This is a genomic window from Gordonia sihwensis (assembly GCF_029632925.1).
In the GTDB taxonomy this organism is placed as follows: domain Bacteria; phylum Actinomycetota; class Actinomycetes; order Mycobacteriales; family Mycobacteriaceae; genus Gordonia; species Gordonia sihwensis.
In genome coordinates this window covers 683,057-913,742 of sequence record NZ_CP121248.1, presented here as the reverse complement: position 1 = coordinate 913,742, position 230,686 = coordinate 683,057, and the positions used below count along the sequence as shown (strand labels likewise).

At 67.6% G+C, this 230,686-nt stretch carries 190 protein-coding genes, 2 tRNA genes, 3 rRNA genes and 1 pseudogene (2 of these 196 cut by a window edge); 90 read left to right on the top strand and 106 right to left on the bottom strand.

The window, feature by feature from the left end; all coding sequences use genetic code 11:
- On the top strand, window positions 1–707 hold the 3' portion of the coding sequence (locus P5P27_RS04405) for an HNH endonuclease (protein WP_341338664.1). Its footprint begins 97 nt before the window's first position; the window shows 707 of its 804 coding nt (coding positions 98–804); its start codon lies off the left edge, out of view; the stop codon is at window positions 705–707.
- Entirely contained in the window at window positions 704–1,900 is a 1,197-nt protein-coding gene (locus P5P27_RS04400; protein WP_278126565.1) for a hypothetical protein, read from the top strand. The genes P5P27_RS04405 and P5P27_RS04400 overlap by 4 nt, the downstream gene beginning before the upstream one ends.
- 276 nt (window positions 1,901–2,176) lie before the next feature.
- Here the strand turns inward: P5P27_RS04400 and P5P27_RS04395 are convergent, their stop codons facing one another.
- Together P5P27_RS04395 and P5P27_RS04390 are read right to left on the bottom strand one after the other, a co-directional pair.
- Window positions 2,177–3,313 carry a hypothetical protein gene (locus P5P27_RS04395; RefSeq protein WP_278126564.1) on the bottom strand — a complete coding sequence of 379 codons (1,137 nt, stop codon included), beginning with the start codon at window positions 3,311–3,313 and terminating at the stop codon, window positions 2,177–2,179.
- Window positions 3,310–3,807, bottom strand: coding sequence for a DUF4365 domain-containing protein (locus P5P27_RS04390; protein WP_278126563.1), 498 nt, complete (start codon window positions 3,805–3,807; stop codon window positions 3,310–3,312). Before P5P27_RS04390 ends, P5P27_RS04395 begins: the two co-directional genes overlap by 4 nt.
- A gap of 223 nt (window positions 3,808–4,030) precedes the next feature.
- Here P5P27_RS04390 and P5P27_RS04385 point away from each other — a divergent pair, with 223 nt between their 5' ends.
- The 3 genes from P5P27_RS04385 to P5P27_RS04375 are packed head-to-tail and all read left to right on the top strand — an operon-like array spanning window position 4,031 to window position 11,690.
- Window positions 4,031–7,132 carry a helicase-related protein gene (locus P5P27_RS04385; RefSeq protein ID WP_278126562.1) on the top strand — a complete coding sequence of 1,034 codons (3,102 nt, stop codon included), beginning with the start codon at window positions 4,031–4,033 and terminating at the stop codon, window positions 7,130–7,132.
- Window positions 7,132–10,578 (top strand): type ISP restriction/modification enzyme, encoded by a 3,447-nt coding sequence (locus P5P27_RS04380; RefSeq protein WP_278126560.1) that lies wholly within the window; start codon window positions 7,132–7,134, stop codon window positions 10,576–10,578. Before P5P27_RS04385 ends, P5P27_RS04380 begins: the two co-directional genes overlap by 1 nt.
- Complete coding sequence (locus P5P27_RS04375) at window positions 10,578–11,690, top strand: DUF3320 domain-containing protein (protein ID WP_278126558.1); 1,113 nt, start codon at window positions 10,578–10,580, stop codon at window positions 11,688–11,690. Before P5P27_RS04380 ends, P5P27_RS04375 begins: the two co-directional genes overlap by 1 nt.
- Window positions 11,691–11,895: 205 nt before the next feature.
- On the opposite strand, the gene P5P27_RS04370 is transcribed toward P5P27_RS04375, so the two are convergent.
- The 6 genes from P5P27_RS04370 to P5P27_RS04345 form a co-directional block, all read right to left on the bottom strand.
- Window positions 11,896–12,060, bottom strand: a complete 165-nt coding sequence (locus P5P27_RS04370) for a hypothetical protein (RefSeq protein WP_278126556.1) — start codon at window positions 12,058–12,060, stop codon at window positions 11,896–11,898.
- A gap of 376 nt (window positions 12,061–12,436) precedes the next feature.
- Window positions 12,437–12,667, bottom strand: coding sequence for a hypothetical protein (locus P5P27_RS04365; protein ID WP_278126555.1), 231 nt, complete (start codon window positions 12,665–12,667; stop codon window positions 12,437–12,439).
- A gap of 43 nt (window positions 12,668–12,710) precedes the next feature.
- Entirely contained in the window at window positions 12,711–12,917 is a 207-nt protein-coding gene (locus tag P5P27_RS04360; RefSeq protein WP_278126554.1) for a hypothetical protein, read from the bottom strand.
- A 93-nt stretch (window positions 12,918–13,010) separates the two neighbouring features.
- Window positions 13,011–13,763: a metallophosphoesterase gene (locus P5P27_RS04355; RefSeq protein WP_278126552.1), complete on the bottom strand. Its 753-nt coding sequence runs from the start codon at window positions 13,761–13,763 to the stop codon at window positions 13,011–13,013.
- Window positions 13,764–13,817: 54 nt separating this feature from the next.
- Window positions 13,818–15,281: a recombinase family protein gene (locus P5P27_RS04350; protein WP_278126551.1), complete on the bottom strand. Its 1,464-nt coding sequence runs from the start codon at window positions 15,279–15,281 to the stop codon at window positions 13,818–13,820.
- 44 nt (window positions 15,282–15,325) lie between these two features.
- A complete protein-coding gene (locus P5P27_RS04345; RefSeq protein WP_278126549.1) occupies window positions 15,326–16,816 on the bottom strand; it encodes a hypothetical protein in 1,491 nt (496 codons plus the stop codon).
- Window positions 16,817–16,977: 161 nt separating this feature from the next.
- On the opposite strand from P5P27_RS04345, the gene eccD reads away from it, so the two are divergent.
- Both eccD and mycP read left to right on the top strand, forming a co-directional pair.
- Window positions 16,978–18,429: a type VII secretion integral membrane protein EccD gene (gene eccD / locus P5P27_RS04340; protein ID WP_278126547.1), complete on the top strand. Its 1,452-nt coding sequence runs from the start codon at window positions 16,978–16,980 to the stop codon at window positions 18,427–18,429.
- Window positions 18,426–19,745, top strand: a complete 1,320-nt coding sequence (gene mycP, locus P5P27_RS04335) for a type VII secretion-associated serine protease mycosin (protein WP_278126546.1) — start codon at window positions 18,426–18,428, stop codon at window positions 19,743–19,745. Before eccD ends, mycP begins: the two co-directional genes overlap by 4 nt.
- 27 nt (window positions 19,746–19,772) lie before the next feature.
- Here mycP and P5P27_RS04330 read toward each other — a convergent pair whose 3' ends face one another.
- Window positions 19,773–20,726 carry a 4-hydroxy-3-methylbut-2-enyl diphosphate reductase gene (locus P5P27_RS04330; RefSeq protein ID WP_081598154.1) on the bottom strand — a complete coding sequence of 318 codons (954 nt, stop codon included), beginning with the start codon at window positions 20,724–20,726 and terminating at the stop codon, window positions 19,773–19,775.
- A gap of 34 nt (window positions 20,727–20,760) precedes the next feature.
- On the opposite strand from P5P27_RS04330, the gene P5P27_RS04325 reads away from it, so the two are divergent.
- The 3 genes from P5P27_RS04325 to P5P27_RS04315 all read left to right on the top strand — a co-directional run bounded on the left by P5P27_RS04325 (window position 20,761) and on the right by P5P27_RS04315 (window position 23,034).
- Window positions 20,761–21,474 carry a lipid droplet-associated protein gene (locus P5P27_RS04325; protein WP_278126544.1) on the top strand — a complete coding sequence of 238 codons (714 nt, stop codon included), beginning with the start codon at window positions 20,761–20,763 and terminating at the stop codon, window positions 21,472–21,474.
- A gap of 79 nt (window positions 21,475–21,553) precedes the next feature.
- Window positions 21,554–22,798, top strand: coding sequence for an exodeoxyribonuclease VII large subunit (gene xseA / locus P5P27_RS04320; RefSeq protein WP_278126543.1), 1,245 nt, complete (start codon window positions 21,554–21,556; stop codon window positions 22,796–22,798).
- Window positions 22,795–23,034, top strand: a complete 240-nt coding sequence (locus P5P27_RS04315; RefSeq protein ID WP_062367124.1) for an exodeoxyribonuclease VII small subunit — start codon at window positions 22,795–22,797, stop codon at window positions 23,032–23,034. The genes xseA and P5P27_RS04315 overlap by 4 nt, the downstream gene beginning before the upstream one ends.
- Window positions 23,035–23,098: 64 nt before the next feature.
- Here P5P27_RS04315 and P5P27_RS04310 read toward each other — a convergent pair whose 3' ends face one another.
- Complete coding sequence (locus P5P27_RS04310) at window positions 23,099–23,668, bottom strand: DUF4245 domain-containing protein (RefSeq protein ID WP_006898024.1); 570 nt, start codon at window positions 23,666–23,668, stop codon at window positions 23,099–23,101.
- 108 nt (window positions 23,669–23,776) lie between these two features.
- Between P5P27_RS04310 and glpX the strand changes: the two genes are divergently transcribed.
- Window positions 23,777–24,763 (top strand): class II fructose-bisphosphatase, encoded by a 987-nt coding sequence (gene glpX / locus P5P27_RS04305; protein WP_006898025.1) that lies wholly within the window; start codon window positions 23,777–23,779, stop codon window positions 24,761–24,763.
- Between the two features lie 117 nt (window positions 24,764–24,880).
- Here the strand turns inward: glpX and P5P27_RS04300 are convergent, their stop codons facing one another.
- Both P5P27_RS04300 and P5P27_RS04295 read right to left on the bottom strand, forming a co-directional pair.
- The gene (locus tag P5P27_RS04300) at window positions 24,881–25,579 is read right to left on the bottom strand and encodes an ABC transporter ATP-binding protein (RefSeq protein ID WP_278126541.1); all 699 of its coding nucleotides are present in this window, start codon (window positions 25,577–25,579) and stop codon (window positions 24,881–24,883) included.
- Between the two features lie 41 nt (window positions 25,580–25,620).
- Complete coding sequence (locus tag P5P27_RS04295) at window positions 25,621–26,592, bottom strand: ABC transporter permease (RefSeq protein ID WP_045539652.1); 972 nt, start codon at window positions 26,590–26,592, stop codon at window positions 25,621–25,623.
- Window positions 26,593–26,773: 181 nt separating this feature from the next.
- Here P5P27_RS04295 and P5P27_RS04290 point away from each other — a divergent pair, with 181 nt between their 5' ends.
- Genes P5P27_RS04290 through P5P27_RS04280 form a run of 3 tightly spaced genes read left to right on the top strand, consistent with a single transcriptional unit; the run spans window position 26,774 to window position 29,314 of the window.
- Window positions 26,774–27,961 carry a sensor histidine kinase gene (locus P5P27_RS04290; RefSeq protein ID WP_260868602.1) on the top strand — a complete coding sequence of 396 codons (1,188 nt, stop codon included), beginning with the start codon at window positions 26,774–26,776 and terminating at the stop codon, window positions 27,959–27,961.
- Window positions 27,958–28,590: a response regulator gene (locus tag P5P27_RS04285; RefSeq protein ID WP_006898029.1), complete on the top strand. Its 633-nt coding sequence runs from the start codon at window positions 27,958–27,960 to the stop codon at window positions 28,588–28,590. Before P5P27_RS04290 ends, P5P27_RS04285 begins: the two co-directional genes overlap by 4 nt.
- Before the next feature lie 46 nt (window positions 28,591–28,636).
- Window positions 28,637–29,314, top strand: coding sequence for a PIG-L deacetylase family protein (locus tag P5P27_RS04280; RefSeq protein ID WP_045539650.1), 678 nt, complete (start codon window positions 28,637–28,639; stop codon window positions 29,312–29,314).
- Window positions 29,315–29,404: 90 nt separating this feature from the next.
- Here the strand turns inward: P5P27_RS04280 and P5P27_RS04275 are convergent, their stop codons facing one another.
- Window positions 29,405–30,268 carry a L,D-transpeptidase family protein gene (locus P5P27_RS04275; protein ID WP_045539659.1) on the bottom strand — a complete coding sequence of 288 codons (864 nt, stop codon included), beginning with the start codon at window positions 30,266–30,268 and terminating at the stop codon, window positions 29,405–29,407.
- Between the two features lie 193 nt (window positions 30,269–30,461).
- Between P5P27_RS04275 and P5P27_RS04270 the strand changes: the two genes are divergently transcribed.
- On the top strand, window positions 30,462–31,061 hold the full coding sequence (locus P5P27_RS04270; protein ID WP_006898032.1) for a class I SAM-dependent methyltransferase: 600 nt from the start codon (window positions 30,462–30,464) through the stop codon (window positions 31,059–31,061).
- Between the two features lie 96 nt (window positions 31,062–31,157).
- Window positions 31,158–31,988, top strand: coding sequence for a PDDEXK family nuclease (locus tag P5P27_RS04265; protein ID WP_039868091.1), 831 nt, complete (start codon window positions 31,158–31,160; stop codon window positions 31,986–31,988).
- Window positions 31,989–32,061: 73 nt separating this feature from the next.
- Here the strand turns inward: P5P27_RS04265 and P5P27_RS04260 are convergent, their stop codons facing one another.
- The 4 genes from P5P27_RS04260 to P5P27_RS04245 form a co-directional block, all read right to left on the bottom strand.
- On the bottom strand, window positions 32,062–33,366 hold the full coding sequence (locus P5P27_RS04260; protein WP_278126534.1) for an RNA 5'-3' helicase PhoH2: 1,305 nt from the start codon (window positions 33,364–33,366) through the stop codon (window positions 32,062–32,064).
- Between the two features lie 498 nt (window positions 33,367–33,864).
- Window positions 33,865–34,734 (bottom strand): acyl-ACP desaturase, encoded by an 870-nt coding sequence (locus P5P27_RS04255; RefSeq protein WP_006898035.1) that lies wholly within the window; start codon window positions 34,732–34,734, stop codon window positions 33,865–33,867.
- A gap of 89 nt (window positions 34,735–34,823) precedes the next feature.
- Window positions 34,824–36,119, bottom strand: coding sequence for a serine hydroxymethyltransferase (gene glyA, locus P5P27_RS04250; RefSeq protein ID WP_006898036.1), 1,296 nt, complete (start codon window positions 36,117–36,119; stop codon window positions 34,824–34,826).
- Between the two features lie 68 nt (window positions 36,120–36,187).
- On the bottom strand, window positions 36,188–37,414 hold the full coding sequence (locus tag P5P27_RS04245; protein WP_039868093.1) for a hypothetical protein: 1,227 nt from the start codon (window positions 37,412–37,414) through the stop codon (window positions 36,188–36,190).
- A 70-nt stretch (window positions 37,415–37,484) separates the two neighbouring features.
- On the opposite strand from P5P27_RS04245, the gene coaA reads away from it, so the two are divergent.
- On the top strand, window positions 37,485–38,426 hold the full coding sequence (coaA, locus tag P5P27_RS04240) for a type I pantothenate kinase (protein WP_006898038.1): 942 nt from the start codon (window positions 37,485–37,487) through the stop codon (window positions 38,424–38,426).
- A 28-nt stretch (window positions 38,427–38,454) separates the two neighbouring features.
- On the opposite strand, the gene P5P27_RS04235 is transcribed toward coaA, so the two are convergent.
- From P5P27_RS04235 to P5P27_RS04225, 3 genes are read right to left on the bottom strand one after another with little or no spacing between them, the layout of a single operon-like run.
- Window positions 38,455–38,940 carry an aminoacyl-tRNA deacylase gene (locus P5P27_RS04235; RefSeq protein WP_062367179.1) on the bottom strand — a complete coding sequence of 162 codons (486 nt, stop codon included), beginning with the start codon at window positions 38,938–38,940 and terminating at the stop codon, window positions 38,455–38,457.
- Entirely contained in the window at window positions 38,940–39,683 is a 744-nt protein-coding gene (locus P5P27_RS04230) for an SDR family oxidoreductase (RefSeq protein ID WP_045537335.1), read from the bottom strand. The genes P5P27_RS04235 and P5P27_RS04230 overlap by 1 nt, the downstream gene beginning before the upstream one ends.
- 39 nt (window positions 39,684–39,722) lie before the next feature.
- Window positions 39,723–40,505, bottom strand: a complete 783-nt coding sequence (locus tag P5P27_RS04225; protein ID WP_006898042.1) for an isoprenyl transferase — start codon at window positions 40,503–40,505, stop codon at window positions 39,723–39,725.
- Window positions 40,506–40,565: 60 nt separating this feature from the next.
- Between P5P27_RS04225 and trhA the strand changes: the two genes are divergently transcribed.
- The 3 genes from trhA (at window position 40,566) to P5P27_RS04210 (ending at window position 43,295) form a co-directional block, all read left to right on the top strand.
- Window positions 40,566–41,252, top strand: coding sequence for a PAQR family membrane homeostasis protein TrhA (trhA, locus tag P5P27_RS04220; RefSeq protein ID WP_062367143.1), 687 nt, complete (start codon window positions 40,566–40,568; stop codon window positions 41,250–41,252).
- A gap of 23 nt (window positions 41,253–41,275) precedes the next feature.
- Window positions 41,276–41,776, top strand: coding sequence for a hypothetical protein (locus P5P27_RS04215; RefSeq protein WP_006898044.1), 501 nt, complete (start codon window positions 41,276–41,278; stop codon window positions 41,774–41,776).
- Between the two features lie 70 nt (window positions 41,777–41,846).
- Complete coding sequence (locus P5P27_RS04210) at window positions 41,847–43,295, top strand: PepSY-associated TM helix domain-containing protein (protein WP_278126529.1); 1,449 nt, start codon at window positions 41,847–41,849, stop codon at window positions 43,293–43,295.
- Between the two features lie 105 nt (window positions 43,296–43,400).
- Here the strand turns inward: P5P27_RS04210 and P5P27_RS04205 are convergent, their stop codons facing one another.
- The 4 genes from P5P27_RS04205 to mca all read right to left on the bottom strand — a co-directional run bounded on the left by P5P27_RS04205 (window position 43,401) and on the right by mca (window position 47,973).
- Window positions 43,401–44,492, bottom strand: a complete 1,092-nt coding sequence (locus tag P5P27_RS04205; protein WP_278126527.1) for a 3-deoxy-7-phosphoheptulonate synthase — start codon at window positions 44,490–44,492, stop codon at window positions 43,401–43,403.
- A 271-nt stretch (window positions 44,493–44,763) separates the two neighbouring features.
- Entirely contained in the window at window positions 44,764–46,800 is a 2,037-nt protein-coding gene (locus P5P27_RS04200) for a thioredoxin domain-containing protein (protein WP_278126526.1), read from the bottom strand.
- On the bottom strand, window positions 46,760–47,125 hold the full coding sequence (locus P5P27_RS04195) for a hypothetical protein (protein ID WP_006898048.1): 366 nt from the start codon (window positions 47,123–47,125) through the stop codon (window positions 46,760–46,762). The genes P5P27_RS04200 and P5P27_RS04195 overlap by 41 nt, the downstream gene beginning before the upstream one ends.
- Window positions 47,122–47,973: a mycothiol conjugate amidase Mca gene (gene mca / locus P5P27_RS04190; RefSeq protein WP_045537340.1), complete on the bottom strand. Its 852-nt coding sequence runs from the start codon at window positions 47,971–47,973 to the stop codon at window positions 47,122–47,124. Before mca ends, P5P27_RS04195 begins: the two co-directional genes overlap by 4 nt.
- A gap of 79 nt (window positions 47,974–48,052) precedes the next feature.
- Between mca and P5P27_RS04185 the strand changes: the two genes are divergently transcribed.
- The 3 genes from P5P27_RS04185 (at window position 48,053) to greA (ending at window position 49,860) form a co-directional block, all read left to right on the top strand.
- Complete coding sequence (locus P5P27_RS04185) at window positions 48,053–48,511, top strand: DUF4307 domain-containing protein (protein WP_006898050.1); 459 nt, start codon at window positions 48,053–48,055, stop codon at window positions 48,509–48,511.
- On the top strand, window positions 48,508–49,257 hold the full coding sequence (locus P5P27_RS04180; protein WP_006898051.1) for a queuosine precursor transporter: 750 nt from the start codon (window positions 48,508–48,510) through the stop codon (window positions 49,255–49,257). The genes P5P27_RS04185 and P5P27_RS04180 overlap by 4 nt, the downstream gene beginning before the upstream one ends.
- Window positions 49,258–49,371: 114 nt before the next feature.
- Window positions 49,372–49,860 carry a transcription elongation factor GreA gene (greA, locus tag P5P27_RS04175; RefSeq protein WP_006898052.1) on the top strand — a complete coding sequence of 163 codons (489 nt, stop codon included), beginning with the start codon at window positions 49,372–49,374 and terminating at the stop codon, window positions 49,858–49,860.
- A 73-nt stretch (window positions 49,861–49,933) separates the two neighbouring features.
- Here greA and P5P27_RS04170 read toward each other — a convergent pair whose 3' ends face one another.
- From P5P27_RS04170 to P5P27_RS04165, 3 genes are all read right to left on the bottom strand, one after another.
- The gene (locus P5P27_RS04170) at window positions 49,934–50,365 is read right to left on the bottom strand and encodes a helix-turn-helix domain-containing protein (protein WP_278126521.1); all 432 of its coding nucleotides are present in this window, start codon (window positions 50,363–50,365) and stop codon (window positions 49,934–49,936) included.
- Window positions 50,366–50,454: 89 nt separating this feature from the next.
- Window positions 50,455–51,099 (bottom strand): DUF3558 family protein, encoded by a 645-nt coding sequence (locus P5P27_RS20730; protein WP_411815787.1) that lies wholly within the window; start codon window positions 51,097–51,099, stop codon window positions 50,455–50,457.
- Entirely contained in the window at window positions 51,074–51,370 is a 297-nt protein-coding gene (locus tag P5P27_RS04165) for a hypothetical protein (protein WP_101841724.1), read from the bottom strand. Before P5P27_RS04165 ends, P5P27_RS20730 begins: the two co-directional genes overlap by 26 nt.
- 251 nt (window positions 51,371–51,621) lie before the next feature.
- On the opposite strand from P5P27_RS04165, the gene P5P27_RS04160 reads away from it, so the two are divergent.
- The gene (locus tag P5P27_RS04160; RefSeq protein WP_278126518.1) at window positions 51,622–52,125 is read left to right on the top strand and encodes an SRPBCC family protein; all 504 of its coding nucleotides are present in this window, start codon (window positions 51,622–51,624) and stop codon (window positions 52,123–52,125) included.
- 40 nt (window positions 52,126–52,165) lie between these two features.
- Here P5P27_RS04160 and P5P27_RS04155 read toward each other — a convergent pair whose 3' ends face one another.
- Window positions 52,166–53,308 carry a cystathionine gamma-synthase gene (locus P5P27_RS04155; RefSeq protein ID WP_278126516.1) on the bottom strand — a complete coding sequence of 381 codons (1,143 nt, stop codon included), beginning with the start codon at window positions 53,306–53,308 and terminating at the stop codon, window positions 52,166–52,168.
- The gene (locus tag P5P27_RS04150) at window positions 53,308–54,723 is read right to left on the bottom strand and encodes a cystathionine beta-synthase (RefSeq protein ID WP_006898058.1); all 1,416 of its coding nucleotides are present in this window, start codon (window positions 54,721–54,723) and stop codon (window positions 53,308–53,310) included. Before P5P27_RS04150 ends, P5P27_RS04155 begins: the two co-directional genes overlap by 1 nt.
- Window positions 54,724–54,820: 97 nt before the next feature.
- On the opposite strand from P5P27_RS04150, the gene P5P27_RS04145 reads away from it, so the two are divergent.
- Window positions 54,821–56,041 carry an acetyl-CoA C-acetyltransferase gene (locus P5P27_RS04145; RefSeq protein ID WP_006898059.1) on the top strand — a complete coding sequence of 407 codons (1,221 nt, stop codon included), beginning with the start codon at window positions 54,821–54,823 and terminating at the stop codon, window positions 56,039–56,041.
- Window positions 56,042–56,128: 87 nt separating this feature from the next.
- Here P5P27_RS04145 and P5P27_RS04140 read toward each other — a convergent pair whose 3' ends face one another.
- The 4 genes from P5P27_RS04140 to P5P27_RS04125 all read right to left on the bottom strand — a co-directional run bounded on the left by P5P27_RS04140 (window position 56,129) and on the right by P5P27_RS04125 (window position 60,475).
- Window positions 56,129–56,563: a hypothetical protein gene (locus P5P27_RS04140; protein WP_045537319.1), complete on the bottom strand. Its 435-nt coding sequence runs from the start codon at window positions 56,561–56,563 to the stop codon at window positions 56,129–56,131.
- A gap of 109 nt (window positions 56,564–56,672) precedes the next feature.
- On the bottom strand, window positions 56,673–57,539 hold the full coding sequence (locus P5P27_RS04135; RefSeq protein ID WP_006898061.1) for a Bax inhibitor-1/YccA family protein: 867 nt from the start codon (window positions 57,537–57,539) through the stop codon (window positions 56,673–56,675).
- An 89-nt stretch (window positions 57,540–57,628) separates the two neighbouring features.
- Window positions 57,629–58,252 carry a TetR/AcrR family transcriptional regulator gene (locus tag P5P27_RS04130; protein ID WP_006898062.1) on the bottom strand — a complete coding sequence of 208 codons (624 nt, stop codon included), beginning with the start codon at window positions 58,250–58,252 and terminating at the stop codon, window positions 57,629–57,631.
- A gap of 9 nt (window positions 58,253–58,261) precedes the next feature.
- Window positions 58,262–60,475, bottom strand: coding sequence for an MMPL family transporter (locus P5P27_RS04125; RefSeq protein WP_222111282.1), 2,214 nt, complete (start codon window positions 60,473–60,475; stop codon window positions 58,262–58,264).
- Between the two features lie 127 nt (window positions 60,476–60,602).
- Here P5P27_RS04125 and P5P27_RS04120 point away from each other — a divergent pair, with 127 nt between their 5' ends.
- Together P5P27_RS04120 and P5P27_RS04115 are read left to right on the top strand one after the other, a co-directional pair.
- Window positions 60,603–61,724: a phosphotransferase family protein gene (locus P5P27_RS04120; protein WP_222111283.1), complete on the top strand. Its 1,122-nt coding sequence runs from the start codon at window positions 60,603–60,605 to the stop codon at window positions 61,722–61,724.
- Entirely contained in the window at window positions 61,724–62,848 is a 1,125-nt protein-coding gene (locus P5P27_RS04115) for an Rv3169 family protein (RefSeq protein ID WP_278127406.1), read from the top strand. Before P5P27_RS04120 ends, P5P27_RS04115 begins: the two co-directional genes overlap by 1 nt.
- An 18-nt stretch (window positions 62,849–62,866) precedes the next feature.
- On the opposite strand, the gene P5P27_RS04110 is transcribed toward P5P27_RS04115, so the two are convergent.
- The 5 genes and pseudogenes from P5P27_RS04110 to P5P27_RS04090 form a co-directional block, all read right to left on the bottom strand.
- Window positions 62,867–63,574 (bottom strand): DsbA family oxidoreductase, encoded by a 708-nt coding sequence (locus tag P5P27_RS04110; protein WP_222111284.1) that lies wholly within the window; start codon window positions 63,572–63,574, stop codon window positions 62,867–62,869.
- Between the two features lie 70 nt (window positions 63,575–63,644).
- Window positions 63,645–63,911, bottom strand: a complete 267-nt coding sequence (locus P5P27_RS04105; RefSeq protein ID WP_278127477.1) for a hypothetical protein — start codon at window positions 63,909–63,911, stop codon at window positions 63,645–63,647.
- Window positions 63,912–63,990: 79 nt separating this feature from the next.
- A pseudogene (locus P5P27_RS04100) lies at window positions 63,991–64,572 on the bottom strand (MFS transporter); the annotation flags it as partial.
- A 218-nt stretch (window positions 64,573–64,790) separates the two neighbouring features.
- Complete coding sequence (locus P5P27_RS04095; RefSeq protein ID WP_222111285.1) at window positions 64,791–65,645, bottom strand: 3-hydroxyacyl-CoA dehydrogenase; 855 nt, start codon at window positions 65,643–65,645, stop codon at window positions 64,791–64,793.
- Between the two features lie 2 nt (window positions 65,646–65,647).
- Window positions 65,648–66,340 (bottom strand): TetR/AcrR family transcriptional regulator, encoded by a 693-nt coding sequence (locus P5P27_RS04090; protein ID WP_278126507.1) that lies wholly within the window; start codon window positions 66,338–66,340, stop codon window positions 65,648–65,650.
- Between the two features lie 112 nt (window positions 66,341–66,452).
- Between P5P27_RS04090 and P5P27_RS04085 the strand changes: the two genes are divergently transcribed.
- Window positions 66,453–66,525: transfer RNA gene (locus P5P27_RS04085), tRNA-Leu, on the top strand.
- A gap of 144 nt (window positions 66,526–66,669) precedes the next feature.
- On the opposite strand, the gene P5P27_RS04080 is transcribed toward P5P27_RS04085, so the two are convergent.
- Window positions 66,670–67,815 carry a lactonase family protein gene (locus P5P27_RS04080; protein WP_222111286.1) on the bottom strand — a complete coding sequence of 382 codons (1,146 nt, stop codon included), beginning with the start codon at window positions 67,813–67,815 and terminating at the stop codon, window positions 66,670–66,672.
- Window positions 67,816–67,914: 99 nt separating this feature from the next.
- Between P5P27_RS04080 and P5P27_RS04075 the strand changes: the two genes are divergently transcribed.
- Window positions 67,915–69,513: an FUSC family protein gene (locus tag P5P27_RS04075; protein WP_278126505.1), complete on the top strand. Its 1,599-nt coding sequence runs from the start codon at window positions 67,915–67,917 to the stop codon at window positions 69,511–69,513.
- A gap of 43 nt (window positions 69,514–69,556) precedes the next feature.
- Entirely contained in the window at window positions 69,557–70,159 is a 603-nt protein-coding gene (locus P5P27_RS04070; RefSeq protein WP_222111288.1) for a DUF998 domain-containing protein, read from the top strand.
- 33 nt (window positions 70,160–70,192) lie between these two features.
- Here the strand turns inward: P5P27_RS04070 and P5P27_RS04065 are convergent, their stop codons facing one another.
- A complete protein-coding gene (locus P5P27_RS04065; protein WP_222111289.1) occupies window positions 70,193–71,461 on the bottom strand; it encodes a competence/damage-inducible protein A in 1,269 nt (422 codons plus the stop codon).
- Between the two features lie 102 nt (window positions 71,462–71,563).
- Between P5P27_RS04065 and P5P27_RS04060 the strand changes: the two genes are divergently transcribed.
- The 5 genes from P5P27_RS04060 to P5P27_RS04040 all read left to right on the top strand — a co-directional run bounded on the left by P5P27_RS04060 (window position 71,564) and on the right by P5P27_RS04040 (window position 75,688).
- Window positions 71,564–71,974, top strand: coding sequence for a hypothetical protein (locus P5P27_RS04060; RefSeq protein WP_006897533.1), 411 nt, complete (start codon window positions 71,564–71,566; stop codon window positions 71,972–71,974).
- Window positions 71,941–72,354: a hypothetical protein gene (locus tag P5P27_RS04055; RefSeq protein ID WP_222111290.1), complete on the top strand. Its 414-nt coding sequence runs from the start codon at window positions 71,941–71,943 to the stop codon at window positions 72,352–72,354. The genes P5P27_RS04060 and P5P27_RS04055 overlap by 34 nt, the downstream gene beginning before the upstream one ends.
- Window positions 72,355–72,450: 96 nt before the next feature.
- Window positions 72,451–72,981 carry a DinB family protein gene (locus P5P27_RS04050; protein ID WP_278126501.1) on the top strand — a complete coding sequence of 177 codons (531 nt, stop codon included), beginning with the start codon at window positions 72,451–72,453 and terminating at the stop codon, window positions 72,979–72,981.
- A 54-nt stretch (window positions 72,982–73,035) separates the two neighbouring features.
- Window positions 73,036–73,887: a patatin-like phospholipase family protein gene (locus tag P5P27_RS04045; RefSeq protein ID WP_006897536.1), complete on the top strand. Its 852-nt coding sequence runs from the start codon at window positions 73,036–73,038 to the stop codon at window positions 73,885–73,887.
- A 100-nt stretch (window positions 73,888–73,987) separates the two neighbouring features.
- The gene (locus P5P27_RS04040; protein ID WP_006897537.1) at window positions 73,988–75,688 is read left to right on the top strand and encodes a fumarate hydratase; all 1,701 of its coding nucleotides are present in this window, start codon (window positions 73,988–73,990) and stop codon (window positions 75,686–75,688) included.
- Window positions 75,689–75,720: 32 nt separating this feature from the next.
- Here P5P27_RS04040 and P5P27_RS04035 read toward each other — a convergent pair whose 3' ends face one another.
- The 5 genes from P5P27_RS04035 to P5P27_RS04015 form a co-directional block, all read right to left on the bottom strand.
- Window positions 75,721–77,127 (bottom strand): class II fumarate hydratase, encoded by a 1,407-nt coding sequence (locus P5P27_RS04035; protein ID WP_006897538.1) that lies wholly within the window; start codon window positions 77,125–77,127, stop codon window positions 75,721–75,723.
- 90 nt (window positions 77,128–77,217) lie between these two features.
- On the bottom strand, window positions 77,218–78,207 hold the full coding sequence (locus P5P27_RS04030; protein ID WP_006897539.1) for a siderophore-interacting protein: 990 nt from the start codon (window positions 78,205–78,207) through the stop codon (window positions 77,218–77,220).
- A 23-nt stretch (window positions 78,208–78,230) separates the two neighbouring features.
- Complete coding sequence (locus P5P27_RS04025; RefSeq protein ID WP_006897540.1) at window positions 78,231–79,274, bottom strand: FecCD family ABC transporter permease; 1,044 nt, start codon at window positions 79,272–79,274, stop codon at window positions 78,231–78,233.
- Window positions 79,271–80,254 carry a FecCD family ABC transporter permease gene (locus P5P27_RS04020; protein ID WP_278126497.1) on the bottom strand — a complete coding sequence of 328 codons (984 nt, stop codon included), beginning with the start codon at window positions 80,252–80,254 and terminating at the stop codon, window positions 79,271–79,273. The genes P5P27_RS04025 and P5P27_RS04020 overlap by 4 nt, the downstream gene beginning before the upstream one ends.
- Before the next feature lie 62 nt (window positions 80,255–80,316).
- Complete coding sequence (locus P5P27_RS04015; protein WP_039867848.1) at window positions 80,317–81,336, bottom strand: iron-siderophore ABC transporter substrate-binding protein; 1,020 nt, start codon at window positions 81,334–81,336, stop codon at window positions 80,317–80,319.
- Between the two features lie 175 nt (window positions 81,337–81,511).
- Between P5P27_RS04015 and nagE the strand changes: the two genes are divergently transcribed.
- Window positions 81,512–83,578 (top strand): N-acetylglucosamine-specific PTS transporter subunit IIBC, encoded by a 2,067-nt coding sequence (gene nagE, locus P5P27_RS04010; RefSeq protein ID WP_278126495.1) that lies wholly within the window; start codon window positions 81,512–81,514, stop codon window positions 83,576–83,578.
- Here nagE and P5P27_RS04005 read toward each other — a convergent pair.
- Window positions 83,541–85,043: an HNH endonuclease signature motif containing protein gene (locus P5P27_RS04005; protein WP_260868608.1), complete on the bottom strand. Its 1,503-nt coding sequence runs from the start codon at window positions 85,041–85,043 to the stop codon at window positions 83,541–83,543. The two genes, nagE and P5P27_RS04005, sit on opposite strands and share 38 nt — an antisense overlap.
- 104 nt (window positions 85,044–85,147) lie before the next feature.
- The gene (locus P5P27_RS04000) at window positions 85,148–85,777 is read right to left on the bottom strand and encodes a phosphoribosylanthranilate isomerase (protein ID WP_006897544.1); all 630 of its coding nucleotides are present in this window, start codon (window positions 85,775–85,777) and stop codon (window positions 85,148–85,150) included.
- 101 nt (window positions 85,778–85,878) lie between these two features.
- On the opposite strand from P5P27_RS04000, the gene P5P27_RS03995 reads away from it, so the two are divergent.
- From P5P27_RS03995 to P5P27_RS03955, 9 genes are all read left to right on the top strand, one after another.
- Window positions 85,879–86,496, top strand: a complete 618-nt coding sequence (locus P5P27_RS03995; RefSeq protein WP_006897545.1) for a TetR/AcrR family transcriptional regulator — start codon at window positions 85,879–85,881, stop codon at window positions 86,494–86,496.
- Between the two features lie 50 nt (window positions 86,497–86,546).
- Window positions 86,547–87,704 carry an acyl-CoA dehydrogenase family protein gene (locus tag P5P27_RS03990; protein WP_006897546.1) on the top strand — a complete coding sequence of 386 codons (1,158 nt, stop codon included), beginning with the start codon at window positions 86,547–86,549 and terminating at the stop codon, window positions 87,702–87,704.
- Window positions 87,705–87,741: 37 nt separating this feature from the next.
- Window positions 87,742–89,142, top strand: a complete 1,401-nt coding sequence (locus tag P5P27_RS03985; protein ID WP_006897547.1) for a YibE/F family protein — start codon at window positions 87,742–87,744, stop codon at window positions 89,140–89,142.
- Window positions 89,143–89,189: 47 nt separating this feature from the next.
- Window positions 89,190–91,445, top strand: a complete 2,256-nt coding sequence (locus P5P27_RS03980) for an MMPL family transporter (RefSeq protein WP_278126492.1) — start codon at window positions 89,190–89,192, stop codon at window positions 91,443–91,445.
- A gap of 9 nt (window positions 91,446–91,454) precedes the next feature.
- The gene (locus P5P27_RS03975) at window positions 91,455–92,075 is read left to right on the top strand and encodes a TetR/AcrR family transcriptional regulator (RefSeq protein ID WP_278126490.1); all 621 of its coding nucleotides are present in this window, start codon (window positions 91,455–91,457) and stop codon (window positions 92,073–92,075) included.
- Window positions 92,076–92,188: 113 nt separating this feature from the next.
- A complete protein-coding gene (locus P5P27_RS03970) occupies window positions 92,189–92,878 on the top strand; it encodes a hypothetical protein (protein WP_006897550.1) in 690 nt (229 codons plus the stop codon).
- 8 nt (window positions 92,879–92,886) lie between these two features.
- Window positions 92,887–94,410: a serine/threonine-protein kinase gene (locus P5P27_RS03965; protein WP_278126489.1), complete on the top strand. Its 1,524-nt coding sequence runs from the start codon at window positions 92,887–92,889 to the stop codon at window positions 94,408–94,410.
- 117 nt (window positions 94,411–94,527) lie between these two features.
- Entirely contained in the window at window positions 94,528–94,689 is a 162-nt protein-coding gene (locus P5P27_RS03960) for a hypothetical protein (RefSeq protein ID WP_006897552.1), read from the top strand.
- A complete protein-coding gene (locus P5P27_RS03955) occupies window positions 94,686–95,543 on the top strand; it encodes an SDR family NAD(P)-dependent oxidoreductase (RefSeq protein WP_082083868.1) in 858 nt (285 codons plus the stop codon). The genes P5P27_RS03960 and P5P27_RS03955 overlap by 4 nt, the downstream gene beginning before the upstream one ends.
- Before the next feature lie 22 nt (window positions 95,544–95,565).
- Here the strand turns inward: P5P27_RS03955 and P5P27_RS03950 are convergent, their stop codons facing one another.
- From P5P27_RS03950 to P5P27_RS03940, 3 genes are all read right to left on the bottom strand, one after another.
- The gene (locus P5P27_RS03950; protein ID WP_278126486.1) at window positions 95,566–96,414 is read right to left on the bottom strand and encodes an alpha/beta hydrolase; all 849 of its coding nucleotides are present in this window, start codon (window positions 96,412–96,414) and stop codon (window positions 95,566–95,568) included.
- A gap of 4 nt (window positions 96,415–96,418) precedes the next feature.
- Entirely contained in the window at window positions 96,419–97,198 is a 780-nt protein-coding gene (gene aqpZ / locus P5P27_RS03945) for an aquaporin Z (RefSeq protein ID WP_006897555.1), read from the bottom strand.
- 73 nt (window positions 97,199–97,271) lie between these two features.
- Complete coding sequence (locus P5P27_RS03940; RefSeq protein WP_006897557.1) at window positions 97,272–97,685, bottom strand: hypothetical protein; 414 nt, start codon at window positions 97,683–97,685, stop codon at window positions 97,272–97,274.
- A gap of 112 nt (window positions 97,686–97,797) precedes the next feature.
- Between P5P27_RS03940 and P5P27_RS03935 the strand changes: the two genes are divergently transcribed.
- Genes P5P27_RS03935 through P5P27_RS03920 form a run of 5 tightly spaced genes read left to right on the top strand, consistent with a single transcriptional unit; the run spans window position 97,798 to window position 101,356 of the window.
- Entirely contained in the window at window positions 97,798–98,769 is a 972-nt protein-coding gene (locus P5P27_RS03935) for a pirin family protein (RefSeq protein ID WP_006897558.1), read from the top strand.
- Window positions 98,766–99,218 carry a MarR family winged helix-turn-helix transcriptional regulator gene (locus P5P27_RS03930; RefSeq protein WP_278126482.1) on the top strand — a complete coding sequence of 151 codons (453 nt, stop codon included), beginning with the start codon at window positions 98,766–98,768 and terminating at the stop codon, window positions 99,216–99,218. The genes P5P27_RS03935 and P5P27_RS03930 overlap by 4 nt, the downstream gene beginning before the upstream one ends.
- Window positions 99,215–99,706, top strand: a complete 492-nt coding sequence (locus tag P5P27_RS20690) for a pirin family protein (protein WP_341337861.1) — start codon at window positions 99,215–99,217, stop codon at window positions 99,704–99,706. The genes P5P27_RS03930 and P5P27_RS20690 overlap by 4 nt, the downstream gene beginning before the upstream one ends.
- Window positions 99,703–99,972 carry a pirin family protein gene (locus P5P27_RS20685; RefSeq protein WP_341337859.1) on the top strand — a complete coding sequence of 90 codons (270 nt, stop codon included), beginning with the start codon at window positions 99,703–99,705 and terminating at the stop codon, window positions 99,970–99,972. Before P5P27_RS20690 ends, P5P27_RS20685 begins: the two co-directional genes overlap by 4 nt.
- Before the next feature lie 28 nt (window positions 99,973–100,000).
- Window positions 100,001–101,356, top strand: a complete 1,356-nt coding sequence (locus P5P27_RS03920; protein WP_278126480.1) for a dipeptidase — start codon at window positions 100,001–100,003, stop codon at window positions 101,354–101,356.
- A gap of 34 nt (window positions 101,357–101,390) precedes the next feature.
- On the opposite strand, the gene P5P27_RS03915 is transcribed toward P5P27_RS03920, so the two are convergent.
- The 4 genes from P5P27_RS03915 to P5P27_RS03900 form a co-directional block, all read right to left on the bottom strand.
- Window positions 101,391–102,254 (bottom strand): serine hydrolase, encoded by an 864-nt coding sequence (locus P5P27_RS03915; protein ID WP_082083870.1) that lies wholly within the window; start codon window positions 102,252–102,254, stop codon window positions 101,391–101,393.
- Between the two features lie 179 nt (window positions 102,255–102,433).
- Window positions 102,434–103,351 (bottom strand): serine hydrolase, encoded by a 918-nt coding sequence (locus tag P5P27_RS03910; RefSeq protein WP_278126477.1) that lies wholly within the window; start codon window positions 103,349–103,351, stop codon window positions 102,434–102,436.
- Window positions 103,352–103,365: 14 nt separating this feature from the next.
- Window positions 103,366–104,829, bottom strand: coding sequence for a serine/threonine-protein kinase (locus P5P27_RS03905; protein ID WP_045536957.1), 1,464 nt, complete (start codon window positions 104,827–104,829; stop codon window positions 103,366–103,368).
- 53 nt (window positions 104,830–104,882) lie between these two features.
- Window positions 104,883–105,575: a TetR family transcriptional regulator gene (locus tag P5P27_RS03900; RefSeq protein ID WP_082083873.1), complete on the bottom strand. Its 693-nt coding sequence runs from the start codon at window positions 105,573–105,575 to the stop codon at window positions 104,883–104,885.
- Between the two features lie 167 nt (window positions 105,576–105,742).
- On the opposite strand from P5P27_RS03900, the gene P5P27_RS03895 reads away from it, so the two are divergent.
- The 5 genes from P5P27_RS03895 to recQ all read left to right on the top strand — a co-directional run bounded on the left by P5P27_RS03895 (window position 105,743) and on the right by recQ (window position 111,271).
- Window positions 105,743–106,819 carry a ferredoxin reductase gene (locus tag P5P27_RS03895; RefSeq protein WP_062368026.1) on the top strand — a complete coding sequence of 359 codons (1,077 nt, stop codon included), beginning with the start codon at window positions 105,743–105,745 and terminating at the stop codon, window positions 106,817–106,819.
- A gap of 5 nt (window positions 106,820–106,824) precedes the next feature.
- Window positions 106,825–107,994, top strand: coding sequence for a fatty acid desaturase family protein (locus P5P27_RS03890; protein ID WP_278126474.1), 1,170 nt, complete (start codon window positions 106,825–106,827; stop codon window positions 107,992–107,994).
- A 154-nt stretch (window positions 107,995–108,148) separates the two neighbouring features.
- Entirely contained in the window at window positions 108,149–109,084 is a 936-nt protein-coding gene (locus tag P5P27_RS03885; protein WP_006897568.1) for an alpha/beta fold hydrolase, read from the top strand.
- 46 nt (window positions 109,085–109,130) lie between these two features.
- Complete coding sequence (locus P5P27_RS03880) at window positions 109,131–109,436, top strand: hypothetical protein (protein ID WP_006897569.1); 306 nt, start codon at window positions 109,131–109,133, stop codon at window positions 109,434–109,436.
- 8 nt (window positions 109,437–109,444) lie between these two features.
- Window positions 109,445–111,271: a DNA helicase RecQ gene (gene recQ / locus P5P27_RS03875; protein WP_278126472.1), complete on the top strand. Its 1,827-nt coding sequence runs from the start codon at window positions 109,445–109,447 to the stop codon at window positions 111,269–111,271.
- Window positions 111,272–111,274: 3 nt separating this feature from the next.
- On the opposite strand, the gene P5P27_RS03870 is transcribed toward recQ, so the two are convergent.
- Window positions 111,275–112,189 carry a hypothetical protein gene (locus P5P27_RS03870; protein ID WP_062368028.1) on the bottom strand — a complete coding sequence of 305 codons (915 nt, stop codon included), beginning with the start codon at window positions 112,187–112,189 and terminating at the stop codon, window positions 111,275–111,277.
- Between the two features lie 194 nt (window positions 112,190–112,383).
- Between P5P27_RS03870 and P5P27_RS03865 the strand changes: the two genes are divergently transcribed.
- Window positions 112,384–112,893 (top strand): DUF4395 domain-containing protein, encoded by a 510-nt coding sequence (locus tag P5P27_RS03865; RefSeq protein WP_039867854.1) that lies wholly within the window; start codon window positions 112,384–112,386, stop codon window positions 112,891–112,893.
- A gap of 23 nt (window positions 112,894–112,916) precedes the next feature.
- On the opposite strand, the gene P5P27_RS03860 is transcribed toward P5P27_RS03865, so the two are convergent.
- The 5 genes from P5P27_RS03860 to P5P27_RS03840 all read right to left on the bottom strand — a co-directional run bounded on the left by P5P27_RS03860 (window position 112,917) and on the right by P5P27_RS03840 (window position 117,253).
- Window positions 112,917–113,879: a Ppx/GppA phosphatase family protein gene (locus P5P27_RS03860; protein WP_222111303.1), complete on the bottom strand. Its 963-nt coding sequence runs from the start codon at window positions 113,877–113,879 to the stop codon at window positions 112,917–112,919.
- Entirely contained in the window at window positions 113,876–114,403 is a 528-nt protein-coding gene (locus P5P27_RS03855) for a DUF501 domain-containing protein (RefSeq protein ID WP_006897574.1), read from the bottom strand. The genes P5P27_RS03860 and P5P27_RS03855 overlap by 4 nt, the downstream gene beginning before the upstream one ends.
- Window positions 114,404–114,769, bottom strand: a complete 366-nt coding sequence (locus P5P27_RS03850; protein WP_006897575.1) for an FtsB family cell division protein — start codon at window positions 114,767–114,769, stop codon at window positions 114,404–114,406. It abuts the gene before it with no gap.
- A gap of 355 nt (window positions 114,770–115,124) precedes the next feature.
- A complete protein-coding gene (eno, locus tag P5P27_RS03845) occupies window positions 115,125–116,408 on the bottom strand; it encodes a phosphopyruvate hydratase (RefSeq protein WP_045536925.1) in 1,284 nt (427 codons plus the stop codon).
- A gap of 80 nt (window positions 116,409–116,488) precedes the next feature.
- Window positions 116,489–117,253 carry a lytic transglycosylase domain-containing protein gene (locus P5P27_RS03840; protein ID WP_156150434.1) on the bottom strand — a complete coding sequence of 255 codons (765 nt, stop codon included), beginning with the start codon at window positions 117,251–117,253 and terminating at the stop codon, window positions 116,489–116,491.
- 286 nt (window positions 117,254–117,539) lie between these two features.
- On the opposite strand from P5P27_RS03840, the gene efeU reads away from it, so the two are divergent.
- The 5 genes from efeU to P5P27_RS03815 all read left to right on the top strand — a co-directional run bounded on the left by efeU (window position 117,540) and on the right by P5P27_RS03815 (window position 123,097).
- The gene (efeU, locus tag P5P27_RS03835; RefSeq protein ID WP_278126466.1) at window positions 117,540–118,433 is read left to right on the top strand and encodes an iron uptake transporter permease EfeU; all 894 of its coding nucleotides are present in this window, start codon (window positions 117,540–117,542) and stop codon (window positions 118,431–118,433) included.
- An 81-nt stretch (window positions 118,434–118,514) separates the two neighbouring features.
- Window positions 118,515–119,732, top strand: coding sequence for an iron uptake system protein EfeO (efeO, locus tag P5P27_RS03830; protein WP_045536930.1), 1,218 nt, complete (start codon window positions 118,515–118,517; stop codon window positions 119,730–119,732).
- A 94-nt stretch (window positions 119,733–119,826) separates the two neighbouring features.
- Window positions 119,827–121,128: an iron uptake transporter deferrochelatase/peroxidase subunit gene (gene efeB, locus P5P27_RS03825; RefSeq protein ID WP_372452502.1), complete on the top strand. Its 1,302-nt coding sequence runs from the start codon at window positions 119,827–119,829 to the stop codon at window positions 121,126–121,128.
- Window positions 121,129–121,163: 35 nt separating this feature from the next.
- Entirely contained in the window at window positions 121,164–121,577 is a 414-nt protein-coding gene (locus tag P5P27_RS03820; RefSeq protein ID WP_006897581.1) for a TIGR02611 family protein, read from the top strand.
- 107 nt (window positions 121,578–121,684) lie between these two features.
- A complete protein-coding gene (locus P5P27_RS03815) occupies window positions 121,685–123,097 on the top strand; it encodes a hypothetical protein (protein ID WP_278126461.1) in 1,413 nt (470 codons plus the stop codon).
- Between the two features lie 150 nt (window positions 123,098–123,247).
- On the opposite strand, the gene P5P27_RS03810 is transcribed toward P5P27_RS03815, so the two are convergent.
- The 9 genes from P5P27_RS03810 to P5P27_RS03770 all read right to left on the bottom strand — a co-directional run bounded on the left by P5P27_RS03810 (window position 123,248) and on the right by P5P27_RS03770 (window position 135,116).
- Entirely contained in the window at window positions 123,248–124,054 is an 807-nt protein-coding gene (locus tag P5P27_RS03810; protein WP_260868612.1) for a DUF6339 family protein, read from the bottom strand.
- Window positions 124,054–124,947, bottom strand: coding sequence for a hypothetical protein (locus P5P27_RS03805; protein WP_278126459.1), 894 nt, complete (start codon window positions 124,945–124,947; stop codon window positions 124,054–124,056). The genes P5P27_RS03810 and P5P27_RS03805 overlap by 1 nt, the downstream gene beginning before the upstream one ends.
- Window positions 124,947–126,407, bottom strand: a complete 1,461-nt coding sequence (locus P5P27_RS03800) for a hypothetical protein (protein ID WP_278126457.1) — start codon at window positions 126,405–126,407, stop codon at window positions 124,947–124,949. Before P5P27_RS03800 ends, P5P27_RS03805 begins: the two co-directional genes overlap by 1 nt.
- Window positions 126,408–126,780: 373 nt before the next feature.
- Window positions 126,781–127,773 carry a PD-(D/E)XK motif protein gene (locus P5P27_RS03795; protein ID WP_278127405.1) on the bottom strand — a complete coding sequence of 331 codons (993 nt, stop codon included), beginning with the start codon at window positions 127,771–127,773 and terminating at the stop codon, window positions 126,781–126,783.
- 5 nt (window positions 127,774–127,778) lie between these two features.
- The gene (locus P5P27_RS03790; protein WP_278126455.1) at window positions 127,779–130,382 is read right to left on the bottom strand and encodes a Z1 domain-containing protein; all 2,604 of its coding nucleotides are present in this window, start codon (window positions 130,380–130,382) and stop codon (window positions 127,779–127,781) included.
- A gap of 640 nt (window positions 130,383–131,022) precedes the next feature.
- On the bottom strand, window positions 131,023–131,451 hold the full coding sequence (locus tag P5P27_RS03785) for a very short patch repair endonuclease (protein WP_278126453.1): 429 nt from the start codon (window positions 131,449–131,451) through the stop codon (window positions 131,023–131,025).
- A complete protein-coding gene (locus P5P27_RS03780) occupies window positions 131,345–132,667 on the bottom strand; it encodes a DNA cytosine methyltransferase (protein ID WP_278126452.1) in 1,323 nt (440 codons plus the stop codon). The genes P5P27_RS03785 and P5P27_RS03780 overlap by 107 nt, the downstream gene beginning before the upstream one ends.
- Before the next feature lie 264 nt (window positions 132,668–132,931).
- Window positions 132,932–134,074 carry a nucleoside triphosphate pyrophosphohydrolase gene (locus P5P27_RS03775; protein ID WP_278126450.1) on the bottom strand — a complete coding sequence of 381 codons (1,143 nt, stop codon included), beginning with the start codon at window positions 134,072–134,074 and terminating at the stop codon, window positions 132,932–132,934.
- Window positions 134,075–134,138: 64 nt separating this feature from the next.
- Window positions 134,139–135,116: a LysR family transcriptional regulator gene (locus P5P27_RS03770; RefSeq protein WP_278126448.1), complete on the bottom strand. Its 978-nt coding sequence runs from the start codon at window positions 135,114–135,116 to the stop codon at window positions 134,139–134,141.
- 72 nt (window positions 135,117–135,188) lie between these two features.
- On the opposite strand from P5P27_RS03770, the gene dapA reads away from it, so the two are divergent.
- A complete protein-coding gene (gene dapA, locus P5P27_RS03765; protein ID WP_278126446.1) occupies window positions 135,189–136,118 on the top strand; it encodes a 4-hydroxy-tetrahydrodipicolinate synthase in 930 nt (309 codons plus the stop codon).
- A gap of 19 nt (window positions 136,119–136,137) precedes the next feature.
- Here the strand turns inward: dapA and P5P27_RS03760 are convergent, their stop codons facing one another.
- The 5 genes from P5P27_RS03760 to P5P27_RS03740 form a co-directional block, all read right to left on the bottom strand.
- Window positions 136,138–137,694, bottom strand: coding sequence for an HNH endonuclease signature motif containing protein (locus P5P27_RS03760; protein WP_278126444.1), 1,557 nt, complete (start codon window positions 137,692–137,694; stop codon window positions 136,138–136,140).
- Between the two features lie 69 nt (window positions 137,695–137,763).
- Window positions 137,764–141,354 (bottom strand): transcription-repair coupling factor, encoded by a 3,591-nt coding sequence (gene mfd / locus P5P27_RS03755; protein WP_278126443.1) that lies wholly within the window; start codon window positions 141,352–141,354, stop codon window positions 137,764–137,766.
- A gap of 341 nt (window positions 141,355–141,695) precedes the next feature.
- Entirely contained in the window at window positions 141,696–142,913 is a 1,218-nt protein-coding gene (locus tag P5P27_RS03750; protein ID WP_278126442.1) for a Dyp-type peroxidase, read from the bottom strand.
- Window positions 142,910–143,497, bottom strand: coding sequence for a copper chaperone PCu(A)C (locus P5P27_RS03745; protein ID WP_278126439.1), 588 nt, complete (start codon window positions 143,495–143,497; stop codon window positions 142,910–142,912). Before P5P27_RS03745 ends, P5P27_RS03750 begins: the two co-directional genes overlap by 4 nt.
- Window positions 143,498–143,571: 74 nt before the next feature.
- The gene (locus tag P5P27_RS03740; RefSeq protein WP_101841605.1) at window positions 143,572–144,153 is read right to left on the bottom strand and encodes a hypothetical protein; all 582 of its coding nucleotides are present in this window, start codon (window positions 144,151–144,153) and stop codon (window positions 143,572–143,574) included.
- Window positions 144,154–144,494: 341 nt separating this feature from the next.
- Here P5P27_RS03740 and P5P27_RS03735 point away from each other — a divergent pair, with 341 nt between their 5' ends.
- A complete protein-coding gene (locus tag P5P27_RS03735; RefSeq protein WP_006897592.1) occupies window positions 144,495–146,261 on the top strand; it encodes a BCCT family transporter in 1,767 nt (588 codons plus the stop codon).
- A 23-nt stretch (window positions 146,262–146,284) separates the two neighbouring features.
- Here the strand turns inward: P5P27_RS03735 and P5P27_RS03730 are convergent, their stop codons facing one another.
- Window positions 146,285–146,782 (bottom strand): GNAT family N-acetyltransferase, encoded by a 498-nt coding sequence (locus P5P27_RS03730; protein ID WP_278126437.1) that lies wholly within the window; start codon window positions 146,780–146,782, stop codon window positions 146,285–146,287.
- 41 nt (window positions 146,783–146,823) lie between these two features.
- Between P5P27_RS03730 and P5P27_RS03725 the strand changes: the two genes are divergently transcribed.
- Window positions 146,824–148,245, top strand: a complete 1,422-nt coding sequence (locus P5P27_RS03725; protein ID WP_006897594.1) for an amino acid permease — start codon at window positions 146,824–146,826, stop codon at window positions 148,243–148,245.
- On the opposite strand, the gene P5P27_RS03720 is transcribed toward P5P27_RS03725, so the two are convergent.
- Window positions 148,190–148,924, bottom strand: coding sequence for a TetR/AcrR family transcriptional regulator (locus tag P5P27_RS03720; RefSeq protein ID WP_006897595.1), 735 nt, complete (start codon window positions 148,922–148,924; stop codon window positions 148,190–148,192). The two genes, P5P27_RS03725 and P5P27_RS03720, sit on opposite strands and share 56 nt — an antisense overlap.
- A 483-nt stretch (window positions 148,925–149,407) precedes the next feature.
- Between P5P27_RS03720 and P5P27_RS03715 the strand changes: the two genes are divergently transcribed.
- Entirely contained in the window at window positions 149,408–150,472 is a 1,065-nt protein-coding gene (locus P5P27_RS03715; protein WP_006898368.1) for an IS110 family RNA-guided transposase, read from the top strand.
- A 607-nt stretch (window positions 150,473–151,079) separates the two neighbouring features.
- Here P5P27_RS03715 and rrf read toward each other — a convergent pair.
- The 5 genes from rrf to P5P27_RS03690 form a co-directional block, all read right to left on the bottom strand.
- Window positions 151,080–151,196: ribosomal RNA gene (rrf, locus tag P5P27_RS03710) — 5S ribosomal RNA — on the bottom strand.
- Between the two features lie 180 nt (window positions 151,197–151,376).
- Window positions 151,377–154,520, bottom strand: a 23S ribosomal RNA gene (locus P5P27_RS03705).
- 477 nt (window positions 154,521–154,997) lie between these two features.
- Window positions 154,998–156,518: ribosomal RNA gene (locus P5P27_RS03700) — 16S ribosomal RNA — on the bottom strand.
- Together the 16S, 23S and 5S rRNA genes form the textbook arrangement of a ribosomal RNA operon.
- Before the next feature lie 677 nt (window positions 156,519–157,195).
- Complete coding sequence (locus tag P5P27_RS03695) at window positions 157,196–158,071, bottom strand: glycosyltransferase family 2 protein (protein WP_278126434.1); 876 nt, start codon at window positions 158,069–158,071, stop codon at window positions 157,196–157,198.
- On the bottom strand, window positions 158,068–175,584 hold the full coding sequence (locus tag P5P27_RS03690; protein WP_278126431.1) for a non-ribosomal peptide synthetase: 17,517 nt from the start codon (window positions 175,582–175,584) through the stop codon (window positions 158,068–158,070). Before P5P27_RS03690 ends, P5P27_RS03695 begins: the two co-directional genes overlap by 4 nt.
- A 168-nt stretch (window positions 175,585–175,752) precedes the next feature.
- Between P5P27_RS03690 and P5P27_RS03685 the strand changes: the two genes are divergently transcribed.
- From P5P27_RS03685 to P5P27_RS03670, 4 genes are read left to right on the top strand one after another with little or no spacing between them, the layout of a single operon-like run.
- Complete coding sequence (locus P5P27_RS03685) at window positions 175,753–176,796, top strand: ATP-binding cassette domain-containing protein (protein WP_278126430.1); 1,044 nt, start codon at window positions 175,753–175,755, stop codon at window positions 176,794–176,796.
- Window positions 176,793–177,641, top strand: coding sequence for an ABC transporter permease (locus P5P27_RS03680; RefSeq protein ID WP_045539502.1), 849 nt, complete (start codon window positions 176,793–176,795; stop codon window positions 177,639–177,641). The genes P5P27_RS03685 and P5P27_RS03680 overlap by 4 nt, the downstream gene beginning before the upstream one ends.
- Window positions 177,638–178,513: an ABC transporter permease gene (locus P5P27_RS03675; RefSeq protein ID WP_006897716.1), complete on the top strand. Its 876-nt coding sequence runs from the start codon at window positions 177,638–177,640 to the stop codon at window positions 178,511–178,513. Before P5P27_RS03680 ends, P5P27_RS03675 begins: the two co-directional genes overlap by 4 nt.
- A 48-nt stretch (window positions 178,514–178,561) precedes the next feature.
- Window positions 178,562–179,770, top strand: coding sequence for a 3-dehydroquinate synthase II family protein (locus P5P27_RS03670; RefSeq protein WP_006897715.1), 1,209 nt, complete (start codon window positions 178,562–178,564; stop codon window positions 179,768–179,770).
- A gap of 62 nt (window positions 179,771–179,832) precedes the next feature.
- Here the strand turns inward: P5P27_RS03670 and P5P27_RS03665 are convergent, their stop codons facing one another.
- Window positions 179,833–180,960, bottom strand: coding sequence for an LLM class flavin-dependent oxidoreductase (locus P5P27_RS03665; RefSeq protein ID WP_278126428.1), 1,128 nt, complete (start codon window positions 180,958–180,960; stop codon window positions 179,833–179,835).
- 167 nt (window positions 180,961–181,127) lie between these two features.
- On the opposite strand from P5P27_RS03665, the gene P5P27_RS03660 reads away from it, so the two are divergent.
- Entirely contained in the window at window positions 181,128–182,333 is a 1,206-nt protein-coding gene (locus P5P27_RS03660) for a 4-hydroxybenzoate 3-monooxygenase (RefSeq protein ID WP_006897713.1), read from the top strand.
- On the opposite strand, the gene P5P27_RS03655 is transcribed toward P5P27_RS03660, so the two are convergent.
- Window positions 182,324–183,097, bottom strand: a complete 774-nt coding sequence (locus tag P5P27_RS03655) for an arylamine N-acetyltransferase family protein (RefSeq protein WP_278126427.1) — start codon at window positions 183,095–183,097, stop codon at window positions 182,324–182,326. The genes P5P27_RS03660 and P5P27_RS03655 overlap by 10 nt on opposite strands.
- Before the next feature lie 46 nt (window positions 183,098–183,143).
- Here P5P27_RS03655 and P5P27_RS03650 point away from each other — a divergent pair, with 46 nt between their 5' ends.
- Complete coding sequence (locus tag P5P27_RS03650) at window positions 183,144–183,980, top strand: 2-amino-3,7-dideoxy-D-threo-hept-6-ulosonate synthase (RefSeq protein WP_006897711.1); 837 nt, start codon at window positions 183,144–183,146, stop codon at window positions 183,978–183,980.
- A gap of 35 nt (window positions 183,981–184,015) precedes the next feature.
- Here the strand turns inward: P5P27_RS03650 and P5P27_RS03645 are convergent, their stop codons facing one another.
- Genes P5P27_RS03645 through P5P27_RS03635 form a run of 3 tightly spaced genes read right to left on the bottom strand, consistent with a single transcriptional unit; the run spans window position 184,016 to window position 189,658 of the window.
- A complete protein-coding gene (locus tag P5P27_RS03645; protein ID WP_278126424.1) occupies window positions 184,016–185,977 on the bottom strand; it encodes a glycosyltransferase family 2 protein in 1,962 nt (653 codons plus the stop codon).
- Complete coding sequence (locus tag P5P27_RS03640; protein ID WP_278126422.1) at window positions 185,952–188,633, bottom strand: AMP-binding protein; 2,682 nt, start codon at window positions 188,631–188,633, stop codon at window positions 185,952–185,954. The genes P5P27_RS03645 and P5P27_RS03640 overlap by 26 nt, the downstream gene beginning before the upstream one ends.
- Entirely contained in the window at window positions 188,630–189,658 is a 1,029-nt protein-coding gene (locus P5P27_RS03635; RefSeq protein ID WP_278126421.1) for an alpha/beta hydrolase, read from the bottom strand. The genes P5P27_RS03640 and P5P27_RS03635 overlap by 4 nt, the downstream gene beginning before the upstream one ends.
- Before the next feature lie 193 nt (window positions 189,659–189,851).
- Between P5P27_RS03635 and P5P27_RS03630 the strand changes: the two genes are divergently transcribed.
- Window positions 189,852–189,922 (top strand) — tRNA-Gln (locus P5P27_RS03630).
- 273 nt (window positions 189,923–190,195) lie between these two features.
- On the opposite strand, the gene P5P27_RS03625 is transcribed toward P5P27_RS03630, so the two are convergent.
- The gene (locus P5P27_RS03625) at window positions 190,196–190,855 is read right to left on the bottom strand and encodes a TetR/AcrR family transcriptional regulator (RefSeq protein WP_278126419.1); all 660 of its coding nucleotides are present in this window, start codon (window positions 190,853–190,855) and stop codon (window positions 190,196–190,198) included.
- Between the two features lie 152 nt (window positions 190,856–191,007).
- Between P5P27_RS03625 and P5P27_RS03620 the strand changes: the two genes are divergently transcribed.
- The 3 genes from P5P27_RS03620 to P5P27_RS03610 all read left to right on the top strand — a co-directional run bounded on the left by P5P27_RS03620 (window position 191,008) and on the right by P5P27_RS03610 (window position 195,019).
- Window positions 191,008–192,231 carry an oxygenase MpaB family protein gene (locus P5P27_RS03620; RefSeq protein ID WP_278126417.1) on the top strand — a complete coding sequence of 408 codons (1,224 nt, stop codon included), beginning with the start codon at window positions 191,008–191,010 and terminating at the stop codon, window positions 192,229–192,231.
- A 181-nt stretch (window positions 192,232–192,412) separates the two neighbouring features.
- Complete coding sequence (gene glmU, locus P5P27_RS03615) at window positions 192,413–193,951, top strand: bifunctional UDP-N-acetylglucosamine diphosphorylase/glucosamine-1-phosphate N-acetyltransferase GlmU (RefSeq protein WP_278126416.1); 1,539 nt, start codon at window positions 192,413–192,415, stop codon at window positions 193,949–193,951.
- A gap of 90 nt (window positions 193,952–194,041) precedes the next feature.
- Entirely contained in the window at window positions 194,042–195,019 is a 978-nt protein-coding gene (locus tag P5P27_RS03610; protein WP_006897703.1) for a ribose-phosphate diphosphokinase, read from the top strand.
- Window positions 195,020–195,128: 109 nt separating this feature from the next.
- Here P5P27_RS03610 and P5P27_RS03605 read toward each other — a convergent pair whose 3' ends face one another.
- Window positions 195,129–196,613: an MFS transporter gene (locus P5P27_RS03605; protein ID WP_006897702.1), complete on the bottom strand. Its 1,485-nt coding sequence runs from the start codon at window positions 196,611–196,613 to the stop codon at window positions 195,129–195,131.
- Window positions 196,614–196,777: 164 nt separating this feature from the next.
- Between P5P27_RS03605 and P5P27_RS03600 the strand changes: the two genes are divergently transcribed.
- Together P5P27_RS03600 and arsC are read left to right on the top strand one after the other, a co-directional pair.
- Window positions 196,778–197,368 carry a TetR/AcrR family transcriptional regulator gene (locus P5P27_RS03600; protein WP_045538502.1) on the top strand — a complete coding sequence of 197 codons (591 nt, stop codon included), beginning with the start codon at window positions 196,778–196,780 and terminating at the stop codon, window positions 197,366–197,368.
- A 34-nt stretch (window positions 197,369–197,402) separates the two neighbouring features.
- On the top strand, window positions 197,403–197,747 hold the full coding sequence (arsC, locus tag P5P27_RS03595; RefSeq protein ID WP_006897700.1) for an arsenate reductase (glutaredoxin): 345 nt from the start codon (window positions 197,403–197,405) through the stop codon (window positions 197,745–197,747).
- 38 nt (window positions 197,748–197,785) lie between these two features.
- Here the strand turns inward: arsC and P5P27_RS03590 are convergent, their stop codons facing one another.
- Window positions 197,786–198,241: a limonene-1,2-epoxide hydrolase family protein gene (locus P5P27_RS03590; RefSeq protein WP_006897699.1), complete on the bottom strand. Its 456-nt coding sequence runs from the start codon at window positions 198,239–198,241 to the stop codon at window positions 197,786–197,788.
- A gap of 164 nt (window positions 198,242–198,405) precedes the next feature.
- Between P5P27_RS03590 and P5P27_RS03585 the strand changes: the two genes are divergently transcribed.
- The 5 genes from P5P27_RS03585 (at window position 198,406) to P5P27_RS03565 (ending at window position 203,603) form a co-directional block, all read left to right on the top strand.
- Window positions 198,406–199,011 (top strand): 50S ribosomal protein L25/general stress protein Ctc, encoded by a 606-nt coding sequence (locus P5P27_RS03585; protein WP_006897698.1) that lies wholly within the window; start codon window positions 198,406–198,408, stop codon window positions 199,009–199,011.
- A 23-nt stretch (window positions 199,012–199,034) separates the two neighbouring features.
- On the top strand, window positions 199,035–199,601 hold the full coding sequence (gene pth, locus P5P27_RS03580) for an aminoacyl-tRNA hydrolase (RefSeq protein WP_045538499.1): 567 nt from the start codon (window positions 199,035–199,037) through the stop codon (window positions 199,599–199,601).
- Between the two features lie 154 nt (window positions 199,602–199,755).
- Window positions 199,756–201,120, top strand: a complete 1,365-nt coding sequence (locus P5P27_RS03575) for a GH1 family beta-glucosidase (RefSeq protein WP_278126410.1) — start codon at window positions 199,756–199,758, stop codon at window positions 201,118–201,120.
- On the top strand, window positions 201,117–202,421 hold the full coding sequence (locus P5P27_RS03570) for an MFS transporter (protein WP_062368020.1): 1,305 nt from the start codon (window positions 201,117–201,119) through the stop codon (window positions 202,419–202,421). Before P5P27_RS03575 ends, P5P27_RS03570 begins: the two co-directional genes overlap by 4 nt.
- Before the next feature lie 63 nt (window positions 202,422–202,484).
- A complete protein-coding gene (locus P5P27_RS03565) occupies window positions 202,485–203,603 on the top strand; it encodes a beta-ketoacyl-ACP synthase 3 (protein ID WP_045538511.1) in 1,119 nt (372 codons plus the stop codon).
- 36 nt (window positions 203,604–203,639) lie between these two features.
- Here P5P27_RS03565 and P5P27_RS03560 read toward each other — a convergent pair whose 3' ends face one another.
- The 7 genes from P5P27_RS03560 to P5P27_RS03530 form a co-directional block, all read right to left on the bottom strand.
- Window positions 203,640–204,401 (bottom strand): ABC transporter permease, encoded by a 762-nt coding sequence (locus tag P5P27_RS03560; protein ID WP_062368019.1) that lies wholly within the window; start codon window positions 204,399–204,401, stop codon window positions 203,640–203,642.
- Complete coding sequence (locus P5P27_RS03555; protein ID WP_062368018.1) at window positions 204,385–205,389, bottom strand: ATP-binding cassette domain-containing protein; 1,005 nt, start codon at window positions 205,387–205,389, stop codon at window positions 204,385–204,387. Before P5P27_RS03555 ends, P5P27_RS03560 begins: the two co-directional genes overlap by 17 nt.
- Window positions 205,390–205,493: 104 nt before the next feature.
- The gene (locus tag P5P27_RS03550) at window positions 205,494–206,138 is read right to left on the bottom strand and encodes a PadR family transcriptional regulator (RefSeq protein ID WP_045538496.1); all 645 of its coding nucleotides are present in this window, start codon (window positions 206,136–206,138) and stop codon (window positions 205,494–205,496) included.
- 88 nt (window positions 206,139–206,226) lie between these two features.
- Window positions 206,227–206,823 (bottom strand): TetR/AcrR family transcriptional regulator, encoded by a 597-nt coding sequence (locus P5P27_RS03545; RefSeq protein WP_278126404.1) that lies wholly within the window; start codon window positions 206,821–206,823, stop codon window positions 206,227–206,229.
- On the bottom strand, window positions 206,820–207,689 hold the full coding sequence (locus P5P27_RS03540) for an ABC transporter ATP-binding protein (protein ID WP_278126402.1): 870 nt from the start codon (window positions 207,687–207,689) through the stop codon (window positions 206,820–206,822). The genes P5P27_RS03545 and P5P27_RS03540 overlap by 4 nt, the downstream gene beginning before the upstream one ends.
- Complete coding sequence (locus P5P27_RS03535; RefSeq protein ID WP_062368015.1) at window positions 207,686–208,528, bottom strand: ABC transporter ATP-binding protein; 843 nt, start codon at window positions 208,526–208,528, stop codon at window positions 207,686–207,688. The genes P5P27_RS03540 and P5P27_RS03535 overlap by 4 nt, the downstream gene beginning before the upstream one ends.
- The gene (locus P5P27_RS03530) at window positions 208,525–209,583 is read right to left on the bottom strand and encodes an ABC transporter permease (RefSeq protein WP_278126399.1); all 1,059 of its coding nucleotides are present in this window, start codon (window positions 209,581–209,583) and stop codon (window positions 208,525–208,527) included. Before P5P27_RS03530 ends, P5P27_RS03535 begins: the two co-directional genes overlap by 4 nt.
- A gap of 161 nt (window positions 209,584–209,744) precedes the next feature.
- Between P5P27_RS03530 and P5P27_RS03525 the strand changes: the two genes are divergently transcribed.
- Entirely contained in the window at window positions 209,745–210,764 is a 1,020-nt protein-coding gene (locus P5P27_RS03525) for a beta-ketoacyl-ACP synthase III (RefSeq protein ID WP_045538489.1), read from the top strand.
- Between the two features lie 66 nt (window positions 210,765–210,830).
- On the opposite strand, the gene P5P27_RS03520 is transcribed toward P5P27_RS03525, so the two are convergent.
- Window positions 210,831–211,628: a TSUP family transporter gene (locus tag P5P27_RS03520; RefSeq protein ID WP_233500100.1), complete on the bottom strand. Its 798-nt coding sequence runs from the start codon at window positions 211,626–211,628 to the stop codon at window positions 210,831–210,833.
- Between the two features lie 45 nt (window positions 211,629–211,673).
- Here P5P27_RS03520 and P5P27_RS03515 point away from each other — a divergent pair, with 45 nt between their 5' ends.
- Together P5P27_RS03515 and P5P27_RS03510 are read left to right on the top strand one after the other, a co-directional pair.
- Window positions 211,674–213,284 (top strand): peptide chain release factor 3, encoded by a 1,611-nt coding sequence (locus P5P27_RS03515; RefSeq protein WP_278126397.1) that lies wholly within the window; start codon window positions 211,674–211,676, stop codon window positions 213,282–213,284.
- Window positions 213,284–213,943, top strand: coding sequence for a hypothetical protein (locus P5P27_RS03510; protein ID WP_006897683.1), 660 nt, complete (start codon window positions 213,284–213,286; stop codon window positions 213,941–213,943). Before P5P27_RS03515 ends, P5P27_RS03510 begins: the two co-directional genes overlap by 1 nt.
- A 17-nt stretch (window positions 213,944–213,960) precedes the next feature.
- Here the strand turns inward: P5P27_RS03510 and P5P27_RS03505 are convergent, their stop codons facing one another.
- The 7 genes from P5P27_RS03505 to P5P27_RS03475 all read right to left on the bottom strand — a co-directional run bounded on the left by P5P27_RS03505 (window position 213,961) and on the right by P5P27_RS03475 (window position 221,686).
- Window positions 213,961–214,959: an enoyl-CoA hydratase/isomerase family protein gene (locus tag P5P27_RS03505; protein ID WP_006897681.1), complete on the bottom strand. Its 999-nt coding sequence runs from the start codon at window positions 214,957–214,959 to the stop codon at window positions 213,961–213,963.
- A gap of 80 nt (window positions 214,960–215,039) precedes the next feature.
- Window positions 215,040–215,693, bottom strand: coding sequence for a DUF4282 domain-containing protein (locus P5P27_RS03500; RefSeq protein WP_278126395.1), 654 nt, complete (start codon window positions 215,691–215,693; stop codon window positions 215,040–215,042).
- Window positions 215,694–215,853: 160 nt separating this feature from the next.
- Window positions 215,854–217,671, bottom strand: a complete 1,818-nt coding sequence (locus P5P27_RS03495; RefSeq protein WP_222111721.1) for an ABC-F family ATP-binding cassette domain-containing protein — start codon at window positions 217,669–217,671, stop codon at window positions 215,854–215,856.
- A gap of 66 nt (window positions 217,672–217,737) precedes the next feature.
- Window positions 217,738–218,658: a 4-(cytidine 5'-diphospho)-2-C-methyl-D-erythritol kinase gene (locus P5P27_RS03490; protein ID WP_006897678.1), complete on the bottom strand. Its 921-nt coding sequence runs from the start codon at window positions 218,656–218,658 to the stop codon at window positions 217,738–217,740.
- Window positions 218,658–219,554 (bottom strand): 16S rRNA (adenine(1518)-N(6)/adenine(1519)-N(6))-dimethyltransferase RsmA, encoded by an 897-nt coding sequence (rsmA, locus tag P5P27_RS03485; protein WP_006897677.1) that lies wholly within the window; start codon window positions 219,552–219,554, stop codon window positions 218,658–218,660. Before rsmA ends, P5P27_RS03490 begins: the two co-directional genes overlap by 1 nt.
- Before the next feature lie 64 nt (window positions 219,555–219,618).
- A complete protein-coding gene (locus P5P27_RS03480; protein ID WP_278126392.1) occupies window positions 219,619–220,731 on the bottom strand; it encodes a resuscitation-promoting factor in 1,113 nt (370 codons plus the stop codon).
- Between the two features lie 76 nt (window positions 220,732–220,807).
- On the bottom strand, window positions 220,808–221,686 hold the full coding sequence (locus P5P27_RS03475; protein ID WP_278126391.1) for a TatD family hydrolase: 879 nt from the start codon (window positions 221,684–221,686) through the stop codon (window positions 220,808–220,810).
- 273 nt (window positions 221,687–221,959) lie between these two features.
- On the opposite strand from P5P27_RS03475, the gene P5P27_RS03470 reads away from it, so the two are divergent.
- The 5 genes from P5P27_RS03470 to P5P27_RS03450 all read left to right on the top strand — a co-directional run bounded on the left by P5P27_RS03470 (window position 221,960) and on the right by P5P27_RS03450 (window position 229,528).
- Entirely contained in the window at window positions 221,960–223,492 is a 1,533-nt protein-coding gene (locus P5P27_RS03470) for a DUF222 domain-containing protein (protein ID WP_278126390.1), read from the top strand.
- Between the two features lie 2 nt (window positions 223,493–223,494).
- On the top strand, window positions 223,495–224,226 hold the full coding sequence (locus P5P27_RS03465; RefSeq protein ID WP_045537780.1) for an HAD family hydrolase: 732 nt from the start codon (window positions 223,495–223,497) through the stop codon (window positions 224,224–224,226).
- Window positions 224,227–224,353: 127 nt separating this feature from the next.
- Window positions 224,354–226,723, top strand: coding sequence for a glycoside hydrolase family 65 protein (locus P5P27_RS03460; protein ID WP_045537778.1), 2,370 nt, complete (start codon window positions 224,354–224,356; stop codon window positions 226,721–226,723).
- A 31-nt stretch (window positions 226,724–226,754) separates the two neighbouring features.
- Window positions 226,755–228,326 (top strand): methionine--tRNA ligase, encoded by a 1,572-nt coding sequence (gene metG, locus P5P27_RS03455; RefSeq protein ID WP_278126388.1) that lies wholly within the window; start codon window positions 226,755–226,757, stop codon window positions 228,324–228,326.
- Window positions 228,323–229,528 carry an aminodeoxychorismate synthase component I gene (locus P5P27_RS03450; protein ID WP_278126386.1) on the top strand — a complete coding sequence of 402 codons (1,206 nt, stop codon included), beginning with the start codon at window positions 228,323–228,325 and terminating at the stop codon, window positions 229,526–229,528. The genes metG and P5P27_RS03450 overlap by 4 nt, the downstream gene beginning before the upstream one ends.
- On the opposite strand, the gene P5P27_RS03445 is transcribed toward P5P27_RS03450, so the two are convergent.
- Together P5P27_RS03445 and rsmI are read right to left on the bottom strand one after the other, a co-directional pair.
- Complete coding sequence (locus tag P5P27_RS03445; RefSeq protein WP_278126384.1) at window positions 229,497–230,573, bottom strand: tellurite resistance/C4-dicarboxylate transporter family protein; 1,077 nt, start codon at window positions 230,571–230,573, stop codon at window positions 229,497–229,499. The genes P5P27_RS03450 and P5P27_RS03445 overlap by 32 nt on opposite strands.
- A gap of 2 nt (window positions 230,574–230,575) precedes the next feature.
- Window positions 230,576–230,686, bottom strand: the 3' portion of a protein-coding gene (gene rsmI / locus P5P27_RS03440) for a 16S rRNA (cytidine(1402)-2'-O)-methyltransferase (RefSeq protein ID WP_101841731.1). The gene runs 696 nt beyond the window's last position; the window shows 111 of its 807 coding nt (coding positions 697–807); its start codon lies off the right edge, out of view; the stop codon is at window positions 230,576–230,578.

The following is a 230,686-nucleotide window of genomic DNA, read 5'->3' as shown; positions in this document are numbered from 1 at the left end:
CGCAGAGCGACGACCGCGACGCACTCGCCGTGTACTGGCTGGAACTGCGCGACGAGGCGGCGAAGGACGCGAGCCCCGGGAGACCCATAAACGCGAAGCAGGGTGTGATCGCCGAGAAGATCGACGGGCTCTGGATTCCCCGCTACTACGCGGTCGAGGGAGAGCGTGTGGCGGAGCCGATCGAGGGTCCGCCCGCAGCGATCGACGGTATCGAGTGCGTCGGGCAAGCCAAGCGATATGCGGCCGCCAGGCGCAGCAATGAGTGGCACAACGACAAGCACAGCCCCGGATTCAGCGATGACGACTGCCCACGTGAAACCGTCGACCTCGACGCAAATGAGGTTGAGTCCGAGAGGGAGGCGGCCATCGCGCTTGGAGGCGAGATCGAGCGCCGCTACGCCGAGGGCGTCGTGAAGCAGCGGCTCCACCAGCCCGAGCTTCGCAAGATGACCCTCGATCATCACGGGACCGCCTGCGCGTACTGCGGCATGGACGTCCCGCAGATCGTCGAGGCGGCCCACCTGGTGGCCGATTCCGAAGGCGGCGCGGCGAGCGCGGAGAACACGCGGCCGATGTGCCCGAACCACCATCGTGCGTTCGACGCCGGACTCCTGGTCTGGGATGGGAGCCGGTTCGGGCCGGCCGACGGCACCCTGCTGGTGGGTCCGGCTCCGAGCGCGGTCGGGCGAGGACTGGCTGGAGCATGAACAAGAAGCAGCTGGTGCTGTGCCTGAAGGGTGTGGACCTGCTGAACGGGCACATGCGAGGCCTCGACCGGAGCCTCGACGCCGCGATTGAGCGACAGGACTTGTCCGCCATCGAGGCCGCGCTCGACCCCCTAGTCCATATCGCGGGCATCCTGGTCCGGAAGCTCGCGATCGAGTCGGGTACCAACGGTGCGGCCGCGTTCGCGTCGGTGGTCTCACGGTGCGACCCCGACTTCGCTGATGAGTACGCGATCCTCGAATCGCTGCTGTCGGTCGTCATCGAGGGAGGCGTTCCCGACCAGATCACCTGCAACACCGGGCTGCTGGCGATGGCCGCACAGAAGGCCGCTGCGAACGCGGCCGCGCTCATCGCCGAGACGATCGGAGATCATCCGAACAAAGTCGTGGGCGAGCTGCCACGGCTACTCAAGGAGCGGGACCCATCGGTCCAACTGACCGACAACGCGTCGGCGATGAGTGCGTTGATCACCTATGCACTCGATCCGAAGATGGCCGAGAGCAGGGAGAGAGCCGCCGACGCCATCGTGCGGTTCACTGGGCGGGTCGCTGACGAGACGTACGCGGTCGCGCGATCGCTGCACGAGGGCGGCGACTTCGATGCCGGTCTCGCCTACAGCGGTCTCGCCCGGGTGGCGATGACCGCGACGAGCCTGTCGACCGGCGTGCTGGGGATGATCGCCAAGGGAAACCACTACTCGTGGTCAGCGCTGCTGAGGCAAGTGGTCGAGTGCGAGTACCTGCTGTGGAAGTTCAGCGCTGCACCCGGCGAAATCATTGACTGGCTCAAGTCCAGCCGTGAGGAGCGCGAATCCCGATGGAAGCCGTCGCGGCTGTACTCAGACGAAGACAACGACTTCAGACGGAAGGACTACTCGCTCCACTGCGAGTTCGGTGGACACCCCACGCCCGACGGGACGCTCGCCGCGGGACAGATCCTCTCTCCGGAGCAGCGCGCCGTGCAGGCAGCCGACGGCCGCACTCATCTGCTCCAGCACCTGCACTCGATCTTCGAATACGCCGTCGCGGCTGCCGACGGTCTGGACCAACTGCATTCGCGCTCGGCAACCGTCCCGGACGAGGTTCGCGGCGAGTACGCCGACGTGGTCGAAGCTCACCTGAGGACTGACAAGTTCGGGGCAGCTACCGCTCACTTCTCCGACCCGCTGCCGTAGCGCCTGATCCCGGGCGATGAGCCCGGCCGCTGCTGACGCCGATGAGCAAGGAGGTGCCGCGAGTAGCGGTGGTGGACGCCGAGCGTCGGCTGTCGGTGAACGCGGTGGCCGCCGCCGCAGCGCGCCGAGGTCGACCGGGACGACCAACTCGACGGGTCCGTCGTCGACGACCGAGAGGGTGGCCGGGCCGGCAGTGATGTCTGTGTCGCCGAGGAAGACGCTGACGCTGAGTTCGATGTGCTGCTCCATGCAGCAGTGAGGCTGCACGACTCGCGGTCAGGACCGATCGACGTCGAGCATCAGCGGCATGATGGCGTCATTCTTGACCGCCTGCAGCCCGTTGTGCGTGCGACGGACCTTGCTGTTGACGACGACGGTCCGGCGATCCTGGGCCCAGGTCCAGGCCTGGTCGAGGATCTCTGCGGATACGTTGACGAGCACGCTGGTCGGGCGCCGGTTCTGGATGACCTCGACACGGACCGTGCCGGTATCGGCGTCGTGGTCGCGCACGACGCCAAGGATCGGCCCGACGAACTGCTGCTCGGCGCGGGTAGTGGTGTGCTTCTTGAGCCGATTGGCGACGTTGCCGACCCGCTCGCTGGCCGCTGACGGTATGACGATCGCCGAAGCCACCCTGGGCGCGGGACCGCCGGCCGGCGCCCATTCGAACTCGGCGCTGAACTCGGCGACGGTCTCCTGGACGAGGATTCGGTGCAGGGCGCTGGCGAACTGGCTGCTCACTCCGGCGCGTACCAGCTCGATGTCGACGCTGCCCTTCGGCTCCTGCTCGGGCGCTATGGCCACGGCGTCCAGCGTGGACAGCGCTTCGGCGAACGTGCGCATGACGCGGCGTTCGGGCGGCTCCGGGGGCTCGCTGATCCCCATGCCGTCGATCGGCTCCTGCGGGTCGTCCTCGATGTCGACGTCGGCGACGGGATCGGAGATCGGCAGGAGGATCGGGATGACGTACGAACCGTCGCGGGTGTGCGCCATGCGAGCGGTCGCGACCAGCTCGTCGCCGGTCCGGCTGTAGTTGCCGATGCGGGCACGCTGTCGCTCTGCGGTGGTCGCCGACGAGCGCAGCATCCTCAAGCCCGACTCCACGAGGGCGGCGCCAGCCTGGTACGAGATGCTTCCGCGGATGGCTATGTCGTTCGCGGCGCGCAGCTCGACGACGTCGATCGACTGGCGCTCGATGCCCCGGATGACCTGGTCGACTGGAATGCCCCGAGCATGGGCGATCTGCTCGGTCACGGCGATCCAGTCCGCGCCGTGGCGGTCGAGGTCGTTGGGGACCGGCAGCAAGGATTCGGACTGCCGGTCGCGCCACAGGCCGCCACGTTCGCCGATCTGCTCCGGAGGCAGCCAGCCGGTCGAGGCCAGGTAGGCGGTGACGTTGCCGAGCGTGTTCACGCGCTTGCCGCCTTTCCCCATGCCGACGGGTCGTCGAACTCGCTGGCCCACAGAGCGAAGGTGTCCGCGGTGAGCCGATTCTCTCGCGGGAGTCTGACACTTTTGCCGCTCACCTGGTTCACGCGCCCCCATAGCGCAGTGGCGTGGACCACCGCCTGCAGGTCTTCATGGTCGACCCAGTCGGCAGGCGGAGCTTTCTCGAGGTGGACGTACACGAGGTAGGCGGGCAGGACGTTGTTGGCCCACTTCGCCTTCCAGTCGTCGGTCACCGGGACGGTGAGGCTCCCGTCCTTGTTGGGCGCCTTGGTCCCGGTCTTCACCTGGATGAAGCACGCCCCGGACGGGAACGTCACCATGATCTCGATGGCGCCGTGGTCCTCGCCGCCCGCGGTCTCCTGGTGGATCACGCCGGCCTGCCCCAGGAGCGCTCGCACATAGAGGGCGCCGAAGCGGCCGGTCCTGTCTGCGGCGGGGATGGAAGCGGCTTCGGCCATGACGAAACACTATGCGTTGAAGACGCCGCCAACGCGCATTGTCGTCGCATCAGTGGACAGGCACTCGGTGTCGGTGGGGTCCGATAGGCTGCTGCCATGCCCGCAGGCAACCAGGTGACGCCAGCGACGAACACCCGAGGACGAACACCCGAGCTGAAACACACGAACCGGTCTCCGCTCATCGATAGAAGTCCCAGTCAGGAATGAACACGGGGGAACAACCTTGGCCACATCAGAGCAGTTCATCGTCGACAACACGGCCGAGGACTGGAAGGCACTCCAGTACGTCCGTGAGTGGTGTGACATCAGTTCCGCAATCGATATCGCCACAGGTCACTTCGAGATCGGTGCGTTCCTCGCCCTCGACGGCGCGTGGCAGAAGGTCGACAAGATCCGTCTCCTGATCGGCGGCGAGACAAGCCGCAGCACGGCCGACGCGATAGCTGCCGCCCTTGACGCATCGATCGTCGTCGAGCGCCAGACGGGTGACGCCTTCCTGACCGGTGCGGCCGCCGTCGTCGATGGAATCCGCGCCGGCAAGATCGAGATCCGCGTCTACAAGCCGAAGAAGTTCCATGCCAAGGCCTACATCACTCATAGCAAGCTGAAGGTCGTGGGCTCAGCCGCCCTCGTCGGCTCATCGAACTTCACCCGGCCGGGGCTGACGCAGAACGTCGAGCTGAATGTGAGGTTCCAGGGGCCCGAGGTTGCCGACCTCCAGGAGTGGTACGAGCACCACTGGGACGAGGCGACTCCGGTGAACCCGGAGTTGCTCGCCGTGCTGGAGCACAACGTCCGCGAATTCACTCCGTTCGAAGTCTATGCCAAGGCGCTGCACGCGCTCACCGCGAACGTCGACGCCACGGACAAGTCGTGGGAGGAATCGGAATCGGTCATCTACCCGATGCTGGCGCCCTACCAGCAGGAGGCGTTCCACTCCCTCGTCGCCATGTCCCGCCGCTGGAACGGCGGCTTCCTGACCGACGGCGTCGGTCTCGGCAAGACATTCGTAGGCCTGATGCTGACCGAGTACTACGCCGTGCGACACAGCAAGAACGTGCTCATCATGGCGACGAAGACAGGCCAGGACGCCGTGTGGAACCCGGAGATCAAGGAAAAGCTGCCCGAACTGTACGGCGGGCAGTTCTCCAACGTGATCGTCAAGGCCCACACCGACCTCACCACCAAGGCGGGCGCGGATGAGATCGAGCACCTCGCCAAGCGCGCCGACGTCGTAATCATCGACGAGGCGCACAACTTCCGCAACCACGGCGCCGTGCCCTCCGAGGACAACCCGTGGGGCTCGCGCTGGTGGCGAATGGAGCGAATCTGCCAGGGCAAGGCCGTCTTCCTGCTCACCGCGACACCGATCAACAACTCGCTCTTCGACCTGGTGCATCAAGCCGAGTTGTTCACCGGCGTCGACGCCAACGACCACTTCGCCAGCATCGGGATAAACAGCCTCCGCAAGTACTTCATCGCACTGGAGAAACCGTTCAAGGCCGCGGTCCCGGACACCGCTGCCATCGCCGATCTGATGGCGAAGGACAAGCTCTTCCAGTCGATCATCCACCAAAACAGCCGTAGGTACGCGGTCGAAAGCTCAAAGGTGACCGGAGGTGCCGAGGTCATCTTCCCCGACACCCAGGTCCCCCGGGTCATTCCATACGAGTTCGGCACCCTCTACTCGCCGCTCTTCGCCGAGCTGCAGAACGCGTTCAGCCGATCAACGCCTCTATTCGTACTGCCGATGTACTATCCGCTGGCGTTCTCGACCAAGAAGGACGTCGACACCAAGGCGGAGAACCGGCAGAAGCAGGTGGTCGCGCTCATCCGGACGACGTTCCTCAAGCGGTTCGAATCCAGCCTCGCAGCCTTCGCCGGCTCATGTCTCGACCTGTCGGCGAAGGTGCTTCACTGGCTAGACGTCAATACCAAGACCGCCCGAGCCCAAGAGAGCCGTCTGACCGCATGGCGCGCGGCGAACGAGCCGACGCTCGAAGCGATCCACGATCGGTACCGCGCGACATTGGAGGAGGTCTGGCACGAGGAAGACCTCACGGAGGAGGAGCTCAACGAGCTCGACTACAACCTCGTCGGAGGCGAATACAAGCTCCAGGAGATGATCGACGCCGCGTTCGAGGATCTAAACCAGCTCCAGCGCTTCATGGAACTGATCCTCGGTGGTGCAGGTGTCGACGACAAGTACCTCCGCCTGCGCGACCTGCTCATCGGGCGGCCCACCAAGGGAGCGGGCAAGAAGTCCAGCGAGGTACTCGACCCGGACGTCTTCACCCCGGAGTTCCGCACCGAACAGGTCATCGTCTTCACCGAGTTCGCCGACACCGCCCGCTACCTCGAAGAGAGTCTGCGCAAGGACGGCCTCGTCGACGTCGACCGCATCGACGGTACCCGCGGCAACAGCCGTTACGCGATGATCAAGCGCTTCGCACCCTTCTACAACAAGGTCTCCACCGCCGACCGCGCGAACCTCGCTCCTCTGCGCGTGCTGGTATCCACTGACGTCCTCAGCGAAGGCGTGAACCTCCAGGACAGCACTCTGATCGTCAATTACGACATCCACTGGAACCCGGTGAGGCTGATGCAGCGCATCGGTCGCGTGGACCGACGAATGAACCCGGCCATCGAGAAGGAACTGATCAAGGAGAGGCCCTCAGCGAAGAAGTCGCGAGGGCACATCCAGATCCGGAACTTCCTGCCTCCGTCGGAGATCGAAGACCTGATCAAGCTCTACAACCGGGTCCACGGCAAGACCCTCATGATCTCCAGCACCCTCGGCATTCCGGGCGGCAAGCTGATCGACGAATCCGATCTGTACGACGACGTAAAGGTGTTCCAAGCCTTCAAGGACGAGTACAACGGCGACATCACGCCGATCGAGGAACTGCGCCTGAAATGGCTCACCCTCGCCGAGGACAACCCTGGACTCAAAGACCTGGTGGAGAGACTCCCCGACGGCATCTCTGTTGCCAAGGCGGGCAAGCCTGAAGGCATTTTCCTCTGCCGCCGCGTTCCGGTGCTCACCAAGGCAACCGACGACACGGAGTCCGAGTGGAGCATCGAGCCGGGCGCGATCCAGTGGTCGCTGCGCACGCCGGGCGGTGACGAGAGCGGCCTTCACACCATCGACGGCGCGATCGCCGCTGAACCCACCACTCCAGGCTCGGCGTTCAGCGACCGCACGAAGCTGCGCGCGGCGCTGCGCGAGTTCGAGCGCGGCGAGACCAAGAAACTTCGCAAGGAGACCCAGATGCCCCTCGACGCGCCTTCGCCTAAGACGCTCTGCTGGATCGAGGTTCAGTGATGGCCACCGATGCCAAGCTCCGCAAGCTAATCCGAAACGCACCCAAGGACAATCGGGCCCTCGTCGAGTTCCTGCGTGACGGACTCGCCTGGCCTTTGCCCGACGCACCGTACCTCGAGCCGGACGATATCCTGATCGACTGGAGTCCGGAGGAGCTGCACCTCGACCCCACTAAGATCGCCAGGCTGGTCGACATCACCCAGCTCCCGCCACTGACCGCGAAACAGAGCTTCGGTGTCTTCTTCCTGAACTTCGACGGCCGCAACCTCCCGATTACCGCGGTTCGACGTCTAGTGCACCGACTCGTTAGTAATAGGCGCGGGCGCGGGGCAGGCACGCATCCCACTTGGGCGCTCGACGATCTCCTCTTCTTCTGCCTCGCCAATGGCGACCAGAGATTCATCCACGTTGTGAACTTCCGCGAGAAGGAGGGAAAACGCGTCCTCCGAGTTCTCTCCTGGTCCGACAGGCCGACGGAGGCGCGTCTCGAGCTATTGGTCCGCAAGGCCGTCCCCGAGCTCTCGTGGACCGCTGAGAATGCTCCACGGCTTGTCGTCGACCCAGCGATCAGTCGTGCGCTCGCAGGCTATCGGGAAGGCCTCAGAAGCGCGAAGCAACTCTCGCAAAGGATGGCGGAGGTGGCCCAGGACGTCCGCGATGAGGTCACTGACTTGCTCGCCGTCGAGACCAACACCGGACCGATCCGCGGGCTGTATCGCGACGTACGCGAGCAGTTGCTCGGTGACATCAGCCAGGAGCGCTTCGCCGACGTTTACGCACAGACAATGGTCTACGGTCTGTTGACCGCCCGCATTGCACACCCGGAGCAGTTCGAGACCGAGCAGTCGCTCTCGGTGATGAAGTTCGACAACGAGTTCCTGGACGCGATCTATGCCCGATTCCGTGAAGGATCGGACGGCATCATCGACGTCGATGAACTCGGTCTCTCCGACCTAGCGGAACAGCTCGCGGGCACCAATGTCGACGAGCTTCTCGCTGACTTCGGCGCAGACAACCAGCGCGATGACCCGGTCGTCTACTTTTACGAAGAATTTCTCGCTCAGTACGATCCTGGGCAGCGAAAGGATCTCGGTGCGTTCTATACGCCCAAGCCGGTCGTACGCTACATCATCAGGACGGTCGACGACGCGTTGAAGTCCTTCGGGCTGCCACTGGGCGTTGCGGACTCCACGACCTGGGGGGAGTATCTCAACGCCCACAGCGATGTCACAATCCCGAAAGGCGCGCTGGCCGAGGACTCGGTCGTCTCGATGTTCGACCCCGCCAACGGCACCGGCACTTTCCTGGTCGAGTGGCTGGAGCAGGCGAAGCGCAATGCTGGCGACGCTGGAGTCAGAACGGCGCTGGGCAACGCCTCCGCCCTGGAGATCTCACTTGCGTCCTACGCCGTGAGCCACCTGAAAGTATCGCTCGACCTGCCCGAGGGTCTGCGGGAGCAAGCGCGGGTCCCCGTCTTCCTCGGCGATACCCTGTCCGAGAAGCGCGTGGCTCGCATCACTGGGCTCGACGATCCCATCGGCGCGGAAGGAGCCCAGGCCGACCGGGTGAAGTACGAGTGGCACCATAACGTGCTCATCGGCAATCCGCCCTATGACCGGGTCGAGAGCCAAGGCACCGGGGGCTTCATCACCGCGGCCACCAAAGGCAACAAGTCACTCGGGGAGCGCTCGCTGTTCGACGACATCTTCGACGATGCGAAGAAGAACGTCATCTTCAGCGCCCACGCAAGCCTCTACAACCTCTACGTCTACTTCTGGCGTTGGGCGATCTGGAAGGTCTTCGAGGAGAACACTGGGCCAGCCATCGTCTCGATGATCACTGCCTCGTCGTGGCTGGACGGACCAGGCTTCCTCGGCCTGCGCCGCCTCGCGCGCGAGGCGGCAGACGAGATCACAGTCGTTAACCTACACGGCGACAATAAGGGAACCCGCAAGGATGAGAATGTCTTCGACATCGAGTCCCCCGTTGCGATCGTGACACTGATCCGCAACGGGAAGGGTGACCGGACTAAGCCTGCACCGGTCCGTTATGCCAGCTACAGGGGAACTCGAGCGGACAAGCTAAGTGCGCTCACCAACCTAGCTGAGGGTAAGGTGAAACTCACTGCGGCGGAGGCCAGCGCAGACTGGTATGCACCCCTCATCCCCCCTGCAGGTGGTGCCGATTGGGCTGAATATCCGAAGGTGACAAACCTGTTTCCGATGCAGCAGCCAGGCATGATGATCAATCGCACTTGGCCAGCTGCGCCCGACCGCGACACACTCGAACGGCGCTGGACGACGTTCGTAGCGACCGATGCGCCGGAGGAACGTGCGCGCCACTACGTCACACCGAGCACGGGTCGGCGCACAACTACCAAGATTCCCGGGATGACCAGACTGGCGGACCTGCCGGAGGACGCGCCGCACGAGCCAATCGTCCGATTCGGGATGCGATCGTTCGACCGCCAGTGGATCTTTGAGGATCCGAGGCTGATCGCACTGGAGCGACCAGCGCTCTGGAAGTCGCTGTCGAGCAAGCAAGTGTTCCTCACGACGTTGACGACGACGAGCCTTGGCGGCGGCCCGGCGGCGACGCTGACCACGGCCGTGCCGGACAAGCACCATTTCCGCGGCTCCTACGGCGGCAAGGACGTAGTTCCGCTCTATCGGGACACCAAGGGCACGCCCAACGCAGACCCCGCGGCGCTTGACGTCCTCAGCGGCATCCTCGGTGTCGAGGCTACTGTCGAGAGCCTTTTCGCTTACACCTTCGGGGTACTTGCCGGGACCGACTACACCGAGCGTTTTCATGAAGCACTAGCGACGCCTGGGCCACGGGTCCCGCTGACTGCCGACCCTGAACTTTTCGCGCGCATGGCGGAGCATGGTGAGAAGCTGATCTGGCTTCAGACCTTCGGCGAGCGATTCGGCAGCGGCCAGCTTCCAACCAGCGGAATCGCGTGGAGGGCCGAGCCGTCCCGCCTCCCCGACTCGAAATCCGATATCAAGTATGACTCCGCAGCTGAGACCTTACGCGTCGCCGACGGTGTCTTGACCGGCGTTCCCGAGGGGGTCTGGGACTTCGAGGTCAGCGGGATGAAGGTGATCTCCAAGTGGCTTGGCTACCGCATGTCTAAGGCCGCGGGTCGTGCCGCGTCCAGCAGCTCTCCACTTGACCACATCAGGCCGACCTCGTGGTCGGATGAATGGAGTGCTGAACTCATCGAGATCGTCGCGGCTCTCAAGGGGACGCTGGTGCGTGTGCCACAAGGAATCGCCCTGTTGGAGCAGATCGTCAACGGGCCACTTGTCAGTGCAAACGAGTTACCGGCCGTGCCAGACGCCCTCCGCAAGCCCCCGACTGGCGGGACCGCCAAAGGGCAGGCCGAGTTCACCTTCTACGACGGGATGATCCCCGGTACCAACGAGGGAGGCCTATTCTGATGCCCTTCAAGCCGAACCTGTCCGTGAAAGAAGGCCTCGACCACCTGGCGACGCGTCTGGACCCCATCATCACCGCAAAGCTAGCGCCCAATCTCGGTGAGCACCCGTGGACCGTCGTGCTCGACATCCTCGACGAGAAGAAGGGGTACTCAAGCAGCTACCAGCACTGGACCTACGACCTCCAAGCCCAGCTTCGCATGATCACCGAGAGGCTCGGAGACTTCGGCTATCCGTTCGACGACAAGCAGCGCACCGTCAGCACTCTCGGCAACGAGCTGCGCATCGTCCGAAAACAGATGGCACACATGCACAGTTTCACTGTCGATGAGGCGTTTCGCGCGAACGACTTCTGTGTCCGTCTCTTGGAGCATTTCGCCGACGAAGACGGCCTGGGCGAAGCTCGGCGAGTTCGTCACGAAGCGCTCGTCGCACTCGCGCTCGCGGAAGGCGTCACCGAACAGGCCGCGGCCGAGTCCGCGGCGTCGGCCAGCAGCGAGGATGAGGCCGCGTCCGCATCAGCGACGGACCTAGAGCCGGCGGACGAGCCAGAAGTCATCAGTCCAGGCGCTGAGGTGCTCGAACTAGAGCCCACAGTCATCGGCGCCCACCGCTTGGAGTTCGAGCCATGGACCGTCGTCAAGGTCGGCACAGTGGACGTCCTTGACGAACTACCGAAGAAGGCCGCCAAGGAGAAGGTCAGAGCTGTGGCGCTCGAGATCGCCACCTATGAAGGCCCTATTCATCTCGACCGTCTCGTCGACAAGACTGCGCAATCGTTCGGACTCCAGCGGGTGCGCGCCGGTCGTGAGAAGAAGCTCGGGTATCAGATCAAGCAGGCCGGCCTGTTCATCGACGCTGACAAATTCGTTTGGCCGAACGAGATCGACCCCGCTTGCTGGACTGAGTTCAGGCCCAACGACAGCAATGCTGACCGACCCTTCATCCACGTCAGCCCTATCGAGATCGCCAACGCTGCCCGCTTCATCAAGGCGAAACAGCCTGGCATTGCCAAGGCAGATCTCGACACCGCAGTCCTGCGGACCTTCGGCCGCAAGCGCCGGACGAAGCAGTTTGCCGCTCACCTCGCCAAAGCGACTGACCTTCTTGAATAACGCTTCGACTCCATCGGAGAGGACGACGCGCCTGCGCCGTCAGCTCCGAGTAGACGGTGCCGGAGGGCGTCCGGGGCCGTTCTGCTAGGCCAACGGGTCGTGGAGCCGCGGACGCAAGTCCGCCAGCCTAGACGAAGATGGTCAATGGTTGGCGAGAACCAGGACCCCGCGAGCTACTGCCTCGCGGGGTCCTTCGCTGCGGCCATCAGATCGAAGCGTCGGCCTGGCGTATCCAGTCGGTTGCGTCGGCGAGTGCCCGGTCGAGGGTGTCGGCCGTGGCCGCGCGGTCGAACACCGGCTGGTCGCTATGGACGTGCCAACTCGTGCGGCTGGTGGCGACGTTCTCGTCAAGGGTGATGGTGAGCTGCATGGTGGCCTCCCAGTCGCGGGTGATCCATCGGATCCGGGACGTGGCCGGCTGCGCTGGTATCACCGGAAGCGGGAGACCCACTCGTCCACGCGGTCCATCTGCGCGCGAGTGAGACTGACCTTCTCGTGCGGGGTGACGACGAGGGTCTCGTCCCGGCGTCGGCTGAGCCACCGCTTCTTCTAGGGACCAGACCAGTCGTCGGTCCATGCCAGGCAGCGGGCCTTCCAGCTGTCGGCGGTCTCGCTGAAGCGACCCTCGTCGCCCTGGTCGTGGGAGATGGCCGTCGGCAGCTGCGGGATGCCGAGCAGAGGCGGAAGGTGGATATTCGCCTTGCTCTCCCAGATAGTCGCCCAACCGACCTCGACACCTCGCTCGATCAGCGAGGTGATCCAGTGCCGTGCAGGCTGGGACTCAGCAGCAGCGGCAACTGGACGGCGCGGGGCGGCGGCCCGACGAGGTATCGCCGCTCAGGCCAGGTCTCAGGGGTAATCTCGACCTCGAAGCGCTGCCATCCGGGGTCGTCGGCCAGCAAAGACTCGTCGGGGTCGATGGGGCGCAGGACGCCGTCGACGTCCAGGGCGACGAGCAGGGTCTTGTTTCTGGTCATGGGATCTCCTTGGTCGGCACCATGGGTGCAACCTGAGTGAGGCTCAGCCGGGTCGGTAGCCGGGCCGCTGGATCTCGTCAAGCACATTGGCCAAGACCTGGTCCAGCCGAGCCTGGTGCTCGGGTGGCAGCTCGTCCACCGCAGCCACGGCCAGCTCGGCCTGCGCGAGCGCGTTGAGCGCGTTCCCGATCGGCTGCGTGCGCTCGAATAAGGCGTCGATCTGCGCCTCGGTCATCGTCTCGTCGTCCACGCCCACCAGTAGATCGCGCGCAGATGGCGGTGAGCGGCGGAACCCGAGAAAGAGAGTCGCCAGCCACCGGCCGGCGGGTGCTTGTGCCGGGAGTCAGAGGAACATCGTCGTGTGCGTTCGGCTGTCGTAGCGCATGACGTTGAGCTGCCCGGTGTCCTCCACCCGGCCGTCGAGGTAGACGTGGCCCTCGTCGACGAACGGCTCCCAGCAGCGCATCCGCCCCTCGCGGGCGTGCAGCGGTCCGACGCCGGTGTGCCCGGCGACGATGGTCTTGCCTACCGAGGTCTTGCCGAGTGACGGCGGGAACTTCTCGGTGAGTACCTCGTCAGTCGTCATCGACTCCCACAGCGGCCCGGCGTCCTCGTCGATGCCGGCGTGCACGTAGGGTGCGCGTCGGTCTCGTGGCGCAGCGGCAGGCGCCGCAGCCAGTCGATCAGGTCGCCGTGACGGGCCCGGATCTCGTGCTTGAGTACGCCGTTGACCGTCTCGATGCTCCCGCCCGCCAGCTCGGCGACCGCCTGCTCGATGATCTCCGACGGCAGGAACGACCTCATGGTGACGAAGCCCGCGTCGGCCAGCAGCCAGGTCGGGTCGCCGCCGTCGGCGTCGATCCAGTCGAGGAATCCAGCGCTCGTGATTGCCGACGAGCGCGATCACCTGCTCGGGGTGGGCATCGAACAAGCCTTTGACGGCGGCGAGCACGCCGGCACTGTCGGGCCCGCGGTCGAGGTAGTCGCCGAGGAAGATGAGTCGGGTGGCCGGGTCGCTCAGATCGACCTTGGTCAGAGCGTCTCGCAGCTCGGGCAGGCAACCGTGGACATCGGGGATGACGTAGGTGATGGTCAAGGTCGCTCCTCTGTATATAAGGCTTGGTTTTACTTGCACATGCAAGTTGTTTGGTCACGCCTTCCACTCGACTCGGAGCCGGGTCGGGTCGAACGCCTTAGCTCCGGCCTTCCCTGGTCCGACCGCGATCCTGACCAGGGTGTCAACGACCGCGCGTCGGCGCAGCAGGTCCGCCGCTGCCCACCACGCCTCGACGCTGTCGGCAGCGGCGATCTCGGCCAGCGGAGGCGCGTCCGACGACGCGGACAAGGCGGAGATCTTCTCGTCGATCTCGGCCAGTCGTTGCTCGACGCGCTCTACGGCGCGTCCGAACGCCGCGACGGCGACGGTGCCCTCGGCGACGGCGTCCTCCAGCTCATCTCGCCGGGCCAGGAGGTCTGCACGCTCGCGGGTCAGCTCGGTCAGCTGGGCCGAGCCGTCGTCAGCCGAGGCCGCGGCGGCCAGTGCCGCGGCGATGTCGGTCTGCTTCAGGCGAGCGATCACCAGGGCCTCCACCGCGGCGTCGGCGTCATCGGAGCCGATGTGGACGTGACGGCCGGGGACGACGCGCTTGCAAGAGTAGTACGAGAACCGCCCCTCGCCGCTCTTGAGGGGCCGTGTGCGGCGGTACATCGGGTGGCCGCAGGTGCAGATCAGGAGGCCACTCAAAAGCCGCTGGGGCGTGTTGCCGACGCGGTTGCTGACGCGAGCCGGATCGGACAGGACGGCCTGGACACGCTCCCACATGGCCGGCTCGACGATGGCTGGCCAACTCCCCTCCCCGACCACCTGGCGGTTACGGATCAGGCGCCGACCGTCGCTGTCGGCGGGGTTCCAGGTGGAGAGTCCCGCGACGTAGGGGTTCTTGAGCAATGTCCGGATCATGACAGTGTCGACACGGTTGCCGCGGGTGGAGGTGAAGCCCTTGTCATTCCAATCCGCTGCGATGCTGCGCAGACTGACCCCATCGATGACTTGCTGAGCGGCCTCGCGCAGCATCGCAGCCTCGTCGTCACGGATCGTCGCGCCGTCGGTCTCGTAGCCGAACATCCTCCTGCCGCCGGTTTTCGGCTTGCCAGAATGCGCCCGCTGCTCGTAGGCGGCGCGGATACGCTCGGCCTTGTGCGCACTCTCCTGCTCCGCGACGGCACCGAGGATCGTCGTGATCAACGCACCGTTTGCGCTCGCCGGGTCGATCCCCTCACCGGTGACGGCGTGAACGGTCACGCCGCAAGGGCGCATCAGGTCCATCAGGTCGAGTAGGTCGCGGGTGCGCCTTGCCAACCGGTCGGTGCTGTACACATAGACACGGTCGATCCCGCCCGACTCGATGAGCGCGCAGAGGGCTTGGAAACGGGGCCTCTCGACACCCTTGTACGCCGACAGCGAGTTGTCACAGAAGATCTCGCCAGCCGCGTCGCCGACGACGGTGTAGCCGTGCAGCTCGGCGAGGCTACGGCAAGCCTCCTCCTGGCGCTCGACGCCGATGCCCTCGCCGGACTTGTCGAGCGAGATGCGTGTGTAGATCGCGGCGTCCATGCTGGTAGAGGCCATACATACCAGCGTAGCAACAATCGCAGTCACTATCCGATTTTCTTATTGCCGCTGCCGGTGGCGCCGATGCACAGCCCGTGCGGCCCCATTCCGCCGTGCGCGCTCTCCTTCAGGTCAAGGTGCACGGGAGCGCCCTCCGGGGTGTAGCCGATCGGCACGCGCAGTCGTTCGGCACCGAGGCGCCCGCGCCAGGCCGACTCCGGGGTGACGCGGCCCGCGTCTCCCAGACCCAGCAGTGCGGGCAGTCCGGGATCGCTCGCGAGAACCGGCGTGTCGAGATCGAGCAGGGCGTCGAGCGACGCCGGGCGGTACCGGGCGAGCCTGCGCGCGACGGCTTCGGCGCACGGCCCGGACAGCCGGTCGGCGACGGCGAACTCCTCCAGTCCGGCGGCGGTGCGGGCGGCGACACGACCGCCGGACACCGTCAGCTGCAGCCCGCGACGCACCGCCAGCGGGCTCGGTGCGGTGCCCAGACTCACCACTGTCACGCCGTCGAGGCCTACGCCGCCGATCAATTCGTCGTCCACATCGACGCGATCGGTGTCGACCACGATCAACAGATGGGACGTCGCCGGAGAGTCGGCCGTCCGGCTGAAACCCGCGCGGGCCGCGAGATCGGCGGCGAGGTCGTCGCCGAGGGCGCCGAGCGTCGGGTACACCATGCGCACGGCACCGAGCCCGTCCCGACGAGCCGGATGGCCGATGTGCGGCAGCCACTTGACCCAATCCCATTCGGCGTCGAGCGGATCGTCGGCGACGACCGCGATCCTCAGGTGGTCCGGACCGTGCAGTACGGCCAGCGAGCACAGCATGAACCGCAGCAGGGCGCGCACCTGCACCGGATCCCCGAGCAGGCTGACCGCCGGGAATCCGCGCAGCGCGATCGCCGTCGGCAGTCCGTCGACGGCCGCATGCGCGGCAGCGAAACGTCTCAGCGCCACCGCCGACACCGGCTCCAGGTCGTCGCCCGGCGGCGTCTCCGGCGGCACCAACGCGGTCGCGAGGCGGTGTGTCCCGCGGCCGACGCGGACATGGCCGAAGTCGTCGTCGGTGAATCTGCGCTCCCACATCCGGCGGCCCCCGACCAGGCCGATCAACGCTCCCGGATCCGGATGCCGCCACTGCGCCGATTCTCGTTGCGCTGCAGCCGTTTCGGCGACATCGTCGCGAAGCTGACCGAGATGGCGCAGATAGTCCTTGCGGTTCTCATTCACCTCGGCGGCCCGCTCGGGACCGCCGCGCCCGCCGGATGCCAGCATTCCCACCATCGACATCACCATCATCAGCGGGAACATCAGAAACATCGGATTCGCCAGTGCCCCAGCGCCTCCGGTCATCACCATCATGGCGACCATGCCGATGACGGCGACCACCATGACCGCCGGCAGAAGCCGCACCAGCAGATTCGGCGGCACTGCGCGCGACAGCTCCGGCGGCGCGGTCAGCTCGATCTCCCCGTCCGGCGGAGCCTCCACGACGATCCGCGGACGACGCGCGAAACCGATTGTTGCACTGCCCATTCGAGCCCCCCAGCTCTGATTCGGCCGCCGCGTGAGGCCGGTTGAGCGATTTCCCCCAATCGCTGACCGCGACGACTCCCGACATGGTTATCTCGACGACGTCCTCGCCTCACGGGCGATGGAAGAGGTTGTATCAGGAACCTTGGGGGAAGGTTTGCCGAATGACCGTGTTGACCGAACCGGACATGATCCGGACATCGATCGTGGGTGGGAGCACTCAACTCGACGCAGGCCTTCCGGCCGGCGTGCCGATCGCGGCGCTGATGCCCGATCTTCTCGACGCTCTGCGGGTCCGGGTGGACGACAGCGCTGAACCCGCGAACTGGACACTCGCCCGCATCGACGGAACCGCCTTGGCCGCCGAGCACACTCTCGCGCAGTGCGGGGTGTGCGACGGCGATCTGCTGGTGATCCGCACTGCGCCGGCCGATGCCGGGACGGTGCTGATCGACGACGTCGCCGACGGTGTGGCGGCGGCTCTGCAGCGGGACCGCTTCGGCTGGTCGTCGGACGCCTCACGCATGGTGAGCTATCTGGTCTTCCTGGTCGCGGTGGTCGGGGCCGTCCCGGCCGGCCGCTGGGCGGCGGCCGCCGGCGACGCTCCGGTGGTCCTCGCGGTCTCGGCCCTGGGTGCGGCGGTCTCACTCGGGGCGGCACTGTCCGGCCGTCGCCTGGAGAGCGACCCGCGGACCTCCGCCGTCCTCAGCATCGCGGGCTGCGTCCTCGGCGCCGTCGCGGCCTCGCTCGTCGTGCCCGGCGCGGCGGGCGGAGTCCAGCTCGCGTTAGCGGGCATCGCTGCCCTGGCCGGTGCGGTGATCGGATACCAGGGCACCGGCCGGGCCGCGGCGGCCCACACCGCGATCGCCGTGGTCGGCGGCGCAACCGCGGCGACCGGGCTGCTCGCCACGGTGTGGGCGCCGTCAGTGCGGGATCTGGCCGCAGTCGTCGCGGCGGCGGGCGTCGGCCTGGTGCTCTGCGCGCCGCGAATCGCGATCGCCGCCGGACGTCTGCCGTTGCCGTCGGTGCCGAACACTGCGCCGGCGGCACCCGACGGGACCGATCCCGCGGTGGTCGACGGCGTGGACGCGGTCCGGCTCTCGACCCGCGATCCGCTCGGCGCAATCGCCGACCTCGCGCTGGGCGACCTCGACGCGCTCGCGCGCCGCGCCGCCGTGACCGCATCGATTCTGACGGGCGCACTCGCCGGTGCCGTCCTGGTCACCGGGGTCGCGACCGCGGCCGTCGCCGCTGCGGCGTGCGGATCGCCGGTGGCGCTGGGCTACTGCGCGTGCATCGTGGTGGCACTCGCCGCCCGCGGCCGGACGCACGCCGACCGGCTGCAGTCGGCTCTGCTGGTCGGGGCGGCCGGGATCATCGGAGTCGTCGCCGCGCTCGCCGCCGTCGCGGGGTCCGGCCCGGAACCGGTCTGGGTGTTCGCGGGGACGATCGGCTGGGCGGTCGGCGCTCTGCTGCTGGGCACGGTCGCATCCGGCCGCGACTACTCTCCGCCCGCCGTGCGCGCCGTCGAGATCGCCGAATACGCCGCGCTGACCGCGGTGATTCCGCTGCTGCTCTGGGTCCTGGACGTCTATCAGGCGGTCCGGACCCTGTGATCCGGCGGATCGGCGCGATCACGGCGGTCGCGGCGGTCGTCTGGTTCTCCGGCGCGGGTGCCGCCGTGGCGGTCCCGGCGCCGGTGATCGCCCGGGCGACGGTCTCGGCCGCACCGCTGGGCCCGCCCGAGCCGACCGAGCAGCGCGCCCGCTGCGCGACCACCGCCGACGCGGACACCGCAGGCGAACCCGCGGGCCACCGACTGCTCGACGTGGCAGCGGCCCATCGGTTCAGTCGCGGCGCCGGCGTGTCCGTGGCGGTCATCGACACGGGTGTGAGCCCGCACACCAGGCTGCCGCGCCTCGTCGCCGGCGGCGACTACGTCGGGACCGGCGACGGACTGTCGGACTGCGACGCCCACGGAACGCTGGTCGCGGGCATCATCGCAGCACAGCCCTCCGCCGACGACGACTTCGTCGGTGTGGCGCCCGAGGCGACCATCATCTCGATTCGGCAGTCGAGCGGAGCGTTCAGCGCCCGGGGCAGCGGAGCCGACGACGCCGTGGTGGGAGCCGGATACGGCCCGCTCACCACTCTCGCGCGGTCGGTGGTAAGGGCCGTCGACCTGGGTGCACGGGTGATCAACATCTCAGAGGTGGCATGCGCACCCGCCGCCGGTCCGCTCGATGACGGTCTCGTCGGGACCGCGCTGGCCTACGCGCGTGAGCGGGACGTGGTGGTGGTCGTGGCAGCCGGGAACCTGACCGAGACCACGGCGTGCCGGGAGCAGAACCCGTCGGGTGCGGCCTCGGTCGCGCAGGCGTGGGCGCGACTGCGCACGGCCGTCACCCCGGCGCGATTCGCGCCACTGGTGCTGACGGTGGGCGCCGTCGCGGCCGCCGACGGCGCACCCGCGGACTTCAGCCTGCGCGGGCCGTGGGTGAGCGTGGCGGCGCCGGGCACCGATGTGGTCAGCGTGATGCCGGGCCCGGGCGGCCCGCGGCTCGCCGGCGGCCTGCGCACCGGCGACGGGGTGGCCCCGCTCGCCGGCACCAGCTACGCGGCGCCGTACGTGTCGGGCCTGGCGGCGCTGATCCGGTCCCGGTACCCGCGCCTGTCGGCCGCAGAGGTGATCGACCGCATCGTCGCCACGGCGCACGGCGGCGGCCGGGACGACGCCGTCGGCAGCGGGGTGATCGATCCGCTCGCCGCACTCACCGACGACCCCGAGGTGCGCGCCGCTCCGGGTCTGCGGCCGTTGGCTCTCCCCGACGATGAGCCCGAGTCGGGCTCCGGTGCGGGCGTCATCCTCGCGGGTGCGGGTTTCGCGGCTGTCGCCGTCGTGGGCGGACGCCTGCTGCGCCGCCGCCGATGATCGGTGCCGAGGCGATGGGCGCCGCGGTCAGCGGGGATTGCGGGCGGGCCGCAGTTCGCGCGGCAACGCGAAGGTGAGCGTCTCCTCGGCGGTGGTCACGGTCTCGACGTCCGCGTAACCGTGCTCGGCGAGCAGATCCACCACCCCGCGGACGAGGACCTCCGGGACCGAGGCACCCGAGGTGACGCCGACCGTGGTCACGCCGTCGAGCCAGGCCAGGTCGATGTCGCGGGCGTAGTCCACCAGGTAAGACGCCTCGGCGCCGTTCTGCAGCGCCACCTCCACCAGCCGCTGCGAATTGGACGAGTTCTGCGAACCGACCACGATCACCAGCTCGCACCGCGGCGCCATCGCCTTGACAGCTACCTGGCGGTTCTGGGTGGCGTAGCAGATATCGTCCGACGGCGGATCGTTCAGCAGCGGGAACCGTTCCCGGAGCCGGGACACCGTCTCCATCGTCTCGTCCACCGACAGCGTGGTCTGCGACAGCCAGATCACCCGCGACTCGTCGCGCACCTGCACGTCGTCGACGGCGTCGGGTCCGTCGACCACCTGGATGTGCTGCGGGGCCTCGCCGGCGGTGCCCTCGACCTCCTCGTGGCCCTCGTGGCCGATCAGCACGATGTCGTAATCGTCGCGCGCGAACCGCTTCGCCTCCTGATGCACCTTGGTGACCAGCGGGCACGTCGCGTCGATGGTCTTGAGGCTGCGCTGCGCAGCGCTCTGGTGGACCTCGGGAGAGACTCCGTGGGCGGAGAAGACCACGATCGCGCCCTCGGGCACTTCGTCGGTCTCGTCGACGAAGATCGCGCCACGCTCGGTCAGCGTGTCGACCACATGCCGGTTGTGCACGATCTCCTTGCGGACATACACCGGCGCACCGTGCTTGTCGAGGGTCCGCTCGACAGTCTCCACGGCCCGGTCGACGCCTGCACAATATCCACGGGGCGACGCGAGAAGGACGCGCTTACTATCAGCCATGAACTCCAGGGTACGGCTGTGAGAGAGTTAGTACATGAGTCGTCCTCCATACGCTGCCCGCGTGGTCGCCGGTCTGGTCGCCACCACCATCGAGGAAACCCGCAAACTGCCGACGCGAGTCATCACTCTGCCGATGGGTGCGGTGAGCCGGAGTCTGCAGGCCGGCATGCGACTTCAGCAGAACATCGCCGAGCTCGCCATCAAGGGCGACGAGCTGCTCGCGCCGCTGTGCGACAAGTCTCAGGAACAGCCCGAGTGGGCGCGGTTCGACGAAGACGACGACGCGGAGGCGGCGAGCCGGCCGCTGCGTGCCGACGCGCCGGCCACTGTTCCGCAAGCCCCGGCCCGCGCCCCTGAGATGAACTCCGCGACAAACCACGCTGAGACGAGCGCCGCCGAGGCCCCCGCTGCGAGCCCCGACGAGTCCGCCGCCGACAGCGCCGCGCCACCGGCCAACGCCGGACGTTTCGCGCTCTACAGCTCGGCTCCGGCCGACGTGGCCGCGGGCCCCACCTCTACGACGCCGGATGCCGCAGCGTCGCCGGAGCATCTCCCGGCCGCCGTCGCCGCCCTCGACTACCCGACGCTGACGCTGGCCCAGCTGCGTGCCAAGGTCCGCGGGCTCGGCACCGAGGAACTCACCGAGATCCTCGAGTTCGAGAAGGCGAACCGCAATCGCACGCCCTTCGTCACGATGCTCGACAACCGCATCGTCAGCCAGCAGAAGAAGGCCGAATCCGCGCAGTGAGCAACCGCGCAGTGACAACCGGCGCAGTGACAACCGGCGCAGTGATCGGCCCGGCCCGGCTCTGCACCGGGGTTCCGCGATGACGCCCGAGCAGGGGAACACCGCCGAGAATCCGTGGCCGGTGCGCACGCTCAGTTTCAAGATCGCGGACTGGATCCACCGGCTCGGGCAGGTGTGGGTGGAAGGTCAGATCACCCAGCTGAGCCTGCGCCGCGGCACGCGCACCGCTTTTCTGACGTTGCGCGATCCCGCCGCCGACATCTCGATCTCGGTGACCTGCGACCCGGGTCTGCTTCAGCGGAGTCCGGTGCCGCTCACCGAGGGCGCCCGGGTGGTGGTGTACGGCCGGCCCAACTTCTACACCGGCCGGGGCACTCTGTCGCTGCGGATCACCGACATCCGGCCGGTCGGCATCGGCGAACTCCTCGCCCGGATCGAACGCGTCAGGGCCCTGCTCGCCGCCGAGGGGCTCTTCGACGTCCGCCGGAAGAGGCCGCTGCCGTTCCTCCCCCACACGATCGGACTGATCACCGGTCGCGCCAGTGCCGCACAGCGCGATGTGATCGCCGTCGCGACCGCCCGGTGGGACGCGGTGCGGTTCGAGGTCCGGGATTCGCCCGTGCAGGGACCGACCGCGGTGCCTGCGATCGTCGAGCATCTCGCGGCGCTGGACGCCGCACCGCACGTCCAGGTCATCGTCATCGCGCGCGGGGGCGGCAGCGTCGAGGATCTGCTCCCCTTCTCCGACGAGACGTTGCTGCGCGCCGTCTCCGCCTGCCGGACTCCCGTGGTGAGCGCGATCGGCCACGAACCCGACAGTCCGCTGCTCGACCTGGTGGCCGACGTCCGCGCCGCGACGCCGACCGATGCCGCCAAGCGTGTGGTGCCGGACGTCTCGGCCGAACTGCGGGGAATCGCCGAGCTGCGCCGGCGCAGTGCCCACGCGCTGCGCAACTGGGTGCACCGGGAGGAACGGGTGGTCGAGGGGCTCCGGGCCCGGCCCGTGCTCGCGAACCCGCTGCGCATGGTCGACGACCGGCAGGACCGTGTCGACGGCGCAGTACGCGACATCCGCCGCAGTGTCCGGCACCTGGTGACTGTCGAGGAGCATCGCACCGAACGTCTCGCATCGCAGCTGTCGACCCTCGGGCCAGCGCAGACGCTCGCCCGCGGATACGCCGTGGTGCAGCGCACCGACTCCGACCAGCCGCACGCGGTCCGCTCGGTGGACGACCTGCCGGCCGGAGCGGCCGTGCGCATCCGCGTCGCCGACGGATCGGCCGCGGCAGTGATCTCGCCGACCACGAAGGAGAGCCGACAGTGACCGATCCCGGAGCCGATTTCACGCCCGTCGCCGAACTCGACTACGAGCAGGCTCGTGACGAATTGTCGGAGGTGGTCACCGCACTCGAGCGGGGTGGACTGGGTCTCGACGAGTCACTGGCGCTCTGGGAGCGCGGCGAGGCGCTGGCCAAGCGGTGCACCGAGCATCTCGAGGGAGCTCGATCACGGATCGAGGCCGCACTGAACGACGACGCCGAGACCGACGACGAGGACTGAGGGACGAGGGCTGGCGGACTAGCTTCCCCGCAGGCCCGGTGGCCGATCCGGCGACCGGCTCGGGTCAGGGACGCTTGGACGGCAGCGGTTCGGCCTCGGTGACCGCCTTCGCGAGGGTCTGCATGTCGGAGTCCGCGCCGCGGCTCACCACGCCCACTCGCACGTCGCCCATGTCGGCGATCCATGCCTTGCGGTGATCGTCGCCGGAGTAGGTGACCCAGCGCTGGCCCGAGATCTCGCGCACGCCACCGCCACTCGCGCCGTCGCCGAGCAGCTTCGGAACCAGCTGCTCCTCGGTCGCGGCGGTCTGCGTCAGCTGGATGTAGACGCCGTTGGGGGTGATCCAGCCGACGTTGCTGGAGAGAGTGGCGCCGATCTCCTGAGTCGAACCCGAATTGGCCTTCCAGTTCGCGGGCAGTTTCGGCTCCCGGATCGGGAACGGCATCGACTCCGCATCGGCGTGCAGACCTGCACTGACGTTGAAACTGGGAATCTTCTGTTCGGTCGCCGAGTTGCCGAAGCCCCAGGAGCAACTGCCGCTGACCCCGGCCACGATCAGCGCGATCACCAGCAGCGGGATGAGCGACCAGACGAGGTCTCGTCCGTCTTGCAGGATCCGGGGTTTCTGGGCCATGGCTTCGATTATCGCAGTCGGGCGCCGCCCCCAGCCAATCGCCGGTCCCGGCCATGAAAGAATCGAGGTCTAGACCTCATCAAGGTTCGCAACGAAAGTGGAGTCCGCATGACCAAGCAAGCACCCGACCGCAACCTGGCCATGGAACTGGTCCGTGTCACCGAGGCCGCGGCGCTGGCCGCTGGTCGGTGGGTCGGGCGCGGCGACAAGAACTCCGGCGACGGCGCCGCGGTCGACGCGATGCGCGAACTCCTCTCCACCGTGTCGATGCGCGGAACCGTCGTGATCGGCGAGGGCGAGAAGGATGAGGCCCCGATGCTGTACAACGGCGAGATCGTCGGCAACGGCGAGGGCCCCGAGGTGGACGTCGCCGTCGACCCGATCGACGGCACCACGCTGATGGCCGAGGGACGTCCGAACTCGATCGCCGTCATCGCGGTCTCCGAACGCGGCACCATGTACGACCCGTCAGCGGTGTTCTACATGAACAAGATCGCCGTCGGCCCGGCCGCCAAGGGCGCGATCGACATCAACCAGTCCACCGAGTGGAACATCAATTCGGTCGCCGCGGCCAAGGGCATCGACGTCGCCGACCTGACCGTCGTCGTCCTCGACCGTCCCCGCCACGCCGAGCTGATCCACGAGATCCGTGAGGCCGGCGCCAAGATCCGGCTGATCTCCGACGGCGACGTGGCCGGCGCCATCGCCGCCGCCGGCGATTACAGCACCGTCGACATGCTCATGGGCATCGGCGGCACCCCCGAAGGCATCATCAGCGCCGTCGCGATGAAGTGCATGGGCGGCGAGATCCAGGGCAAGCTGTGGCCCAAGGACGACGCCGAACGCCAGAAGGCCGTCGACGCGGGCCTGGACCCGGACATGGTCCTGACCAACGACATCCTGGTGCGCGGAGAGAACTCCTTCTTCTGCGCGACCGGCGTCACCAACGGCGACATGCTCCGCGGCGTCACCTACCGTCCCAACGGGGCCACCACCCGCTCGCTGGTCATGCGCTCCAAGTCGGGCACCATCCGGACCATCGAGGCGGTCCACCAGACGTCCAAGCTGCGCGAGTACGCGCGCCTGGACATCTGATCCCCGCGATCGATCCCCGCGATCGACTGACCCCGGCCTCGCACCGAGGAGCGACGATGCCCCTCGACTCCATGAGTCGAGGGGCATCGGTGCGTTCGGTGGGGAACGGCAGCGGCGTCAGACCCCGACACCGGCCAGCAGGGCGCCGTCCTTCATCTCCAGCACTCCGTCCACCCCGGTCACCGTCTGCAGATCGTGCGTCACCAGCAGGGAGGCGATGCCGCGGTCTCGCGCCAGTTCGGTGAGCAGTTTGACGATCTGCGTTCCCCGTGTCGAGTCGAGCGCGGAGGTGGGTTCGTCGATCAGCAGCACCTGCGGTCCGTTCATCAGCGCCCGGGCGATGTTGACCCGCTGCCGCATTCCGCCCGAGAGCTGTCCGGGCCGGCGTCCGAACGCTCCGTCGAGCCCGACGGCCGACAGGAGTTCGCGGGCCTGGGCGCGGTGCCGCGACGGCCGACGACCGGCCACATGCGCCGCGAGCAGCAGTTGTTCCTCGGCGGTGAGTCCGGGTACCAGGTTGTCGTTCTGGAAGATCAGTCCGATCCGTTCGCGACGGACGCGGGCCAGCGCCTCCGCGTCGAGGCCGTCGAGGCATCGGTCGCCGATCCGCACCGTCCCCGAGTCGGGCCGGATCAGTGCGCCGGCCACCGCGAGCACGCTCGACTTCCCGCATCCGGAGGGGCCGGTGAGCGCGACGGTGGTGCCCGGCTCCACGTGCAGGCTCACCCCGCGCACCGCGCGCACCACGCTGTCGCCGTCGGGGTAGGTCAGATCGATGTCGGTGAGTGTCAGTCCCGTGTCAGTTGCAGATCCCATGTCAGTTCCCATCAGTAGTCATCGGTCGGATCGGAGAAGTGTCAGCGGTTGAGGGCGACCAGCGGGTCCACCTTCACCAGGGGCCGCAGCGCCAGCGCCGCGCCCACCAGTCCCAGGACGGCCATGCCTGCGAGGACCGTCGCCCCGGCCGCCGGGTCGACGACCACCGGCGCCTTGCCCGACAGCAGCGAGGCGAAACCGACCGCCAGTGCCGCGCCGAGTGCCAGGCCGACCACCAGGACCGAACCGGCTTGGGCGAGGCCGTCGCGCAGCAGGTACCAGCGTCCCGCGCCCATCGCCCGGACCACCGCGAGCGAGCCGATGCGCTGACCGGTCCACACGGCGAAGAATCCGCAGACGACGACCGCCGAGATCACCACGAGCAGCCCCTGGATCAACAGCAGCGACATGTGTTCGGACGAGAAGCCCGGGACCAGGTCGGGCAGATCGGCGTGCGCCACCCGGACCAGGCCCGCCGGAGCCGCACTATCGGAGTCGACGATCAGTGCGTTCACCGAATCGCGGTGCGTCACCTCGCGCCATTCGCCGACCGGCATGGAGATCACCTGCTGATGGGCGTACTGACCGACGTCGGCCACGCGGTCGACCCGCACCGTCGTGGATCCGAGCTGGATCGAGCCGCCGGGGACCACGCCCAGCGTCTTCGCGATGTCCGGCGACACCGCCACCTCGTGAACGTCGCCGCGGCCGAACACCGCGACCGTGGAGTTGGCTCCGTCATGGCTGGCACGCAGCGTCGCCACCCCCAGTTCGGTGCCCTCACCGGCGGTGCGGGTGATCTCGCTGTCCGACAGCAGCGCGGGCTTGTCGCCGTCCTCCTGCACCAGCAACGCGGCTCCGGGGAGCTTCTCCACGGCCGACACCGACTGCTGGCGGAGCCCCTCGGTCAGCGCCGACAGCGCGACCACCATGAACGCGAGCAGTGTCACCACCCCGACGACGAGCGCGAACCGCCCTGCTGCAGCGCGGAACTCCCGCAATCCCAGATACACGCGTCCTCCTGTGAACAGCGGTGCGAAACCGCTCGACCAACGTGCTTCCAGCCTGTCGGGAATCGGGCGCCGGAACATCGTCTGGGCACCTCAGATCTGCATCCATCCGGCGGCGCGCGGGCATCCATCGAAAGTTGTAGACGCCATGGTCGGTGGCGGCGGGGCGGTGATACTGGAGGCTATGACGCACGATCGACCGGCCGAGCGCTATGCGGAATGGGGCGGCCACATCCTGTTCCTGGCGCTTCTGCTCGCCGGAATGGCTCAAGCTCTGGCCGGCTCGGCGCCCATCGTGTTCGGCGGGGCCGCCGCGGTGATCGCCGGTGTCGCCGTCGTCGGCGGGTGGTACCTGCTCGGCGTGTGGTCGCACACGCGCGGCCGGGGCCTCGACACGGGCATCTGGGTGGTGATCCTCACCCTGCTGTGGGTCGCACTGGTGCTGCTCTCCCCCGGGTTCGTCTGGCTGGCCTTCGTCCTGGCCATGCTGTGCTGGTACTTCCTCGAACCGCCGGTCTCGGTGGTCGCCGAGGTGGTGATCGTGACGACGTCGATCGGCTCCACGCTGCTCCACAGTCCCGAGCTGATGGTCGGCGGCATCATCGGTCCGGCGTTCGGCATCGCCACCGCGGTCGCCGTGACTGAGATCTTCCGTCGGATCATCGCGATGGTGGACGAGCGCGACGAGCTCGTCGCCGATCTCCTCGCAACCCGAGAACTTTTGGCCGCCAAGGAACGTCAGGCCGGGATCCTCGCCGAGCGGGAGCGCCTGGGCGGGGAGATCCACGACGGCACCGGGCAGAGCCTGGCGAGCATCGTGCTGCTGCTGCGCTCGGCCACCAACGATGAGACCCCGGGCGATCAGCGCGACGTCCAGGTCCGCACCGCGCTCGACACCGCACAGAAGGCGCTCACCGAGTCGCGCCGCTTCCTTCGCGGGCTCGACGGGCCGGACCTGCGCCCGGACGGCCTCACCGACGCCCTGCGCGAGGAGGTGGATCGGGTCTCACAGAGCGGGTTGCCGGCTGAACTGCGAGTGCACGGCGACAGCGTCGCGCTCCGGCCGGAGACCCGCAACACGCTGCTGAGAACGGCGCAGGAGGCGCTCACCAACGCCGCCCGCCACGCCCACGCGACCCGGGCCACCGTGACCCTGACCTATCTGCCCGACGAGGTGCATCTCGACGTCGTCGACGACGGAGTCGGCTTCCCGGCCGGCCGGCGACCCCCGCGCAGGTCCGACGGCTCGGGCTTCGGCCTGCGCGCCATGCAGAATCGGGTGTCGGAGGCGGGCGGGAGCGTCAGCGTCGAATCGGAGCCCGACGACGGTACCGTGATCCACGCCCGGCTCCCGATCGGAGGGCAACCGTGATCCGCATCATGCTGGTCGACGACCACCCCGTGGTCCGCGCAGGTCTGCGCGCCGTCCTGGGCGCCTCCCCCGATCTCGACGTGGTGGCCGAGGCCGGTACCGCCGACGAGGCGATCGCCCTCGCCGGCGAACTCTCCCTCGACGTCGTCCTGATGGATCTGCGCCTGCACGGGACCGAGACGCACGACGCGGACGGCGTCTACGCCACCCAATCGATCCGCCGGCTGGCCGATCCGCCTCAGGTGCTGATCCTCACCACCTACGAATCCGATGCCGACATCGTCCGATCGGTCAGTGCCGGTGCCGTCGGCTACCTGCTCAAGGACGCCGCGCCCGAGACCCTGATCAGCGCCATCCGGTCGGCTGCCGCCGGCGAGACGGTCCTCGGCCCAGCGGTGGCGGCGCGACTGCTGACCCGCGTCACCGACAGCAGGCCGGCCCTCACGGCACGAGAGCTCGAGATCGTGGAGCATCTCGACCTCGGCCTCAGCAACCGCGAGATCGCCAAGCGTCTGTTCATCTCGGAGGCCACCGTCAAGTCGCATCTGGTGCACATCTTCGACAAGCTCGGCGTCTCGAGCCGCAGCAAGGTGGTTGCCGTCGCACGTCAGCGCGGACTGATCGGCTGAGCGCACCCGCCGGACGGGATCGCCGGTTCCGCGTACCGTGACCCGCATGAGCCTCACCACGTTTCCCACGGACTGGTCCACCGCCCTCGTGCTCGTCGCACATCCCGACGACCCGGAGTACGGGATGGCCGCGGCCGTCGCGCGCTGGACATCCGAAGGCAGACGCGTGGTCTACGGCCTGGCGACCAGCGGAGAGGTCGGCATCGAGGGGATGGCCGCGGCCGAGGCCGGGCCGCTGCGAGAAGGTGAGCAGATCGCCTCGGCCGCCGTGGTCGGCGTCGACGAGGTGGAGTTCTGGGGCTTCCCGGACAGCGAGTTGCACAACACTCCGGAGCTGCGCGCGAAGATCACCGAGGCGATCGAGCGCGTGTCGCCCGACGTCGTCCTGGCGACGTACGGCGGCCCCGAGTGGGCGCCGGGCTTCCCCAATCAGCGCGATCACATGGAGTTCGCGGCGGCGGTGGTCGACGCCTACGACGAGCTCGCTGACCCGCCCTCGGGATTGTTCTGGAACGGCCCGCACCCGACGCACGCGGTGGACGTGACGGGCTTCGTCGAGGCGGCGGTCGAGTCGCTGTCGTGCCACCGCGTGTACCTCGAGGTGCTCGATCCGTCGACACCGGTGGCCGATCAGGCCCGCAATCAGGTGGAGTCGTTCACCGCCGCGATCGACGGGTTCGACGCCGCGCACGCCACGGGTTTCGAACAGGTCCGGCCCCGCTGAACTGGCCTGTGGTGCCCCCGAGACAAGCGCCGGGGCCGCACGCGTCGTCGCATGCGGCCCCGGGTCCAACCGATGTGGCTTGGGTGCGTGTCAGCGCATCGCGCCGCTGAGCAGGTTCGGGATCAGCGTGGCGAGATTGCCCAGGACTCCGCCGATGAGATCGGCACCGGGCATCTTCTGCTCGGCCGGAGCCTCCTTCGGCGCGTTGACGTTGACGCCGATGGTGATCTTCGGGTTCTTGGCCGGGTCGAGCCACTTGAGGATCTCGACCATCTTGTCGCGGTCGATCGCGACGCAGCCCTGCGTCGGTTCGCCGTTGGTCACGTGCAGGAAGATCGCCGACGCGTCGCCCGGTGTGTTGGTCGGGTTGTGGTTGATGTTGACCGCGTAGTCGTACACCGGTCCGCTGTTGTACAGGTTCTCGCTGTCGCCGCCCGGGCTGGTGGCCGACTTGACGTGCGTGTTGTAGGTCGGCGACTTCTCGTTGGAGTCCCACCAGTCCTGCGTGGTCGCCTGGAAGTACGGCATCTTGGTCCCGGGATTCGCCTGGCGACCGAAGGCCTGGTCGAGTCCGAACGTGCCCTCCGGAGTCCGGTGCACGTTGTCCTGCGCCTTGCCCATGCCCTTCTCGCCGAGGAAGGCCTTGGTCGGGCCGATGACCGGCTTCCACTGACCTGCCGCATCCTTCTCGAACGCGGTCAGCGTCGCGGTCTGCGACGACGCCACCGGCGCCGTCACGACGATCATCTGGCTCGTCTCCTGCGCACCGGGCACGGCGGGGGTACCCGGTTCCTTCATCCCCTTGAGCAGGTTGTCGATCAACGTCGTGATGCTGTCGGATCCGGTCTGCGGAGACCCTGTCTGCGGCGCGGTCTGCGGGACCGCGGACGCCTGTCCGGCACCCACGACGAGTGCTCCGAGGAGCGCAGTAAGCGCAAACCCCACTTGCAACATTCGCCTCATCAGTAACTTCAGCACCATGCCAGTGTGCCAGTCGTTCGCTCGTGGCTGCCACACCTGGAGACCATCGTCACCTTTCCGCAACTGTTCTGTGAGCTGCCTGCGGAGGGTTCGCCGACGGCGTCCGCACCGAGGCCCGGCCCCGCACCCATGCCGCTGACCTGTGGCTCCGGCTACGGTGGAGGCCATGACCCCTGCTCCCCGATGGATCACCGACACCGCGCCCGGCCACAGTGAGTGGTACATCCAGCGATTCCGTGAGATGGCGGCGAACGGCGACGATCTGTTCGGGGAGGGTCGACTCATCGATGCGATGGTCGCCCGCTCGGCGCGGGTCCTGGACGCCGGTTGCGGACCCGGCCGGGTCGGCGGCTACCTGCACGGCGTCGGTCACCGGGTCACCGGCGTCGACGTCGATCCGAAGCTCATCGAGGCAGCGCAGACCGACTACCCCGGCCCCCGCTGGCGCGTCGCCGATCTCGCCGAACTCGATCTCCGCCGGCCGGACGGAACGCGCGAGCAGTTCGACGCAATCGTCTGCGCGGGCAATGTGCTGGCCTTCGTGGCGCCGAACACCGAGGCGGTCGTGCTGCAGCGCTTGTCCGACCATCTGCTGCCCGACGGCTTCGTCGCCGTCGGGTTCCATACGGCGAAACTGGCGGTGGAGACCTTCGACGCCGCCCTGACCGAGACCGACCTGTCGCTCGACCTCCGGCTGTCGACCTGGGACGTCCGCCCGTGGCACGACGACGCCGACTTCGCCGTGTCGATTCTGCGGCGCGCATGAGGTTGACGCCTGTAGACGAGGAGCAATCGATCCACACTCGCGCTCCCGCGCGGAGGAAACCCGGAACGCAGTTCCCGAAGTGCGCATCATCTGCGCATGAACGCGATCAGATCCGGGGTGTACCCGTACCGAGAGATCGAACGGATGATCGGCCGCGCCCGCTTGAACGACCTGATCCGGCGCGGCCACGCCGAACAGCTCCGTCGGGGCTGGTACCGAATCGGTGAGGCGCGCAGTGACGACGTCGCCGCGGTCCGCCGCGGCGGTGTAGTGAGTTGCATGTCGGCCCTCAGACGCCACGGCGTCTGGGTTCCCGCCGACGACCGGCTCCACGTCCGCGGCAACTCGTGGGCGGTGCAGCACCTTCGAGGACCGTTCTGCAGGCAGTTCGGGCGGCCCGTTCCGGAGGCCGACGCAGTCGACGACCTCCCGACCGCACTGCGACACGCGGCTCGCTGCCTCGATGCGGAGGGATTTGTGGTCGTTTGCGATTCGGTGCTGAACCTGCGACTGATGCACATCGAGGAGCTCGAGTACCTGTTCCGCGACGCTCCGAAGTCCGTCCGACTGCTGATCGATGAGTGCGATCCGAACGCCGAGTCAGGCCCGGAGTCGATGGCTCGCCGACGACTGCGCACTCACCGCGTCCCCGTGCGAACGCAGGTGAAGATCGACGGAGTCGGCCGGGTCGACCTCCTCATCGGCGACTACCTGATCATCGAGATCGACGGCTGGGAGATCCACGGCGACCGGCCGCACTTCCAGTCCGACCGGACGCGCGACGCGACCGCCTTCGACCTCGGCTATCACACGCTCCGCTTCACCTACGACGACATCGTCTTCCGATGGACGGCAACCCTCGCGAAGATCATCCGGGCCGTCCGCAACGGCACTCACATGCGTCCGGCGCAGCGCGCACAGCATTGACCGCTCACGCGTGTCGCCCGAACTTCTCGGCCGGAAGCCGCCGAATCGGTCAATGCTGTGCGCGAGCCAGGAGTCACACCCCGGCGCCCGGCGCGAACTCCTCCAGCATGTCGGTCACCAGCGCTGCGATCGGCGACCGCTCGCTCCTGGTGAGGGTCACGTGTGCGAACAGCGGATGGCCCTTGAGCTTCTCGATCACCGCGGCGACACCGTCATGGCGGCCGACGCGCAGGTTGTCGCGCTGCGCGACATCGTGCGTCAGCACCACGCGCGACCCCGACCCGAGCCGCGAGAGCACCGTGAGCAGCACGTTGCGCTCGAGCGACTGCGCTTCGTCGACGATCACGAAGGAATCGTGCAGCGACCGTCCGCGGATGTGCGTCAGCGGCAGAACCTCGAGCATGCCCCTCGACAGGACCTCGTCGACCACCTCGGTCGACACCAGTCCCTCCAGCGTGTCGAAGACGGCCTGCGCCCACGGCCCCATCTTCTCGGCCTCGCCTCCGGGCAGGTAGCCCAGTTGCTGACCGCCGACCGCGTACAGCGGGCGAAAGACGACCACTTTGCGCTGAGTGCGACGCTCGAGCACCGCCTCCAGACCCGCGCACAGGGCCAGCGCCGACTTGCCGGTGCCGGCCTTGCCGCCCAGGGAGACGATCCCGACGGACTCGTCGAGCAGCAGGTCGAGCGCCACGCGCTGTTCCGCCGACCGGCCGCGCAGGCCGAACGCCTCGCGGTCGCCGCGGACGAGCTGTACCTGTTTGGTCTCGGTGACGCGGCCCAGCGCACTCTGCCCGTTGCCGACCATCCGCACGCCCGTGTGGCAGGGCAGTTCCCGCGCCTCGTCGAGATCGATCAGCCCGTCGGCGAACAGGGCGTCGATCGCCGAGTCGGCGACGTCGATCTCGTCCATTCCGGTCCATCCCGAGACCACCACGTCCTGGGCGTGGTACTCGTCGGCGGCGAGGCCGACCGCGCCCGCCTTGACGCGCAGCGGGGTGTCCTTCGAGACCAGCGTGACGTCGCGGCCCTCCGCACGCAGATTGAGCGCGCAGGCCAGGATCCGCGAGTCGTTCGTGTCGTTGCGGAAACCGGCGGGCAGGACCGTCGGGTCGGTGTGGTTGAGCTCCACCTGCACGGTTCCGCCCTCGTCGCCGATCGAGATCGGCAGATCGAGACGTTCGTGTCTGACTCGCAGGTCGTCGAGCAGGCGAAGTGCCTGACGCGCGAACCAGCCGAGTTCGCTGTGGTGGCGTTTGCCCTCGAGTTCGCTGATGACGACCAGCGGGAGCACTACGTGATGCTCCGCGAAGCGGGTCACCGCCCACGGGTCGGACAGCAGGACGGAGGTATCGAGGACGTAGGTGCGAACGGTCACGTCGGACTCCTAGTCGCCCGTGCAGCCCCGCACGGAACGAGTTTGTCTGAGCAGCCGGTCGGCTCGTGCCTGCTCGATCTCCACCTGCCGGCGGTCAACCGAAGTCGGCGAGAGCCGGGGCCGGCCCTCTCGTGACACCTGTGTCGTTCACGAATCGAACCTCCCGAACGAACCGCTTCCCCGCGGCCCGTTAAGGCCCAACGTACGCTGCGTCACATCTCCGAGTGGCCAAGCGCAGTCGGCGCGTCGGTGAAGGTTGAGTTACCGAACGACGACGCCGAGCGATCTCTCGTCACACCACCGATCAGCGGCAACTTCAGCACCACGACAGCGGTCGACGGGCGTCGCACCCGTCGACCGGTCACCAATGGTGGATCGACCGCCGCCGGGACGTGCGGGGCGGTTCGCCGCGCGACGCCTTACGGACGCGGGTGTCTGTGAATCGGCTCGGGCCGGGAACGACGATCTCCCGGACCCGATTCCGGGGCCTGCAGGGAGTCAGTGCCCGGCAGCCTTCGCGAGAATCCGGGCACGCGCGGACTCGGCCTCGGCGCTGAGCTCCTGAAGGCTCTCCAGCTTGAGCTCCGAGGCCAGCTTCGCCGCGATCGCGGCGTCGGTCGAGACGTCTTCGAAGTCCGAGATGAAATCGCGCTGCGCGTCGAAGTCGGCGATGTCGGAACCGATGTGCTCGATCCCGGCGAGCGCCTTGTCGACGGCCAGGACGGTGGACTCCTGGTCCGCTACCACGCCAGCCATCAGGAAGGCCTGGAACGTAGCGGCCTGCACGGCGTCGTCGGTCTGGATCTTGGTCAGGATCTGAGTCAGGTTCTCGTCGTCGACGTAGCCCAGCAGCTTCTCGATGAACGTGACGCACTGGTTCTCGTGCACCGCGAGCAGGGCCAGGACGTCCATCGGTCCGAGGTTCTCGATGGCCTCGGGCGACTGCCGCCAGCCGGCGACCACATGGATGCGACGACGGTTCTCGGCCTCCACCGGATCCACCGCCCGGGTCACCACCAGGTAGTCGCGCAGGACGATCGAGTGACGATTGTCCTCGGCGGTCCACACGCCGACCAGCTGTCGCCAATCGGAGAACGCGGGGAAGTGCATCGCGAGGACGCGATGGAACGAGGGCAGATTGTCCTTGGTGAGCAGCAGCGCCTGGAGTCCGGCCGCGGCGGTCTCGGGCAGCGTGGAATCGGACGGCACGTAGTCGTCACCGCCCAGGAAGGCGAAGTTGCGGCCCAGGTCCCAGGGGATCCAATCCGACGGCGTCCACGAGATGGCACCTTCGGCGTGCTCCTCCGCGATCTCCGGGAGCGCCTTCTCCAGCGCGTTGATCAACTCGTCATTGCTCAGTACAGCCACGACACCCACCCTAAACGACGGACGGCCCCCACCGAAACCAGGCGACGCCGGCCGCTACGGGACCGGCGTCGCCTGGATTTCGGCTCGGATCAGGCCTGCGCGCTCATCAGACCCCAGTCCTCGAGGCCCTCGTACAGAGGCAGATCGAGAGCGAGCTTGCTGACGCGTGCACGAAGGGCCGAGACGTCGGCGCCCTTGCCCGCGGCGAGCGCGGTGCCGATGATGTCGGCGACCTCGGTGAACTCGGCGTCGCCGAATCCGCGGGTCGCGAGCGCCGGAGTGCCGATGCGCAGCCCGGAGGTCACCATCGGCGGGCGGGGGTCGAACGGCACGGCATTGCGGTTGACCGTGATGCCGACCTCGTGCAGCAGATCCTCGGCCTGCTGGCCGTCGAGGTCGGAGTTGCGCAGATCCACCAGCACGAGGTGGACGTCGGTGCCGCCGGTCAGGACCGAGACGCCGGCCTTGGTCACGTCGTCGGCCGTCAGGCGCTCGGCGAGGATCTTGGCGCCCGACAGGGTGCGGCGCTGGCGCTCGGCGAACTCCTCGCTCGCGGCGATCTTCAGCGCGACGGCCTTGGCCGCGATGACGTGCATCAGCGGTCCGCCCTGCTGGCCGGGGAACACCGCGGAGTTGAGCTTCTTGGCCCACTCCTGCTTGGCGAGGATCATGCCCGAGCGCGGACCGCCGAGAGTCTTGTGGACGGTGGTGGAGACGACGTCGGCGTGCGGCACCGGGCTCGGGTGCAGCCCGGCCGCGACCAGACCGGCGAAGTGCGCCATGTCGACCCAGAGGTGTGCGCCGACCTCATCCGCGATCTCGCGGAACGCGGCGAAGTCGAGGGTGCGCGGGTACGCCGACCATCCGGCGACGATCACCTTCGGACGGGTGTCGAGCGCGATCTTGCGCACCTCGTCCATGTCGACGCGGAAGTCCTCTTTGCTGACGCCGTAGAAGGCGTTCTCGTAGAGCTTGCCGGAGAAGTTGAGCCGCATGCCGTGGGTCAGGTGGCCGCCGTGCGCCAGATCGAGTCCGAGGAGCGTCTCCCCCGGTTCCATGAGAGCCTGCAGCACCGCGGCATTCGCCTGCGCACCCGCGTGCGGCTGGACGTTGGCGAAATCGGCGCCGAAGAGAGCCTTGGCGCGGTCGCGGGCGATGTCCTCGATCACGTCCACGTGTTCGCAGCCGCCGTAGTAGCGGCGTCCCGGGTAGCCCTCGGCGTACTTGTTGGTCAGCACGCTGCCCTGCGCCTGCAGGACGGCCCGGGGAACGAAGTTCTCCGAGGCGATCATCTCCAGGGTGTCGCGCTGACGCGACAACTCGCCGTTCATGGCGGCGGCTACATCGGGATCCAGGTCGGCAAGGGACTGCGAAAACAGGCTCATGGCGCCCGATTCTACCTGCGTGTCTCCGCTCTCCACCGCGTCGGGTTCACGGGCGAACCGGCGGCCCGCTACGCGGCGAGTTCCCTGCGCAGCGACGCCGGGATCAGCGGCTCGTCCAGCAGTCGGCCGAACCGTGCCAGACGTTCCGGACCCGAGGTGCCGGCCCGATCGAGCCAGGTCTCGAGCAAGGCGTAACCCTCGACGTAGGTGGAGATGTACGCGCGCCAGAGCGGCGAGGTGAGGAACCGGAGCATCTGGCGGGCCCGGTCGGGCGCCACGAGCAGCCAGCGCTGGAGGAAGACCGCGACATCGTCGATGTCGTCGCCGCGATCGTGCAGCGCCAGGGCCGCGTCCTGACGCACCCGGATCAGACCGGCGGCCGCGGCCCCGACCGCGCGTGCCCGCTCGGGGTCGAAACGCAGCCCGAAGTCGGCGTAGATCTCCGCGGCCCACTCGTGCCACCCGGTGCCCTTGGCCGCCGCTAGCGCGTGGTCGGCGAGCCCCTCGGCCATCAGACACTGGGGCGTGTTGACCAGGAACACGGTGTGTTCGAGTTGTCCCGATCCGACCAGACCCTGTTCCTTGCGGCAGTGCTCGGTGTGGTGTCCCGGGTAGGCCTCGTGAGCGATCAGCCCCGGCAATGAGGACATGTACTGCGGAAGGTCGGTGTTCACCGCGACCTTGGAACGGTAACCGCCCAGGTAGTAGTTGAAGCCCGACCACGGTTTGTCGCCGACCACTTCGAACTCGACGGTCTCCGCATCCGGCAGCGGGAAGGCGGTGCGCACCGTCTCGCGCAGACTGCCCGAGAACTCCGCGATCAGTTGCGCCACCGCGGCGGCCGGGATCTCGTCGGCCCGACGGTAGGCGGCGTACGCCTCGCGGAGCCGGTCGCCGGTCGCCCCCGGCACCCCGAGCGCCTCGGCCATCCCGGCGTGGGCCTCGCGGTAGACGGCCTCGTCGCCGGGCTCGATCCGGACGTCGAAGTACGCCTGGACCTCGTCGACGAACCCGACCTCCTCGCCCGCGAACTTGCGGGCCGAGCACTCGAGTGCACGCAAGTGGGCCCCGACGAACTCGGCCCGTTCGGCGGGCAGACCGGCCGGCAACTCGCGCTGCAGCGCGCGGGCGCGGTCCGCCAGCTCGGCCGGGTGCGGCGCGGGCGCGTTCTCGACCTCCACGCGCAATGCGGGATCACCGGTGTAGGCGTCGACGAATCCCTCTTCGAGGCGGTCGAACGCCAGCCCCAGCCGCAGGTACTCGGTCACCGGATCCGCGGACATGCCACCTGTCATGTGACCAACGCTACCGGCGACGCCCGGCTATCGTCTCCGCGACATCGGCGTCCCTGTAGCCTTACCCTCCATGGCGCGTCTATCCCACGACCGCGACCCCGGCCTGTACCTGGAACTCGACCGCAAGCAGTGGCGTGAGCTGCGGCAGTCGATGCCCATGGTGCTGAACGAGTCTGAACTCGACAAACTCGTCGGCCTCGGTGAGCAAGTCGATCTCAACGAGGTCGCTGAGGTCTACCTTCCGCTGTCCCGGTTGATCCACCTGCAGGTGGAGGCCAGACAGCGACTGTTCGCGGCGACGTCGACCTTCCTCGGCGAACGTCAGCGGAATCGACAGGTGCCCTTCGTGATCGGCATCGCCGGTTCGGTGGCCGTCGGCAAGTCGACCACCGCCCGCGTCCTGGCGACGCTGCTGTCGCGGTGGGAGACCCACCCGAAGGTCGACCTCGTCACCACCGACGGATTCCTACTGCCGACGGCGGAGTTGGAGCGGCGGGGCATCATGCACCGCAAGGGCTTTCCCGAGTCGTACGACCGCCGCGCGCTGCTGCGCTTCGTGACCGAGGTGAAGTCGGGCACGCCCGAGGTCACGGCACCGGTCTACGACCACGTCAGTTACGACATCGTGCCCGGCGTGGTGCACTCGGTGCGCCAGCCCGACATCCTGATCGTCGAGGGCCTCAACGTCCTCCAGACCGGTCCCACCCTGACCGTCTCGGATCTGTTCGACTTCTCGATCTACGTCGACGCGAAGACCTCCGACATCGAGAAGTGGTACATCTCCCGATTCCTGCAGATGCGCACCGGTTCGTTCGCCGACCCCGAGTCGCATTTCCACTACTACTCGTCGCTGACCGACGAGCAGGCGACGATCGCGGCGCGCGATATCTGGACCTCCATCAACCGCCCGAACCTGATCGAGAACATCCTGCCGACGCGACCGCGGGCCACCCTCGTGCTGCGCAAAGACGGCAACCACGCGATCAACCGGGTGCGGCTGCGCAAACTCTGACGCCGGCCCGATGCCGACGAGCGCGGCCTCAGGCCGTGATCGGCGCGATCTCCGCGTTCGTCGCGGTCACCAGGTCGGCGGGCGCCAGCCGGATCTCCAGGCCGCGGCGGCCCCCGCTGCACAGCACCGAATCCCATTGCAGCGCAGACTCGTCGACGACGGTCCGCAGCGCGGTCTTCTGGCCCAGCGGCGACACACCGCCGAGGACGTAGCCGGTGGAGCGGGTCACTCTCGCCGCCTGCGCCATCTCCGCCTTCGGCGCTCCGAACGCCTTGGCCACCGCCTTCAACGACAGTTTCTCCGGCACCGGCAGGATCGCCACACCGAGTTCGCCGCCGAGGTCCACCACCAGGGTCTTGAGGATCTGCGCGGCGTCGACGCCGAGGGTCGACACCGTGACGGCGACCGCCTCGTCGCCGTAGTCGCCGCGTCGGCGGTCGTGTTTGTACCGGTGGACCTCGAAGGGCAGGCCCGCGCGCTCCAGCGCCGCGATGGCCGGCGTCGCCGCTGCCATCAGCGCCTCGCCAGCCACTGATCGAAAGTCGTCTCGGTGATCGCATCCGGGTGGTCCGGGACCAGTCCGCCCGAGCGCAGACCGGGTCCGCCGTAGTTGACGCCGAACACGAATCTCGGCGAACCCTTCTGCGCGGCTATCGCTTTGGCGGCGTCGGCCAGATCCATGACGGCCGGTCCAGCCACCGTCACACGGGCTGGTCGCGCAGTGTCCAGCACGACGTCGGCGAACACCTCGGCCACATCCTCGACCGCCGCGGGACGGCTGAGCATCCGGGGTGCTGCACCGATCGGACCGAAGGTGAGCATCGAGAGGAACTTCTGCGCCAGTGAGTACCACTGCGTCGACAGCACCGCGGTGGCCGTGCCGCCGAGGGTCTCGGCGTACACCGTCTCCTGCTCCGCCTTGCCGCGGTAGTGCCCCATCTTCCTGTTGACGACCGGGTCGGACGCACCGTAGATCGACAGGAACACCACTGCCGCGCCCGCAGCCTCCGCGGCGATCGAGATGTTCCGGGCCACGGCACCGAAGAATCGCACGGATTCGTCAGCGCTTCGGGACAGCAGGCTGGTGGCGTCGACCACGACGTCGGCGCCCTCGCACGCCTGCGCCAGGCCCGAACCGGTGACCGCGTCCACGCCGGTCGCCCGATGCGCTCGGGTCACCTGCGCACCGCGGCGTTGCAGTATCTCGCTGAGCACCGAACCGAACTCCCCGCTGGCGCCGACGACGGTGACTCGCATGCTCTCAACCCTCTCGTGGATTCTCGCCGCCGATCGACTTCATTTGCCGAAGCGGCGGTTACGTGCCGTGTAGTCCCGCAAGGCGCGCAGGAAGTCGACGCGCCGGAACTCAGGCCAGTAGGCGTCGGTGAACCAGATCTCCGAGTACGCGGACTGCCAGAGCAGAAATCCGCTGAGGCGCTGCTCGCCCGAAGTCCGGATCACCAGGTCCGGATCGGGCGTCCCACTGGTGTAGAGGTGGGAGTCGATGCCCTCGACGGTCACCGCGTCCACCAGTTCCTCGGAGGACGCGCCCGCCGCCAGGGCCTCGATCAGCAATTGCTGTACCGCGTCGACGATCTCCTGCCGTCCGCCGTAGCCGACGGCCACGTTCACGGTCATGTCGGCCGCGCCCTCGGTGCGATCGGACGCCTCGCGCAGCCGTTGGGCGACCGCGGTCGGGAGCTGATCGAGGTTTCCGACGATCCGGACGCGCCAGTCGGCGTCGACGTCGGAGATCTCGTCCACGATGTCGGGGACTATCTCCATGAGCGCATCGAGCTCGTCCGAGTCGCGCGTGAGGTTCTCGGTCGAGAGCAGGTAGATGGTGACCGCTTCGATGCCCAGTTCCGAGCACCACCCGAGCATGTCGGCGATGCGCTGTGCGCCCACCCGGTGCCCGTGGCTGACGTCCTCGAAGCCGGCTTCCCGCGCCCACCGCCGGTTGCCGTCGCAGATGATCGCCACGTGCCGCGGAATGCGCTCGGGATCCATCAGCTGTACAAGCCGATGCTCGTAGACGCGCAGCATGCCTCCGCGTAGCCGGTCTGGGAGCAGTTTCACAGCCGTGATCCTACTCCGCCGGTAAGTTACCGGAGCGAAACTTACGGTACCGTAGGTTTCATGACGGACTCCTCGACGCCTACCAGGCCCGCAGGCCCCGCCGCCGGGGTCAAGCCCGTGCTGCGCGGAGTCATCCACACGTACGCCGCCTTCGTCGCGGCGGCCGTCGGCGTCGTGCTGATCGTCGGCACGGCGATGCACCGGAGCGCCCCCGCGGTGGTGGCAGTGGTCGTGTACGTGATCACCATCTGCGGGCTGTTCGGCACCAGCAGCGTGTACCACCGGATCGACTGGCGGACCCCCAGGGCGAGGATCGCCATGAAACGCGCCGACCATTCGATGATCTTCGTCTTCATCGCCGGCACCTACAGCCCGTTCTGCGTGATGGGTCTCGATTCGCCGACACGCTGGTGGGTGCTGGGCGTCGTGTGGGCCGGCGCCGTCGTCGGAGTGGCTCTCAAGATGATCTGGCCCGCCTCGCCGCGCTGGCTGGGAGTGGTGCTCTACATCGTGCTCGGGTGGGTGATCATCGCAGTCTCGCCGATGCTGGTCCACAACACCGGCGTCGCGGTCATCGTGCTGCTCGCCGTCGGCGGCGTGTTCTACAGCCTCGGCGGCGTTCTCTACGCCCTGCGCTGGCCCGAACCCTGGCCCGGAGTATTCGGCCATCATGAGGTGTTCCACGCCTGTACCGCCATCGCAGCGACCCTGCACTACATCGCCGTCTGGCTGGTGGTGATCGGCTGAGGCCGCCGGGCTAATCTGAGCGGGTGAACACGCCGATCCGCCTCTCGCGCCTGCGTGGCGCAGTGGTCGGCGGAACGTCCGCCGTCACCGGCGTGCTCGCCCACGCGACCGCGCAGGGCATGCTCCCCGAGACGTCGGTACTTCTGATGGTCGGAGCGGCCGCGGTGGCCGTGGGCATCGGCGTCCGCGCCGCGCCCAGCGTTCGGGCACTGCCCGCACTCGTGGCCGGCCAGGCACTGGTCCACCTGCTGCTCGTGCTCACCTCGGGTCATCACCATGACCTGTTCACCGCGCCGATGGCCGTCATGCACACCGCGGGCACCATAGCCGCACTGCTGCTGCTGTGCGGAGCCGAGATCCTGGTGCGGGCCGTCTCTGCGCTCGCCGTTCGCGCGAGCAGTCTGCGGCTGCGGCCCCGGACCGGCTACGCCGCCGTCGTCGTTCCCGCTCCCCCGCAAGCCGCACCGGCCGCGCTCGTCTTCCTCGGCGCCGTCGGACGCCGAGGCCCGCCCTTTTCGGTCTAGCAACCCACGTCATCACATCGCGTGCCGTCGACGGCGCGCGATGACTTCTGCTTGACCGAAAGGCACACCGTTGTCCACCACTCTGTCTTCGGCGACCCCGGAAACTCCGGACTCGCCGCCGAGACCCGCATCCACCCGCGCGACCCTCATCCGCCTCGTTCAGCGACTGCACTTCTACGCCGGCGTGCTGATCGCTCCGTTCCTGCTCATCGCCGCCGTCACCGGCGCTCTCTACGCCGTCTCCCCGTCGGCCGAGCAGTTGATCTACCGGCACCAACTGCACACGGACTCGTCCGGTCCGGCCAAGTCGGTCGCCGAGCAGGTCCGCGCCGCCCAGGCCGTACGCCCCGATCTCCAGGTCACGGCGGTGCAGCCGGCCACCGAACCCGGTGCCACCACCCGTGTGCTCTTCTCCGACCCGTCGCTCGGCGAGTCGGAGCGACTCGCCGTCTTCATCGACCCGGTGACCGGTGAGTCGCTCGGCCAGCTCGCGTCGTACGGGTCGTCCGGCGCGCTCCCGGTCCGTACGTGGATCGACCAACTCCACCGCAGTCTGCACCTCGGCGAACCGGGCAGGATGTACTCCGAGCTGGCCGCGTCGTGGCTGTGGGTCGTCGCGCTCGGCGGTCTGGTCATGTGGGCGGTCCAGGTCCGCAAGCGCCGCCGTGCGACCGGCAGTGGTTCCATGCTGCGCGGCCTTCCCCGCATGCGCGGCCGAGGCCGAACCATCAGCAGACACGGCGTCATCGGCACCTGGATCGCCGTGGCGCTGCTGTTCCTGTCGGCCACCGGCCTCACCTGGTCGACCTACGCGGGCGAACACGTCACCGAGCTGCGGTCGGCGCTGAATTGGACCACTCCGACCGTCGACTCGTCCCTCACCGGCACACCGCAGGCCGCCGGAGGCGAGCACGCCGATCATCAGATGAGCGGATCGGGCTCCATGTCCGGTGCCATGCCCTCGGCCGACGAGGTCGCGGGAATCGACGGCGCCATCGCTATCGCGCGCGCCAACGGCATCGGCGGGCCGGTGGAGGTGACGATCCCCGACAACGCCTCGACAGCCTTCGTCGTGGCCCAGAATCGCGTCCCGTGGCGGATGTCGACCAGCTCCATCGCCGTCGATCCGTCGCGCGACGCCGTGGTCGACGTCAACGACTTCTCCGACTGGCCGCTGGCCGCCAAGTTGTCCGCGTGGGGCATCCAGCTGCACATGGGGCTGCTGTTCGGCCTGGCCAATCAGCTCCTGCTGTTCGCGGTGATGATCGCGCTCATCGTCGCGATCGTGCTCGGCTACCGGTCGTGGTGGCAGCGGCGGTCGCGCACCCGCCGGATCGGTGCGCCCCCGGCACGTGGCGCGTTGCGGGAGCTCCCGTTGCCCCTCACGCTCGCGATCGCGGTGGCAGCGGTGGCCATCGGTTGGTTCATCCCGCTGCTCGGCTGGCCACTGCTGGCATTCCTGGTGGTCGACACAGTGATCGGCGCCGTCCGCACGCGCGGTCTCCAATCAGCCGCATAGCTGATTCTCCGTCTACCCGGAACGGGCGAAAGGCGACGAGGCATGGCGCGCCCGTACCCCGCTCCGGGTAGTCGCCGCTGAGGGTAGGGGTGCCGCTCGGCACCCCTACCGCGCGGCGCGCGCCAACCGGGCGAGCACTTCGGCCGACGCGTCCCACCCCATGCACTTGTCGGTGACCGACTGCCCGTACACCAGGTCGCCGCCGAGCGACTGCGCTCCCGGCACCAGGAAGCTCTCCAGCATCACACCCGAGAGCACCTGGTCCTCGCCCGCACGACGAGCCTCGGCGAACATCTCCGCGACCTCCACCGCGACCTCCGCCTGCCGCTCGTGATCCTTGCCCGAGTTCGCATGAGAGCAGTCGACCATCACCTTCGGTGACAGACCGGCCTCCGCGAGAGTCTGAACCGCGGAGTCCACCGAAGCCGCGTCGTAATTCGGGCCGGGCGTGCCACCGCGCAGGATGATGTGGCAGTCCTCGTTGCCCGAGGTGTGGACAACGGCGCCGCGACCGAAGTCGTCGACCCCGAAGAAGACGTGTTCGGCGGCCGCGGCCTTGACACCGTCGATCGCGACCTGGACGTTGCCGTCGGTCCCGTTCTTGAAACCGACCGGCATCGACAGTCCCGACACCAGTTGGCGATGCACCTGCGATTCGGTGGTGCGGGCACCGATCGCGCCCCAGGCGACGGTGTCCGCGATGTACTGCGGGCTGGTCGGCTCGAGGAATTCGCAGCCCACCGGCAGTCCAAGATCGATGACGTCGAGCAGCAGTGCGCGGGCCGTCCGCAGTCCGCGCTCGACGTCGAACGATCCGTCCATCCCGGGATCGTTGATCAGTCCCTTCCATCCCACGGTGGTGCGCGGCTTCTCGAAGTACACGCGCATCACGATCTTCAGCGCGTCGCGGTACTGCTCGGCGAGCGGCGCGAGGCGACGGGCGTAGTCGAGCGCGGCGACCGGATCGTGGACCGAGCAGGGCCCCACCACCACGATCATCCGATCGTCGTGGCCGGCGAGGATCGCCGCGATCTCCTCCCGATCGCGCTGCACGGCTTCGGCGCGACGCGCGGTCAGCGGAAGCTCACTGCGGAGAGTCTCCGGAGACGGGATCGACGAGAACGCCGTCACCCGCCGGTCGGAGGTGGACGAACTCTGCCCACTGTCGGTGGTTGCGGCGTCGGTGGTGGTAGTCAAGGAAATGCCTTTCAGGTGTCATCCGCGAATCGGGCTGGTCCGCCGCTTCCGGATTCACGCCTGAGGCACTCTGAGATACTCCCGAAACGACGAGAGCAGCGACCATCAGGTCACTGCTCAGGCTCCGGGAAGGTTGATGCGTGCGCGCGTTATCGCTTCATCTCGGCCCCACCCGGAGCCTTGATAAAGAAACGCCAATAGCGTGCGGACTGCATCACGCGACCGAGGCTAGCACAACCGCTTCCCCGGCCGCCAAATCGGCGGTCGGGGGTCACGGGATCGCGGCCAGCACGGTCTCCGCGTCGACGGCGGGCAGATCGCAGACGGTTCCGCGGCACACGTAGGCGGCGTCCACCCCGCCGACCGGTCCTCGATCCTCCAACAGCGGCAGCGAATCCCGTTCGCCGGCGACCACCACCACGCCGCCCGGCACGCCGCGCCGGATCTGCGCGGCGAGTTCGCCCGCGCTGTCGGCGGACTGAGCCACCGCCACCTGGACGGGCCCGGCCACTCGCGCGATCGCCACCGAAAGCCAATGCCCGGCCGAGCGCGGCGCCTTGGCGAGAATGAGTCCCGAGCGGCTCAGGGTCGCGTCGAGCAGTTCCCCGTAGCGTGCGGCATCGTCGACGGAGGGGACGAGAGTCGACGCCAGAAGCAACGCCTCGGCGGCCAGCGAGGCACCCGCCGGGGTGGCCCCGTCCACCGGATCGCGCGGACGGAGCAGCAGGCCGGTCGGATGGGCGTCGTACCAGGCGCCGAACGAATCCGGGTCGGCGAAGACCTCGATCATCTTCTCGATGACCGCCGACGCCGTTGTGCGCCAGCCGATCTCACCAGTCACCTGGTGCAGCGTCAGCAGCGCCGTCGCGAAGGCCGCGTAGTCGTCGAGACCGCCGAGGGGCGCCGCCGGCGTCCCGTCGAGCGACGACCGCCGCAACTCGTCCCCGACCAAGTGCACCTCGGCGAGGACCCGCGCGCATTCGGCGGCCCGCGCCACCCACCGCGGTCTCGCCAGCGCGGCGCCGGCCTCCGCCAAAGCCGTCACCGTCATCGCGTTCCACGCGGTCACCACCTTGTCGTCCCGGTCGGGCTGCGGTCGCCGGTCCCGTGCGGCGCGCAGACGCGACCGCACCGAGGCGTAACGGATCCGGTCGCCCGGGTCGCGGAGCAACTGCAGCGTGGAAGCCCCCTGCTCGAACGTCCCCCGATCGGTCACGGTGAACAGCGCCGCGGCCCACGCGCCGTCGTCGGGTCCGAGCACGTCGATGAGTTCGCCGGTGCGCCAGACGTAGGTGAGCCCTTCGACGCCTTCGGTGTCGGCATCGAGCGACGAGGCGAATCCCGACCCGGTCCACAGGTGCTCGTCGAGGAAGTCGGCGGTCTCCTCCGCCACCCGCAGCGCCAGCGCGTCACCGCGCCTCGCTAGATGGGCGTACGCGCGCAACAGCAGAGCGTTGTCGTAGAGCATCTTCTCGAAGTGCGGAACCACCCAGTCTGCGTCGACGGCATAGCGGGCGAAACCGCCCGCTAGCTGGTCGTATATGCCTCCGCGCGCCATCGCGTGGGCGGTGCGCGTGGCCACGGCACCTGCTTCGCCGAGACCCAGCAGTTCATCGGCGCGCAACAGTGCTTCCAGCAGGGCGGTGGGCGGGAACTTCGGCGCAGCGCCGAATCCGGACGAGCGCGGATCCTCGTCGGAACAGATCGCGCGGACCGCGTCGGCGAGCAGTTGTGCGTCCGGCGGCGGCCCGGTCGGCAGTGAGGCCGCGTTGGCGCGCAGGTGTTCTGCGATCTTGGTTCCTGCGACGATCACCTCGTCGCGCCGGTGATCCCAGGTCCGGGTGATCGCGTCCATCACCTCGGAGAATCCGGGCTGCCCGTTGCGGGGTGTGGGTGGAAAGTAGGTGCCGCAGTAGAACGGATCGGCGTCGGGTGTCAGGAAGCAGGTCATCGGCCACCCGCCCTGGCCGGTCATCGCGACCGTCGCGGCCATGTAGATCGCGTCGATGTCGGGACGTTCTTCTCGGTCCACCTTGATGCAGACGAAGTCCCGGTTCATCTGCGCGGCCAGCGTCTCGTTCTCGAAGGTCTCGTGCGCCATCACGTGACACCAGTGGCACGCGGCATACCCCACCGACAGCAGCACCGGGACGTCGCGGCGGCGCGCCTCGTCGAAGGCCTCCTCACCCCACTCCTGCCAGTGAACCGGGTTGGCGGCGTGCTGGCGCAGATAGGGGCTCGACGATTCCCCGAGCCGATTACGAGCGCTATCCGCGGTCTGTGGATCCTCCACTGTTCTGGCCTCCATTGTCGTGGCCCGTGTTGTTCCGGTGTCCGTCACCGGCGCCGTTCTCGGCCTCGGCCGGTGTCGTCGACTCGGGTAGCCCGGCCGGGTCGTCGACTCGGTCGGTGCCGTCGTCGAAGGCCTGGTCCGGTGCCGGATTGTCGGCGTCGAAACTCTCGGGCAGCTTCTTGAGCTGCTTGTTCATCGACCGGATCAGCAAGAAGACGGCGATCAGCAGCAGGATGATGATCAGCAGGCCGATCGGCGACGCCTTGCCGAACTCCGGGCCTTTCGCCGGCTCGTCGGCCAGTAGCATCACCGCGTCAGAGGACAGGGACAGGACGTTCATTGCTGCTCAATTCCGGCGAAGAGATCGTTCTCCGGGAGGTCTGTGTGCACCCGGGTCTGCGCCAGCTCGAATTCTTCGGTCGGCCACAGTCGCTGCTGCCATTCCAGCGGGACAGCGAAGAAGAAGCCGTTGGGGTCGATCTGCGTCGCGTGTGCGCGGAGTGCGTCGTCGCGCTGCACGAAGTAGTCGCTGCACTCCACCTGGGTGGTGACGCGGCCCATCATGTCGCCTTGGTTACGGCGCCACTTGCTGAGCCATTCCTTGAACGGGTTCTCCTGACCGGCCTTCTCGAACTCGTCCGAGAACGCGAGGATCCGATCGCGGATGAAACCGTGCGTGTAATAGAGCTTGAGCGGCGTCCACGGATCGCCGGCCTCGGGGAACTGTTCCGGATCACCGGACGAGTCCCACGCCGCCATCGACACCTCGTGGCACTTGATGTGATCGGGATGCGGGTAGCCGCCGTTCTCGTCGTAGGTGATGATCACGTGCGGACGAAACTCGCGGATCACCTTCACCAGGCGCTCGTTGGCCTCCTCGAGCGGTACCAGCGCGAAGCATCCCTCCGGCAGCGGAGGCAGCGGGTCGCCCTCGGGCAGACCCGAGTCGACGAAGCCGAGCCACCGGTGCTGCACGCCGAGCGCCTTGGCCGCGGCAGCCATCTCGTCACGCCGGATCTGTGTGATGTTGTCCATCACTCCCGGGCGGTCCATCGCCGGGTTCAGGATGTCGCCGCGCTCCCCGCCGGTGAGGGTGACGACCATCACCTCGTGCCCCTGCGCTGCGTATTTGGCCAGAGTCGCCGCCGCTTTGCTCGACTCGTCGTCGGGATGTGCGTGCACAGCCATGAGCCGCAGCCCGTTCGCGCGTTCGGTCACGCTTCCTCACCTTCGCTTAGCTCCTACCCAACATGGTAGGTATTGACGCGTGAGCACATCAGACGGGGGCGCCGACCAGCAGAAGCCGCGCAGTGGCCCGCGAGCGACCTATCCGGCAGATCGGTCGCGGAGCAGCAAGCGCCGCTGGTTCTACGGGCTCGCCGTGCTCGTCGTCGTCGCGGGTGTCGGGATCGCATACCTCGGTTTCCGTCAGTTCGGCGATCCGGACGTCTCTGGACAGGCGACGGGTTACGAGCTCCTCTCGTCCGACCGCGTCGCCGTTCAGTACACCGTCAACCGCAACAGCCCGGACGACGCCGTCGTCTGCATCGTCCGCGCGCGCGCCAAGGACGGCGCCGAAGTGGGCCGCCGCGAGGTGCTGGTCCCCGCGGGCACCGAGGTGCAGGTCGGCGCCCGCACCGAGGTCGCGACGTCTCGGCCGCCGGTGATCGGCGAGGTGTTCGGCTGCACGCTCAACGTACCCCCCTACCTCTCCCCGAACGCATGACGCACGCCGGGAAGGCGGTCTTCGCCAAACTCGCCAGTCCGTACTACCCGGCGCTGACGGCGCTGTTCGTCGGCATCATGCTGATCAGCAACATCGCCGCCACCAAGGCCGTCGTCCTGTTCGACGACTGGCTGCACTTCGACCTCGGCCCTCTTCACGTCAACGGCCTGGTGACCGACGGGGCCTTCTTCCTGTTCCCGCTGAGCTACGTCATCGGCGACGTCATCAGCGAGGTCTACGGGTTCCGCGCGATGCGCCGGACCATCGCCTCCGGTTTCGCTGTGATCGTCCTCGCGTCCCTGTGCTTCTGGGTGGCGATCGAACTGCCCGCCGCAGACTTCTACGACGGCCAGTCCGGGTTCGAGTCGGTCCTCGGCACGGTTCCGCGGATCGTCGCCGCCGGGCTCGCCGGTTACGTCGTCGGCGAGCTGCTGAATTCCTTCGTGCTCGTGAAGATGAAAGAGCGGGCCGGGGAGCGGCACCTGTGGGCCCGGCTGATCGGGTCCACCGTGGTCGGCGAGTTCTTCGACACGCTCGTGTTCTGTTCCATTGCCGCCACGGCGATCGGAATCAGCACGTGGTCGGACTTCATCAACTACGTCGTCATCGGTTTCGTGTGGAAGACGCTGGTGGAAGTGGTCGTCATGCCGATCACGTACGCCGTGGTCCGCTACCTCAAGCGAGCCGAGCCGAGCTATGCCGAAGCGCTCGCCGATGTTAGCCGAGTCACCTCGGATGTGCCTTAGAACACAGGCGCTGCTATCATTGGCTGTGCACGGCTCCGCGAGGGGCCGTGTTGCTGCATTTAGAGCAGTCCAAGCGGACAGATCGTCCAGTAGCGGACAGCAAAGGAGACCACAATGACCGATGCGGGTGTGACTTGGTTGACGCCGGAGTCGTACGAGCGCTTGAAGGGTGAGCTCGATTCGCTTATTGCGAATCGGCCGGTCATTGCCGCCGAGATCAACGAGCGCCGCGAAGAGGGCGACCTCAAGGAGAACGGCGGCTATCACGCAGCGCGCGAGGAGCAGGGCCAGCAGGAAGCGCGTATTCGCCAGCTGCAGGATCTGCTCAACAAGGCGAAGGTCGGCGAAGCCCCGAAGCAGTCGGGTGTGGCGCTCCCCGGCTCGGTCGTGACCGTCTACTACGACGGCGACGAGTCGGACAAGGAGACTTTCCTCATCGCCACCCGCGAGGAGGGTTCCGGCGACATCGAGATCTACTCGCCGAGCTCCCCGCTGGGCGCGGCTCTCATCGACGCGAAGGTCGGAGAGACTCGGACGTACACGGTCCCCAGCGGCGCCGAGATCAGCGTGACGCTGGTCAGCGCAGAGCCGTACCAGCCGTAAGTTCAGGCCGGAAAGGGCCGATCCGCACAGCGGATCGGCCCTTTCTCATGTCTGGACCCACTCCGAGGGAACGTCAGTACCGCCGGCCCGGAAAGTCGTTTGGGCAGGGCTCATCAGGCCGGTCGGGCGTCGTCTCATCCGACTGCGCGAACTCATCCGCCAGTAGCCTCAGTAGCTCCGCCTCGACGTCGGAGAGCGCGTGGTTGGTCTCCTGCTCGGCCGCCCGCATCCCCGGCCGCGTGTCAGCGCCGGGCATCAGATAGGTCGGTGGAACATCGAGCGCCCGCGCGAGGCGGTACACCGTCGACATCAGCGGGTCGGCGATCCCCGACGCGCTGTTGCTGGTCGCTCGCTCCAGATTCGATACCGCGTTCCGGTGCAACCCGCACCGCTCCGCGAGCTCTTCCTGGGACAGGCCGCGCGCCTTCCGGACGGTCACCAGACGATGACCGAACGCGAACGCATAGGTATCCCACTCGAGGGATCCACGGTCGGCCGACAGCACAACAACCAATCTGACGACTGCACACCAGAATGTCCGCACACTATCGTGTGCGAGTCCCGTGACCTGCGCCTACGCGGCGAAATTTGTTGTCACAAAGGTATTTTCGAGATCGTCGCGCGAGTGAAGGCCAGTGCACGGTCACAGATCTCGGAGGGAGGCGGCGGGGTGGGCCCGACGTACATTGCGACGGTGTGGACGCCTGCTCGACCTGACTGCACGTACGTATCGCAGTCAGCGAGTTGTGCTGAGCGATGCAGTCCGACAACCCGTCCGTTGATTGAGAGGTCGGCCAGCCAAATGTCATCCCCCGAACGGAACTTGGCTTTGTCCGCTGCGAGACTCGCGGAGTTGCCAACGAACTGTGCGATCGACCAACCACTGTGTTTGCCCGTGATGTACCGCCATCGACAACCCCTCAGCGTCTGACCGTCAGTCCCGGCCGCATCGGTAGCCGTCGTTGGATCAATGCTCAATCGCGCAAGTTCTTCGAGCCCGACCGCTGTGCATGGCTCGAATACCGTTCCGTCGTTCGCGCCGTTCCATCGCCGCGAATGGGACGTCTGGAAAGGCAACGTGCGTCCTGAATCATCGACCTGCCTTACTTTGCTGCTAAGCGCCGAAGGAACTACCGGCTGTCCATCTTCATGGGTCGCACATCCTGCGAGTAGGGCTAAGACCAGAGGCACCAATGGAAGTACGCTTCGTATCTCACTCGCCAATGCTCTCCTCCGCATCAGCAGCCTCCATCTCCGCGATCGCATGCTCGGAGGCAGTCGCGAGAGACGCGGCATCGGTAGAGCTACGCGCAAGTGATCTACTGCCACCACGCAGGACTCTAGTCAGAGCGTCGAATAGGAGATCCCCTTCGACACACCCGCTGCCGAAGTAGTTCGCCCTCAGGACGTAGTTGAGCGCCGTCGCCAACTCCCCCAACTCATCGGCGCACTCTTGCGCGACCTCCGCCCGTTTTCGCCAGAGTTCCTGCACGTAGACGAGTTCGCTCACTATGCCCTCCGGTGCGCCGACGCGATGGAACGACATTCCGTAGCGGAGACCGTCACCCCCCAAATCGAGACGGTCTCCGCTCCGGAATCCCCTTCGCCATCAAGTCTGTTTTCGTGTTCATGAATTAGACGCACCAAACGCCCGATCGGTTCCACTTTGCGCGAGAATTCTTTTCCAGCAACCGTTTTCGCTGGTCAAGAGACCAGCCAGAACAGCACCGGCGTGTCGGCGCACGGCTACACTGCGTACCCATGGCCTACGACCTGCAACCGTTCGACGAGTCCTACTTCGACACCGCGCCGATGAAGTACACCATCGATGTGCACATCCCCGTCGCTCCCGAGACCGCGTGGGCCGAGTTCACGCGCCAGAACACCCTGGACTGGTGCCGTGCACTGAACTCGGTCACGTACACATCGCCCGCGCCGTACGGCGTGGGCACCACACGCTCGGTGGCACTCGCCCCGGGCGTCGTGAAGATGGACGAGTACTTCTTCCTGTGGGACGAGGACTCCGAGACGTCGACGTACAAACACGGCTTCCACGGCGTGCGGGCGAACATCCCCGGACTCAGGAAGTTCGGCGAATACACCGAGGTGTCGCCGACCGAGCACGGCTCACGCCTTGTCTGGAAGTTCGCGATGGAACTCGGCAGCACCGGGCTGCCGCCGTTCCTGTCCGGTCCCATCGCCAACGGCGCCTTCGGCACGGTGAAGACCGACACCGTCAAGCATTTCGCGACCTTCCACGGCTGACACCGCGAGCCGTTCGCCACGGCTCACGGCGTCGTCCGCGCTACGCGAGCGCCTGGCGCACGTCTTCGCGAAGATCGTCGGCGTCCTCGATTCCGACCGACAGTCGGACGAGGTTGTCGGGCACCTCAAGCAGAGAGCCTGCGGTGGACGCGTGGGTCATCGCTCCCGGATGCTCGATCAGCGACTCGATGCCGCCGAGCGATTCGGCGAGGGTGAACACCTTCGTCCGCGCACAGAAGTCGAGCGCAGCCTCACGACCACCGGTCAGCTGAACGGAGATCATGCCGCCGAAGCGCCGCATCTGCTTGGCCGCGACCGCATGCCCCGGGTGGTCGGCCAGCCCCGGATAGAGCACCTTCTCGATCTTCGGATGCGCCGAGAAGAACTCGACGAGCTTCTCGGCGTTGTCGCAGTGCCGGTCCATTCGCACGGCGAGTGTCTTGATGCCTCGCATCGTCAGGTAGGCGTCGAAGGGCCCCGGAACTGCGCCCGCGCCGTTCTGGAGGAAGGCGATGTCGGAGTCGAGCTGCTCGTCGTTGGTGACGATCGCTCCGCCGACCACGTCCGAGTGTCCGCCGAGGTACTTGGTGGTCGAATGCACGACGGCATCGGCGCCGAGCGTCAGCGGCTGCTGCAGGTACGGAGTCGCGAAGGTGTTGTCCACGACGAGCTTGGCGCCGGCCGCGTGCGCGACCTCAGCGACAGCCGCGATGTCGCCGACGTTGAGAAGCGGATTGGTGGGCGTCTCGACCCAGACGAGCTTGGTCGCGGGGGTGATCGCCGCACGGATCGCCTCGACGTCGACGACCGGCGCCACCGAGTAGGTGATACCCCACTCGGTGAATACCTTGTCGATCAGCCGGAAGGTGCCGCCGTACGCGTCGTTCGGGATCACGAGGTGGTCGCCGGGACGCAGCGTGGCGCGCAGCAGCGCGTCGGTGGCCGCCATGCCCGACGCGAACCCGCGACCGAACCGTCCGGCCTCGATGGCCGCGATATTGGCCTCCAGCACCCGTCGGGTCGGGTTGCCGGTACGTGCGTACTCGAACCCGTCGCGCATCCCGCCGACGCCGTCCTGCGCGAACGTGGAGCTCGCGTAGATCGGCACGTTCACCGCACCGGTGCGCTCATCCGGATCCCAGCCCGCGTGAATTGCCTTGGTCGAAAATCCCTGCTCGGACACTACTTCTCCTCCTGCTGACGGATGGCGATCGGGTGCGTGCTCGCGAAGGCGAGCAGGTCGTGCCGGGTGATGACGCCGACCGGCTTGCCGTCGTCCACCACCATCAACGCGTCGGAGGTGCTGAGAGCTTCCATCGCGGCCGAGACGGGCTCGCCCGCACCGATGAGCGGAAACGCCTCGCCCATGTGCGCCGACACCGGGTCGGCCAGATTGGCGCGCCCCTCGAAGACCGCGCTGAGCAGGTCCCTCTCGGACACCGCGCCTGCGACCTCGCCGGCGGTGATGGGCGGTTCGGCGCCGACAACCGGCATCTGCGAGACGCCGAACTCGCGAAGAATCTCGATCGCGTCGCGGAGCGTCTCCTGGGGATGCGTGTGCACCAGATCAGGCAGCGTGCCGCCCTTTCCTCGGAGCACATCGCCGACACGCGATTCCGTGCGCGGAGTGCCGTCGAGCGGCGTGCGCAGGAACCCGTAGCTGCTCATCCAATCGTCGTTGAAGATCTTCGACATGTAGCCGCGACCGCCGTCCGGAAGCAGCACCACGACCACGGCGTCCGGCCCCTCACGCTCGGCGATCTTCAGCGCGGCCACCACCGCCATACCGCACGAGCCGCCGACCAGCAGGCCCTCTTCACGCGCCAGCCGCCGGGTCATCTCGAACGAGTCGGCGTCGGACACCGCGACGATCTCGTCGGGGACGGTGGGGTCGTAGGCGTCCGGCCAGAAGTCCTCGCCCACGCCCTCGACGAGGTACGGACGCCCCGATCCACCCGAATAGACCGAGCCTTCGGGGTCGACGCCGACCACCTTCACGCGCCCGTCGGAGACCTCCTTGAGGTAGCGGCCGGTTCCGGTGATGGTGCCGCCGGTGCCGACGCCTGCGACGAAATGGGTCACCTTTCCCTCGGTGTCGCGCCAGATCTCCGGACCGGTGGTCTCGTAATGACTCAGCGGGCCGTTCGGATTCGCGTACTGGTTCGGCTTCCACGCTCCCGGGATCTCCCGGGTGAGGCGATCGGAGACGTTGTAGTAGCTGTCGGGGTGCTCCGGCGGGACGGCGGTCGGGCACACGACCACCTCGGCACCGTAGGCGCGCAGCACGTTGCGCTTGTCCTCGGCCACCTTGTCCGGGCAGACGAAGACGCATTTGTAACCGCGCTGCTGCGCGACCAACGCGAGACCCACACCGGTGTTGCCCGACGTCGGCTCGACGATGGTGCCACCGGGCTTGAGCTCGCCGGATTCCTCGGCCGCGTCGATCATGCGGGTCGCGATGCGGTCCTTGGAACTGCCGCCCGGGTTGAGGTACTCGACTTTGGCGGCGACCAGGCCGGACCCCGGCTGCACGACCTTGTTGAGCTTGACGAGCGGAGTGTTCCCGACCAGGTCTACAACGTGATTGGCGATGCGCATACCGTCCATGGTCCCATCTACGACCACGCCCCGCCCGATCGGGCGGTCAATGGATCGTCCGAAATGCGCAGTGACGCCCTGGAGTAACGTGGCGCACATGTCTGAAGCTGTCATCGTCTCCACCGCACGCTCCCCGATCGGCCGCGCCGGCAAGGGCTCTCTGAAGGACGTTCGTCCGGACGAGCTCGCTCGCCAGATGGTCGCCGCCGCACTCGCCAAGGTTCCCGAACTCGACGTCGCCGACATCGAGGACATCCACATGGGCATCGGCCAGCCCGGTGGCCAGGGCGCCTACAACATCGGCCGCGTGGTCGCCGTCGAGCTCGGTCTCGACCACGTCCCCGGCGTCACCGTCAACCGCTACTGCTCGTCGTCGCTGCAGACCACTCGCATGGCGTTCCACGCCATCAAGGCCGGCGAGGGCGACGTCTTCATCTCCGGCGGCGTCGAGAGCGTCTCCAGCTTCGGTGTCTCCGGCGGCGCCGACGGGGCACCCAACTCGAAGAACCCGGTCTTCGACGAGGCCATCGCTCGTACGGCCAAGGCCTCCGAGGGCGGCGCGGGAAAGTGGCACGATCCCCGCGAGGACGGGCTGCTCCCCGACGTCTACATCGCGATGGGCGAGACCGCCGAGAACGTCGCCTCGTACACCGGCATCTCCCGCGAGGATCAGGACCGCTGGGGCGTCCTGAGCCAGAACCGCGCCGAGAAGGCCATCAACGACGGCTTCTTCGCCCGCGAGATCGACCCGGTCACGCTGGCCGACGGCACCCAGGTCACCACCGACGACGGCCCGCGCGCCGGCACCACCTACGAGAAGATCTCGCAGCTCAAGCCGGTCTTCCGTCCGGACGGCACGGTGACCGCGGGCAACGCGTGCCCGCTGAACGACGGCGCCGCCGCGCTGGTCGTCATGAGCGATGACAAAGCGAAGGCGCTCGGTCTCAAGCCGCTGGCCCGCATCGTCGCGACCGCGGCCACCGGCCTGTCGCCCGAGATCATGGGGCTGGGCCCGATCGAGGCCGTGCGCAAGGTTCTCCGCGTCGCAGGCATGTCGATCTCCGACATCGATCTGTTCGAGATCAACGAGGCGTTCGCCGTCCAGGTCCTGGGTTCGGCGGCCGAGCTCGGCATCGACCATGACAAGCTGAACGTCTCCGGCGGCGCGATCGCCCTTGGTCACCCGTTCGGCATGACCGGCGCCCGGATCACCACCACCCTGCTGAACAACCTCAACACCTACGACGGTCAGTTCGGCATCGAGACCATGTGCGTCGGCGGTGGCCAGGGCATGGCGATGGTGCTCGAGCGTCTCTGACGGCGAGCCCTCACACGACCGCGAACGGGCGGGTCCGGAGATCTCCTTCGGACCCGCCCGTTCTGCGTCCGCGGGACCGCTCGCAGTTCAGCGAACGTCGACCATCGCGAATCCCGGTGTGACGACCCCGCCCGCGGCCATCAGCGTGACGACGATCCGGCCACGCCCGGTGTGCAGCACCGCCTGCGCCGGGTGGTCGTTGAGCCCGGCCGACATCCGTGCGGCGCCGGTCGCGCCGGTCGCCGTGTTCAGCCACCACACGCGCCCGAACGGCAGACAGCCCCACCGTTCGGAGAGGGTTCCGGTCACGGTCACCTGGCCCGCCCCGGGGCCGCTCTCGAGCCCGCAGTGGATGGGCGGCACATCGAAACTGCCGTTCGGGTTCCCGAAGGATGCCGGCTGGATCGCGAACGGCTGTACCGGCGCCGCCGAGGCGGTCCCCGCGCCCACCGTCGCCGCCACAACCGAGCCCGCGACCGCCGCCGCAAGCGTCAACCGCCGCCGTAGACCTTGTTCGATCATGTCCGACTCCCGTCGTCGCGCCTGTATCCACCGAACAACAAAGAGCCCGGTGATGCAACCGATCTCTCGGTGCACACCGGGCTCTGAGCCGACCAGCCAAGTCTATTGACTAGTCACTGTTGAAGTAGCTCAGCAGTCGCAGGATCTCGACGTACAGCCAGACCAGGGTGACGGTCAGCCCCAGCGCCACACCCCATGCCGCCTTCGACGGCGCGCCGGCGCGGATGAGCTCGTCGGCCTGGTCGAAATCGAGCAGGAACGAGAAAGCCGCGAGGGCGATGCAGACCAGCGAGAAGATGATCGCGATCGGTCCGCCGCTCCGCAGGCCGCTGTCGACGCCGAACAGTCCGAGGACCAGGTTGCCGAGCATCAGGACGAGCACACCGACCATGCCCGCCATCAGCATGCGGGTGAATCGGGGGGTGACGCGGATGGCGCCCACCTTGTAGACCACCAGCATGCCGACGAACACACCGAGGGTGCCGAGGACCGCCTGCCCGATCAGCGCACCGGCCGAGGTGTCATCGCTGATGACCCAGTTACCGAACACATACGAGATCGAACCGACGAACAGTCCCTCGAATGCCGAGTAGGTGAGGACGATCGCGGGGTTGTCCTGTTTGCGGCCGAAGCTCGCGATGAGGACGAGGATCAGACCGCCGATCGCACCGACAGCCATCAGCGGCGCGGCGAGCGAGGCCTGCTGCGAGATCGCGAAGTAGGCGCCGGCGGCGACGACGATCAGGACGCCGAGCGTCATTGCGGTCTTGGTGACGACGTCGTCGATCGTCATCGGGCGGGTGTCGGCCTGAGGCACGTATCCCTGGGTGTACTGGTCGGTGTACTGCTGCTGGCCGGTCGCCATCGACGCCTGGCCGGCGCCCGCCAGTCCCTGACCGAAGGAGGCGTAACCGCCCGCCTCCTTCTTATTGTCACGGACCACGCCACGCATGATCGGGTTACTGCTCTCTCGCACTGGTGCTCCTTTAGAAAGTTGTGCGCATCAGTTGACTTGGCTGATTCACGGGTTCAACGATCCTCGAGCCGATTCGGTTCCGACTTTACCTATTCTTGACCGAGGCCGTTGCACACAGCGCGCAGCGCCGACTCCGCCAGCTCGTATCCCTCACCCCACGGCAGGCCCGGCTTGGCGATCATCAGCGATGCGAGACCGTGCGCAGTGGCCCAGAGCGTGAGGACCGTCTGCACGGTGTCCGCACGTGGAATCAGTCCCTGGTCCATCATCTCTTCGACGGTGTCGGAGAAGTGCACGAACGCCGACGAGAGCAAGACCTCGTCGGTGAGCGTCGGCTCCCCCGGCGGGGTGACGCGGGCGAAGGTGATGCGGTACATCACGGCACTGTCGATGGCGAACCGGACGTAGGCCAGCCCCTGCGCCAAGCCGCGGTCGAAGAGGTCGTCGATCCCCTCCGACGCCCGCATCATCACCTCGTCGAACTGCTCGAAGAATCGGGCGCATACGGCGTCGAGCAGCGCTTCCTTGTCCTCGAAGTGCAAGTAGATCGACGGAGGCGTCACCCCGACACGGCCCGCGACCGCCCGGATGGACACCTTCTCCTCACTGCCCGACTCGATGAGCAGGTCGGTGGTGGCCGAGATGATCTCCTCGGCGAGCTGATCGCCCGATCCTCGCGGTGAGCGCGGACGGGGCGACACATGATCGTTCATGACCGCAGTTCACTCCTCCTTGAATCCGAACCGATCGTGCAGCGCACGAAGCGGTGCCGGCGCCCACCAGTTTCCCACTCCCATGATCCGCATGAACGCGGGAACCAGAAGCATGCGGATGAACGACGCGTCCATCAACACTGCGATGGTGAGACCGACTCCGAACATTCTCATGAACGACACCTCCGACGCGGCGATCCCGGCGAAGACGATGCTCATCAGCAGGGCAGCTGCCGTGACCACGCGCCCGGTTCGGGCGATGCCGACGGCGACGGCGTGGTCGTTGGCTGCTCTGGTCCGATCGGATTTGAGCCACTCCTCCCTGATTCTGCCGAGCAGGAACACCTCGTAGTCCATCGAGAGCCCGAAGGCGATGCAGAACATCAGCACGGGCATCGTCGCCACCAGGTAGCCGGTCGACGTGGTGCCGAGGCCCCCGAGGTGACCGTCCTGGAAGATCCAGACCATCGCGCCGAACGTGGCCGACAGCGACAGCACGTTCAGGACGACGGCCTTGAGCGGTAGCACCACGCTCCCGCTGAACAGGAACAGCAGGACATACGTGAGCACGGCGATCACACCGAGCACCCACGGCAGATAGGTGAGCAACGCCGCGACCACATCGTGGTTGAGTGCGGCGAGGCCGGTCACCTGGACCACTGAACCCTGCGGGGCCGGGACCGCGCGCAGCGCCGACACCTGATCTTGACCTGCCTCGCTCAGCGGATCGACGTCGCTCGACGCCGTCACCACCGAGTACTCGCCCGACCCGGCCGAGGGGTCGCCGGGCGCCACCTGACGCCCTTCCAGGAATACGCCGACCGGGGCTGTGACGGCGCCGACCCCGGTGACTCTCGACAGTGCCGCCGCGTAGTCCGACATCGCGTGGTCGGAGACCGCCCCCTCGACCACCACGGTCGCCGTGCCGCCCGAGTCCTGGTCGTACTCGTCCCGGATCTCCTGCTGCACCGAGTGGGCGGTGGCCGTCGACGGCAGCACGCGGTCGTCGGGGAAGCCGAACTTGATGCCGAGGAAGGGTGCTCCGAGGAGCAGCAGCACTGCGGGAACGATGATCGCGACGGGGACGGCGCGTCGCAGCACCACCGTCGCCATGCGGTACCAGCCCGTCTGCTCGATCGGCTTCGGTTCCGGCTCGGGACGGCCGCGCCGCCGCCGGATCCACGCCCGGACGTCGAGCGCGTCGACACGATCGCCGAGAACCACCAACAGTGCGGGCGTGATGATCAGGGCCGCGGCCACCGCCACGACCACCACACCGACGCCCGCATAGGCGAACGAACGGAGGAAGTACATCGGGAAGATCGCCAGCGCCGCGAGCGACAGTCCGACCGTGATGCCGGAGAAGAACACCGTGCGCCCGGCGGTGTCCATCGTTCGGAGCACGGCGTCGCGACGGCTCAACCCGCGATCGACCTCCTCGCGGTATCGGGTGACGATCAACAGGGTGTAGTCGATCGCCAGCGCCAGCCCCATCGCGGTGGTGAGGTTGAGCGCGAAGATCGACACGTCGGCGAATCCCGCAATGACCCGCAGTAACGCCATCGTTCCGGCGATCGCCGCCACGCCGACCAGAATCGGCAGTGCCGCGGCCACCGCCCCGCCGAACACCACGATCAGGAGCAGGAAGCTGATCGGGATCGCGATGGCCTCCGCCACCGCGAGATCCTTCGACGTCTGCTGATTCACCTGGCTGTACATCAACCCCTGGCCGCCGACCTTCACCTCGAAGCCGTCGATTCTCCCGGTGAGCCGATCGGACAGTTCGGCCGCGTGCTTCGGAGCCAGTTCGTCACCGCCGTCGAGGCCCGCGATGATCTGCGTGGAGGTCTTGTCCCTGCTGAGGAGTTCTCCGGCCAGCCCCGGATTCGACCAGATCGAGAGGATGGGCTTCTGTACGTAGCCCGCCGCCTCGAGCTCACCGACGATCTTCCGGCCGACCTCCGCGGCCGCGCCGCTCGTCGCCATATCGGTACCCGCGGGCCCGTCGATCTTCACCACCACGTCGGCACCACCCCGATGGAACTCCCGATCGAGGACGTCGCGGGCCTGGGACGACTCCGCATGCGGGTCGTCGTATCCGCCGGCGAGCATCTTGTCCGCGGCACCGAGCCCGTAGAAGCCGCACAGCGCGAGCAGCACCACCGCTACTCCCAGTACCAGTCTGGGCGCGCCGACCACACGTCGTGTCAATCCAGTGAGCATCTCCGAGTCCCCTGATCGCGATCACTTATCAGCGTTAAGTTAGCAACTGGGCGTCCATTCGAGGAAGCCCCGGCCGCCGCCGAGTGATTCACCACACGTTTGAAATAGAACGTGTTTCAATCGACATATGGCGGATGCGATCGATCACGAAGGCAGCGCGCAGGTGGCACGACCGAGCGAATCCCGGCGCGATCCGGACTGGCTCCGCGAACGACTCGGTCACTGGTTGCGTCGGCAGGAGGGTCCCGATGCACGTGTCACGGCCGTGACGGTGCCGGAGTCGAACGGGATGTCGAGCGAGACGCTCCTCGCCGAAGCGTCGTGGGGAGGTCAGGAGCGGTCCCTGGTGATCCGCGTGGCGCCGCAAGCCGAGAGCGATCCGGTCTTCCCCTCCTACGACCTCGACGGGCAGTACCGGCTCATTGATCACGTCCGCACTCATTCCGACATTCCGCTGCCCCGGCTCTGGTGGTCGGAGACGGGATCGGCGGCGCTGGGCGCACCGTTCTTCGTGATGGACCGCGTGGACGGACAGGTGCCGCCGGATGTCATGCCGTACAACTTCGGCTCCTGGGTCACCGAGGCCACGCCCGAACAGCGATCGTCGATGATGTGTGCGACGGTCCGAGTCCTCGCCGAGATCCACCGCGTACCGGTGCCGGACGTGTTCATCGCGCAGCCCGCCGCCGGCGAGTCTCCGCTCGCCGCACACATCCGGCGCCTTCGCGACTTCTACCGCTGGGCCAGCGCAGGCCGGGCGGGGTCGCCACTCATCGAACGCGCCTTCGCCTGGGTCGAGCAGAACAGGCCGGAGCCGACCGAGAACGTGCTCACCTGGGGAGACGCCCGCATCGGCAACATCATGTACCGAGATTTCGAACCGGTGGCCGTTCTCGACTGGGAGATGGCCGCCCTCGGCCCGAGGGAACTCGACATCGGGTGGATGATCTTTCTCCACCGCTTCTTTCAGGACCTCGCGGAGATGGCGGGAATCGAGGGACTGCCCGACTTCCTGCGACGCGAGGACGTCGCCGCCGAATACCGGCGGCAGACCGGACACGCACCCGCCGATCTGGACTTCTACACCACGTACGCGGCCCTGATCCACGCGGTGGTGATGTTCCGAATCCAATGTCGCGCGATCCATTTCGGTCTAGCAGCCGAACCCACCGATCCCGACGAACTGATCATGCACCGGGCGACTCTCGAAGCGATGCTGGCCGGTACCTACTGGGAACAGGTGAAATGATGCTCTCGGAGATGGACGACTACCCGATTCACCAGGTCGCCGAGGTGATCCGTCACGTCGGCACCTCCGACCGCAACTTCTACGATCGCTACTACTTCAACTGCCATCACGGCGATCCCGACGACCCGTGGCTGATCGTCGGACTCGGCGTGTATCCCAATCTCGGCGTCACCGATTGTTTCGCCGTGGTGCGGTATCGCGACGAGCACATCGTGGTGCGAGGATCACGGGCGCTGGGCGCCAACCGCAACGACCTGCGCGTGGGCCCCTTCCTCGTCGAGGTGGTGGATGGTCTGCAGAAGCTGCACGTGCGACTCGCGCCGGGCCACGGAGACCTCTCCTTCGATCTCGTCTTCGACGCCGACTCTCCTGCTGCTCTGGAGCCGCGCCACTTTCAGCGACAGCTCGAACGCGTCACCTTCGACACCATGCGATTCGTCCAGACCGGCCGATGGACCGGATCGATGACAGTGGACGGCACTCATTTCGCGGTGGAGCCGCACACCTGGCGCGGCAACCGCGACCGGTCGTGGGGTGTGCGCCCGGTCGGCGAAGCGGAGCCGCCGGGGCGACGCGCCGCCGAGACCGATGCCGCGTCGTTCTTCTGGATCTACTCGGTGATGCGGTTCGACGATTACGCGGTCACGGTGATCGTGCAGGAACTGCGCACCGGCGAGCGGGTCTTGGGCGATGCGCGACGGATCTGGAACGATCCGGCGCGCGAGCCGGAATGGCTCGGCCGCGTGGAGCACGACGTCACGTTCGTCTCGGGCGGGCGCGAGCCGGCGTCGGCCATCCTGCGGTTCATCCGCCCCGGAGGCGAGGAGATCGTGGTGCGCTGCGCGCCACGGCTGGCGAACTTCATCGGATTCGGCACGGGCTACGGACTGGAACAGGACTGGCGGCACGGCATGTGGCAGGGCGAGGAGAAGGTGGAGTCGCTGCACCTGAAGGTCTCCGAACTCGACGCGACCATGAAGCTGTTCTGTCCTGCCGACCATCTCGCGACCTTCGAACTGTCGGAGGGGGATCGCACCGTGCGGGGCGATGGCTTGTTCGAGTTCTCCGTCATCGGTCCGCACGATCAGTACGGATTCACCGACTACACGGATGTGGCGCCGTAGACGACGGCACAGACCAGATCAGTCCTGTGGGACGGCACAACCCTCGGGACCGCAGGCGTCGCCGTCGGCGAGCACCGTCGGAGCAGGACGGTCGTCCCATGCCCTGTTGAGGACTTGGGTGAACAATTCCGCCGGCTGCGCCCCGGACACCGCGTACTTGCGGTCGAAGACGTAGAACGGCACTCCGTTGACGCCGAACTCCTGCGCCTGCCGTTCGTCGGCGCGGACCAGGTCTGCGTATCGGTGCTCGTCGGAGAGAACCTCTCGCACACTCGTCTCGTCGAAACCGGCACCGACTGCGACCCGGACGAGGCGCTCGGTGTCGCCGAACAACGGCTCGCTCTCCGCGAAATTGGCCAGGTACAGCGCGTCCAGCATCGCCTCCTGCCGATCCAGTTCCTTCGCCCAGTGAAGGAGCCGGTGCATATCGAAGGAGTTGCCGTAGTCGCGCCCGTCGGTGACGTACTCCAGCCCGGCCTCCTGCGCCGCGTCGCCGAGCCGTCGCTCGCCTTCCGCGGCCTGCTCCAGGGTGCGCCCGTACTTCTCCGCCAGATGCTGCACTACGTCGCCCGAGGTTCCCGCGGGCACCGTCGGGTCCAGTTCGAACGAGCGGTGCACCACCTGCACCTGCTCGGCGTGGTCGAACTCGGCCAACGCGTCGTTGAATCGCTTCTTTCCCAGATAGCAGAAGGGACAGTTGACGTCGGTCCAGATCTCGACCTGCATGAGCGCGCCTCCAAGAATTGATGTCGTCTCGGTCCAACACCAGCGCCGGCGTCGATGTTCCTTTCGTGCCTCAGGCCCGGACACCTTCGTGCCGGACAGTGGGCGCCGGCACCGAGGCTCGGCCCGGGAGCAGCAGCGCCAGCACACCGCCCGCGACCGCCAGGCCGGTGGCCCACCAGAACGAGTAGCGGAACCCGATGGTCATGGTGGCGCCGGCGGTCAGGACGACGGCGATCACCGCCGTCCCGAATGAGCCGCCGACCTGCTGGAACGACCGCGTGACGACACTGATGTCGTTGCGTTCCGAACCGTCGGCCCCCACGAAGCCCGCCGCCATCAGCGGACTCAGCAGTGTTCCCAGCCAGACCGCGAACGAAGAGCGCGACCATCAGCCACACCAGATTCGTCGAGGCGTCCGCGAGCGCGAACGGGACGGTGGCCACGGCGACGATGCCGCAGCCCGCAACAGCGATCCAGCGAGCCCCGATGCGATCGGTCAATGCACCGGCGAGGGACCGAGACATCAGGGCACCCACTCCCTGCGGAATGAGGACGAGGGCGGCCATGAGCACCGACTCGTCACGTTCGCTCTGCAGATACAACGGCAGCGCGAGCATCGCACCGAACGAGACCACGCTGAAGAAGAACAGCCCGATCGACGACGCCGACACCGCGCGCCGGGCCAGCACCCGCACGTCGACGAGCGTGGCTCCAGTGGCATGAGCGGAGCGGAACGCGAAGACGGCCAGGAGCACGACACCGGCGAGCATCGGGAGCAGGACGTCGGTTCGCATCACACCGCGGTGGGTGTTCGAGAGACCGAGGAGCACTCCGACCAGACCGGGTGCGAGCAGGCACAGGCCGATCACGTCGAGACGGGCGCGGTCGGAGTCGGGCGCACGGTCGTCCGGGATCCGGTGCGAGAGCGCCAGCGCGACCAGACAGACCGGGACGTTCACCACGAAGAGCCACTGCCAGTCGAGCCAGTGCAGGATCACGCCGCCGATCACCGGACCCAGAATCGGGCCGAGCGCGGTCGGCCAGACTCACCAGTGCCACGAGCCGGCCCATCGCGCGACCACCGCCTGCCGCCACCAGAATCGACGTCATCAGCGGGAACAACAGCCCACCGCCCTCACCGGCTCGCGCACATCCGATCACATTCACGGTAGAGCAGATGCCACCGTGGCAAGCGACGCGAGCCGGTGCGGACCTGTCACCGGTACTTGTAGAAGCCTTCGCCCGCCGCGATCCCCAGCTTGCCCTTGTCGATGTAGTTCTCCTTGAGCCAGGCGGCCAGCTGCTGGGCGTGCTCATCACCGTTGGCCATGATGTTGTACGGCGTGTTGAGACCGATCACGTCGTACATCTGGAACGGCCCGATCGGTGCTCCGGTTGCGATCCGCCAGGTGTTGTCGACGTCCTTGGGTTCGGCGTAGTCGCCCGCCGCCAGTTCGAGCGCCGCGTTGAGGAAGGGAACGAGCAGTGAGTTGAGCACATAGCCGGCCTTCTCCTTGTGGATGGGGATGGCCACCATGCCTATCTCGCCCGCGAACTCGACGATCGTGTCGAAGACAGTCGGCGAGGTCTGTGCGGTGCCCATCACCTCGGCGGTGTTGAACTGCCACACGCGGTTGGCGAAGTGCAATGCCAGGAACCGGTCCGGGCGGTCGGTGGACCCCACGATGTCGCTGGGCAGCAAGGTCGACGAGTTGGTCGCGAAGATGGTCTTCTCCGGCGCCACGGCGGACAGCTTCTGATAGATGTCGCGTTTGAGGTCGAGCACCTCGGGAACGGCTTCGATCACCAGATCGGCGTCGGCGACGGCCTCTGCCAGATCCGAGGAGTACGCCAGCCGGGCCAGGGCGGCCTCGGCCTTCCCGTCCGCGGCGCCCGGCACCTCGTTCTTGTAAGTCTCGACCAGTCCGGCGAACCGCTCCTTCGCCTTGGCGAGGGCGTCGTCGTCGATGTCGTAAGCGGTGACCTCGAACCCGCTGTAGGCCGACTGGAACGCGATCTGCGATCCCAGCACGCCCGTTCCCAGTACCACTACCTTCTTGATGTCGGACATTGTCAGTTCCTCTCATCGTGATCGGCTAAGAATCCATCGACGATCTGCCGGAGTTGCCTGCGCAGATCGGCGGGGTCGGAGGGGGCGTCGGACTCGGGGTCGTCGAGTGTCGCGGCGCTGCGCGCGACGTCGAGGTGGACCGCGGCGAAGACCGAGCGGCCGGCGGCGCGCACCGCGTCCGCGGATGTGACGATGCCCCGTCGGCGCGCCTCCGCGGCGAGCACGTCCGCCAGCGCCGCCTCGGTCTGTCGAACCAGGCCGACGCCCTCTGCTCGATATCGTTCGGATCGGGTTCCGAAGACCAACTCCCGCTGGTAGGCGGCCGCGTTCTCCGGCCGCACGGCGGCGCTCCGGAGTATGGGCGCGACCACCGCGAGCAGCGCGTCGACCACGTCGTCCGACTCGGCGGAACGTTCGACGCCGGTTTCCAGTGATCGACGGAACTGCTCGTTGTAGACCATCAGCAGCAGTTCGACCTTCGACGACGCGTACCGGAACAGGGTCCCGGCGGCGACGTCGGCACGTTCGGAGATCTCGCGCGTGGTGACGGCGTCGTATCCCTTCTCGGCGAACAGTTCCGTCGCCGCGCGGAAGATACGGTCGCGCTTCTGACGCATATTGCGGTCGCGGCGCCCGCCGGCAGCCGTCTCGTTCTCGACCACCTGCCACCTCCCGCAATCGTCGATCACGCCCATTAATGAGCGTACTCCGTTTCTGCGGCAGGCGCCATGGTTGAAGTCCGGTTCCACCGGTTCGGCGGAGACCGGCAGACACCCGGCCTCCGGCGGCCTGGCATGCTTGTCACGCGCCCCCATAGCCCAACGGCAGAGGCATCGGACTTAAAATCCGCTCAGTCCGGGTTCGAATCCCGGTGGGGGCACCCGATATTCGCGGTCACATCCGCAGTTGCAGAGATCAGTACGCACACCTCCGGCCGACCGAACGACAACGTCGGCGCAGGCTGTCGCCTGCGCCGACGTCGCGTCCACGGTCCACCGCGACCGTGGTCACCGGCCGGGGGTGACTACCGGCCGGGGGCCATTGTGATCATCTTTCCGTCGGAGATCAGCGTTCCAGTTCGCACATAGGTGGAGCGGTCGTGGCGCAGCGTGCCGTTGGGCATCACGAAGAACCGCTGCATGATGCACTCGTTGCCGCGCGCCATGTCCTGGCCGAGTGTCCACAGCACCTTGCCGCTCGGCGAGAGCGTGGAGGACTCGGGCATCGGCCCGAGCGGGCTGGTGCCGGTCTGCGCATTCGGCAGCGCGCGGAGTGTGCCGTTCGAATTGATCGCGAACACGCTGATGAACGTCGACGCCAGATTCGGGACGTACATGAATCGGCCGTCGGGAGTCACGCTGGCCACATGCGGGAACAGACCCGTCGGCATCGGAGCTTGCCCGGTCGGCACCAGTCGCCCATCACCCAGGATGTTGTAGCCGGACACGCTGTTGCCGGTCTCGTTCATGATGTACACGTGCCGGCCATTGGGCGTGATGACCGGGAAGATCGGGCCCGACTGCGTCGGCACGCGCTGCCGCACCGGGGTGAGGGTGCGGTCCGCCTTGATGTCGAAGCGGAGCAACTCGTGGCGCAGGTAGCTGCCGACGATGAGATGGCGGGTGTTCGGCGTCACCATCACCGTCGTGAGACCGTCGAGCGGCTGCCCCACCGGAACCCGCCGGCCCAACGGCCGCGCCGAGCCGTCGTCCGTCATGCGGTACGGCTGAATCGTGGCGTTGGCGACGCCCATCGTGAGATAGAAGTTCTTACTGTCCGGAGTGAACTCGAGACCGACCGGAATGTCCGGTAGCGGCGTCTCCTGCCGCAGGTGCAGTCGGCCGACGTTGTCGATGTCGTAGTTGCGCAGGACCGCGGGCACACCGGATGCGACGAGCAGATGCCTGCCGTCGGGCGACGCTGTCTTCGGCCACGAGCCCATTCCCGCGACGGGGTTGCCGCCGATCTTGCGCACCGGCCCGTGGTCGGTGACCCGGTAGCCCACGGTCGGCGAACTCAGGAAGCCGTGCGTGTACAGGTTGTACGGCTTCGACCCGGAGACGCCGCCCGACGGGGGCGGATCGGCCATCGACGGCCCCGCGGCGCTTCCGCTCCCGACGAGGGATGCGGCGGCGACGCACAGTGTGACGAGTGCTACACGGATTCTCATGGACGTCAATTTAGGGCCGTATGAGAGTTGCCGACTGTTCGATTTCTTGGACACTCCCGCCGCATCATCGGCTCGAGCGTTCGACTAACGTCGAACGGTGTGAATGAGAACGGTCCCGTACGCTCCCCCGCACTGCGTCGCGTGACCCGCGGGTTACTGGGCCTCTTCGCGGTGCAGCACATCCCGGGCACCATCCGGCCGGCACTCGTCAAGGCCGCGATCACCGCGACGACAGTCCTGATCTGCTGTGCGCTCTTCGGCCCTGAACTCGGCATCTTCGGGATGCTCGGCGCCTTCGTCACGTTCTGGGAGACCGATCGCCCGCTGTGGCCCCGGGTGCGCAACACCCTTCTGGTCACGGCGCTGATCGTGGGATCCATGTCCTTCGGTGTGGCGATCGCGCCGCACCGCTGGGCCTTCGTTCCGGCGGCGGTACTCATCGTGGTGGTCTTCTCGATGCTGTACAACACCTTCATGCTCGGCCGGGGGCCGTCACCGGTGCTGCCGATGTACGCGGGCATCGTCGGCGCGTTCTTCGGTGTCGACCAGCACCTCGGCTGGAGTCTGGTCGGTCTCACCGCACTGGCCGGAACCATCACGGCGGCATTGCTCACCGTCCCCCTCCTGTTCGAGCCGCACGGGCCTGAGGAGCGTGCGGTGGCGCGAGCGAAGGCAGCGGTGGCCGCGTACGTCGGTCTGCCCGACGACGTCCCGGACGAGATGCGCCGCCAGATCCGGAACACCGCCTTCGCGGCGTGCGACAGCGCCCTCGTCACTCTCCGATCAGCATGGCCGGCGACCCGCAACGCACGGCACCACGAACTCGCGGACACACCGTACGAGGCGCAGTCAGCGTTGTACTCACAGATGCTGACCCGTCTCGGGGAGGACCCGACGCCGCGCGACGACGTCCCCCGCGCCGCGCTCGTCGAACGCAGGCCCGCCACTGCGTACCTCGCCTCCCACGCGTTGCACTGGACCTCGGTGGAGTGGTTCACGTCATGGCGAATGGGCTTCGTCGCCGCCCTCGGCGGACTGGTAGCGCTCAGCACCGGCGCCGGACACCCGTACTGGGCGATCCTCACCGGCGTCATCATCCTGAACCAGTGGTCCCACCGCGCGACGTCGATCCGGCGAGCCGGTCAACGCACCGTCGGGACGCTGATCGGCGTCGGTGCGACGTACCTGCTCTCGCTGCTGCACCCGAACGAGTGGTGGTCGATCGTGATCGTTCTGGCGTGCATGACCGGCATGTACGCGCTGCTCGCGCTGAACTACGCGATCGCCCTCATCTTCATCACGCCGATGGCACTGGTGATGGTCAAGTCGGTCACCGGTGCCGGAGCCGAACTCGTGTCCGCCGACCGCTTCCTCGACACCATCGTCGGCGCGCTCGCCGCGCTCGCCGTCACCTGGCTCACCTCGTACCGGTTCCCGAGGAAGCTCGCTCTGACCCAGTCGCGGCGAACCGCCCGAGCCATCGACGCCGTCGACGCCGTCAACCGTGCCGGCCGGGCCTTCGAGCCCGACGGCCATCGCGCGCGCGTGGCTCTCCACTACGAGCTGTCTCAGCAGCTCGCCGTCGTCGAACGAGCGGTCAACGACGATCCGCAGCTAGCCGATCTGCGCGCATCGGAACACGCGTTGTCCGAGCGCGGGTACCGCGCGCTCGCGCGGTCGTGGCAACCGACCGTCTGAGATTCGGCGAGCGGCGTCGGCTCCGACGCGCAAGAATGCAGAGATGAGTTCCGTACTGGCCGTCATCTCGGTGATTCTGTGGCTTGCGCGCCTCGGCATGTTCGCCGGGCTGCACATGGTTGCGAGCCCCTACAACGCGATCGAGCACGCGGTCAGCGATTACGCCGTCGGTCCCACCAAGCGACTCTCCGCCGCGATGACCTGGACCACCGCCCTGGGCTGGCTCACTCTCGCAGGCGCGGTGTGGTGGGGCCTGACCGACTGGCCCGACCGCGGTCTGACGGTCGTCCTCCTGCTGATTCTCACGGCGATCTTCACTGTGCTTCCGCTGGTCCCGACCGACGTCGAAGGCCAGACGATCACGCGTATCGGCATCGTCCACTACGTCCTGGCGATCGCCTGGTTCGCCATCGCGTACTCGCTCACCGGGAACTTCTCCCGCTGGATGACCGACGCGGTCGGCGGCAGCCTGGCGGTCGCCGGCCAGGTCCTTCACATCGTCACGCTCGTCGCCCTGATCGCGGCGATCGCGGCGTTGGTCATCACACCCCTGCGCCGCAGACTCTTCGGCACGGCCGAGCGGGTCTTCCTGGTCGCCGTCACGCTGTTCTACCTTCTGGTCGCGATCGCCCTGTTGGGTGCGTGACTGGGCCGGTTCCGGCCGCGGGTCTCGTCGGCGCTACTCGCGCAGTGCGCCGGCCACCATGTGCAGCGCCGCGGAGGTGGCGAGCCGCCGCACCGCACCGCGGTCGCCTGGGAACTTCCGCGTGACGGTGACGGTCGGGCGACCGTCGATCGCCAGGCCGAAGCACACCGTCCCGACCGGCTTTCCGGGACGTTCTCCGCCGGGCCCGGCGATTCCGGTGGTGGAGACGGCGATGTCGGAGCGCAGGACGCGCCTCGCGCCCTCGGCCATCGCGGCGGCGACGGGTTCGCTCACCGCCCCGAGCTCGGCGATGAGGTCTTCGGGGACGCCGAGCACGCCCGACTTCACGTCGTTCGCGTACGAGACCACGCCGCCGAGCATGTAGGCCGAGGATCCCGCACGGTCGGTGAGCGCCGCCGCCACCATTCCGCCGGTGCACGACTCGGCCGTACCGATGGTGCGTGACCCGAGCAGCCGCGCGAGAACCTCGTTGATCGGCTCGCCGTCGGTCGAGAACACGCGGTCGCCGTGCCTGGTCAGGATGAGTTCTTCCAGATCCCGATACGATTGCGCGGCACTGGATTCGAAGCGGGTGACGATCTCGAGTTCGCCGCCTCGCATGCACGTGGTGATCTCGAGCTCGTCGAAGCCTTCGACCACTCCCTCGGCGCGTCGCAACGACACCGCCAGGTCCGCCTCCGACAGCCCGTACGCGAGGATCGTGTGCTGGTCGTACGAGTCGCGCCCGGCGATCGCGTCCTCGACGGCGGAGGTCGCGAGGGCTGCCGGCCACATCCCGTGCACCTCGTGCGGCGGGCCGGGCAGGACAAGGATCGCCGGAACGTCGTCGGTGGCGGCCACCGCCACACCCGGCGCGGTGCCGACAGGCGCAATCGCCTCCGCGCCCGCCGGGATCAGCGCCTGCTTGTCGATCGCCGCCACCACTGCGTCGGGGAGCACGTCGTCGTACTTGCGCCAGCCGCGGATCACCGACTCGATGGTCTGTCGCATCACCGGATCGGCGACGAGGTCGCGGCCGGTGAAATCCGCGACCGCGGCCACGGTGAGATCGTCGGCGGTGGGTCCGAGCCCGCCGGTGGTGACGATCAGATCGACGCGCTCATCGGAGAGGAATCGGAGTTGCGCGGCGAGATCGCGCGGGCGGTCGCCGCAGACGGTGATGTGCGCGACGTCGACTCCGATCTCCAGGAGTCGCTGCGAGACCCACGGACCGTTCCGGTCGGTGATTCGGCCGCTGAGGACTTCGGTGCCGGTGACGACGATTCCTGCGCGAATGCTCACACAGACGAGGTTACGTCGCGAGTGCACACCCGGCCATGAACCCGGCTTCCCGGACCAGCACGCCGTTGCGATGACTCGGTTCGTCTCGTTTACGGTTGGCACATGCGCGGTTCGACTCTTCTGGGCACCTTCGCGAGGGTTCTCGGCTTCTCCCTCCTCGCCGGCATCGTGTTCCCTGTCTTCATCATCGTCTACCTGGTGGTCCCGAGCCCGCCGCTGTGGCTGCTGATCGTCGGCGTCATCGGGCTGGTCGACGTCGTCGTCATCGCGACCTTCATCGCCCTCAAGCTCCACAGGTCGCATCCTCCGGTCCAAGAGCTCGACGAGCCCGGGGTCCCCGGCATCGGCACCATCGCGCACGTCGCCGACACCGCCACCGAGATCGGCGGCCACCGAGTGATGGCCTTCGACTGGAGATCCGCGGGCCGCGGATCGACGAGTTCACCACCGAACTCAAGACCGTGGTACCGACCGCTTCGGTGGGCTCGCTCGGCCGCGGGCTGGTCGGCGTGACTGTCGGCGCCGACGGCCGGGTCGTGATCGACTGGCACGCCACCGCGCTGTACACGGGTGCGGTGCCGGCCCGGTTCGTCTCGGAGGACGACGGTCGCACCCACGACCTCACGGGACAGGCTGAACCTCTGCTGCGGATCGTCGACGCGCTCAGCAGACACGGCGTCGCACTCGGCCCCACGCTCGACATCCGGAGCCATCCCGAGGTCCGCTCCGAGATCCAGACGATTCTCACCGAGCACGAGGCGTCTCGACCCGCGACCGCCGACGGCCGGTCGACTTCGCAGCGACTCGACGAACTCGCCGGGCTGCTCGACGGCGGGCGGATCTCGCGCGAGAAACACGATCGGCTGCGCCTGAAGATCCTCGACGGTCTCTGACGCGGTGAGCGCGGATCGAACCGCCGGCCTCGGGCGCCACGCGGACGGAGGTCGGAGGCCGCGCCTCTCCGGCCTCGGTGGACTTAGTCTGATTTCATGACTTTCGAGCCAGACGGCAAGGATTGGACCTGGGTGACGAGGCAGCGATGCCCCGCGTGCGGATTCGATCCCGCCACCGTCCGGCGGGAGGACGTCGCCGACCGGATCGCCGCGTCGATCACCGGATGGAACACCGTTCTGGCTCGTGCCGACGTGCGCGTGCGGCCCGACGACCACACGTGGTCGGCGCTCGAGTACGCCTGTCACGTCCGCGACGTCGGAAGCGTGATGACCGAACGCCTCGACGAGATGCTGCGCACGCAGCCGGTCTGCTTCGATGACTGGGATCAGGACGCCGCGGCGGTGGAAGCCGCCTACGGGTCGCAGAGTCCCGACGCGGTGAGCAGCCAACTCACCGCGGCGGTGGCGGGCTTCGCCGAGATGTACCGGCTCGTGCGAGAGGACGATTGGTCGCGCGAGGGACTGCGCGGAGACGGCACCGTGTTCACGGTGGAGACCTTCGCGATGTACGTCCTGCACGAACTCGAACACCACCGCACCGACGTCGGGCTTCCCGCGCGCGAGTGATCGCAGCCACCCCCGTGCCGCCCCGACCTATCGTGGAGTCGAGGAGGTGGGGAGATGACCACGGGTTTCGTACTGTCCGGCGGCGCGAACCTCGGGGCGATGCAGATCGGTATGCTCCGCGCTCTCGCCGAACGGGAGGTGCAGCCCGATTTCCTGGTCGGTACCTCGGTGGGTGCATTGAACGCGGCGTACGTGGCGGGCCGAGGGTTCGGTCCACGCGTCGTCGACGAACTCGGCGACATCTGGCGCGGCTTGCACACGTGGCAACTGTTCCCGCCCAGTCCACGGCACATCGTCAGCGGTCTCCTCGGGCATCAGCCCGCGCTCTTCGGCGACCAGGGACTCCGCAACCTGACCGACCGGTATCTCGACTTCGAGCAGATGGACGACGCGGCCATTCGGCTGACAGTGGTCGCGACCGACCTGCTGACCGGCGACGAGGTGAACATCGATCACGGCCCCGTGGCCGAGGCAGTCCTGGCCAGCACCGCGATCCCAGGACTGCTTCCACCCGTCGAGTGGAACGGCCGGCTGCTGATCGACGGCGGCGTCGCCGACAACACCGCGATCTCGCAGGCGCTCTCCGCACGGGCGGACACCGTCTACGTCCTTCCCTGCGGGTATCCGTGCGCATTGACCGAACCTCCCACGGGTGTGGCGGGAACGCTGATCCACACGATGACCCTTCTCATCCACAAGCGGCTGATTCGGGACATCCGGGAGTACACCGGCGACGCGGAGCTGATCGTGCTGCCGCCGCCGTGCCCACTCGACATCGGCCCGATGGACTTCTCGCGCGGCGACGAGTTGATCGTCCGCGGCTACGAGTCGGCCGTCGACGCTCTCCGGGTCGACGGCGGCCGCCGCGCGTCTCCCGCGGACCACATCGACATGCATTGGCACTGAACGGACCTCGCGCCTGCACACCGGTCGCCCGGCCCGCCGGCGGCGCCCTCACCCCCGGCGGCGGTCAGCCGCGCACATCGCGAGGGCTACGATGCCAGTCGTGAGTGAATCAGCCTCAGCCCCCGAATTCCTCTACTCCGACCTGCTGCCGATCGGTGCCGACGAGACCCCGTACCGTCTCGTCACCACCGAAGGCGTCTCGACCATCGAGGTCGACGGCCAGACCTTCCTCAAGGTGGCACCCGAAGCGCTCCAGAGACTGACCGCCGAGGCGATGCACGACATCAGCCACTACCTGCGGCCGGCGCACCTGCGGCAGTTGCGGAAGATCATCGACGATCCCGAGGCCTCGGGCAACGATCGCTTCGTGGCCCTCGACCTGCTGAAGAACGTGAACATCTCGGCCGGCGGCGTGCTTCCGATGTGCCAGGACACCGGCACCGCCATCGTGATGGGCAAGAAGTCCGAAGGCGTGCTGACCGGCGTCGACGACGGCGAGTGGATCTCGCGCGGCGTCTACGACGCGTATACCAAGCTGAACCTGCGGTACTCGCAGAACGCTCCGATCACCATGTACGAGGAGCGCAACACCGGCACCAACCTCCCGGCTCAGGTCGAGATCTACGCGACCGAGCAGGGGCCCAAGGGACCGGAGTACAAGTTCCTTTTCATGGCCAAGGGCGGCGGCAGCGCCAATAAGTCGTTCCTGTTCCAGGAGACCAAGGCGATCCTGAATCCCAAGCGGCTGCTGGAGTACCTCGATGAGAAGATCCGCTCGCTCGGCACCGCGGCGTGCCCGCCGTACCACCTCGCGGTGGTCGTCGGCGGCACCTCCGCAGAGTTCGCATTGAAGACCGCGAAGTACGCCTCCGCGCACTACCTCGACACCCTGCCCACCGAGGGCGACCTCTCCGGGCACGCCTTCCGCGACCCGGAACTCGAGGAGGAGGTGTTCAAGCTGACCCAGTCGTTCGGGATCGGCGCGCAGTTCGGCGGCAAGTACTTCTGCCACGACGTCCGGGTGATCCGGCTGCCGCGCCACGGAGCGTCGCTGCCCGTCGCGATCGCCGTCTCGTGCTCCGCCGACCGTCAGGCTCTCGGCAAGATCACCGCCGACGGCGTCTTTCTGGAGCAGTTGGAGACCGATCCCGCGCAGTACATGCCGGACGCCGGCGTCGCCGAGGACATCGCGGGCGGCGAGGTGGTCGAGATCGATCTGAACCAACCGATGGACCAGATCCTGGCCGAGCTCACCAAGCACCCGGTCAAGACACGGCTGTCGCTGACCGGTCCGCTGGTGGTGGCCCGCGACATCGCGCACGCCAAGATCAAGGAACGACTCGACGCGGGCGAGCCGATGCCCGAGTACCTGAAGAACCACCCGGTGTACTACGCCGGTCCGGCCAAGACCCCGGAGGGCATGGCGTCGGGATCTTTCGGTCCCACCACGGCCGGCCGGATGGACAGCTACGTCGAGCAGTTCCAGGCCGCCGGCGGGTCGATGGTGATGCTCGCCAAGGGCAACCGGTCCAAGCAGGTCACCACCGCGTGCGATACGCACGGCGGCTTCTACCTCGGATCGATCGGCGGCCCCGCCGCTCGTCTCGCGCTCGACTGCATCAAGAGTCAAGAGGTCATCGAGTATCCCGAGCTCGGCATGGAAGCCGTGTGGAAGATCGAGGTCGAGAACTTCCCCGCCTTCATCGTCGTCGACGACAAGGGCAACGACTTCTTCACCGATCCGGGCGGCACGGTCAGCGTGCCGCTGAGCGGTGTGCGCATCCGCTCGAAGGAGCGGTAGGTCGCCCAGGTGACGCCGGGAGCGGGGAACGTCTACCGTTCCCGCTCCAGGTTCGCCATCTTGAGGACGTCGAGCCGCCGATCGAGTTCCTCCTCCGACAGCCGGTCGCCGAGGAGCCCGCGATCGATCACCGTCTGCCGGATCGTCTTTCCTTCGCGTAGCGCCTCCTTGGCGACGGCGGCGGCCTCCTCGTACCCGATCGCGGAGTTGAGCGGGGTGACGATCGACGGTGACGATTCGGCGAGCGTCCGCAGGCGGTCCTCATGTGCCACCAGCCCGCTGATGCACCGGTCGGCGAACAGTCGGGAGACGTTGGCGAGCAGAGTCACCGATTCGAGGACATTGCGCGCCATCATCGGGATGTAGACGTTCAACTCGAAGGCGCCATTGCCGCCGCCCCAGGTGACGGCGGCGTCGTTGCCGATCACCTGCGCCGCCACCTGTGTGACGGCTTCGGGAAGCACCGGGTTCACCTTGCCCGGCATGATCGAACTCCCCGGCTGGAGGTCGGGCAGCGCGATCTCGCCGAGCCCCGTGAGCGGCCCCGACCCCATCCAGCGGACGTCGTTGGCGATCTTGGTCAACGACACGGCGATCGTCTTCAGCTGTCCCGACAGTTCCACCAGCCCGTCGCGCGCGGCTTGAGCCTCGAAGTTGTCGCGCGCGAGGCGCAGATCCTCGACACCCGTCAGTCGGACGAGTTCGGCCACCACGAGCGACCCGAACCGGTCGGGCGCGTTGAGCCCGGTCCCGACGGCGGTGCCGCCGATCGGGAGTTCACCCACGCGAGGCAACGTCGATCGGAGGCGTTCGACGCCGGCTTCGACCTGCCGCGCATATCCGCCGAACTCCTGGCCGAGCGTCACCGGGACCGCGTCCATCAGGTGTGTGCGGCCCGACTTGACCACCGACCGCCACTGGTCCGACTTCTCGGCGAGGGCGCCCCGCAGATGCTCCAGCGCCGGAATGAGGGTGCGGACGACGGCCTCGGTGGCGGCCACGTGCGTGGCGGTCGGGAAGGTGTCGTTGGAACTCTGCGACATGTTCACATCGTCGTTCGGATGCACGGTCACGCCGCCGGCCGCCGCGATCGACGCGATCACCTCGTTGGCGTTCATGTTCGACGACGTCCCCGACCCCGTCTGGAAGACGTCGATCGGGAACTGGTCGTCGTGCAGGCCGTCGGCGATCTCCCGCGCCGCTGCGATGATCGCATCGGCCTTGGCCTCGTCGAGCAGCCCGAGATCACGGTTGACCTGTGCGGTCGCCGCCTTCAACAGTCCGAGCGCACGGATCTGAGTGCGTTCCAGCGGACGGAAGCTGATCGGGAAGTTCTCGACGGCCCGCTGCGTCTGCGCACGCCACAGCGCATCGGCCGGGACCTTCACCTCGCCCATCGTGTCGTGTTCGATTCGGTACTCACCAGTGTCTTCAGCCATGTTCTGTTCAACCTCTCCGTCTCGACCGATGTTCCGCTGGCCTGTTCCGTCTGTCCGACCATCCGCGGGCGGACCGAGCAGTTCCGCCCGTCATCCCTTCATCGCCACTCCCTCGCGCCAGTACCCCATGAAGGCGACCTGCGCGCGCGGAATCCCCAGGTCTTTGACCAGTCTGCGCCGCAGCGTGGTGACGACGCGACTCTCGCCCGCGATCCAGTAGTACGCCTGCGCCGCCCTCCCGTCACGACCCGTCTCGTCATGGCCCGTCCCGTCATGGCCCGAACCGGCATGGATCTCCTCGCCGAGTCCGGAGAAGGTCGGCGTCTCCCAGACCAGCGCGTCCGTGTCGGGTGCGTCGACGGCACCGTCCAGGTCGCCCGCGGACTCACCCAGATGACCCAGGACAGCCGCATGCAGCCGCACTCCCTGTCCCGCTCCCTCGCGCGGGAGCCAGTGCACCGCGACGCCCTCGGGCGCATCGATCGGCAGCGCGTCGTCGGGCTCGGGGATCTCGATGTATGCCGCTCCCGCCAGATCAGCGGGCGCGTCCTCAAGAATGCGGGCGATCGCGGGCGCGGCCGTCTCGTCGCCGGCCAGCAGCACACGTTCGGCCGCGCCCGGCATGTACTCCACTCCGCCGCCGTCGAGTCGCCCGCGGCGCGGTCCCACGATCAGCAACTCGTCTCCCACCGCCGCCGCTGCCGCCCACGACGAGGCCGGTCCGGTCTTGTCGGGCGCCAAGTGCAGGACGAAGTCGACGTCGAACTCCGTCGCGCCGCCGTCGTCGATCCGGAGGTCACGGATCGAGTACGTGCGCATCGCTCCCCTCCGGTCCTCGGGAATCGCCAGCCAGTCCTGATACCAGGTGTCGGAGTCGGACAACTCCGGGAGCTCACCGGCGGCCGGAGGGAAGATCAACTTCATCCGCTGGTCGAATGTGGCGCCGGGATTGCCGAACCCGGTGAGGCCGGCCCCGGTGAACGTGATACGGACGAAGTTCGGCGACAGCCGCTGCACGGCGCCGACGGCGGCACGCGTGACGCACAGCGGCGGCAGCGGGGTGGTCTCGGCGACAGGCATGGATCTCCAATCGGTGCGGTCGGCTACATCGACGAGCCGGCGCGGTTGACACGGATGAGCAGGTAGATGAGGAAGGGCGCACCGAGGACACCGGTCACGACACCGACCGGATAGCGGTGGCCGAGCGCGTATTGACCGACCAGGTCGCCCGCCAGTACCAGGGTGGACCCCACCAGCGCCGACGGGATCAGCGGTGAGGAACCGGGGCCGACGAGCCGGACCGCGATGGGGCCGGACATGAACGCGACGAAGGAGATCGGACCGGCCGCCGCGGTTGCGAATGCCAACAGCAGCACGGCTCCGAGGATGAAGACCAGACGCGCGGCATCGACGCGAGTGCCGAGACCTGCGGCGGAATCGTCACCCAGGGTGAGCACCGCCAGGTTCCGCGAGTTGACGACGAGTGCCGGCAGCAGCACCGCCATCGCGGCGGCCAGCGGCACCAGTTGCGGCCAGGAGGCGTCGGCGAGGCTTCCGGTGAGCCACTGCAACGCGGCCGCCACATCCCACTGCGATGCCTTGGCCAGCACGTACGAGACGAGGCTGCTGAGCATCGCCGCCACGCCGATGCCGATGAGGATCAGGCGTGTTCCGGCGAACCCTCCGGCGATCGACAACCCGTACACCGCCCCCACGGTGAGCAGTGCACCGACCAGCGCGGCCACCGACACCGCCGGTCCGGTGAGTCCGAAGACCACGATCGCGCCGACCGCCGACGCCGACGCACCCCAGGAGATCCCGATGATGTCGGGCGAGGCGAGCGGATTGCGCAGCAGAGACTGAAAAGTCACCCCGGCCAGACCGAAGGCGGCGCCGGTGAGCAACGCCGTCGCCGCTCGGGGAAGTCGCAGCTCGCCGACGGTGAACGAGGCGCCCGGAACCGTCTGCCCGCTCAGCACGCGCAGGACGTCGCCGAGCGGATAGAAGGTCTTGCCGACCATCAGACTGACGAACAACAGCCCGATCACAGTAAGAGCCAACACCCCGGTCACGAGCCGGGCGCGCCGAACCCGTGCACGACGGCCGGCGAAGAGGTCGAAGGCGGGAGATTCCGTCGCGGCGGTCACAGCGCACGCACCCGCTGACGACGAACTATCCAGATGAACACGGGCGCTCCGATGAGCGCCGTCACCACGCCGACGTCCACCTCGCTCGGTCGGGCCACGAGCCGGCCGACGACGTCCGACAGCACCAGCAGCCCGGCGCCGGCGAGTGCGGAGAAGGGCAACAGCCATCGGTGGTCGGCGCCGATTGACGCGCGGCATGCGTGAGGCACGAGCAGGCCGACGAATGCGATCGGACCGGCGATGGCGGTGGCCGCACCCGCGAGCACGACCGCCGCGATCCCGGTCACCAGACGAGTGCGGAACACGTTCTCCCCCAACGCTGTCGCGACATCGTCGCCGAGTGACAGAGAATTCATCCCGCGAGCGCATCCGAGCATCACGATCGCCCCCGCCGCGAGGAAGGGCGCGACCACACCGATGCGGTGCCAGTCCGCGCCTCCGACGCCGCCGACCTGCCAGTGCTGGAACTTCTGCATCACGTCGACGCGAGGGAGCAGGACTGCGCTGATGAGGCAGGTCAGCGCGGCGGCGGTGGCCGCGCCGGAGAGGGCGAGCTTCAGCGGCGTCGCACCGCCGAAGCCCATGGAACTGACCGCGTAGACGAAGACCGCGGTGGCGAACGCTCCCGCGATCGCCACGGCGATGTACCAGTAGGGGTCGGACATCCCGAAGGCCACGATGCCGGTGACGACGGCGAGCGAGGCGCCCGTGGAGATCCCGAGGATGCCGGGATCGGCCACCGGATTGCGAGTCACGGCCTGCATACCCGCGCCCGAGAGAGCGAGGGCCGCGCCGACCAGCATCGCCAATACGGTGCGCGGAATCCGTTTGAGCACCGCGGCTTCGGCGATGCCGTCCGATCCGCCGGTGAGCGCGCCCCAGATCTCTGCTGGACTCACCGCGCGTACACCGAAGGCCACCGAGACACCGAACAGGATGACGAGGAGGAGCGCGCCCGCGATCAGACTCCCGATTCGCACCCCGACGCCGCGAGCCGCCGATCGGTCCGGGACAGTGTCCCGTCGGGTGGGCGCGACCGCGGTCACTTGTCGGTCAGTCCCGCGGCCAGAGTGGAGAAGTAGTCGTCGATGCCCCACGGGATCGACAGCGGCGACGGATTCGCCATGGCGGCCAGCGGGGTCGCGTCCTTCAAGATCGCGACGTGCCCGGCAGCGATCGCGGGGATCTTCGACAGCAGCGGGTCGGCCTTCAGCCGCGCGACCGTGGAGTCGTCGCCGTAAGTCACGACCAAATCGACGTCACGGAACCGTTCGGCCTGCTCGGCACTCTCCTCGACGTAGAACTCGTCGGTCCCCGCGCTCTTCGCGGCCACCTCCGCCGGCGGCGCCATTCCGACGCTGTCGAGGAAGCCCTGCCGAGTGTCGTGCGTCGTGTAGAAGCCGATCTTGCTCAGATCGGTCGGGTCGAGGTACGCGAACATCACCTTGCGCCCCTTGAGCTCGGGATGCTTGTCGAGGGAGCCGATCACCTGACCGGTGAGCTTCTCGATCAACCGATCCCCCTCTGCTTGGAGCCCGATCGCTTTGGAGTTCATGCGGACCATGTCCTGCCAGGACGTGCCCCACGCGGTCTTCGGGTAGGCCACCACGGGTGCGATCTTCGAGAGCTTGTCGTACTCCTCCTTCGAGAGCCCCGAGTACGAGGCGAGGATGACGTCGGGCCGCGTGTCGGCGACCGCCTCGTAGTCGATGCCGTCGGTTTCGTCGAACAATTCCGGCGTCGGTGCACCGAGTCGCTTGAGTTCGTCCTCCACCCACGGCAGCACACCGTTGCCGTTATCGTCGCCCCACGCCGCCTTGCTCATGCCTACCGGGACCACGCCCAGCGCCAACGGCACCTCGTGATTGGCCCACGCGACGGTCGCCACACGCTCCGGCTTGCTCTCGATGGTCGTGGTTCCGTACACGTGCTCCACCGTCACCGGGAATCCTGCGCCCCCGGCACCCGATGATCCCGCCCCGTCGCCGGAGGAAGAACAGGCCGCCAGCGAGACGGTGAGGGCGGTCGCGAGAACGAGGCCGAGCAGTCGGCGAGGTGACATCAGCAGCACTTCCGAATTGTCGAATTAGGTCAGCCTATTATTGGCTAGGCTTCCCTAATGTAACAGGCCCGGTCGTTGGCTCAGAACAGGCCCGTGACCCGCGACACTCGGGTTAAGGTCCATCCGAACGCCCCGTCAGTTCGCATGTCTCACGACCGAATGGGAGCCCACCGAGATGATGAAATTCCTGCAGAACCTCGGCAAATCGATCATGCTGCCGGTGGCCGTCCTGCCGGTGGCGGCGATCCTCGTCGGTATCGCCAACTGGATCATCGGTATCAACGACGACAAGCCGAACGTCGTCACCTCGTTCCTGCAGACCGCGGGCCTTGCGGTGCTTTCGAACATGGCTCTGCTGTTCGCGGTCGGCGTGTCGATCGGTATGGCCCGCAAGTCCGACGGCACGTCGGCGCTCGCCGGTCTGGTGTCGTGGCTGGTCGTCACCAGTCTGCTGGCGCCCACGTCGGTGATGACACTCCTCGGCCGCGGGTACACGACGTCGATCGCCAAAGAGGGCGCGACCATCACCGAGGGCCAGAAGCTCGTCATGGACAACGGCCATCTGGCGATCCAGACCCCGGACGTCAACGAGGCCTTCGCACCCGGAGCGTTCCAGAACGCGTTCATCGGCATCCTGTGCGGCATCATCGGTGCGCTCTGTTACAACCGCTTCAAGGACGTCAAGCTGCCCGACGCGCTGTCGTTCTTCTCCGGTCGCCGGTCGGTGGCCATCGTGACGGCGGGAGTCTCCCTGATCGTCGCGCTCATCCTGCTGTTCATCTGGCCGCTCGTCTACAGCGGCCTCGTCTGGTTCGGTGAGCACATCGTCGATCTCGGCGCCGTCGGCACCGGGCTCTACGGCTTCTTCAACCGGTTGCTGATTCCGTTCGGACTGCACCACGCTCTGAACTCGGTGTTCTGGTTCGACGTAGCGGGGATCAACGACCTGAACAACTTCCTCTCGGGTGAGGGCACGTTCGGCGTGACCGGTCAGTACATGACCGGGTTCTTCCCGATCATGATGTTCGGCCTTCCGGGCGCCGCGCTCGCGATGTACACCACCGCGAAGACGACGCGGAAGAAGATCGCCTACGGCATCCTGCTCTCCGGCGCGGTCTCGTCGTTCTTCGTCGGCGTCACCGAACCGCTCGAGTTCGCCTTCATGTTCCTGGCTCCCTTCCTCTTCGTGATCCATGCGGTCTTCATGGGCATCTCGATGGCGATCTGCCAGCTTCTTCCGGTCCGAATGGGCTTCGGCTTCTCCGGCGGCTTCGTCGACTTGGTGCTGAACTGGAAGAACCCGATGGCCGAGAATCCCTGGATCATCATCGTGCTGGGCATCGGTTGGTTCTTCGTCTACTTCCTGGTGTTCCGGTGGGTGATCCTCAAGTTTCAGCTCAAGACGCCTGGGCGCGAGGACGACGAACCCGTCGACGCCGATGACGAGGGAGGCGTCTCAGCCGGGTTCATCGGCACCGCGGCCAAGTTCATCGACGCTCTCGGCGGCAAGGCCAACATCCTCGAACTCGACAACTGCGCCACCCGTCTGCGCATGGAGATCGACGACACGGGCAAGGTCGACGATTCCGCGCTCAAACGGGCCGGAGCTGCCGGCACCATGAAGCCCGGCGGCCATTCGGTGCAGGTCATCTATGGACTCAACGTCCAGTTCGTCAAGGACGCGATGGAGAAGATCATGTCCGGCGAGCTGGATCCGACGGCGGTCGAAGCCGCGGTGGAAGCAGTGGACGAGGCCGAGGCTGCCGTCGCCGAGGCGGAGGCCGAGGAGGGTGCCGCGCACGACGGCTCGACCGCCGTCCTGACGAAACCGGCAGCGAAGGTCATCACTCTGCAGCGCCCGCTCCAGGGGTACGCGGTCGACCTCTCGGAGGTCCCGGACAAGACCTTCTCCAGCGGCATGATGGGGCCGGGTGCGGCCGTCGTCCCCACGTCGGGCGAAGTGGTGGCCCCCGCAGATGCGACCGTCGTGACGGTGTTTCCCACCGGTCATGCCATCGGACTCCGATTGGAGGACGGCACGGAGGTGCTGATTCACGTCGGCCTCGACACCGTGAAACTCAAAGGCGACGGGTTCGAACCACTCGTGAAGGCCGGCGACACGGTCAGCGCCGGACAGCCGATTCTCAACGTCGATCTGGCCAAGATCCAAGCCGCGGGCTTCGCCACCGTGACCCCGGTGGTCGTCATGAACGACAAGTCCGCGACCGTCGAACTGACCTGACGGAGACTGCCGCGCGTGCTGGAATCATGCGCGGCGGCGGGTGCAGGTTCTGAGCTTGTCCGGCGTGGTGGATGGTGTTCAGGCGCCAGGGGTGGTCGGTGGTGGCTGGTCGCCAGGCCATGCGTCCGGCATCGGGCCCATCCGGGAGGATGATGGTCTCCCACTGTCCGCGTTTGGTGCCGACGGCGCGGTTGTGGCGCCCGCACGCGGCGCCGAGAGCATCGATGTCGGTGCGCCCGGCCGGGGTGACCCAGTCCGGTGCGTGATGGGCCTGGGTTTGCGCGAACGGGCGGTCGCAGCCGGGTGCGGTGCAGCCGCGGTCGCGGGCGAACAACGCCAACCGCTGCGCCTTACTCGCACACCGCGCACCGCGGCCTTGGTAGAGGACTTCGCTGGTGTGATTCCGGAAGACGGCCAGGTGCGGCACGGCGTCGGCGGCGAGCCGGACGAGTTCGCCGATCGGGATGCGGGTGCCGGTGGCAGTCAGGGCGATTCCGGCGTGGGCGGCGAGTTCTTGATCGGTAACGGTGATGACCAACTCGGCTGGTATCCGGTTCGGTGCTCCGAGTCCGCCGTGGGCGAGAACGTAATCACACAGGGCCAGCAACGCATCGTGTGTGCGCTGAGCGGCACTGCGCAGATCCCGACCCCGCGCCGCCGCCAAAGCCTCGGCGTCAATGCCGTCGGCGTCAATGGTTCCAGTGGGTGAGTCGGGGTCGGCGGGATTGTTCATCCCGGGCGCGGCCCAGGCGGTCAAGATCACCTCGAACTTCGCCCGCAACTCCGGAGTAATCGCGCCACGGACTCTGCTCATCAACTGGCGGTCTTGCGGGAGGATGGTGATTCCGCGTTGGCGTTGCCGGTCGACGTGATCACTCTCCTGCCCGTCCGGATCCAGATGGGCGAGCAGGCGGTCACCGACCTTGCCCAGATCATCGGGGTTCAGTCCGGCCGCTGCGTCGGCCAACTCCGCCTCGGCACGCGCTTTGACCTCCGGCGAGATGCAGCCCGGTACTTTCGCCAGCACCGCGGAGATCACCAACGCGTGTTCGGCGCCGACAGTCCCGGCCGCCACCGCTGCGGCGGTCGCAGGCTTCCGCGGAGGCAGAGTCTGCCCTTGAAAGTTGGAGAACTCACCGATCGCCTCGGCCATCCGCAGCCGTCGGCCCGCCTCGCGGGTTCCCAGCCGCAGCCCTTGCGAGAGGTACTGGTGCGGATTCAGATAGCCCGCGGTGCGGTGCGCGTTGCGATCGGAGACCTCCACCAGCAGCGCAGCGGAGACGCCGTCCCAGCGGCGCCGAATCCGTTCGGCGATCTGCGTGTGCGCCAACAGGTCCGGTTCGGTCTCCGGCGACAGGGAGGTCTCGGCGAGTTTGACCGCCGCGGCATCGATCAACGCCAACAACTCTGAAGGCCGGTCCGGCAGCGCGAGACCAGTGACACCTGTAACGATCGAAGCGCTCATCGCTGCCACCTCCCCCGAGTGTTTCAGCTGGTCAAGCCGTCTTTACCTGACTAACTGAAAGCTATCACCCGGGCGTGACAGAGATCACTGACGGCCGGCACGACTCACCTTCGCGACTTCGCCGCCTCGACGAACCTGCTGATCGCGGCCAGATCCTTGACGCCCGGCGCGGACTCGACGCCACTGGACACATCGACACCCCACGGGTGCGCTTGAGCGATCGCGTCCGCGACGTTGTCCGGAGTGAGTCCGCCCGCGAGCAGCCACTGGCCCGACAGTCCGCGGTCAGTGAGCATCGACAGATCCCAGCGCTCCCCCGACCCCGGCTTCGGCGCATCGAGAAGCAGCCGCTCCTCCCCGTACGCTCCGACCGTCAACGGCGGCTCGTGCACCAGCGATGTCGCGCGCCAGATCCGGCCGATCCCTTCCGCCGCCGCACGAAAGTCCGCTTCTCCGTAGCGACGCCCGTGCAGTTGCAGAACGTCGAAGCCGAGGTCGACGGCCAGGGCCGCGGCATCGACCGCGGGCTTGTCGTTGACGACGAGAACGATGTCCAGGCCGGGCCCTCCCGCGCTTCGTCCAGCGCGCACCACCGCGCGCGCCCGGTCGCGATCGACGGCACGGGGACTCGTCTCGTTCATCACCACACCGATCGCATCGGCTCCGGCCGAGACCGCCGCACCGACAGCATCCTCCGACGTCAGGCCGCACACCTTCACGTACATGCCGTCCATGCTAGCCACCGGGCGATTAGGTGACCGGCCGGTAACCCGTGCTACAGTGCGATAGAAATAAGCGATCGCTTAGAAATTTCCCGGCGGAGCGGAGGTCAACCATGGCGAAGCACTCGGCCGTCGACCCCGACGAACCGACGACCAAGTCCGAGCAGACGCGCAAGCGTCTCCGCGAGGGCGCGATGGCGTCCTTCTCCGAACTCGGTTTCCACGGCACGGGAACCCGGCACATCGCGACTGCCGCGGGAATGAGTCCCGCCGCGGTCTACGTGCACTACAGCTCGAAAGAGGAACTGCTCTTCGAGATCTCGCTCGCCGGCCACGAGGCGATCCTCCGGATAGTGCGCGATGCCGCGGCGGGCACGGACGATCCCGTCGAGCAGTTGCGCCGCTTCATTCGCGAGTTCGCGATGTACCACGCCGACCGGCACGTGAGCGCCCGCGTGGTGAACTACGAGCTCCGCGCACTCGAGCCCGACCACCGTGCGCAGATCGTCGACCTGCGCAAGCAGATCGAAGACGTGCTCGCGGCGATCCTCCACCGCGGCATCGACCAGGGAGTCTTCGACACTCCCGATCCGCGGATGGCGGCAGTTGCGATCGTCGGCAGCAGCGTCGACGTGGCCCGTTGGTTCCGCGACGGCGGCACCTGGTCGACGACCCAGGTGGCCGACTTCTACGCGGACGCCGCACTCCGCATAGCCGGAGCCAAGTCCTGAAACACCCGCAGCCCTACCCGCTGTGACCCATCGAAGAAGGAGGTGGCGCGATGCGCCGCGAAATCTACACCGAGGACCATGAAGCTTTCCGGGAGACGATCCGGGCGTTCATCGAATCCGAGATCGTGCCCGTCTACGACGAGTGGCTCGAGAACGGCATCGTGCCGCGCGACTTCTACCTGAAGATCGGCGAGCTCGGCGTCTTCGGCATCGAGGTGCCCGAGGAGTACGGCGGCGCGGGCGTGGACTCGTACAAGTACGAGGCCGTCCTGACCGAGGAGATGGCCCGCGCCGGCGTCAGCCTCGGCGGCTCCGCGGCACACATCCCGCTGTGTCTCCCTTACCTCCTCAAGCACGCCAACGAGGAGCAGAAGAAGCGCTGGCTGCCCGGCATGGCGTCCGGCGAGACCATGTTCGCCATCGCGATGACCGAGCCCGGCACCGGCTCCGACCTCGCGGGTATGCGCACCACCGCGAAGCTCTCCGAGGACGGCAGCCACTACGTCCTCAACGGCGCCAAGACCTTCATCACCGGCGGCGTCAACGCCGACCGCGTGATCGTCTGCGCACGCACCTCGGCTCCGAGCGAGACCGATCGCCGCTTCGGCATCACCCTCCTGGTCGTCGACACCAAGTCGGAGGGCTACGCCGTCGGACGCAAGCTCGACAAGCTGGGTCTGCGCACCTCCGACACCGCGGAGCTGTCGTTCACCGACGTCAAGGTCCCCGTGGAGGACCTCCTCGGCGAGGAGAACCAGGGCTTCTACTACCTCGGACAGCACCTGCCGCGCGAGCGCCTCTCGATCGCCGTCGGCGCGTACGCGCAGGGTGCGGCGGCGATCCGCTTCGCCAAGGAGTACACGCAGGAGCGTCAGGTGTTCGGCAAGCCCGTCGCCGCGTTCCAGAACACCAAGTTCGAGCTGGCCGCGTGCAAAGCGAAGGTCGACGCGATGGAAGCGGTCGTCGACCGCGCACTCGAGGCCTACGACAAGAACGAGCTGACCGCCGCCGATGCCGCGTCCGCGAAGCTGTTCTGCACCGAAGCCGCGGCCGACGTGATCGACCGCTGCCTGCAGCTGCACGGCGGCTACGGCTACATGAACGAGTACCCGATCGCCCGCCTGTACGCCGACAACCGAGTCAACCGGATCTACGGCGGTACCAGCGAGGTCATGCGCTCGATCATCGCCAAGGACATGGGTCTGTAAGGGGACATCCGACCTCCGACGCTCTAGTCTCGGGCGCGTGAGCCATCGACTGCCCGAGCCGGAGCCGAGAGACGACCCACCGCCGCGTGCGGAGCGACGCCGAAAGGCCGACGTTCCGCACGCGGCGGCGCATTCCGGCCATTCGCACGGCCATCATCACGGCGGCGGCGACCTCCCGGGCCAGCTGACTCGCTACGCGAAACCGGTGGTGATCGGACTGCTGTCCGTCGCCGCACTCGCCGTCGGCATCGGGATGATCGTGCTGTGGCCGGGCCACGCCGACCGCCCGATTCCCATGCAGTTCCGATCCGCCACGGGCGGTCCGATCCAGGTGTCCGATGCCGAGGTGATCTCGCAGATCAAGGCCGACTGCTCGTCACCGGCGACGGGCGTGGCGTCCGCGGAGTTCCCCACCGTCCCGACCACCGGTGGCCCGTGCCGGGCGTCGATCCTCAAGCTGACGTCGGGCCCTGACTCCGGGCGCTACACGGTCCTGATGATCGCGACGAACGCCGCTCAGTCTGCGGACGTCCCCGGTGCGCCGGCGGCCGACCCAGCCACCGCAGACGAACCACAGCCCGGGCAGCCCACGCTTGAGAAGGGCGACGCGATCCGCGTCAGTGCGATGCCTGGCCCGGACGGCCGCGCCCGCTACGGCTTCTACGACTACCAGCGGGGAACCGGCATCATCGTCTGGGCCATCGCCTTCGTGCTCGCGATCATCGCCGTCGCGACGTGGCGCGGCGCCCGCGCGATCGTCGGTCTGATCGTGGCCTTCGTGGTCCTCGGCTTCTTCACTCTGCCATCGATCCTCGACGGGCATTCCGTGGTCGGCGTGGCGGTGGTCTCGGCGGCCGCGATCCTGTTCGCCGTCCTCTATCTCGCGCACGGCTTCAATCTGCGGACCAGTTCGGCTCTGCTCGGCACGCTGGCCTCACTCGTCCTCGCGACCGTCCTGAGCCGTCTGGCGATATCGACGATGAGTCTCACCGGACTGTCTGCCGAATCAACCGCCAATCTGCAGTTCTACCAGGGCACCATCTCCCTCAACGGACTGCTGCTGGCCGGATTCGTGATCGGCACCATCGGAGTCCTCAACGACGTGACGATCACCCAGGCGTCGGCGACCTTCGAGCTCGCCGCGATTCCGGGACAGACCCGCCTCGGCGCATTCCGCTCGGCGATGCGCGTCGGGCGGGACCACATCGCCTCGACGGTGTACACGCTCGTCTTCGCCTATGCGGGCAGCGCCCTGCCCCTGCTCCTGTTGTTCTCGGTGGCGGCTCAGCCCTTCAGCTCACTGATCACCAGCGAGGAAGTCGCGATCGAACTGGCGCGCGCCTTCGTCGGCGGCATCGCTCTCGCGGGCAGCGTGCCGCTCACCACCGCGATCGCCGCCGCACTTGTGAGGCCGGGCGCACAGGCAACGGAGAAGTGAACGAGTTCACCTTGCACGGAAAGTGGTACTGACTAACAATCGTTAGCATGTCATCGATTCTCTACCGCGTCGGACGGTTCTCATTCCGGCACAAATGGTGGGTGCTCGCCACCTGGGTGGCCGCGCTTGTGATCGTCGCGGGAGCCGTCGGCGCACTGCAGCCGAAGTTCGCGCAGGACTTCGACCTGCCGGGCACGGACGGCGGCGTCGCGATGGAGCAGCTGCAGGAGAACTTCCCCGCGCAGAACAAGCAGCAGGAGGAACCGTCGACGATCGTCGTCGTCGCGGCGGACGACGGTCTCGCCCGCCATGCCGACGAGATTCAGTCGCTGGTCGCCGACCTCAAGACGCTCGACGAGGTTGACGCCGGGACGGTCTTCGACCCGCTCGCCGTCGCGGCCGCCAAACCGGAGATGGCCTCCGCCGTCATCGGCGACGGCGGCAAGATCGGGCTGATCAGCGTTCACCAGAAGATCAATCTGATGGACGTGGACGTCGCGACCAAGAATCAGCTGCTCGACGTGCTGGAGAAGCATCGCGGCGACGGCCTGAAGGTCGAGGCCACCGGCGGCGTCATGTCGGCGCAGGAGCCCGCGGGCAAGGCCGAGCTGATCGGCTTCGCCATCGCCTTCGTCATCATGATCATCGCCTTCGGCGCGCTCATCGCGGCCTTCATCCCGTTGGTGACCGGCATCGTCGGCGTCGGACTCACGATGATGCTGGTGACCCTCTCAGCCGAGGTCCTCTCCATCAATCAGGCCGCCACGGCGATCATCACCATGCTCGGAATCGCGGTCTCGATCGACTACGCACTGTTCATCGTCTCGCGCTACCGGTCCGAAGCCGCGCGAGGCGGTGACCGAGCCGACGCCGCGGGCCGCGCCGTCGGCACCGCCGGATCTGCGGTCGTCTTCGCCGGCCTGACGGTGATCATCGCGGTGGCCGCCCTGATGGTCATCGGTATCCCGATCATCACCCAGATGGGCCTCGGCGCGGCCGTGGCCATCCTCGTCGCCGTCCTGGCCGCGCTGACCTTCATTCCGGCGCTGCTGGGCGCCTTCGGTCGCTTCGCCTTCACACCCCGGATTCCGTGGATCAGGCACGCCGAGGAATCGAAGGACTCCGACTCCCTCGGAGTCAAGTTCGGCCGGACTCTGGTCAACAAGCCGATTCCGTTCGTCGTCGCCGGCCTCGCGATTCTGATCGTCGCGGCCATCCCGATCAAGAACATGACCCTCGGTATGGACACCGTCACCGACGACCAGGTGGCCGGACAGGAGTTGATGGCGAAGGGCTTCGGCGCCGGTGTCGCAGGTCCGCTGGTGGTGGTGATGCACACCGACGAGGGCACCATCGACGCGGCGGCGAACACCGCCGTCGCCAAGATCAAGGCGCTGCCCGGCGTCGCGGCGCCGGAAATGGTGTCCTGGACCGGCAATGGCCCGTCCCCGCAGAACCCGAACGCGGGCGCGGATTCGGCGATGATCATCGTCACGCCGCTCAGTTCGCCGTCCTCGCCGCAGACCCACGACCTGGTCGAGGCCATCCGCGACACCTCCGGAGCGGTCGAGGCACAGGGAGCGGAGATTCATGTCGGCGGCCAGACGGCGATCATGTCCGATCTCTCGGCGAAGCTCGACAAGGCACTGATCCCCTACCTCGTCGTCGTGGTGGGTCTGGCCTTCCTGATCATGATCGGGGTCTTCCGCTCCATCTGGGTTCCGCTGATCGGCACCATCGGTTTCGTGTTCTCGATGCTGGCGACGTTCGGCATCACCACGGCCATCTTCACCGACGGCACCTTCGGCCTGATCGACCACACCAAGCCGCTGCTGTCGTTCCTGCCGATCTTCCTGATCGGCGTCGTCTTCGGCCTCGCGATGGACTACCAGGTGTTCCTGGTGACCCGCATGCGTGAAGAGTTCATTCACGGCATGAGCGCGAAGGACGCGATCGTCGCCGGCTACCGCCACGGCGCCCGCGTGGTGGTGTCCGCCGCAGTCATCATGATCAGCGTCTTCGCCGCGTTCATGCTGTCGCCGGACACGACCGCCAAGATGATGGGCTTCGCCCTCGCGATCGCCGTCTTCTTCGACGCCTTCCTCGTCCGAATGGTCATCGTTCCGGGCCTGCTGGCGTTGCTCGGCAACCGCGCGTGGGGTCTGCCCCGCTGGCTCGACAAGCTGGTCCTCAACTTCGACATCGAAGGCGAGAAGGTCCGCGACCGCGGCCTGCCCTCGACCGAGACACCGGTGGCGGTGGGCGGCGACAGCCCCGAGCCGAGCCCGAGCGGGACGGCATAGAGTACGGACATGAACGACAATCCGACCGCCGCGGCCCCGAGGACCTCCTCGGGGCCGCGGCCCGGTTTACGCGAACGCCAGAAGGCCCGGACTCGGGCCGACATCCGGGCGGCAGCACTCGAGCTCTTCGACCGGAACGGCTACGAGGCGACCACCGTCGCGCAGATCGCCGAGGCGGCGAATGTCTCGCACACCACGTTCTTCCGCTACTTCCAGTCGAAGGAACAGGTCATCATCAGCGACGACCTGGATGACGAGCGCGACGCGATCCTCCAGGAGATCCCCGCCGGTCTGAGCCACTTCGGTCTCGTCCGCGAACTCATCACGCGGATGTACCGGATCGCGGAGAAGGACGAGTGGGCGGCCAATCCCGAACGGCTCCGGATTCTGCACAGTGAGCCGAGCCTGCGGGCGACGTACCAGTTCGAGTCCGACCGCGTGATCTCAGCGGCGACCGACTACTTCGCCGACTATCTCGGCGTCGCGCACGATGATTTCCGGCTCCGCGTGTTCGTCTCCGCAGTCTCTGGAGTGATGTTCCATCTCACCGACATCACCCGCACCGGCCTGGCCTCACTCGACGAATACCTCGCAGCCCTCGACCTGATGGAGCAGGGGCTGCCGGTCTGACGGGTCGGCTGTGGGTCGGCTGATGGGGCACCGGCTACCCGGTGCGGTCGGCGCCCCGCTCGAGACCGGTATCTCGGCCGCGTCCGCAGTACGCTGAATCCGTGGGTGGCGTGATGGGTGCGATCGGACACTACTGGTGGTTGATCTTCGTCTTCGGCGGAACGATCGGCGGTGCCGTACGTGCGCTCGGGGCATGGAACGAGCGTCGCGCCGAGCGACGGCTCGAGCGCTACCGCCTGCGGCAGGAGGCCAAGGTCGCGCTCGCCCGGGCCCAGAGCCGGGCCCGGGTGGATGCCGAATCGCTCGAGCGCGATCTGCGTCGCGCGGTCACCGAGCACCAGACCACCGACGATCGATGGTTCGGGTACGAGACGGATCTGGCGACCATCCTCGACTACCCGATGCTCGTCGACCTGCGCGAACCGCTGACCGCGGAGTTCCATCGCGCGCGCAGCCGCGCCGAACTGCTGCGTCCGTCTCCCGACGACACCTCACCCGAGGCCGTCGAACGCTATCGCGACGCCGTCCACGATTACGCGACGGCACTCGACGTGGCCGAGAAGGAGGCGCGCAGGCGCAGGCGCGGCGATTTCAATCCGGCCGAGCAGGAACGTCTCGCCCGTGCCCAGCGGCTGCTGAATCTGGCGGGCGACGAGGCTGCGAGTCCGCAGGAACGACAGCAGGCTTATGCTCGGGCGCGGCGGGAACTCGACGGGCTGATCGACCTCCCCGCGGCCGGCGCCGCGGAATTGGAGCAGCGGCTGCGCGTCGCATTGGAGGGACCGGCCCGCCCCGACAGTTGAGGACGCCGATGACCAGTGCTGACCGATCCGATTCGACCATCGGGCCGTATCGGCTCGTCCGACTCCTCGGCCGCGGCGGGATGGGTGAGGTGTACGAGGCGATCGACACTGTCAAGGACCGGACGGTGGCACTCAAACTCCTGCCTCCCGGCCTCGCCGGCGACGACGCCTTCCGAGCGCGCTTCATGCGCGAATCACAGACCGTCGCCAGGCTGAACGACCCGCACATCATTCCGATCCACGACTTCGGTGAGATCGACGGTCGGCTCTTCCTCGACATGCGGATCGTGCACGGTCGCGACCTCCGCGCGCGGATCGACGACGGTCTGCGCGATCCCGGCCTGGCCGTCCATGTGATCGAACAGGTCGCTGCGGCGCTCGACACCGCACACGCCTCCGGTCTGCTGCATCGAGACGTGAAGCCCGAGAACATCCTGCTCGACGGCCGGGACTTCGCGTACCTCGCCGATTTCGGACTCGCCCAAGCCGCCGGTCAGACTCGTCTCACGTCGACGGGAATGGCGATCGGTTCGTTCGCATACATGGCGCCCGAACGGTTCGGCTCCGAGACTCCGGTCAGCCCGCGCAGCGACGTGTACGCCTTGGCATGTGTCCTGTACGAGTGCCTCACCGGTTCCACGCCCTATCCGTCGACGAGCATCGAACAGGTCATCGCCGGCCACCTGAGCCGTCCGGTGCCACCCACGGGCACACCGTTCGACGCCGTCATCGCCGCGGGCACCGCCAAAGACCCGGCCGACCGAATCGCGTCCGCGGGTGCGTTCGCCGCTGCCGCCCGAGCGGCCCTGACCGGGCAGCGCCCCGCGGCGCCGATCCCCGCGGCGCCGATTCCCGCGGCACCCATTCCCCCGCACGCGCCGACAATGGTCGCTCCGAAACCGGTGCCGACACCGACGACCGCACCGCGATCGAGCCGCGCCCGAAACGGCGTCATCGCCGCCGGCGTGGCCGCCGTGGTCCTCCTCGCCGCTGGGACGATCGCCTGGCTCTACTCGTCTGGAACCGGCGGTCCCGATACGGCCGCGGCGACCAGCACCCTCAAGCCCGCGCCGGTCACCCAGACTGCGACGGTCGGAGGCACGGGGACGGTCGACGGCACGGGCGATCGATCGGAGTCCACACTGACCGAATCGGCTCACGCGGAGCCGACGCCGGTCGACGAAGTCAGTCCCGTCCCCGGCCTCGGCGCCGGAGATCTGGGCCTGCCGACACCGATCAGCCGGCCGTCGTGCAACGGGCAGGCCGTCACCGTCGTCTACAACGCGGTCACGCCGGGTGCATATGCGGCTGAGATCGCCGCGGCGCTCGCCCGGTACCCGGGTGCCGCCTATCTGCGTACCGATCACTCCTGCGCATCGCTCAAACAGTCAGAGAACGGGAACCCCGTCTACGCCGTCTACTACCCCGGTTCGTCACCGGCCGCCGCATGCGCCACCACCTCGCGCCTCGGCGGCGGAGCGTACACGCGACGTCTCGATGACGTGACGCCCGTCGGTACCGACATCTGCTGAGGAGTCAGCGCGTCACCGATTCACCGGAACCCGCCACGACCTGCGGCGATGCACCCCGGCCCGACTCGAGTCGCCGACCGGTCGAAGGCGTTCACCTTGAGGCGTTACCATCCTGCTGTGCTGGAAGATCTCAACAAGAAGGCCAAGAAGGCCGGACTCCACGTCGCCGACGCGAAGAAACGTGACCGTTACAGCATCCGAAAGGTCAAGAACGGCAAGCTCGTGGCCAAGAATGTCGACGCCGAGGAAGCTCTCCGAGTCATCAAGCAGTACAAGTGAATCCGATGTTGCACGCCGTCCGTAGCGCCCTGCTGAATCCGCCGCAGACCCTCGATGAACTCCGGCACATGCTCGGTGGGCGGCAGCGCGACCTGCACGGCGCCACCGTCGTCATCACCGGCGCTTCCTCCGGGATCGGTGAATCCGCGGCGCGGCTGTTCGCAGCGCGCGGCGCCACGGTGATCGCCGTCGCACGACGGCCCGATGCTCTCGACGCGGTATGCGACTCCATCACCGTCGACGGCGGCACGGCCTTCCCGGTCACCGCGGACCTCTCGGATCCCGACGACGCCAAACGCCTCGCCGACGAGATCCTCGCGCGGTTCGGCGTCCCCGACATCCTCATCAACAACGCCGGGCGCTCCATCCGCCGATCAGCCCTCGACACGGTGGAGCGCTTCCACGACTACCAGCGCACGATGGCCCTCAACTACTTCGGGCCGGTCCAACTCGTTCTCGGCCTGCTGCCCGCGATGGTCGACGCCGGGCGCGGACACATCATCAACGTCGTCACCTGGGGTGTCAGTGCCGGCGCGATGCCCAAGTTCAGCGCGTACCACGCGTCGAAGGCCGCGCTGGCCGCCTTCGGCCGGTCGCTCGACGCCGAGTGCCGGGGCACCGGAGTGGCTGTCACCAATGCCGGGTTCCCGCTCGTCCGCACTCCGATGATCGCACCGACCGCCGACTACGCCGACGCCCCCGCTCTGACCAGCGATGAGGCAGCGGCCTGGCTGATCCGCGCCGCCGACACCCGGCCCGCGGAACTCTATCCCCGGTACGCCCTGGTGCTGCGCGCCGTGGCCGCCGTGTCACCGCGGCTCGCCGGCCGGCTGACCGCCGGTCTCGGAATCTGACGGCTCGCGCGGCCCGCGTCGGTCAGTCGGGCGGCGTCCGGCCCTCGGGACGGTGCGCTGCGATCCACTCGGTCACATCGCGCAGAACGGCGTCGTGCTCGGGCTCATTGAAGATCTCGTGTGCGAGTCCGTCGTAGATCTTCACCGTGACGTCGCCGCCGGCGAACCTCCCGACCATTCGGGTACCCTCCGGATTCGCGAGCGTGTCGCCGCCGCCGTGCAGCGCGAGCGTCGGCGTCGTCAGACTCGGCAACCGATCCGGGAATGTGGCCATCGTCGAGATGAGGGCGCCCCCGAGACCCGCCGGGATCTTCCCGTGCCATACCAGCGGATCGGCCTCATACGCTGCGACCACCTTCGGATCGCGGCTGACCGCCGACGCGGGCAGTGCGGTAGCCGGCAGTCGCGGCACCAGCCTGCCGATCACCGGGGCCAGCCTGACCATGAAGCCGGGGAGATCGTCGCCCGGCACGAGTGCGGCCCCCGACAGCACCAGCCCGTCCAGAACGCCGGGATGCTCGAGCACGTAGTCGAGTGCGATCGCGCCGCCCATGCTGTGCCCGATCAGGAAGGTGGGGCCGTCGCCGCGGTCGGTCTGCTCGATGACCGTGTGCAGGTCGCTGGTGAAGTCGCGGAAGTCCGTCACCCCGAGCCGTCTCCCGCCCGATCTGCCGTGTCCCGCATGATCGGGAGCGACGACCACGTAGCCGAGGTCGGTGAGCCGTTGCGCGACGTGCCGATAACGTCCGGCGTGCTCCCCGAGACCGTGCGAGATGACGACGACGCCCACCGCCCCGGACTCGGGACGATGGACGTCGTAGACGATCGAGACGCCGTGGACGCCTGCCACGGACAGCGTTTGAGATCTCACTCCATCATTCTGCGTTACGCCGAGTGCCGACCGCGAGCTTTCCGTTCTCGAACAGCAGCGGATACAGCACGCCGCCGATCAGGCCGCCGATCAGCGGAAACACGAAGAACGCCCACAGCTGGCCGGGCGCGCCGTCGCCGTTGAAGAACGCCACACCCATCGACCGCGCGGGATTCACCGAGGTATTCGAGATCGGGATCGAGATCAAGTGGATCAGGGTCAGCGTGAGGCCGATCGCCAACGGGCCGAAGCCCTTCGGCGCGCGACCGTCGGTGGCGCCCAGGATGACGATGATGAAGAAGGCGGTGAGCAGCACCTCCGCGATCGCGACCGCGGCCAGAGAGTAGCCGCCGGGAGAGTGATCGCCGAAGCCGTTCGCCGCCATGTTTCCGGTCGCGTCCCAGCCGGGCTTGCCCTGTGCGATACCGAATATCGCGGCACCCGCGATCAGACCGCCGACGAGCTGCGAGATCCAGTATCCGGGGACGTCGCGCCACGGAAGTCGCCCGCCGACTGCGGCCCCGAGAGTGACGGCGGGGTTGAAGTGCCCGCCGGAGATGTGACCCACCGCGTACGCCATGGTGACGACCGTGAGACCGAAGGCCAGTGCGACGCCGAGGAAGCCGACGCCGACCTGGATCTGCATCACGTCGCCGCTGTCGTTGGTGGCGTCCGCGACCTGTTTTGCGGCGAATACCGCGGTACCCGCGCCGCCGAATACGAGCCAGAATGTTCCGAACAGTTCAGCCAGCCATTTGGCCGGAGTGGAGACGGATTCCGTCATAGGGCCCTCCTCGTTCGATGTCCCCTTGTCGGCGACACTACGAGATCTCGGCCACAATCGGACGAATCGTGTTTCAGCTGAGACCAATTCGCGATGCGATGCCCCGGCCCATCGCCTCGATCGTGTGCCCCGCGTTCTCGATCATCTCGATCGGCCGGAACGCCGGTTCCGCCACGGCGACGATGGTCTCGACACGTCCGACGACCTTCTCCAATCGCACCACCACGGCGGCCATCCGGCCGACGGTCTCGTCGACCTTCGAGAGGGTGGTGTTGAGCTCGTCGAGGGTCACGTTGAGCTTCTCGATCGTGGAGTCCAGACCGTCGATCGTCTTGCCCATCGAGCCGAGCACCGGCCCGACATCGCCGAGGATGCCCTCTACCTGATCCACCGTCTGATCTGCGTTGAGAGCGGCCTGAGCCAACTTCCGCAGACGCTGACGATCTCCGCCGCGGGACGGGCGGTCGACGATCGGATTGATAGCCATGACTGCGAGTATGACGGGTTCTTCGCGGAGATGGAACAAATCTCGGCACGATGGCGTTTCAGATGAGTGAAGTCGTTCAAATCTGAACTACTCATCCGATCAGGAGGACGCCATGCCCGCCGTCACCGCAGACACCTCGACCCTGCCTCGACTCTCGGAGACCACACCGACCAGCACCGACCGCACCGTCACCGGCATCACCACCGGCCCCCGCGGCTACGAGGGCGAGGGCTTCCCGGTGGTCCGCGCCTTCGCCGGAGTGCCCGCGCATCGCCTCGACCCGTTCGTTCACATGGACCAGATGGGCGAGGTGGAGTACGAGCCGGGCGAGCCGCGCGGCACCGACTGGCATCCGCATCGGGGATTCGAGACGGTCACCTACATGATCGACGGCCGTTTCCAGCACCAGGATTCCACCGGCGGCGGCGGGCTGATCGAGAACGGCGCCACCCAGTGGATGACGGCGGGCTCGGGCATCCTTCACATCGAGACCCCACCGGCGGAGCTGGTCGAGTCCGGCGGTGCCTTCCACGGCATCCAGCTCTGGGTGAACCTGCCCGCAGCCGACAAGTTCCTGACCCCGCAATACCAGAACCTCGAGGGCGGACAAGTCGAGTTGCTCGCCTCCTCCGACGGCGGCGCACTGGTGCGCATCATCGCCGGCGAGATCGACGGCCACCACGGTCCCGGGTCCACCCACACACCGATCACCTTCGCCCACGCAACCGTCCAGCCCGGGGCTCGGCTGTCGGTGCCCTGGCGCACCGACTTCAACGCGCTCGTCTATGTTCTCTCCGGGCGCGGTCGGGTCGGCGCCGAACAACGCCCCATCGAGGGCGGACAACTCGCGGTGCTCGGCGCCGGCGATCGGATCGCCGTCTCAGCGGACGCCGCTCAGGACTCGAACCGCCCGGCTCTGGAGGTCCTGCTGCTCGGCGGTCGCCCCATCCGCGAACCCGTCGTCCAATACGGACCGTTCGTCATGAACACCCGGCAGCAACTGATCGAGGCGATGGAGGACTACCGGGCCGGACGATTCGGCCTCATTCCGCCGAACGCCCTGATGCCGCACGTCGCACGATGACCGATCCAGCCGCCCGGGCGGCGTGGCGACTGTTCATCGAGAACTCCGCGCGACTGCAGACCGAACTCGACCGGCGACTGCGATCGTCCGCGGGCGTGTGTCTGGCCGACTATCACGTGCTGCTCCTGCTGCACGAATCTCCCGACCGCCGACTGCGGATGAACGAACTCGGTCGGCGCATGGTGTTCTCCGCGTCGCGGCTGTCGTATCAGGTGGACGTCCTCTGCCGTCGCGGCTGGCTGCGCCGGGAGAACGCCGCCGAAGACCGTCGCGGCAGCTATGCGGTCCTCACCGAGGACGGTGCCGCGGTATTCGAGGCCGCGGCCCGCGTCCACGCGGCCGACGTCGACGAACTGTTCTTCCATGCCATCGGCGACGACGACGCCGCCGCGCTCGCCGGTGTGATGCGCCGCCTCGCCGACCACCTCGACCGAAATGAGAACCGATGACTGTCACCGTGATCCCCGCCGCCGATCGCCATTTCTGGGCCAACGAATGGCTCAGCTCCCGGCAGTCGTTCCCGGGAACGGGCAACTTCGACATCTTCGCGAACGCACACGGCGTGCTCGCGATGCACAACGACGACGTCGTGGATCCCGGCGAAGGGCTCGACGCCCATCATCACCAGAACATGGAGATCGTGACCTGGGTGGTCGAAGGCTCGCTCATCCATCGGGATTCGCACGGTCACACGGTCACTCTCGAAGCGGGTCAGGCCGGAGCCATGACGGCCGGGCGGGGCATCACCCACTCCGAGCGCAACGCCGCCTCGCGCGCGTCGGGGCGACGCCTGCGGGTGATCCAGATGTGGGTGCCACCGCATGCCGATGAACTGGAACCCGACCACGGCTACCGCGACTTCGGCTCCCGGCTTGCCGCGGGCGACCCGGTGGTCGTGGCGTCCGACGACCGCAGCACGCCGGATCCGACGCGTTGACGATCGCCAACAGGTACGCCGCCCTGCACGTCGCGCGCCCGCGTCCGGGACGGGCGATCACCCTGCCGGCCGCCCCGTTCGCCCACCTGTTCGTCGTGCGCGGCGAGGTCTCCGCGAGCAGCCGCGAGCTCCCCCGGGCCCCGATCGCCGAAGGGGACGCCGTGCGGTTCACCGACGGCGGCGAGGTCACGCTGGAAGCGGGCACTGACGCCGAGATCCTGTACTGGGAGATGCACGCGAGCTTCGACGCGGCTCGTCCGGCGTGAGAACGGCCCGCGTGCCATCCTGGAGGACATGAGCCTCGTGGACCTCACCCCGGAAACTCTGGCCTCCCGCGTCGACGACCTGATGGATCGCGCTCGCGCCGACCTGGCACAGCTGGTCGCGTTCCCCTCGATCCACATCGATCCCGCTCGCGCCGATGCGAGCCGGGCCAGCGCAGAATGGGTGGCGCGGGCTTTCTCCGAGCTCGGCTTCGACACCGAGGTCATTGTGACCTCCGACGGCTCGCCCGCCATCGTCGGTCATCGCGCCGGCCCCGCAGGCAGTCCCACGGTAGTCCTCTACAGCCATCACGACGTCCAGCCCGCGGGCGATGAATCCTTGTGGCGGACACCGCCTTTCGAACTCGTCGAGGACGGTAGACGGTGGTACGGGCGCGGCAGCGCCGATTGCAAGGGAAACGTGGTGGCTCACCTCACCGCGCTGCGCGCCCTCGGCGACGGGGCCGCGTGCAACGTGCGGTTGATCATCGAGGGCTCGGAGGAGGCCGGGGGCGAGGGACTCGATGAACTCGTCCGCACCCGCCCGGACCTGTTCGACGCCGACCTGATTCTGATCGGCGACACCGGGAACATCGCGGTCGGTGTCCCGACCCTCACCACCAGCCTGCGCGGCGTCGTGAACGTGAAGGTGACCGTCTCCGCTCTGGAGAACGGCGTCCACTCCGGAGCTGCGGGCGGCCCCGCGCCCGACGCGATGGCGGCGCTCGTCGCCGGACTCGCGTCGCTGCGCAACGCTGCGGGCGATACCACGATCGACGGTCTGCGCAGCGACCAGAAGTGGGAGGGCTTCGCATTCACTCCCGAGCAGTTCCAGGAGACGGTCGGCGCACTGCCCGGCACCGAGGTCCTCGGCAGCGGCACGCCTGCCGACATGGCGTGGGCCCGCCCCGCGGTCACCGTGATCGGGCTCGACGCTCCGAGCACGGACGAGTGCGCTGCGGCGATCATGCCGACCGCCGCGGCGATGCTCAACCTGCGCGTGCCGCCCGGCACCGATCCGCGGGAGTCGTACGAGTTGCTCGTCGCTCATCTGCGCAAGCACATCCCGTGGGGTGTGCGCGTGGATTTCGAACCGGACGCCTTCGGGGGTCCGTTCTCCGCCGATCCGACCGGTCCGGGCTACCGGCAACTCATCGATGCGATGTCGACCGCGTACGACGGTCTGCCGGTGCAGTTCTCCGGTCAGGGCGGATCGATTCCGCTGTGCACGGTGCTCGCCGAAACGGTGCCGCGCGCAGAGATCGCGCTGCTCGGAGTCGAGGAACCGATGTGTGCGATCCACGCTCCCAACGAGAGCGTCGACCCCGGCGAGATCCGTCGCACGGCCCTCACTGAGGCGATTCTCTTGAGTTCGTTCGGTCGCTGAGCCGCCCGGGGACACGCCGGGGACGCAGCCGGGTTCAGCGCACCGGATTCGCAGCCGGCGGGCACTGCCCGGCCGGCATGTTCTTCAGGTTTCGCTGCACCCAGTCGCCCAGGCGAGTCAGCATGGCGGCACCGTCCTCGAAACGTCCGCTCGCGGGGACGGCCACCAGGCTCACGCCGACCCGGCCACGAGGCGTGGTCGCGACGGCGAGTTGCCGCACGACGTACTTGCCGGTCGCGTCCGACACCGGGCCCCAGCCGCCCTTCACTGCCGTCTGAACGCCCTTCTTCCCGTTCGCCAGCCCCCACCGCTGATTCGGTCCCACCGAACTCATATAGGCGAGGACCGGATCTGATCCGGCCAGGCAGGGCAGATTCGCCGCGAACACCGATTGATCGGTGGTCGCCCACTGGGTGGCGCCGGGATAGCTCGCGGGGCGGCTCAGCTCGGACGAGATCCGCGTCCGAGAGTCACCGCCCTCGCGCAAGACCGCACTGACGGCGTCGATTGCCTGTCGCGTCGAGCCGAGTGAATCCCAGATCGCCTCGGCCGAAGCGTTATCCGAGTCTCGGATCGACTTGGTCTCCATCGGCTCGAGGCCGGCGACGTGGGCCCGTTCCGCGGCCACCGCAACCGGCGCCTTCAGCGTCGACCACGCCCGCGCCGTCCGCACCGTTCCGAAGAACAGCGGCTCACCGGTTCCCGTCGCGGTGACGGCGAGACCCACGCGCCCAGGATTCGCCTTGACGATGCTCTTGCTGAGCTTGTCGAAGCTCTTACCCAGGTCGACCGGCGGCGGCGGACTCGGAATCCCCGGAATCGCGGGCAACGGCGGAAGCACATTCGGCAACGGCAGCGGCGGTGCGGCCTGCGCCACCCCGCTACCCGCGGCCGTCACCGCAACCGCCGCGCAGACTGCCGCACACCATCGAACCATTCGCAACACAAGCACCTCTTGCAACATTGACAACTTCAGTCACATTAGTGCAGGGCAATCGCCACCGACAACGTCGTACCGCAGACGCAATCGCAGCGTTGCGGACGTGTTACCGGGGCGGCGGTGTCAGACGGCGGAAGTCACGAGGGGCACCGTCCACCGGGCAGCGCCCCGAGGTGCTTCGACAGCCACTGGGCGACACCGTCGAGCACCTGGGTTCCGGGCTCCATCGATCCCGCCGACGTCTGGGTGCTCATCGCGACCCCGACCTGCCGGCCGTCGCGCAGCGTGAGCAGACCGATCTGGCGGACCAGGTAGCCGCCGGAGACACTCGGTCCCCAGCCGCCCTTCACCGCGGTCTGGCGGCCCGGTACGGACTCGAGCCCCCATTGCTGGTTGCCGGCGACGTTCCGCATCAACGAGACGATCCGCCCGGTGTCGGGCAGGCACGGCAGATGCGCCGAGAACACCGCCGCATCCGCCAGACGCCACGTGGTCTGCCCGAAGACCGTGAACTCCGGGCGCAACCGGCGCGAGGGCACCGTGGTGTGTTCGTCGCCCCCTTCGCGCAGTACGCGCGTCACGGCCGCCGCGGCCTCCGCCGGCGACCCCAGCGACGCCCACAGGGATTCAGCGGCGGCGTTGTCGGAGGCCACGATCGCGGCCGTCTCGGCGTCACTCGGCCCGTTCTTCCGCTGCGCGGCAACAGCCAGAGGCACCTTGATCGTCGACCACGCGACCTGCGGTGACTGGTCACCGAAGGTCATCGCCGCACCGCCGCCGACCGGAACGAGAGCGAGCCCCACGGGAGCGGCCAGCGTCTTGGCCATCGCGTCGAAGCTCGCGGTCAACGCCGCATCGGTCGTCGCCGCCTCGGTGCGCGACGCCGGGCCGACCGGGGCGGACGACGCAACCGGTGAGCCCGCGGTCTCGGTCACCACGACGGTGGCCACCGCGTGTCCGTCGCCGTCGGACGTCCCGCACGCCGCGGTCGGGACCAGGCACGCCACCGCAGCCGCCACCGCAGCCGCCCGGCGTACCGCGGTCCGCCTCGTCACCGCGATCCGCCGAGTCAGAAGATCACCACTACTGCGTTGTTGCCTCCGCGGCACACCACTACTCCATCCTCTGGATTGCACGACATCGTGTAGCTGCGACCGGTCACCGGGCTGTCCGCCACCACTGTCCGAGCCTGTCCCTTCGGCCCGGCCGCGAGATAGGCCGACTTCACGTTGAACGCGAACTCACAGCTGGTGACGCTCGAGGCGACGCCCACCTCCGAATCGCAGTTCGTGGTACCCGGCGGAGGGGTGGCCGCGACAGTGGTCGGCGGCACGGTGGTGGTGATGGTGGTCGACGACGGTGCCGCGGTCGTGCCGGCGCCGCCGGAGTCACGGAAACCGAACCAGTAAACACCCAGACCGATCAACGCCAGCACCAGCAGACCGATCAGCGCCCCGAGCACGACGGGCAGCGCGCGACCGTCGCCGTTCGGCTGCGGCGGATAGTACTGCTGGGGTTGGGAGAACTGGGTCTGCGCGAACTGGGGCTGGGAGAACTGGGGCTGGGAGAACTGGGCCTCCGGGTAGGCCTGCGATTCCGGCAGCGGCGCCGTCTGCGGGCGGGCCCCGAGGACCGTCGGATCGTAGGCTCGAGGACCCGTCTGCACGGACGTGGTCGGCGCGGACGCACTGTCCGGCCAATGCCCCTCGAGCGCGGCCCGAGCGGCCGCGGCCATCTGTCCCGCCGACCCGAATCGCGCTGCGGGATCCTTCGCCAGACCCCGAACCACCACGGCGTCGAGCTGCGGCGACACCGAAGGCGCCGACTGCCGGGGCGAGGGCACCTCGTTCATCACGGTGGCCCGCACGATCTGGCTGACCGTGGCCCCCGGGAACGGCGGCTTGCCGGTGAGTGTCTCGAAGAGCACCGCGGCGAGCGAGTACACATCCGACATCGCACCGGACGGAACACCGTCGAGTTGCTCCGGCGCCATGTACGCGAGCGATCCGATCGCGGTCCCGGCCTGAGTGAGCCGCGTGTCCGCCGCCTGATGCGCGATGCCGAAGTCGACGAGGTAGGCGAAGTCGGTGGCCGTGACGAGGATGTTCTCCGGCTTCACATCACGGTGCACCAGTCCGACCGAGTGAGCGGCGTCGAGCGCCTCGGCGATCTGCGAGATCAGCCCCACCGCGTCGGCGGGCGCCATCGGGCCGGTCCGACGCAGCCGCGACCGCAGATCCTCGCCGTCGACGAGCCGCATGTCCAGGTAGAGGACGCCGTCGATGGCACCGTAGTCGTGAATCGGAATGATGTGCGGCTCGCCGAGCCGTGCGACGGCCTGCGCCTCGCGCCGGAAGCGCTCCTCGTACGTCTCGTCGCCCGCGAAACGCTCATGCAGCAGCTTCACCGCCACCTCGCGGTCGCGCACCGTGTCGTACGCCCGGTACACCTCGCCCATGCCGCCGTACCCGAGAAGAGCGTCGAGCCGGTAGGGCCCGAACTGCGTGCCGACCCGAGAACCCTGTTGTGCCATGCGGACTATCCTTCCTCATCCCTCCGACAGGGCGTGCCGGGAAGGTCCGAATCTCAGCGAGAGGGCCTCCACGCCGACATGCCGAGGAAGACCATCACCAGTTGTTTCTCGGCGCGTTCGACCAGCGCGCGCTCGGTGGACTCCCTGCCGTCGCCGTCGAGAAGCTCGGCCACCGTGGTCATCATGATCGTGACGATCAGATCGGCGGCGACTTCGAGATCGTCCACGCCCCAATCCGCGAGCGCGGGAACACGGGCCAGGTCGATCGCCAGTTCACGCGAGAACAAGCGCAGTTCGGTCGCGATCGCCCGGCGCACCTCGGCGACGCCGCCGTGGCGTTCACGCACCAGGAAGCGGAACTGCGCCTCGTCGCCGTGGACCTTCTTCAGCAGGGTCGACAGCGACTCGCGCGCGGTCGGCATGCCTCGCCCGGCCAGATCCCGTCTCGCCTCCCGCAAGGCGCCGCGCAGCACCCGCATGGCGTCTTCGACGAGTGTCACGCCGAGGTCTTCCATCGACGCGAAATGCCGATAGAACGCGGTGGGGACGATGCCCGCCCCGCGCGCCACCTCACGCAGGCTGATGCTTCCGAAAGAACGGTCGTCCACCAAGTCGATCGTGGTGTCGAGCAGCGCCTGCCTGGTCTGCTCCTTCTTCTCCGCACGACTGCCTCCGGACCCCGGCCGCGACCGCTTCGCGCGCACCTTGCGCGGCGTCGTGCCTGGTGAGTCGGGAGAGGAAGTCACAAACCCGAGTCTAGGCGGTCGGGATCGGCGCCCGGTCCCGCGGTGGGCGAGCGCACGTGACGGCAGACACACCGGCAATGCCTTGACACCCCGGCGCGGTCATATGTCATGCTCGTTTGTGTACAGACGTTCACTGAAAGTGAACGACGATCCTCAAAGGAGGAACGATGGCCAGCAAGATCGCCCGCCTCGTCGAGACGATTGTCGAGGCGACCGCCACCCCGTACCCCGTCGATCGTTACCTGGAACTGATCGATCCGATGATCACCTGGCGCGACACACGCGCCAAGGTCACCGACGTCCGCCTGCAGACCGACCGATCGGTCACCCTCACCCTGCGCCCCACCCGCCAGTGGTCAGGCCATCGCGCAGGGCAGTACATCGAGGTCAGCGTCGTAGTCGACGGCGTCCGCCACCGTCGGTTCTTCTCCCCGGCCAACGCCGAGCAGAAGGCCTCGGAGATCGAGTTGACCGTGACCGCGCACTCCGGCGGCTTCATCTCCCGCTACCTGCGCGAGCAGACCCGCCCCGGGACGGTCCTCACCCTGAGTTCGGCCACCGGAGAGTTCGTCCTCCCCGACGTCCGCCCCGACCGGACCGTGCTCGTCAGCGGCGGCAGCGGGATTACACCTGTCCTCTCAATGCTGCGGACACTGATTGTCGAAGGACACGACCGCCCGGTCACCTTCGTGCACTATGCGCGCACACCGGAGGACGTTCCCTACCGCGCGGAACTCGACGCGCTCGATCGCACCCTGAACCACGTTGACGTGCGACTTCACTACACCCGCACGGATACTCCCGAGCACTTCCACGACGACCACTTGGACGGCGTCGCCGACGTCGACGGTGCACAGGTGTTCCTGTGCGGACCCCCGGCCCTGATGAACGCGGTTCGCGAGTACGCGGACCGGCGCGACCTGGCCGACCGACTGCACACCGAAGCATTCACCGTCGACACCTCGCCGGTGCTCGACCCCGACCAGCCGATCACCGGCGACGTCACTTACACCGCGTCGGACGTCACCACACCGAACGACGGTCGCACGCTGCTCGAACAGGCCGAAGCGGCCGGGCTGCGTCCCGAATACGGATGCCGCATGGGCATCTGCTTCTCCTGCACCAAGGTCCGCAAGACCGGGTGCACCCGAAACATCCTGACCGGAGAGCTCGACTCCGAGCCCGATCAGCACATCCAGATCTGTGTCAACGCCCCCGTCGGCGACGTGGAAATCGAGGTTTAGCAGCAATGGCCATCAATATCAGCGACTACTTCCGCACCGAGACCGCCCCGGCGGCGGGCACCCGAGTCGACCTCAGCTACGAGCAGGTGGAGCAGTTGGGCCGGGAGCTCGACGAACTCCGCGCACGTATCGTGGCCGACCTCGGCGAGTCCGACCGCGAGTACATCTACTCGATCATTCGCGCGCAGCGGAAGCTCGAGTTCGCCGGCCGCGCGGCGATGTTCGTTCCGTTCCTTCCGCCGGTATGGCTCGCCGGCGTCGCGTCGCTCGGGATCGCGAAGATCCTGGACAACATGGAGATCGGCCACAACGTGATGCACGGCCAGTACGACTGGATGCGGGAGGACACCTACAACTCGCGCGAATTCGACTGGGACAACGTCTGCCCCGGTGACCAGTGGAAGCACAGCCACAACTACCTGCACCACACCTTCACCAATGTGCTCGGCGAGGACCGCGACATCGGCTACGGAATCCTCCGCATGGCACGCGACCAGAAGTGGCACCCGTACTTCCTCGGGAACCTCGCCTACGCCACCGCGCTGATGGTGCTGTTCGAGTGGGGTGTGATGCTCCACGATCTCGAGGCCGAGAACGTCATCCAGGGCAAACGCAAGTGGAGCGACGTCAAGGGGCTGCTGGGCAGAATGTGGCGCAAGGCACGCAAGCAGGTCGCCAAGGACTACATTCTCTGGCCCGCGCTCACCGGACCGTTCTTCGTCTCCACCCTGGTCGGCAACGCCGGCGCCAACCTGGTCCGCAACATCTGGGCGTACTCGATCATCTTCTGCGGTCACTTCCCCACCGGCGCTCAGACCTTCACCGCTGAGGAATGCGTCGACGAGACCAAGGGCCAGTGGTACGTGCGGCAGATGCTCGGGTCGGCCAACATCACCGGCGGCCGGCTCTTCCACATCATGAGCGGCAACCTCTCCCACCAGATCGAGCACCACCTGTTCCCCGACGTCCCGGCCAACCGCTACCCGGAGATGGCGGTCGAGGTCCGCGCGATCTGCGAGAAGTACGGTCTGCCGTACAACACCGGTCCGCTCCGCAAGCAGCTCGGCTCCACGTGGATGAAGATCGCGAAGCTGTCGCTGCCGAACTGGATGACCCGCGACGACAACGACATCGTGGTCAACATCGAGCGTTCGAAGGCCGTCGACGCCGCCTGAGGGTCGGACACGCCTGAGATCGTCCCGTCGACGGTGCACCGAGGGCAATATGCCCTCGGTGCACCGTCTGCGGGACGTTTTCGGTCGCCGGCGGATACATTCGGCGCATCCCCACCGGCCGTGACCGGTGTCCTCCGACAGTCAGGACTCTCCCGTGGCACTCACCGAATTGACCTTCACCTCCCACAACGGGCGCGACACCGTGCACGGCTGGATGTACCGGCCCACCAGACCGGCCCGGGCCGTCGTCCAGCTGATCCACGGTCTCGGTGAGCACTCCCGCCGGTATCTGCATCTGATCGGCCGGCTCCTCGATGCCGGATTCGCAGTGGTCGCCGACGACCACGCCGGACACGGCAAGACCGCGATGGAGTCGGGGTTCTGGGTCGACACCGGCGACGACGGGGCCGCGACCGCCGTCGCCGACGAGCTCACGCTCATGGACATCGCACGCGCCGAGTATCCGGACCTGCCGCACGCGGTGTTCGGCCATTCGTGGGGATCGATGATCGCCCGCGGTCTGGCCGCACAGCGCGGCGACGATCTCGACGCCCTGATCCTCTGCGGCATCGCCGCGCAGATCAGGGGTATCGAGACCGTGGTCGATCGCGGGGCGCTCGCCGCCGAGCCCGACCGCAGCGCTGCCGCCTCCCCGGAGATCGTCGGCGCCGTGTTCGACGGATTCGTCTCCCGTTACGGCGACGGAGCCGGTCCCACCGACTGGGTGGCCCGCGACCCCGACGTGGTGCGCGATCACTCGGTGGACCCGTTCAACAATTTCGGCGCGCCCATGAGTGTCCGGTTCCTGCAGGGATTCATCGACCTCTACGACCAGGTGAACAGCGACGAGTGGTATCCGCAGATCCGCCGCGACCTCCCCGTCTTGATCCTCGCGGGCGACCAGGACCCCGTCACCGACTACGGTGAGGGCGCCTATCACGTCGCCAACCGGCTCGTCGCGACCGGCCACGCCGACGTGCGCACCCGCGTCTACACCGGCTTCCGCCACGAGGTGCACAACGAGCCGGAGATCCGCGACGAGGTCGAAGGCGAGATCGTGGCATTCGTCGAGAAGTCGCTTCGGCGGTGAGGCTTACCATTGGTCTTCAGCAGGGCACCGGCAGGAGGGACGAGAAGTGGTCGGACGTGCAGAACGGAACAAGGATCTGATCCAGGAGGTGGTCGAGAGCGCCGCGCATCGGGTCGGCAACATCACGTCGATCATCACCACCGCCGTCGCCGACGTCGCGCGAGAGATCGGCGAGTTGGTCACCGACGGGTTCGAGATGCGCGAGGCGGCCAAAACCGCACGGAACGACTCCGAACCGGAGGCGAAGCCGAAGACCCCACCGGAGGAACTCGACTCGCTGAACGGCTACGACGACGACACGGACGAGGATGCGGACGCCGACGACGGCGGCTCCGGTCGAGAGGACCACTGAGCGACATCGTGCCCGACCAGTATCAAGTCCTCCGGGACGTCTTCGGCTACTCGGAGTTCCGCGGCGACCAGGAGCAGATCGTCTCGCACGTGATCTCCGGAGGCGACGCCGTCGTGCTCATGCCGACCGGCGGCGGCAAGAGCCTCTGCTATCAGGTGCCCGCGCTCGTCCGTGAGGGGTGCGCCGTCGTCGTCTCGCCGCTGATCGCGCTCATGGCCGACCAGGTGGGAGCTCTGCGCCAACTGGGCGTCCGCGCCGCCTACCTGAACTCCACTCAGCTCCCCGAAGAGCGAGCGGAAGTCGAAAGAGCATTCCTCGCAGGCGAACTCGACCTGATCTACGTCGCCCCCGAACGGCTGAGCCAACGGGGGACTCGCGAGTTCCTGGCGCGCGGCACGCTGTCGCTGATCGCGATCGACGAGGCGCACTGCGTCTCGCAGTGGGGCCACGACTTCCGGCCGGACTATCTGGCGCTGGGAGAGCTGGCGGACATCTGGCCGGACGTTCCGCGAATCGCGCTCACCGCGACCGCCACCCGCCGCACGCACGAAGAGCTCACCGCGCGGCTGCACCTGGAGGGCGCACGCCACTTCGTCTCCAGCTTCGACCGGCCCAACATCACCTACCGCATCGAGCCCAAGGCGCAAGCCAACAGGCAACTGCTGGAGTTCATCCGAACGGAAGGCGTCGTCGACGGCGAGCCCGCGACCGGCATCGTCTACGCGCTGAGCCGCAACAGCGTCGAGAAGATCGCCGAGTTCCTCCGCGCGAACGACGTCGACGCGCTGCCCTACCACGCGGGACTCGACCGCCGGGTGCGGGAGGACACGCTGCACAGGTTCCTGCGCGAGGACGGGATCGTGGTGGTCGCGACCATCGCCTTCGGCATGGGCATCGACAAACCCGATGTGCGCTTCGTGGCGCACGTCGATCTTCCGAAGAGCATCGAGGGTTACTACCAGGAGACCGGACGCGCCGGCCGCGACGGCCTGCCGTCGGTGGCGTGGATGGCCTACGGGCTCGCCGACGTCATGAACCAGCGGCGCCTGATCGACCAGTCCGACGGCGACGCCGCACGGCGCCGGGTGCAGTCGCAGCTGCTCGACGCGATGCTCGCACTCTGCGAGACGGCGACGTGCCGGAGGCAGCAGTTGCTGGGGTACTTCGACCAGCGGATCGAACCCTGCGGCAACTGCGACACCTGTCTGAACCCGCCGAAGACCTGGGACGGCACGGTGCCGGCGCAGAAGCTCCTGTCGACCATCTTCCGGCTCGACCGCGACTTCAACCGGTCGGCCTATGGCGCCGGTCATCTCATCGACATCCTGCTGGGTGTGGACAACGCTCGTATCCAGCAGCAGGGCCATGATCGCCTCACCACCTACGGCATCGGCACCGAACTCGACGCCAGCGGATGGCGAAGCGTGGTCCGCCAGCTGGTGGCTCTCGGAATCATCGCTCCGCAGGGCGATTACGGAGTGCTGCGCCTCACCGAGAAGGCCGCCCCCGTTCTGCGCGGTGAGACCACGGTAATGCTCCGCGAGGACACGAAGGCTCCGGCACGCTCCCGGAAAGCCGCACGCTCGAGCGCACCGGACCTGCCGGACGCCGACCGCGGACTCTTCGAGGCACTGCGCCGCTGGCGCTCGTCCGTCGCGAAGGACGCGGGGCTGCCCGCCTACACGGTGCTCGGAAACAAGACCCTCGAAGAGCTCGCACGTGCGAAACCGTCCAATCACGAAGAGCTGCTGGCGATCTCCGGTATCGGGCAGAGCAAGCTCGAGAAGTACGGCGACCAGGTCCTGGAGGTCCTGGTCGATTTCGAGTCCGCGTAGCGGTCAGTCGACCGCAGTGCTGAGATCAGTACCGTCACTGCCGTCCTCCGGCGATGTTCCCTCGCCGGTCGACATAAGTACTGATCTTTGCAGCATCGCCCGGTGCTTCGCCGAGCGTGCCCGGTGCCGGTCCCTGGCGGTGACGGCTTTGATGTCGGCGAGGACCGCGTCCCAGCCGTAGAGCACGTCGTCGTAGGTCAGGCGCAGCGTGAGCCACCCGTCCACCAGAGCGCGGCGGTCGCGGCGGCGGTCGTTCGCGTACCCAGTCCGGGTGGCGTGGTGCAACACGCTGTCGCACTCGATCAACAGTCTCCCGATCCGCAGATCCGCCCACCCGACGCCCTCCACATACGGCTGGACCGTCACATCGAACCCCGCCGACCGCAGCCGGACACGGGCGATGCTCTCCGTCCCGGACTGCGCCCGCCGATCAGTCTTCGCTATCCGCCGTTCCACCGTCCGCCCGGCTCCGCGCAGCTCGGATCGGAGATCCGCACGCGTCTTACCCGTGAGATTCAGGTACGAGTCACCGACCGCGATCCATTCCTCGTCGGAGAGGCAGCGTGCGGCGTACGCCAACGCGACGGGAACCGGATCGACAGCCCGCGTCGCCGTCCGCAGTGAGCCACCGAAAGGCCGACAGGCGACGTTGACGCCGGTCAGGTTCGTGCTCCTTCTCAAGTGCAGACCGCCGTGTCCCGGCGGCACCCACAACTCGTGAAAGCGGAGAGCGTCGACGCAGGTGAGCACTCCACCGTCACGGACCGCCGCAGCCGCCCTCTCGTCGTGAGCCGGGAGCGCGAACCACCCAGCCCGCAGACGCACCAGCGATCCCCCGCGTACCGCCCGCCGGATGGCCGCGTCGTCGTATCCGGCGGCGAGAAGACCGCGCCGCGAATGAACTCCCGAATCCCTCATGTGTCTTTGGACGCATGACGCCGCGTACCGGTTCCGGCACTCGCCGTCGTCGAGCCACGACCGCGCCGCAGGCCTTCGGCTCACGGTGAGTCAAAATCTTGGATCCGAAGTCCACCGGCCTTATCGTGAAGCGTCATCGCTTGATTGGAGTACCCGTGACCGACTCAGACGTCTTCACCCAGGTCGATTCGTCGATCGCCGTCGCGGAGACGCCGTCGTGGCACCGCGGTGTGTTCGACTTCCCCAACCCGGTCAACGACTACGCGGCACGCTCCACCGCCGGTCTCGTCATCGCGCTCGCGATCGTGGCCATCGCCGTCGATAAGCCGTGGCTGTACGGGCTCCTGGCCCTCGGTTTCGCCCTGCGGGTCGCGGGCGGCCCGCGGTACTCGCCGTTCGGCAGGCTCGCCGTGCATGTCATCGTGCCGCGCGTTTGGAAACGCACGAAGATGGTTCCCGGACCGCCCAAGCGGTTCGCCCAGACCATCGGCCTGGTCTTCTCCGGCTGCGCGTTCGTACTGTCTGCGGCCGGTTTCGGTCTCGCGGCACAGATCGTCGTCGGGCTGTTGATCGTGGCGGCGGTCCTCGAGTTCGCCTTCGGTCTCTGCCTCGGCTGCATCGGATTCGGACTGCTCCAGCGCGCCGGAATCATTCCGGACAGCGTCTGCGAGGCCTGCAACGACTTCGGCCGCAATCGGGCCTAGAGGCGGGCTTGCGGCCGCCTCCCTCAGCGAGCGGCCAGACCCAACGCGATCCCGTCCAGGATGTCGTGCTCCGAGACCACCATCTCGGTGATGGCGGCACGGTCGGCCAACTGTCGCGCCAGCTCACGGGTCACGAGCGCGCCGCCGCCGATGACGTCGGCACGCCCCGGATGCATCGGTCCGAGCGCCAGCCGCTCCTCGCGTGTCATCGCGACGATGCGTCCGCAGAGGACGTGAAGTTCCGCCAGCGGGATCCGCGAGTGGTGGATCACCTCGGGGTCGTACTCGGTGAGACCGGCGTGAAGAGCCGCGAACGTCGTCAACGTTCCGGCGACCCCCACCCACGTGCGCGCGGGGCCGACATCGACCGCGGCGAACGCCTTTGAGAGTTCCTCCGCCGCGATCGCCGCGGCACGGGCGCGCTCGTCCAGGGTCGGCGGATCGGACGCGAGTGCTCGTTCGGTGAGTCGCACGCAGCCGATGTCGGCGGAGTACGCGCCGGCCACGACCGCCTGCCCTCGCGACACCGAGCCGACGACGACCTCTGTGCTGCCCCCGCCGAGGTCGGTGACCACGAAGGGACCGTCCGCCGGGTCCAGACCGCCGACGGCGCCCCGGAACGACAGCCGTGCCTCCTCGTCACCGGAGATCACTTCGGCCACCGCGCCCTGCTGCACCTTGCCGAGCAGTTCGGCCGTCATCGCGAAGAACTCGTCGCGGTTGCCCGCGTCCCGCGTCGCGGACGTCGCGACCATGCGGACTCGCTCCACCCCGGCCGCGACCATCGCCTCGACGTAACCCGCCAGCGCCGCGCGGGTGCGCTCGATCGCCTCGTCGGCGAACTGGCCGGTCGCGTCGACGCCCTGCCCCAACCGCACCACCAGCATGTCGCGCCGGACGTCGGAGAGCGCTCCGTTCCCGTCGACGTCGGCGATCAGCAGCCGGATCGAGTTGGTGCCGCAGTCGACGGCGGCCACCCGGGTCACGCGCCGGCCTCGTCGGAATCCGGTGCGTGCAACGGCCAGTCGGCGGGCACGGCGATGCCGCGGAGCTTTTCGATGTCGGCGAGCAGTGCGACGGCCTCGTCGCCCAGCGGGTTGACGCCCGGCCCCTTGGCCAGTGAATGCGCCACCAGCACGTGCAGGCACTTCACCCGATCGGGCATGCCGCCGCCGGCGAAGTCGGTGCCGAGCGATTCGATCGCGTCACGCTCGGCGAGGTAGCTCTCGTACGCCGCGCGGTAACCGGCAGCGAGGTCGGCGTCCTCGGCCAGCCGTGAGGTCATCTCGCGCATCACGCCACCCGACTCCAGACGGCTGCAGGCCCCCGTCAACCGCGGGTCGGTCAGATAGTAGAGCGTCGGAAAGGGGGTGCCGTCGGGCAACCGGGGTGCCGTCTTCACGACCGCGGGCTGACCGTCCGGAGTGCGGTAACTGATCTCCAGCACCCCGCGCGGCTCACGTCCCAACTGCTTCGCGACCAGTTGCAGGTCGGCTTCGGTGATGCTCACTTACCCTCGGGTCTCCGGCGGCGTCGACACCGCATCCATCAGATTCTCGTACCACGGCGTGGCTTTGCGTTGACGCTCCGCCGCCTGCTCCGCCTCTTGCTGCTGGCGCGTCGGGTTGATGATGACGATCGGCTTCTCGCCCTTCGGCACGTACTGCAGACGCTGCCGCGCCTGCGCCTCGATGTACGCCGGATCGCTCTGCTGCGCCAGCTTGTCCTTGTACTGCTGGGTCTCCCGCCGCAGCTGCGCATTCGACTCCTGCAGCTGGTTGAACTCGTTGCGCTGGGCGATGTAGGTCCGCACCGGGACGGCGAGCGTCAGCATCAGGAAGATCGCCATGCCGACTGCGATGCCGACTGTCGTCACGCTGACGCCGCGACGCTGCGCGAACAGGACGAGCCGGGACGGCGACGCCGGGAGGTCCCCGGACGCATTGCCGCGAGGACGCTCCGAGGTGCGACGACGGCGAGCGCCGGCATGGGAGGCGCCTACCGACGCGCCGCCGAGATCAGCACGCGGATCGCCGTCACCGGCCGACTCGCGGGGCGCGGTCGGCCGGGGCGGAACAGCAGAGTCGCGAGACCGGGTGCGCCGCTGGTCGGGACGCGATCGACGCGACGAACTCGCCGGCCGATCGGATCGCCCGCGACTGCTGCGCCGGCGGGCGGCGCCACCGCTCCCCCCGCTCCCGGTCTCGCCTTCTGCCATACCTACTAGCTAATCACGCACCGAACGAAAAGCGCGGGAACGCCAGGTCACCGGCGTAGCGCGCGGCGTCGCCGAGGCCCTCTTCGATACGCAGCAACTGGTTGTACTTGGCGACGCGCTCGCTGCGTGCCGGCGCACCGGTCTTGATCTGGCCCGAGCTGCACGCGACCGCCAGATCGGCGATGGTGGTGTCCTCGGTCTCGCCCGATCGGTGGCTCATCATGGTCTTGTAGCCGCTGTTGTGCGCCAGCGCGACCGCGTCGAGAGTCTCGGTGAGCGTGCCGATCTGGTTGACCTTCACCAGGAGTGCGTTGGCGATCCCCTTGCTGATGCCCTCTTCGAGGCGCTCCGGGTTGGTGACGAACAGATCGTCGCCCACCAGCTGCACCTTGTCGCCGATGGACTCGGTGAGCGACGCCCATCCGGTCCAGTCGTCCTCGGCGAGGCCGTCTTCGATGGACACGATCGGGAAGTCGGTGACCAGCTTCTCGTAGAACGCGATCATCTCGTCGGCGGACTGCGCCTTGCCCTGGAACTGGTAGGCACCGTCGCGGTAGAACTCGGTCGACGCCGAGTCGAGCGCGATGACGATGTCGCTGCCGAACTTGTAGCCGGCCTTCTCGACGGCCTCGGCGATCACGCTGATCGCGGCCTCGGTGTTGGGCAGATCCGGAGCGAAGCCGCCCTCGTCGCCCAGCGCGGTGCTCATGCCCTGCTTGTGCAGGACCGACTTGAGCGAGTGGTACACCTCGGCACCCCAGCGGAGCGACTCGGCGAACGTGGCCGCACCCGTCGGCGCGATCATGAACTCCTGGAAGTCGATGCCGTTGTCGGCGTGCGCACCGCCGTTGATGATGTTCATCATCGGGACCGGCAGGATGTGAGCGTTCGGCCCGCCGACGTAGCGGAACAGCGGCAGACCGGCCGACTCGGCCGCGGCCTTGGCGACCGCCAGCGACACGCCGAGCAGAGCGTTGGCGCCGAGGCGCGACTTGTCGGGGGTGCCGTCCAGATCGACGAGGGTCTGGTCGAGGACACGCTGATCGTCGGCCTCGATACCGATGACCTCGGGGGCGATATCGCCCAGGACTGCCTCGACGGCCTTCTTGACGCCCTTGCCGAGGTAGCGGTCGCCACCATCGCGCAGCTCGACGGCCTCGTGCTCACCGGTCGAGGCACCCGAGGGAACCGCTGCCCGCGAGAAGGTGCCGTCGTCCAGGACGACCTCGACCTCGACGGTCGGGTTGCCGCGGGAGTCGAGGATCTCGCGCGCGCCTACCTGCTCGATAATTGCCACTTGTCAGCCCCAATTCGATGTTCGATGTCGTCGGGTCGGCGGAGACGCCGACAGATTCCGAGGTCCAGGATAAACGCAGATCAGTAGCGGATGTTCACGGAGTACGCGTTCGCGTAGTTGCGCACCTTCAACACGTACTCGTCGTGATTGTTATAGGCGTGCACGGCCGCTTCCCAGCCTTCGGGCGTGGTCATGTCGCCGCCCGCGTACACGCAGAGATACCGCGCCGCCGACAGCGCCGCGTCGTCGATGTTGTCCGGGTCGGCCGCGCCGTCGCCATTCGCGTCCACTCCGTAGCGCATCCACGTCTCGGGAATGAACTGGAACGGTCCCATCGCGCGGTCGTAGGTCGTGTCTCCGTCGAGCCGCCCTTTGTCGGTGTCACGGATCACCCGGTTGCCCTTGGTGCCGTCGAGAGCGGGACCGCGGATCTCCGGGCGGACGTCGCCGTTGGGTGCGACGGTGGCGCCCCCGTGCCTGCCGTGCTTGGTCTCCACCGCGGCGATCCCGGCAAGCGTGGTCCAGCCGATCCCGCACTCGGGATGCTGTTGACGCTGGATTTCGGCGGCGTTGCCGTACGCCTCCAGAGCGGTCAGCGGAATGGCCGTCGCATCGGAGATGGGTGTGGCCCACTCACGCATCTTGTCCGCGGTGCGGCCGGGCGAGTTGATGTCGATGTAGGGCTGCTGGGTTCCGACCCCGGGCGGCAGCCCGTCGGGGATGTCCGGACGGTCCCACGGCATCCGGATCCCGCACGACGACAGCGAGACCGCGACGGCGACCGCGATGGGAGCGACCCACCACCGGCGCCGATTGGTCGTCGCCGATCGCACAACTCGGGTCACAGGTCCTCATCTCTCGTCACTGCACTGGATCTCTCGTCACTGCCACTCGATCGCACCGCACCGGCTCGCCGGAACGGCCGGGGTCACGGCGCGCACAAGCCTCGCACACCACCAGACCAACTCCGAAAACGCCGCGGGAGTTCCCGCCGCTGATCCGGTTTACGCATTTCCGGCGTCGATGCAGCTAGACGACGAATCCGATTAGGAGAGGCTCACCCAACGTGGGTTATCCTTACCGGGTTGTCCGGCCAACCTGACCGGCGGCGCACGGCGGAAGGAAAAGACGGTGACGATGCTCATCGCACAGGGCGCCCCCTCGGTGGTGACCCAGATGGTCGGGAGCGGTCTGATCGGTGTGCGCGAGGGCCTGGAAGCCGGGATTGTCGTCATGGTCCTCATCGCTTTCGCGGTGAAGTCCGATCGCCGAGACTCGCTCAAGTGGATCTGGCTCGGCGTCGCCGCGGCGCTCACGATGATGATCGCCACGTTCCTCATCATTCAGTTCGGTTCGTCGACGATCTCCTCTCTGGGCGCCGAACTGCTCGCGGGGATCGCGTCCCTGGTCGCCGTCGCCATCGTCACGTTCATGGTTCTGTGGATGCGCAAAGCCGCCGCACATATATCGGGCGATCTGAAGTCGGGGCTGACCAACGCTCTGGCGGTCGGCGGCGCCGCTGTCTTCGGACTGGCCTTCCTGGCCGTCGGACGCGAGGGCTTCGAGACCGCCCTGCTGATGGTCGGGTATGCCGAGAGCGTCTCCGGCGGGGTATGGCCCCTTGTGGGTCTGTTGCTCGGCATGCTCGTCGCGGTGGTGCTGACGTGGCTGTTGTACAAGGGCGCCATCGCGATCGACTTCGCCAGATTCTTCACCTACACCGGCTACTTCCTGATCGTCGTCGCCGCGGGCATCCTCGCCTACGGTGTCGGTGCGCTTCAGGTGTACGGCTGGCTGCCCGGCCTCGGCGAAATCGCCTTCGACATCTCGTCCTGGTACGACCAGAGCGCCTGGTACGGCGTGATCCTGGCCGGCATCTTCAACTTCCGCCCGGAGCCCACCGTCCTGCAGGTGATCGCCTGGGCCGGATACATCGTCATCGTGGGCGGGCTGTTCTACGCCCGCGGACGGTCGTCGACGCGCAGACCCGAGGCTGCCCCCGCCACGCTGGAAGAGGCCTCATAAGCCGCATCGCCCGGGCGCACTCCCGTCCTCCCCCACCACGCCGACTCCGACTCACCGCGTGGACACCGTGAAAGGAACACCATGGTCAAGCTCTCCCCCGTTCTGCGGAACGTCGTCGTGCTCGGCGCTGTGGCCGCCACGCCGCTGGCATTGGCCGCATGCGAGGCGAAATCGTCCGGCGACGGCGCGGTGACTGTGACCTCGTCCAACGACGGCTGCGAACTGTCGACCACCGATCTGCAGACCGGCACCGCGAACTTCGAGATCAGCAACGCCGGATCCAAGGTCACCGAGTTCTACGTCTACGGCAAGAACAATCGCGTCCTCGCCGAGGTGGAGAACATCGGTCCGGGCCTCAAGGGCAAGCTCAGCGTGGAGTTCAGCGAGCCGGGGACCTACACCGTCGCGTGCAAACCGGGCATGGTCGGAACCGGCATCCGACAGAAGATCGAAGTGACCGGCGAGACCAAGCAGAAGAGCCAGGCTCCGGCCGATGTCGAGGCCGCCAAGCAGCGCTACCTCGAGTACGTCCGCGGCCAGCTCAACGGATTGGTCGCACAGGTGCAGACCTTCACCGGCGACGTCAAGAGCGGCGATCTGGATGCGGCTCGCAACGGCTTCGGCCTGGTCCGCACGTTCTACGAGCGCATCGAGCCGGTCGCCGAGTCGTTCCCCGACCTCGACCCCAAGATCGACATGCGCTGGGACGACACCGAGGACGGCAAGCAGGAGTTCACCGGATTCCACCGCATCGAGCGCTTCCTCTTCCCTCCGAAGGCCGATGAGGTCGGCGAAGCCGAGGGTCAGGTGGCGCCCGCGGACGCCGCCGCCGCGAAGACCGCCGATTCCAAGGCCGCCATCGACAAGGCCGCCGATCAGCTCCTGACCGACGTGACACAACTGCGCGACGAGGTCTCCGCCCCCGGTTTCGAGTTCGAGACGCAGATGTTCGTCCACGGCCCGCAGGCGCTGATCGACGAGATCGCCAAGACCAAGGTGGCCGGCGAGGAGGATCGCTACAGCCACACCGACCTGTGGGACATCGCCGCCAACATCGACGGCTCCGAGACGCTGATCGCGGAACTGCAGCCGATGATCTCGGCGCGCGATCCGAAGCTGATGGACAAGATCACCGCTCAGTTCGCCGACGTCCGGTCGTTCATCGACCAGTTCCGCGAGGGCGACGGCTACGCCTCGTACGACAAGGTGTCGCCGGCACAGCGCAAGGAGTTGTCGGACAAGGTGGACGCCCTCTCGGCGACTCTGTCGCAGGTGCCCGGCCTGGTTCTGCAGAAGTGAGCGGGAATACGAAGTGAGTGACAGCGAAGCGCAGCCGACCGGAGACCCTGAGGCTGGTCGAGTGCCCGATGCGAGCGAAGCGAGCAACGGGCGTATCGAGACCCCCGCACCCGACGCACCCAAGCCCGGTGTGTCCCGCCGCACCGTGCTCGGTGCCGCGGGGGTCGGCATCGCAGCCGGTCTCGCCGGCGGAGCCGCGATCGGCGCGACCGTCGGAGGTCGTGGCGACTCCGAGCCCGACCGCGTCGTCGCATTCCGCGGCGAGAGGCAGGCCGGCATCGTCACCGAGGCTCAGGACCGCCTGCACTTCGCCGCCTTCGACGTCATCACCGACTCGCGTGAAGCGCTGGTCGACATGTTGAAGAAGTGGACTGTCGCGGCCGAGCGGATGACGCGCGGTGAGGAGACCGTTCCCGGCGGTGCCACCGGCATGGGCGAGTATCACCCGCCCGCCGACACCGGCGAGGCACTGGGCCTGTCGCCCGCACACCTCACCCTCACCATCGGCTTCGGCCCCGGACTGTTCGGGCCGAGCGCCTCCGACCCCGGCCGCAAGGACCGGTTCGGCATCGCCGACCGCAAGCCCGCGGCCCTCGCCGACCTGCCGGCGTTCGCGCAGGAGAAGATCGAGCCCTCGCGCTCGTTCGGCGACATCTGCATCCAGGCGTGCGCCGACGATCCGCAGGTCGCGGTCCATGCCGTCCGCAACCTCGCGCGTATCGGCGTCGGCGTCGTCTCCGTCCGGTGGTCGCAGCTCGGTTTCGGTCGCACGTCGTCCACGACCCGCTCGCAGGAGACGCCGCGCAACATGTTCGGTTTCAAGGACGGCACCGCCAACATCCGGGCCGAGGACACCGAGACCCTCGATAAATGGGTGTGGGTGGCTCCCGGCGACAACCCGCCGGCGGCACAGTGGATGACCGGCGGCACCTATCTCGTCGCACGGCGCATCCGGATGGACATCGAACCCTGGGACCGAGCGAATCTGAAGGAGCAGGAGGACATCATCGGCCGGACCAAGCAGTCCGGCGCGCCGCTCAGCGGCGAGGACGAGTTCGACGAGCCCGATTTCCAGATCACCTCATACGGCACGCCGATCATTCCGCTGACCTCCCACGTCCGTCTCGCTCACCCCGACATGAACAACGGTGCGCAGATCCTGCGGCGCGGATACAACTTCACCGACGGCTCGGACGGTTTCGGCCATCTCGACGCGGGACTCTTCTTCGTCGCCTTCAACCGCGACAGCTTCAAGCAGTTCGTGCCGATGCAGCACCAGTTGTCACGCAAGGACGCGATGACCGAATATCTGATACCGAACGGTTCGGCGATCTTCGCCGTCCCGCCGGGGCTGCGTCCCGGTGAATACTGGGGACAACGTCTGTTCGAGAAGTAGCAGCGTCCCCGGACAATCGTAAGGACCTCACCGCCGTGCCCACGACCATGGACCGGATCAGATCACTCGGAACCGCGTACACGCGCGTCCGTCGGACGTCTCGATTCGGCTGGGTGCTGCGGTACCTCACCATCGCGGTCGGCTTTCTGGTCACCGCCGCCGGGGTCATCACGATCCCGTATCCGGGGCCCGGATGGGCCATCGTCTTCCTCGGACTGCTCATTCTGTCGCAGGAACTGGAGTGGGCGGCACGCCTGCGCAAGTGGATCATGTCCAGACTCAACTCGATGTACTCCGATTACATCGACGGCAATCGGCTGGCGCAGTTCGCGCTTGCCGTCGGTACGTGCGCCATCGTCTTGCTGACGCTGTGGGTGACGGGGGCACTCGACTTGGCGCAGGGCTGGGTCGGCCTCGACTACGGCTGGCTCGACTCGCCGCTGGGCTGACGGGTTGAGCTGCCGGGTTGAGCTGCCGGTCGTGTGATCGATCGACGCCTCGCCCGGCCGGGGCGACTTCGATCATCGGTGGCCGTCCCGGGTGCGAGGATCGACGGGTGAACGAGACCTCACCCGCCGCCGGCCGATCGACCTCCAGGCTCCGCGCCGTGGTCAGCGCACTCATGATCGTCGTCGCCCTGATCCTCGCGCCCGTCGCCTCCGTCGGGACATGGGTACGCCTGCAGCTCGTCGACAGCGACCAGTTCGTCGCGACCTTCGCCCCGCTAGCGGACGATCCGGCGGTCCAGAACTTCGTCGCCGACCAGATCACCGATCAGATCAACCAGCAGGTCGATTTCGAGCAGATCATCGGTCAGGCCTTCGACGGAATCTCCGAGTCCGGACTTCCGCCGCGGGCCACTGCTGCCATCTCGTCTCTCCGGGGGCCCGCCGTCGCCGGCATCCAGTCGCTCGTCGCGTCGACGGCGCAGCGGCTGGTGGCCTCCGATCAGTTCGCCGATCTCTGGGCGCAGAGTCTGCGCGTCACCCACAGGCAGGCGACGGCGCTGCTCAAGGATCAGCCCGACGCGGCGCTGGCGCTCTCCGACAGCGGCACCCTGAGCCTGCAGCTCGCCCCGCTGGTCGACGCGGTGAAGCAGCGTCTATCCGCCCGCGGCCTCGACTTCGTGAACCGGATCCCGGTGACGAACCGATCAGTCACGATCCTCCACTCGGACTCGTTGGGTCTGGCGCGCGTCTCGTACCGGGTGGCCGTGATCGGCGGACTCTGGCTGTCGTGGGTGGCGGTCGGACTGCTCGTCGGCGGGATCCTGATAGCCAACCGCCGGCGACGGGCGACGGTCGCGTCGTCGTTGGCTGCGGCCGTGATCTTCGCGCTGATGTCGATCGGCGTCTGGATCGGTGGAAATGTCTTCGTCTTCTCGATGAGCCCGAATCCGTTGCCGAGCGCTGTCGCGCACGCGGTCTTCGACCAGGTGACCGCGATGATGGCGTCGACGCTGCGGGCCCTCACTTTCCTCGGACTGCTGATCGGGGTGGTCGGCTGGTTCGCCGGCCCGGCGCGGCCCGCCCGCGCCGTGCGGTCGGTCCTCGACTCGGGCTTCACCGGTCTGCGTGGCGCGCTGGACCGCGCCGGCGGCGACACCCGTGGCTTCGGCCGAGCCGTCGACAAGTACCGCGCCGTGATCTACTGGATCGCCCTCGCACTCGGCATGGCCGCCTTGTTCGCCTCGCGGCCGGTGACGTTCACCGCGATGGCCTGGCTGGTAGTCGCGCTGGTCGTCGTGGCCGTGGGTGTCGAGGTGGTCCGGAGACCGGAGGTGGGTGAGGGCGGCGTCACAAAGTCACGGCGCACCTCCGACGAGTGCCAGAGACCCGTGACTGAACAGTCGGACAGGACTTCTGACGCCCCTGCCGGGACCGACTCGGAAGAGGCCGATGCCGATCTCGAATCCGGGGACACCGACGCGGTGGAGGAGACTGTCGACATCTCCCAAGAGGGTGGGTAGCTCTGGTTCGCAGCCGCGTGCTGACCCGTGTCCTGGGCTCCTAGACTTCGCCGCATAATCGAACGGGTGTCAACCGGCCCAGGCGGGCTTACCGGCGTATGACATTTGCGGTGTCATGGGGCGGTAGGTGCGCAGTGTTGAAACTCGCGGCTAAGATCGATCCAGCCCAAGTGACGGCGACCGCGCTGCTTCCAGTTCCCTCAGCGAATCGCTCAACAAGTCAGAAACCCAAGCCTCTAGCTCGTCTTCTCCGAGGAGCGAGTCGTCGATGAATGCCATCTCACGGAGCAGTCGTTGAGTGCTGTCTCGGATCAGCACTCGACGTTCGACTGACACATTCGGGATCAAAGCCAGGTACTGCTCAGCGAATTTCGACACGAGCTGCGGATTCGAACCAATGGTGTTGGCCCGCTCCGTCAGCTGGTTGAAGTCAGACTCCAGGAGCTCATCGATCGCTGTCGGTGCGCTCGACAGTTGCACGGCTCGCCACCACTGGCGAGCCCATGTATGGCGCGTGAAATCAGACGCGACCCAGCGCTCCGGATTCCACCGCCCTTGGGGGCGGGACCACTTCCAGCGCCAATGGGTAACGTCGGGTAGCAGGGCCAGGGCACACCAGGACCAGACTTCCCGCGAACCCGCTTCCGACCAGTTCATGGGCATCAGAATCGGGATGGACCGGAATACATCGGCGTCGAACTGTGCTCGGGCGGCGTCGCCGGGGTCATGATCCTGGTCGTATCCGTGTCGGACGTTGAACCCGTAGTTCGTTGCCGCATTGACCATCGCGTCACGCAACGCTTCGATCTCTCGCTTGCCTGCACGTTGTCCAATGCTGCTGAACGCGTAATTGTCAGTGGTCAGGTCTTTCGGCGGTCCCTCGATGTCGCCTAGTAGCGGAACCAGGGCTTCGGCCTTGGAACGGTCCAGTCTCGGCCAGATCAGGGCGTCTCGCATCAGAACATCCTTCCGACCGCCAAGCCGCGCGCCAGCCCCTGGAACAGGGATCGACGACGCCCGATCTGTGAGGGTTCGGTGATGTCGCCGACGTCGAGATCTCCGGTCTGCTCGACTAGTCCTGACAACACGCTCCCTACAGTCCCCTCTTCGAAACCACCGACTGTCAGGTCGCCTTGCGCCTTCATCGCGTAGGCGAGCTCCAGCACTGCCTCCATGACCCCCGAGCTGAGTTGATCGAGCAACGACTGTTGCTGCTTAGTCGGCTTGTCCGACTCGATCGCTTTGATCAACGCCTTGTCTTGCTCATTCACGAAGACCTGGAACTTCGAACTGAAATTGGCATCCAGTGCTGTGGACATCTCGACATGCCACGAAGCCCTCCGGTCGTAGGGGAGCATGTCGAAGTCCACCACTGCCATAGGAAACATCGAGCCCTCGCCTTCGAGGACAACCGTTACGACATCGCTGACGAGGACGGATCCACGACGGTGGGGCGCTCCGGGTGCGGACTCGGCGACGTCAGCGGCGAGGACGACCGCCGTCGTGATCCTCACGGTTCCGCCGACTTCAGCGCCCGAAAGTGACACTGCGATCTCTTTACGAGACGCGTCCAGCACTGTTGAGAACACGCGTCTGCGGATCTTCGAGCTGTCACTCATCCAGCTCACAACGAGGCCCAAGGACGCATCGCCTGGAAGATTGCATTGAGCACGAACCGAATCCAGTTCGATCGTCACCCCTCGAGAGATCCTCAGGTCCGTTCCCGTCACCCAGTCGTCGACCGAACCTCCGAGCGGTTTCGTGTCACCACTCTGCTCAAGCATCCACGGCTGAAAGGTGATCGCTTCGGGCTCTGGAACCAGGTACGGCGGATTCAACCCTTTCGCCATCAGCAATTCCCTTCCGCGACTGTGAGTCGGACCGCCACGTTGTCGAGGAATCGTGCGCGCGCGGTCCACCGGCCAGTCCTGTTGGTACGCAACACTGGCCCGTCGACGCGATCGGTCGGGTCGCCGTCGAAATACCAATACAGGACTTCGACGCTTTCGGCACCGGCCGGCGCATCGTAAGGGTTCTCCCTTCTGCCCGTAGCGAGGATCACCGATGCCTCCGCAGCCAGTACCAGCGTCTCGATGTCCGCGACGACATCGACTGAGGTCTCGATGTACGGTGTGTCCCCATCGACGACGACTCGAGAGGTTTCGACGACCTCAAAGGACTTCGGCATCTTGCCGGAGCCGCTCTTCTTAGACTTCGCACCGACGAGAGGTCTCGCTCTGCCTGTCGGACGTGTACCCGTCGCGTTCGCGACGATGGCTCCCAACGACGTCGACAGCCGTCCCAGCCCCTGCACTGCTTTCGACGTGGTGCCACTTTTCGCGGCGACCTGAGTCTGGCATTGGTCCGCCAGCCACGTACGCGAACGCTGCACGATCCCTTTGGCAGCCCCGACCAGCGCGGCTGTCTCCCAAGCGTCGTGCGTCGGGGGTTCGGCCTGTGCGAAGAACTCGTCTACCGACTCCGTCGTGACAAACGCACCAACGTAACCGATCGCAGTATTCGGCATCGGCTCACCCGCGAAGTAGTCGACGATGAGTTCCGTCTGTCTCATCCGTGCCACATGCCGGTACGGCGCTTCGATCGGAGCTGTCGGCTGCAGACTCTCCCACACCGGCTGCGGCCCAGAGAACATGCTCGGCATTGTCGATTCGATCGACAAATGACCCAGGAAGCCGAACTTCCGTTGGTGGGTCGTCATGGTGAAAGCGGTTCCGTCATTCGCCCACACACCTTGTAGCGAACTCTCAAAGTCGGAGAATACTGGAAGATCTGCCAACGGTGGAAAGTCCAGCTCTACGCCGTCCAGATCGATCGAGAAGTCGATACCTGCACCATCTGGGCGATGAGCCATCTTGGGCCAGAGGTACCAGTACAGGTGAGCTCGAAGGCGATCGGCGAGTACGCGGTGGTCGCCAGCGACGTCGTCGAGTTCCAGATTCGGAAGCACCACGGTGACGTCCGTCCCGGTTCGTTCATCAGCGAAGCCCGGCAGTCCTAGCCGATCCGCGATGGTCGCGGCTCGTTCGCCGATGACCGGATCGGGAATCTCGTCGTGGATCTCGCCCCACCAGTGGCGACCAGTGAGTCTCCGGCCCTCGCTGTCTGTTTCGGTGCCGCCCAGTGCCGCACCCATGAGGCGACGACTCAGACCGTCATCCTCATTGTTCAGCGTGTCAACGACGATCGCGCCAGCCCTGCTGACTCGATAGAAGATGCCCTTGCCGAACCCGTACGTCCCGCCACCGAGCGGCGTATCCCGCGGCTCACCGAAGTTTCGGATGAACTGCACGAAGTCCGAATCCTGTCCAGGCCGAGGGATCTCATCTGAACGTAGCGGTCCCCCGAGCCCACTCGTCCCCCTATCTGAGACCGTCAACACCCAGGAATTCGAGTCCAACCGGGCCAGTCGACCTCGGTCCTCCCTGGAATCACTTGTCGATCCGATGAGCTCACGCCATGCGACAGCATGGGTTCCCAAACGTCGAAGCGTGATCCTAAAGGAGATCCGGTTCCCGATACGAGCGTCCCAGCTATTCTGTGCCGCCTCGCGGACGAGGACTGCGAACTCCGGGAGGCTCGGCCGGCCGAGCGCTTTCTTGATGCCTTCCGCAGTGCCCCCTCCCTCGGGCGGGAAAGGCTGCGACCACCATCTGACTGTCGGATCACTCATCCCCTGCCCTCACGATCTCGCTCACCGCGCCAACCGACATCGATGCACGGAGCACCGCCAGATCGAGGTCGTAACCGACTCCGCAGACCGCGCTCTGGGCGGCCGGAGTCAAGTCCGAGAAGGCTATACGAGGGAAACCCTCACCCACTTCCGCCGTGCGCGTCTCCACGACTTCGAACCGAGTCGGGTCCGGATCGGTGTCGAACACTCCGATCGACGCGGCACGTTCACGGAGCTCCGACGTACTGCCGGCGACTGCGAATATCTCGCTCAGCAGTTCTGCCACAGTCTTTCCGGACGGCCGCTCGACAACTTTCCGCACCACCAGAAGCAACGGCTTGCCGTTCACACGTTCGAGTTGCTCGAACCCGTGAACGGTGACCGTCGCAGAGTCCTCGCCGATGGACTTGACCTCGATCGATACCGACGGCAGCTCGAAATCATGCGGATCCTGATGTGGTCCGGTCCACCATTCCGGCTGAAATCCCGGTGCGTTCTCCACAACCTCCTGCAGAACCGACAGCTCACCGAACACCGCCACTCGTTGTTGGTAGGTCAAGGCACGCAGGTCTGCGAGCTTCGCGAATAGGCGTCGCCACGCGGCCACCGCGGCAGCCGCCGCAGCTGCTGGGTCCTTCGACTCGTGGATAGCCTCGACAACGTCGAGTACAACCTTGTCGAACTGCCCGTTCAATGATTCGACCTGACAGTGGATGTCCAGATAGCTGCCGTCGACGGACTCACCTCGAGCGTTGTCGAAATGGAACTCACGGACCGACACTGCCAGCGGACTATGAGGGTTTGTCGGAAGATCGCCAGATCCCTTCGGTACCAGTAGGTGGTGCTCGCCGTTTCGGTCAACCGCAAGGACGAGCGTCCGAGCACCTGCTCGAACGGGAAGGCTCTTCGACCTCCACCCTGCACCGAACTCGTCGCCCGCCTCCGCGATCTCCCGCCAGGTCTCGTCGAGATACTGCGCCGCCATCTCTGTCATACGTCCTCTCCGTGCATCTCATCATGCGTGTCGATCTCCTCTGCATGATCCGGAAGTTCAACCGCGATGTGCGTCGACTGCACAGAATCTCTCTCACTTTTCGAATAAGTGGTCTTCGGAAATACAAGTGCCAGCCCGACGAGCGGACCTGCAGCATTCATCTTCTCGCGAACCTGCTTGCTGCGTTCGGACGCCGGCTCGCTGTTCTGATCGATCGGGTACAGGACCAAGAGCCCCCGCGAACTCGTCTCGTGGCGGGCCATACGCTCGAGTTTGAGTTGAGCCTCCGTCCTGTCTCTGGCAGTTGCCGCCGAGATGTCTTCGATGTCGACGACGAGGTCTTCCTTGCTCATGAGGGTCTTGATGTCGGCGAGCGCGCCTCCGTCGCGGTAGGGAGCACGAACGACAGAGGTCAGTTCGATGCCGCCGATCGAACACGCACTACCGGTACCCGACATCAGAGCGACGTTCCACGACGTGAGCTGCGCATCGTCGAGTGCATTCTGCTGATCGATGTACCGCAGGATCATTCCGGTGTCCATGTCCGATTGATCCGGCAGGATCTGGAACGACTCGAGGAAGTTGCGCACGATGCTCACGCTGACGCCCTTGAACAGCTTGCCGCCGTTGTGGAGATCGACTGCACGCACACGTCGCTGAGCCTGCGATAGCAGTTGGTCCGCGGCCGCCCAGTTCGTCGACAGCCAGTCTTCGTCGTTACGCAGAAAGAACCGAGTCTGCAATCGAGCGCCGGCGTACGAGATCCGCTGCGGTTTAGCGGCGCCCATCTTCGCGGTTACTCGCAAGGTCGGATGCGTTCTGATCTTGACGGCCGCCTCGGACGGCGTCACACCTTGCAGTTCGTAGACTTCCATGTCCTGGCGCATCTCGTGCTCGACCAGCGCCAGATGACGGAACGCGTGCTGCAACCCCTTCGTCATCCAGATCCGCGGTAGTTCCTCGTATCCCGTACGGAAACCGAACCAGCGCCCCATCTGCAACAACGTGTCGTATGTATTCGTTGGCCGAATGAACACGCTCGATACGAGGCCTTCCAGTGTGATACCTCGCGACAAGGTGTTGCCACCGATCGCGATGACGGTGTTCGTCTGTCCGTCCTCGTAGTGCAGACGATCCTCACTCCGGTAGTTATCGACGATCACGCGCGTCTCGCCGACGACTGATGCCACCCGCTCGAGAACAGCATTGAAGGGCACCGCCTCCCGCTCCCAATCCTCCGCAGGCACCCGGGAAGTCTCGTCGATCCATTGATGGCGAAGCTCTTCGATCACCTCTTGTTGTGAGTGCTCGACCGACCACTTCAGCGAATCCAGTTCCTTCTTAATCACCGGCTTGTACTCGTCGTGGACCTGTGTCTGGAACGAAGTATGAATCAGCATGGAACTGTCGCCGAAGTCCTGACGTCGGCGCCGCGCCGCAGTCGCCATCACGAACCAACGGATCGCGGCCCGAAGCTCGGCTGTCACCGTCGGAGTGAATCCGTCGACGTCCTTCTTCGAGATCGGACGAAGCTTGAACTCATCCTCGTCAGGAATCGTGCGGATCATGTCGTATCCGTCGATGTTCTCGTCCTCGAGGCCAGGTACATCACGTCCGAACAGCATTTCGGGTCCGAAGTAGCCTTCGGGCTTCGGCAGCGGGTAGATGAAGTCACGCGGATAGAGGTCAGACGCGTCGGTGGGATCGATGAACACATTCGCAAACGGCGTCGCCGTATAACCGATGTAGGCACCGCGGGGAAGGAGAGCGAGAATGTCCCGTATCAACGGGTTGATGGTCCCCGACTCCACTGAGGCCTGGTCTGCCTCATCGTCTATGACCAGCACCTGGGCCGTCTTCAGCGCCTTCTGCGCCGTCGGCTTCTCGAGCCATTTCTTCAGCTTTCGGAGGATCACCGCGTTCTTCTTCACAACGAGGAGCGAAGTCTTGCCTTCAGCCGTTAAATACGTGACCGCATCGTGTTTCGCAGGCCCCTTATTGGAGTCGTCGCCGATCTTCGTCAGGTCGAAATCACTGTGTTTCCCGGTGATCGAGAACCAGCGACCGGGAATGCCGCTGACCAGGTCGTCGTCCAATCGCAACTGAGTCTGCTGACGGAGTGCGTTGTGGATCCCGGCGAGAACGATCACCATCCGGTAGCGGCGATCCGCAAGCTTCGCCGCGACGGCAGTGAAATTGGTCGTTTTACCGCTCTGAACGAAGCCGACGACCAGGCCACGCGCAGACTTGCGCTCGCCCGAGGGATTCGGAGTGAGGCGAACGATCGTGTCAGACGCCGAGTTCAGCGACGGAATCAGCGCGGCACGCCCTTTGTCCTCCAGCTTCTGGCGGAACTGACCCCAACACGCATCGGAGTCCAGTGCCCCCTGGTACCAGGACTCCTCATGCCTCGGCTTGATGACAGGTCCGCCCGTCATCACAGCACCGACATTCGAATTGAACCGGGCTACCAGAATGTCAACGGTCTCTTCGTCAGCCATGCCTCCGCTCAAGAAGGTCTCCGCAGCAGCGTTCGGACCGCCCTGCAGCATTGCCCAGTCCGCGAAGACTCGATACAGCTTCTCCAGATCCCGTGCCACGATTCCCTCCCGATGTCGACACACCGACGGCCCACGCCTCGGTGACGGTTGTCTGACCGCACATCTGGACTATACGGATGAGGTCGGACATTTCGACGGGAGCGTGGGATGTCGCGCACAGGGCTCAGCACGATTGGAATCCGGTGACATCGGACAAACGAACAGAAGCCCCTCGGGCCACCTGCCAGTTTGTCGCTGCTAGTGGTAGCGGTAGTTCGAGCAGATTGCGCCAACCCGTTTGAGACTGCTCGAGTGCAGCATGCGCCGCCCGGTGCGGCGCACGACCACGGCGTACTGAGAAACCTCCAAAGCAGTATCAGCCGGCCCGACCAGTACGGACGGAGTGCGCGGCAGTACCCGCTACGACCATCGTCACGTGCTCCGCGTCGGCGACCCTGACTGCGACGAATCCAAGTCCACTGCTCACCACCTGTCTGTACGAGTGCACCACGCTGACGCACCGATCTGTTCTGCCGGGGAGGTACGACATCGACGGCCACGAGGATCGATAATCACGTGCGCGGAGTCACCGATCTCGAGCGCGGTGCCCGAAACCACAGTGCGCGACTATACCGACTCAGTCCGACACCTCGGTCGAGCGCGACATAACGAACGCGCCCAATCGTCGTGTGTCAGAGGATCACTCGTCCCGGTCGCCTCGCGGCCGAACGACCCGCACAACACGTTCCGCTGCATCTTCGACGTCCTCGTGCTCCCACACCCGCAGGACTGTCCATCCGGCATCGATCAGCAGGCGGTCAGTATCTCGATCCCGCGTCTGATTCGCCTCCACCTTGGCCGCCCAGTACTCGGCGTTCGTCTTGGCGACAGTGAAGTGCTCAGGGCAACCGTGCCAGAAGCAGCCGTCGACGAAGACTGCGATCTTCTTTCGCGGGAAGGTGATGTCGGCGCGCCTGCGAACCCCTTTGATCGGCGCTCGGTCGACGAAGTAGCGCAACCCCCTACGATGCAGCTCCGACCTCAGCCGGAGCTCCGGCCCTGTGTCCCGGCTCCGATTCGACTTCATCGATCGTCGGACTGCCTCCGACGACGCCCATGATTCCGTCATCCTCAGATCGTCTCACTCGCTTCGGGCACTTCACGACCTTCGTGATCGATTCCCCGAACACCTCGGTCCTGGCGATGGTGGCCCGGATCTGGAGAGCGCGATCGTCGTCAGGTCCGACCCATGTGTCGGCTCTGCATTCGAAGAAGTCATCGTCGAGGTTCACGTCGATCCCCAACAACCAACCCAACACGTGTGCACCGAGCCGTGGGGGGATCGCGTTTCCGATCTGCTGCGAGATATCACGGCCTTCCCAGGGGTAGTCTCCTGGGAATGTCTGCAACCGGCCCGCCTCCGATGGCCCGAATCTGCGCACTTCGTTCGCTCCATCGATGAGAACCCTGTTCCGCGAGACCTTTCCGGTCACAGTGAACGCTGGGCGGTCGTACCGCCGCTTGCACCGGTTCTTCGGATCGCCTCCAGTTCCGTAATTGGAGACGACGGTGAACGGCTCATCCCAACCAAGGGCTTGCGCCATGCTGATCCACTGCGGTCGACCCGCTGAGAAATCAAGCGCCGGCTCTGCATCGAGCGCAGTGCCCACGTACCTCTGGTGGGTAGGAGCCGGCATCGTCACTTCACTGCTGTGCACATTCCATCGGGCTGCGAGAACAGCGCGCCTGCGAGTCTGCGGAACTCCGTACTCTTCCGCGCGGAGGATCCGCACGTCCACGCCGTACCCCTTGTTTTCGAGAACGACCTTCATCGCGTCCCACACGGGCTTCACCGCTGGGACTTGCTCCAGCATGATTGCTTGGTACGGTCGGCCGGCTTCCAGGGCTGCGAGCGCCCAGATCAATGGCTGAAGAACTAGCCCGGTGCGGGCGTCCGAGTCCGGCTCAGCTTCGATTCGCTGCAGTTGCTCCGAGACTTCAGCCGTCTTTCCCGCCCCGAGCATGTTTACGAGTGCGACGACACGCGTGAGTGCGCGGCGACCATGACCGTTTCCCGCAACTGTGTACGTCTGACACGGAGGGCCACCGGTCAACACGTTGACAGAATCGGTGAAATCCTCTGGCCGCCAACGGGTTACGTCGCCGAGGATTGAGCTCAGCCCGGCGGCTTCTCGCGTCGCGACCGCGTTCTCGTCGAACTCGATACCGATCGAGGGCACATCGAGCCAGTGCGCGGCCACATCGAGCCCACCCGGACCGGCGAACAGATCCACGATCATCGGCGAGTCCACCGGAGGCAACGAACCAGCCTTCTGATCGATCATTCTGTGAAGATTAGGCTCTCCCTGCCGAGCAACCAATTCGTCCTGGTCCCCCGGCGCGCCGGCATCAGGGCGGTCGATGCTCCGGTTGCGCGCGGGAAGTTCAGACATACACGAACCTCCTCCACGAACTCATCTACGATCCACGCCACCACGCTATAGGCGACATCGGACATTCGAGCAGGTCGTTGCCTGGTTTCGACACGCTCGTCGCTCCGCTCCTCGCGGCTCAACCAGCGGGCAGGGCTCAACCAGCCGACGGGTCGCCTACTCCCCCTCGGCGCTCCACTTCTCCACCACGACCATGCCGGGGACCTTCGGGACCTTCAGATCCTTGACCTTGTGAGTCTTGCCCTTCTTGTTCCGGGCGATCGGGTCTTCGTCGACGACCAGTTCCTCGTAATCCTCGTCAGCAGGGTCTTCAGCGGTGTCCTCGATGCCGGCTTCCTCGACGTCCGCGCCGGAGTCTGCGTCCGCGTCGGGCTCCGCCGATTCCTCGACATACGTCATTCCCAGGTACTTGCGCCACGTGTTGTCGTCCCGGGGCACCACACCGTCCTCGGCGGCGGCGCCCTCGGCGGTACGGACCTGGTTCATCAATGCCATCGCGCGACGACGGAGGTCGTCCTCGACGCTGCCGACGGCATGCTTGCGGAAGGGGATATCGACTCGATAGAGCGAGGGGCTCACGGCCGCGACAGGGAAACCTGCGCCGGCGAGACGCTCGAACACCTTCTGCACCAAGGCCAGCGCCGGCTGGGTGGTGACGATGCCGTCGAGCACACTGCCGCGTTCGCGCTCGGCGTCTTTCGCCGCCTCCCACTCGTTGATCTGACGATGCAGATCGGCGTGCTCACCGCCCAGAACACCGGGTGTTCGATTCGACACTTTGTCGATGAAGCTCTGCGCCACGTCGTCGATGTCGAACGCCCCGACCGCCGAATCAGCGGCGATGCGCGCGTGGAACAGCACTTGCAGGAGGAGATCGCCGAGCTCAGAGCAGAGTTCCTCGGATGTACCGTGGTCGATCGAGTCGAGCAGCTCGTACACCTCTTCGAGAAGGTACTTGCGCAGCGAGTCGTGCGTCTGCAACCGCTCCCACGGGCCCATGCGACGAAGCCGGTCCATCAGCTCGACAGCCCGCAGCAGCTTGCCGCCCGGGAGATTACTGCCTTCAATGACCGGCTCGCCCCACTTCAACCGCTCGACGACAGCCGGATGATCGCGATCAGAACTCACCAGTGTCTTGGTACCGTCGTCCTCGACCAGACCGACGAGCTCGTACGACGGCAACTGCCACAACAGCGACGGGTGCACCTCTTCGGTGACGGCCACGGTCTCCGCGAGCAGCGCCACAGCACCGGCAGGAACGAGATCGGGTCGCGACGCGTCGAGCAGGACCACGGTCATGGAAGCTCCTCCTCGCAAATCAGTGTCAACCTCGACATTAACGCGTCACAAGGCTTCGCTCCGGTCACACGCGCGGGAAGGAATCGTGTCGCGCATTACTGCCGGGATGGCGGTCTGACACCGAGCCATCCTCACTGCCGTCCCCACTCGGCACGCCCCTGATCTCCGTCAGTACTGCCCGCAATGCCGGGTCGGCCTCCGCGCTGTGCCTCCACACGGTGTGGACCTCACGCCGCGGCGCATTCTGCAACTCGCGCACCGCCACCCCCTCCGGCACGCGAGGCCGGGCGAGGCGCGGAATCAGCGCGACCACGTCGCCCGCCTCGACCAACGCCATCTGCGTGCCGAAGTCGTCCACCGAGTGGATCACGTCCGGCTGCTGCTCCGACTCGGCGAACAACCGCTCGAACCACCGATGACAGACCGTGCCGACGGGACTGGTCACCCATCCGCAGTCGCGGAGCTCGGCCCGCCGGATCGGCCGGTCGGCCTCAGCCAGCGGATGCCCCAACGGCACCGCGAGGTCGCCGATGTCGGTGTGCAGATGCGACCGCTCCAGCCCCGCCGGCACCGCGACCGTCACGCCGTCGGCGTCGTGAACCATCGCGAGATCGGCGTTGCCCGACTCGACCGCGTACACGGCGGGCACCGGATCGAGTTCCGTCACCTCGACTCGCACCTCCGGATGGAGGCGTCGCACACGCTTCAATGCGGGCGCGACGATGCCGCGGACACCGGTCGAGAACGCTGCGATCCTCACCACACCGCGCGGCGAACCGGCGTCCACCGACCGTGCCGCCGCCACCGACTTCTCAAGCGCGTTCAGCACTTCAGGCGCGGTCTCGACGAGCGCATGCGCGGCCGGAGTCAGCACCACCCGGCGCCCGGCCGGCGCCACCAGACGCACCCCGACCTGCGACTCGAGTCTCTTGATCTGCTGAGAGATGGCCGAGGGCGTGAACCCGAGCTCGTCGGCGGCCCGCGCCATCGTCCCCAAATCGGCGACGGCCCGCAGAGCTCTCAATGCTCCGACATCGATCATGAAGTACTCCTAACGATTACTCACGATAACTCCTCGCTTGTGGTGAACGTTTTCCGTGGCGACGATGAATACATGACTTCGACCTCGCATCCCGCGCGCGCGATCTTCGGATCGAACCTCGTCGCCATGCCGACGCCGATGAACCCCGACGGCTCGCTCGACGAGGTCGGCATCGGCGCGGTGGCGAAGCATCTCGTCGACTCCGGCTGCGACGGGATCGTGGTGGCCGGCACCACCGGCGAGGCTCCGACCCTCGAACTCGTGGAATTGCTTCGCGTACTGGAACTGGTCCGCGCCGCGGCGGGTTCGGCGACCCGCCTCGTCGTCGGCGTGGGCACCAATCACACGGCAAAGAGCGTCCAGACCGCCAGAGCAGTCGCCGCGGCAGGTGCCGACGCTCTGCTGGTCGTGACGCCCTACTACTCGAAGCCGTCTCAGGCCGGCGTGATCGCTCACACGGTGGCGATCGCCGACGCCACCGAACTCCCGGTGATGCTCTACGACATCCCCGGCCGCGCCGGCCTCGCTCTCACCCGGGAGACGCTCGTCGAACTCTCGCACCACCCGCGCATCGCCGCGGTGAAGGATGCGAAGGGGGATCTGTTCGAGGTGATGTCGGTGATGGCCGAGACCGGGATGGCGTACTACTGCGGCATCGACGAGCTGAACCTGCCGTACCTGGCGGCCGGAGCCTCGGGTCTGGTCAGCGTGATGGGAGTGGTCGGCGCAGACCGCAACAGGGACCTCATCACGGCGATCGATGCGGGCGATCTGCCGCGGGCCCGCGCGATCAATGACGCCGTCCTCCCCCTGACGATCGCACTGATGCGCACAGCACCGGGTGTGGTGACCGCGAAGGCCGCGCTCCGCGAGATCGGCGTCATCTCCCATGCCGCCGTACGCGCGCCACTGCTCGAGGCGACCGCCTCTGAGGTCGCCGTCATCCGTGCCGCCCTCGCAGCCGACGGTCAGCCGACCGGCGATCGGTTGCTGACGGCATAGCCGACGCGCGCTATCACCCTCAGAACGGCGGTTCGCCGTCGCCAACCAGCATCGCCTCTCGGCGTCGGCGGTTAGCCGCGCGCCGCTGCATCCGATAGCGATGTTTGGCCTGGGTGCGGGTCCGTGCCCTCTCGGGCTCCCCCTCGGCGTGTCGTGGCGGTTCGCGCGACTGACCGATCGACACGCCGTGACGGCACTGGAAGCGGCCCAGCTCCGGCAGCAACCAGAGGTTCAGCGCCTGCTGACGCACCGAGACTCCGTCCGGGGTCGTCACCTCCGACCAGAGAACACCGGCCGCATCGACGACCTGGTCGTCGACCCACCCGCTGCCGAAGGTCTTCAGACCGTGATGGAAGCGGCATTTCGGGTTCAGATTGCACAAGCAGGTCGGGCCGCCCGCGGCGGGGTCCACGTGATCGAACTCAACGACGTGATCGAGATCGGATTTCCACGCGGGACGATCGCAGCCCGGCCAGGTGCACGTGCCGAACAGGGCACGCACCGCGGTGGCTACAGCGGCGGACGGCCGGTATCGATCCGCATGGGCGGCGCAGTCGGCGATGACCTTGTCGATGTCGAGTTCTCGAACGACCGCGTCGGGCCGAGCCATGAGTTCACGCGCACGCCTGGCCGAGATCGGACCGACCCCGTCTTCGTACGCCGGAGTCTCCGACGCCCCGTCGAGGGCGTCTTTGCGGACCACGACGTGAACCACGATCTGACCGCGCCGCGATTCGACCTGCTCCGGCGACAGGGCCGAAGCGCAGTCGTCGCGATCGCATCGGCAGGTGAACTCGGCGCGATGCAGCAGCGCGGTCGCGGCATCGGACCGACGGGCCTGCTTCGTGCGGGGATCGAAGGGACAGACGCCGTCGGCGAGGGCGTCGATGGTTCCGAGCGCGATCATCGCATCCTCGGACGAACCGGTGATGACCATCTCCGACATGCCGTCGGACACCGGGGACACGACCACGTTCTTTCCTGCTGCGATCTGCTCGCGCGTCATGGTCACCGCATCGGGATCGTACTCGGCGACCACCGCGGAGACGATCGACTCGACGCGGGCGGCCGATAGCCCGCCCGCCTCGGAGAGACGGTGCGCGATCTCCGCGTCGATGAACTCCAGGAGCTCCAGGTCGTCCACGAGGGCCGTCTGCTCGACGGCCCGCGTGAACCACGCGACCGTGATCCGACCGTCGCGCAGCAGCCTGCCCACCGCCGGGATCCGCTCCACGCACGCGATCGCGCGATCGACGAACATCTCAGCGGTGTGCGGCCGTACTCCTGCTGCGACCGCGTAGGCCGCGGCCGTCTGGCATTGCGGGTCGTAGAGCCGCGAGTACGCGTCCACCGCCGAATCGGCCTCCAACTCAGCCCTTTTCGCCTGATACAGGCGGTACACGGCGGCGTAGCGGTGCCACATCACCGCGCCCTGATAGCAGTCCGATCGAGCGGCGAATCGCAACAGCGCGGCTCGATCGCCCTTCGCGCCGTCCGGGATTCCGATCCGGATGACGATCGCATCGTCGTCGATCCGGACCGTCGAACCCTGAAAACTGTCGATTCGACTACTCATGCCGCCCCCTTCATCGAACTCACATTCGAGACTATCGGAGGGGTCTGACATCGACCGGACGCTACGACGCTACGACTCCAGCGGCGCGATCGTCTGAAGGAACGTGACCAGGTAGTCGACGAGCTCTGTGTCCCGGAGTCGGGGGGAACCGACGCCGCCGGTACGCGGGATCGGCAGTGTCACCATGTGGGTCGCGGCACGGTAGCTCGCCGACGAGTACATGCGCGCGAGCCGGACCTGCTGGCTGTCGAGCAGAAGCATCGGTGAGATCCGGATGGATTGACCGGCCAGACCGACCTCCGCGACACCGCGTTCGCGGCACCGGAGCCGCAGACGCGCGATCGCAGCGAGACGCTGCGTCTCGACGGGCGGCTCACCGTAGCGGTCGGTCAGTTCGCTCATCACCTCGTCGACGTCATCGTCACTGGTGGCCGACGCCAGCTTGCGGTATGCCTCCAGCCTGAGCCGGTCCGCCTCCACGTACTCGACGGGGATATGCGCGTCCACCGGCAGGTCGATGCGCACCTCGACGTTCTCCTCGGTCGCCACTGCCTTGCCGTCGGCCGCGGCTCGGTACGCCTCGACCGCTTCGCCGACCAACCGCACGTAGAGGTCGAAGCCGACACCCGCGACGTGCCCGGACTGCTCGGCACCGAGGACGTTGCCGGCACCGCGCAGCTCGAGATCCTTGAGCGCCACCGCCATGCCGGCACCGAGTTCGTTGTTCTGGGCGATGGTCGCGAGCCGGTCGTAGGCCGTCTCGGTCAGCGGCTTGTCCGGGCTGTACAGCAGGTACGCGTATCCGCGCTCCCGGCTTCGCCCGACGCGCCCGCGCAGCTGGTGCAGCTGCGAGAGCCCGAAGTTCTCCGCACGGTCGACGATCAGGGTGTTGGCGTTCGAGATGTCGAGCCCGGTCTCGATGATCGTGGTGCACACGAGGACGTCGTACTCGCGGTCCCAGAAGCCCTGGACGGTTCGTTCCAGTTGCTCCTCGCCCATCTGCCCGTGCGCGACCACCACCCGGGCCTCGGGAATCATGTTCGCGAGATGCTTGGCGGTCTTGTCGATGGTCGAGACGCGATTGTGCACGTAGAACACCTGACCGTCGCGCAGCAGCTCGCGCCGGATGGCCGCCGCGACCTGCTTGTCGGAGTATGCGCCGACATACGTCAGGACCGGGTGCCGTTCCTCGGGCGGAGTGAGGATGGTCGACATCTCGCGGATACCCGCCATCGACATCTCGAGGGTGCGCGGGATCGGTGTCGCCGACATGGTGAGCACGTCCACGTGGGTGCGCAGCGCTTTGATGTGCTCCTTGTGCTCCACACCGAAGCGCTGCTCCTCGTCCACGATCACCAGACCGAGGTCTTTCCATCGGACGCCGGTCTGCAGCAGCCGATGCGTGCCGATGACGACGTCGACCTCACCGGAGGCCATCTGCGCGATGATCTCCTTCGACTCGGCCGGATCGGTGAACCGCGACAACCCGCGCACGGCGACCGGGAAGCCCGCCATTCGCTCGGTGAAGGTCTGCAGGTGCTGCCCGGCGAGAATCGTCGTCGGTACCAGGACCGCGACCTGCTTCCCGTCCTGAACGGCCTTGAACGCGGCGCGGACTGCGATCTCGGTCTTGCCGTAACCGACGTCGCCGACCACCACCCGGTCCATCGGGACCGGCTTCTCCATATCGGCCTTGACCTCGCCGATCACCGTCATCTGGTCGACGGTCTCGGTGTAGTCGAAGGCGTCCTCCATCTCCCGCTGCCACGGGGTGTCGGGGCTGAACGCGAAACCCGGTGCCGCATGCCGCGCGGCGTACAGCTGCACCAGTTCGCCCGCGATCTCCCGGACCGCCTTGCGCGCCTTGCGCTTGGTATTGGCCCAGTCGGAACCGCCGAGCTTGCTGAGCCCCGGCTGCTCGCCGCCGACGTAGCGCGACAACTGGTCGAGCGCGTCCATCGGAACGTACAGGCGGTCGCCCGGCTGTCCCCGCTTGCCGGGCGCGTACTCGATCACGAGGTACTCGCGCCGGGCACCGGAGACCGTGCGTTCGATCATCTCGACGAACTTGCCGATGCCGTGTTGGTCGTGCACCACCAGGTCACCGGCGCTCAACGCCAGCGGGTCGACCTGATTGCGCCGCTTGGCCGGCAGTCGCCGCCCGTCCTTCACACCGACGACGCGAGCGCCGGTGACGTCCGCCTCGGTGGCGATCACCAGACGCGCCGACGGGCAGACCAGTCCGCGCCGCAGCGTGCCGTGGAAGACGCCGACCGCGTCGGCCGGCAACTCATCGCCCGGCTCCACGAGCCGGGCCGGGACCTCGGCCTCACCGAGACGGTCGACGAATCGCATCGCAGTGCCCCGGCCGGCGGCGATCAACGCCGCACGACCGCCCGAGGCGACCTGAGCGCGCAACGACGTCATGAACTCGTCGAGCTCGGCGGGGTCGCCGTGCGGCGCCGGCCCGGGCTGCAGATCGAGTTCGAGCTCCTCGCCCGATCCCGCCGAGAGCGGACTCATCGTCCACCACGGTTTGCCCGCCTCCACGGTCGCACGTTCGACGTCACCGACGCTGCGGTAGGCACTCGCCGACAGGTCGATGGAGGGTTCGCCCGCGGCCACGGGCGCCGCTGCCCCCAGCGCCGCGGCGTTCCACGACGCCTCCAAGAACTCCTCGCCGGTCCTCGCCAGATCGACGGCACGGGTGCGCACCTTCTCCGGATCGAGGACCAGTACCCGAGTGCCGTCGGGCATCACCTCGGTGAGCATCTGCATCCGGCCGTCGACGAGTGCCGGGATCAGCGCTTCCATTCCCTCGACGGGAATGCCCTCCGACAGTTTGGTCAGAATCTCGCGCAGCGACTCGTCCTCGACTGTCGACGCGAGTTCGGCGGCCCGGTCCCGGACCTCCGCGGTCAGCACCAGTTCTCGGCACGGATGAATCTGGACCACCGACGTGTCGATCTCCGGCTGCGTCCGCTGGTCGGCGACGGAGAACGCGCGGATGTCGGTCACCTCGTCGCCCCAGAACTCCACTCGCACCGGGTAGTCGGCGGTGGTCGGGAAGATGTCGAGGATGCCGCCGCGCACCGCGAACTCGCCGCGGGCACCGACCATGTCGACGCGCTCGTAGGCCATCTCGACGAGCTTCTCGATCAGACCGTCGAACTCCGCCTCCGTGCCTTCGGTGAGCGTGACCGCGCGCATCGCTCCGAGCCCGGGAGCCATCGGCTGCACAAGGGAACGGACGGTCGCGACCACGACGTGCAACGGGGACACCGCCGGGTCGGCCAGTCGACTGAGCACCGCGAGCCGGGCACCGACCGTGTCGGCGCTGGGCGAGAGCCGCTCGTGCGGCAGCGTCTCCCACGACGGGAATTGAGCGACGACCGACGTCCCGTTGGGCCCCGACCGCAGCAGTTCCGACAGTTCGGTCGTGAGGTCGTCGGCCTCCCGACCGTTGGCGGTCACGACGAGGACGGGGTTCTCGGAGATCTCGGCCAGTTGCGCAACCACCAGCGGCCGGGCGGCGTCCGGTGCCGTGATGTCGAGGCGAGTCTCGCCCACTCGTTCCCGCAGCAAACCGAAGGCCGCATCACGAAACGCGAAGGAGGTCAGCCCGGACAGGGAGGGACGCGGCGCAGAGGGGGTCGACACTGTGTCAAGTGTAGAAGACCACCGCGGCTCGTCGGTCCCAGGCTGGTTCGGTGCTCAGGCTGGTCGGTCCCGCAGGCTTGTCGGTCCCGCAGGCTTGTCGGTCCCCCAGGCTTGTCGGTCCCCCAGGCTCGTCGAGTAAGTCGAGGAGCGGAGCGACGAGGCGCATCGAGACCGCGCGGGCCGGCCTGACACGGTCTCGATACGCCGCGGCGCTGCGCGCCGAGGCTACTCGACGAACCTGGGGAGGGCACCGCGCGCCGAGGCTACTCGACGAGCCGGGGGAGGGCACTGCGCGCCGGGCCCTCTCGACGAGCCTGGGGAGGGCACTGCTCCCCCCTCCCTCACCCCGACCGACCGGCGGCCGCGAGCAGCGATGCGCCGAGCGGGCGCGAAGGAGCGGCGCCGGGCAGAATCGCGTACACCGAGGAGCCGATGGGCGTCGTCCACTCATTCAGGTCGTCGTGTTCGTCCAGGCGCCGCTGAACCGGAATGTACTGCTTGACCGGATCCCGCTGATACGCGGCGAAGATCAGCCCGCTGTTGGACGTGTCCGCCGAGCCCGCCTCGGGCGGGTCGTCGTAATTGAACCCGCGACGGATGAACTGCTCGTCCGGCGCCCGACGATGCGCCCGCGCGATGTGCGACGACGGCGGGATCACCGGGATGCCGCCGCGTGAGGCTTCGAAATCAGGATCGTCGGACTCGTAGCGCCCGGTCAGCGGTGCGCCGTTGTCGAGGGTGCGACCTGTGGAGAGCTCACGCCCCCGGCGATCAAGCGCCTCCCAGGTGTCCATGTGCATCGCGATGCGCCGCAACACCAGGCTCGTCCCGCCGGCCATCCAGGGCTGTTCGCGCCCGTCGTCCCAGAGAAGGGAGCCGTAGTCGTCGGGGCTCGGCTGGACGGTGCCGTCCACCTGTCCGAACAGGTTGCGCATCGTGCCCGGCGCCATTCCCGGACTGTTGCGAAACCCCCGCTGCACCCACCGGACCCGCACACTGCGGCGGACCGACGAGGTCAGCATGCGCGTCGCATGTGCGAGGGCCACGGGGTCGTCGGCGCCGATCTGCAGAAGCAGATCAGTCTGTCCCCACCGCGGATCCAGCCGGTCGATCGAGAAGGGCGGGAGCGGCGCGAGCCATGACGGCCGCAGAGGCGCGAGAGCCGGCGCCCGGAACACCCGGTCACCGAGACCGACGGTGACCGTCAGGTTGCACGGCAGCACCGCGAGTTCGGGCTCGGTGTCGGACAGGCTCGGCTCGGCACGGGTGAGCCTCGACGCGTCCTGCGTCCACAGGCGAAGGACCCCCGCGAAAGTGTCGACGTCGGTCGGGTCGACGAGATCCAGGCCGACGAATTGAGCGTGCGACTGAGCCGGGGTCACGATGCCGGACTGATGCGTGCCGTAGAACGGCGTCAGGCCGGAACCCGCGGCGGGGTCAGGCGAGGAGAACTCTCGCCCGACGCCCACCGCGGCCGCCCCGATGCCGATGCCCGCCAGGCCCGCTCCGCCGGCGAGGAGGGTACGGCGCGAGACGCGACCAGTCCGCTGCTCAGTCACTGATGCGAGTCGGCGTGCGCCGACTCGGACTGCTGCATGTCGTGCCCGGCCGTGCCGTGGTCCATGTCCGGGTGGTCAGCGTCCCCGCCGGGCGCGTAATTCTCCTGATTGCCGTCGAAGTCTCGGGCGAGAGCGTCGAAGGTCTTGGTGGAGCCGTCCTCGAAACGGATCGTGAACGCGACGTTCTGTCCGGTCGTGATGGGCCTGGTGACATCCATGAGCATGAAGTGCTCAGCGCCCGGCGACAGCGTGATCGACGACTTCGCCGGGACGAGGAAGCCGCCGTCCTTCTGGCGCATCGTGGTGCCGCCGGAGCCGTTGTCGACCACTTCGTGCATCTCGGTGGTGCGGGCGAGGTCGGTGTGCGCCGACACGATGCGGATGTCGTGGTCGGACGAGTTGGCGATGGTCCCGAAGGCGGCGGTCATTCCCGATTCGGCGGCCTTGACCCATTGGTCGGAGATGGTGATCGAATCGGAGGCCGGTGCGGAGGAGTCGTCGCTGCCGCAGGCCACGACGACGAAGGACAGCAGAGCTGCGGCGGTGAGGCCGAGCGAACGGATGAGGGTACGGCTTATCGCCATGAGTGATGTCTCTTTCGTGCAGAGTCTGATACCCCGCGATCGGATGAGACCGCCGGGGTGGTGTCGGATGGGGTTCAGACCAGCGAAGGAGGACCGCGGACCGCGGCGGAGGCGACCATCGGCGCGGGCCGGAGCGCGGCAGCGTGCCGGTCGGCGCGGATGACGACGAAAGCGGGGTCGAGACACACCCGCGTGCTCACCAACCGCCAGACATGGGACACGCTGTTGCCGTACGCCCGGCTCAGTTGCTCGGCGACGAAGAGCACGGCAGCCGCGGCGGGGACGGCGAGTGCGTGCCAGAACAGCATCAACGGCCCCGGCGTCACGCCTGCTCCGTGTCCCGCGTGCCCTGCCATCAGCGACAGCACTCCGTGAGCGGTCGCCTGGCCCGCGGACAGCGCGACCAACGCGCCGGTCGCAGAGATGCCGATCCGGCCGCGAGCCCGTGCTCGCTCCACCGATCGCACCTGAGCGGCGCGGACCAGTCCGACCCCGAGCGCCAGGCCGAGGAGCACCGCGGACTGCGCCGTCGTGGGAAGGTGCCCACCGCCGATCGAGTGGGCCGCGACACCCAGGATGAGCGAGACCACCGATGCCAGGAACCCGTGCGCGGTCGCGGGGACCTGCGCACCGGTCGGCGTCGGGCGAATCAGCACGTCGTCAAGGGTACTACCGGAGGTCGTACCGGCCGAGTCGGCCGCCCTTCGCGGCTCTTGCGCGCGACTGCTCGTCGTCGACGCGCTCGTCGACCGGACCGTCGTCGACCCGACTGTCGGACACGCTGCCTGACCTCGGCGATCGCCGCCTCGGTTTGAATCATCGCCGTTCGCCACCGATCGTGGAGTGCATGTCTGACGAACGGGAGAATGCTGACAGCGAACCACGGGGGACGGACACAGAGCACGGGACGGACACAGACGCCGTGCTCTTGGACGGCGCAGTATTGATCGACCCGTACACAAAAGAGGCGACATCCGTATCTCCGGGCGTTGCACCGGTGCCCCACCACTGGCACGTCGGCGAGAACGACACCGATGAGGAGATCACCGAGAAGCTCAAGCGCCAGGGAGTCCGGCTCGGCCGCGGTGGAATCGCTCCGGCGGTGTTCTGGCCGGCACTGATCGTGATCGTCGCGGTGAGCGCTCTCGCCGTCGCGTTCCCCGACCAGACGAGCGAAGTCTTCACCGATGTCCAGAACTGGATCGTCTCGAACCTGGGCTGGTACTACATGCTGATCATCGCGTGTTTCGTGGTGTTCGCGGTCGCGCTGTGCTTCTCCAGGCTCGGCCGCATCCGGCTGGGCAGACCCGATGAGGCTCCCGAGTTCGGCAGGGTGAGCTGGTTCTGCATGCTGTTCGCCGCCGGAATGGGCATCGGACTGGTCTTCTACGGCGTCGGTGAGCCACTCACATATGCGACCGTGCAACCGAAACCCGGCTGGAGCGGCAGCCAGGAGGACATCGCCGGTCTGGCGATGGCCCAGACATTCATTCACTGGGGTCTGCACCCGTGGGCGGTGTACGCGGTGATCGGGCTCGCGCTGGCATACGCGATCCACCGCCGCGGGCGACCGGTGTCGATCCGGTGGGCGCTCGAACCGCTGCTCGGCGATCGGGTGAAGGGCTGGGCAGGCGACCTCATCGACATTCTCGCCATCTTCGGCACGGTCTTCGGCGTCGCCACGTCGCTGGGGCTCGGCGTGCAGCAGATCTCGGCGGGCATGCAGTCGATCGGCGTCATCGACTCCGTCGACAACACCCTCCTGGTGATCCTCATCGTCGCCATCACCTTCCTGGCGACCCTGTCGGTGGTGAGCGGTCTGGGCACCGGAATCAAGTGGTTGTCGAACATCAACCTGTCGATCGCCGGACTGCTGGTGATCGCGATGCTGCTGATCGGTCCCACCCTCTTTCTTCTGCGCAACTTCGTGCAGTCGATCGGCGTCTACTTCGCCAACCTGTTCAACATGACGCTCGACGTCGGAGCCTTCCAGGGCCAGGAGGCACAGGACTGGCTCAGCGACTGGACGATCTTCTATTGGGGCTGGTGGATCGCCTGGGCGCCTTTCGTCGGCGTGTTCATCGCCCGGATCTCGCGCGGGCGGACAGTGCGCGAGTTCATCGCCGGATGCCTGATCGTGCCGACTCTGGTCGGATTCGTCTGGTTCTCGGTGCTCGGTGGTACGGGCCTGCACCGGCAGTTCTTCGGCGAGGGTGACCTGGTGGAGGACGGCAAGGTCTCGCCCGAGGGATCGCTGTTCCACGTGCTGTCGGACATGCCGCTCGGCACGGTCTTCTCGATCCTCGGGATCGTCCTGGTGGCCGTCTTCTTCATCACCTCCTCCGATTCCGGCTCACTGGTCGTCGACATGCTCGCCTCGGGCGGCCACCCCAATCCGCCGGTGTGGTCCCGCGTGCTCTGGGCGTCGCTCGAGGGCGTCGTCGCGATCGCTCTCCTGCTCGCCGGCGGACTGCGGTCGCTGCAGGCCGCGTCGCTGGCCACCGCCCTGCCGTTCAGCGTGATCCTCGCGATGATGTGCTTTGCGACCGTGCGGGGTCTGCGATTCGAGCACGACAAACTGCGGCGGGCCGCTCAGGCGCAGCGGTTGGAGGCCGCGACGTCGCACATCGCGGGCGAGGTCTTCAGCACGATGCCGGACGAGCCGGCCCTGCGCGATTATGTCGACGACCGCATCGACTACCGCCTGAGCCGGACCCGGGGCGGGTGGCGACCCGAGCGTTTCGGCCCGAAGCACCGCGAGTAGACCGTACTGGGCCTTCGGGCGGTCTATGGCCCGATCGTGTACTGCAGGTAGACGCAGCCGATCCAGCGGTCGAACTTGCGCCCGACACCGGGTGTGCGACCCACTTCGACGAAACCGACCTTCGTGTGCAGCGCGATCGACTCCGGAACGTCCTCGGAGACCACGGCCATGATGGTGCGCGTCACCGCCGGGTCCGCCGCGTTGATCAACGCGCGCAGCAGGTGCTTGCCCGTACCCCGGCCCGCCGCCTCGGGCCGAAGGTAGATGCTGTCCTCGGCGGTCCAACTCCAGCCCGCCTTTCCCCGATACACGCCGAGATAGGCGTAACCGACCACCTCGCCGGGTGCGCCGGCCACGAGGAACGGGCGTCCCGCGGCAACAGTCGTCTCGAGTCTGGTCCGCCACTGCGCGACGGAGGGCGCCTCGAGGTCGAACGTCGCAGTGGAGTTCTCGACGTAATACCGGTAGATGTCGGCAACGGCCTCGCAGTCGTCGGGCGTCGCCGGGCGAACGGTCAGCATGTGCTGATCTTGCCGCACCGCCGGGCAACTACGCTCGACTGGTGGGCGATAACGAGTCAGAACCTATCGAGGTCCGCGAGGAGGACGTCGAGGACCACGGAGCCGACCGCCTCAAGACGGGGCTGAAGCCACGCCACCTCGTGATGATGAGCCTCGGATCCGCCATCGGCGCGGGACTGTTCGTCGGGTCCGGAGAAGGCATCGCGCTCGCCGGACCCGCGGCACTCGTCTCGTACGCCATCGTCGGCGTCATCATCGTCTCGGTGATGCGGATGCTGGGCGAACTCGCGGCGGCCGATCCGAATCCCGGCGCGTTCTCCTACTACGTCGGCAAAGCTCTCGGACCCGGAGCCGGCTTCATGATGGGCTGGCTGTGGTGGGTCCAGATGACGATCGTGGTCGCAGCCGAGTCGCTCGCGGCGGCGGAAGGACTCAACGCACTCGTCGGTCTGCTGCCCGTCTGGGCGTGGGCGCTGGTCTTCATGACCGTATTCAGCGTGCTCAATCTGACCGGAGTGTCGAACTTCGGCGAGCTGGAGTTCTGGCTGTCGTTGATCAAGGTGACGTTCATCGTGCTTTTCCTGGTGATCGGAGCGGCCTACCTCTTCGGCTGGATGTCCGAGCCGTCTCCTGGACTCGCCAACGCCGGCGACTTCCTCCCGCACGGCATCGGCGGTGTCACGGCCGCACTTCTGGTGATCGCGTTCGCCTTCGGCGGAATCGAGATCATCGCCGTCGCCGCCGCGGAGACCGACGATCCCGGTCCGAGCGTCACGAAAGCCATCCGGACCATCGTCTGGCGCATCCTGGTCTTCTACGTGGGATCGGTGGCGGTGATCATGCTCGTCCTACCGGCAGACGATCCGCGCATCCGCGAATCGCCGTTCGTCGGCGTGCTCGAGCAGACCGGCCTTCCGGCGGTCGCCGCCACGATGGGCGCCATCATCGTCGTCGCGCTGCTGTCGTCGATGAACGTCAACCTCTACGGCGCGTCGCGGATGCTGTTCTCCCTGTCGGTGCGACGGATGGCGCCACGGTCGGCGCGGCGGGTCTCCTCCCGTGCGGTTCCCGTCCCCGCGCTGCTCGCCAGCACCGTGTTCGGCTTCCTCGCAGTGCCCGCGACCTACTTCTGGGGCGACCAGGTTCTCGACCGTCTCCTATCGGTGGTCGGCTCGACGCTGCTCGTCACGTGGCTCGCGATCACCTGCGCCCAGATCGTGCTGCGCAGACGCGCCGAGCGCGACGGAACGCCGCTGCCGCTGAAGATGTGGGGGTATCCGTACCTGTCGTGGCTCACGCTGATAGCTCTGGTCGCTATCACGGTGCTGGCAATCGTGACCCCGTCGGTTCGCGGTCAGGTGATCTCGACCGCCGTTCTGGTGACCGTTCTCTGGACTGCCGGAGCAGTCACTTATCGTCGTCGTTCGACGCAGCCGAGTCGGCGAGCGCCGGGTGCACGGTAGGCTGCGTCGGCTCTTTGTACTCCGCGTCGACGAGCATCGGTTCGGGATCGAGCCGCGTGAGGCCGTTCCAGCACAGATTCACCAGATGCGCGGCCACCACCTCCTTCTCCGGCTGCCGGACGTCGAGCCACCACTGTGCGGTCACTGAGACCATGCCCACCAGCGCCTGCGCGTAGAGAGGCGCCAGCGCGGGATCGAATCCGCGCCGCTCGAAGTCCCCGGCGAGAATGTGTTCCACCTGGCTGATCGCGTCGTTCAGCAGGCTCGAATAGCGAGTGTCCTCGCCCCCGCTGGTCGACTCTCCTCGGACCAGGATGCGGAACCCGTCGGTCCGCTCCTCCATGTAGGTCAGCAACGCCAGCGCGACCTGCTGAATCCGGTACAGCGACCGATTCTTCGTGAGCGAGGACGTGACCATTTCCAGCAGGGTCTCCATCTCGCGGTCGACGACGACGGCGTAGAGACCTTCCTTGCCGCCGAAATGCTCGTAGACGATGGGCTTCGACACACCGGCACGCTGCGCGATCTCCTCGATCGACGTTCCCTCGAAGCCACGTTCGGCGAACAGCCCCCGCGCCACCTCGATGAGCTGCAGTCGACGCTGAGCCCCGGTCATCCGGGCCCGGGGTGCCTTCGTGACGACTTCTGCTCCGCTCTCCGCGGGCCTGCTGATGGCCATGCCACCAATGGTAGTGCCGGCCTCAGACTCCGAAAGCCACCGAGCACGGAGAGAGGGAGTCACGCTGTGCCCGGTCTCCCGAGGTTGGTCGAGTAGGCGAGTGAGCGCAGCGAGCACGCCGTATCGAGACCAGCCTGCTCCCGCGTGTGGTGGTTTCGACTCGCTCCGCTGTGAGTGTTTGGGGTGGTTGGCCTGGGGCTGACTGGCAGGGTGGTTATGGGTTCGTCGTTGTGTTCGTGACTCATCGCTCCGCTGGCCTCGTTGTGGGTGCCTTCAGCAAGACGTGTCCGTTCATCGATGGCGAACCGGTGACCGCCCTGTCCGCCGCGTTGGCTTGATCAGAAGCCTGTCCGACGCCTCGCCAGGTACGCCCCCTGGGGAGGCGTCGTGACCGATCACAGTGACGCCACGCGGTGGTCTCCTCAGAAGCGGCCACCGGTTCAGCGAACCCATCCTGTTCCGTTGATGAGGAGGAAGTCCGCAGTGTCAATCGTTGCAGATGTTTACAGATTCGTCGTTGGAGTCGACACTCACGCCGCCACGCACTCGTATTGCCTGGTGGAGGCGGCCACGGCCAGGACCGTCGATCAGGCCACGTTCCCGACCTCGTCGGCGGGGTTGCGGCGGGCGATCGCCTGGATCGAGCGTCGTACCGGTACTCGCATCCGCGAGACGCTGATCAGCGTCGAAGGCAGCAGTTCGTACGGCACCCGTCTGACGCGGGAACTGTTGCGGGCCGGGTACCGGGTGGTCGATGCGCCCTCGCCTCGTCGGGAGCGAGGAGGTTCGAAGACCGACGCGATCGACGCACACAAGGCGGCGGTGACGATGCTCGCTCGCCCCAGCGACGGCCTCGCCGATGCACGCACCGGTGACCTTCATGAATGCCTGAAGACGCTGCTGCCGGCCCGGGACCGGATGACGCGGGAGAAGACCCGTCAGTTCAACGCCATGGTGGCATTGCTGCGCGAGCACGACCTGGGTATCGATGCGCGAGGCAAACCCACACTGACCATCGTCAAGCAGATCGCCCGATGGCGCGAGCGTCCAAGCGATAGCCGGGCAAAGCAGTTCGCCCGTGCCGAGGTGATTACGTTAGCTCAGCGCATCGTCGCACTGCACGTCCAGCTCGCGCAGAACCTGGCCGCCGTGCGCGAACTGGTCGCCGCTCACGCACCGGTGCTATTGGAACTACCCGGAGTCGGACCGATCAGTGCCGGGCTGATCTTGAATGCGTGGGCCTACCGCGGACGGGTGAAGTCAGAGGCCGCGTGGGCGGCATTGGCCGGAGTCAGCCCGATCGAAATATCCTCCGGACAACGACAGTACCGACGCCTCAACCGAGGTGGCGACCGACAGCTGAACCGCGCACTGCACGCAATCGTCCTCACCAACAGTCGATGCGATCAACAGACCAAAGAATTCATCGCGGCCCGCATCACACAAGGTAAGAGCCCCCGCGCGATCCGACGCATCCTCAAACGCTACCTCGCCCGACGCATCTACCGGATCCTGAACCAGCCCGGAGCAGTCACCACCGCCGCTTGACAAACATAGAAGCGTCTCGCTCAACCAGCCTAAGAGAGGTGCGCGCTCAACCAGCCTGCGGGAAGACGGTCCCTCGAAGTTTGTCGAGTAGGCGGGCGAGCGCAGCGAGCACGTCGTATCGAGACCGCTCTGCTCCCACCGTGTGGTGGTTTCGACTCGCTTCGCTCGCTCAACCAGCCTAAGGGGGTGCGCGCTCAACCAGCCTGCGGGAAGACGGTCCCTCGAAGTTTGTCGAGTAGGCGGGCGAGCGCAGCGAGCACGCCGTATCGACACGACTCTGCCCGTCGTGTGGTGGTTTCGACTCGCTTCGCTCGCTCAACAAGCCTGAAGGGGGTGCGCGCTCAACCAGCCTGGAAAAGACGGTCCCTCGAAGTTTGTCGAGTAGGCGGGTGAGCGTAGCGAGCACGCCGTATCGAGACCACTCTGCCCGTCGTGTGGTGGTTTCGACTCGCTCCGCTCGCTCAACCAGCCTGAAGCCAGCCTGAAGAGTGCGCGTTCGCGGTCCGTCAGGCGCGCCGTACCCCAGACAACACTCGCCGGGGGGCACGTCCCGGGAAATGGGTTGAGCCCCGATCAGACGGTGTCTGATCGGGGCTCAACAAGTTGTGTTCGGCGGTGTCCTACTCTCCCACACCCATTACAGTGCAGTACCATCGGCGCAGGTGGGCTTAGCTTCCGGGTTCGGAATGGGACCGGGCGTTTCCCCACCGCTATAGCCGCCGTAACAATATGAAACCATCCACACCACAATCCCTCACCAGAGTTGTGGTTTGTGTGTTGTTTCAGAAGTACATAGTGGATGAACGAGCAAACATTCTGTGTGCGTGTAACAATCACCGAAACCGACTCACACAACCCATCCGTCGTGATTCGTTGAATCCGAAAAGAATTGTTGGTGAGTGTTGTTGGTAAGTCCTCGGCCGATTAGTACCGGTCACCTGAACACATTACTGTGCGTACAGTTCCGGCCTATCAACCCCATCATCTGTAGGGGGCCTTACCCCACCCGAAGGTGGGTGAGAAACCTCATCTTGGAACAGGCTTCCCGCTTAGATGCTTTCAGCGGTTATCCCTTCCGAACGTAGCTAACCAGCAGTGCTCCTGGCGGAACAACTGGCACACCAGAGGTTCGTCCGTCCCGGTCCTCTCGTACTAGGGACAGGTTTCCTCAAGTTTCTACACGCGCGCGGCGGATAGAGACCGAACTGTCTCACGACGTTCTAAACCCAGCTCGCGTGCCGCTTTAATGGGCGAACAGCCCAACCCTTGGGACCTACTCCAGCCCCAGGATGCGACGAGCCGACATCGAGGTGCCAAACCATCCCGTCGATATGGACTCTTGGGGAAGATCAGCCTGTTATCCCCGGGGTACCTTTTATCCGTTGAGCGACACCGCTTCCACATGCCGGTGCCGGATCACTAGTCCCGACTTTCGTCCCTGCTCGACATGTACGTCTCACAGTCAAGCTCCCTTGTGCACTTACACTCAACACCTGATTGCCATCCAGGCTGAGGGAACCTTTGGGCGCCTCCGTTACACTTTAGGAGGCAACCGCCCCAGTTAAACTACCCACCAGGCACTGTCCCTGAACCCGATCAGGGTCCGAGGTTAGAAGCCCAATACGATCAGAGTGGTATTTCAACAACGACTCCACCCACACTAGCGTGCCGGCTTCACAGTCTCCCACCTATCCTACACAAACCGCACCGAACACCAATACCAAGCTATAGTGAAGGTCCCGGGGTCTTTTCGTCCTGCCGCGCGTAACGAGCATCTTTACTCGTACTGCAATTTCGCCGAGCCTGTGGTTGAGACAGCAGAGAAGTCGTTACGCCATTCGTGCAGGTCGGAACTTACCCGACAAGGAATTTCGCTACCTTAGGATGGTTATAGTTACCACCGCCGTTTACTGGGGCTTAAATTCTCAGCTTCACCACCCCGAAAGATGATTAACCGGTCCTCTTAACCTTCCAGCACCGGGCAGGCGTCAGTCCGTATACATCGTCTTACGACTTCGCACGGACCTGTGTTTTTAGTAAACAGTCGCTTCTCTCTGGTCTCTGCGACCACCACCAGCTCACACCGAAAAAGTGATCACCGGTCGTGGTCCCCCTTCTCCCGAAGTTACGGGGGCAATTTGCCGAGTTCCTTAACCACAGTTCACTCGATCGCCTTAGTATTCTCTACCTGACCACCTGTGTCGGTTTGGGGTACGGGCCGTGTACCAACTCACTAGAGGCTTTTCTCGACAGCATAGGATCACCGAATTCACCACAACGGCTACGCATCACCTCTCAGGCTCAATAAGACACGGATTTGCCTATGTCTCACCCTACAGGCTTACACCAACTATTCCACCAGTTGGCCCGGCTACCTTCCTGCGTCACCCCATCGCTTGACTACTACACCCAAGGTCCCACGCAGCCACCATCAGAGAAATCCGAAGAAATCAACGACAGCTTTTGGATGGTTAGTACAGATGATTCATCACTGGGCGCGGATACACGGGTACGGGAATATCAACCCGTTGTCCATCGACTACGCCTGTCGGCCTCGCCTTAGGTCCCGACTCACCCTGGGCGGATTAACCTGGCCCAGGAACCCTTGGTCATCCGGCGGACAAGTTTCTCACTTGTCTTTCGCTACTCATGCCTGCATTCTCACTCCCACACCCTCCACAACTGGATCACTCCGCTGCTTCCACGGATGCAGGACGCTCCCCTACCCACCCACACCACTACACACCCACCCGCAGGCAGGCATGGATGAAATGTGTGAGTGCCGCGGCTTCGGCGGTGTACTTGAGCCCCGCTAAATTGTCGGCGCAGAATCACTTGACCAGTGAGCTATTACGCACTCTTTCAAGGGTGGCTGCTTCTAAGCCAACCTCCTGGTTGTCTCAGCGACCCCACATCCTTTTCCACTTAGTACACGCTTAGGGGCCTTAGCCGGCGATCTGGGCTGTTTCCCTCTCGACTACGAAGCTTATCCCCCGCAGTCTCACTGCCACGCTCTCACTTACCGGCATTCGGAGTTTGGCTGACGTCAGTAACCTGATAGGGCCCATCGGCCATCCAGTAGCTCTACCTCCAGTAAGAAACACGCAACGCTGCACCTAAATGCATTTCGGGGAGAACCAGCTATCACGGAGTTTGATTGGCCTTTCACCCCTACCCACAACTCATCCCCTCCATTTTCAACTGAAGTGGGTTCGGGCCTCCACAACCTCTTACAGCTGCTTCACCCTGGCCATGGGTAGATCACTCCGCTTCGGGTCTAGACCCAGCGACTCAACACGCCCTATTCAGACTCGCTTTCGCTACGGCTACCCCACACGGGTTAACCTCGCCACTGAGCACTAACTCGCAGGCTCATTCTTCAAAAGGCACGCCATCACCCACCACCCCGAAAGGTGCGCAGGCTCTGACGGATTGTAAGCGTCCGGTTTCAGGTACTATTTCACTCCCCTCCCGGGGTACTTTTCACCTTTCCCTCACGGTACTAGTCCGCTATCGGTCACCAGAAAGTATTTAGGCTTACCGGGTGGTCCCGGCAGATTCACAGCAGATTCCACGAGCCCGCTGCTACTTGGGAACAATCGAAGCCAGTCAACACGCTTTCAGCTACGGGACTCTCACCCACTACGGCAGACCATTCCAGGCCACTTCACCTAACATGTCGATTTATCACTGACCCACCGCACGGCAGCACGATGAACGATCACCCCACAACCCCACACGCACAACCCCTGCCGAGTATCACATACGCATGGTTTAGCCTCCTCCGCTTTCGCTCGCCACTACTCACGGAATCACACTTGTTTTCTCTTCCTGTGGGTACTGAGATGTTTCACTTCCCCACGTTCCCTCCACACCCGCTATACATTCACGAGTGGGTAACACCACATCACTGGTGCTGGGTTTCCCCATTCGGACACCCTCGGATCACAGCTCGTTTGACAACTCCCCGAGGACTATCGCGGCCTACCACGTCCTTCATCGGCTCCTGGTACCAAGGCATCCACCGAACGCCCTCAAACACTTACAACAACACCCACAAACACACCCCACACACCATCCCCCACCACAAGCAGAAGACAACCACGCGAGGCGCGAATGCGGACAACAAACAAAAACAACGATCACAACACGCGATCGCACAAACCAGAATCGAAATTGCAGAACACACAAACCCAACAAGAACACCAAGGAACTCGCCGGGCTAGATGCTCGCATCCACTATGCACTTCTCAAACAACACACACCCACCACCCCCAACACCCCACAAACTCCGGGGCGGAAAACAGTGAGCACCAAGACAACCCGCGCAGAACGCGTGTTCCCTCAGAACCCCGATAGTGTGCTTCGTCCACAACCGCAATCACTCACGGTCGACCACCCGCCGGCCCGCCCGCATCTCGCAGGCCACCGACAAACAAATGATGGTTTCTTGTGTTTCACCCATGAACAAACACCGACCCGATACACATTCGGCACCAGCATCGACGTGTTGTTTGCTCCTTAGAAAGGAGGTGATCCAGCCGCACCTTCCGGTACGGCTACCTTGTTACGACTTCGTCCCAATCGCCGATCCCACCTTCGACAGCTCCCTCCACAAGGGTTAGGCCACCGGCTTCGGGTGTTACCGACTTTCATGACGTGACGGGCGGTGTGTACAAGGCCCGGGAACGTATTCACCGCAGCGTTGCTGATCTGCGATTACTAGCGACTCCGACTTCATGGGGTCGAGTTGCAGACCCCAATCCGAACTGAGACGCGCTTTAAGGGATTCGCTCCACCTCACGGTCTCGCAGCCCTCTGTACGCGCCATTGTAGCATGTGTGAAGCCCTGGACATAAGGGGCATGATGACTTGACGTCATCCCCACCTTCCTCCGAGTTGACCCCGGCAGTCTCCTGCAAGTCCCCGGCATAACCCGCTGGCAATACAGGACAAGGGTTGCGCTCGTTGCGGGACTTAACCCAACATCTCACGACACGAGCTGACGACAGCCATGCACCACCTGTACACCAACCACAAGGGGGGCCGTATCTCTACGGCTTTCTGGTGTATGTCAAACCCAGGTAAGGTTCTTCGCGTTGCATCGAATTAATCCACATGCTCCGCCGCTTGTGCGGGCCCCCGTCAATTCCTTTGAGTTTTAGCCTTGCGGCCGTACTCCCCAGGCGGGGTACTTAATGCGTTAGCTACGGCACGGAACTCGTGAAATGAGCCCCACACCTAGTACCCACCGTTTACGGCGTGGACTACCAGGGTATCTAATCCTGTTCGCTCCCCACGCTTTCGCTCCTCAGCGTCAGTTACTACCCAGAGACCCGCCTTCGCCACCGGTGTTCCTCCTGATATCTGCGCATTTCACCGCTACACCAGGAATTCCAGTCTCCCCTGTAGTACTCAAGTCTGCCCGTATCGCCTGCACGCCTGCAATTGAGTTGCAGAATTTCACAGACGACGCGACAAACCGCCTACGAGCTCTTTACGCCCAGTAATTCCGGACAACGCTCGCACCCTACGTATTACCGCGGCTGCTGGCACGTAGTTGGCCGGTGCTTCTTCTCCAGGTACCGTCACTTACGCTTCGTCCCTAGCGAAAGAGGTTTACAACCCGAAGGCCGTCATCCCTCACGCGGCGTCGCTGCATCAGGCTTGCGCCCATTGTGCAATATTCCCCACTGCTGCCTCCCGTAGGAGTCTGGGCCGTGTCTCAGTCCCAGTGTGGCCGATCACCCTCTCAGGTCGGCTACCCGTCGTCGCCTTGGTAGGCCATTACCCCACCAACAAGCTGATAGGCCGCGGGCCCATCCTGAACCGCAAAAGCTTTCCACCACCAACCATGCAATCAGTGGTCCTATCCGGTATTAGACCCAGTTTCCCAGGCTTATCCCAGAGTCCAGGGCAGATCACCCACGTGTTACTCACCCGTTCGCCACTCGAGTACCCAGCAAGCTGGGCCTTTCCGTTCGACTTGCATGTGTTAAGCACGCCGCCAGCGTTCGTCCTGAGCCAGGATCAAACTCTCCAACAAAAAATGCAGAAACCACAAGATTTCAACACAAAGCCAGAAAACAGAACCTGACCAAATCCAAAAAACTGACATGGTAAAAAATTCATCCAAAACACTCACCAACCCCCCCAAAAGGGCCGGCAAGCACAATCTGTCCAAAAATCTCCCACGCCACAAAACAAAAAACAGTGGCACAAGAAATCCAAAACACACTATCGAGTTCTCAAAGAACACACACCCACCAGAACCAACCCCCACAAACAAGGGCCGAACACCAGCAGACATCTGCAATTAACTGTCAGCCACCCCGTCTCCGGAGCAACCTCACCAGCCTAACACAATCCTCCAGACACCCACCAATCAGTGATCCCTCACAGGACTCACCGAATAGTCGAAGCTTTCAGACCCGATTCGGCCGACCCCGCACAAGAACACCGCGACCGAAATCGCGGCGATCAGAGTAAGGGGACGTCATCGCGGCCGGGCCGCTCTGACTCGCAATAAGTTACGCAATCGGCGCCCTTGAGGTCAAATCGGCTGGTCAGCGGCCCGCGGTCCTCGCTCGTCGCGACGATGAGGCCGGTCGACCAGACAGTCGGGCATCGAATCCGCATGAGTCACAGTGACGAAACCGGAGCCGCAGGTTTGCTATGCCGCGGATTGGCGTCGAGTCATCGACATGCTCCTCAGGCGATGCCTCAGAGGTAGAGCGTCCGGTACTTCACACTGCCGGCGATCCTGCCGACGAGGTTCCCGGTGATCCATACCCACTCGCCCCGTCGACTCCGAGACCACGCCCACGGCCAGACCGGACACATCCCCACCACCACGCCGGCGTGCAGAAGCGGCCACCACCACTGCCGGCCCGGAGCCCCGTAGTCTCGGGCCACCCGGGCCTCCTCGCGGCCGTAGTCGATCACCTGGTCCCACGATTCGCGCATTCCGGTGCGGTACCGGTAGGCGACCAAAGCGTCACGCGCATAGCCGAACTCGTAGCCGCGCGTCTGCACGCGCCAGCAGAACTCGACGTCACTGCCGGCCGTCGGATAGCTCTCGTCCCATCCGCCGACCGCGTCGAACACTGTGCGACGGACGCCGAGGTTGCACCCGAACGTCATCGGCAGAAAGCGCCCCAGCACAACGGGTTCGGCCGGATCCGGCAAGGCGCGCCATGCTGCGACCACCGGGTCGTTGAGCGTCTCGCGCTCCAACGGTCCGCCGACGATGTCCGCGGAACCGAGGGCCTGGACGATTGCACGCAGCCAGGTGGGATGGACGGCGTCGTCCTGGTCGCAGTACGCGATCAACGGATACCGAGCAGCTCGGGTCCCCACATTGCGTGCGTGGGACGTGCCCGCAGTCCCGGAGGCGTCGACCCAGCGCAGGTCGAGCCGTCCACGCAGTGGGTGGTTCAGTGCGAACCGTTCCAGGTCGGCCGAGCCCTCGTTGTCACTCAGGATCACCTCGAACGGTTCCGTGAAGTCCTGGGCGGCAAGGGCCTGCAGCTGGACCTCGAGGTCGGGCAGCCCGCGGTAGCACGCGATGACGACGGAGGCGCCGATAGCGGCACTCATGACGTCTCCTTCCGGTTCGATGACGCGATCTGTGCTCGTATCCGTCCGGCTGTCAGGCCGTCGTCGGCTGCCGCCATCGATCGCAGCACCGACAACAGGTCGTCGACGACGGCGGCGGCGGTCGCGGCGTCCAGGAGCGCAACCGGGTACAGCAGAGTGCCGCGCAGCCCGGCCGGCCGGCCGTCTTCGCGCAGTTCGAGCAGCGTGACCTCGAGTTCGTGCTTGGCCACGACTGCCGCGATCGGTTCCTGCGCCACGGTCACCGTGCCCAGATCGAGTTCCGACAAGGCAGTATCCGAGACTTCGGCCTGCTGGAGGATGAGCGTCGCCGGGAACACCGGATGACCGGTGGCCCCGCCCGGGCCCCGGGTCACACCGAGGTGGTCGAGCAAATCGGGCACCGTGACGTCCGCGTGCGCGAATCCGTCGACGAGTTGCCCGTGCACGTCAGCGATCATGTCGGCCACCCGGCGATCATCGGACGCGTCGATCCGCATCGGAACATCGTCGGCGAAGTTCCCGATCACGCCGTCGACGGCCGCATGGACTCGATTCGCGTTGGCCGTCGCCAGATGGACCGCGCGGTCGGCTCCGGCTGACGAATCGATCCGTGTGGACAGGACCAGCGCAAATGCCGCCTGCAGCACGGGGAACAAGCCACCGCCTCGACTGCGGGCGAGACGATCGAGCTCTCGGTGCAACTCGGGTTCGACGCTGATCCCGACGGAGTCGCCGCGGGAGTCCCACACCTGTGGTCTGGGCCGGTCGGTCAGCAGCTGCGGCCCGGGTAGCGCGTTCTCCCCGAACCTGCTCGTCCAGTAGTCGAGCGAACGCCGGAAGTGCTCGGTCCGCGCATCGGGTGCGCCGACGATGCCGGATCGCCAGCGCGCGTAGTCCCGGTACCGCACCGGCGGTGAAGTCAGTTCGGGGACGATGCCGGTCGCACGCGCGGTGAACGCGGTCAGCACGTCGCGCGCCAGCAGCGGCATGGACCGGCCGTCGAAGTTGAGGTGATGAAGCACCAGGAGCAGCACCGCAGTGTTGTTCCCGCTGTCGGCTGCGCTCGTGAACAGTCTGGCGCGCAGCGGGATCCGGTCGAGGTGGAGTGGCTCCCAGGCGGCTGCGGAGACCGCGTCGGCGAGCCGGCCTGCGTCCACCTCGACGGGTACCAGCCCGTCGCGAAGCGCGGCGTCCACCTCCGACATGCCGAGGACCTCCGCCACGGGCAGCAGTCCGTCGTCCTCACCCGATTCCGCCGACCGGTAGCGCGTGCGCAGTGCCTCGTGCGTGTCGAAGACATCGCGAAGTGCGGCGTGCAGCGCCGTGCGGTCGAGCTCGCCGGTGAAGCGCAGGGCGATCGGTACATTCCAGTCGGCGCCCTGCCCGGCTCGGACCGCCTCCCATATCCGGCGCTGCGCCGGAGCGAGCGGGATCGGCCCGTCGTCGTCGATCCGAACCAGTTCGGGAGTCTCTGTCGGCGCCGCACGCTCGATGCGCGCCGCCAGATCTCCGAGGTCGGCCGCGTCGAAGACGGTCCGCACGGGCACCGAGCGGCCCAAGAGCGCCGCCAGCCGGGCCGCGGCACGTGTCGCCGTCAGCGAGTTGCCGCCGAGCTCGAAGAAGTCGTCCGACATGCCGACTACCGGCGCCCCGGTCACCTCCGAGACCACCTCGGCGACGGCGCGTTCGACCTCGGACTCGGCAGGCCGGTGGTCGCGCCGACGTCGTTCGGGGCGAGGAAGCCGTGCGCGATCGACCTTTCCGTTGGCGTTGTACGGCAACGCTTCGAGCCGGTGCACGTCGGGTCGCAGGTAGGCGGGAAGCCGGTCCGCCAGCGCGCCGGTCAGGTCCTCGGTGTCCGCATCGCCGGTGACGAAGGCGACCAGCCGCGCGCCGCCGGGACCGTCGACCGCGGTGACAGCGGCGTCACCGACGCCGGGGCATCGACGCAGCACGGCCTCGATCTCGCCGGGTTCGACTCGGAAGCCGCGGATCTGGAGTTGGAAGTCGGCGCGACCCACGTATTCGAGCAGTCCGCCGCGCGTTCGACGCACGAGATCACCGGTCCGGTACATGCGGCCACCGCCGGCCGGGTCGGCGACGAACGACGCGGCGGTACGCGCCGGGTCGGCGTGATAACCGCGCGCGAGTTGCGGTCCGGCCAGGTACAGTTCGCCGACCACTCCGACCGGCACCGGATGCAGACGCGCGTCGAGCACTCGCGCGCGGACCGTCGGCTGTTCTACTCCGATCGGGATCCGCACGCACTCGTTCTCGGTTCCGGGGGCGACCTCGTGCCCGGTGGCACTGACGGCGAATTCCGTCGGCCCGTAGAGGTTGTGCACGTCGGCGGTGCTGCCGGAGCCGCGCAGCCGGGCCACGAGTTCGGGCGGCAATTCCTCGCCGATGCACAGCACCGTGCGCACCGAGCCGGGCAGCTCGCCCGCGTCGAGGATCATGGACAGGGACGAGGGCACAGTCGGGAGGACGCTGACTCGGTGCTGAGCGATCTGCCTGCGCAGCGCGGTCCCGTCACGCTCACTGCCGGGCTCGGCGATCACGATGCGCGCACCCGCCTGCAGGGCCCACCAGTACTCCCACACCGACAGATCGAAACCGGCCGCGGTCCGCAACAGGACGGTGTCGCCGGGTCCCAGTCGATAGCGCTCCTGCATCCACGCCAGCTGGGTGCTCACGGCCGCGTGCGGCACGCTCACTCCCTTCGGGGTGCCCGACGACCCCGACGTGAACAGGACGTATGCCGCCGATTCGGGATGAGGCGCCCGATCGGGACGATCCGCCGCCCGCCACGCGGACGCCGCGTCACCGCACGCGACATCGGCGAGGTCGGCGACACCGGCGAGGTCGGCGAGGTCGGCGAGATCCAGATACGCGCGGTCGCCGGCCGGCGACGGCCCCACACCCAGCACCAGTACCGGGTCGGCGACCTCGAGGATCATGGACGCGCGCTGCGGCGCCGACGGATCCACTGGGACGTAGGCGGCGCCGCATGCGACGACCGCGTACATGGCGACCAGTTGATGCAGGCCCCGCGGCGCGGTGATCGCGACACGCTCCTCGCTCCCGACACCGCCCCCGATACCGTGGTCGCGCAGTGCGGCAGCGAGGAGCCCGACACGCTCCGACAGTTCGCCGTAGGTGACCTGTTCGGTACCGTCGACCACCGCGACCGCGTCCGGGTGCTGCTCGGCGCACCGCACGAATCCGTCCACGAGACCGCGGGTCTGCGAGCCGGGGCACGGGTGGTCCGGCGGTGCCGCCGAGCCCGCATCGGGCTCATCGTCGCCGAGCACGGGCAGGTCGCCCACCGGGAGGTCGGGGTCGTCGAGCAATCCGGCCAGGATCCGTACGTACCGCGCGGCGAACTCGGCGGCGGTGGCTTCGTCGAACAGGTCGGTGGCGAAGACCAGTTGGCCGGTCAGGCCGGGTTCGCCGCGTTCGGCCAGGGTGAGGTGAAGATCGAACTCCGCGACGTCGGGACTGTCGTCGACCACGGTCACGTCCAGTCCGGGCAGTTCCACCGACAGACCACCGATGTTCTGGTACGAGAGCGCCACCTGGAACACCGGATGGTGAGCGACGGATCGGGTGAGGTCGAGCCCGGCGACCACGGTATCGAACGGGACTCCGGCGTTCGCGAAGGCGTGGAGCGCGGCCTCTCGACTGATCGCGAGGGCCGTGGCGCCGGTGGCCGCCCCGTGAATGTCGGTGCGGAGTGCGAGCATGTTGACGAACATGCCCACGGCTCCCTGCAGCCGGGCGTGCACCCGGCCGGCGCTCGGCGTGCCGATGACGACGTCGCGGTTGTTCCCCAGCCGGCCGAGCAGGACGGCGAGTGCGGTGTGCGCCACCATGAACACCGTCGCGCGGTTGCGCGCTGCGAAGTCGACCATCCGTGCGTGCAGGGCCGGCTCGACGGCGAACTCCACGCGCGCCCCGCGTCCGCTCGGCCGCACCGGGCGGGGCCGGTCGGTGGGCAGGTCGATCACCGGGGGTGCACCGCGCAGCCGCTCGTGCCAACTCGCGAGCGCCGCGGCGGCCGTCCCGTCGGGTTCGTTGAGCCAGGAGTGCTGCCAGACGGCGAAGTCCGCGAACTGCAGTGGCGTCGGCGCGCAACCCGCCGTGCAATCCACAGCGTTGTCCTGTCCCGTGTCCGAATCGCCGGTGAGCCGGGTCCGGTATTCGGCCGCCAGCTCGCCGGCCAGTGTCGCCACCGACAGTCCATCGGCGCTGATGTGGTGCAGGACGAGAACGAACGTGTGCCGGCCGGTCCCCTCCTCCGCGGACAGCAGCGCCGCGCGGACGGGCGGGCGGGCGGTCACGTCGAATCCACGGCCGGTCACCGACCGCACGGCCTCGTCGATCCGGGTCTCCGGCACCGCCCGAAGTTCCACCTCGAGCCCGTGGTCGTGACCCGGCCGAATCAGCTGGCGGGGTCCGTCCGGGGAGTCGGGATACGCGGTGCGCAGTACCTCGTGCCTGCGCACAAGCGCGTCGACCGCGCCCAGGAACGCCGGCACGTTCAGGTCACCGGTCATCCGCAGCACCAGCGGGATGTTCTCGGTGCGCGCGTCGGGGTCGAATCGGTTGAGGAACCACATGCCCTGCTGTGCCGGGGCGAGCGGAATGTGCTCGGGCCGTTCGAGATCGCCCGGGCCGGGACCGGAGACGGGAGAACCGGCGTCGAGCCGGGCGGCGAGACCGGCGACGGTGGGCGCGTCGAAGAGGTCGGCTACAGCCAGTTCCCTGCCCGTGCGTGCCCGCAGCAGTGCGACGGTCTGGGCGGCCATCAGCGAGTTGCCGCCGAGGTCGAAGAAGTGCCCGTCGCGTCCGAGTTCGGTCCGGCCCAACGCCTGTGCGAAGGCTTCCGCCACCATCACTTCGGAGGTTCCGGCCACGGCCACCGGACCGGTGGACGCGAACTCCGGCTCGGGCAGTCGGCGGTGGTCGACCTTTCCCGACGGGGTCAGCGGCAGTTCGGCGAGTTCGACGAATGCGGTGGGCACCGCGTACGACGGCAGGGTGGCGCGCAGGCGGTCTCGCAGTGCGTCGGCGACATCGGCACCGTCGGCCGGCACGACGTATGCGACCAGAGTGGTTCGACCGTCGGGGCCCGGCCTGCCGGCAGCGACCGCGGCGCGAACCTCGGGGCAGCCGTGGAGCGCGGACTCGACCTCGCCCAGTTCAACGCGGTGTCCGCGGATCTTGAGCTGCGCGTCGAGCCGGCCGAGATGCCGCAACTGCCACTGCTCCTCGCCGACGGATGCGGCCGCCACCAGATCGCCGGTCCGGTAGCGCCGCGACCCCGGCGGCCCGTCGGGATCGGCGACGAAGGTGACGGCGGTGAGGCCCGGGCGGCCGTGATAGCCGCGAGCGAGTCCCGGTCCGCTCACGTAGGCTTCGCCCGCGGCGCCGGGCAGCACGGGCCGCAGGTCGGCGCCCAGTACGCGGACGGTGGAGCCGGTGACGGCTTCGCCGATGGGAAGTCCGTCGCGTGTAGCCCGGATCGGCCCGGCGAGCGTGGCCATCACCGTGGTCTCCGTGGGGCCGTAGGCGTTGAAGAACCGCGTGCCGCGACCGATCCAGCGGTCGGCGGTAGCCGTCGAGCACGCGTCGCCGCCGACGATCACGGTGGTCAGCTCGGGCAGTTCCTCGTCGATCGTGTCGAGAACCGCCGGAGTCAGGAAGGCGTGAGTCACGGCCGCTTCGCGAAGGATCGACGAGAGGTCGTCGGCACCGTAGACCGACCGGGGAACGACGACCGCCGTCGCCCCGGCATCGGCCGCGAGCAGCAGTTCCAGGACCGAGGCGTCGAAGCTCGGCGACGCGAAATGCAAGACGCGCGAATGCTTCTCGACACCGTAGCGGCGCTGCTCGGCCACGAACGATGCGATGCCCCGGTGCGTGACGGCGACGGCTTTCGGCCGTCCGGAGGTTCCGGAGGTGTAGATCAGGTACGCGGTCTGGTCCGGGTGGGGCGCGGCGCGCAGTTCGTGACGCCCGAGAGGTGAGACGTCGTATCGGGCGAGTTCGGCCTCGATCGCGGGATCGTCGAGTACGAGTGCACCGCCCAGCGCGGCAACGCCTGCCGCGGTCAGGTCGCGGTCGGCCACCGTGGTCACGATCAGCGCGGCAGTCGAGTCCTCGAGCATGAACGCGACCCGGTCGGCGGGATGACGCGGATCCACCGGGACGAATGCCGCGCCGGTCGCGGCCACCGCGCGGGTGGCGATCACCGATAGATAGGAGCGCGACAGGCACAGCGCCACCGCCGTCTCCGGCCCGGCCCCGCGGGCGATCAACAGACGGGCGAGACGGTTGGTATGCGCGGCGATCTGCTCGGGTTCGTGCTGTCGGAGCCGACCGTCGGCGTCGACGGTGATCATCCGCTGGCCCGGGGTTGTCAGCACGTCGCCGAGGTAGCGGTCGGCCGGAGCCGGTCCGCCGCGGGTGATCTCGGTCAGCGCCGCCCGTTCCGCCGGTGTGGTGAGGTCGATGGCTCCCAGCGCGCCTTCGGTGGCTTCGACCTGCTCACCGGCCATCGCCAGGATGACGCGTTCCCAGCGATTCAGCAGGGTCGCAGCAGTCCTGGCCCGGTACGCCTCTCCCCGATGAACCACGGCCAGCTGCAGACCGCCCGATGCGTCGGGAGTCGCCGTGAACTCGATGTCGAATCGCGCGACGGGCACGTCGACGTGGAGCATGTTCGTGGCGAGCGCTGCGCCCTCGCCGTGGGCGGCCGGATGCGTTCCGTCGACGGTGAGAGTCGCATGGATCAGCGGATGGCTGTCGCGGTAGCGTGGGAGGTCGAGTAGGTCGACTATCTCCTCGATGTCCAGGTCACCGTGGTCGAGGGCGCCGAGCACGGTCTGCTGCGACTGCTCAATGATGTCGCGGACCGAACTCTCCGGCTCGACGGTCGTGCGCAGCGGAACGGTGGTGACGAACATGCCGACGGTCTCAGCGACCCCGGGTGCTTCGCGGCCGGACAGCGGGGTGCCGATGATGACGTCGGTGCCTCCGGCGCTGCGCGCCAGCGCCACGGCCAGAGCCGCGTGCAACACGCTGAACAGCGTGGCGCCGGATCGCTCGGCGAGGGCGGCGAGCGCTTCCCCGGCGGCGGAGTCCACTGCCGCGCGATGCACCCGCGCCACCTCCTCGGGCGCTCCGTCCGGCCGGGGACGAGCGGCGTCCTCGACGTCGGCGAGCCGGTCGCGCCAGTACCTCAGATGCGCGGCGGCGCTGGAGGACGGATCGTCGACCGACCCTCTCCGTGCGGCGCGATGGCGCAGATGATCGGCGTACGAGACGGAGGGAACGTCGAAATCCGGTGCGCCTCCGAGGACTCGGGCACGGTAGGCGGTGGATGTGTCGGCGGCGAGGATCCGCATCGACCACCCGTCGGCGGCCACATGATGCACGGCGAGCACGATCACCGTGTGATCGCCGTCGGGCCGGACCACCACGCGCAGCGGCAGATCGACGGTCAGGTCCATCGCGGCTGCCAATGCCGCGGTCACCGCCGGTTCGCCGGCTGAGCCCGCGTCGGTGCCCGGACCGAGGACCGTCACCAGTGCCTCCGAGCTGTACTCCCCCGGCGCCAGTACCTGCGGGCGGGGCCCGTCGACGCTCTCCGGGTAGACGGTCCGGAGAACCTCGTGCCGGTCGAGGACGTCGGCGATCGCGGCGGTCAGCGCCGGGACGTCGATCCGGCCCGGGATGCGGAGCGGAGCCAGGATCAGATAGGCGCTGGAGTCGGGATCGATGCGGTTGTGCAACCACATCTGCCGCTGCGCCGCGGCCAGCGGCATCGGATCGCCCGGCTCGCCCGGCTCGGCCTCAGCAGTCGCCTGCGAAGCGTCCCGCTGGTCGGCGAGTGCGGCGAGGGCGGCGGCGGTGCGGTGGTCGAAGACCTCACGCACCGCCAGCCGCGCGCCGAGCCGTTCCCCGACGGCCGCGACCACGCGAGTCGCGGTGAGCGAGTTGCCTCCGTGCTCGAAGAAGTCGTCGTCCACACCGACGCCGTCGCCCAGCAGTTCCCGGAAGATCCCGAGCATCACCGTCTCTGTCGCGGTGGCGGGTTCCCTGACTGCGTGGTCTCCGCGGACGGGGGTCGCGGGCAACGGCAGCGCCGCCCTGTCGACCTTGCCGCTGGCCGACAGCGGCAGCGCGTCGGTGGTCAGAATGTGGGCGGGCACCATGTGCTCGGGCACCCGATCCGCGAGATGTGCCCGAAGCGTCCGTGCATCGGCTGCGGAGCCCGCGGCGGGGACCACGTGCGCGACCAGCTGCGGTCCGGACCGCGGATCGTCGTAGGGCACCACGACGACGGCCGAGACGTCGGGATGCGCCGCGAGAGCGGCTTCGATCTCACCCGGCTCCACACGCTGTCCGCGCAGTTTGATCTGGAAGTCGCTGCGACCGCAGAACTCCAGTTCCACGTTCTGGCGCCCCACACCGCCTCGCCGCTCGACACCCGCGGCACCGGCAGCAGCCCCCGTGCGCCGCCAGCGCACGAGGTCGCCGGTGCGGTAGAGCCGCTCGCCCGGACCGAACGGTGAGGCCACGAATCGTCCGGCGGTGAGCGCCGGACGGCCGTGGTAGCCGCGGGCGAGCTGGACGCCGCCGAGATAGAGCTCCCCGGTGACGCCGATCGGCACCGGTCGCAACCGGCGGTCGAGGACGTGCACGGTATTGCCCTCGGTGGGGTTGCCGATCGAGACCGGCCGGCCGTCCAGCGAGCCCGGCGTGACGTGCGCTGCCGTCACGTCGACCGCGGCCTCGGTCGGCCCGTACAGGTTGTGCAGTCGGGCTCCGGTCCGCGACAGGACCGCCGCGGCCGATGCGCTGCCGAGAGCCTCACCGCTGGTGAACACGAGCCGCAGCGAGTCGAGACGGGCCCGCGTGCCGCAGGCGAGGAAGACGTCGAGCATCGCGGGCACGAAGTGGATCACCGAGATCCGCTCGGCGTCGATCAGCTCGGCCAGTGCCGACGGCTCGCGGTGCAGCCCGGGCTCGGCGAGGACGGTTCGCGCCCCGGCGACGGTGGGCCAGAACAGTTCCCACACCGAGACGTCGAACGTGGTCGGCGTCTTCTGGAGGACCGTGTCGCCGACGGAGATCCGGTAGCGCACCTGCATCCAGTCGAGCCGGTTCACGATCGCCGCGTGCGTGATCGTGACGGCCTTCGGTTCGCCGGTCGATCCCGAGGTGAACAGAACGTACGCCGGATGTGCAGCGCGCAGCCGACCGTTACGGTCCGCGTCGGTGATCTCCTCGTCGGACCGATCGAGATGCAGCAGTCGCGGATCGGTCACCGGTATGCGGCAGCCCGCGGGCAGCCTGGCGGCCGACTCCGGATCGGCGACCACCGCGACCGGCGCGGCGACGTCGAGCATCGCCGCCACACGCGCGGGCGGCTGCGCCGTGTCGATCGGCAGGTAGGCGCCACCGGCGAGGACCGTCGCATGGATCGCGACCAGCATGTCGACGGACCGGTCGACGGCGATCGCCACCGTCCGCTCCGGACCGACGCCCGCGGCGATCAACTCCCGTGCGGTGCGGTTGACGCGGCGGCGGAACTGTCCGGCCGACAGCGCCGCGGTGCCGCCCACCAGGAGCGGCCCGGTGACGGGGCCGCCCGCGCCCGCGAGCAGGTCCGCCAGCGTGGCGTCGTTCGTCCGTACGACTGTCGCGGGCGAGGCGGGCGCCGGGTGGTGCTCCGGTGAGAGGATCTCGACGCGGTGCAGCGGCAGGTCCGGCTCGGCCACCAGTGCGCTCAGCACTCGTGCGAACATCCCGGCGAGGGCCGCGACGGTGGTCTCGTCGAACAGTTCGGTCGCGTAGGTCCAGCGGGTGCGCACCGGATGATCGCCCACGCCCGTCGGCGGCGCGTCGAGCGTCACATGCAGGTCGAAGCGCGCCAGCGGCACCTCGATCTCGATGGGGACGGCGGTGAGGTCGCCGGTCGTCATCGGCGCCGGAACCGGGTCGCCGAAGGCGAGCATGACCTGGAACAGCGGATGGTGAGCGCCGCCGCGGTCGGGTTCGAAGGCGTCGACGAGCTCGTCGAACGGGACCTCCGACGCAGCGAGCGCGCTCAGGTCCGCGTCGCGGACCAGGTCGACGAAGTCGCGCGCGGGCTGCGTCTCGTCGATGCGGGTCCGCAGCACTGCGGTCTCGACGAACATGCCGACGACCTCGTCGAGAACGGCGGAGCTCCGGCCGGCCACCGGGGTGCCGACGAGGACGTCGTCGGCACCGCTCACCCGCGACAGCACCAGTGCCAGTGCGGCGTGGGCGACGTGGAAGAAGCTCGCTCGCCGTGTCGCCGCGAACGCGCCCGCGGCTGCGGCGAGTCCGGCGTCGAGCACCAGCTCGTGAGTGGCGCCCGCGCGAGTCGGCTGGACCGGGCGGGAGCGGTCGGTCGGGAGTTGCAGCGGTTCCGGCAGATCCGCCAGCATGCGTTCCCACTGACGGAACTGCGCCTCGATGCTCGGGTGCCGATCGGCGGGCGCGGAGCCGCGGGCGTTTCCATCGGTGTCCCCGAGCATCGCGGCCTGCCACAGGGCGAAGTCGGCGTACTGGACCGGAAGCGGGTCCGGCCGGCGACCGGTGTAAGCGGAGAGCAGGTCGGCCGCGAGCACCCGCAGCGACCAGCCGTCCGCGGCGATGTGATGGACCACGGTCACCAGAACGTGCACCGGAGGCCCGCCTGCGGCAGGCTCTCCGGCGGCGCCGGCGGCGACACGCAACAGTCGCATCCGAAGCGGGATCTCTTCGACCAGCGCGAATCCGGCGGAGGCGACCGCGGCGATCCGGTGGTCGAGCGCGTCGGCGGCCACCGTTTCGACCTCCATGGCGTCGAGCCCGGCCCCGGCGAGCGCCGTCGCGGTCGGCAGAATCTCCTGAACGCCGACACCGTCCCGGTCCGGGAACACCGTCCGCAGAGCCTCGTGCCGGTCGATCACCGCGGCGACGGCACGGTGCAGCGCCGCCAGGTCGAGCGGTCCCTCCAGACGCAGTGCGAACGGGAGATTGTAGGCCGCCGAACCCGGATCGATCCGGTCGAGAAGCCACATGCGGCGCTGTGCGCGCGAGAGCGGAATCGGGTCGGGTCGGGAAGCCGTGGTCAGAGTCGGGCGATCGACGGCGACCGCGGCGTCGACCGCCCGCGCCAGATCGGCGATCCGCGGACTGTCGAACACGGTCCGGACGGGGAGCGCCGCTCCCAGATCGTCGGCGATGCGAGCCGACAACCGGGCTGCGAGCAGCGAGTTGCCGCCGAGGTCGAAGAAGTCGTCGGTCACGCCGATCGGGCGGTCGGCGGCCGGCTCGCCGAGCAGGTCCCCGAGCAGGGCGATCAGCGCGTGTTCGGTCGCCGTCTCCGGCGCCCGGTAGTCGCGGCGCTCGCGTGGCGGCTCCGGCAGCGCCCCGCGATCGAGCTTGCCGTTGCGGTTGCGCGGCAGGTCGTCGAGCACCACGATCGCGGTCGGCACCAGGTACGCCGGAACCCGCTTGCGGAGTCCGGCCAGGACCGCGGCTACGTCGAGCCGCTCGGAGGACTCCGGCACCGCGTACGCGACGATCCGCTGATCGTGGACCGCCGCGGCCGCCGCGCGCACTCGCTCGTCGAGCACGAGGGCGTGCTCTATCTCCCCCAGTTCGATCCGCTGTCCGCGGATCTTCACCTGGAAGTCGTTGCGGCCGACGTACTCCAGTTCACCGTCGGCGCTCCGCCGCGCGAGATCGCCGGTGCGGTAGAGCCGGCCGCCGGTGCCCGCCGGATCGGCGACGAATCGGGCCGCGGTGAGGTCGGCCCGCCCCTCGTAGCCCGTGGCGAGCTGGATGCCGCGCAGGTAGATCTCTCCGACCACGCCGGGGTGTACCGGGTGCAGACGACGGTCGAGTACCAGCACCTCGGACCCGTCGACCGCGCCGCCGATCGGAACGGTGACCGCGGCGTCCGACGGCGACCACGTGTGCCGGGTGATGCCGACCGCCGCCTCGGTGGGCCCGTACAGATTCTCGATCCGCGCACCGAGCATCTCGTGCGCACGGCGCGCGGTGGAACCGGTCAGTGCCTCGCCGATGCAGAGCAGGCTCTCGGGCCGGTGGAACGGTTCGCGTGCGTCGTCGAGCGCGTCGAGATGGGCTTCGAGCAGCGACGGGACGAAGTGGACCGCCGTCGGCTCGGTGCGCCGGATCAGGTCGGCGATGTACCGGGGATCGGTGTGGCCGCCGGCGGCGGCCAGGACCAGCCGTGCCCCACTGATCAACGGCCAGAACAGCTCCCACACCGAGAGATCGAAGGTGGCGGGGGTCTTGAGGAGCAGGGTGTCGCCGGGCCCGACGAGGAATGCCGCCGACTTCCATCTCAGCTGCGCCGCGATCGCCCGGTGCGGCACCGAGACGCCTTTCGGGACCCCGGTGGATCCGGAGGTGTAGATCACGTAGGCCGGGTGGTCCGGCAGCAGCGGGAGGGTTCGCTCGGCGTCGAGGATCGGACCGGCGGGCGCCTCGGCGGTGTCCGTGACGTCGAGCACCGGGAGTCCGGACCTCGAGAGCACGGTTCCGGCCCGTGCGCCCGCGACCAGGATCGCCGACGGCGACGCGGACCCGAGGATCAGTTCGACGCGGTGCGACGGCCCGTTCGGGTCGATCGGGACATACGCCGCCCCCGCACCCAGGACGGCCAGGACGGCTTCGACCAGTTCGTACGACCGGTCGACGGCGACCGCCACGCGGTCGCCGGGCCCCACGCCGAGTGCGATGAGCCGCCGCGCCAGCCGCCGCGAACGTTCGGCGAGCGTCCGATAGTCGACGGCCGTGGCGGAATCGGCGCCGTCGGCCCAGAGCGCGACCTCGTCGGCGTACCGCGAGCAGGCCGCGTCGAGCAGTCCGGTGAGGGTGTTCCCGGTGTCTCCAGTGGTCCCGGTGTCCCCGGTCGGCCCGGCGACCCGGGCCGCCGGTTGCGGCACGGACTCGACCGCCAGATCGCCCACCGGAGTGGCCGGGCTGTCGAGTGCGGCGTCGAGCAGTGCGATCCACAACGTATGCCATCGCGCGACGGTGCTGTGATCGAAGAGATCCGCGTCGTAGTCCCACTGCACCGCGATGGCGCCCGGGCGGCCGGGCGCGGCGTCGTCGGTCAGGGTCAGGTGCAGATCCGATTTCGCGATGGACGTGTCGGGCTCGGCGATCTCGACGTCGAGTCCGTCGAGGTCGACGCGGGTGGCGGCCATGTTCTGATACGAGAAGCCGACCTGGAACACGGGATGGTAAGCCGCCGAGCGACGCGGTGCGAGCGCGTCGACGACGACGTCGAACGGCAGGTCGGCGTTCTCGAAGGCGCCTAGATCCGTCTCCCGGACCTGCGCGAGCAAACGGTCGAAGCCCTGCTCGGGACGCACGCGGCAACGCAGTGCCACGGTGCCCGCGAACATGCCCACCAGGCCCGCGAGGTCGCGATGTCCGCGACCGGCCACCGGCGTGCCGACCACGATGTCGTCAGTACCCGACAGTCTCGCCAACAGCACCGCGAGCGCGGCGTGGTTGACCATGAAGGCGGTGGTCCCGGTGGTCGCCGCGAGTGCTCTGATGCGCCGCACCGATGCCGCCGGGAGCTCGGCGCGCAGCGAAGCGCCGCGCCCGCGCGCGACGGCCGGGCGTGGCCGATCGGTCGGCAGTGCGAGGAGTTCCGGCGCTCCTGCCAGCTTGCTGCGCCAGTGGTCGAGCTGACGGGCCGCGGTCGACGCCGAGTCGCCCGGCTCGCCCATCAGGCCGCGGTGCCACGCGGTGTAGTCGCGGTACGTGACCGGCAGGGGCGGCCAGTCGGGCGACGCACCGCGGCGGCGCGCTCGGTACGCGACTCCCAGGTCGTGGGCGAGCGGAGCCGTCGACGAGCCGTCCAGGACGATGTGGTGAACCACGCACACCAGGACGTGGTCGTCGTCGGCCAGGCGCAACAGCGTCGGCTCCACCGGAACCCGGGACGCGACGTCGAACCCGATCGCGCACGCCTGCGCGATGCGCTCGTCGAGACGGTCGGCGTCCACCGGTTCCGGCAAGAGCGCACGCCGCGGCGGGTCGGAGAGCACCCGCTGGATCGGCCCGGCCGGGCTGTCGGGGTAGTACGTGCGCAGCGGTTCGTGACGCTCCACCACATCGGCGAAGGCGGACTCGAGCGCTGCCGCGTCCAGTGCGCCGCGCAGACGGAGGGTGAGCGGGATGTTGAATACCGCGGAGCCGGTGTCGAGCTGATTGACCACCCACATGCGCCGCTGCTGCGGCGAGACCGGGATCCGGTCGTCACCGGAGACCGTCGGACGCAGTTCGGGAACCGGCCGATTCAGGGGATCGTCCAGTCGCTCCGCGAGCGCCGACACGGTGGGCGCTTCGAAGATCCAGCGGACCGGCACCTGTGCGGCGAAGCGGACTCCGAGGTCGGCCGCGAGGCGGGTCGCCGACAGCGAATCGCCGCCGAGCGCGAAGAAGTCGTCGTCCGCGCCGGGAGCGGCGACGCCGAGGCAGTCGGCGAAGGCCTCCGCGACCGACTGCTCCGAGGCGGTCCGCGGCGCCCGGTAAGCGGCTCGGGTCACCTCCGGGACCGGCAGCGCCGCCCGGTCGATCTTGCCCGAGGCCGTGAGCGGCATGGTCTCGACACGCATCAGGGCGGCGGGCACGGCATGGGCGGGCAGTACCGTGCGCAGATGCCCGATCACGGCTGCGGCGTCCGCGGCCCCGGCGTAGTAGCCGGCGAGGGCCGGGCGGCCGGAGGGCGTGGTCGCGAGCGCGGCCGCCGCCGCGTCCACCCCGGGCACCGCCGCGAGTGCCGCCTCGATCTCACCGAGTTCAACGCGGAAACCGCGGATCTTGATCTGGTGATCGGCGCGCCCGCGATACTCCAGCGCACCGTCGGCGCGCCAGCGCGCCAGATCGCCGGTGCGGTACAGGCGCGCGCCCGGGGCACCGAACGGATCGGCGACGAAACGTTGAGCGGTTCTCGCCGGTGACCGGTGGTAGCCGCGGGCGACCCCGACGCCCCCGACGTAGAGTTCGCCCGTCGCTCCGACCGGCACCGGCGCCAGACGGCGGTCGAGCACCACCGCGTGGGTACCGGTGATCGGCGTGCCGATGGGTACGTCCGCGCCCGGCACGAGCGGGCCGGCGACGGTCGCCATGATGGTCGACTCGGTGGGCCCGTACGCGTTGAACATCGACCGGCCCGGCGCCCAGCGCGCCACCAGATCCGCGGTGCACGCCTCACCGCCGACGACGACGGTCCGCAGATCGGTCAGTGCGTCCTCGGGCACCGAGGCGAGCGCCGCGGGAGTCAGAAAGGCGTGGCAGATCCGTTCGCGGCGCAGCAGTTCGGCGAGCTCACGACCGCCGTAGAGCCCACCGGGCGCCACCACCGCAGTGGCGCCGGAGGCCAGCGCGAGCAGCAGTTCCAGAATCGACGCGTCGAAGCTCAGCGACGCGAACTGCAGGACCCGGTCTCCCGGCCGGACTCCGTGGCGTCGACGCTGCTCGGCGACGAAAGCGGCGCCGCCGAGGTGGGTCACCACCACGCCCTTCGGCCTGCCGGTGGAACCCGACGTGTAGATCAGGTACGCCGCGTCGTCCACTCGCAGCGGACGCGGGCGGTCGGCGTCGGTGACCGGTTCGTCGGGCATCGCGTCGAGACTCGCCAGCACCCGTGGATCGTCGAGACGAACCCAGTCGGTTCGCCCGGCGGCCGTGGGTACCACCGTTCCCGGCCCGGCGATCCCGAGAGCGGCACCGCTGTCGTCTAGCAGGTAGGCGATCCGCTCCGCGGGCAAGGCGGTGTCGATCGGGACGAACGCCCCGCCGGCGACGAGCACCGCGAGCTCGGCGACGACGGCGTCGGCGCCGCGCGTACCCAGCACCGCGACCACCGCGCCGGGCCCGGCTCCGCGTCCGATGAGCAGTCGGGCCAGCCGGTTGATCCGGCGCCAGAGTTCGCGGTGGGTCCACTCGACGCCGGCGGCGCGGAGCGCGGGCTCGTCTGCGTGGGGTCGCGCCGCCGCGGTCAGGATGTCGGGCAGCAGCCGTGCGGTCGGCGCCGCCGGGCCGCGCGCGGGCACCAGCGCCGCCCGTTCGTCGGCCGACAGGGCCCGCAGGGACGCCACCGCGGTGTCGGGTGCCGCACCGACGATCTCGTCGAGCAAGTGGAGGAACCTCCGGCGATGTCGCTGCAACACGGTGTCCGGATACGCGGAGGCGGCCCCCTCCAGATCGATCCGAAGGTAGTCGCCGTCGCCGTAGACGGTGAAGGCCAGATCCTGGATGGGGCCGGTGCTCAGAATCCAGCTGCGGCCGAGACACTCGCCCAGCCGCACCTCGTCACGGAACATCATCACGTTGATCGCGGGTCCGAAGAACGAGCGGCCGACCGCGGACTCGTCCTGCTGCTGCGCGCGGTCGCGCATCATGTCCTCGAAGCGGTACCGCTGATGCCGGAGGGCACCGCCGAACTCCGCGGTGACGGCCCGAACCAGGTCGGCGACGGTGGTGTCGCCGTCGACCGTGGCCCGGATCGGCACCACGTTGGAGACCATTCCGCCCGAGCGCCGCAGCAGTGCGTTGGTACGAGCCGACACCGGAAGGCTGAGTACCACGTCGTCAGTGCCGGCCATCTGGGCGAGATAGGCGGCGGCCGCCGCCGCGACCACTGCCGCGACCGTGCTCGTGTGCTCGTCGGCGAACCGGGAGATCGCCGCCGCGGCGGCCGCGTCCACCTCACCGCCCGCGACGCGGGACATCCCGCCCGCGGCGCTGGAGGCGTCGGCCAGCCGGATCGGGTCGGGCAGGTCGTCGAGCCGTTTCGCCCAATGCGCGCGGTCGCGCTCGAAGCGAGTGGAGGACCGGTACTTCTCATCGTCGGCGACGAGGTCGGCGAGCGTTCCGGCCCGTGTCGGGGATGCCTCTTCGCCTGCGGCCAACGCCGAATACACCTCCGCGACGCGCTGTGTGAGCGCCGCTGCGCCGTAGCCGTCGAGCAGGATGTGATGCACCCGCATGTACCAGAAGTAGCGCCGGTCGCCGACGCGGAGGGTCACCGATTCGATCAGTCGGTCGGAGAACAGGTCGACGGGGGCCCGGAACTCGGCATCCATCCACGCACGGGCGGCCGCTTCCGGGTCCGGGCGGTCGCGGAAGTCGAGATGGCTCATCTCGTCGGGCGCGTCGTCGTCCCACCGCTGCGACGGGGCGTCTCCGGGGCGCTCAGCGGGAACGAGGCGGATCATCGTGACGCCGAACTCTCGCACCACTCGCCGTCCGGCCCGGGTCAGCAGGTCGAGGTCCAGCTCGCCGGTGACGTCGACGAACTGGGCGATCGATATCGGGGTGGTCGGGTCGAGTTGCTGGGAGAACCAGATACTGCGCTGCGCCGACGAGAGCGGGACGATCAAATCGTCGGATGCGGGTGCGTCGCGTACCGCGGCGCGCATGTCGTCAAGCGTCACTGTTCAATCTGCTTCTTCTCGGGTCCGACGGTGGTCGGGTATCGTCCGGGGTCCGGACGATCGTCCATATTTAGCGCAGGCTAACCTGCTTAGTGGAGGCTAACCTTAACACCGGTCGAGGACGATGACGCGCCCGGTACGTTCCATCGATGTCAGGCAGGTGATCAGATGCTCGGACCTCACGAACCGGCGGTCGAAGCGGCGATTCGCGTCGACGGTTTGACGAAGTCGTTCGGCGACGTCCGGGCCCTCGACGGGGTCACGTTCAACGCTCCGCGCGGATCGGTCCTCGGCGTCCTCGGCCCCAACGGCGCAGGCAAGACGACGGTCGTCGACATCCTGTGCACCCTGACCGAACCCGATGCGGGCTCCGCCGCCGTCGCCGGACGCGATGTGGTCGCCGATCCCGCCGGCGTCCGCGAGGCCATCTCGATGACCGGCCAGTACGCCGCCCTCGACGAGACGCTCGGTGGCCGCGACAACCTCGTCTTCTTCGGTCGGATGCTCGGCCTCCGGCGGGCGGCCGCACGTGAACGCGCCGATTTCCTGCTCGAGCGATTCGACCTCACCTACGCGGCCAAGCGACCCGTGTTCGCGTACTCGGGCGGCATGCGTCGGCGCCTCGACATCGCCTGCGGCCTCATCGTGGAACCGTCGGTCGTCTTCCTCGACGAACCGACGACCGGTCTGGATCCGCGCAGCCGACAGGCGGTGTGGTCGTTGGTGGAGGCGCTCAAGCAGGACGGCGTCACCACCCTGTTGACCACCCAGTACCTCGAGGAGGCGGATCGGCTCAGCGACGCCATCGTCGTCCTCGACCGCGGTCGGGTGGTCGCCGAGGGCACGGACGCCGAACTCAAGGAACGCGTCGGCGGCACGTTCTGCGAGGCGATCCCCGCCGACCCCGACGATGCACCCCGCCTGCGCTCGCTGCTCCGGGACCGGCTGAGCGCCGATCATCACGTCGCGTCCGGCGCCGACAGTGCCGACAGTGCCGAGGGGGCCGACAGTGCCGAGGGGGCCGACAGTGCCGAGGGGGCCGTCACGCTCAACGCGCCGAACGGGGTCGACACCATGGCGGAGGTGATCGCGGCCGCCGCCGGCGCCGGCGTCGCCCTGCGTGACATCGGACTGCGCAGCCCCTCGCTGGACGACGTATTCCTGCGCCTCACCGGCGGCCCGCCGGCCGCCGCACCGGAACCGATCCGATGACCCGATCCGGGACTCGATCCGGGACTCGATCGCCTTCGCTCCGCTGGCCCGACCGACGCGACCCGACGGTGATCGCGCACGACCACCGGTTCGTCCGGCAGTGGCTGACGATGACCGTCCGCGGCGTCCGTTCGGCCTACGGCGAGGGAGAGTTCGCCGTCGCAATCGCGATGCCGATCGTCTTCGCACTCGGCTTCTACCTGCCGCTCCGGGTGGTGATGAGTGAACAGGGCGTCGACTACGCACAGTTCCTGATGCCGATCATCGTGCTGCAGGCGGTCGCGTTCACCGCCATCGCCGCGGCCCAGCGCTCGGCATTGGACAAGCTCCGCGGAATGAACCGCAGACTGTCGTCGATGCCGGTCGCAGCCCTGGTTCCGTTCACCGCCCGCATGACCACCTCGCTGGTCCGCTCGGCGGTGTCGATCGCGACGGCGCTGCTGTTCGGCGCTCTGCTGGGCTTCGGCTTCTCCGGCGGTGCGGCGGGCGCTGTCGGCTTCGTACTGTTCGCGCTCGCCGTGGGCGGAGTTCTCGCCATGGCTGCGGACTCGCTCGGCATCCTGGCACGCGGCCCCGAGGCGACCTCTCAGCTTCTTATTCTTCCGCAGTTGGTCCTCGGTCTGCTCTCCACCGGCTTCGTACCCGAGTCGAGTTTTCCGGAGTGGGCGCGACCCTTCGCACGCAACCAGCCGATCTCCCATTTCGCGGCGACGATGCGCGATCTGGCCGACGGCTCGCTCACCGCCGAGACCGCAGCTCCGGCGCTGATCTGGCTGGCGGCGCTGGCCGTCGTCTTCTCCGCGCTCGCCTACCTCGCCCAGCAGAGACGGCGGTCGTATCCGTGACCGACCGAAGCCCGATCCCCGACGCCAGCGATATCACCGACGCCACCGATATCACCGACATAGTCCACTTCCCTCCGAGAGCGGCATGGGCACCCGAGCGCAGCGGATACGCGCTGTGGCGGGGTTCGGCGATCCAGGCTGAGCGGATTCTCCGCAAAGCAGCCGCCGATCCCGCGACCCTGCTTCAGTCGCTGCTCTTTCCGGCCTTGATGGTTCTGCTGTTCTGGGTGGTGCTGGACCGCCCAGTCAGCGCGCACTCCGGCGAATCGAACGCCTTCGGCATGGTCCCGATGTTCGCGCTGATCGGCGCGATGTCCGGGGCGTCGATCAGCGGGCTCGGTCTGCGCCGGGAGCGCACCTCCGGCCTGCTCGCGCGCACCTGGGTGCTTCCGGTGCACCGGGCGTCGGCCATGATCGGCCGGCTGCTGTCGGAGGCGGTGCGGATTCTCATCACCGTGGCCGCCGTCCTGGCTGTGGGCGCCGTCATCGGTTTCCGGATCCACACCGGCCTCCCCGGCGCACTGGGGATCCTGGCCGTCGCACTCGGATTCGGCCTGTCGTTCTCGGTGATGGTCACCGCCCTCGCACTGCTCCGGCCGGAGTCCCGCCTGGTGGAGTGGATCGCCGTCGGAACCAATCTGGCGATGTTCTTCAACACCGGCTTCGTGCCCGCCGACGCCTACCCGGCGTGGCTGCGGCCGGTGGTTGAGTATCAGCCGCTGAGCTGCGCGGTCGAGGCCATCCGCGGGATCTCGACCGGCGGCCAGGTGCTCGGCCCCGCGCTGACGACGGCGGCGTGGTCGGTGGGCCTGCTCGCCGCGTTCAGCGGGCCCGCAGTGGCCGGTTACCGTCGCGCGTCGACCACGCGTTAATCTCTTCAAAATAGGTTAGCCTAGCCATATTTGCGCAAGGAGAGTTCGATGCCCAAGAAGACCGGAACCACCGACGCACCCGTCGAGGTGCCGCCCGTCCACGTCACCGACCGGGTGACGCCGCTGCGCGCGGTCGGCGACGCGACCCGGACCGGCGAGCACTTCGCCTGGGTGGACGTGCGCGCACTGTCGGGGCAGCAGCGCGACGCCGTGGTGGCCGCGGCGCTCAACTACAACATCGACGGAATCCTCACCGACGACGCCGCGTTCCTCGCCACCCTGCCGCCGACCGTCCGCAAGATCCTCATCGCGGGCGATACCGTGCCCCCCGAGGGCACCGAAGGCGCCCGAACCGAGGGCATCGACCTGACCCTCGTCGAGCGCGCGACGCCCGAGACGCTGCCGAGCCACGCCGACGGCGTACACGTCGTCGTCCGCGATTCCGACACGCTCAGCGAGGCCTGCGAATGGGTCCGGCGCATCGGATGGACGCTGCTGACCTTCACCGACCCCACCAAGATCCCCCTCGAGATCGTGATCGCCGCGGCGGAGAACTCCGGCGGTCGCACCGTGACCGTGGTCGACGACATCACCGACGCGGAGATCGTGAAGTTGGTGCTCGAACACGGCTCCGACGGACTGCTGCTGGCTCCCCGCCACGCGGACGACGTCGTGGCCCTGGCCGCGGTCCTCGAACCGTCCGCGGCGCGCGTCGAACTGGCCGAGCTGACGATCACCGGTGTCGAGCACATCGGGATGGGCGAGCGTGCCTGCATCGACACCTGCTCGCTCCTGGAACTCGACGAGGGATGCCTGATCGGCTCGTTCGCCAGCGGAATGTTCCTGTCGTGCAGCGAGACCCATCCGCTGCCGTACATGCCGACCCGGCCCTTCCGATGGAATGCGGGCGCGGTGCACTCGTACGTGCTGGCGCCCGAGAACCGGACCCGCTACGTGAGCGAACTGCGCGCCGGACAGCCGATTCTCGCGGTCCGCAGCGACGGCTCCGCCCGCGAGGTGCTGATCGGGCGCGTCAAGATCGAACGGCGACCGCTGATCTCGATCAACGCGCGGTCGGCCGACGGCCGGACCATCAACGTGATCGCGCAGGACGACTGGCACGTCCGGCTGCTGGGTCCGGGCGGTTCGGTGAACAACGTCACCGAACTCAAGCCCGGCGACGTGCTGCTCGGTTATGTGCCACCGGAGGCGCGGCACGTCGGACTGCCGATCACGGAGTTCTGCGAGGAGCGCTGAGGTACGGGGGCGGTCGGGGGCACGGGGGCGGTCGAGCCGAAACCGGCCCGACCGCGTCGACCTCAGCCCAGCAGGGGAAGCACCTGTTCGGCGAAGCGTTCGGCCTCCTCCGCGAGCGGCCATCCGGACAGGATCCAGGTGTCCGCGCCGAGCTCGGCCGACAGCTTGCGCAGCGTGGCCGCCACCGTCTCCGGACTGCCGACCAGATAGTTTCCCGAGCCCTTCCCGGCGATGTCGAAGGGAGGCTCCCCCGACGTCCACGTCGTCAGCCCTGCGGCCAGACCCGGCAGGAACTCCAGTTCGTCGCGGCCGGGGATCCGGCCGGCCCGCAGCGCGTCGATCCGCGCCTGCACCTGAGCGTCGTCCGAGGCGATCTCGTCGAGTCCGGGCAAGCCGAACGAGCGGAGATTCCGATCGGCCAGCCGCGCCATCTCCGCGGCGTCGGTCTGCGCCAACTGCCACTCGAAACGTTCCCAGGCCGCCTCGTCGGTGTCGCGGACCACCACGCTGGCCAGCACGCCGCAGGGCAGCTCGCGGCCGCGCTCGCGCGCCGCGGCACGAGCCGCGTCGAAGGTCCGGACCAGCGCGTCGGGGTGCGCCAGAAAGCTCAAGTACACATCGAGCACCTGCGCCGCGTGCTCGAGCCCGGCCGCCGACGCGCCGGTGCCCCAGATGGGCAGCCGTTCCTGCCTCGGCCCTGGAATCGACGGTTTGTACTGCGGACCGGCGCGGAAGTACTGGCCGTCGACCGCCGAGGGATCGTCGGAGTACATGCGCCGCACGGTCTCCCAGTACTCGGCCGACACCCGGTACCGCTCGTCCTTGCCTTCGAAACGCCCGTATCGAGCAAGGACCGGATCGGCGCCGTTGACCTGGTTCACGATCATCCGGCCACCCGAGTAGTGGTCGAAGACCTGGGCCTGCTCGGCCATGAGCGCAGGCGGCTTGGCGCCCGGATACTCCGGAACGAGGAATCGCAGCCGCTCGGTGGCCGACACGAGGGCGATGGGTTCACGAGCCGTGCAGAGCACCCCGTAGTAGCCGAGCCGGTCGAGGGTCGCCGCCACCGAACGCAGATGCTCCAGCGAGGGCTCCGAGCGATACTCCGGCTGCCACGGCACCTCGCCGTCCATCCCGTTCAGGTACCAGAGGATGCGAGGCGTTCCGGGGCCGTGAGGGCTGCCGGGCATGGGCGGACTCCTGTCGTTTCGTCGGGCACGGGTGCAACCGGTCGGTGCGGTCATGTGCGGCCGGCGGCGTCATTCCGACCCCGCATGAACAACCCGACCCCGCATGAACACCGACACGGCCGTCTGAAAAGATAGGTTAGCCTAGCCAACTTAACGAAGGATCCACGGTGTCCACTCCTCCCCCGCAGCGCATCCGCACCCGAGTCGCCGTCATCGGCGCCGGCCCCGCCGGATTGAGCCTGGCGCACATGCTGGCGCTCCAGGGTGTCGACGCCGTGGTGCTGGAGCGGAGTTCCGAGGAACACGTCCGTTCGCGCGTCCGCGCCGGCGTGCTGGAGCAGTCCACCGTCGACGTCTTCGACCAGCTCGGCGTCAGCGCCGACCTCCACCGGGAGGCATTGCGACACAAGGGCTTCTACCTGCGATTCGACCGCACCACACACCACCTGGACTTCCACGCCGACACCGGCCGCAACGCCTTCGTCTACGGACAGGCGAGGGTGGTCGGCGATCTGATCGATGCCCTCCCCGGCCGCGCCGCGCCGGTGATCTTCGACGCCGAGGCCGTCGCCGTCGAAGGCATCGGCACCGACCGGCCCGAGGTCCATTTCCGGACTCCGCACTCGACGGGCGTGGTCGAAGCCGACTTCGTCGCCGGCTGCGACGGCTTCCACGGGGTGGCGCGAGCCACCGCGGAACCGCACGTTCGGACGGTGCAGCGCGTGTACCCGTTCGCCTGGCTCGGCATTCTCGCGCACAGCACGCCGGTCACCGAGGAGGGCATGTACAGCGCGCACCCCGACGGCCTGTCGTTGCACAGCATGCGCGGCCCGCAGTTGTCGAGGCAGTACCTGCAGGTCCCGCACGACACCGACCTCGCCCACTGGTCGGACGAACGGATCTGGAAGGAGCTCCGCCACCGGAGCGCCGCAGACGACGCCGACGAGCTCGAGACCGGGGAGATCATCGAGCGCAGCCTCACCCGCCTGCGCAGCGCGGTCACCGAACCGATGCGGGTCGGTTCCTTGTTCCTCCTGGGCGACGCCGCCCACATCCTGCCGCCGACCGGAGCGAAGGGCCTCAACCTCGCGGTGTCGGATGCGTGCGTCCTCTCCAACGCGCTGGGCGGCTACTACGCGGACCGGCGCACTGACCTGCTCGACGCGTATTCGGTCACCGCGCTGGAGCGGATCTGGCAGACTCAGGCGTTCTCCTGGCGGCTCACCAGCGCGCTGCACCGACACGACGACGAATTCGACTGGCCGCTGCGCCGCGCCCGGCTGCAGCGCTGGGTGGCGTCGGAGACCGCGCGCCGCGAACTCGGCGAGGTGTATCTCGGCCTTCCGTTCCCGACCGATTGGCGCTACCGGTGACGCCCGACCGCACTGCGCATCGGCGGCCGCGGGTCGTCGATACCGAAGACGTCCGACAGCCGCCTGGGCACGTCCGCCGCCGCGACCGCGTACTCCCGGCGAGAGTCGCCGTCGACCTCGATCATCCGGTAATCGATCCGGCCGGACTCGGGGTCGATGCGGCCGGTCATCGTGCGCCGGCCGGCGTCGACCGGCAGCGTGCAGATCACCGAGCCGGTGAACCTCGACTGCCCGGACGTGCTGTGCCAACGGGCCATCCCGGCGAACTCATCCAACTCTCGGACCGCAGGGTCGATCCGGTAGCGGGCCGCGCCGGCCGACACGTCGCGGCCGGCCGGGTCGGCGAGATCGATCGGCCGCAGGATCATGTCGCCGCCGAAGCCGACGTCCACCAGCATCGCGGGATCGCCCGGCACCACGACTGCCACGTGACCGTCGGTTGGACCGAATCCCGCTCCCGAATCCACTCGCGCACCGTGCAGAACGGCGGGCACGCCCAGCGCCCGCAGGGCGTACATCAGCAGTCCGTTGAGTTCGTAACAGATGCCGCCGCGACGGTCGTCCACGAGGCGCTGCGCGATCCGCGCCGGCTCGACACCGACCACGCGCCCGGAGTGGATCCCGAGGTTCTCGAACGGCACCCGCGCGTGCTGAGCCGTGGCCACCGCGCTCACCAGCGCTTCGATCCCGTTCGGCAGGTCGGCCTCGTCCAGGCCGATCCGGTCCAGATAGCGAGCGATTCCGCCCCTCGCGCACAGATCCATGCAACACAGGATAGGCTACCCTCATTCACTCTCGAGAGGAGCACCGATGAGGCACTCGGCACCACCGCGCACAGCGTCGCTGTCCGGTAAGACGCTGCGGCTGCGCCGGATCTTCTCCGCGCCGACCGGACGTGCGCTGATCGTCCCGATCGACCATTCGGTGACGGTCGGCCCACTGGGTCGCAAGAACCACGCCGACTGGACCGCCGCGATGCTCGCCGAGGCGGGCGCCGACGCACTCGTGGTCCACAAGGGCCGGGCGCGCCACATCGATCCGGCTCATTTCCGCGAACTGAGTCTGATCGTGCATCTGTCCGCGGGCACCTCGCTGTCGGTGGACACCACCTCGAAAGTCCTGGTCGGTTCGGTCGAGGAGGCGATGGCTCTCGGAGCGGACGCGGTGAGCATCCACGTCAACATCGGATCGCCCACGGAGGCGCAGCAACTCAACGATCTCGGCGTGGTCAGCGACGAGTGCGCCCGGCTCGGCATTCCGCTCCTGGCCATGATGTACAACCGGGGAATGGCCGAGACTCCGGGAACCCAGTCGGTCGCGACGCTGTCGCATCTGGCTGCCATCGCCACCGATCTCGGCGCCGACATCGTCAAGCTCGACTACGCGGGCGATCGCGCATCCATGGACGCGGTCGCGGACTCCTGCCCGCTGCCGATCGTTGTGGCCGGCGGCGCCTATCACGACGACGAGTCGGCGATCGAGTTCGGCACCCGGGTGGCCGAGTCGTCGGTGGCCGGCCTGAGTTTCGGCAGGCACGTCTTCGGTGCCCGGAATCCGGCCCGTGTGGCCGCCGCCCTCGCCCACGTGCTGCACACCGGCGACCCCGCCCGTCCTCTCGAAAACTTTGGCTCCCGCACCGGCCTGTGAGACCGTTGCGGGAGCCAAAATATTTCGACTGCGGGCTACACGTACCAGCAGCGGTGGCGGAGGCTGCCGCGGACGCGGCCGAGGAGGTTTCCTGCGTGGAATAGCCACCTGCCGGTCGACACACCCGTGATCGCGGTGGGCAGCAACGGATTCCGCAGCACCACGTACGCCACCTCATCGAGTGTCCCGTACCACTTCCGCCGCGGCAGCCCGTACGAGCGGTAATCGGAGTACAGACGGACATCGCCCTCGCCGCACATCACCGACTGCTTCCACAGGCCACTGAGCGTGTCGCGGAGCCGATAGGCGACCAGTGCCCGCGGCGCATGGCCCAGCACACCGCCCGCCAACTGGACCCGAATGGTGAAATCCGAGTCCTCGGCCCCTCGGTCGTACGCGGTGTCGAATCCGCCCACCGCGGCGAAGACGTCCTTCCAGACACCGAGGTTGCACGTCGGCGACACCCGCAGGAAACCGGGGAACTCATACGGAGTCTCCGGCGGCAGCATGCCGCGCCAGCGTTGCACGTGCGGGGCGTTGAGGCTGTCGGTCTCCACCGCGCCGCCGACCGCCGAATGCGTCCGCGCGACCGCCGTCAGCTCGGTCAGCCACTGCGGATGCGCGCGGTCGTCGGCGTCGCAGAAGGCGATGAAGTCGCCGCGCGCGGACTCCACCCCGATGTTCCGGGCCACCGACGCACCGCGTCCGGCCGAGGCGTCCACCCGGCGCAACTGCAGGCGGTCGGCGAGCGGGTGGTCCGCGAGATGGTCGGCGAGACCGTCGGTGGACCCGTTGTCGGCGACGATCACCTCGAAGTCGCCGGCGTAGTCCTGCCCGGCGAGCGCCGCCAACTGTTCGTCGATCACCGCTGCCGCGTTGCGCACCGGGATCACCACCGAGACCAGCCGGGGCAGGCCGCGGTCGGGTTCGGCGGGGCGCTCCCCGATCGCCCGCGCGCGGTCGGCGGGCCGCATCGATCGCAGCAGTGTCCGCTTCGGAATCTTTCCCGTCTCCCCGCGCAACGCGGCGCGGGTCCCGGCCGCGGTCAGGTACGCGCGCGCCGGCCGATGGCTGCCGATCAACATCGCGCGGCCTCGGACGAATGTGTCCTTGGCGATCGACACCGCGCACCACAGCGGCTCGCGCCGGCCGTAGCGGCGATACAGGGCGAGCCGGTTCCGCGCGATGTAGTAGTGGCGGAACGGCGCGTCCTGCGAGAACTCGATCGCCTCGCCGTCTGTGCCGCCGCGCGCGCCTTCCCGCATCAACGGGCGCATGAGCGGGCGCAGCGGACGCGGCGGCGTCCACCGGGCTCGGTGGCCCAGGCTGTGTTCGATCCGACCGCCGGGAACGATGAGCGCCGGTGCCCCGCGCTCCCGTGCGCGCAGATAGAACTCGGTCTCGACGCAGTCGATGAACAGGTCCTCATCGAACAGGCCGATCGCGGCGAAGAGTTCCGCGGTCACGACCAGGCCGGACTGCAGCGGTTCGAAGGCGAGCGTCAAGCCTCGCTCGGCGAACCAGAAGGGCGCGACGTCGTCGTTGATGAGTGCGGGCGAGACCATCACCTCGGTGAGTCCGAGCGAGGCCGCCAGATGCAGATGGGCGCGGGCACGGCTGAGGTAGTCGCCGTCGATCAGCGTGTCCTGGTCGAGGGTCAGGACGGCGTCGGCCCCGGCGTCCAGTGCCCGCCGCACACCGATGTTCAGCGCGCTGGCGATGCCGGCGTTGCGCGGAGCGCACACCACATGCGCGCCTGCCTCGGCGCACCGGTCCAGGATCGTCCGCACAGCGGATTCCTCAAGGTCGCCACGGTCGGCACGGTCGGTCAGGGACGGGGAGCCGTCGTCGATCACGACCACGGATTCGGCCTGCTCAACCGCCCGCCGGACGACGTCCACCAGTCGGTCGGTCGGCTCGAAGGACGTGACGACCGCGGCCACGGTCAGATCAGTCTTGGGGACCGGTGAATCACTCGTCATCTGAATACTCGTCATCACCGGTTCCTTCCTCCGCTCCCGTGTTCGCGGCGAGCGCGGCATGCACGGCCGCAGCCGTGCCGGCCGCGAAGGGCGCACGCATCATCGAATGGTGATCTCCCGGCACACGCACCTCGGTGACGCCCCCGGTCGCCAGAAGTGACCAGGTCGCGGGGTCGTCGGGGTTCGATTCCGCGGCGATCATCGTGACCGACCCGGGGTACGGCGTGGGCCGGTGCTGTCGGATCAACGCTCGTCCCAGATCCCAGAAGACCGTCCACTGCAATGTCGCCGGCAGCCGCCACAGTCCGGCGGTGGCGACCAGGAATCTCATCGCGGCGCGATTCCAGGCACGGTTCCAAGCGGAGAGCCTCCGGGCCCCGGTACCGCGCGCCGGCGGCACAGCAGACGCAGTGACAGTCGCAGCGCCAGTGACAGTGCCGGTGGTCCGCCGATCCGGCAGCGGCAGCGTGTCGCCGGTGTCCGCAGTACCTGCGACCGCATCACCGTCCCGGCCGGCGGCGAGACGAGCGCGCAGTTCCGGCTCGAACAGCGTGTCGATGAGAACGACGTTCGCGCGCTCACCCCGTCCGTGGAGGATCGCGGCCGCCTCGAGCATGACGAAGCCGCCGTACGAGTAGCCCGCGAACCGGTACGGTCCGGCGGGCTGCACGGCACGGATCTCCCGGATGGCGCGGCGGGCCGCGGCGCGGATCGAACGGTCGGCGCGGCCGCGTTGTTCGAGACCGTGTGCCTGCAGCCCGTAGACGGGACCGTCGCCGGGCAGTTCGCGAACCACCGGAAGCAACGCGGCCGCCGGGCTGCCCGCACCCGCCGCGAAGAACAGCGGCACCCCGGTGCCGTCGCGCAACCGGCTCAGCGTGCCGCGCGCCGCGGTCTGCGCGCGGTCGCGGTGCGCGTCGTCGAGCAGCACCGCCAGGCCCGCGACCGTCGGTGTCTCGGCGAACTCGGCCGTCGAGAGGTCGACGAGCCAGCGGTCGCGAAGATCGGCGAGCATGCGTGCGGCGGCGAGCGAATCACCGCCGAGCGCGGTGAAGTCCTCCGACCGGCCCACTTCGTCGAGCCCGAGCACTGTGCACCACAGCGCGGCCAGTGCGGCTTCGGTGGGACCGCGGACGGGCTCGATCACTCGTTCGGGAGGCGGCGGCAGAGCGGCGCGGTCCACCTTGCCTCGTTCGGTGCGCGGGAACTCGGTGAGCACCACGATGTGCCGCGGCGCCATCCACTCCGGCAGCGAGTCTCGCAGCGCCGCACGTACTTCCGACGGCGCGGGCGCCCACGTCGCCGGATCCACGGCGAGGTAGCCGGTGAGTTCGCCGGCGTCGCGATCGGCGACCACCGCGGCGTCCACCGCCCACGGCAGTTGCCGCAGCGCGAACTCCACTTCGGCGGGCTCGACTCGGTAGCCGCGCACTTTGATCGCGTCATCGAGCCGGCCGAGAAGGAGGAGGTCGCCGGTCTCGTCGAATCGGCCCAGGTCGCCGGTGTAGAAGCGGGTGCGACCGTCGTCGAGGCGGACGAAGCGATCGGCGGTCAGCGCCCGATCGCGGTGGTAGCCGGCAGCCAGATACCGGGACTCGACGACGATCTCGCCGGTCTGACCCACCGGCACATCGTCGCCGTCGTCGCCGACGATCCGGATGCGCTTGCCCGCTGCCGGCGTGCCTGCGGCCAGCGGCCCGGGCACCACCGCCCGATCGCGCGGGAACAGGTTGAAGGCGAGGTCGCCGGTCTCCGACGACCCCGACCAACAGCAGAAGGTGCCTCTCGACAGGACGGTGCGGCGTGCGAGTTCGACGTCGCTGTGGTGCGACGGCTCGCCGCACACCGACAACAGCCGGAGGTCGTTGAGCCCGCCCGTCCTGCCGGCGCCATCAGCGCCGGGGCTTCCGGCGAGCCAGGCGCGCAACAGCGACGGAGTGGCGTGCGCGGTGGTGGCCGCTTCGCGATCGAGCCAGTCGCGCAGATCGGCGGCGCTGCGCCTCCGCACGTCCCAGAGCAGCATCGTCGCACCGTTGATCAGTGTCATCACCAGGCAGTCGAATCCGGCCCCGAAGCTCAACGGCAGAAGCACTGCGGCTCGGTCGTCGGGGCGAAGACCCATGAACTCCCGTCCGTCGCGCGCCTGGTTGGTCCAGCCCCGCTGCGTGTGGGCGACGCCCTTCGGCCGCCCCGTCGATCCCGACGTGAAGATGAGCACCGCGATGTCGCCCGGTGCGGGCTCGGGAACCGGTTCGGGCGCGGCCGGGAGCGCTCGGATCTCGGCCGGGCTGAGTTCCCGCGCGCCGGAGAGTTCCAGAATGTGGCCTCGTCGGTCGTCCGGCAGAAAGGGATCGAGCAGCACCAGTGGCCGGCCCGAGCACAACACCGCCAGGATGGCGGCGACCGAATCGATGTCGGACTCCGTCTCGACCGCGACCGGGCGATCGCGGTCGGGTACCGCGGCGGCGATGGCGCGGCCGCGGTCCTGCGCCCGAGCCGCCAGTTCGGCATAGGTGATCGAGCCGTCCGGGGTGCGGACCGCCACCGCCTCCGCGCGGGCCGCGGCCACGGCCAGCCACTGCGCGACCACCGTCTCGCCGGCCGCATCCCGCACCGCCTGCAGGTGCGACTCCGCACGCCTCGGCTGGATCGCGGTCTCTGCCGAGGTCATCGGTCCAGCCCGGCGGCGATCGTCGGCCAGGACCGGTGCAGCTCGTCCTGCCAGTAGTTCCAGGAGTGGGTTCCAGTGGGGCGCAGATGCACGGTCGCCGGGATGTTCAGCGACCGCAAGCGCTGCGCCATCGCGGCCGTGCATGCCGACGTGGCGGCCTCGAGGGCACCGCCCACCAGGATCTGATCGGCGATCGGCGGCGCCCCGGGTGCTTGATGTTCGGGAGTGTCGTAGCGTCCCGGCAGCCCGCTGCCGCTCGACAGATACAGCGTGAGCCCGCGCAGGCCGGCCGCGTTGACGTACGGGTCGTTGCGAGTCCACCCGGGCGAACCGGCCGGTCCCCACATGTTGGTCGCGTCGGCGCCCGCCGCGGTGTACACGATGCCGCGCACGGCGGCTTCGCCTTCCGGTGTGCTCGTGCGTGCGCAGCCGCTGTACGACGCGACCGACCGATACAGCCCCGGTCGCGCGATCGCGAGGTTGAAGACCGATGTGGCCGACATCGACAGTCCGGCCACGGCGCGACGGCCGTCCGAGGCCAGGGCGTCGTCGACGACGGGCGGCAGCTCGCGAGTCAGGAACGTCTCCCATTGCGGCCGGCCGATCTTCGGGTCTCGTGACACCCAGTCCGTGTAGTAGCTGCCGATCCCCTTCTCGGGGATCACGACGTTGACGTGCTTGCGGGAGAAGAACTCGAGCGCATCGGTCTGCGCCAGCCAACTGGCCCCGTCCTCGCCTCCGCCGGCACCGTTGAGCAGATACAGCGTCGGCGCATGCTCCTCATTCACCGGCGGTCGGAGCACCAGCAGCGGGATGTCGCGATTCATCGACTCCGAGTGGACGGTCATCCGCCACAGCGTCTTGTCCAGATGTTCCAACGCAACGAGCGATCCCGTCGTCTGCACTGGCGCCGCCACAGCTGTCGGCGCTACCGCGAAAACCGCTGTCACCAGCCCCGTCACGGCCGCGGTCGCCATCGCGGCGACTCGGATTCGGCCGGATCGGCCCCGCTTGATCTTCCTCATAGCTAGGTAAGACTAACCTAATAGTCTGGGTGATCTCGCGCGACGTCCAGGGAGAGAACAGACGTCCGGAGAGAACAGAGGCGTACGAGAAGGCGAATCGCAGGCCGCCTTGGTACCAGGCCCGTCACGACTCCCGGTGTCATGGTGCCCGGTGGGCCCTGCGAGTGCTGTGGCAGAATCGTCTCCGCGGCAATCCGCCATGGTGTAATGGCAACACTCCTGATTTTGGTTCAGGCATTCCAGGTTCGAGTCCTGGTGGCGGAGCAACGGCGTGCGCAGTGACCATGCCGGCAGCCGCGTCCCCCTCGCAGCCCGGGCCCGCTGGCGTATTCGCGGCCGGCGGCTGGTCCGCCCCCTTCGTCGAGTGCCACGGCGATCTCCTGCTCCCCAGGTGCCGGAGAACCACCCCTCGTCGCACTCCGGCACCCGGGCACACCCAGCGATACACCCAATCGGATGGTACATCCGACAGGACTGCGTACCACTGGATTCGTCGATCCGCGACATCGACCCTCCCCCGGCGCGCGCCGGGCGACGCTACTTGAGACCCAGCACCGGAAGAAGGAACTCGCGCGCGAAATCCGAGAGCTCGCCGATGTCGTCGTAGTCCATGAGGTCACTGGGGATGGTGAGGAACGACCCCGCGATCCGGACCACCAGGTCGGCAGCCGGTATGGTCCGCACCCGCTTGGGGATGTTCCCTGCGGTCTGTTCGCGAAGGATCTGGTGCGCGACGAAGTCGCGCACCACGGTGAGAGTACGACCGTCGCCGCCGCCGACGAAGCCCGGAACCATCGCCGGCTCGGTCTCGAGCAGCTTTCGGATCAGCGGATTGCCGCCGATGGTCCGCAACGACGTCACGAAGGCCTGGACCACACGGTCGGCCGGGGTCGGCGCCTGCGCCATGACGTCGAGAAACTCGGTGAAGTAGTTCTGGAACTCGCGGACCATGACCGCGTCGACGAGCGCGTCCTTGGTGGCGAACTTGCGGTAGATCGTGATCCGAGCCGTCCCGGCACGTCGGGCCACCTCTTCCATCGAGGTGCGCCCGATCCCCGATTCGCAGAACTGCTCATACGCTGCGTCGAGCAATTTGGCCCGCGTCCGGTCGGTCTCGACGGCATCGGTCTGCACCGCCTGCTGCATCGCACGCTCGAAAAGCGTGGCCTCGACCCGGCCGGCCGCAGGGATCACCACTCGCCTTCAACTCCTCTGAGCACCTACCCGACTCCTTCACGCTACGGCATCGGCTGACCACCCCATGTTGCGAATCCCGAGACGGACGGCCGCCGTCGGCACTATGTTACAAACACTGCCTATCTGTTTCATTTGGCCGACGGGAGACCACGATGCACGACATGAACCGCCGTACTGTCCTCAAAGCCGGTGCCACACTCGGCGCGGCCGGGGCGCTGGCCACCGCGGCGCAGGCGACACCGTGGACCTGGTCGCCCGCCAGATCCGTACCGGGAAGCGGAGCGGGCGTCGATCCTCATCACGTCTGGGATCCGGACTGCGACCGCCTCGTCGCATCGCTCGCCGAACGCGGCGAGATCCCACGAGTGAACAAGCTGCTCAAGGGCTGGATCCACAACGGCCAGCCGCTCCCGCCGGGTCTACCCGACGATCTGCGCGACTTCCTCGCCGAAGCGCGCAGACTCCCCGAGTGGACCGACCGCGGCAAGCTCGCGGCCGCCGCTCGGTTCAACGAGAAACGCGGCACCTACCTCGGCGTCGTCTACGGCTTCGTCAGCGGCATGCTCAGCACTGTCATCCCGCACGAGGCACGCGCCGTCTACTACTCCTGGGGCGGCGCGGCCATGAAGGACCGGATCTCGAAGACCGCGAAACTGGGCTATGACATCGGGACCGCGAACGCCTTCGCTCCCGACGGCGAGCACATCGTCACCTGCATCAAGACGCGCCTCGCACACTCGGGAGTGCGGCACATTCTGCCCAAGTCTCCGTATTGGCAACACTCCGCGGATGAGCGATTGCCGATCAGCCAGGCCGACATGATGGTGACATGGCACAGCCTGCCCACGAGCGCGATGCGCCAGTTCACGAAGTGGGGTGTGCCGATCGACACCGCGGAGGCAGCGGGGTTCCTTCACACGTGGCAGCTGACCGCGCACTTCCTCGGCATCCGAGACGAGTACATCCCCGCCGACTGGTCCGCCGCAGAGGCACAGGCCAGGCAGGTGCTCGATCCCGTCGTCGGGCCGACACCCGAGGGAGTCAAGCTCGCCGACATGCTGCTCGACCTGGGGATGAACCTCGATCTGACGTTGCTGAGCCGCGGTGTCCTGGGTGCGATCACCCGTTTCATGCTCGGAGATCAGATCGCCGACTGGCTGCGCATCCCCCGCGAACCGGTGTGGTCACCGATGCTCGAAACGGCGTGGGGCCCGTACGTTCGTGTCCGCGAAGGGCTGCTCGATGTCGGCACGCCGCCGAAGGCGTACTGGTTGTTCGATGAGTTCCTCCGACAGTTCGTCCTGCTGTACATGTCCGAACTGCGTCTGCCGATCAGCATCCAGATCCCGGTGATGAACAATCCGCATTATCGGTAGCCGCCCGCCCTCGACGGACGAGGTGTCGCTGACGGCAGTGTTGTGAATGCCACTGCGCACCTCGCCGAATAACACCTGACCGCACCGGCTGCGTAGGATTTGCCCCGGCGTACCTCCGCGGGATGGAAAGCTCTGCAGGAGTGCGTCGACGCTCGCGACCTTGAGATGCGGAGGGACTCGGATGACCGGACGGCCGGCCCAGTCGAACGAAGAAGTCGCCGTCATTGTGCTGGCGGCGGGTGCCGGTACCCGGATGAAGTCGAAGACCCCGAAGATCCTTCACGAGATCGGCGGACGCAGCCTGCTCGGCCACGCACTGCACGGCGCCGCCGAACTCGCCCCCGATCACCTCGTCGCCGTCGTCAGTCACGAACGCGAGCGGGTCACCGCCGCCATCGGAGAGATCGCCGAGGAACTCGGCAGGCCGGTGACCGTCGCCGTTCAGGATGAGCCGCTGGGCACCGGCGACGCCGCCCGCGCCGGAATGACCGGACTCCCCGACGACTTCTCCGGAACCGTCTTGGTCACGGTCGCCGACGCCCCGCTGCTCGACGGCGCCACCCTGTCCGCGCTCGTCGCCGAACACTTGCGCGACGACGCGGGCGAACCGGCCGCCGTCACGCTGACCAGCTTCATCGCCGACGACCCCACCGGCTACGGACGAATCGTCCGGGCGGGCGGTCCCGGCCTGGACATCGCGTCGTCGGACGTCCTGGCGATCACCGAGCACAAGGACGCGACCGAGACCGAACGCGCGATCACCGAGGTGAACGCCGGGATCTACGCGTTCGCCGCCGACATGCTGCGGACCGGCCTGACCAGTCTGTCCACCGACAACGTGCAGGGCGAGTACTACATCACCGATCTCGTCGGCATCGCGCGCGAGGCCGGCCGGGCCGTGCACGCACTCACCGTCTCCGATCCGAGCGTGGTCGCCGGCTGCAACGACCGCGCGCAGTTGGCCGATCTCGGAGCCGAACTGAATCGCCGGATCGTCCGCAAGCACATGCTCGCCGGCGTCACCGTCGTCGACCCCGCTACCACCTGGATCGACGTCGACGTCACGCTGGGCCGGGACGTGCGCATCGAACCGGGCACCCAGCTCCGCGGCCGGACCTCCGTCGCCGACGACGCGGTGATCGGCCCCGACACGACGCTCACCGACGTGATCGTCGGCGAGGGAGCTGCGGTGATCCGCACCCACGGTTCCGACGCGCAGATCGGGCCCGGCGCCGCCGTCGGCCCGTTCGCGTATCTGCGACCCGGCACGGTCCTCGGCGCAGACGGAAAGATCGGTACGTTCGTCGAGACCAAGAACGCCCAGATCGGCGCGGGCACCAAGGTCCCGCACCTGACGTACGTCGGCGATGCGGAGATCGGCGAGAAGACCAACATCGGCGCGTCGAGCGTCTTCGTCAACTACGACGGCGTGGCCAAGCACAAGACGGTCATCGGCTCGCACTGCCGCACCGGCAGCGACAACATGTTCGTCGCCCCTCTCACGATCGGCGACGGTGTCTACACGGGCGCGGGCACCGTGCTGCGCGACGACGTGCCGCCGGGAGCCCTCGCGGTGTCGGCGGGCGCCCAGCGCAACATCGCCGATTGGGTGATCGCCAAGCGCCCCGGCACCCCTGCCGCCGACGCCGCCCGCGCCGCCCAGCAGAATCACACCCAGCAGAATCACACCCAGCACGATCACACCCAGCAGACCGAATAGCGTCACCCTGCGCCGACGGCGGCCACGAACCGCCCCGGCGCTCACACTCCGAGTACAGAAGCCGACCGCCTAGGAGAGAATGAGTCACCCATGACTTGGACGACCGACAATCAGAAGAACCTCATGCTGTTCGCCGGACGGGCACATCCCGAACTGGCGCAGGCCGTGTCGGACGAGCTGGGCGTTCACATCACCCCGCAGACGGCGCGCGACTTCGCGAACGGCGAGATCTTCGTCCGCTTCGAGGAGTCGGTCCGCGGCAGCGACGCCTTCGTGCTCCAGAGCTGCCCGTACCCGATGAACCAGTGGGTCATGGAGACCCTCATCATGATCGACGCGCTCAAGCGCGGCTCGGCCAAGCGCATCACGGCGATCATCCCGTTCTATCCGTACGCACGCCAGGACAAGAAGCACCGCGGCCGCGAGCCGATCTCGGCGCGCCTGATCGCCGATCTGCTCAAGACCGCGGGCGCCGACCGCATCGTGACGGTGGATCTGCACACCGACCAGATCCAGGGCTTCTTCGACGGCCCCGTCGACCACATGCACGCACAGGGTCAGCTGGCCGAGTACGTGCGCAACAAGTACGGCACCGACAACATCTGCGTGGTGTCTCCGGACGCCGGCCGTGTGAAGGTCGGTGAGAAGTGGGCCGACTCGCTCGACGGCGCTCCGATGGCGTTCGTCCACAAGACGCGCGACCCCGACGTCCCCAACCAGATCAAGTCGAACCGCGTCGTCGGTGAGGTCGCGGGCAAGACCTGCGTGCTGATCGACGACATGATCGATACCGGCGGCACCATCGCGGGCGCCGTGTCGGTTCTCAAGGAGGCCGGCGCCGGCGACGTCATCATCGCCACCACGCACGGCGTGTTCTCGCATCCCGCCGCCGAGCGCCTCGCCACCTGCGGCGCCAAGGAGGTCATCGCGACCGACACGCTGCCGATCCCCGAGGACAAGCGTTTCGACAACCTGACGGTCCTGTCGATCGCACCGCTGCTCGCGCAGACCATCCTCGAGGTGTTCAAGAACGGCTCGGTCACCAGCCTGTTCAACGGGAACGCCTGACCAGTACCGCATACGACGCGAAAGACACGACGCGAGACGCCATGGTCCGGGAAACCGGCCATGGCGTCTCGCGTTCGTCTAAGCGGCGTGATCCGCCCGTTCAGACCGTTCAGACGGTCTGTTCGATTCCCTCGATCGCGACGTCGACGGTCTCCTCCGATCCGGTCGCCGCGCCACCCGGAGCGTCGGACCGTCCGGGGATGAAGAACGCCAGCACCAGCGCGGCCACGGCGGCGCCGGCGGCCAGCGCCATGATCCAGCGGAACGCGCTCTCCGACGGCACTGCCACGCCACCGAGCGTCATGGTCATCTGCGCGACGATCACACCCGCCAGCGCACTGGCGAACGACGTGCCGAGCGAACGCATGAGCGTGTTGAAGCTGTTCGCCGCACCGGTCTGCGACGGCGGAACCGCTCCCATGATGAGCGCGGGCATCGCACCGTAGGCGAGTCCGGTTCCGAATCCGATGATGATGCCGATGACGATGAGCTGCCAGATCGAGTGCAGGGCGAAGACGCCGAGCAGGTAGCCCAACGCCACCACGATGGCGCCCACCATCAGGGTGATCCTCGGTCCGAAGGTGTTGGTCAGCCACGACGAGAGCGGTGCCGCGAGCAGGAGCATGATGCCGAACGGCGCCATCACCAAGCCCGCCACCATCATCGACCCGCCGAGACCGTAGCCGGTGGCCTCCGGCATCTGGACCACCTGCGGGAAGACCATGCTCGCCGCGAACATCGCGAAACCGAAGACGATCGAGGCGATGTTGGTGAACAGCACCTGCGGGCGGACGGCGACGCGGACATCGACGATCGGCTGCGAGCTGCGCAGTTCCCAGCTCACCCACAGGATGAAGAGCACGATCGCTGCGGCGAAGCAGCCGAGGGTGGTGCCGCTCGACCAGCCCCAATCGGCGCCCTTCGAGACTGCGAGCAACAGCGCGAGCAGACCGCCCGACAGCGTCACGGCGCCGACGTAGTCGAAGCCGCCGCCCGACTTCTCCGGCGACTCCGGAACCACGATCACGACAGCGATCGCGCCTACGACACCCATGATCGCCGACACCCAGAAGAGCCAGTGCCAATCGGCGTACTCGGCGATCAGTGCCGCCAGCGGAAGCCCGAAGGCGCCGCCGACGCCCAGCGATGCACTCATGGTCGCGACCGCGCCGGCCAACTTCTCCTTCGGCAGCACGTCGCGCATCACGCTGATGCCGAGCGGAATCACACCCGCCGCGAGACCCTGCAGAGCTCGTCCCACGATCATCGGCACCACCGACGTGCTCAGCGCACCGATCACCGAACCGACGATCATGATGCCCATGCTCACCAGCAGCATGCGCCGCTTGCCGAACATGTCACCCAGCCGTCCCATCACCGGCGTCGCGACCGCCGCTGCCAGCAGTGTCGCGGTGATCACCCACGCGGTATTGGACGCCGGCGCGTTCAAGTACTCCGGCAGGTGCGGAATGATCGGGATCACCAGCGTCTGCATCAAGGAGACGACGATGCCGGCCAACGCCAGGACCGCTACGACGGCGCCGGTGGCCGGCGCTTTCTCCAGGGCCTCCGGGCCCGTCTTCTGTTCAACCATCTAAGAACGACCTCATCCGATACGAATGCGAGCGGGTCGGTGCCCGCTCGCGAGGAGTGTGTCCACACACTATCCGGAGGGTCCTCCGGATAGCAATGCGAGAGCGGCTACTGTCGTATCTGCAACACCGGCGACGACGAGAACGAGGAACGGGGGACACCGACGTGCCTGCCGCACCCGAGCCCGGGACCCGCCTGCGTTCAGACGCGCAGGCGAACTACAACCGTCTTGTCGCAGCGGCGACGACGGTGATCGATCGTGAGGGCGCAGACGCCCCGCTCACCCTCATCGCGGCGGAAGCCGACGTCGGGATCGGCACGCTCTACCGCCGCTTCCCCACACGCGCGCACCTGATCGAGGCCGTCTATCGGCACCGGATCACCACCCTCTGCGACACCACCGAGGACTTCCTCACCGACGAGCCGACGCCCCACGCCGCATTGCAGGGCTGGATGACCAGGTTCGTCGACATGCTGATCACCCATCGCGCCGTCCCCGACGCGATCCGCCCGCTGTTGGCCTCGGATACCGACTTCCGGACCGAGACACGCAACAATCTGATCGCGGCACTCGTCCGGTTCCTCAGCGAAGGACGGCGAACGGGCACCATCCGCGAGGACGTGGATCCGGTCGACATCCTGCGCGTACTGACCGGCATCGCCTTTCTCAGCGAGACCTCCGACCACGCCCGCGGCTCGATCGCCCTGGTGGCCGACGGGCTCAGGCCCCAGCAGATCAGGCCCCAGCAGAGCTGATCGCAGCAAGCCGGCACCCAGTAACCTGGACCACGTGGACGCCACGATCTATCACAACCCCCGCTGCACCACCTCCCGTAACGCACTCACCCGGCTGCGCGAGGCGGGCGTCGAGCCCGAGGTCGTCAAGTACCTCGACACCGGTTGGACGCGCGAACAGCTCACGGCCATGTTCGACGCCGCCGGGCTGACGCCCGCTCAGGCGGTCCGCAGACGCGAGAAGCTGTACAAGGAACTCGGGCTCGCCGACGCCTCGGACGACGAACTGCTCGATGCGATGGTCGACCATCCGGTTCTGGTGGAGCGGCCCTTCGTCGTCACCGAGAAAGGCACCCGGCTCGCCCGGCCGATGGACCGACTCGACGAGATCCTGCCGTAGCCCGCTAAGGATTCAGCCACGCTCACGATTCGGCCCCGCTAACGATTCACGCTGTACGCACTCACCGGATCCTCGAGCGGCCGATGCAAACCCGGAACGACCACCGCGGCGAGCGCGCGGACGAATCCCCGGGTGCAGTTCCAGAAGTCGAAGTAGTCACGCCACACGGCGATCCGGCCTTCGCGTACCTCGTTGCGGCCGCATACCCAGAACTGGATCCGCAACGGCCCCACCCGCAGTTCATCGATCCGCTCGGTCAGCACCACGCCGTCGTCGTCGGCGCTGATCGCGCGGATCTGCGCGTCGAATCCGATGCGATCGCCGTTGAGCCCGCGCATCACCTTCGCGAACCGTCGCTTGCCTCGTACGGTCGGCAGCGAGACGTTGGTGTACACGATCTCGTCGTCCACGCATTCCAGGGCCGCCTCGACCCGACCCTGGGCGAGGTCGGCGAAGAAGGCGTGGACGAGATCCGTCGGTTTCTGTGAGGTCATGCCCCGATGGTATTCTTGCCGCTGTTGTCTCGGCGAGGGTGCGAAGTCACCGTTATCGGCGCGACGGTCACCAGCTCTGCGGACTGCGTCGTCAGTCCACTCCTCGACCGTGTGCGGCGACGCTGAGGCGCCACCACGAAGAATCCCGAACCGAGGAGAATCGCATGGCTACCGCCCCGCAGCTCGCCGCCGCCGTCCGTGAAGAGAAGGGCAAGGGCGCCGCGCGCCGCGCCCGCGCCGCAGGCCAGGTCCCCGCCGTCCTGTACGGCCACGGCACCGACCCGGAGCACCTGCTGCTCCCCGACCGTGAGCTCGCCGCCATTCTGCGCGCCAACGGTGTCAACGCCGTCGTGGAGCTCGACATCGCCGGCCAGAAGCAGCTCGCGCTGACCAAGCAGGTCGACGTCCACCCGATCCGCAACTACATCGAGCACGTCGACCTGCTCATCGTCAAGCGCGGCGAGAAGGTCAACGTCGAGGTCGCCATCCTGATCGAGGGCGTCGCCGCCAGCGGCACGCTCACCATTCAGGACGCCAGCGCCGTCGAGGTGGAGGCCGAGGCCCTGCACATCCCGGAGAACATCGTCGTGGACGTCCACAACCTCCCCGCGGGCACCAACGTCACCGCCGCCGACCTGAAGCTGCCGGCCGGCGTCGAACTGATCACCGACCCCGAGACCCTCGTGGTCACCATCGAGGCCGCCAAGACCGCCGCGGAGACCGTGGGCGAAGAGGCCGACGAGGAAGCCGCCGAGGACGCCGCGGAGTGATCTCCCCGGCTGGACGGCTCTGAGTGAAACTCATTGTCGGACTGGGCAATCCCGGTCCCGCTTACGAGAAGACCAGGCACAACGTCGGCGCGATGGTCGCCGACGGCCTGGTCTCCTCGTACGGCGAGAAATTCTCCGTGCACAAGCGCTCCGGCGCGCTGACCGCCACTGTGCGCATCGGCGGCGAACCGGTACTGGTCGCGAAGTCACGGACGTACATGAACGTCACGGGCAGGCAGATCGGCCCGCTGGCGTCGTACTACTCGGTCGCTCCCGGCGACCTGATCGTGCTCCACGACGAGCTCGACATCGACTTCGGTGCCGTGCGTCTCAAACTCGGCGGCGGTGAAGGCGGGCACAACGGCCTGCGCTCGATCAGCCAGACCCTCGGTACCCGCGACTACCTGCGCGTCCGTCTCGGCATCGGGCGCCCGCCCGGACGTCAGGATCCGGCCGATTACGTCCTCAAACCGTTTCCCGGTTCGGCGAAGGCCGAGGTGGAACTGCTGGTGGCCAACGGTGTCGACGCCGCCGAACTGCTCGTGAAGCAGGGACTCGAAGCCGCTCAGAACGTCGTTCACGCCTGGTAGTCGGCCCGACGTCACCCGACCCGCCCGACGAGCCTGCGGCCGTCGGGACAAATTTGCGCGACCGCCTTCCCGATCCCCTCGCCGTCGGCGATGATGTCCTCAGTCGACTCTTGATCAATTGATCAAATCCCGCGACATGAAGGAGGTCATCGGTATGACGGCGCCCGCAGGCGACACCAGAACCGACATCCCCGGGCTGCCCCGCCCGATCCGCTGGTCGGCGGCTACGGCAGCGTTCCAGATCGAGGGTGCGCGCGACGAAGGCGGCCGCGGTCGGTCGGTGTGGGATCTGTGGGTGCAGACGCCCGGCAAGGTGATCGACGGTTCCACCGCCGAACCAGGCCCCGACAGCTATCACCGGTGGGCCGAGGACGTCGCGCTCGCCGCCGGCCTCGGGCTCGACCGCTACCGGTTCTCCATTTCCTGGACCCGGGTGCAGCCAGACGGCACCGGGCCGTCGAACCCCGCGGGCCTGGACTATTACTCGCGACTGGTCGACGATCTGCTCGCGGCGGGCGTCACGCCCTTTCCCACGCTGTATCACTGGGATCTGCCGGTGCCGATTCACGAGGCCGGCGGCTGGTGCTCACGCGACACCGCCGCACGCTTCGCGGACTACACGGCACTCGTCGCCGACCGGCTCGGCGACCGGGTGAAGAACTGGTACACGATCAACGAACCCGCGATGACCACCCTCCAGGGCTACGCCGTCGGCGCGCTCGCGCCCGGAGAGTTCCTGCTCTTCGACGCCCTCCCGACCGCCCATCACCAACTGCTGGCTCACGGTCTGGCCACCCGAGCGCTGCGGGCGGCCGGAGCCGACGCCGTCGGCGTCGCCAACAACCACACGCACGTCCGGCCGCTGAATCCCGAGTCCCCCGCCGATCGTTCGGCCGTGGACGCCTACGACTTGCTCCACAATCGCATCTTCGCCGATCCGATTCTCACCGGCGCGTACCCGGACCTGTCCGCGTTCGGCCATGAGATGCCGGTGCGCGAGGGCGACATGGAGACGATCGGCCAGGCGCCCGACTTCTACGCGGTCAACTTCTACAACCCGACGACGGTGACCGCTCCGACGGGCGAGGACAATCCGATCCCCTTCGACATCGTCCCCGCCCCGGGGGCACCGGTCACCGGATTCGGCGACGAGTGGCCGATCGTCCCCGAAGCGCTCACCGCGCTGCTCGTCGACTTCACCGAGCGCTATCGCGACCTCCCGCCCCTGATCGTCAGTGAGAACGGCGCCTCGTTCCCCGAGCCGGACCGTGCCGCACGCGTCGACGACGCTGACCGGATCTCGTATCTGGACGGTCATATCCGCGCGGTGGGAGCGGCCATCGCCGCCGGCGCCGACGTCGAGGAGTACACGGTGTGGTCGCTGATCGACAACTTCGAGTGGGCCGACGGCTTCACCCAGCGCTTCGGCCTGGTTCACGTCGACTTCGACACCGCCGAGCGCACGCCCAAGGCCTCCTACGACTGGTACCGCCGCGTCATCGAGGGGAACCGCGCGTGAACCGCCCCGCCCCGATCGGGCGCCGCTGGATGACGCTGTTCACGCTCGCCTGGCTGGTGATCTGGATGGCGCAACTGACACCCCTGCAACTGTTGTTGCCACTGCAGCTCGACTCGCAGACCTCCGACGACGGCGACCGCTGGATCCACAGCGTGGTGGTGTCCGGCCTCATCCTCGGCATCGGCGCCCTGGCGGGCGTGGTCGCCGGTCCGCTCGCGGGTGCCGCGTCCGACCGCACCGACGGCTCCCGGTTCCCGTCGTGGCTGGGCGGCCGACGCCGGGTCTGGGCGCTCGGCGGCAGTTGGGGCATCGCGCTCTTCCTCGCGCTGACCGGGCTCGCCCACCGTCCCTGGCTGGTGGCGATCTGCTGGGTCGGGGTCTCGGTAGCGGTCGCGGTGGCATCGGCGGCGTTCACCGCGATGATCCCCGATCAGCTGGCGCCCGACCAGCGCGGCGCGGCCTCGGCGGCCATCGGTTCCTCACAGGCCCTCGGCATCGTCCTGGGCGTGGGCACGGTGGTGGTCCTCGGTCTCGATGTCCTGCCCGGTTATCTGGTGCTGGCCGCACTCGTCGTCGTGGTCGGCACGTGGGCGTCGATGGGCCTGCCCGACCGCCCGGCGCCGCGCAGCGAACTCGCGATCGGCATCACCGACCGCCCACGCTGGGCGTCGCTGCGCGACCGCGACTTCTGCTGGATGCTCGGCGGTCGACTCATCGCCAACGTCGGCAACGCACTCGGAACATCGTTGTTCCTGTTCTTCCTCCTCTACGGCCTGCACCAGGACAAGGACGCGGCCGAGGACAATCTGCTGATCCTGATCGTCGTGTACACGATCTTCGTGGTCGGCAGCTCCGTGATCTTCGGGATGATCTCCGACCGTCGGGGCCACCGCCGGACGCTCACCGTCGTCGCGGCGATGGTCCAGGCCTGTTCGGGACTGGTGATCCTCGCGCATCCCACGTATGCGGTCACGATGGCCGGCGCGGCTCTCATGGGTGTCGGCTACGGCGCGTTCATGACCGTCGGCCTCGCCTTCGCCACCGATCTGCTGCCGCACGTGGAGGATCACGGCCGGGACCTCGGCATCGTCAACGTCTCCGCGGCCCTGGGTCAGTTGGTCGGGCCCATGCTGGGAGCGGGACTGGTCGCCGCGGTCGGCGGATTCTGGCTGGTCTTCGCGATGGCATGTGTGTTGTCCGTGGTCGGAGGCCTGATGACGCTGGGCGCCCGGAACACCGACTCCGCCCCCGCGGTCGTCGAGCCGACATCCTCTGCCGACGCCGGTTCGGCCCGGAAGTAGAATTACGCCCGAGTGTCCGGCGCACCACGGTCGCCGGAATCGAGCAATGAGAACGGACGAATCTTGGCGACATTGGCTACCCCGTCGGGCCACCCGAACGTTGCGATGCTGGGCATCGGCGCATACCGCCCCAAGCGACTGATCACCAACGACCAGCTGTGCCGGGTGCTCGACTCGTCCGACGACTGGATCTTCGAGCGCAGCGGCATCCGCAACCGTCGCTGGATCAGCGGCGACGAGACGATGCGGAGCATGTCAGCGGCGGCCGCCGATCGCGCGATCGTCAACTCCGGTGTCGATCGCGAGAAGATCGATCTGATCATTCTCGCCACCAGCAGCTGGCCGTGGAACGTCCCGCACGGAGCCCCGATCATCGCCTCCGACATCGGCCTCAACGGCATCCCCGCCTTCGATGTGGCGGCAGGCTGCGGCGGCTTCGGTTACGCCCTCGGCGTCGCCGCCGACGCGCTCCGCGCGGGCAGCGCACACTATGCCGTCGTCATCGGCGTCGAGACCATGTCCGTCGGTCTCGACCCGACCGACCGCAGCACCGGATTCATCTTCGGAGACGGGGCCGGAGCGGTGGTCGTGGGGCCGAGCGAGGTGAACGGAATCTCCCCGGTGGTGTCCGGCAGCGACGGCGAGAACGCCGAGGCCATCGCACAGAACATCAACACCGTCGACTACATGGCACGATCGGTCGAGTACCAGGAGAAGGATCCGCAGACCGATCCCGTCGGGCGGATGATCATCAAGATGGAGGGGCCCAGGGTGTTCCGCTGGGCCGCCATCACCCTGCCCAAGGCGCTGACCAAGCTGCTCACCGAGTCGGGTGCGGGGCCCTCGGACATCGAGGTCTTCGTCCCGCACCAGGCCAACGCCCGGATCAACGAGCTGATGCGGAAGAATCTCGGCCTGCCCGACGACCTGCCGATGGCGGGCGACATCGAGAACACCGCGAACACGTCGGCGGCCTCGATCCCGCTGGCCATCGAGGAGATGCTGGCGACCGGCAAGGCCCAGGGCGGCCAGTTGGCCCTCATCCTCGGCTTCGGCGCGGGTCTGAGCTACGCCGGCTGCGTGGCGACACTTCCGCCGGCACCGACCGTCTCGTCCTTCGACGGGCTCGACGAGGCCGAGCCGGGACCCCTCGCCGCGCATCTGGCCGGCATCGTCGACTGACGCCGGCCCTGACGGGTCGACTGACGCCGGTCGCGCTCAGGCGTTCTCCTTCCGGAAGACGCTGGTGCCCCACCATCCGCCCAGGGCGCTGAGCACGATCGCCGCCAGCAGACCCCACGCCACCTGCGACGACATCACGTCGCCGAGGAACGAACTGCGCACCGAGTCCACGATCCAGCGGAAGGGCATGAAGTCCGACACGCGCTCGAGCCACGCCGGCCCGAGAGTCATCGGCAGGAGGATGCCCGACAGCAGCAGGATCGGCATCAGCAGCATGTTGAGGACCGGCGCCATCACGTCCTCGCTCTTGGTGGTGAGCGCCAAGGCGTTCGACGCGGCGGCGCAGGCACCGCCGACCAACAGCGTGATGACGATGCCGAGAACGATGCCCGGCACCGAGGCCCGCATTCCCATCGCGTAGCCGAGAGCCACGAGGATCAGTGCCTGGACGAGCAGCTGCAGGAGGTCGCGCAGGAGCCGGCCGAACAGCAGCGAGGTCCGGCCGGCCGGTGTCACGCGCTCGGCTTCGATGACGCCCTCACGCCACTCGCCGATCAGCCCGAACCCGGCGAACATGGCACCGAACATTCCGAGCTGCACCAGCAGACCGGGAACGAGGAAGGTGTACGCGTTGTCGCCGACTCCCGGGAACTGCGCGACCAGCGGTTTCAGCAACGGCCCGAAGAGGACCAGATACATCACCGGTTGCATGATGCCGATGAGAACCCACGCGGGATTGCGCAGATTCATCCGCAGCTGCCGGCGGAAGACGATGTACGACTCACGCAGAAATCTCATCGGACACCTCCTCGGTGTCGGCAGCGGCCTCCGCATCGCGAAGACTGCGGCCGGTCAGGGTCAGGAAGACATCGTCGAGGGTCGGCCGCATGATCTCGATGGACTCGATCGTGTTGCCGCTCGCCTCGAGTTCGCGCAACAGCCCCGGCACCACCTTCGCCGACCCGCGGAGCCGGGCCCGGACTCCGACGCCGTCGACGCGGATCTCAGTGGCACCGAGCGACTCCAGTTGCGCCGCCGCGCGTGCGACGGGTTCACCGGCGCCGAACTCCAGGTGCACCAGATCGCCGGACACCTGTGACTTGAGGTTCTCCGGTGTGTCGGCCGCGACGATCCGGCCGTTGTCGATGATCATGATCCGGTCCGAGAGCGCGTCCGCCTCATCCAGGTAATGCGTGGTCAGGAACACCGTGGCACCGCGCTCGGTGCGCAGCTTGGAGATGTGTTCCCACAGGTTCGCGCGCGCCTGCGGGTCCAGCCCCGTCGTCGGCTCGTCGAGGAAGACCAGCGTCGGATCGTGGATCAGTCCCATCGCGATGTCGAGTCGGCGCCGCTGACCGCCCGACATGTTCTTGGGCATGCGATCCCACAGTCCGTCGAGTTGCAGTTGCGCGAACAGTTCCTTACCTCGTCGCACGGCGTCACGTCTGCTCATGCCGTACAACTGGCCGTGGTCGGCCACCTCGTCTCCGGCCAGCGCCTGAGAGAACGTCGCACCCATCTGGGAGACATAGCCGATGCTGCGCCGCACCTGAACCGACTCGGTGGTGACGTCGTACCCGTTGACCGTCGCGGTGCCCGCCGTCGGACGCAGGAGCGTAGTCAGCATTCGCAAGGTCGTCGTCTTGCCCGCGCCGTTGGGGCCGAGGAAGCCCACCACCTCCCCTTCGGCGATGTCCAGGTCGACGCCGTCGACCGCACGGACCTCGCGTTTGGACTTGCCCTTGCCGGTGACGAAAGTCGCGACGAGTCCGCGTGCGTGAATCATCCCGGTTCCTTCCGGTAGTCAAATTTGACTAGTCAATAGTGCGACGACGGCAGGCGGCGTGTCAATGGCCGGTCCGGTCGGCGGGCGGTCGGTTCGGCGTGTAGTCAGTTCGGCGCGCGGTGCAGCGCCGCGCGATAACGTTCGCGATCCTCGACGATCTGGTAGCCGGGGTCGTCGGCGGGCGGCGCCCACCGGCCGGTGTCCTCGAAGCTGAGCGCGCCGGAGGCCATGTCGGCGAGCACCCCGTCGAGCCAGTGCAGTTCCACCTCCGCGAACTGCTTCCACAGTGCCAGAGAGCGCAACGCGTGCGGCGGTGCGTAGGCCCGCCCGTCCTCCGGTGGCATGACGTCGCCGATGGCCCGGCGCACCGCGTCCCGGCGGGCGCGCAGAGCCGCTTCCGCGCGCCGGTCGCCGAGCATCGGGAGCAGTCCGAACGCGGCTTGGAAAGCGTGGCGGTCGTAGACGTTCACCTCCGAGACCCCGGCGACGATCGCGTCTTCCAGCACGACCCTGCCTGCTTCGGCGAGTTCGTACACCACCACGTCGCGACCGCCGTCGCCGATCGTGTGGTCGATCAGCAGCCCCTGGCCCGCCAGAGATCGCAGAGCGTGGTAGATCGATCCGGGATTGATGCTCGCCCAGGCGTCGACCTGCCACGACATCAGCTCGCGCCGGATCTGATAGCCGTTCACCGGCTCGAACAATCCGACCGCGCCGAGCACCAGGAGCCGAGTGGTCGTGACGGACATACCTGTCACGGTAATCCGGTCAGTGCCGGAGCGGACGCACTACCCGGCGGCGCTAGATGTCCGGGGAGTACAGCTGACATGGAGGTGTCTAGAGGTCGCCCGTCAGATAATGATCCATCACCGGCCCCACCTGGCGGGCGAGCTCGTCCGGCGTCGCACTCGCGATCTCGGGTAGCGCGAAGACGTAGCGGGCCATCACCAGGCCCAGCATCTGGCCCGCGACCAGCGAGATCCTCCGCTGTCTCTGATCGCCTCGCGCCACGTCGTGCAGGACGCGTCCGGCCGCGCCGAGGAAGAACTCCCGCACTCTGCCCGCGACCTCGTCGTCCGTCGCCGCCACACGCAGCATCGCGATCGCGCGCAGCCGCTGCTCCGGATTCTCCTCCCAGAAGCCGATGGCGCGGCGAACGAGCGCGACGCCGACGTCCGTCGACTCCGCGACCCCGGCCAGGATGTCGGCCGGATCGCGCTCCGGAGTCAGCGCCGCCACCAGCAGGCCCGATTTGGTTCCGAAGTAGTGGTGGATCAACGCGGCGTCGACGCCGGCGGCCCGCGCGACCTCGCGCATCGACGTGCGGTCGAATCCCTTGGCGGCGAAAAGCTCCCGGGCAGCGTCGAGGATCGCACCGCGAGTCCGGCCGGCTCCGTCGTCGCCCGGCGGCCGCCCCCTGGTGCGTGCGTTCACAGCGCCGGCCGTTCCCGGGCGAGAACCAGCATCCGTTCCTCGATGGTGGCTCGGACGGGTTCGCACTCGGCGGAGACTCCCGCGGCATCGAGTACCGCGTCGATCTGCGCCGGATCGGTGTCGGGCACTCGGATGTCGCGGCCGGCCAGGATCACCGGCACGTCGGCGTCGTTCAACGCCGCGAAGGCCGCCGCCCAGTCGTCGGTGCGAACGGCGATCGCGCGGGTGTCGCCGATGATGTCGTCCTCGCTGCCCGACCCGACCAGCCGACCGCCGACCATCAGAAGCAGCCGGTCGCACTGCTGCGCTTCCTCCATGTAGTGCGTCGTGACCAGCACCCCGACGCCGGCCTCCGCCTGCTGACGGATGGTGTCCCACAGCCGGGCGCGGGCGAGGGCGTCGACGCCGGACGTCGGTTCGTCGAGAACGAGGACTTCCGGTCGGTGAGCGAGGGCGATGGCGAACGCCGCCTGCCGCTGGGCGCCCAGGGACAGATCCCGCACGAGGGTGCGCCGCACGTCGGAGAACCGGCCGGGCAGTTCGGCGTTCTGCGCGCGGTAGGCGTCGGCGCTGAACTCCAGGTTCTCCTCCACCGTGAGGTCGGTGTAGAGCCCCAGGTTCTGCGGAACGTAGCCCAATCGTGCACGACGATCCCGATCCGGCGCGCCGCCGAGGACCTCGACGGAGCCCTCGGACGCCGCCAACAGGCCCAGAAGCATGCGGATGAGCGTGGTCTTCCCCGCTCCGTTGGCCCCGATGAGCCCGACCACTTCGCCTGCTTCGACGCTCATCGACACATCGTCGACAGCGGTGACGTCGCCGAATCGCCGGGTCACCGACCGCGCCCGCAGCACCGGTTCACTCATGCCGTCACCTCCCGTCGCATCCGGTCGGCGAGCGACAGTGAGATGACGATGTCCTCCAGATCGGGGTCCACCGGTTCGAGATCCACCGGGCGGGTCTCGCCGCCGGGCCGTTCGTCGGGCCAGTACTCGTGACGCTCGCGTCCCCGGCGCCATGACCACTCCGGTCGCGCAGGCTGTGCCGAGCGAGTGACGACTCCGGTGAATCCGGAGCGCACGTCGTCATAGGAGCCCTGTGTCAGAACCCGTCCGGAGTCGAGGACCACCAGGTGCCCGGCGCGTTCGGCCTCGTCCAGGTACGTCGTCGACATCAGGACCGCGGCGCCTTCCGCCGCCGCCTCGGAGATCATCCGCCACAGATCGATGCGGCTGACCGGATCGACTCCGGTGCTCGGCTCGTCCATGACCAGCAGCTCGGGCCGGTGCAGCATCGCCATGGCCGCTCCCAGTTTGCGGCGCATACCGCCGGATAGCGCGGAGGCGGTCCGGTCCGCCGCGTCCGCGAGGCCGGCACGCCCGATCAGTTCGTCGCACCGCCGGTCGAGCTCGGTTCCGCGCAGGCCGTAGATCCCGCCGACGAACTCCAGGTTCTGCCGCACCGTCAGCGCCGCCCAGCTGCCCGGGCCCGCGGCGAGGAATCCGATGTGGTTCTTCCGCGGCGCACGCACCGTGCCCGTCGTCGGCGCGAGTTCACCGACCACGGTGCGCAGCAGCGTCGACTTGCCCGCGCCGTCGCCGCCGACCAGTGCGACGACCGTCCCGGCCGGCGCCCGCACGGACACATCGTCGAGGGCCGTCCGGTCACCGAACCGCACGCTCACCCCGTCGATCTCGGCGATCATTCGGCGCCCGCCTCGCTCGCCGCGTTGTGCACCTTCGGCGCGTTGGGAGCGAGATCACGCCGGAAGCGGAGCGTCGCCCCGGTGAACACCACGACGGCCATCACCGCCAGGACCACCAACGGGAGCCACAGCGACGAGATCGGCGCATCGCGCAGCATCACCCCCTGGGAGATCATCGTGAAATAGGTCAGCGGCAGCAGATAACCGATCCACCGCACGCCCGCGGCCATCGCTTCCAGCGGAAAGATCATCCCGGAGAGCAGAATCTGCGGCATCAACAGCATGAATGCGGTCTGAATCGCCTGCCCGGTGGTCTGGGAGACGGTCGAGATGAAGACTCCCAACCCGAGGACCACGAACAGGAAGAGCGCCGATCCCAGCGCGAATATCAGCACGTTCCCGTTGAACGGGACGTCGAACAACAGCATGCCGAGGACGGTCACGATGATCAGGTCGACCGCCGCGAGCAGGAAGTACGGCACGATCTTTCCGAGAATCACCTGACTCGGCCGGATCGGCATCACCGCGAGTTGTTCCAGTGTGCCAGCCTCCCGCTCCCGCACCAGACCGATGCTGGTGATGATGGTGCCGATGAACGTGAGGATCAGACCGATGATCGCGGGCACCATCACCCACGACGTCTTCAGATCCGGGTTGAAGAGGACCTCGACGTGGACCCGGTCGCCGAACTTGTTGAGCACCCCGACGCTCGACTGGGCGGCGAACATGTTCGACCCGTCGACGAACGCCGTCGCCTGCTCCCCGGGACCGGCGGGGGCCACCACCGCGACATCGACCTCGTTCTCGCGCAGCAGGTCCTTCGCGTCTGCGGCCGTGCGGTCGGGGTAGGTATCGGTGACATCGAAGTACCCGGGCAGCGACTGCGCCACCTGTGTCGCCGTCGGCCCGACCACCGCGGTCTTGACCGAGGAGACGTAGAAGTTGGCCGCGTACCCGAAGATCACCAGCAGCAGAAGCGGCAGGACGATCAGCATGGCCATCGTGCGGGGGTCTCGCCTGAGTTCGCGGAACTCCTTGAGGATCATCGCGCGCATAGGACCATCTGACCACTGCGAGCCACTCTGGTCAACGCTTGATGAATATTTTTCCGACCCACTCGGCGCCTCGCGTTACTTCCAGGTAACTGCGCGGCCGTGAGAGCGTGGAAGACAAAGGTGTGCTCCGGCACACATGCCTAGCGATCGGAGACCCAGATATGGCCGAATTGCCTGAAGCCGTCGGCACACAGATGATCGGCATGCTCGGGATCGGCGCCCACCGCCCCGAGCGCGTCGTCACCAACGACGAGATCTGCGAGCACATCGACTCCTCGGACGAATGGATCTACACCCGCACCGGCATCAAGAGCCGGCGGTTCGCGCGCCGGGACGAGACCGTGGTGGAGATGGGCGTCAACGCCGGCCGCAAGGCGATTGCCAACGCCCTCCTTTCGGGCGCGGACATCGATGCGGTCATCCTCGCCACCAACACCCATCTGCTGCTGACGCCCGCCGGCGCCGTCGCGATCGCCACCGAACTCGGTGCCAACGGAGTCCCCGCGTTCGACGTCACCGTCGGCTGCGCCGGATTCGGCTACGCGCTGTCGCTGGCCTCCGACATGGTGCGCGGCGGCAGCGCCACCCACGTACTGGTGGTCGGTGCCGAACAACTGTCGGTGACTCTCGACATGACCGACCGCACCAACTGCTTCATCTTCGGCGACGGCGCGGGCGCCGTGGTGGTCGGCCCCACCGAGAAGCAGGGCCTCGGCCCGGTGGTGTGGGGAAGCGACGGAACGCAGTTCAACGCGATCCGGCAGGACATCGACTGGGTCAGCTACATGGACGCCGGCGACATCGAGAAGCGGCCGTACCTGCGGCTCGAGGGCACCGCCGTGTTCCGCTGGGCCGCGTTCGAGATGGGCAAGGCCGCTCAGCGCGCACTCGACGTCGCCAAGGTCGACGCCGCCGACATCGACGTCTTCGTTCCGCATCAGGCCAATTCGCGGATCAACGAGTTGCTTGCGCGCAGTCTGAAGTTCCCCGAGTCGACTGTCGTGGCGAACGACATCGAGAAGACCGGCAACACCTCGGCGGCGTCGATTCCGCTCGCCATGGAGGACCTGCTCTCCACCGGGCAGGCCAAACCCGGCGACACGGCCCTCCTGCTCGGTTACGGCGCCGGGCTCAGCTACGCCGCTCAGGTCGTCACGATGCCGCCGATACCGTTCGAGTGAGAGCTCCGAGAATTTCGGCTCCCGCAGCGCTCTGTGAGACCGTTGCGGGAGCCGAAATTTCTTCGATTACCAGAACTGGTCGTAGGTGAGCTTGCCGGCCATCACCACGACCACCACGAGCAGCGCCACCCGAACCACGCCCGTGCCACGGCCGAGCACCAGCGTCGATCCCAGCACCGATCCGGCGATGTTGGCCGCGGCCAGGATCGCGCCCAGCGTCCACCACACGTCGCCCTGCACCGCGAAGACCACGAGCGCGCCGCCGTTGGTGGCAGTGTTCGCCACCTTCGCCAGCGTGGCACTGGTGAGGAAACTCTGGCCGAGAAGCGCCGTCAACGTGATGATCAGGAACATGCCGGTCCCCGGACCGAAGATTCCGTCGTAGAAGCCGATGACGCCGAAGGCCACCAGCGCCGCCGCGTAGCGACCGCGCCGGATCGGTCTCGAACCGGCGGCGCTCGCCGACCCGAACTCCGGGCGGCGCGCCACGAAGAGACCGACCGCCACCATCAGCACGATGACCACCGGCCGCATCACGTCAGAACTGAGGGCTCCGGCGGCCAGCGCGCCGAGCGCGGCACACGAGGCGGCGACGGGCACGCTCGCCGCGGCGAGCCCGCGGTCGACCGGCACCCGCCGCAGGTACAGCACCGCCGCGGTCGCGGTCCCCCAGATCGCGGTGAGCTTGTTGGTGCCGAGTGCCGTCGCCGGCGCCATCGACGGAAAGACGATGAGCAGCAGCGGGATCAGCACGAGTCCGCCTCCGCCGACCACCGCGTCGATCCAGCCCGCGACCACCGCGCCGCCGATCAACAGGGTCAGCACGGCTGGATCGGGCAGCGGCACGGGGATTCCTTCGCTCACTCGGAGATTTTGCGTCTGACGTCGGCAGACAGATAGCGTAATCGAGTGAGTTCTGAGGTCATCGCACGCGAGGTGAAGCGCCGTCGAACCTTCGCCATCATCTCCCATCCCGACGCGGGCAAGTCGACGATGACCGAGGCCCTGGCGCTGCACGCCCGGATGATCAGCGAGGCAGGCGCGGTGCACGGCAAGGGCGGCCGCCGATCCACCGTCTCGGACTGGATGGAGATGGAGAAGGCACGCGGAATCTCCGTGAGCTCCACCGCACTCCAGTTCAGCTATTCACCGGGCGACGCCGACGCCGCCGATGCACCGAACGTCATCAATCTCGTCGACACACCCGGTCACTCCGATTTCTCCGAGGACACCTACCGGGTGCTGACGGCGGTGGACGCGGCCGTCATGCTGATCGACGCGGCGAAGGGACTGGAGCCGCAGACACTGAAACTGTTCCAGGTCTGCCGCCACCGCGGAATCCCGGTCATCACCGTCGTGAACAAGTGGGACCGCCCCGGCCGAACCCCGCTGGAGCTGATCGACGAGATCAGCGAGCGCATCGGCCTGATCCCGACCCCGCTGTACGTTCCGGTCGGCATCGCCGGCGACTACCGCGGTCTGCTCGACCGCCGCACCGGCGACTACATCCACTTCGAGCGCACCGCGGGCGGAGCGAAGATCGCGCCGGAGGAACTCCTCACCGCCGACCAGGCGGCCGAGCGCGAGGGCGACGCGTGGGTGGCCGCCCGGGAGGAGAGCGAACTCCTCGCCGAGCTGGGCCAGGACCACGACCAGGAAATGTTCCTGGCGGGCCAGACGTCGCCGATGATCTTCACCTCGGCCATGCTGAACTTCGGCGTGCGGCAGCTGCTCGACGCCCTCGTCGAATTCGCGCCGCCGCCGCGCGGGCGCGAGTCGATCGATGGCGTCGAGCGCGCCGTGACCGACCCGTTCAGCGCCGTCGTCTTCAAGGTCCAGGCCGGCATGGACACCAGCCACCGCGACCGCCTCGCCTACATGCGGATCGTGTCCGGCGAGTTCGAGCGCGGCATGGTCGTCACGCACGCGCAGACCGGCAAACCGTTCGCGACGAAGTACGCGCAGGCGGTGTTCGGGCGCGACCGCTCCACCGTCGACACCGCGTTCCCGGGCGACGTGGTCGGTCTGGTGAACGCGATGGCGCTGGCTCCCGGCGACACGCTGTACATCGACCCCCGGGTCCAGTACCCGCCGATCCCCTCGTTCGCTCCCGAACACTTCTCGTCGCTGCGCGTCACCACCGCCGACAAGTACAAGCAGTTCCGCAAGGCCGTCGACCAGATGGACGCCGAAGGCGTGGTCCAGGTGCTACGCAACGACGTCCGCGGCGACGCCTCGCCGGTCCTGGCCGCCGTCGGCCCGATGCAGTTCGAGGTCGTCACCGCGCGAATGAAGGCGGAGTTCAACGTCGACACCATCATCGAACCGCTCGGATACAGCCTCGCCCGCCGCACCGACGAACAGAGCGCACCCGAGCTCAACCGTCAGCGCGGCGTCGAGGTCTTCACCCGCAGCGACGGCGCGATCCTCGCCCTGTTCTCCGACAAGTGGCGCCTGCAGTACATCGAGAAGGAACACCCCGATCTGCTGCTGGAGCCGCTGGTCGCCGCGGCCGACTGATGGTCCCGCTGCGCCGCGCCGCGGTGCCCCTGATGCTCCTGGGCCTGACCGCCTGCGGCACCGACGCGACGACCGTCGACGAATCGGTCCCACCGCCTCCGCACAACGGGTCGACCAAGACGCTCGCCGACGGTGACTGCTCGGCGACACCCGCGGCCGGCCGGATCGTCCGGAGCGGTTACGGGCTGAACTATTCGCGCGGCACGATGACGGTCTCGGTGAAGCGTCCCGGCTCGCAGCGCTGCGTCGCCTTCGCCAAGTCCGGCCGCACCGACCCCGCGGTGCCGCCGGACACGCTGCTGTTCACCTTCACCGGAGACCGCGGCGAGGGCGGGCAACTGGAGTTCCTGGCGGTCGATCTCGCGGGTGGGATCCTCCCCTGGCCGGCCGGTGCATCGGCCCGGGAGCCCGGGGCGCCTATCACCGCGACCGTCGGCGTCTCGCTCGACGGCACGTACTTCACATCCGCCACGTGCACGCTGCGGCTCGCAACCGTGACCGAGACGAGGGCTGCAGGTCGGTTCGACTGCCCCGACGCGCTCGCTGCGCGGGCGAATCCCTTCGATCCCGACGACGACGTCTCCTACGACGATCCGACGGTCCCGGCGGCCCCACCCGAGTCGGCGGCGCTGTCGGGTCTGTTCACCGTGGAGAAGTAGGTCCGGACGCAGTCGCGCTAGGCGATGATCGCGGCGACGGTCGCGGCATCCACCTCTTCGACGGTCGCGGGCGAGAACGCCGGATTCCGGTCCTTGTCGACGAGGACCGCGCGGACGCCCTCGACGAAGTCGGGATGCCGGGTGATGCGGCCGGCTGCGGCCAGTTCACGGTCGAGACACTCGGCGAGCGATGAGGTCGCCCCCGCGGTGATCAGCCCGGCCGTCACCCACAGGCTGGTCGGTGACGCCGACGCCAGCAGATCGAGCATCTCCTCGGCCCACGCGTCACCGACCGCACCGCGCAGGCCGCCCACGATGCCGACGACGTTGTCGTCGTCGAAGTACTCGGCGATCTTGCGCAGCGGGAGATCGCTGGTGACCGGCCCACGATGGTCGGCGAGTGCGTCCCGCAGCGGGTCTCCGCGGCGGACGGCGTTCGCCACATCGTCGATCCGCTCCGACGGCACGAAATGAGTCGCGAGTCCGATGGCGACGGCATCGGCGCCGCGCAGGCGTGCGCCTGTCAGCCCGAGCCACATCCCGACGCCCTGCGGCAGACGCGGAAGGAAATACGTGGACCCCACATCGGGGAAGAACCCGATCGCGGTCTCCGGCATCGCGATCAACGCCTTCTCGGTGACCACCCGGACCTCGCCGTGCACGCTGATGCCCAGTCCACCACCCATGGCCGCACCGTCGACGAGGGCGACGTACGGCTTCGGGTACTCCGCGACGAGCTGGTTCAGCCGGTACTCGGCGGCGAAGTACCGGACCACCTCGTCGCTCTCACCGGCGAGCACGTGGTCGCGCACCACGCGGATGTCGCCGCCGGCGCAGAAGGCGCGATCACTCGAGGAGGTGACCAGCACGGTCTCGATCGCGTCGTCGTCGCCCCATTCCTCCAGCACGGAGTGCATCTCGGTGATCATCGACAGATCCAGGGCATTGAGCGCGCGGGGGCGGTCGAGGACGATCTCGCCGACGCCGCCGCGCACCTGGGTGCGGATGTAGGACATTCAGTCACGGTAGCGCAGCGTCCGTACCGCAGAAGAGAACGGGCGGGTCGAGCGACCGCTCGACCCGCCCGAGTATCCGATCAGCTGCGGGAGGTGTTCTCCGCGACGCGGCCGGTGTTCTCGGCGATACGAGCGGTGTTCTGGCTGATCTTGAAGATCGCGATGTACAGCTCGAAGATCACGCGCGCGAGGATCAGATAGATGAGGTACACCAGCGGCACGATGATCAGTGCCACGATCACCGTCAACAGGCCCGCGCCGACGTTGTCGCCCATCTCGGCGAAGCCGGAGATCACGCCGCCGATCAGTGCGATCGCGGCGATGATGGTGAACACGATCGTGACGATCATGTACAGCACCGGGATCACCCGGGTGGCGACCATCTTGCTGAACTGGAAGTCGAAGAGCGCCGACAGGAAGGAGCCGGACTCCTCCGGCGGCGGCTGGTGAGCGGCGCCGGGATCGACCGGGTAGGTCGGCTGGTTGTAGGCGCCGAACTGCTGCGTGTAATCGGACGGCTGGCCGTAGCCTCCGGGCTGCTGGCCGTACGTCTGCCCGTACTGGGGCTGACCGTACGGCGTCTGGCCGGGCTGGGATTGACCGGCCTGGGACTGACCGTAGTCGGGCTGACCGGGCTGGGACTGGCCGGGCTGCGGTTGACCGGGCTGGGACTGACCGTGATCGGGCTGCTCGCCCTCGGGCTGGTTGAACGGATCGTTAGGCGGAGTCGTCATACGTGAACCTCTCAGGAGTCATGCCTGATCGCCAGGTCGGCGACACTTGGTTGGAACAACGTAACAACTGGCTGTGACCCTCGCAGGCTCCCCGGCCGACACCGTCACGCGATGCGGTCGCGTCACGTGTCGGGCCGGCGGACGCGCACGCGCGCCGCGGTCACGAATCGAGCAGTTCGGCCGCCTCCATCCACTCGGTCTCGGCGATCTCCTTGGCCGCCACCACTTCCCGGAGTCTGGCGTCCAGATCGGCGAGCCGGTCGGGATCGACGGCGGCGTCGACCATCTCGGCGTGGAGCTTCTCCTCCTGCGCACTGAGCTTCTCCATCTGACGCTCCGCGCGGCCGAGTGCCTTGCGCGCCGCCTGGTGTTCGGCGGCCGAGAGTCCGCCGTCACCGGACGCGGGCTTCGGCTCGGCGGCCGGAGCGGATCGGCGGGCCGGAGCCGCATCGGTCTCGGCCGCCCGTCGTTCCAGGTACTGGTCGATTCCGCGCGGCAGGTTCGTCAGCGCGCCGTCGCCGAACAGCGCCCAGGTGCTGTCGCAGACCCGTTCGATCAGATACCGGTCGTGGCTGATCACGACCAGCGTTCCGGCCCAGGAGTCGAGCAGATCCTCCACCTGCTGGAGCGTGTCGATATCGAGATCGTTGGTCGGCTCGTCGAGCAGCAGCACATTGGGTTCGGCCATCAGCACACGCGTGAACTGCAGGCGGCGACGTTCGCCGCCGGACAGGTCTCCGACCGGCGTGCGCTGTCGCGCCGGGGAGAACCCGAGCCGTTCCGCGAGCTGACTCGCCGACAACTCCTTGTCGCCGAGCGTCACATGACCGGCCACCTCCTCGACAGCGTCGAGCACGCGCAGGGTGGGATCGAGGTCGTCGAGTTCCTGACGCAGCCAGCCGATCGAGACGGTCTTGCCCTCGATGCGGCGGCCCGGCGACACCGGCACCTCGCCGGCGAGCGCCCGCAGGAGCGTGGTCTTGCCGGAACCGTTGACCCCGACGAGGCCGACCCGCTCCCCCGGCGCCAGCCGCCAGGTGGTGTCCTCGAGCAGCACTCGACCCTCGGCGCCGTCCGACGACGGTGCGGTGAGCCGCGCGTTCTCGAGTTCGATGACCACGCGGCCGAGGCGGCGCTTGGCGAATGCGGAGAGTTCGACGGTGTCGCGCGGCGGGGGCACGTTCGCGATCAGCTTCTCGGCCGCCTCCACCCGGTAACGCGGCTTGGACGTGCGCGCTGGAGCACCGCGCCGCAGCCACGCCAGTTCCTTGCGCGCGAGGTTGCGCCGGCGCTCCTCGGCGGCATCGGCCTGCCTGGCGCGTTCGGCTCGCGCGAAGATCCAGTCGTTGTAGCCGCCCTCGTATTCGTCTACGCGCCCGGAGTGGACCTCCCACGTGCGGGTGGCGACGGTGTCCAGGAACCAGCGGTCGTGAGTGACGACGATGAGCGCGCTGCGCCGGTTCACCAGATGTTCGGCGAGCCAGTGAACGCCCTCGATGTCGAGATGGTTGGTCGGTTCGTCGAGGATCAGCAGGTCGGAGTCGGTCACCAGCGCGGCCGCGAGGGCCGTCCGACGACGTTGCCCTCCGGAGAGCTCGCCCACCTTGCGGTCGAGGATCGCGTCGACCCCGATACCTGCGAGGATGCCGCGGATCCGGGCGTCGCCGGCCCACTCGTGTTCGGGGGCGTCGGCGCCGACCACCGCGTCGGCGACGGTGATGCCGGGATCGAGGTCGCCGCCCTGAGTGACCGTCGCGATGTGGATGCCACCCGCTCGCGAGAGGCGCCCGGAATCGGGTTCGGTGATGCCCGCCAGGATCTCGAGCAGGGTCGTCTTACCGCCGCCGTTGAGCCCGACGACGCCGATGCGCTCACTCTCGTGCACGCCGACACTGACCTCGTCCAGAAGCGGCTTGATGCCGAAGCTCTTGCTGATGCGTTCGGCGTTGATCAGCGACGTATTGGTACGCGGGGGCATTCGTGCTTTCCGTTCAGTCAGTCGTCCAGCGAGGTCAGTCGTCGGCGAGGTCAGTGGTCGGCGCGGTCAGTTGACCGCGATGAGGCGGGCGCCCGCCACCGGCCCGGACGCGGTCCGCACGGCCTTGGCCACACCGGACCCGGACAGTTCGGCGGCCACCCGGACGGCGGCGTCTTCGTCGGCGCACAGGAACGCGCAGGTGGGCCCGGACCCGGAGACGATCCCGGCGAGCGCTCCGGCCTCGCGGCCCGCCCGCAGGGTGCGCCGCAGCATCGGCTGCAGCGACAGCGCGGCCGGCTGCAGATCATTGTGGAGCAAAGGGGCCACGGCGCGCACATCGCCCGATGCGAGCGCCTGCATCAGCTCGTCCGGACGGGCGACGCCCGCGGCGGCGGGCTGGTCATCGCCGTCGCGGGCCCGGAGCCGGTCGATCTCCCGGTACACGTCCGGAGTGGACAGCCCGCTGCCCGACACCGCGAGCACCCAGTGCAACGCGCCGCGGTGCAGCACCGGCAGCAGTTGCTCTCCCCGGCCGGTGCCGAGCGCTGCGCCGCCGACCACGGAGAACGGGACGTCCGAGCCCAGTTCCGCGGCGATGGCGAGGAGTTCGTCGCGGGCGATGTCGAGCCGCCAGAGCCGGGCCGCAGCGACGAGCGCCCCGGCGGCGTCGGCGGAGCCGCCGGCCATGCCCCCGGCCACCGGAATCGTCTTGTCGATGGTGATCGCCACGTGCGGGTCCATCCCGGCATGGCGCGCCAACGCGACCACGGCCCGCGCGGCGAGGTTCGTCGCATCCGACGGCACCTGTCGGCGGTTCTCGCCGCGGACGGTCACCGACAGCGCGTCGTCGCCGCGCACGGTGACCTCGTCGTAGAGCGACAGCGCACAGTACAGCGTCGACAGTTCGTGGTATCCGTCGTCGCGGAGCGGCCCGACGCCCAGGTGCAGATTGATCTTCGCCGGGACCCGGGCGGTCGCGCCACCCATCATCGGGCGGCTCCGGTCTCGATCCCGGCTGCGTGGCCGGCGCGCGCGAGCCGGACGAAGTCGTCGACGTCGCACCGTTCCCCGCGGAGCCCGGGGTCGATTCCCGCCGCTCGGAGGAGTTCTTCGGCCCGCGGGGCGCTGCCCGCCCACGACGAGAGCGCCGACCGCAGGGTTTTGCGGCGCTGAGCGAATGCGGCGTCGATCGCGGCGAATGTCTGCGCCCGCAGCTCCGGGTCGGTCCCGTAGACGTCGCGGCGGTCGATGCGGACCAGGCCGGACTCGATCTTGGGTTCGGGCCAGAACACGTGTTTGCCGACGGAACCGGCTCGGGCCACGTCCCCGAAGAAGCGGGCCTTCACGCTCGGCACCCCGTAGATCCGGCCGCCCGGAGCGGCGGCGAGACGGTCGGCCACTTCGGCCTGCACCATCACGAGCGCGGTGCGGATGGTCGGGAACTGCGCCATGAGGTGCAACAGCACCGGAACCGCGACGTTGTACGGCAGGTTCGCGACCAGCGCGGTCGGCGCGTACGGGAGGTCGGCGGGGGTGACGGTGAGGGCGTCCGCGGTGACGACGTCGAAGTTCGCCGCCTGTGCGGGCGCGAACTCGGCGATCGTCCGCGGCAGTCGCGCGGCGAGCGTGCGGTCGATCTCCACCGCCACCACGCGGCCGGCCTCGGCGAGCAGCGCGAGGGTCAGCGATCCGAGTCCCGGTCCCACTTCCAGAACCACGTCGTCGGCACCGACGCCGGACACCGACACGATCCTGCGAACGGTGTTGGCGTCGTGGACGAAGTTCTGCCCCAGCGTCTTGGTCGGGCGCACATCGAGCTCTGCGGCGAGTGCGCGGATCTCGGCGGGACCGAGCAGACGAGGCGAATCAGGGACGATGTTCACCTGAACATTGTGACTGATGATCGTCGGGAGGTGCCGCAGCGGACGGCTGCACCGCGGGCGAGGATCAGCGGAGGCCGATCTGCGACGAGCAGGACGGCCACGCGCCCCAGCCCTGAGCGGCCTGCGTCTTCTCCGCGATGGCGATCTGCTCCTCGCGAGTGGCGAGATCCGGACGCGGCGCGTACTCCTGGCCGCCCCAGCGATCCCAGGTGTTCTGGTCGAACTGGATGCCGCCGTAGAACCCGTTGCCGGAGTTGATGGCCCAGTTGCCGGTCGATTCGCACTGAGCGAGACGATCCCAGACGCCGTACGGAACCGCCGGCGCACCCGGCTTGGTTCCGACGCGGACCGTGGCGGCCTTGGGCTCCACGAGAACCTTCTCGCTGATCTTGGTCTTCTTGACGACCTTGCCGTTGACGGTGGTGATCGAGTACTTCACATCGGCCTTGCCGGGAGTACCCGGATCCTCGACCTTCTTGGTTCCCCGGGTCAGCGTGTCGTCGTCCTTGGTGTTCTCCGGCGGCTTGACGTCCTCGGTGAGGGTCTTCTCCTCGGTCTTGATCCGGGTGACGCGGATGTCCATGTCCTTGCTGACCGGAGTCTGCGCCGCGGGCACCACCTTGTCGGTGGGCGAGAGCGGCTTGCCCGCACGGGCGAGGAGGTCGCCGACCGTCTTGGCCGCAATGCTCGGCGTCGACTTCTGGCCGCCGTCGTCGAGCTTGACCCGCTTGGGCAGGGTGACGTCGAGATCGGCACCGTCCACCGGAAGCACGTCGTTCAGCGGTACGGTCACCGCGCTGGTCGCCATGCCGCGCTCAGCGAGAACCTGACCGACGGTGGACGCGTTGGTGGTGATGCTCAACGGCCTGCCGTCGACCACCAGCTGCACTTTCTTGAGTCGGTCGACCGTGATGGTCTGGTTGTCACGCGGCGCACTCGAGAGCGGCACGTTCACCTTGTCTCCGTCGGCAGGGTCGATGCCGTTGTCGCGCAGCACGCTCCCGACCGAGAAGGCCATCGTGCTCACATGCATGGTCTGTCCGTCGACCGCCAGCGTCACCTCCTTGTGCATGACTGCTCCGGTGACGGCTCCGGCCGTGACGGTGGTCAGCACGGCTCCGAGGGCTACTCGGGCGCGCATGGAGGTGGACGTGTTGATTCTCTTCAAGACAGACATACAGTTCCCTGCCGGGTTGGGTATAGCTATCCGCGTCGGCAGCACGGATCACGGTACGGTAACGAATCGGGGTGGGTTACCGCAACGGAAACTTGTATATCCGGCGCGCATTTGCTCCAAGCGTGTGGGCCAACTCGTGATCGTCGACGCCGCGCAGTGCGGCCAGCGCGCGAGCGGTGTAGGGCACGCAATAGGACTGATTGGGCTGGCCACGGTAGGGATGCGGGGTCAGGAACGGTGCGTCGGTCTCCACCAGCAACTGCTCGTCGGGAGTCAGAAGTGCGGCCTCACGCAACTCGCCGGAGTTGTTGAACGTCACAGTGCCGGAGAAGCTCAACACATACCCGAGGTCGACACATTCGCGGGCGATCGCACGGTCGCCGGAGAAGCAGTGCATCACCACCGTCTCCGGCGCCCCCTCGGCCGCGAGGACGTCCAGCAGGTCGCGATCGGCGTCGCGATTGTGGATCATCAGCGCTTTGCCGGATCGTTTGGCCAGATCGATGTGCCAGGCGAAGGCGTCGCGTTGGGTGGTCGGGTCCGCGCAGTCGTCCGAACGGGTCGTCCAGTAGTAGTCCAGACCGGTCTCACCGACGGCCACCACGCGGGGGTCGTCGACCATCCGTTCCAGCTCGGCTCGGGCCTCGTCATCCAGATCGGCGGCATGAGTGGGATGCAGTCCGACGGCCGCGAACGCTCGTCGGTCCCAATGCGCGGCGGCGACAGCCCAGCGGGCGTCGACCATGTCGTCGGCGACGGTGACCACCTGCTCCACGCCGACCGACTCGGCGTGGTCGAGGATGGCTCGGACGTCGGCCTCCGTCCGCCCGCCACAGGCCGCCAGGTGCGTGTGTGCGTCGACCAGCCCGGGCAGCGGTTCCGGGTCCGGTGGCGGCAGGCGTCGCTTACGCTTCTTGATCTCCTTGGCGGTGAGTTCACCCGTCGAGTCGGTCACAGACCCACCTTGCCCGAGATCGTGTCCATCACGGAAATCCGGGTCCGCCCGGAAACTGGGGCACTTCGCAGTCGATGCTCTGCCCAGGCCGCCGTTCGAGGGTTTTCCACCGAAACCATTGAGCCTGTCACCGATGCCCCACGGCGTAGCAGAGTTGAGCCGGCGCACGTGCGTCCGGCTATGAAATCAGTTTTGTCATACCCGATTGGTAGTGTTCAGATATCCAAGAAAACATGGTTTGACCAGCTGAAACACTCGGGGGAGGTGGCAGCGATGACCGATCCGATCACCGATTCGGTCGCCACTGTCGTTGCCACCGGTGCACTGCCGGACCGGCCTTCAGAGTTGTTGGCATTGATCGATGCCGCGGCGGTCAAACTCGCCGAAACCTCCCTGTCACCGGAGACCGAACCGGAACTGCTGGCCCACACACAGACCGCCGAACGGATCCGGCGACGCTGGGACGGCATCTCCGCGGCGCTGCTGGTGGAGGTCTCCGACCGCAACGCGCACCGCACCGCCGGCTATCTGAATCCGCACCAATACCTCTCACAGGGCTTGCGGCTCGGAACCCGCGAGGCGGGTCGACGGCTCCGGATGACCGAGACCATCGGCGAGTTCTCCAACTTCCAAGGTGAAACCCTGCCTCCACGCAAGCCCGCCACCGCCGCCGCGGTCGCGGCCGGGACCGTCGGCGCCGAACACGCTCTGGTGATCTCGGCCGTTTTGGCGAAAGTGCCCGGCTGCATCTCGCCGGAGGTCAAAGCCCGCGCGGAGGCCGAACTCGCTCACGCTGCGGCCGGGTTGAACCCCGATGATCTGGGCAAGGTCGGTGACCGCCTGCTCGCTCACCTGGACCCCGACGGTCAGGAGAGCGATCACGTCGACCGGCAACGCCAACGCGGAATCACCATCCTCCCGCAAGACCGACAACTCATGAGCAAAGTCCGCGGCGCGATGACTCCGGAGTTGCGGGCGAAGTTCGAGGTGATCTTGACCGCCTGGGCCGCACCCGGCATGAACAACCCCGCCGACCCCGACTCACCTACCGGAACCATCGACGCCGACGGCATCGACGCCGAGGCTCTGGCGGCGGCGCGGGGCCGGGATCTGCGCAGCGCCGCTCAGCGCACACACGACGCACTGCTGGCCCTGTGCGACTACGTTCTCGCCCACGGCGGACTCGGAGCACCGAACCGGATACCAGCCGAACTCGTCATCACCGTCACCGACCAGGAACTCGCCGCCCACGCCGGAATCGCCCTGACCGCCACCGGCACCCGCATCCCGATCGGCGAACTCGTCCGGCTCGCCGCCGACGCCGTCCCGCACCTGGCCGTCTTCCGCAATCACACCAGCGAAGTCCTCTACCAAGGCCGCGCGGCACGGTTCGCGAGCAAAGCGCAGCGGTTGGCGTTGTTCGCCCGCGACCGCGGCTGCACCGCACCCGGCCGCGACCGACCCTTCGCCCAAACCCAGGCCCATCACGCACCGGACTGGATCACCCCCGCCGGACGCACCGACATCGACGCCCTCGGCGCCGCCTGCGGACGCCACAACCGCGCCGTCGGCACCAAACGCGGCCAATGGGAAACCACCACCCTCACCGACGGACCCCACACCGGACGCATAGCCTGGCGACCGGCCACCACCAATCACCCCTGGCGACTCAACCCCATCCACCACGCCGGACAAGCGAAGAATCTGCATCCGCCGAATCCGCACCCGCCGGCCCGTGCGGATGCAGCCGCCGGGGACACGACACGTCTGACGGGTAGAGACCCCGATCGGCGGGTAGCGTCGTGACCGTGCTGGGACTCCCTGATGACATCACGGTTGCGCTCTTCGACCTCGACGGAGTGCTCACCGACACCGCATCGGTGCACCGCGTCGCGTGGACGGACGCGTTCAACACCTTCCTGACCCGACGAGCCGGCGGCGACATCGGAGGCCGGACCGACAGCCTCCGCCCGTTCACCGACCAGGACTACTTCGACTACGTCGACGGGAGGCCCCGAATGGACGGCGTGCGCACCTTCCTCGCGTCGCGGAGCATCACCGTCGACGACGACACCGCCGCATCGATCGCGGACGGAAAGAACGACGCCTTTCTCGCCGCGCTCGCCCGCGACGGCGTCACCGCCTACCCCGGTTCCGTCCGCTACCTGCACGCCGCCCGCGAGGCAGGGCTTCACATCGCGGTGGTGACCAGTTCCCGCAACGGCGAGCAGGTCCTCGAAGCCGCGGGACTGACGCAGTTCGTGGAACAGCGCGTCGACGGCAACACCATCGTCGCCGAGCGACTCGCGGGCAAGCCCGCGCCCGACTCGTACCTGCGGGGTGCGGAACTGATGGGTGTCGCTCCCTCCGCCGCGGCGGTCTTCGAGGACGCGGTGTCCGGGGTCGCCGCGGGCGCTGCCGGTGACTTCGGCTACGTCGTGGGCATCGATCGCGTGGGCAGCGGCCAGTCGGATGCGATGAAAGCCGCCGGTGCCTCTATCGTCGTCACCGACCTCGACGATCTTCTCGCCGAGAACTGACCGCCCACCGCGCCGCCGAACCGAGCAGCTACGAGCCCGAGAAGGACCGTCCGTGATCGAACCGACCACCAGCGAGCTGGCCCACACCACGCACGGCGACACGTCGAGCCACACGGACCCGGTCAACATCCCGCAGCACGGCGTGCACCCGGTGGAGGGATTCGACGTCAGCCCGTGGCAGTTGCGCTGGCGGGGACTGGACATCGACATGATCGGCCGCACCGAGACCCTGTTCGCGCTGTCGAACGGTCACATCGGACTGCGCGGCAGCTTCGAGGAAGGCGAACCCGTCGACAAGCCGGGCACCTACTTGAGCGGGTTCTACGAGTTGCGCGACCTGCCCTACGCCGAGAGCGGCTACGGCTACCCCGAGTCCGGACAGACCGTCGTCAATGTGACGGACGCCAAGATCATCCGCCTGCTCGTCGAGGACGAGCCGATGGACCTGAGGTACGGGCGCACCGTCGAGCACGAACGTGTACTCGATTTCCGCACCGGCACCCTGCGGCGCAGCACCCTGTGGACCTCGCCGACCGGGCGCACCGTCCGCATCCGATCCGAACGACTGGTCTCGTTCACCAAGCGCACCATCGCCGCGATCCGCTACGAGGTGGAGCCGATCGGTGAAGACATGAAACTGGTCCTCCAGTCCGATCTGCTCGCCAACGAGCCGATGGGCGGGGCGGCCTCCGCCAAGGAGGATCCGCGGTTGGCGGCGGCGCTGGAGCGCCCACTGGTCGCCGATCTCGCGGACTGCGAAGACTTCTCCGCGGTTCTCGTCCACCACACCGCACGCTCGGGACTCGCCGTGGCGGCGGGCATGGACCACGAACTGGAACTGCCCGCATCCGCGGACACCTCGATCCGCGCAGACGGCGACCTCGCACGCCTCACCGTCGCGGCCGCCGTGCCCCAGGGCACCAAGCTGGTGCTCACCAAGTACATGGGCTACGGCTGGTCGGCCCGACGGTCGGTGCCCGCGCTGCGCGCCCAGGTGGACGCCGCGCTGGCAATGGCCAAGGAGACCGGTTGGGAGGCCCTTAAACAGGAGCAGTCCGACTACCTCGACGAGTTCTGGCTCGACGCCGACATCGAACTCGACGGCGATCCCGAACTCCAGCAGGCCGTGCGCTTCTCCCTGTTCCATGTGCTGCAGGCCGGTGCACGCGGGCAATCGCGCGCCATCCCGGCCAAGGGGCTCACCGGCCCCGGCTACGACGGCCACACGTTCTGGGACACCGAGAGCTTCGTGCTGCCGATGCTGACCTACACGGTTCCCGCCGCCGCGGGCGAGGAACTCCGCTGGCGGCACGCCACGATGGACAAGGCCCGGTCGCGGGCCGCCGAACTCGCACAGCACGGCGCCATGTTCCCGTGGCGGTCGATCAACGGTGACGAGTGCTCCGGCTACTGGCCGGCCGGCACCGCGGGAGTCCACGTGTCCGCCGACATCGCGAACGCCACCGCCCGATACATCCGCGCCACCGGCGACGAGGCGTTCGAGGTCGAGTGCGGCGTCGAGCTGCTGGTGGAGATCGCCAGGTTCTTCGCCGGATTCGGCCACCACGATTCGGCGGGCAAGTTCCGCATCGACGGAATCACCGGCCCCGACGAGTACACGGCGATCGTCAACAACAACGTCTTCACCAATCTCGCCGCACAGCAGGCACTGCGCGACGCGGTCGCTGCGTGCTCGCGCCAGCCCGTCGTGGCACGACAGCTCGGCGTGACGCACGACGAGACCGCCTTCTGGACGCAGTGCGCCGACGATATGACCGTGCCCTACGACGACGCACTCGGCGTTCACCAGCAGTGCGAGTCGTTCACCAAACTCGACCGGTGGGACTTCGAGCGGTCGAAGGGCAGGTACCCGCTGCTGCTCAACTACCCGTACTTCGACCTGTACCGCAAGCAGGTGGTGAAGCAGGCCGACCTCGTCTTCGCCATGTACCTGTTCGGCGACCGCTTCACCCCTGAGCAGAAACTGGCGAACTTCGACTACTACTACCCGATCACCGTGCGCGACTCGTCGCTCTCGGCCTGCTGCGAGGCGGTCACCGCGGCCGAGGTCGGATACCTCGACCTCGCCTACGACCTGATGAGCGAATCGGTATTCACCGATCTGCACGACCTGCACAACAACGTCTCGTCGGGACTGCACATCGCGGCACTGGCCGGCGCCTGGACCGACTGCGTCGCCGGATTCGGCGGGATGCGCGACTTCGACGGTCAGGTCACCTTCGCCCCGCGCCTTCCTTCGAAGCTCAGCTACATGTCGTTCCGCATGATGATCCGCGAATCGCGCATCGTCGTCGCCGTCGACTCCGACACCGCGACCTACCGACTGCTGTCGGGTCCGACGGTCGAACTCGCCCATCACGGTGAGCGATTCGTCCTCGGCGACGATCCGGTCACCCTCGGCATTCCACGGCTCGGGCCGCGCACCGCACCCGAGGCCCCGCCCGGATGCGAGCCGTACCAGCGCTCAGCGCGGTAGACGAATCGCGAGCACGTACAATCGGGCTACTATGCCGAGCGAGTCCTTTGGCGCGTCGTCGCCCTTCTACATCACCACCGCCATCGCGTACCCGAACGGCGCCCCGCACATCGGGCACGCCTATGAGTTCATCTCCGCGGACGTCCTCGCGCGATTCAAGGCGCTGGACGGCTTCGACGTCCGGTTCCAGTCCGGCACCGACGAGCACGGTCAGAAGATGCAGCAGACCGCGGAGAAGGAGGGCGTCTCCACCGCGGAACTGGCGAAGACCAACTCCGATCGCTTCGAGGCGCTGCACGCCGCGCTCGGCACCGATCTGAGCCGGTTCATCCGCACCACCGACTCCGACCACCACCGGGCGTCGGAAGAGATCTGGAAGCGGATGGAGGCGGCGGGCGACATCTACCTCGACTCCTACGCCGGCTGGTACGACGTCCGCGACGAGGCCTTCTTCACCGAGGACGAGACGACCCTCGACGAGGACGGCAACCGCGTTGCGACCGAGAACGGTCACGTCCTCACCTGGACCGAGGAGCAGACCTACTTCTTCCGCCTCTCCAACTATCAGGACCGTCTCCTCGCGTTGTACGACGAGCATCCCGAGTTCATCGGACCGGACGTGCGGCGCAACGAGGTCCGCAGCTTCGTCGCGGGCGGCCTCAACGACCTCTCCATCTCGCGCACCACCTTCGACTGGGGCGTGAAGGTCCCGGGCGCGCCCGAGCACGTGATGTACGTGTGGGTGGACGCCCTCACCAACTACCTCACCGGAGTCGGTTTCCCGGACGACCAGCAGACGCTGGAACGTTACTGGCCCGCCGACCTGCACATCATCGGCAAGGACATCATCCGATTCCACTGCGTCTACTGGCCGGCCTTCCTGATGAGCGCCGGTATCGACGTCCCGAAACGGGTCTTCGCGCACGGCTTCCTGTTCAACCGCGGCCAGAAGATGAGCAAGTCGGTGGGCAACGTCGTCGACCCGCACGAACTGGTCGAGAAGTTCGGGCTCGACACGGTGCGCTACTTCTTCCTCCGCGAAGTGTCGTACGGGCAGGACGGCTCCTACTCGGCGGAGGCGATCGTCTCGCGCAACAACTCCGATCTCGCCAACGAGTACGGCAACCTCGCCCAGCGCACCCTCAGCATGATCGGCAAGTACTTCGGGTCGCAGGTGCCCGAGCCGGGTCAGTTCACGGCCGAGGACCGCGCCCTGCTCGACGCCGCCGACGCTCTGCTGCCGCGCGTCCGTGAACAGTTCGACAAGCAGGCCATTCACCTCGGGCTCGAAGCACTGTGGTCGGTGCTGGCCGACGCCAACCGGTACGTCTCCGCGCAGGAGCCGTGGAAGCTCGCCAAGACCGACCTCGACCGCACGGCCACCGTGCTCTACGTATGCGCCGAAGTGGTGCGCATCGTGACACTGCTGGTGCAGCCGGTGATGCCGCAGTCGGCCTCCACCCTGCTCGATCTGCTCGCCGTCGGCTCAGATGACGCCGATCGCCGGTTCACCGCCGTCACCGACCGGCTGACGCCGGGTACCGCCCTGCCGAAGCCCGCCCCGGTGTTTCCGCGCCAGGAAAGTCCCGCCGCGGACGCATGACTCGTGATCCGGCGCCGGCGCGGGGACCCTCCGCGCTCGACGTCCTCCGCTCATTCCACGCGGCCGCCGCCGATCGCGGACTGCCCGGCCCGGCCGGGCTGATCGGTGACTGGGCCGATGCCGACGCGGTGATCGCACCGTCGATCGAACTGGTCCCCGGGCTCGCGCCACCCGACCGGCCCGACGGGTACTGGTTCGGCGCACTCGGATTCCCCGTCCGGGCTGAGGAGTCCCCGCTGCCCTCGGTGGTCGGGGGCGTCACCGACGGAGTGCTGACGTTGTCGCACGGCGAATGGTCGTGGAACACCGCCACCGGTGCCCCGCTGCCGGACTGGGCCCGGGCGGCGCTGGAGGCGGCGGCTCCACCCGAGTCGAGGCGGTGGTCGGCCGAATGGGTCTCCCCCGACCGGGACCGACATCTGTTCGCCGTCCAGAAGTGCCTCGACGCCATCGCCGACGGCGAGGTCTACCAGGCATGCGTCTGCACGCAGTTCCACGGGCAGCTCGAGGGCCGGCCCATCGATTTCTTCGCCGACATCGCCGCCGCCACGGCGCCGGCGAAGGCGGCCTGGTTGTCCGGGGGTTGGGGATCCGTCGCGAGCTTCAGCCCCGAGTCGTTTCTGGACCGGCGGGGCGACCGGGTGACGTCGTCGCCCATCAAAGGCACGGCTCCGGCCGCCGCCGACCCAGCGGTACTCGCCGCGTCCACCAAGGACGTGGCCGAGAACGTGATGATCGTCGACCTCGTCCGCAACGATCTCGGGCGCGTCGCGCGCACCGGATCGGTGACCGTGCCCGATCTGCTGACGGTGGTCGGCGCCCCGGGCGTGTGGCATCTGGTGTCGACGGTGGCCGCGACCCTGCGTGCGGAGGTCGGCAACCGCTCCCTGCTCGATGCCGCCTTCCCACCCGCATCGGTCACCGGAACCCCGAAGATCCGCGCGGCCGAGTTGCTCGCGGATTGGGAGGATCACGCGCGCGGGATCTACTGCGGCGCGGTGGGCGTCGCGGGCCCGGGCGGCCTGCTCGATCTCAACGTGGCGATCCGCACGGTGGCCGTCGGCCCCGACGGCGGCCTCACGCTCGGCGTCGGCGGCGGGATCACCATCGACTCGTCACCGGCCGCGGAGTGGCAGGAATGCCTCGACAAGGCGGCCTCGATCGTCGGCTTCACCTCGCATCCGGGCCCGCGTTCTCGATAGACCGCAGCGGCAGCAGCCGGGGCGACCGACCGGCCAGCGAAGCCGCGAACCCCGCGAAGGTCACGAACCAGGCCGCCGTGGCGATCCAGATCTCGACGTGCCCGATGTGATCGATCAGCGGGGTACCGTTCACCGAGCCGATCTGGTGACTGCCGACTCCGTACATGCCGAGCGGGAACACGATGGCCCAGAACGAGGCGTCGTAGCGGAGTGGTATCCGGTGGCGGATATGCCGCCAGTACCCGGCGAACAGCAACGGCGGTACCAGCCAGGTACCGAACGCCCAGAAGAAGACCGACACCGATTCGACGGTTCCGCGCATCACGTCCAGCACCGGCACGTCCGCCATGCTCTCGATGTTCGCGCCCGCGACCACGGTGATCGCCGTCGCCCCCATCGCGATCCAGTACGCGCCGCTCAACTGGTCCGGTTTCGGATGGTGCATGAATATTCGCGCGGCCACGAACAGAGCCACGGCCATGTAGAGGAACACCCCGACCGCCCAGCACAGCGCGGCCAGCAGCGCGAGCTCGGCCTGACCGCTGGTGACGTGGGGCTGAACGGCGGCGGCGAAAACGGCCACCGACTGCGTCGCCACCACCCAGAGGAACCAGGTGCCGTCGGCCCGCTCGAGCTGCGACTGGCCGATGCGTGCGGTGAACGCCATCGGCGGCAGCGCATAACCCAGGACCAGCCACATCGAGGCGGCGAAGCCCAGCAGCACCAGGGCCGCGACGAGATGGCCGTCGAGCATCAGCCGGGTCCCGAGCACACTCGTCGCCGCGACGACGGTGAAGAAGCCGAAAGTGCGGTTCGGCACCCGGAGGTCGAAGACCACCGCGTCGCGATGCCGGGCGAGCCGGGCCGCATTGAGCAGCAGCAGCACGCCGAAGGCGAGACCGGTGATCCACATCAGGATCACCGACAGCAGCCGCCAGCCTTCGATCTCGGTCGCGATCGACACGATCCCGGTAGCCATCACCAGGGAGAAGTAGGCGGGATTCAGCTCGCGAACCACGTCGTCGAGACCGCGCAGCCGTGCCACGCTCACTCCCCTCGGCTCTCCAGCACGGCCTGGTACACGTCCCGCCGCGAGTAGGCGGTACCGGCGGCGGCCCGGGCGGACGCGTCCTTCAGCCGCAGCCCCGAGTCTGCGAG

Bases quoted from the DNA above. Each gene is read 5' to 3' on its own strand.
- P5P27_RS03480 (WP_278126392.1), bottom strand. From the start codon at position 220,731: ATGTCTGTCTTGAAGAGAATCAACACGTCCACCTCCATGCGCGCCCGA.
- metG (WP_278126388.1), top strand. From the start codon at position 226,755: ATGCCGAGCGAGTCCTTTGGCGCGTCGTCGCCCTTCTACATCACCACC.
- efeO (WP_045536930.1), top strand. From the start codon at position 118,515: ATGGTCAAGCTCTCCCCCGTTCTGCGGAACGTCGTCGTGCTCGGCGCT.
- P5P27_RS04150 (WP_006898058.1), bottom strand. From the start codon at position 54,723: ATGCGCATCGCCAATCACGTTGTAGACCTGGTCGGGAACACTCCGCTC.
- P5P27_RS04115 (WP_278127406.1), top strand. From the start codon at position 61,724: ATGCTCTCGGAGATGGACGACTACCCGATTCACCAGGTCGCCGAGGTG.
- P5P27_RS03670 (WP_006897715.1), top strand. From the start codon at position 178,562: ATGCCCAAGAAGACCGGAACCACCGACGCACCCGTCGAGGTGCCGCCC.
- trhA (WP_062367143.1), top strand. From the start codon at position 40,566: ATGACGGACTCCTCGACGCCTACCAGGCCCGCAGGCCCCGCCGCCGGG.
- P5P27_RS03730 (WP_278126437.1), bottom strand. From the start codon at position 146,782: ATGCTGACCGTTCGCCCGGCGACGCCCGACGACTGCGAGGCCGTTGCC.
- P5P27_RS03930 (WP_278126482.1), top strand. From the start codon at position 98,766: ATGACCGATCCAGCCGCCCGGGCGGCGTGGCGACTGTTCATCGAGAAC.
- P5P27_RS03990 (WP_006897546.1), top strand. From the start codon at position 86,547: ATGCGCCGCGAAATCTACACCGAGGACCATGAAGCTTTCCGGGAGACG.
- P5P27_RS04050 (WP_278126501.1), top strand. From the start codon at position 72,451: ATGACTTTCGAGCCAGACGGCAAGGATTGGACCTGGGTGACGAGGCAG.
- P5P27_RS03505 (WP_006897681.1), bottom strand. From the start codon at position 214,959: ATGTCCTACATCCGCACCCAGGTGCGCGGCGGCGTCGGCGAGATCGTC.
- P5P27_RS04095 (WP_222111285.1), bottom strand. From the start codon at position 65,645: ATGTCCGACATCAAGAAGGTAGTGGTACTGGGAACGGGCGTGCTGGGA.
- P5P27_RS03535 (WP_062368015.1), bottom strand. From the start codon at position 208,528: ATGATCGCCGAGATCGACGGGGTGAGCGTGCGGTTCGGTGACCGGACG.
- P5P27_RS04400 (WP_278126565.1), top strand. From the start codon at position 704: ATGAACAAGAAGCAGCTGGTGCTGTGCCTGAAGGGTGTGGACCTGCTG.
- P5P27_RS03775 (WP_278126450.1), bottom strand. From the start codon at position 134,074: ATGACCGTGGTCCTGCTCGACGCGTCGCGACCCGATCTCGTTCCTGCC.
- P5P27_RS03610 (WP_006897703.1), top strand. From the start codon at position 194,042: ATGACTTGGACGACCGACAATCAGAAGAACCTCATGCTGTTCGCCGGA.
- P5P27_RS03635 (WP_278126421.1), bottom strand. From the start codon at position 189,658: ATGAGGAAGATCAAGCGGGGCCGATCCGGCCGAATCCGAGTCGCCGCG.
- P5P27_RS03995 (WP_006897545.1), top strand. From the start codon at position 85,879: ATGGCGAAGCACTCGGCCGTCGACCCCGACGAACCGACGACCAAGTCC.
- P5P27_RS04325 (WP_278126544.1), top strand. From the start codon at position 20,761: ATGAGTCGTCCTCCATACGCTGCCCGCGTGGTCGCCGGTCTGGTCGCC.
- P5P27_RS03965 (WP_278126489.1), top strand. From the start codon at position 92,887: ATGACCAGTGCTGACCGATCCGATTCGACCATCGGGCCGTATCGGCTC.
- P5P27_RS03810 (WP_260868612.1), bottom strand. From the start codon at position 124,054: ATGCGAGACGCCCTGATCTGGCCGAGACTGGACCGTTCCAAGGCCGAA.
- P5P27_RS03620 (WP_278126417.1), top strand. From the start codon at position 191,008: ATGCACGACATGAACCGCCGTACTGTCCTCAAAGCCGGTGCCACACTC.
- P5P27_RS04290 (WP_260868602.1), top strand. From the start codon at position 26,774: ATGACGCACGATCGACCGGCCGAGCGCTATGCGGAATGGGGCGGCCAC.
- P5P27_RS03905 (WP_045536957.1), bottom strand. From the start codon at position 104,829: ATGGCACAACAGGGTTCTCGGGTCGGCACGCAGTTCGGGCCCTACCGG.
- P5P27_RS04270 (WP_006898032.1), top strand. From the start codon at position 30,462: ATGACCCCTGCTCCCCGATGGATCACCGACACCGCGCCCGGCCACAGT.
- P5P27_RS04120 (WP_222111283.1), top strand. From the start codon at position 60,603: ATGGCGGATGCGATCGATCACGAAGGCAGCGCGCAGGTGGCACGACCG.
- P5P27_RS04310 (WP_006898024.1), bottom strand. From the start codon at position 23,668: ATGGCCCAGAAACCCCGGATCCTGCAAGACGGACGAGACCTCGTCTGG.
- P5P27_RS04070 (WP_222111288.1), top strand. From the start codon at position 69,557: ATGAGTTCCGTACTGGCCGTCATCTCGGTGATTCTGTGGCTTGCGCGC.
- P5P27_RS04140 (WP_045537319.1), bottom strand. From the start codon at position 56,563: ATGATCGAACAAGGTCTACGGCGGCGGTTGACGCTTGCGGCGGCGGTC.
- P5P27_RS04030 (WP_006897539.1), bottom strand. From the start codon at position 78,207: ATGCCTGTCGCCGAGACCACCCCGCTGCCGCCGCTGTGCGTCACGCGT.
- P5P27_RS03770 (WP_278126448.1), bottom strand. From the start codon at position 135,116: ATGATCGATGTCGGAGCATTGAGAGCTCTGCGGGCCGTCGCCGATTTG.
- P5P27_RS04375 (WP_278126558.1), top strand. From the start codon at position 10,578: ATGCCCTTCAAGCCGAACCTGTCCGTGAAAGAAGGCCTCGACCACCTG.
- P5P27_RS04000 (WP_006897544.1), bottom strand. From the start codon at position 85,777: ATGGACGGCATGTACGTGAAGGTGTGCGGCCTGACGTCGGAGGATGCT.
- P5P27_RS03795 (WP_278127405.1), bottom strand. From the start codon at position 127,773: ATGGCGGCGCAGTATCTCGACGAGACCTGGCGGGAGATCGCGGAGGCG.
- P5P27_RS04300 (WP_278126541.1), bottom strand. From the start codon at position 25,579: ATGGGATCTGCAACTGACACGGGACTGACACTCACCGACATCGATCTG.
- P5P27_RS04380 (WP_278126560.1), top strand. From the start codon at position 7,132: ATGGCCACCGATGCCAAGCTCCGCAAGCTAATCCGAAACGCACCCAAG.
- glyA (WP_006898036.1), bottom strand. From the start codon at position 36,119: ATGAGCCTGTTTTCGCAGTCCCTTGCCGACCTGGATCCCGATGTAGCC.
- P5P27_RS03650 (WP_006897711.1), top strand. From the start codon at position 183,144: ATGAGGCACTCGGCACCACCGCGCACAGCGTCGCTGTCCGGTAAGACG.
- P5P27_RS03920 (WP_278126480.1), top strand. From the start codon at position 100,001: ATGAGCCTCGTGGACCTCACCCCGGAAACTCTGGCCTCCCGCGTCGAC.
- P5P27_RS04280 (WP_045539650.1), top strand. From the start codon at position 28,637: ATGAGCCTCACCACGTTTCCCACGGACTGGTCCACCGCCCTCGTGCTC.
- P5P27_RS04275 (WP_045539659.1), bottom strand. From the start codon at position 30,268: ATGTTGCAAGTGGGGTTTGCGCTTACTGCGCTCCTCGGAGCACTCGTC.
- P5P27_RS04045 (WP_006897536.1), top strand. From the start codon at position 73,036: ATGACCACGGGTTTCGTACTGTCCGGCGGCGCGAACCTCGGGGCGATG.
- P5P27_RS03870 (WP_062368028.1), bottom strand. From the start codon at position 112,189: ATGAGGGATTCGGGAGTTCATTCGCGGCGCGGTCTTCTCGCCGCCGGA.
- P5P27_RS03470 (WP_278126390.1), top strand. From the start codon at position 221,960: ATGACCGATCCGATCACCGATTCGGTCGCCACTGTCGTTGCCACCGGT.
- P5P27_RS03550 (WP_045538496.1), bottom strand. From the start codon at position 206,138: ATGTCCGTCACGACCACTCGGCTCCTGGTGCTCGGCGCGGTCGGATTG.
- P5P27_RS04130 (WP_006898062.1), bottom strand. From the start codon at position 58,252: ATGAACGATCATGTGTCGCCCCGTCCGCGCTCACCGCGAGGATCGGGC.
- P5P27_RS04235 (WP_062367179.1), bottom strand. From the start codon at position 38,940: ATGGCAGCGGCGACGCCGGCCATCGCGGCGCTGGAGCGCGCGGGCCTG.
- P5P27_RS03490 (WP_006897678.1), bottom strand. From the start codon at position 218,658: ATGGGTGGCGCGACCGCCCGGGTCCCGGCGAAGATCAATCTGCACCTG.
- P5P27_RS03895 (WP_062368026.1), top strand. From the start codon at position 105,743: ATGGCCAGCAAGATCGCCCGCCTCGTCGAGACGATTGTCGAGGCGACC.
- P5P27_RS04230 (WP_045537335.1), bottom strand. From the start codon at position 39,683: ATGCGAGTCACCGTCGTCGGCGCCAGCGGGGAGTTCGGTTCGGTGCTC.
- P5P27_RS03640 (WP_278126422.1), bottom strand. From the start codon at position 188,633: ATGACCTCGGCAGAGACCGCGATCCAGCCGAGGCGTGCGGAGTCGCAC.
- nagE (WP_278126495.1), top strand. From the start codon at position 81,512: ATGATGAAATTCCTGCAGAACCTCGGCAAATCGATCATGCTGCCGGTG.
- P5P27_RS03585 (WP_006897698.1), top strand. From the start codon at position 198,406: ATGGCTACCGCCCCGCAGCTCGCCGCCGCCGTCCGTGAAGAGAAGGGC.
- P5P27_RS03590 (WP_006897699.1), bottom strand. From the start codon at position 198,241: ATGACCTCACAGAAACCGACGGATCTCGTCCACGCCTTCTTCGCCGAC.
- P5P27_RS03745 (WP_278126439.1), bottom strand. From the start codon at position 143,497: ATGGCGATAAGCCGTACCCTCATCCGTTCGCTCGGCCTCACCGCCGCA.
- P5P27_RS03720 (WP_006897595.1), bottom strand. From the start codon at position 148,924: ATGGCCATCAGCAGGCCCGCGGAGAGCGGAGCAGAAGTCGTCACGAAG.
- P5P27_RS04365 (WP_278126555.1), bottom strand. From the start codon at position 12,667: ATGACCAGAAACAAGACCCTGCTCGTCGCCCTGGACGTCGACGGCGTC.
- P5P27_RS03805 (WP_278126459.1), bottom strand. From the start codon at position 124,947: ATGGCGAAAGGGTTGAATCCGCCGTACCTGGTTCCAGAGCCCGAAGCG.
- P5P27_RS04060 (WP_006897533.1), top strand. From the start codon at position 71,564: ATGCGCGGTTCGACTCTTCTGGGCACCTTCGCGAGGGTTCTCGGCTTC.
- P5P27_RS04090 (WP_278126507.1), bottom strand. From the start codon at position 66,340: ATGGGCGTGATCGACGATTGCGGGAGGTGGCAGGTGGTCGAGAACGAG.
- P5P27_RS03645 (WP_278126424.1), bottom strand. From the start codon at position 185,977: ATGACGAGTATTCAGATGACGAGTGATTCACCGGTCCCCAAGACTGAT.
- P5P27_RS04125 (WP_222111282.1), bottom strand. From the start codon at position 60,475: ATGCTCACTGGATTGACACGACGTGTGGTCGGCGCGCCCAGACTGGTA.
- xseA (WP_278126543.1), top strand. From the start codon at position 21,554: ATGACGCCCGAGCAGGGGAACACCGCCGAGAATCCGTGGCCGGTGCGC.
- P5P27_RS03525 (WP_045538489.1), top strand. From the start codon at position 209,745: ATGGCCGAATTGCCTGAAGCCGTCGGCACACAGATGATCGGCATGCTC.
- P5P27_RS03890 (WP_278126474.1), top strand. From the start codon at position 106,825: ATGGCCATCAATATCAGCGACTACTTCCGCACCGAGACCGCCCCGGCG.
- P5P27_RS03575 (WP_278126410.1), top strand. From the start codon at position 199,756: ATGACGGCGCCCGCAGGCGACACCAGAACCGACATCCCCGGGCTGCCC.
- P5P27_RS03940 (WP_006897557.1), bottom strand. From the start codon at position 97,685: ATGGCTATCAATCCGATCGTCGACCGCCCGTCCCGCGGCGGAGATCGT.
- P5P27_RS03605 (WP_006897702.1), bottom strand. From the start codon at position 196,613: ATGGTTGAACAGAAGACGGGCCCGGAGGCCCTGGAGAAAGCGCCGGCC.
- P5P27_RS03530 (WP_278126399.1), bottom strand. From the start codon at position 209,583: ATGCGCGCGATGATCCTCAAGGAGTTCCGCGAACTCAGGCGAGACCCC.
- P5P27_RS04345 (WP_278126549.1), bottom strand. From the start codon at position 16,816: ATGGGCAGTGCAACAATCGGTTTCGCGCGTCGTCCGCGGATCGTCGTG.
- P5P27_RS03970 (WP_006897550.1), top strand. From the start codon at position 92,189: ATGGGTGCGATCGGACACTACTGGTGGTTGATCTTCGTCTTCGGCGGA.
- P5P27_RS03935 (WP_006897558.1), top strand. From the start codon at position 97,798: ATGCCCGCCGTCACCGCAGACACCTCGACCCTGCCTCGACTCTCGGAG.
- P5P27_RS03695 (WP_278126434.1), bottom strand. From the start codon at position 158,071: ATGAGTGCCGCTATCGGCGCCTCCGTCGTCATCGCGTGCTACCGCGGG.
- aqpZ (WP_006897555.1), bottom strand. From the start codon at position 97,198: ATGACGGAATCCGTCTCCACTCCGGCCAAATGGCTGGCTGAACTGTTC.
- P5P27_RS20690 (WP_341337861.1), top strand. From the start codon at position 99,215: ATGACTGTCACCGTGATCCCCGCCGCCGATCGCCATTTCTGGGCCAAC.
- P5P27_RS03500 (WP_278126395.1), bottom strand. From the start codon at position 215,693: ATGACGACTCCGCCTAACGATCCGTTCAACCAGCCCGAGGGCGAGCAG.
- P5P27_RS04330 (WP_081598154.1), bottom strand. From the start codon at position 20,726: ATGGCTGATAGTAAGCGCGTCCTTCTCGCGTCGCCCCGTGGATATTGT.
- P5P27_RS04015 (WP_039867848.1), bottom strand. From the start codon at position 81,336: ATGTCACCTCGCCGACTGCTCGGCCTCGTTCTCGCGACCGCCCTCACC.
- P5P27_RS04110 (WP_222111284.1), bottom strand. From the start codon at position 63,574: ATGCAGGTCGAGATCTGGACCGACGTCAACTGTCCCTTCTGCTATCTG.
- P5P27_RS03560 (WP_062368019.1), bottom strand. From the start codon at position 204,401: ATGAGATTTCTGCGTGAGTCGTACATCGTCTTCCGCCGGCAGCTGCGG.
- glpX (WP_006898025.1), top strand. From the start codon at position 23,777: ATGACCAAGCAAGCACCCGACCGCAACCTGGCCATGGAACTGGTCCGT.
- P5P27_RS04370 (WP_278126556.1), bottom strand. From the start codon at position 12,060: ATGCAGCTCACCATCACCCTTGACGAGAACGTCGCCACCAGCCGCACG.
- P5P27_RS04195 (WP_006898048.1), bottom strand. From the start codon at position 47,125: ATGAACGTCCTGTCCCTGTCCTCTGACGCGGTGATGCTACTGGCCGAC.
- dapA (WP_278126446.1), top strand. From the start codon at position 135,189: ATGACTTCGACCTCGCATCCCGCGCGCGCGATCTTCGGATCGAACCTC.
- P5P27_RS03760 (WP_278126444.1), bottom strand. From the start codon at position 137,694: ATGAGTAGTCGAATCGACAGTTTTCAGGGTTCGACGGTCCGGATCGAC.
- P5P27_RS03450 (WP_278126386.1), top strand. From the start codon at position 228,323: ATGACTCGTGATCCGGCGCCGGCGCGGGGACCCTCCGCGCTCGACGTC.
- P5P27_RS04350 (WP_278126551.1), bottom strand. From the start codon at position 15,281: ATGGACGCCGCGATCTACACACGCATCTCGCTCGACAAGTCCGGCGAG.
- P5P27_RS04160 (WP_278126518.1), top strand. From the start codon at position 51,622: ATGGCCTACGACCTGCAACCGTTCGACGAGTCCTACTTCGACACCGCG.
- P5P27_RS04035 (WP_006897538.1), bottom strand. From the start codon at position 77,127: ATGGCTGAAGACACTGGTGAGTACCGAATCGAACACGACACGATGGGC.
- P5P27_RS04080 (WP_222111286.1), bottom strand. From the start codon at position 67,815: ATGAGAATCCGTGTAGCACTCGTCACACTGTGCGTCGCCGCCGCATCC.
- P5P27_RS04245 (WP_039868093.1), bottom strand. From the start codon at position 37,414: ATGACAGGTGGCATGTCCGCGGATCCGGTGACCGAGTACCTGCGGCTG.
- P5P27_RS03495 (WP_222111721.1), bottom strand. From the start codon at position 217,671: ATGCCCCCGCGTACCAATACGTCGCTGATCAACGCCGAACGCATCAGC.
- greA (WP_006898052.1), top strand. From the start codon at position 49,372: ATGACCGATGCGGGTGTGACTTGGTTGACGCCGGAGTCGTACGAGCGC.
- P5P27_RS04265 (WP_039868091.1), top strand. From the start codon at position 31,158: ATGAACGCGATCAGATCCGGGGTGTACCCGTACCGAGAGATCGAACGG.
- P5P27_RS04390 (WP_278126563.1), bottom strand. From the start codon at position 3,807: ATGGCCGAAGCCGCTTCCATCCCCGCCGCAGACAGGACCGGCCGCTTC.
- mca (WP_045537340.1), bottom strand. From the start codon at position 47,973: ATGGCTGTGCACGCACATCCCGACGACGAGTCGAGCAAAGCGGCGGCG.
- P5P27_RS03510 (WP_006897683.1), top strand. From the start codon at position 213,284: ATGGTCCCGCTGCGCCGCGCCGCGGTGCCCCTGATGCTCCTGGGCCTG.
- P5P27_RS03980 (WP_278126492.1), top strand. From the start codon at position 89,190: ATGTCATCGATTCTCTACCGCGTCGGACGGTTCTCATTCCGGCACAAA.
- P5P27_RS03665 (WP_278126428.1), bottom strand. From the start codon at position 180,960: ATGCCCGGCAGCCCTCACGGCCCCGGAACGCCTCGCATCCTCTGGTAC.
- P5P27_RS04005 (WP_260868608.1), bottom strand. From the start codon at position 85,043: ATGAGCGCTTCGATCGTTACAGGTGTCACTGGTCTCGCGCTGCCGGAC.
- P5P27_RS03780 (WP_278126452.1), bottom strand. From the start codon at position 132,667: ATGATCGATCAGAAGGCTGGTTCGTTGCCTCCGGTGGACTCGCCGATG.
- P5P27_RS04145 (WP_006898059.1), top strand. From the start codon at position 54,821: ATGTCTGAAGCTGTCATCGTCTCCACCGCACGCTCCCCGATCGGCCGC.
- P5P27_RS03975 (WP_278126490.1), top strand. From the start codon at position 91,455: ATGAACGACAATCCGACCGCCGCGGCCCCGAGGACCTCCTCGGGGCCG.
- P5P27_RS03680 (WP_045539502.1), top strand. From the start codon at position 176,793: ATGACCCGATCCGGGACTCGATCCGGGACTCGATCGCCTTCGCTCCGC.
- P5P27_RS03555 (WP_062368018.1), bottom strand. From the start codon at position 205,389: ATGATTCACGCACGCGGACTCGTCGCGACTTTCGTCACCGGCAAGGGC.
- eccD (WP_278126547.1), top strand. From the start codon at position 16,978: ATGACCGTGTTGACCGAACCGGACATGATCCGGACATCGATCGTGGGT.
- P5P27_RS03685 (WP_278126430.1), top strand. From the start codon at position 175,753: ATGCTCGGACCTCACGAACCGGCGGTCGAAGCGGCGATTCGCGTCGAC.
- P5P27_RS03540 (WP_278126402.1), bottom strand. From the start codon at position 207,689: ATGAGTGAACCGGTGCTGCGGGCGCGGTCGGTGACCCGGCGATTCGGC.
- coaA (WP_006898038.1), top strand. From the start codon at position 37,485: ATGGCGCGTCTATCCCACGACCGCGACCCCGGCCTGTACCTGGAACTC.
- P5P27_RS03655 (WP_278126427.1), bottom strand. From the start codon at position 183,097: ATGGATCTGTGCGCGAGGGGCGGAATCGCTCGCTATCTGGACCGGATC.
- P5P27_RS04105 (WP_278127477.1), bottom strand. From the start codon at position 63,911: ATGGCGGCGGGCTTCGTGGGGGCCGACGGTTCGGAACGCAACGACATC.
- P5P27_RS04200 (WP_278126526.1), bottom strand. From the start codon at position 46,800: ATGGAGGCCAGAACAGTGGAGGATCCACAGACCGCGGATAGCGCTCGT.
- P5P27_RS03785 (WP_278126453.1), bottom strand. From the start codon at position 131,451: ATGACGGAATCATGGGCGTCGTCGGAGGCAGTCCGACGATCGATGAAG.
- P5P27_RS04180 (WP_006898051.1), top strand. From the start codon at position 48,508: ATGACGCACGCCGGGAAGGCGGTCTTCGCCAAACTCGCCAGTCCGTAC.
- P5P27_RS20730 (WP_411815787.1), bottom strand. From the start codon at position 51,099: ATGCGGAGGAGAGCATTGGCGAGTGAGATACGAAGCGTACTTCCATTG.
- glmU (WP_278126416.1), top strand. From the start codon at position 192,413: ATGACCGGACGGCCGGCCCAGTCGAACGAAGAAGTCGCCGTCATTGTG.